Source organism: Halomonas halocynthiae DSM 14573 (assembly GCF_000425725.1).
GTDB classification, from domain to species: domain Bacteria; phylum Pseudomonadota; class Gammaproteobacteria; order Pseudomonadales; family Halomonadaceae; genus Halomonas; species Halomonas halocynthiae.
In genome coordinates, this window is sequence record NZ_KE384439.1 from 95,309 (window position 1) to 323,388 (window position 228,080).

Sequence of the window (228,080 nt, forward strand, 5' to 3'; positions counted from 1 at the left end):
GGCTCAGACTTAGGCTCTGGCGTGGGCGCAGTCTCAGCTGCTTTGGCCTGCTCGTTTTGTAAACGCTGCTGCTCTTCAACTGCCTTGGGGTTTAGGGCAGTTTGGCGGCTGCGCTGACGCGGATTGTTTCGTGTGCGCTTCGGCTTGCCATTGCTGGCTTCCGTGGAGCTGCTTGGCACATGTTGAGCTGTGTTTTGGGTCTCTGGTTTTGTGCGACTGGCGTCCGTATCGCGTGAGCTCTTGGCATCATTTTGCTTGCGCCGGTTGTTTTGCTCCTGATTGGCTTTTTGTGAGGGCTGCTGTTTGGTTTGGCGCGAGCTATCCTGGCGAGTCGCGTCGTCTGGGCGGCGCGAGCGTCCTCCGCGGTTACCACGGTTGCGGCTATCTTTTTTATCACCGCGCTGATCGTTACGGCTGCCGTCGTTACTTTGGTTACGGTTGCGATTGTCTTGGTCGCTGTCCTGGCGCGTTTCCTGACGGTTGTCTTGTCGGCTGTTGCGGCGGCCATTGTCAGAACGGTTGCTATTGCGGTTATCCGTGGTGTTGCGAGCATCACGTGAGTCGTTACGGCGCTCATTGTTACGCGATGCTGGCACCGAGGGTTTCGCCGTGGGCTTGGACGCTGGCTTTTGCTGTGCTGCGCTCTCATCGCTACTGAGCAGGCGGGAAAGGCCCTTAACCAGCCGGTGAATCATGCCGCCAGACTGTGCTGTTTGGGGGGCGTTTACTCGTTGGCTCGTGACAGGAGTGTCGTTAGATGCTGGTGTCGTGGCAGCAGTCTCGGGTCCTTTGACGGCCTTAACGGCAGCTTCGTCACGTTTGACCGGCTTGCCCCAGGCTGCTTTTGATTCCTGGCCAACTTCGGTTTCGACAGATAATTCAAAGCTGTCGGTGTCGAGCCCACCTTCCTGCTCAGTATGGTCGTCACGTAAACGTTGTACGTCGTAGTGTGGCGTATCCATTTCGGGGTTAGGCAATAGCACAACAGAGACGCCTTGGCGTTGCTCAATCTCTGCCAGGGTGCTGCGCTTTTCGTTGAGCAGGTAAGTTGCCACCGGCACAGGAAGTATGGCGCGGATTTGTGCGCTACGGTCTTTCATCGCCTCTTCTTCAATCAGGCGAAGGATGGAGAGTGCGAGCGAGCGTACGTCGCGAATAGTGCCCTGGCCATTGCAGCGGGGACACACTGCACCACTGGTTTCACCTAACGAGGGGCGCAGGCGTTGGCGAGACATTTCCATTAGGCCAAAGCGTGAGATGCGGCCGACCTGAACGCGTGCGCGATCGATTTTCAGCGCATCACGCATGCGGTTCTCGACCTCGCGCTGGTTACGCGCTGGACTCATGTCGATGAAGTCGATGACTACCAAACCGCCGATGTCACGTAGACGAAGCTGCCGGGCAACTTCGTCTGCGGCTTCTAGGTTCGTTTGTAGGGCGGTTTCTTCGATATCGCTACCACGGGTGGCACGAGCTGAGTTGATATCGATGGAAACTAAGGCTTCGGTATGATCGATGACAATGGCGCCACCAGAGGGTAGCTTGACTTCGCGTTCGTAGGCCGTTTCGATTTGAGATTCGATCTGAAAACGTGAAAACAGCGGAACTTCGTCGTCATAGCGACGAATCTTCTGCTGAAACGATGGCATCATCTCACGGATAAACGTCTGGGCTTCATCGTGAACGCTTTCGCTGTCAATTAATACTTCGCCAATGTCGTCACGCAGATAGTCGCGCATGGCACGAATAATGACGTTGGATTCGCGCCAGATCAGGAAGGGTGCCGGTTTTTTTCCAGCCGCACTGGTAATGGAATTCCAGATACGGACTAGGTAGTCAAGGTCGCGCTGCAGGTCGTCTGAGCTTCGGCCGATACCGGCCGTGCGCACAATCATGCCCATGTTGCCCGGCATGTTGAGCTGGTTCATGGCTTCTTTGAGCTGGCTGCGCTCTTCACCTTCGATGCGCCGTGAAATGCCTCCGGCACGAGGGTTGTTAGGCATCAGCACCAGGAAACGACCAGCCAGACTGATAAAGGTAGTTAATGCGGCTCCTTTGTTGCCGCGTTCTTCCTTGTCAACCTGGACGATGACTTCTTGGCCTTCCTTGAGCACTTCCCGAATGTTGGGGCGCCCAGAAACTTCCTTGGTGAAATACTCCTTGGAAATCTCCTTGAGAGGAAGAAAGCCGTGGCGCTCGGCGCCGAAATCGACAAAAGCCGCTTCCAGAGACGGTTCAACGCGGGTGATTTTACCGCGATAGATGTTGGCTTTTTTCTGTTCCCGCGCACCGGATTCGATGTCTAGGTCGTACAGTCGTTGTCCATCGACAAGGGCGACGCGCAGCTCTTCGGGCTGTGTCGCATTGATGAGCATCCGTTTCATGTTGTCTCACACTGAAAAGACGCGCCAGTGGCGTCGGCACAGCCATTACGTGTTCAAACGAAAGCAGTGCAGAGTTCGTTTAGGGTGCGCCCAAAATGGCGCGGCCTGTCGGCGAACCTCTGGTTATCTGCTTTTCATACGATCACCTAGGCTTGTGCCGCACGGTGAAGGCGAAACGTTGGGTGCTATGTGCTTGTAGCTCAGTGTATATCGTGGTTTCGATACAGCACCCCGCTATGCTTTGGCTCTACAAAAAAGCGTAAACAAAGCGAGATCATGTTGAGTACGTGGCGGAGGCAGAACATGTCTCGGAGGGAGCTTCGCCCGTCCGGTTCTGCGGTCACCGCCAACACTTGGCAGTCATCGATTCGCCTACGCCGGCCATCGGCACGATGTTATACGTATCCCGTCAGGCACTGCGTTGCTTTGTCGCAGTGGGGCGGGCGTTGGCGTTACTGCTTGTACAGTCTTTTTCGCTCGTAGTTATGAGCGAGTCTTGCAAAAACGGCGGCGATGCATGAGTTCGATATCATCGCGGCCTGATACTGACGCTCCGGCCTGCGTGTCTGTTGGGCAGGCGCCTGTCGAATACAGTTTTATCCTGCGGAGCGTGCGAGGAATATAGCAGTAAAGCCAGAGTGCAGCAATTTGGTGAGTCAAATGCGTTTGTTGGCAGGCGAAGATTGGCTCTCGCTGAGATAGAATGGATTCTTTATGCAGGTTTACAGTGGAGTGTCGGCATGGCCGAAGGCCGCGAGGTGCAGTGGGTAGAAGTAACAGAAGGCCAGGTAGGGCAGCGGGTTGATAACTTCCTGATGAGTCGCCTTAAGGGAGCGCCAAGAGCGCTAGTGTATCGCATCATCCGTAAAGGTGAGGTGCGGGTGAATAAAAAGCGGGTAAAGGCCGACACGCGCCTAGCGCTTGGCGATATGGTGCGGGTTCCGCCGCTACGACTAGCACCCAAAGAGGCGGTCAAGGAAGTCAGCGATAGCCTGCATAACTTGTTGGCGGGTAGCGTATTGCTTGAGGGCCCTGATTGGATGGTGCTCAACAAGCCCTCGGGGTTGGCGGTGCATGGCGGTAGTGGGGTCAAGATTGGTTTGATCGAAGCGTTGCGCCAGGTGCGGGTGGATCTTGATTTCCTTGAGCTGGTTCATCGCCTGGACCGCGAGACTTCGGGATGTTTGTTATTGGCCAAGTCGCGCCCTGCGCTGCTCAGCCTCAATGCGTCGCTGAAAGCGCACGAGATGAATAAGCAGTATCTGGCGCTAGTGGCTGGGCGCTGGCCTGCGCGCCGCGATTTTGTTAGTGCGCGGCTGGACCGTTATGACGCGGGTAATGGTGAGCGCCGGGTGCGGGTGGATGCTGCCGGCAAGGTATCGCGAACACGTTTCGCGGTGCGTGAAACATTTAATGGTGCCTCATTGGTGGAGGCCGAGCCGGTGACAGGGCGTACTCACCAGATTCGTGTGCATGCTGCTCATGCGGGACATGCGTTGTTGGGTGACGACAAGTATGGCTGTAAAGAAGGGCGGCGGTTTGCTGCCAAGGTTGGGCTTCAGCGTCTTTTTCTGCATGCGTCGGCGCTGACGTTTCCAGAGCCTAGTAGTGGCCGTCCGGTGCAGATTCGTGCGCCCCTGGGTGAGCCGCTGGAAGCCGTGCTGGCTAACGCTCGAAAGCAGTAAGTCAGGCGGTAAAAGTGAAACCTGGCCATGCGGCTGCTAGCGAATGAGGCATGGCGAATAGTTCGGTAAGGGGTCGGCGGTATGCGTTATCGGTTATTGATTTTTGATTGGGATGGAACCCTGATGGACTCATTGGGGCGTATTGTGAGCTGCATGCAGCAGGCTGGGCGCGATGTTGGCTTAGGCACGCTGGCTGAGGATAGCGTACGTGACATCATTGGGCTGGGGCTGCCCGAAGCTATCGCGAAACTGTGCCCAGGAATAGATGCTCAGCAGGCTGACGCGCTGCGTGAGCGCTATGCCTACCATTTTGTGCATGGCGACATGCCGTCAGCGTTGTTTTATCCAGGTGTTGGGTCGTTAATGCAGGAATTAGCGTCGAGCCAAGATGTGAGTCTGGCGGTGGCTACTGGTAAGTCGCGCCGGGGCTTGGATCGTATGTTTGATGAAACCGGTAGTCGTGGCTGGTTCTGTGCGAGTCGCACGGCTGATGAAACGCGTTCTAAGCCGCACCCCTTGATGCTGGAAGAGTTGCTGGATGAGCTTGCGGTGCCGGTTGCTGATGCGGTGATGATCGGTGATACCGAGTACGACATGGAAATGGCTAGGGCGTTGGGTATGGATCGTGTGGCGGTGAGTTATGGCGTGCATGACATGGCACGCCTATCGGCTAGTGAGCCTCGTCTTATTGCCGATGATTTTCCTGAGCTCGTTGATTGGCTGAAAGGCTGAGCCATTCGTCGGTCATGCAAATAAAAAGTGACATTACTGTAAATTAGGAAGCCGGTTATGGACGCGACAGAGCCACACCCACATAACACAACTGAAGGCGAGGCCAGTGCACAGGCTGAACTGCTTCGTGAGCAGCAGCGTTTGGCTCAGCAAGAGATGCTAGACCGCTGGTTGCGCGATGTGTTGGTTGAGCAGCGTCGCTCGCGGCGTTGGAAAATCTTTTTTCGCTTGCTGTTGGTGGCGTTGGTCCTGCTACCGCTAATATTGACTACGTTCGGTATTTTTAAGGCGACCCGCAGTGGAGTGGCTGGTTTGGCAGGCCCTCATTTGGCGGTAGTGCAGCTCAGGGGGGTTATTGACAGTGAGTCTGAAGCCAGTGCTCACCGCTTGATTGAAGGCTTGCGCGCAGCCTGGCACTCTGAGTTAACAGAAGCAGTGATTGTGAATATCAACAGCCCTGGTGGTAGTCCGGTTCAGTCTCAGCGTGTTTATGATGAGATCATGCGACTGCGTGAAAAAGGCGATAAGCCGATTATTGCAGTCATTGAGGATATCGGAGCGAGTGGTGCTTACTATATTGCATCGGCAGCCGATGAAATCGTTGCTGCGCCCTCGAGTTTGGTTGGCTCGATTGGTGTGATTAGTGCGGGTTTCGGTCTTGAAGATGCCATGCATAGAATAGGTGTGGAACGTCGAGTGTTTAGTGCTGGAGACAACAAGAACTTCCTCGATCCTTTCAGCGATATTTCTCCGCAGCAGCGGGCCTTCTGGGAGGGTGTGTTGGCGCAGACTCATGAGCAATTTATTGCTGACGTGGAAGCTGGCCGTGGCGACCGGCTGAGTGATGATCCTGCGCTGTTCAGTGGCTTGGTGTGGGCAGGAAGCCAAGCGTTAGAGTTAGGTCTTGTTGACCGTATCGACACCTTAGATGGTGTGGTGTTGTCGTTCGGCGAAGATGCCAGTGTGAACGATTATACGCCAGCACTGGATCCGTTTGAGCGGTTTATCAGGCAGTTTGCCGTCAGTGTGGCGGAAACCCTGGGGGTGCCTCAGGCGCAGCGGGATTCGCCTCTGCGCTATGAATTGCCCTGAAACGCTCACGTTTGAGGAATTGTCTTTTTCGTTGAGCTGTTGGGAGTACGCTGAACAGAGTTGTTCAGTGTGCTCTCTTGATGGGTGTTAGCCCAGCGGATCGAGCCCCGCTTCGCGTAACCACTGGCACAGGCGGATTAACGGCAGCCCAATCAAGGTGTTTGGATCGTCTCCCTGCAGGCGCTCGAATAATGTGATGCCAAGGCCCTCCATGCGAAAGCTGCCAGCACAGTCTAATGGTTGCTCTCGGTCAATATAGTTGGTTATTTCTTTATGGGTTAGTTGTCGAAACACGACGTCATAGCGCTCATGGCATAGGCGACGAGAATTGTTGTGTGTATCAATTAGCGCAAGGCCGGTAAAAAAGCTGACGTGTTGCCCTGAAAAGCGAGCCAGTTGAGCCTGTGCGGCAGTCGTGTCTACAGGTTTTCCAAGAATTTCTTGATTAAAAACGGCCACCTGGTCGGAGCCAATAATCACGTGCGCTGGCCAGTCCTGAGTGACGGCTTCAGCTTTGCTGAGTGCCAGTCGCTCTACCAGTGCCGTGGGTGATTCGTTGGCGTATGGCTGCTCGTCAATATCAGGGGTTGTCCAGTGGTAGGGGAGTTGTAGCTGGTTGAGTAACTGGCGTCGCCACGGCGATCCAGAAGCCAGTATTAATTGGCACATGATAGGCGCTCTGTTGATTTTGGGGCAGTGTATCGCAACATGGCACGTCGCAGAAAATGACAGATGTGTGCACTGGCTTTGACAGGAACAGGGTGAGTGCCTATCATTGCGCGCTTATGTTGACCTCACAACTTCCAGCCAGGGTTGAGCCGTATCGGCTCGCTGCTCGTGGCGAACGTATTGAGGGCTTAGTCGCCCTTGCTGAACTCAAGCGTCTGACTGAAGAAGTTGGCGCTCAGGACGGCGATGCGCAGGTGTGTCTGACTTTTGGTCATGATGCCCAGGGCAGGCGTATTATCGAAGGAAGTCTCGCTGTGACGCTGCAGCTGCCGTGTCGGCGTTGCTTGCAGCCGGTGGAGCAGAGTGTCAATAGTGAGTTTCTGTTGGGCATGGTGTCGAGTGACAGCTTGGCCGCAGAACTTCCCAGCACGCATGAGCCGGTGCTAGTGGAAGACGAACAGCTGAGCCTGCTGGCGTTGGTGGAGGATGAGCTCATTCTCAGCCTGCCCCAGGTGGTATATCACGCTGAAGCTGACTGCCCGGTCTCGCACGACCAGCTCAGCAGTGGGGCAGAAACCGATGTTCCGGATTCGCCCCGCGAAAGTCCTTTTGATGTGCTCAGGCACCTCAAAGAAAAACCTTGATTCATTTTGATTGCACTCTGGAGTGACACCTCATGGCCGTTCAGAAAAGCCACAAAACCCGTTCTAAGCGCGGTATGCGTCGTAGCCACGATTCGCTGACTGCTCCGACCCTGTCTCAGGATAAGGAAACCGGCACAACTCACTTGCGTCATCACGTCGCTGCAGACGGCTTTTACCGCGGCCGCAAGGTCGTTGACGTCTGAGTAGTGGCGTTTTGCTGGCAGTGATTGTCGGCAGCTGATATGCGGATTGCCATTGATGCCATGGGCGGAGATTTCGGCCCTTGTGCTACTGTCGGAGGCGCCGCCAGAGCGCTCAGCGCCGACGCACAGTTACATGTTGTGCTGTTTGGTCAGCGATCGCGGCTGGAAAGCGAAATAGCTCGGTTGCCGCGGTCTCTGGCCGCGGCAACGTCACGCTTGCAGGTCGAAAATGTTGACGCGGTGTTGCCAGATGGTCAGCAGCCGGCCAAAGCGTTGCGCCATGGGGGTGATACCAGTATGGCGCGGATGTTGGCTTGCGTGGCTAACGGTGATGCGTGCGCAGGGGTTAGTGCAGGTAATACCGGTGCTTTGATGGCGCTGGCTCGGCGTGTGCTGGGCACTGTGCCTGGTGTTACTCGGCCTGCTATCAGTACCGCGATCCCAACCTGCAACGAAGGCCGTTGTTATCTGCTTGACCTTGGTGCCAACGTGGATGTTGGGCCTGACAGGTTGGTAGAGTTTGCGCGAATGGGTGATGCCATGGCGCGACATGTTGATGGCTTGCGTAGTCCGAGGGTGGCTTTGTTGAATGTCGGCGTGGAAGGCACTAAAGGCTCGCCGACAGTGCAGGAGGCTGACCGACAGTTGCGAGAGCTGACCACTATCAATTATGTCGGCTATGTCGAAGGTGACAGCATTTTTTCCGGTACCGCCGATGTGGTGGTGTGTGATGGCTTTACCGGTAATGCGGTGCTCAAGGCAAGTGAAGGGCTGGCAAAAATGCTGGTGGCGCGTGTTCAGGCAACGTTTGATGCGCACTGGTCGAGCCGACTGGTTGGGCTGCTGGCGCGCCCGGCGCTGATGCGCCTTCGCGATGAGCTGGATCCAGTGCGTTATAATGGGGCCAGTTTGTTGGGGCTTAAAGGCATCGTGGTAAAGAGTCATGGTAGTGCTGACGCAGCAGGGTTCCATTATGCTGTGGCACGCGCTGCACAGGAGGTGCGCCGAGATCTTCCTCGGCGGCTGGCGGTAACTTGACGCCAGCGCCGCGGCTTGAGCCGCGTTCAGGTCATGCACGTGACATGGTGTGTGCCAATACGAGTAACTGAAGGTAAATGATATGACACAATCCCTCGCCCTCATTTTTCCCGGGCAGGGCTCCCAGCAACTTGGCATGTTGCGGGAGTTGGCCGAGCGTTACAGTGTGGTGCGCACAACCTTTACCGAGGCGGGTGATGCACTGGGGTATGATCTTTGGCAGGTGGTTCAGGAGGGGCCGGCAGCGTCGCTCAATGCAACGGCCTGTACCCAGCCTGCACTGCTCACTGCCAGCGTAGCAATATGGCGTGTGTGGCAGGAGCTCGAAGGCCCTCGGCCTAGCGTCATGGCAGGTCATAGTTTAGGTGAATACAGTGCCATGGTATGTGCTGGGGTAATGAGCTTTGCTGATGGCGTACGTTTGGTGCGTTTGCGCGGTGAGGCCATGCAGCAAGCGGTTCCTGTGGGGGAGGGAGCCATGGCAGCGATTCTTGGGCTTGATGATGCTGCTGTCGAGCAGGCTTGTGCGCAAGCGGCTCAGGGCGACGTGGTGTCGGCTGTAAATTATAATGCCCCTGGGCAGGTGGTGATTGCCGGCAGCAAGGCTGCTGTTGAACGCGCCATTTCAGCCTGTCAGGAAGCCGGTGCTAAGCGTGCCATGCCTCTGCCGGTATCAGTGCCTTCGCATTGTGAACTGATGCGCCCAGCCGCTGAGCGCTTGGCTCAGGCGATCAGCGAAATTGAGCTGAAGGTGCCGCGCTACCAGGTCATTCAGAATGTTGATGGACAGGCTCACAGCGATACGAGTACGTTGAGCAGTCGATTGATTGAGCAATTGTATCGCCCAGTGCGCTGGACAAGCTGTGTCGAAGCGATGACCCGTTTAGGAGCCGAAGTATTCATCGAGTGCGGCCCTGGTAAAGTGCTTACTGGCCTGAATAAGCGTATCGCCAAAGGCAGTCGAGGGCTTGCTATCAATGATCCGGACAGCCTTTCGTCGGCTCTGACGCTGGCTCGCAGCGTGGCCGATTCTTCCTCAGCCCAAGGCTGAGCGAACTCTCTTAGCAGGCAAATGGAGTCAGACCATGACAACTGAGCGTAGAGTTGCCCTGATCACTGGGGCCAGCCGTGGGATAGGCCAGGCCATCGCCCATGAGCTGGGACGTCAAGGACGAATCGTCATTGGCACAGCCACCACCGACGCGGGTGCGGAGCGTATTAGTGATGATCTGAAGGCTCAGGGCATCGAAGGTGCGGGTCGCTGTCTTGATGTGACTGATCAAGAGAGCATTGATGCGCTGTTAACTTCAGTGACAGAAGAGTTTGGTGCGCCTACGATTTTGGTTAACAACGCGGGTGTGACGCGCGACAATCTCTTAATGCGCATGAAAGAAGATGAGTGGGATACCGTGCTGGACGCTAACCTCAAGTCTGTTTATCGCGTCAGCAAGGCGTGCTTGAGGGGCATGACACGCGCACGTTATGGGCGTATCGTGTCGATCAGTTCAGTGGTTGCTACCATGGGAAACATGGGGCAGGCAAACTATGCTGCGGCTAAAGCCGGCATGGAAGGTTTTTCCCGTGCATTAGCACGAGAAGTGGCATCGCGGGCCATTACCGTGAATGCGGTGGCACCTGGTTTTATTGCTACTGACATGACTGAAGCATTGCCTGAAGCGCAGCGTGAAATGCTGCTCAAGCAGATTCCGTTGACGCGTCTGGGTCAGCCGCAGGAAATTGCCGCAGCGGTAGGTTTTCTGACAAGCGATGAAGCAGGCTATATTACTGGCGAGACATTGCATGTGAATGGCGGTATGAACATGCGTTGATGCCGTGCTTTGTGACAGTTGCGTCACATTGGCACGGTCTATAAACTTACCCGCAGCCTATGGCTTGTGGATCTGTAACGGCTGGTCATCTGAACGGCTAACGTGAACGAGTGGAGTACGTCTAATGAGCACCATCGAAGAGCGCGTCAAGAAAGTTGTGGCTGAGCGCCTGAACGTCAAGGAAGATGATATTCAGAATACGTCTTCTTTTACCGAGGATCTGGGTGCAGATTCTCTGGACACCGTCGAGCTGGTGATGGCCCTCGAAGAGGAGTTTGACACCGAAATTCCCGACGAGGAGGCAGAGAAAATCACCACCGTTCAGGAAGCCATCGACTACGTCAATTCTCACCAGTAACGGCGTATGTCACCGCTTTCCCAAGCGTGTGCGGGATAAACGCTTCCCGTTAAGAGCCGTCCTGCAGTGCAGGGCGGCTCTTGTATTTTTAGGGAACCAATAATCACCTTAGAACAATCCCACACTGGTGGATGGCTTGGGTATAATGCTGAAAAGGCCCTTCTGGGGTCATTCATCACTGCTAGTCTGGAGGAATGCTGATGGCTCGTAGAAGGGTCGTAGTGACGGGCCTGGGCCTGGTTACGCCGCTGGGGAACACTGTCGAAGACTCGTGGAAGCAATTGGTCGCTGGGAAAAGCGGGATTGCTCCTATCGAAAGCTTTGATGTCAGTGGTTTCAATACGCGTTTTGGTGGTTCGGTTAAGAACTTTGATATCGGAACTTACCTCAACCCCAAAGATGCCCGGAAGATGGACCTGTTCATCCAGTATGGTGTGGCAGCAGGTGCCCAGGCAATTAGTGATGCGGGAATTGAGTGTGATGAAAGCAATGCTCACCGTATTGGGGTAGCCATCGGTTCTGGTATCGGTGGGTTGCCGATGATCGAGCATAATCATAATGCCCTTATCAAAGGGGGAGCTCGTCGTATTTCACCATTCTTTGTGCCGGGCTCGATTATTAATATGATTTCCGGAAACCTAGCGATTCAGCACGGGTTCCGGGGGCCTAATATTGCGATTACCACGGCGTGTACGACGGGAACGCATAATATCGGTTATAGCGCGCGGACCATTGCTTATGGCGATGCTGATGTGATGGTGTGCGGTGGGGCTGAAATGGCCACCACTCCACTGGGTTTGGGCGGTTTCTCTGCAGCGCGTGCGTTGTCTAGTCGTAACGATGATCCCGAGGCTGCCAGTCGCCCCTGGGACCGTGATCGTGATGGCTTTGTGCTGTCAGACGGCGCTGGGATCATGGTGTTGGAAGAATATGAGCACGCTAAAGCGCGTGGCGCACATATTTATGCCGAACTGACCGGCTTTGGAATGAGCGATGATGCCTTCCATATGACAGCGCCGCCGGAAGATGGACAAGGGGCGGCAGCCTCAATGAGCAATGCCATCAATGATGCGGGAATCGCTCCGGCCGGCATCGATTACATCAATGCGCATGGCACATCTACCGCCGCTGGCGATCTGGCGGAAAGTCGAGCCGTCGAGAAGGTCATGGGCGATGCAGCCAAGCAGGTGGCGGTTAGTTCTACTAAGTCGATGATTGGTCACTTGTTAGGTGCTGCCGGTGCAGTAGAAGCCGTATTCTGCGTATTGGCTATTCGTGATCAAGTCGCGCCACCGACCATCAACCTGGATAACCCCCAGGAAGGCTGCAACCTGGACTATGTGCCTCATAGCGCTCGCCAGATGAAAATTGATGTTGCCCTGTCAAACTCCTTTGGCTTTGGCGGTACCAACGGAACGTTAATTTTCTCCAAAGTTTGAGCAAACGTTGATGCAAGCAGGGCAGGTGCAGGCGGAACAGCGGGTTCCTTTCGATGATCGCGGCCTTGCGTATGGCGACGGTCTGTTTGAGACCGTGCTGGTGCGTGATGGCAAGGCGCAGCTGTGGGATGAACACTTGTCTCGCCTTGAGCGCGGCGCTGAGGCTTTGTGTTTAGCAATGCCGCCGAGAGCCACACTTGATGCCCTGCCTGAGCGATGTGGTGCTGGCTTGAGTGTGCTCAAGCTGATCGTGACTCGCGGTAGCGGTGGCCGAGGTTACCGGCTGCCGGCCATCGCCTCGCCTCGGCTGCGCTGGCAAGCGCAGCCTTTTACTCCATCTTCTCAGCGTTGGCAGGGCGTGCGAGTGCGTCACTGTGAGTTGCGTTTGGGGCTTCAACCACGTTTGGCTGGCGTTAAGCACCTCAACCGTTTGGAAAATGTGCTGGCACGCAGCGAGTGGCAGGATGATGAAATAGCAGAAGGCCTGTTATGTGACAGTGAGGGGCGTTTGACCGAGGCCACGGCAATGAACCTGATATGGTACCGCCGCGGGCGTTGGGAAACTCCTGCGCTTTTGCACTGTGGTGTGGCTGGTACGCTTCGTGCCGCACTTTTGCAGGAAACCGGGCTAGACGGCTCTCAGCTAACGCCGCTGGTTGAGGTTGAGGCCAAGCCGGGTATTTTGGCTGAAGTGGACGCCCTATGCCTGATCAACTCGGTGCAAGGCGTATGGCCGGTGCTCCAGCTTGATTCGGCCTATGGTTCTGTTCAGCATTGCTGGAAACTAAATGACCACCATCTGGCATTGCAACGTTTGGCTCATCCGTTTCTGGGGTACCCAGTAGCGGATACCAATGGATATTTTGTTAATGAGAGTGAGAGATGATGCGAGTGGTCAAGTGGTTGGTGGTATTACTGGTTTTTGCAAGTCTAGTGCTGTGGGGCGGTTATCGCTATTGGGAAACCCGGCTTGATGTGCCGTTGGTTGTCAGCTCTGAGCGCTTGTTTGAAGTGCCTGAGGGAGCAGGTTATCACCGCGTGATTGATAAGCTGGAAAATGAAGGTCTGATAAATGATGGTTGGGCCTATCGTTTGCTTACGCGAATCAAGCCTGAAGCGATTCCTTCGCTACGCCCCGGTGAGTACCGGCTGGAGCCGGGTATGACCGGCCCTGAGCTGTTTGAAGCGCTAGACACGCACGATGTGGTGACATACACGCTGACTATTCCGGAAGGCTGGACATTCGCCAAAATGCGAGACGCCCTGGAAAACGCTGATAAGTTAGATCATCAGCTTAGCGGGGTGAGCGATGAGGACGTCATGGCCTTGCTGGGTCGTGATGGTGAGCACCCAGAAGGGCGTTTTTTCCCTGATACTTATCGCTACCATAAAGGGGTTAGTGATACCGAGATTCTCCGCCTGGCCCTGAATAATATGGACGCGCGTTTGGATGCTGTGTGGGCAGAGCGTGACGAAGATATTACCTTGAAAACGCCCTATGAGGCGCTAATTATGGCATCGCTTATTGAGCGTGAAACCGGTGCGCCAGAGGAGCGGCGTGAGATTGCCGGAGTCTTCAAACGGCGAATGCAGCAAGGAATGCGTCTGCAGACAGATCCCACCGTGATTTATGGTATGGGAGATGCGTATACAGGAAATATCACGCGCGCGGACCTGCGTAAGCCAACGCCCTATAACACTTACGTGATTGACGGTCTGCCGCCGACGCCGATTGCGCTGCCAGGTTTGGCTGCGCTTGAAGCTGCAGTGAATCCTGCTGACGGCGATACCTTGTACTTTGTGTCACGGGGCGATGGTACGCACAAATTTTCTAAGACACTGCGTGAGCATAATAACGCTGTTAATCGATATATTCGCAATCGTTAATATTTTTGGTTGCCAATCAGGAAACTACCATGTCAGGACGCGGACGTTTTATTACCCTGGAAGGCGGTGAGGGGGTCGGTAAGACCACCAACCTTGATTGGGTGGCAAAATGGTTAACCACACGTGGTGTAGAGGTGGTAAGGACCCGTGAGCCTGGGGGAACACCGCGTGCCGAGGCGATACGTGAGCTGCTGCTTGATCCGTGCCAGAGCGAACCGCTGAATGCAGATGCCGAGCTGCTGCTGGTGTTTGCTGCGCGTGCTCAGCATCTTGCTCAAGTCATAAGGCCGGCGTTGGAGCGTGGTGCCTGGGTGCTCTGCGACCGTTTTACCGATGCCACCTTTGCTTACCAAGGGGGCGGACGTGGTTTGGATCATCATCGAATTGCCTTGCTGGAAGGTCTGGTTCAACAAGGTTTGCAACCCGATTTGACCTTGCTGCTTGATATGCCTACGCACGTCGCCCAGCAGCGGGTTGACTCTCGTGGCCAGCAGCGTGATCGTTTTGAGCAGGAGCAAAACGCATTTTTTCAGGCCGTGCGTGATGCCTATTTGGTGCGAGCGGCTCAAGCACCGGAGCGTATCGCAGTGATTGATGCCAGTCAGCCATTGGCAGACGTGCAGCAGGCTCTGGGCGAGCAGTTGTCACATCAGCTAACGGAGTGGCTGTGAGCGAGTTGAGCGCAGTCGTGCCGCGGCCGTTGCCTTGGCTGATACCTCGCTGGCAGGAATTGTGTCGTCTTGCGAATGCGGACAGATTACCCCATGCGCTGTTGTTTTCCGGCGCGCACGGCATTGGCAAACAGTCATTGGCCGACGCGTTGATTGCTCGAACGCTGTGTGTCGATCCGGGGGAGTATGCCTGTGGCCAATGTCACGCCTGTCAGATGCTTCTCTCGGGGTATCACCCAGACTTGTTGCGTATTTCACCCGAAGACGGCAAGCGCCAGATTCGAATTGACGCAATTCGACAAGTCAATGACGTCGTTTCTCAGACTGCCCAGCAGGGGGGGTACCGCGTTATCGTGTTAAGCCCTGCAGAAGCGATGAACGTGGCAGCATCCAATGCGTTGCTGAAAAACCTGGAAGAACCCGGCGGAAACATCCTGTTTATCCTGCTTTCAGACGTTCCCTCGCGGTTGCTGCCGACCATTCTTTCGCGTTGCCAGCATTGGCCGCTGGCGCTACCAAGCCAGGCAGATTGTCTGCCTTGGCTCAGCAGCCAGCTGGATAATGAGGAACACGCATCGTTTTGGCTGCAAGCTGCTGGCGGCTTGCCATTGCGTGCTCTGGAGCTGGCTGAGCCAGACGCTAGAGCACTTCGCCAGCAACTGCATGACACCTTTGATGCGCTGGTGCGAGGGGCTGAGCCATTAGATACCGCGGCCAGATTAGACCGCCAGTCGATTGATGCCATCCTGTGGTACGGTATTGCCTGGCTTGAAGACCTGATTCGTTTTGGCTTGTCCGGTAACGAGCAGCATGTTTACAACGCAGACCTGTTGCCACTGTATCGTCAAGCCGTCAAGAATGGCCGAGTTCGTGACTGGTTTCGCTTGCTGGATTATGCACGTGAGCAGCGTCGCTTGTTGGCCTCCGGGGGTAACCCCAACCCACAATTAGTACTTGAAGCCTGGCTGATTCGCTGGTCAACGTTGCTACGTTCCTGACGTTTGCTCTGATCTCCAGCGTGTCGTGCTACGCCCACTTTTACTGTTCGTCTTTTTACCGTTGTTCTGCTCAGTTCCGCCGAGCAGAATTATCATTCGCCTTTTTGACGTTGCCTTGCCATGTTTGTTGACTCGCACTGCCATCTTGATCGTCTTGATCCGCGCACCCATAGCGGTGATGTTGCTGTCGCCCTTGACGCAGCTCGCGCCCGCGATGTACGCCAGTTTCTGGCCATTGCTGTTACCCTGGAAGACGTACCTAGTATTGCGGCGCTTGCTCGCGAACACAGTGACGTGGTGATTTCCTCAGGCATGCACCCACTGCATACACCTGAGCAAGAGCCAGATGTTGAAACCATCATGGCGTATGCTGAGACTTATGGTGCGGTGGCTATTGGGGAAACGGGGCTAGACTTTCACTACGACCAAGTCGCCCCAGCACAGCAGACAGAGCGCTTTCGTCGACATCTGATTGCCGCCACAGAGCTGGAGCTACCCGTTATCGTGCATACTCGGGAAGCCAAGGAAGACACGCTGGCGCTGATTCGTGAACATGTAAACCCAAAGATTGGCGGTGTGCTGCACTGTTTTACTGAAGATATCGACATGGCGCGACAAGCTGTTGCTCTCGGGTTTTACATTTCTCTCTCTGGCATCGTGACGTTTCGTAATGCTAACGCGTTGCGCGAAGTGGCCCGTTGCGTTCCTCTCGACCGATTACTGATTGAAACCGATAGCCCCTACCTAGCACCCGTACCGCATCGCGGTAAGCCTAATGAGCCGGCCTGGGTGGTGGAAGTGGCTGAGTGTATTGCGGCTGAGCGGGGTATTAGCGTTGCAGAGGTAGCGATGCAGACAACGGCTAATTTCTATCACTTGTTTCGCGCTGCCGCACCAGAAGTTTCTGACGAAGTCCGAGGCATACTTGGCCGAGCGGGGCTGGTCTGATGTGCTGGTTAGGGGCGAAACGGACAAGAAAGAGGCAGATACAATGCCTTTCACTTTGCTGATGAAACGGGTTTATGAATCTTGACACGATGGTGGCGGGTATTGGCCCTGCAGGGAAAATACCGCCAGTAGACAGTTGGGCGCCTAGCCAAGGTGGCGACATGGATTTGCTTATCACGCTTGATGGGCAATGGATCCATGAAGGACGAGCGATCGAACGCGCAGCGCTGGTGCGTCTGTTGGCCCGAATTTTACGCCGTGAAGATGATGGGCATTATTATTTGGTAACGCCCCAGGAAAAGCAGCGTATTCGCGTAGAAGACCACCCCTTTATTATTGTTGATGCCGATAAGGGAATTGACGGGCAGTCTGGTCAAGACTGGTGGCTGACCACGCAATACGGCGATCGTATTCGGTTGGGTGATGAGCACAGGTTATGTGTGACAGAGATGCCCAATGGAGACCCTGTGCCCGAAGTTGCTGTGCGGTTTGGCATGTCGGCTAGGCTGGGGCGCAACGTTTTTTACCGCTTAGTCGAACAGGCTGAACCAATAAAAGATCCTCTGATTCAGCATCAGCATCAGCATCAGCATCAGTGGCAGTGGGTTCTTGCTAGCGGCGGTATCAATCACCCACTTGGATACCTTGACGAAGCGCCATGAAACTGACGCTTGAACAGCAGGCTGTGGTAGCGCACCGTGCAGGCCATGCCCGCGTTGCGGCGGTGGCCGGTGCGGGTAAGACCACCACTATGGTGGCGCGGGTGCTGCACCTGCTGGAACAAGGTATGTCGCCGCGCCGTATTTTGGTGCTGATGTTCAACCGTTCGGCTCGGGAAGACTTTCAGGCGCGTTTAGCCAGCATGGCACCGCCGGGGCAACCGCTTCCCGATGTGCGCACTTTTCATTCCTTAGGGCATCGGTTAACGGCGAGTCTGACGCGATGGGGTGTGTTGGCTCCCCGGCAGTTGCTAAATGCTGACTGGCAGGTGCAGCGCCTGTTGCGTCAGGCGACCCAGCTGGCATTGCAAGACAGTCAGGATGCCTCAGAACACGCCTTTGATGATGAGCGCTTAGAAGCGCTGGCGCAGTTTTGCGGGCTGGTAAAAGCTGAAATGGCTGATCCCATTGAACTCTATGAACGGCTCGACTTTGGTGAGAATACACAGCATTTCGTTGCGGCTTTTGACAAAGCCGAGCAGCTGCTGGCCGACCAAGGGCTGATGACCTGGTCTGACCTGCTTTATCGTCCACTACGGGCGCTGGAGGCAGATGCTGAGTTGCGTGGCCGAGTTCAGGGGTTTCTTGATCACGTCATTATCGACGAATATCAGGACATTAACCTAGCCCAGCAACGCTTATTAGCTGTTTTAGCCGATGATAAGGCAGCAGTGATGGCGGTAGGTGATGCTAACCAGTGTATCTATGAGTGGCGTGGTGCGCGCCCTGACGCCATGCTCGATACGTTTAGTCGCGTCTTTGGTGAGGCGGTGGACTATCCGCTGTCTACTACGTTTCGTCATGGTCATGCGTTGGCGTTAGCCGCCAACCACGCCATTGATGCCAACCGATGTCGACCCGATCAGTTGTGTCTGGCCGCGCCAAACAATCCTGATACTCAGCTTGTGTTGGACAGAGGCAATCGCGGTATGCTGCGCAGCCTGGCGCAATGGCAGCATCAAGGGCGCCGTCTTGAAGAAGCGTGCTTGCTGGTACGTAGCTGGGCGCTATCGGTACCGCTGCAGTTGGCGCTCTTGCGCGAAGGTATTCCGTTTCGACTGGTACGTGAAGACCGCTTTGTGTTTCGGCTGCCGTTAGTTCAGGCACTGGCGGGTTATTTGATGCTGGCACGGGACAGCAGCCTGCTGCGTGATGCGGGTCACGTGTTATCGCTACTCTCTCAGCCCACGCCTTTTGTGGCTCGCGACCGGCTAGCGGCGTTGGCAGCACGGCTGGCTGACACCCAGCGCTGGCCAAGTCGCCAAGACCCTCTGCTGGGAGGTATCAAGCCGTTTCAGCAACGAACACTGAAGAAGCGCTGGATGCTGCTGTGTGAACTGCCTAGTAAGTCGGCGGTTTCACCTGCAGAGTTGCTTGCCTTGGTGATTGAGCGTGTCGATGCTGAAAAAGTGCTCAAACGGGCAGCCGCGCGACGAGACAAAGGTGAAGAAGATGTGCGCCTGCTGGATGTGTTGATAGAGCAAGCCGGTGAGGTAGCGAGCCTGGATGATTTTATCGAATTGCTCAGCCGCCCCGTGGAAAGCAAGGAGCATGGTGTACTGATTACCACTGTACACGGTGCCAAAGGACTGGAATGGCCACTGGTGGTATTGGCCGGTGTTAACGAAGAAGACTTTCCTTATTACACGCGTGATAATCCACCGGACCCTGCTCGGCTGGAAGAAGAGCGTCGGTTGTTTTACGTCGCGATTACCCGTGCAAAGGAGCAGTTGACGCTGCTTGATGATGGGGGAGCGCATCGCTCCAGTCGTTTTTTACTGGAAATGGCTTGGCAGGATAGTCAGGCTGTGGCAAAACGCTTGACTGGTGTCGTATCGAGTCAGCCGTTGAGTGTGACGAATCCTGGGTTGGTTAATCGTTACCTTACGCGGCTTGGCATCGAAGGCTTTGCTGTTGGTGGTGCCTCAGTGCCATCACAACCGCTGGCTGACACGTATTATCAGGTTGGGCAGCGGCTGACACACGCTATCTTTGGGCAGGGTGACATTACTATTGTTGAAGGTGACCCAGCTAACCCGGTGATCGAAGTGGTGTTTCGTGGCGGCGGCACCCGGCGGCTGGTGGCTAATCTGGCGCCAATTACTGTGTTATGACAGATGTTACGACATAGGCTGAATAAAAAACTGAACAGCAGGAAATACCGATGCCCCAGCAACTATTGATTGACAGTGTCACGCTAAAGCAAGCATTGGAAAGTGCCCACCCGCCGTTGGTGCTGGATTGTCGAGCTCGGCTGGGGGATGCTGATGCAGGCACAATGTTATGGCGAGAAGGGGGCCTCCCGACAAGCCGACCTATTAATCTTGATCGGGATTTGGCCTCGGCACCGAGTGGCGGGGGGCGTCACCCGCTGCCAGAGCCGCAGAGCTTTATTGCGACACTGCAATCTCTGGGCGTGACACCGGAGCGCGCCGTGGTGGTGTACGACGATATGGGCGGGCAGATGGCGGCAGCTCGTGCCTGGTGGATGTTGACTTGCTGGGCTGGGCACCCAGAGGTGTACCTGCTGGATGGTGGCATTGATGCCTGGCAGCAAGCGGGTGGTGTGCTGGTGGCGGGCGATGAAGCTAGTGGTTTAGACAGCGAAATGTCGCGCTCTGCCTGGCAGCCACGTTTTGATAGCAGCCAGATTGTTGATGCTCGTCAAGTTGGCGCGAGCAACGCGTTGAAAGTTGATGCGCGTAGTTATGAGCGCTTTCGTGGTGACGCAGAGCCTATTGATCCAGTGGCGGGGCATATACCTGGCGCGATATGTCGGCCGGGTGGTGAGAATCTCGACAGCGGGCGCTTCAAATCGGCCGAGCGCTTATCACAAGAGCTGCCTGATGCGGATGACATCATTGCTTACTGTGGCTCTGGCGTTAGTGCCTGTCAGACTATCGCTGCTTATGCAGTCGCAGGTAAACCCTTGCCACGGCTATACGTTGGCTCTTGGAGTGACTGGGTGAGTGATCCCCAGAGACCCGTAGTGACGGGCGATAGCGAATGAAAAATCCCCACCGAGGTGGGGGTTTTTGCTGACTGACGTTAACCCTAAGGTGGTGAAAACGACCGAGACAAAACAGCACTAATTGGTTCGTTTTACATATTCGGGTACGTTGGTCCGCCGCCACCTTCAGGAGCAACCCAGGTAATATTCTGCGCCGGGTCTTTGATGTCGCAGGTTTTACAATGCACACAGTTTTGAAAATTAATCTGGAATTGTGGCTTGCCGTCATCGCCTTCGATAACTTCATATACCCCTGCAGGGCAGTAACGTTGGGCTGGTTCGGCATATTTCGGTAAGTTATCGCGGATTGGTATTGCCGGGTCCCCAAGTTTGAGGTGGCATGGCTGATCCTCTTCGTGATTCGTATTAGAAAGATACACGGAAGAGAGCTTGTCGAATGACAGCTTACCATCAGGTTTGGGGTAGTTGATTTTCTCAAACTCAGCCGCTGGTTTAAGAGCGGTGTAGTCTGGTGTGGTGTCATGAATATTGGGGAGTTTTCCGCCACCGAGTAGCTGGTCAATAAAGTTATAAGCGCCGCCGACGACGGTGCCATGCTTATGAATAGCTGGTCCGAAGCTAGCGCTTTCCTTGAGCTCGGCATAGGCCCAGCTCTGCTCCCATTTTTCGGTGAACGTGACTAATTCCTGGCCACCTTCGTCGCCCTTGCTGATTGCTTCGAATACGGCTTCGGCAGCAACCATGCCGGACTTCATGGCGGTATGCAGTCCTTTGATTTTGGCAAAGTTCAACGTGCCAGCATCGCAGCCGATCAGAAGGCCGCCAGGGAAGGTCATTTTTGGCAGACAGTTGAGGCCGCCTTTGGTGAGGGCGCGAGCCCCGTAAGCCACACGCTTTCCGTCTTCTAAGTGCTTGGCCAGCACGGGGTGGTGCTTCATGCGCTGGAATTCATCGAACGGTGACAGCCAAGGGTTTTGGTAGGACAGATCCATGATCAGCCCGACCATTACCTGATTGTTTTCACCGTGGTAGAGAAACCAGCCGCCGTGCGTCTTGCTGTCTAACGGCCAGCCAGAACCATGCAGAATCAAGCCGGGCTCGTGCTTGTCGGCGGGAATATCCCACAGCTCTTTCAGTCCGATGCCGTAGTGCTGGGGGTCTTTGCCTGCGTTTAATGAAAAGTCGTTGATCAGCCGTTTTCCCAGATGGCCACGTGCACCTTCGGCGAATAGCGTGTATTTGGCGCGTAACTCCATGCCGGGCATATAGCTATCTTTGTGGTGGCCATCCGTGGCAACGCCCATGTCTCCAATCAAGATGCCGCGAACGATGCCGTCGTCATCCTGAATAATGTGTTGGGCAGCAAATCCTGGAAAAACATCCACACCGAGCTCTTCGGCCTGCTCACCAAGCCAGCGGCAAAGGTTACCGGCACTGAGCACGTAGCGGGTTTGGTCGCCGCCGGTGTTATGCATTGTTTTTGGCACAAAAGGATTGGGTAGCTTTTGTGCTTTTTCAGCACTCTTAAGAAGGTATAGCTCATCGCGGGTCGCTGGCGTATTGAGCGGTGCGCCGCGTTCTTTCCAGTCGGGAAACAGCTCGTTCAGTGCCCGTGGTTCGAATACCGCACCAGACAGTATATGCGCGCCCACTTCCGCGCCTTTTTCTACCACGCAAACGCTCAGCTCTTGTTCTGCTTCGTTGGCTTGCTGCATCAAACGGCAGGCAGCAGCCAAGCCAGATGGGCCAGCACCGACGATGACGACGTCGAAATCCATGGCATCGCGTTCTACTTGTTCGGTCATTGGGTGTTCTCCTCCGGAAACGACGATTGCCTTAACCCAGCTGTTTGAACCTGTTTGCTTGTCGCGTATTGCGTGTTGCTCTAGCAGGGGTATGACTAACGTCGAAGATATTAAAACGGTCGTTTGCTTCTAGATAGGTCCCATGATAGGCATAATAGCCTTAAAGGGTCACCCCTTACGATGGGTTAATGCATGATCAGCACGGCCTGGGGCGTTAAGGCGGGCTTGTAGGGATTGTTGCCACTGTACTGCTTGTGGCACATTGATAACGATATTGCACTGTGGGTAAGGTCAGGTAATAACATAATCCCTGGCACAAATGTTTCGGACGACTTTGGCAGATATCAGGGATTGCTTCTGTTCAGGGGGTTTCTGGTCGTCATTATCCAAGCACTCAAGACTGAGCCAAGCGAGGGCACCATGAAAGTACTCGTCGCGGTCAAACGCGTCATTGATTACAACGTCAAAATCCGTGTTAAGCCGGATCATTCCGACGTCGACCTCACTAACGTCAAAATGGCGATGAACCCCTTCTGCGAAATTGCCGTAGAAGAAGCCGTGCGGCTGAAGGAAAAGGGCATTGCCAGTGAGGTGGTTGTTGCGACTGTTGGCCCTAAAGCCGCCCAGGAGCAGCTGCGCACAGCGTTGGCACTGGGCGCTGACCGCGCCATTCACGTGCAGACCGATGAGCGGGTCGAGTCGCTGGGCGCTGCCAAGGCGCTGGCCAAGATTGTCGAGGAAGAGCAGCCTGAGCTGGTGGTTCTTGGCAAACAGGCCATTGATACCGACAACAATCAGACGGGCCAGATGCTGGCCGCGTTGACCGGACGCCCTCAAGGTACCTTTGCTTCTGTGGTCGAAGCCCAGGATGGCAAGCTTCTGGTGACCCGTGAAATTGACGGCGGCCTGCAGACCCTTGAGCTGACGCTTCCGGCAATTGTTACTGCCGACCTGCGTCTGAATGAGCCGCGTTACGCCAAGTTGCCAGATATCATGAAGGCCAAGAAGAAGCCGCTGGACGTTAAAACGCCCGAGGAGCTGGGTGTCGACGTCGCCAGCACGCTAACGCTGGTTAAGGTCGAACCGCCGGCTGAGCGCCAGGGTGGCGTCAAGGTGAGCTCTGTGGACGAGCTCGTGGACAAACTCAAGAACGAAGCCAAGGTGATTTCATGAGTATTCTGGTTCTGGCCGAACATCAGGATGGCGAGCTGGCCGGCGCCACTGCCCATGTTGTAGCCGCAGCCCAAGCGATTGGTGGTGATATTGACGTGCTGGTGGCTGGCGAAAACGTCGCTGCTGTCGCCGACGCTGCCGCCAAACTTGATGGCGTAAGCAAAGTTCGCGTCGCGGACAGCGCTGTTTTTGCCCATCAACTGGCAGAGCCGCTGGGAGACCTTCTGGTGTCATTGGCTGATGATTACAGCCACGTGCTGGCAGTTGCTTCTACCAATGGCAAAAACGTGCTGCCGCGTGTTGCGGCCCTGAAAGACGTGGCGCAGATCTCTGAGATCATTGCCGTTGAGTCGCCGGATACCTTCAAGCGCCCGATCTATGCGGGTAACGCCATTGCTACGGTTCAGAGCAGCGATGCACTGAAGGTCATCACCGTACGCACCACCGGCTTTGATGCCGTTGGTGAAAGTGGCAGTGCCGCCGTTGAGCCGGTGGAGCAAAGCATCGACAACAGCCTGTCGGCTTTCATCAAAGAAACTCTGGCCGAGAGTGATCGTCCCGAGCTGGGTGCCGCCAAGGTGGTGATCTCTGGTGGGCGCGGCATGGGCAGCGCGGAGAACTTTGCACTACTTGACGGTATTGCCGACAAGTTGGGCGCGGCTATTGGTGCCTCACGTGCCGCAGTAGATGCTGGCTTTGTGCCTAACGATATGCAGGTTGGTCAAACTGGCAAAATCGTTGCACCTGAGCTGTATATTGCGGTAGGTATTTCGGGCGCGATTCAGCACCTGGCGGGCATGAAAGACTCCAAGGTGATTGTCGCGATCAACAAGGATGAGGAAGCACCGATCTTTCAGGTAGCGGATTACGGCCTGGTGGCTGACCTCTTCGAGGCCGTGCCGGAGCTGGAAGGTAAGCTGTAAATAAAGGGCGGTTATTGTTGCTAACGCCTTAGCGTGCCGAGAAAAAGGCCGACCTCTCAATGAGGTCGGCCTTTTTGTGTGGTGGTCACTCAAAAAGCATCAAAAAGCCCTGGTTTAAGCACCGCGCCAACGTTTCAGCAAGCTCAGCCCTGTGCGTTGTGGCCTGTTGGTGGGCGACAACATCTGTGACGCTTGTTGCAGCGGCACAATAATGGCCTGCAGGTGGTGTTCGCAAAGCTGGCGGTGAAGCGCGCCAGGGCATTGAGCGAGCAGCAGTCCTGTGTGATGGATGGCACTATCTAGTGCTTCGCTGATATGGCGAAGGTCCGCAGCATCGCTACGTGCCCGGCGGATTTCACGCAGCAGCATGGTAATTAGCTGAGTATCGAGCCAGCACGGAGCGCTGTTATGAGCAGGTGTTTGTGAGGGGTTGTGCTGTGCAGAGGTATCCAGGGAGCGTTGTATCGCCTGAAAGGAAACGTGCAGAAACGTGCAGGTGTATTGCAGTTGCCGGTGGCTGTGTGTAGGCATAATGTCACCGATCAAATGAGATTTGTTATTATTATTGTTTGGCGGCGTTAACCTGTCAATGCTGTGTGATATCTCGGCAGAAGATGAACGACTAGTATTGATAATGCTTATTGTTTAGAGTAGCGTGCTCATCGTTTCGTACACCGCTGGGAGAACAATGTGCAGGATAAATTCGTATGGTCACGTTGCTGGCGACCGGCACCCTTAGGAGGCCTGCTGACGGGTTTGCTGGCAAGTGTCGTTATGAGCCAAGCCTTGGCTGCCAGCGTTGAGGCAACGGTGACGGGTGACGCGCTGGATGCGCAGCGCACTCAAGCGGCGCTTCAGCGGCGCATTGATACTGCCGATGATGAAGTGCGTGCCAATATCGAGGCGTTACGTAAAGCTCAGCATGAGTTGCGTCGGCTGAGTGCGTACAACGCGGAGCTAGCACCGCAGGTTGAGCGTGAAACGCAGCGCTTAGACCAGCGCCTTGCGGCACTCGATGGCTTAGCGCTTACGCGTGACGCCTTACCGGGCACATTACGCAATCTGGTTGAGCGGTTTCGCCTGTGGGTTGAGTCCGATATACCGTTTCTGCATAAAGAGCGTTTAGCACGAGCAGACAGCCTGGAAGTCCTGTTGGGCGATGCCAGTTTGAGCGCTGCGGAGAAACTTGAGCGGGTGCTGTCAGCTTGGCGTAGCGAACTGGCCTATGGGCAGGAGCTGGATAGCTGGCGCGGAGAGTTGAGCGAGACGCAGGATCAGCCCGCCCGTGATGTCGAGTTTCTGCGAGTGGGTCGTGTGGGGTGGTATTACTTAACACCCGACGGCAACTCAGGCGGTGTGTGGAAAAGTGAGCCGGGCCATTGGGAGGCCCTCGACAGCCAAGGCGTTGCCGAATTACGTAAAGGGGTGAGCATGGTTCGTGAGCAGCGTGCACCGGGGCTGTTGGCACTGCCTTTGTCTCAGTCGCAACCGCGGCTGCTGAGTAAGGAGCATGACTCATGAGTGCTCAACGCAACATGATTGGCGGATTGGCCATGCTGCTATGTGGCTTGCCAATGCTGGCTGCTCAAGCGCAAACCACAGCTCAATCTTCAGCTCAAGCCCAAGCGGTTGATGGGGTGCAAAGCCTGCGCGAAACACGCCAGGCTGCAGAGGCGCGGGACCTGGCACGTTTGGCTGAGCTTTCTGAGGACGCGCACGCATTAGAGGGGGCGCTGGCTGAAGCCCAGCAGTCATTAGCTGTTGCTCGCGAGCGGCGTCAGCAGCTGGAAGCGCAGCAACAGCTCCAGCAGGAAAGAAAGCGAGAAATTGAAACGGTGCGTGCTGAGCAGGGCGGTGACCTCGATGCTGTCTCCTCAACCGTTATCGGTGTCAGTAGTGAGTTGCGGGATGAGTTGTCAGACAGCTGGTTGACGTTGGGGAGCCGTGCACAGTTGCCTCCTCGCCTCAGTGATAGCGATATTTTTGATATCCAGCAGTTGGAGCGGTTAGCTGACAGTCTGATGGCAATGACCCAGGAAACCGCACAAGTGGTTGTGCTTAATGTCCCTGTCGCTGGGGCTGATGGGGTGCGCAAAGAACAACCTGTGCTACGGGTGGGAGCACTATTGGCCGCTAGCCAAGGCCAACTGCTGGAGCGTTCAGGCAGTGATGGACACGTGGTGATAGCAGAGCATACGCCGTCCTCAGTGGCTCAACAGCTGGCTGCATTGCAGCGAGGTGAGAGTGATGTTTTACCGATTGATCCAGCAGATGGGCGAGTACTGCAAGCCATGGCTCAACAGCCGACGCTGTGGCAACGCTTCCAACAGGGCGGCGTCGTGGGTTATGTAGTGGTGGCGCTTGGCGCTTTAGGTCTATTGGTGGCACTGCTGCAATACCTGTATCTGTTGCGTATTACCGTGACCCAGCGCCGTCAGTTGGCTGACCTTGGCCAGTTACGCGATGACAACCCGCTAGGGCGAGTACTTAAACGCTTCAATGCCAATGGTCACGATCATATTCCCGAGGCGCTGGAGGCGCGGCTCGATGAGGCCATGCTAGCTGAACAGCCGCGAATTGAGCGTGGCCAGGCGTTGACCAAAATGCTAGCTGCCATTGCCCCCTTGCTTGGGTTGCTGGGCACTGTTACCGGAATGATCGTGACCTTCCAGTCAATTACGGTATTTGGTACGGGAGACCCTCAACTAATGGCTGGTGGCATCAGCCAAGCGTTGGTTACCACGGTGCTCGGCCTGATTACCGCTGTGCCGCTGCTGTTTGCTCATACCGCCCTGTCTAGTCGTAGTCGTTCGCTGATCAGTAGCATGGAAGGCCGCGCTAGCGCAGTGTTAGCTGATCGGCTTGAGAGCGAACGTCACATCTCTGGCGCGTCTGTAAAGGTGGCAGATTCTCATGCTGACCGTTTGGTTTGAGCCGCTAGCTGGGTTAATTGAAGCGGGCGGCCCCGTCCTGGTCGCTATCGCAGGTGTCGCTATGTTGCTGTTCAGCATAGGGCTTGAGCGCTGGTGGTTTTTCCGCTTCCACTACCGTCCAGCACGTCGTGCCTTAATCGCGCGTTGGGTGGCTCGTGATGAGCGCGTCAGTTGGAGCGCACTGACGTTACGAGAGGTATGGGCGAATGATCTGGTTGCCGGCCTGCGTGGCCCCTTACCGTGGCTCAGGCTGTTGGTGGTGATCTGCCCGCTGCTGGGTCTGCTGGGTACAGTGACGGGAATGATCAGCGTTTTCGACAGCCTGTCAGTCAGCGAAGTGAATCAGGCGCGAGCTATGGCAGATGGTGTGGCGCGGGCCACGCTGCCAACGTTGAGCGGTATGGCAGTATCAGTGGTGGGGCTGCTGTTTATTTCCCGCCTGGAGCATATCATTCGGCGTGAGGGGCAGCGGCTGCATGATCGCCTTGCCCGCGCCGCGGAGGAACACCATGCGTAGACGCCGATTGGCATCAGCGGCCGAGGAATCCAGCGAAGTTAACTTAACGCCAATGCTGGATGTCGTTTTCATCATGCTGATTTTTTTTATTGTCACGACCAGCTTTATCAAGGAAAGCGGGGTGGAAATTGAGCGTCCTGAATCTAGCGCGGCCACGCCGCGTGCTGATGTTCAGGTGTTGGTAGCCATTACACCGGAAGGGGCAGTATGGGTCGACGGTGAGCCGGTTGATATGCATCGTGTCGGTGCGATGGTTGCAGCAATGGTTAGTGATGATGGCTCTGCAGTCATTCAAGCCGACCGTAATGCGACGACAGGGATATTGATTGAAGTGATGGATCGTCTGCGCGAAGCCGGCGTAGCGCAGGTTGCTGTGGCTGCACAGCGGAGTCGTGGCTGATGCGTTACTCGTTTGGTTTGATGGGTGGCTCTGGGCTGGCATTGCTGTTGTTTGTGCTGCTGGCTTGGTTAGTGGTGCCCCCTGAGGCCCCCGAGCCGCTGGATGAGATGACGCTGAGCTTAGCCGAAGTGTCTGATGTGCCGACGCAGGTTCAGCCTGCTGATACGTCAGCGCCTTCGACGGCTTTACCGCCGCCGCCTCCCCAGGTTGTCCCGCCAGCACCCGCGCCTGTTGCGGATAGCACCATTACTTTGCCAGAACCAGAACTGCCTGAAATGGAAGATCCCGTTGTTGAGCTGGATGCGCCCTTGCCTGAGTTGGTAGAAACGCCGCCTGAGCCAAAACCAAAACCAAAACCAAAACCGAAACCAGCGCCTGCGCCGACACCGGCCCCTCAGCCAGCGCCGACACCAACACCTCAGCCAGCGCCAGTATCAACACCGACACCTAAGCCGGCTCCAACACCTGCGCCAGCAGCATCACAGGCACCGGTCGACGTGGGAAGTTCGGCTCGACCAACGCGGCGTGTACCACCGCAATATCCTTCCCGGGCTCAACGCCGAGGGCAGGAAGGCTATGTGGTCTTACAGTTTTTGATTCGTCCCGATGGGAGTGTCGATAGCAGTAGTATCAGAGTGCTTGAATCGCGCCCACGCCAAGTGTTCGAGCGGGCAGCGCGTGACGCTATTGCCAATTGGCATTTTGAGCCTGCGCAAGGTTTGCGTCGTGCACGGCAAAAACTGGAGTTTCAACTGCGATGATGATTTACCGGCGAAACATGAGGGTTTGGTGTCTGGTCGCTGGCATGCTGCTGCCGCTAGGGTCAGCATTTGCTGCACCGACGCTGTCAGCAGATATCATTCGTGACCTCAAAGCGACCCAGGGTCAGCTTGAGCAAAGTCAGTCTGGGCAGAGTGATTATCACGGTGTGGCAGAACATGCGCATAGTCAGGCGCGGCGGCTGGCCGGTGGAAACACCTCTGATCGCTGGGCTCGCGCGCTATATTTGCAGCTGTCTGCTAATGCGTTGGTGCGGGCTGGTGATGCGTCCGGTGCGGCAGAGCGATTGGCTGAAGCGCGGGGTATTCGTGGTGTTCGTCGTATGGACTCAGCGCAGGTTGACCATTGGCAACGGCAAGAAATCCAATTACGGCACCGGCTCGGCGATAGTCAGCAAGCGCGCGAGTTGTTGAGTGACTGGCTTTCTCGCCATACAGACAGCACTGCTGAGCGCTGGCTGATGGCAAGACTGCTGGCGGATAACGCTCAGTGGGAAGCCGCCGCGCAGCAAGTTGAATTGGCGCTGAAAAAAGGGCCGGAGCCGAGTGAGGCACAAGGCGCCTTTGCTGCCTCAGTATTGCAACGTGCAGGAGACCAAGATGGTGCGCTTGAGCTTATTTCGACTCGGCTGAGCACAGCGGGAGGTAATGCCGCTGAATGGCGGCGAGCTGCTGGTTTGGCCCAACAGCTGGGCGATACCGAGCGAGCCGCAGCAATCTGGGAAGCAGGCTGGCAGCTTGGTATGTTGGCGGGCAGCAGTGATCTGGAGCAGCGAATTCGTTTGCATTTGGCGGCTGGAACACCTGCCAGGGCTGCTGAGCTGTTGGAACAGGCTCAGGCGAGTGGAGAATTACCAAGCAATCTTGCACGGCAGCGTTTATTGGCTGAGTCGTGGTTGGCTGCGCGCGACCGAGACCAAGCGTTGGCGGCATGGCAAGCATTGGCTGAAGAAAGCCAGCAGGCTGATGACTGGCTGCGGCTGGGTCAGCTGGCGCATGGCTGGGGGCGCTGGGATCAGGCGCGCCACGCATTAGAGCGTGCACGCACGCTGGGGGCCAATGGCGCGGATGATTGGCTGGCGAACCTGCCCCCAGGAAACCTTATGGTGAGTGGCGAGTCGTAACGTGATAGCGCCGTGCTGTCTTAAGCCGAGCTGAGTTCTGCCCATACTGGGGCATGGTCAGAGGGTTTTTTCATGCCGCGCAGTGCGTAATCAACTCCTGCGTCGCTGACTCGCTCGTAAAGGGGTTTGCTGACCAGAATATGGTCGATACGCAGGCCGCGTTTGGGCTCACGGTCGAAACCTTTTGAGCGGTAGTCGAACCAGCTATATAGGTCATCACGCGTCGGATAAAGCAAGCGATAGCTATCGCTGAGCCCCCAGGCCTTAATGCCTTCGAGCCACTCGCGCTCTACGGGTTGAAAGCTGGTTTTTCCATCGCGCAGCCAGCGTTTGCGGTTTACCTCGCCAATGCCGATATCAATATCTTCGGGCGAAATGTTGAAGTCACCCATGATCGCGAGCCGCTCGTCGGGGCGATGGTGACGTTCCAGTAGCGAGGCTAACTGAGCGTAAAAGCGGCGCTTGTAGGGAAATTTCCACTCGTGAGCGAGGTTTTCACCTTGAGGAAAATAACCGTTCCATACTGTTAATAACTCGCCATCGCTATCGCGTAGGCGTACGCCAATCCAGCGGCGCTGAGCATCTTCTTCGTCATCAGGGAAACCACGCATGACCTCTACTGGCCCGTCTGGGCATTGCTCGTTGCAGCACATGATGGCTACGCCGTAATGGCCTTTCTGGCCATGGAAATACACGCGATAGCCTAGTGACTCCACGGCGTCAATCGGAAACTCGCTGTCCTGCACCTTGGTTTCTTGAAGGCCGATTACTAGCGGGCGGTGCGTCGCGACCAACGCTTCCAGCTGGTGCTGGCGAGCACGAATACCGTTGATGTTAAATGACACCAGGCGCATGGTTAGTGGTCCTTTTTATCCTGAGTCTCGAAGGGCGGCTCAGAGATACCTTCTTTATGAATGGCGATCTCCTGCCCTTGCTCTTGTCGTGCCATTTTTCGGGCAGCCTGGAGCTTACGTTGCTGGCGCTTTTTGGCGGTGAAGCGCGGCGATGAAGCTGTTTGGTCAGGATTTTCGTGGCGCCACTTTTTGTAGTCTTTGCGACGCCCGGTGCGAATGGTCACTTTATCGGCCAGTGAACGGGTTTTTTTCTTGCGTGTCATGACGCGCTCCTCGTTGTATGGCGGGCATTCTAACAGCCTCGTGGGTCGAGGAGACAGCACCGCTTGCGATGGACGCGCTCTCATCGCTTGAGACTGGTACAATACGACTTTGCACCAAGCGTCAGCCCTTTGGTTATGGCGCTATCATTACGACGAATATTCATGCATATGGACGAGACAGCACAGCCTATGAGCGAGTCGGATCAGACCACAGCCCCGGCCCCGGCCCAGGAACACAAACCCAAGCGCCGTCGTCGCAAGCCGCGCCGCCGCCCGTCGAGCTGGGATTTGCGCCAGTTCAAGGTGCCCGCGGTAGCAGGCAAGTGGCGTTTTCACGATTTCGATCTGCCGCTGCCGCTGATGCGAGCTATTCACGCGCAGGGCTTCGACTATGCGACGCCGATTCAAGCCGAAGCGTTGAGCCATACGTTGCTGGGTGGCGATGTGGTCGGTAAAGCTCAGACCGGTACGGGCAAAACGGCGGCGTTTCTGATTTCTATTCTGGCGTATTTTCTTGAGGAACCCGCGCCGGATGGACAGAAGCCAGGGGCACCGCGAGCCTTGATCATTGCACCAACACGCGAGTTGGCATTGCAGATTGAGAAAGACGCCAAAGCGCTGGCGCGTTTCACTTCGTTGAACGTGGCCAGTGTTGTAGGTGGAATGGATTACCAGAAACAACGTGATGGGTTGGCGAAAAATATTGATATTCTGGTGGCTACACCAGGTCGCCTGCTGGATTTTCACGAAAAACGTGATGTTGACCTGCGTCAGGTTGAAGTGCTGGTGCTTGATGAGGGCGACCGTATGCTCTCGATGGGCTTTATTCCTGATGTTAAACGCATTATTCGTCACACGCCTAAAAAGGAAGAGCGTCAGACGTTTCTTTTTTCAGCAACGTTCACTGAAGATATCCTCAATCTGGCCAGCCAGTGGACCCAAGATCCGGCCCACGTGGAAATTCCTGTTACGGTTGATAACGCGGCTAATATTGACCAACGTGTCTATATGGTCAGCGATGCTGATAAGCAGCGTTTGCTGGTCAACTTGCTACAGCAAGAGAGTTTTGAGCGGGTAATGGTATTTGGTAACCGCCGTGACTTGGTGCGTAAACTTGATGACGTGCTGCGTAAAGCCGGCATTAATGTTGCCATGTTGTCGGGGGATGTGCCTCAGAACCAGCGCGTTCGCACACTAGAGCAGTTTCGTGAAGGTGAGGTGCAGGTGCTGGTCGCGACAGATGTCGCGGGACGTGGCATCCATATCGAAGATGTCAGCCATGTCATCAACTACACCTTGCCTGAAGACCCGGAGGATTACGTTCACCGCATCGGTCGTACTGGCCGTGCTGGTGCTAAGGGTGTGTCGATCAGCTTCGTTGGCGAAGAGGATGCCTTCTCGCTACCTGAGATTGAGCGCTACGTTAATGGCAAGCTGCCTTGCGAGCATCCGCCGGAAGGGCTTTTGTAGGTAGTTTCAGTCAGCGCTGGCGCGTCCAGCTTATGGCGTAATGTCAGGACGGGCAGGCGAAGATGTTAGATGCGGACCTGAAGGACGAGATCCAAGGCGCTTATCGTCAGATGTTGGACGCCCTGCGCCTGACGCCGCGCTATGGGCAACGCTTGATGATTGCTGAAATTGCTCGCACCTTGGCAGGCATTCAGGCCGACGACGACGGCAAACGCCTAAGCAATGAGCACGTTTGTGTGTTGGAAGCCGGTACCGGAACGGGAAAAACGCTGGCTTATCTGCTGGCGGCGTTGCCAGTGGCGAAGGCGCGGGGTAAGCGCTTGGTGCTGTCTACCGCGACGGTTGCTCTGCAAGAACAGGTATTGCATCAAGACCTGCCTGCGCTCAAAGCGCACAGTGGCTTGTCGTTTAATTATGCACTGGCCAAGGGGCGTGGGCGCTATGTTTGTGTGGCTAAGCTTGATCAGGCCATGGAAGGTGGTGAGGATAATCCTACGTTGTCGATGTTTGAGACGGCTGCGCCTGTGGTCAGCGGTGATGGGTTTCAGCTGTTGGCAGAGTCGTTAGGTGAGGCATATGGCAGCGGGCAGTGGCTTGGAGATCGTGATAGCTGGCCTGAAGCGATAGAAGACCCAGACTGGCGACGCTTGACCGTCGATCACCGCCAATGCACCAATCGGCGCTGCGGCCACTTTGCAGCTTGCGCTTTTTTTCGTGCGCGGCGCGATATGGAGTCTGCCGACATCATTGTGGCTAATCACGATCTGGTATTGGCAGACTTAGCGCTGGGTGGTGGAAAAGTGCTGCCTGAGCCAGCTGATTGCATCTATATCTTCGACGAAGGCCATCATCTGCCTGATAAGGCGATCAATCACTTTACCTATCGCTTTGCGGTAGGGGGTGGTTTGCGCTGGTTGCGTACGCTTAAAAAATCACTCAGCGAGCTGAATCAGCAACTGGGCCAACAGGCAACGCTGGCGCGCCTATTGGCGGGGCTCCCCCAGGCTATTGATGCACTGGAACCGCGCCTGGGTGACGTGTTTGCGCTGGGGCATCAGCTTGCTGGCCATTCCGAGGGCCTTGGCGACAACGAAGAGCGTTTTCAGCACCGCTTCGAAATGGGTTGTGCACCAGATGCGCTGCGTGAAATGGCCAGTGGGCTGGTGAGTGTGTTTGCTGAGTTATCGCGCAGTTTGGAGTCTATGGCGGACATTTTGCGCGAAAGCCTGGACCCGGATAAGTCGACGGGATTGCCGCGTGAGCAGGCGGAGCCTTGGCTGCCATTAATTGCGCTGCTGCAAGGGCGGGCGCAGGAAGCCCATGGCCTGTGGTTGGCGTTTGCTGAGCAGGACGCCACTGGCGAGCCACCCAGGGCGCGCTGGTTGACTCTGAAGCGCTTTCAGGGAGAGCCAGAGTTGGTTTTTTCTGCCAGCCCGGTGTCTGCTGCCCACACCTTGGCGAAGTCACTGTGGGGGTGCTGTTTCGGTGCCGTGCTGACATCCGCAACCTTAACTGCGCTGGGGCGGTTTGAGCGGTTGCAGGAGCGCGCGGGTCTAGCAAACCGGTATCGCTACCAGGTGTTACCTAGCCCGTTTGATTATTCTCAGGCTGTGCTTAGTGTGCCTCGGGAAGCGACAGACCCTGCTGATCGTGATAGCCACGAGCGGGCGATTGTTGATTTTGTTGAGGCGCTGGATGATAGCGAAGCAGTACTCATCCTGTTTTCTTCTCGGGCCCAGCTGCGCGGTGTAGAGCGTGAGCTGTCACAATCGGTGCGTGAACGTGTGCTGGCCCAGGACCGTTTCCCCAAGCGTGAGTTAGTTGAACGGCATCGCGCTCAGGTTGATGAAGGCAAGGGCAGTATTCTGTTTGGGTTGGCGAGTTTTGCTGAGGGTATCGACCTGCCTGGTAAATACCTGACCCACGTAGTTATCACCCGCCTGCCATTTGCCGTGCCAGATGACCCGGTAGGAGCAACGCTGGCTGAGTGGATTGAAAGCCAGGGCGGCAACTCCTTTATGCGTATCAGTGTGCCAGATGCATCGATCAAGCTGGTGCAGGCTTGTGGTCGGCTGATCCGTAAGGAGACTGACCGTGGACGCATTACGTTGCTTGATCGACGCGTGCTCACGCGTCGCTATGGCACCGCGCTGCTTGACGCGTTGCCGCCTTTTACTCGCGAAATTGAAGGTGTGATACACAACGTCGGCAGGCCGTGAGAGGCGGGTATATCAGCTGAATTGTGTTAAACAAGAATTGCGTTAAAAAAAGCCCGCCATCTTAAGTGATAGGCGGGCGATATGTGTCAGCGGAAATTTACCGTTTAGGTGACAGGTCAGTCCGCGCTGATTCGTTTCGCAAGCGCTGAGGCAAGCTTGTCGTTCATGGTCTTGAGCGAGCTAACGGTGGTATCCCAGTCGATACAGGCATCGGTAATTGAGACACCGTAGGTCAGGTCTTTAGGGTTTTCAGTCATTTTCTGGTTACCCCAGCCGATATTGGACTCAACCATCAGCCCGGTAATGGAGCGGTTGCCATCCAAAATCTGGTTGGTAACGTTTTCCAGCACCAGTGGCTGTAAGCCAGCATCTTTGTTGGAGTTAGCGTGCGAGCAATCAATCATGATATTAGGCTTGATGCCAGCGGCGTTAAGCTCTTGTTCGGCGAGTGCTACGCTGACGCTATCATAGTTGGGCTTGCCGTTACCGCCGCGCAGTACCACGTGGCCATAGGAATTGCCCCGAGTGCGGATGATGGCAACCTGGCCGTTTTTGTCGATGCCCAGGAAGTTATGCGGATGGGAAACTGACTGTAACGCATTAACAGCGACATCAAGGCTGCCGTCGGTGCCATTTTTGAAACCGACCGGGCATGACAGGCCAGACGCCATTTCGCGGTGAGTCTGAGACTCGGTAGTGCGTGCTCCGATGGCTGACCAGCTAATGCAGTCTTGCATGTATTGTGGCGAGATTGGGTCCAGGGCTTCAGTGGCCAGTGGTAGTCCGAGCTCGGCCAGGTCGACCAGCAGGCGGCGAGCGAGATGCAGGCCTTCTTCGATCTCAAATGAGCCGTTAAGGTGTGGGTCGTTGATGAGTCCTTTCCAGCCAACGGTAGTGCGTGGCTTTTCGAAATAAACGCGCATTACGATGTACAGGCTGTCTTTTACTTCATCGGCCAGCTTGCGAAGTCGGCGAGCGTAGTCCAGTGCGGCGTCAATGTCATGGATGGAGCAAGGGCCAACCACCATCAGTAAGCGGGGGTCGCTGCCATCGAGAATCCGCTCGATGGTTTCGCGCCCTTCAACCACGGTGCGCTGGGCTGTCTCAGTTAGTGGAACGGCTTTCTTGAGTTCAGACGGAGTGATCAAAACGTCCTCAGCAAGAACGTTCAGGTTGTAGATCTTTTGCTCGGACATTTTTCTACCTGTTACATGGTGGCGCGGATGTCTCTCAATAATATTCTACTATTACCCTGATGTTCATGAATTTCAATGCTCAATGGAACTTTATAACGGCTTTCGGGTCATTAAGGCCGCGAGCTTAACTGGCTCAAGTGCTTGATAGACTCTGTGAAAACAGCAACACTTGATCCTTTCGCCGATGCGCTTTATCGGGAGCGGCGTAAGCCTCCACAGGTTGCCATGTAACCATCAGGCTTCAGGTTAACATCTATGCAAGCAATACCAGTTAGTGAGTGTTTTGTGCTCAAGGGACCGCTTAGTGCCCCCACCAAGGGGGATGTTTAATGGGAAATCGGGAAACCGATCAGCAGCTTGTCGAGCGTGCGCGAAATGGTGATACGCGCGCGTTTGACCTGCTTGTGAAAAAGTATCAGCACAAAATCATTGGATTGATAGGGCGCTATGTGCATGACCACTCGGAAGTTCAGGATGTTGCGCAAGAAGCCTTTATCAAGGCGTATCGCGCGCTAGGTAGCTTTCGTGCGGAGAGTGCGTTCTATACTTGGATGTATCGCATCGCTATCAATACCGCGAAAAATTACTTGGTGTCTCGCAGTCGTCGGCCACCAGGAACTGATCTTGACATGTCCGATGCCGAGGTCTTGGACCACAGTGGCCGTCTTGCGGATATTGAGACGCCTGAGGCGGCGATAGCGCGAGACCAGCTTGAGTCGGCAGTCTTTGAAGCCATCGAGGCATTGCCGGATGATTTGCGCACAGCGATTACGCTGCGCGAGATGGATGGGTTGTCCTATGAGGATATCGCCAACATCATGGAGTGCCCGGTCGGTACGGTTCGTTCAAGAATTTTTCGTGCTCGAGAAGCGGTGGATCAGCATATCCAACCGCTTATCACGACTGCGCGGAATCAATAGGGTGTCGTCGATTACCGTCAGATTGACATCTTTTTTCACGGTTCGCTGAACTGTCTGGACAAACTGGCGTCTCATAGGCAGCAAGCAGTTAAGCAATAAGCAGTAGCAGTAAAAGGCAGCATCAGGATCAATGTTCCTGAAATTGGTCGGTCAATGTGCTGACAATTGATGCAGAGCGTAAGCGCTCTGGCTGTGAGGGTAAGGGGGAGAAATGAATCTTAACGCAAGGCAGTCACTATCCGCGCTGATGGACGATGAAGGCGACGATCTTGAGTTGCGTCGTGTTCTGGCAACACTGAAAACAGCGCCGGAAGAAGCCGATAGCTGGCGGCGTTACCATCTGGCGCGTAGCATTATGCGTCGTGATGCGCACATTGATACCAGTGTCGACCTGTCTGCCGATATCATGGCTAAGCTGGAGGCCGAGCCGGTTCCTGCTAGCGGGCATGAGGCGTCTCAGTCAGCATCGCTACAGAGCGATGCGTCAGCGAAGCGGATAAAACGCGGTGGCGTGCCACTGGCACGAGGCGCCGGTATTGCTGCTGCTGTTTCGCTAATGGTGATCAGTGGTGTGCAGTTTTACAACGGTAACTCGGTACTTGATGGCTCAGGTGCAGATCTTGCGGCTGCAAATAATGCACCTGCGATTAGAGCTCCTGTGGCGGCACCATCGCTGGTTGATTTGCCGATGTTCCAGACTGCTCCCGGTATGCGTAGCAACAGCGGGGTAATGACGGTGGGTGCCGGTGGTTCAACGCCCATGATGCTGAGTCCTTCACAAGAGCAGCAATCACGCGCCATCGATCAGCAGCAGGCCTTGTTGTTGCAGTCTTATCTGAACCGTCATTCTGAAGGCGCTGCGCCAGGTGCGGGTGATAGTTGGATGCCTCTATTTCGCGTGTCTGAAGGTCAGGTGTCTGGAAGTGGGATGTCGAGCCAACGCTAATGTATATTTTGGCTAAATGTCCGCGTATAGCATGGCTGAGTACGTTGCCTTTGGTGCTGGCGTTTGCGGCGACACCGATGATGGTTCTGGCTCAGCAAGCGAGTGAAGAGAGTGTTCAGCTTGATACGCTGTCGCTTGACTGCTCAGCGCTAGAAACGCTGGACACCCCTGTGTCCGGTGTTGAGTGGATGAGACGTAGCTTGCTGGCGCAGCATTGTGTCAATTTTCAAGCTAGGGCAGTACGCGCGGGATCAGGCGGCGTGAGAACCTTGGCGTTAACCCATGAGGTAGACGACGGAACAGAGCGTGATGAGTTAGTCATGCTTGATGATAGTCCGTTAACTCATGAGCGTCGCGGCGTTACGGCTATGCTGCTTAAAAATGAACACGGCCTTTTTGCAGCTACCCCCGATGCGATCGTGGATCATCTCGATGATTACTACCGGTTCAGACTGTTTGATAACCAGCGCATCGCTGGGCGTCCAGCCGTTCGGGTTGATGTTGAGCCGCGCGATAACTTTCGCCATGCTCGCCGTCAATGGATCGATGTTGAAACCGCGTTGCCGCTGAAGCAAGAATTGTTGGGCGAGCGTGGTGTGCTGGAAACATTTCAACTGGTAGAGCTTGATGTAGGCCAGCGTTATGCCGGAACCATTGCGGTTGAATCAACGGTTAGCAAGCTTGAGGGGCCGTGGCAGCCTGATTGGCTCCCGCCGGGGTTTATCCGTCAGTCGGTTAAGCAAGATGCATCGCGTCAAGGCCGTGTTCATCACCTTTATAGTGACGGCCTGGCAACGCTGAGCCTGTTTGTTGAGCCTTTGCAGGGGCAGCCAAGCCTCAAGCCGGGTATTCATCGATTGGGCGCATCACAGGCGGCGGTAGTGCAGCCTCGAATTGGTGAGCAGTTCTATCAGATTATGGCGATGGGGGAACTGCCGCCCTATGTGCTGCGACGTGTTGTTAGCAGCATGGAAGCTTCCTTGTCTCGTTCATCACCCGCCTCTCAGCCTGCCTCGTAAGTCGCTAACCCCCATGGCGTAGCAGATCACTCAATGAATAATCGTCCGATAAGTGATGGCCTGGTTGAAGAGCTGGGGCGTGTCGTTGGTTGTTATGACGGAGGCGTTTGGGTTGAAGTTCAGCGCCAGGCTGCCTGTGGTAGCTGTAGTGCTCGCCATGGTTGTGGCAGCGCTCAGCTCTCGCGTCTCTCTCGTAAACCTCCTTTGCGGTTTTCCATGAATACGTCGTTGAATCTTCAGCGGGGCGATCAAGTGCGTCTTGGGCTGAAAGCAACGGATATCGCTCGCGCCAGCCTGCTGGCCTATGGTGTGCCGCTTTTACTGGCGTTGGTGGGCGCTGTAATAGGGCAGTTGGGGAGTGGTAGTGATATTTGGGCGGGTCTTGGATTTATGGTGGGGCTGGGTGCTGGAGGGGTATGGTTGCGTACTCATCACCTCACGCCGACGTCGCGCTACCTACCTCAGCTGCTGGAGGTTGTGCGATGTGCTGAAAATACCACACAGGTTGCTGAACCTTTCGATGTGACCAAGGTATAAAACGTACTGTCTCAACTTGATGCAACTCATAGGAGAGTTTCATGAAATTCAATATGCGGTTGTCTTCTTTATGGATGCTGCTGCTGATCGCAGCGCTTGCCAGCCAGCCTGCGCTGGCTCGTGATTTACCTGACTTTACTGGGTTAGTCAAAGAGGCTGCGCCAGGGGTGGTCAATATCTCTACCTCTCAGACAGTTGAGCGGCGCGGGTCATCGTTCCCCGGTCGTAATTTTGGCGGCCCGGAAATGCCCGATATTTTCCGTGAATTCTTTGGTGACCGCTTCCCGTTTCCCGAAGGTGGTGGGCGCGGTTATAGCGAAGAGCGTGAGTCACTGGGGTCGGGTTTCATTATTGATGAAGCTGGCTACATCATGACCAATGCTCATGTGGTAAATGATGCTGATGAGATCCTGGTGCGCTTTAGTGACCGTCGTGAGCTTGAGGCGGAAGTTGTTGGCGTAGATATCAAAACAGATATTGCTGTGCTTAAGGTCGATGCAAATGATTTGCCAGCACTGACTCTGGGCAACTCTGATGACCTGGAAGTGGGTGAGTGGGTGGCAGCTATTGGCTCACCGTTTGGCTTTGACCACTCGGTAACTGCCGGTATTGTCAGTGCCATGAACCGCACCTTGCCGCAGGATGCCTACGTGCCCTTTATTCAGACAGACGTAGCTATTAACCCAGGCAACTCTGGTGGACCACTGTTCAACCTTGATGGTGAAGTCGTGGGTATCAACTCACAGATCTTCACCCGCAGTGGCGGCTTCATGGGATTGTCGTTCTCCATTCCTATCAATGTGGCAATGGATGTGGCCGATCAGCTGCGTGATGATGGCTCAGTGAGTCGTGGCTGGTTGGGCGTAATGATTCAGCCGGTTTCTCGTGACCTGGCCGAATCGTTCGGGATGGAAGAGCCAGAAGGTGCGTTGGTCTCTGATATGGACCCAGAAGGCCCCGCCGCACGTGATGGGCTGAAAGCAGGAGATATCATCCTTGAAGCCAACGGCAAGCGGATTGATAGTTCTGAAACCTTACCGCGTCTGATTGGTGCCATTGATCCTGATGAGGACGTCGAGCTGCTGGTGTTGCGTGATGGTGAGAATGAGCATCTGACGATTACCTTAGGCAACTGGCCGGGTATCGACGCGAGTGCTGGTAATCATGGCAGCGCTGACGACAGCACACCTGCACGCCTGGGTATTCAGGTGCAGGCGTTGGATGAGCGGGTGCTCAAACAGTTGAAGATCGATAGTGGCGTGCGTGTTACTGATGTAGCTCGTGATGGCGCTGCCGCTCGAGCAGGTATTCGCCGCGGCGATGTGCTGGTGAACATTGCCATGCAACCGATTGAAGACCCCGAACAGCTGGTTGAGCTGATCAACGAGTTGCCAGAGGGTCAGTCAGTGCCTGTTCGGTTGTATCGTGAAGGCCGCTCTTACTATGTTCCGCTGCGGTTGGATGACAACTGAGAGTCGTTTTTGGTAACTGAGTCAATAGTCACCCGGCGGACGTGTCCGCCGGGTTTTTTTATGTTGATAAAGGTCTCTTGTTCTTTTTTCTCTTGAAGGATGGGGCTAGGCAGATAACGGCCAGTGTGTTGATAGATCAAGATCTGGCGACATTGCGGCTTTGCCGCGCTACAATGCGCGCAGCTCTCACGCGCAACTTTCACGCAGCCGGCGCCTGTGCAAGGTGTTTTGCTCAACTTGACCATGGCTGCGTACATGGAACGGGTTTCAATGCATGTCAGATAAAGACGATCGCAAGACAATCAATGGAATACGTAATTTTTCCATCATCGCTCATATCGATCACGGCAAGTCTACGCTGGCTGATCGTTTGATTCAGACCTGTGGAGGGCTCACTGAACGCGAGCTCAAAGAGCAGGTGCTGGACTCCATGGATTTGGAGCGTGAGCGCGGCATCACTATTAAAGCGCAATCGGTCACGCTGGATTACACCGCGGCTGATGGTCAGGTTTATCAGTTGAACTTCATTGATACGCCGGGCCACGTAGACTTCTCCTATGAGGTGTCGCGCTCGTTGTATGCCTGTGAAGGTGCGTTGTTGGTGGTAGATGCCGGGCAAGGGGTTGAAGCGCAGTCGGTGGCTAACTGCTACACCGCATTAGAGCAGGGTCTTGAGGTGCTGCCGGTACTCAACAAGATGGACTTACCTCAGGCTGATCCTGACAAGGTGGCCCATGAGGTTGAGGAAATTATCGGTATTGATGCGACCGACGCCTGTCAGGTATCGGCCAAGACTGGCCTAGGCATCGATGCACTGCTGGAGCGCTTGGTGCGTGATATTCCCCCGCCAAAAGGTGATGTTGACGCGCCGCTTCAAGCACTGATTATCGACTCATGGTTTGATAATTATCTGGGCGTCGTGTCGCTGGTGCGTATTTTCGACGGCACCCTGAACAAGGGCGAGAAAATCCGCATTCTGTCGACCGGCAAAGACTGGCAGGCTAATACCGTGGGTGTGTTTACGCCGCTGCGTCAGGAAACTGGCAGGCTTCGGGCGGGTGAAGTTGGCTACATTGTCGCTGGCATCAAAGACATTCATGGCGCGCCGGTGGGTGACACTATCACCCATACGAAAACATCAGAGATCAAGCGGCTGCCAGGTTTTCAAAAAGTTAAGCCGCAAGTGTATGCGGGGATGTTTCCGATCAGCGCGGATGACTATGAAGACTTTCGCGACGCACTGGAAAAGCTGGCGCTCAATGACGCCTCGTTGGAGTATGAGCCGGAAAACTCTGATGCGCTGGGCTTTGGCTTTCGTGTTGGTTTTCTTGGCACGTTGCACATGGAAATCATCCAGGAGCGCCTTGAGCGCGAGTATGACCTGGACTTGCTTTCTACTGCGCCAACGGTGGTGTACGAGCTGCTGATGAAGAACGGCGAGACGCTTTATGTCTCGAATCCTTCAAAACTGCCTGATATGGCCAACGTGGAAGAAATGCGCGAGCCTGTCGCTCGGGCCAGTATTCTGGTGCCTCAGGAATTTGTCGGTAACGTTATCGCGGAGTGTGAACAGCGTCGTGGCACTCAGCTGGACATGCTGTTTCTGGGTAGCCAGATTCAGTTGACGTATGAGCTGCCGATGTCTGAAGTCGTAATGGACTTTTTTGACCGGCTCAAGTCCATTTCGCGGGGCTACGCGTCGTTGGATTACAGCTTTGAGCGTTTTGAAACCGCCAAGCTGGTGCGCCTAGACGTGCTGATCAACGGTGATCGTGTTGATGCACTGGCGATCATTATTCACCGCGACCATGCCCATAGCCGTGGTCGGATTCTCGTTGAGAAAATGCAGGAGCTGATACCCCGCCAGATGTTTGATGTGGCTATTCAGGCCGCTATTGGTGGGCAGGTGGTGGCTCGCTCTACCGTTAAAGCGCTGCGTAAGAACGTGACAGCAAAGTGTTATGGCGGTGATGTTAGCCGTAAGAAAAAGCTGCTTGAAAAGCAAAAAGCGGGCAAAAAACGCATGAAGCAGGTCGGGCGGGTGGAAATTCCCCAAGATGCCTTCCTTGCTGTGCTCAAGTCCAACGATTAAGAACGACTAAGGAAGACGCATGAGTCTGGATTTTGCACTGCTGCTGGTGATTGCCGTTGCAGTAACAGGCGTGATCACTCTGTTGGATATGCTGTGGTGGCGGCCAGCGCGTAAGGCGCGACGGGTTGAAGAAACAGGGAGCTCAGAGGGGGCGCGTGAGCCGTGGCCGGTTGATTATGCGCGCTCGTTTTTTCCGGTGCTGCTGATTGTTTTGGTCGTCAGGAGCTTCATTGTGGAGCCATTCCAGATTCCGTCGGGGTCCATGCGACCCACGCTGAAGGTGGGTGATTTCGTTTTAGTTAACAAGTTTGCCTATGGCCTGCGTTTACCCGTGGTTAATACACGGGTGCTGGAAGTCAACGACCCTGAGCGCGGTGATGTGATGGTGTTTCGTTTTCCGGGAGACCCATCAGTCAATTACATTAAGCGGGTTGTAGGCCTGCCGGGTGACCTCATTCGTTACGAAGATAAGCAGCTTTATGTAAACGGTGAGCCCGTTTCGAAACGCGCGCTAGGAGAGGCTGGGGAAGATGCGCCAGGCGAACTGAAGTTTGAGGAGCTGCTGGGCGAGTCTACTCACCTGATTTACAACGATCCTAAGGCGCCAGGCCCGCAAGTGCGTGAAATTGAAGTGCCTGAAGGCAAGTACTTCACCATGGGTGATAACCGCGACCACTCCAGTGACAGCCGCTTCTGGGGTTTTGTGCCGGAAGAAAACATTGTCGGTAAAGCGTTCGCAGTATGGATGCACTGGGACGGCGGGCTACCCAGTTTCAGTAGTGTTCGGGGGATTCAATGAGCTTAGCAGTAGGCCCGTATCACACATTTTTGCAACAACGTAACACCGGCCAAGAGGTGGCTGTCCTGTGAGTAACCCGTTAACCCTCTTTTGCCGTCGCATTGGTCATGAGTTTTCGTCGCCAGAGCTGCTGGAGCTTGCCGTAACCCACCGCAGCTATGGTGGTATGAATAACGAGCGGCTTGAGTTTCTTGGCGACTCAATTGTCAATTTTGTGATTGCTGAGGCACTGTTTCAGCAATTCCCCCAGGCCAGGGAAGGCGAGTTGTCGCGTTTGCGGGCACGCTTGGTCAAGGGCCAGACATTGGCTGAGTTAGCCCGAGAAATGCAGGCGGGTGAATGCTTGCGTTTGGGCTCTGGTGAGATGAAGAGCGGCGGGCATCGTCGTGACTCGATTCTGGCCGATACCGTGGAGGCGGTTATTGGGGCGATTTACCTAGATGCCGGTATGGAAACAGCCCGAGCCAGGGTGTTGGACTGGTTTGCTGGGCGCCTTGAAGCTACCAGCCTGAAAGATACTCAGAAAGACCCTAAAACGCGCTTGCAAGAGTTTCTTCAGTCCCGTCAGGAGGCGCTGCCACACTATGAGGTGGTGTCTGTTGAAGGGGAAGCGCATGACCAGACCTTTACGGTCGTGTGTCAGGTTGCGCTGCTAGATAAATCGCCGAAAGGCGTGGGCACAAGTCGGCGTCATGCCGAGCAGCAAGCCGCCGAATACGCGTTGGCCAGTCTTGAATCTTCCGGGGTACGCATATGACTCAGACCTGTGGATTTGTGGCCATTGTAGGCCGCCCGAATGTTGGCAAGTCGACCCTGATGAACAGGATCCTCGGCCAGAAAATTTCGATTACCTCGCGTCGTCCACAAACGACTCGCCATCAGGTAATGGGCATTAAAACGCAGGATGATGCTCAGTTTATCTACGTAGATACGCCAGGGATTCATAAGCTGGGAAGTGACCGCAACAAGGCCATAAACCGCTTTATGAACCAAGCAGCAACCCAGGCATTGCGCGATGTAGATTGCGTGATATTTATTGTTGACCGCACCCGCTGGACAGAAGAAGACCAGATTGTGCTGGATCGTTTGAGTAGTGTTGATGCGCCGGTGGTGTTGGCTGTTAACAAGGTCGACCGAGTTGAAGATAAAACCACGTTACTGCCCTGGCTTGCTGAGCTAGCGACGCGGCGTGACTTTGCCGCCATCGTGCCGATTGCTGCGCAACATGGCACCAACCTTGACCAGCTTGAGGCAGAAGTGGGCAAGCACTTGCCAGAAGGCATGCACCATTTTCCAGATGACCAGGTGACTGACCGTAGCCAGCGGTTTCTGGCCTCTGAGCTGGTACGCGAAAAAGTCATGCGTCAGCTCGGTGATGAGTTGCCCTACCAGATGACCGTTGAAATTGAAGAGTTTCGTGATGCGGGGCGCGTGATACACATTGGCGCACTGATTTTGGTGGAGCGACAAGGGCAGAAAAAAATCCTGATCGGTGAGAAGGGCGAGCGCATCAAAATGATTGGCCGCGAAGCGCGGCTGGATATGGAAAAAGCCTTCGAAGCCAAAGTTATGCTCAGTTTATGGGTCAAGGTTAAGCGAGGCTGGTCTGATGATGACCGCGCACTAAAAAGCCTGGGTTATATCACCAACTGATACAACGGCCTTGTTGGATATCGGCTAATGCAACCAGCACCCGCGTATTTGCTGCATAAACGCCCCTATCGTGAAACCAGCGCACTGGTTGAGCTACTAGTGCTGGGGCATGGGCGGGTGCGTGCGGTTGCTCGGGGTGTACAGCGCCCAGGCAGCCGCAGCCGTAGCACGTTACAGCCGTTCAGCCCATTACACCTGACCTGGTCGGGTAACGGGGAGCTCAAACGCCTGATCCTGATTGAAAGCCGTGGCAGCGCTGCCATGCTTGCTGGAGAAGGTCTGTTGTGCGGTTTTTATGCCAATGAATTACTGACCCGCCTGCTGCCGGTGGAGCTGGTGGCTGATGACGTCTTTGCTTTTTACGCGGCAGCACTAGAGGCCTTTGCTCGGCCTGATGCCAGAGCCGCTGCATTACGTGATATTGAACTCGCGTTGCTTGATATTCTGGGCGCGCGCCCCCGCTTTACCACCCCGCAAGGGGGTGAGCTTGATCCCCATGGTCGCTATCGGTTGGAGCCAGACAGTTGTGCCTTTGTTCCTGACGCACGGGGAATTGACGGACGCACTCTGCGGCTATTGGCCAGCCACGACTGGCAGTCGCCCGGCCTGAGTGGGCCTGCAAAAGCGGTGACTCGAGCGGCATTAGCCCCCTTGCTGGGAAATCGGCCACTGCGCTCTCGAGAGCTGATGCAGCAACTCGTGCTACGCCGTCGTCAACAAGCATCTTAAATAACACCAACTTAGCGTTACCAGTGATATGCTCGTGTCATATCACCCACCGTTTCATGACTTTCCGTGGAGGTTTGCATGCGTCCCCCCCGTATTTTGCTTGGTGTCAATATTGATCATGTCGCGACGCTGCGTGAGGCCAGAGGCACGCGCTATCCCGACCCCATTCAGGCTGCTTTGTTAGCTGAGCAAGCGGGTGCTGATGGCATTACCGTTCATCCCCGAGAAGATGCACGGCATATTCAGGTGCGTGATGTGCGCTTGTTGTCTCAAGTGCTTAATACACCCATGAACCTTGAAATGGCGATTACCGAACAGATGCTGGCGCTGGCTGAAGAACTGCAGCCCGCGCATGTTTGCTTGGTGCCGGAAAAGCGCGAAGAGTTAACCACGGAAGGTGGGCTGGATGTGGTGGCAGGGTTTGAGACGGTGGCGGCAGCCTGCAAACGACTCAATGCGGCGGGCTGTGAGGTGTCGTTATTTATCGACCCTGACAGCGCACAAATTGAAGCGGCAGCGCGTGCCGGCGCGCCAGTTATCGAATTGCATACGGGCACCTATGCGGAAGCTTGCGGCGCTCAAGCCAAAGAGGAATACGCACGGCTGACCGCCGCCGCTGAGATGGCCGATGAATTGGGATTGGTGGTGAACGCGGGGCATGGCCTTCACTATCACAATGTTGAAGCAATCGCGGCGATTCCTGGCTTGCATGAACTCAATATTGGTCATGCGATTATTGCCCGTGCCTTGTTTGTCGGCTTAGCTGAGGCTGTGGCTGAGATGAAGCGGCTCGTGATTGCCGGTCAGGACGCTGGTTTGTTGGCAGTGCTTGAGACACACGACCATGACCATGACCACGACGATGACTCCAGCAACGCGTAAGCTGATGTTTACGCAGCCAATGTATCGCGGAGCGACGCTGTGATTGTAGGGATCGGCACTGATGTTGCGCGAATTGCTCGCTTTGAGCGCGCCGTGGCGCGCCACGGTGAGCGTTTTATTGCGCGTATTCTTGGTACGGCAGAGCGTCGAGACTTTGCTGAGCGCGGCCAACCGCCCGCGTTTCTTGCCAAACGCTTTGCTGCCAAAGAGGCGTTTGTTAAAGCGCTGGGGACTGGGCTGAGGCACGGCATCAGCTGGCAAGAGATCCAGGTCAGCAACGATGCGCTGGGGCGGCCAGTGCTGGTGTTGTCTGGCAAGGCTCAGGAATCGGCAACGGCGGCAGGAGTTAACGTCACACATCTGTCATTATCAGATGAAACGGATGTGGCAATTGCTTTTGTGGTGCTAGAAAACTGAGCGATATACTGGCATCACAATGCGCGCAGCAGATTTTTTATAAGGCCATAACATGCAATTTCCTACCCTAGAGCAAACCATCGGCAATACGCCACTGGTCCGCCTGAAACGCATTACGGCTGGCCATAACAACGTGTTGCTGGCCAAGCTGGAAGGCAACAACCCCGCAGGCTCGGTTAAGGATCGTCCTGCGTTGGGTATGCTTGAGCAAGCCGAAAAGCACGGTGTTATTCAAGCGGGAGACACCCTAGTTGAGGCAACGTCGGGAAACACTGGCATTGCGCTTGCGATGGCTGCAGCTATTAAGGGGTATCGGCTGATACTGATCATGCCAGAAAGCGCGTCCCATGAGCGCAAGCAAGCCATGGCCGCTTATGGTGCTGAGCTTATAGAAGTCAGCCGTGAAGGAGGGATGGAAGAGGCCCGAGACTTAGCGGATGCAATGCTTGCGCGGGGGGAAGCTAAGGCGCTGGACCAGTTTGCTAACCCAGATAACCCGCTGAGTCACTATGGCTCCACCGGCCCTGAACTGTGGCAGCAAACAGCAGGAACCCTGACCCATTTTGTGAGTGCCATGGGAACCACAGGAACCATCATGGGTGTGTCGCGCTATCTGAAAGAGCAAAACTCAGCGGTGCAGATTATCGGCTTGCAGCCTGACGAGGGCGCAAATATTGCCGGTATCCGTCGCTGGCCTGACGCGTATCGGCCATCAATTTTCGAGCCATCCCGAGTTGATCAGCTGCTGGACATTAGCCAGCGTGAGGCTGAACACACCATGCGGCGCCTGGCGCGAGAAGAAGGCATCCTCGCCGGCGTGTCTTCCGGCGGTGCGTTAGCAGGGGCGTTACGCGTGGCAGATACGGTCGAAAACGCCGTTATTGCGTTTATCGTCTGTGATCGTGGTGATCGCTACCTATCGACGGGTCTGTTTGCTACACAGGCCTGAACCTGACCAAGACAGGTAAGGAGTTGTTGCATCATGGTGAAAGTGCGTGAGGATCAGCCGCTGACAGACGAGGGCAGGGTTGACGTCGAGCGCTGGATCGAGCACCTCCAATGTGACGTGCCGCTGGATGATGTCGACCAGATGCGCATGGCATGTGAGCTGGCTGAATCGTTGGAGCGGGAGGCCGACCGGCCACATCGGTTGTGGCTTGAGCGCGATTCCAGCTTTCGCATGGGCCTGGAAATGGCCGATATCCTGTCGGAGCTGCGTCTTGATCAACCCGCGTTAGTGGCGGCGGTGCTATACCGTGCTGCCCGAGAAGGTATGTTGGCGCTAGATAAAATCGAGCCGTTGTTTGGGGCTGAGGTTGCGGGTCTGATTAATGGTGTGCTGCAAATGGCAGCCATCGATCGCGTCCAGATCGTCTCAGAGGGGGCTAGGCAGCACAATCAGCAAGAAAACCTACGCAAAATGCTGGTGACGATGATTGATGATGTGCGAGTTGCACTGATCAAAATCGCAGAGCGGACCAGTGCCTTGCGCCAAGTGCAGAACGCCCCACGCGAAAAGCGTATGCGAGTCGCCCGAGAGGTGTTTGAAGTTTATGCACCGTTAGCGCACCGGCTGGGTATCGGGCACCTTAAATGGGAGCTTGAAGACCTGTCGTTTCGCTACCTGCATGAAGATGAGTACAAGGGCATTGCCAAGCTGCTGGCCGAGAGGCGTCTGGATCGTGATCACTACATCAACCAGGTTGTCGAGACGCTCAAAGGCTTAATGGATGCTCAGGGTATTGCGCGTTATCAGGTCGATGGCCGAGCGAAGCACATTTATTCGATTTGGCGAAAAATGCAGCGCAAGCATATCGACTTTTCTCAGATGCATGATATTCGCGCCGTACGCATTCTGGTGCCTGAAGTCAGCGACTGCTATGCCATGCTGGGGATCGTGCACTCACGCTGGCATCATGTGCCCAACGAATTTGATGACTATATCGCCAACCCTAAGCAGAACGGTTACCAGTCGTTACATACTGCTGTTTTTGGCCCTGAGAACAAGGTGTTGGAAATTCAGATTCGCACCTTTGCCATGCACGACGAAGCCGAACTTGGCGTGTGTGCTCACTGGCGTTATAAAGGCCACGATACCGATAGCAAAAACTCCAGCTACGAAGACAAGATAGCCTGGTTACGCCAAGTGCTTGAGTGGCAGGAAGAGGTGGGTTACAGCGGTGAGCTGCGTGAAGGGCTGAAAAACGATATTGCTCCAGATCGCATTTACACCTTCACACCCGACGGCCATATCATTGACTTGCCGAAAGAAGCCTCGCCCATTGATTTCGCGTACCGGGTGCATACCGAAGTCGGTCACCGCTGTCGTGGTGCCAAGGTCAATGGGCGGATTGTGCCATTAACGTATCGTCTGAAAACTGGCCAACAGGTTGAAATTTTGACGGCCAGCAAAGGTGGGCCGAGTCGTGACTGGCTGAATCCCAGTCTGGGCTATGTGCGTACGTCGCGTGCTCGCTCAAAGATTCAGGCGTGGCTTAAGCATCAAAACCGCGACCTTAATCTTGACGAAGGTCGCGCGCTATTCGAGCGTGAAATGAAGCGCCTAGACGTGCCGGGTCTCGACACCCAACAGCTGGCCAGCAAGGTGAATTACACCTCGCCAGACGACATGTATGCCGCTATTGGCGCGGGCGATTTGCGTATTGGTCAGGTATTGCACCAGGCACAGCAGTTGTTCGGTGAAAGTGATGAATATGAACCGCTGGACAAACTACTGGCCAAGCCGCGTCGCCCCTCAGAGGGCAGCGCAGGCGACATTACCGTGCTTGGGGTGGGTAACTTGAAAACCAGCATGGCGAACTGTTGTCGGCCGGTGCCTGGCGAGCCGATTATTGGTTTTATTACCCAGGGTCGCGGCGTTACCGTGCATCGCAGCGACTGCCCCAACATTCTGCAGCTGAGTGTCGACGAACCGCAGCGTGTTATTGAAGTGGCCTGGGGGGATAGAGCCCGCACGCAGTATCCGGTAGATATCGAAATTGAAGCCTGGGATCGTGCTGGGCTGCTTAGTGATGTAACCACCGTATTGAGTAGCGAAAAGGTCAATGTTCTGTCGGTGAATACTCAGATGGGCATGGACGACGGGATTGCGCGTTTGTATATCACCCTGGAAGTGGAGGGGCTTGAAATGCTCGGCCGTCTGCTGACCCGAGTTCAGCAGCTACCTAATGTGTTTGAAGTGCGCCGCTTGCGACAAAAACCCGCCAATGTTGCTAACAGGAAGCGCAAATGAGTGCTCATCAGAATGACAACCTAGTCGCCAGCCGCTATGACCTTGACGACCTGCTGACTCTGATGACAGTGCTGCGTGATCCACAGCATGGCTGCCCGTGGGATGTTCGCCAACACTGGGACAGCATTGTTCCGCACACACTGGAAGAAGCCTATGAGGTAGCCGACGCCATCGAGCGGCGTGCCTATGACGAGCTGCCCGGAGAACTGGGCGACTTGTTGTTCCAGGTGGTTTTTTACAGCCGTATAGCCGAAGAAGAGCAGCGTTTCGACTTTAAGGATGTTGTGCATACGCTTACCGCCAAAATGCTGCGGCGCCACCCGCATGTTTTTCCTGAGGGCAGCTTAGCTTCGCGTCGCCAGGGTGTAAGCGCTGAGCAGCTGGAAAGTCGCCAGGTGAACGTTCGCTGGGAAGCCCTCAAAGACGAGGAACGCCAGCGCCGAGAAACGGCTGCTAGCGTCTCAGCACTGGATGATGTTCCGCACGCGCTGCCCGCATTATCACGCGCTGCCAAGCTCTCCAAGCGCGCCGCTCGGGTAGGGTTTGACTGGCCAGATACCACCGGTGTTGTCGCCAAGCTGCATGAAGAGTTGGGTGAGATTGAAGAGGCGCTGAATGCCGGAGACATCGAACACGCCGCTGATGAAGTTGGCGACTTACTGTTCGCCACAGTGAATCTGGCCAGAAAGCTTGGTGCTGATCCAGAAGCGTGTTTACGGGGTACCAATCGGCGTTTTGAACAGCGCTTTCGCTATGTTGAACAAGAGTTGGCTCGTGATGGTCAGTCGCCCAGCGAAGCGAGCCTTGAGCGTATGGATCAGTTATGGTGTAAAGCCAAGCAGGTGAAGGAAAGCCAAACAGGTGGTAACAACGAAGGGGGCTGACGGATGAGTACCGATCTACACGAATCATTGCGTGACAACGTCCGTATTTTGGGTGACAGCCTGGGGCATACCATTGCTGATGACCTGGGTGATGAATTTGTTGAGCGCATAGAAACCATTCGAGCGTTGGCCAAGCAAGGGCAGCAGGGCGAACGTGAAGGGCGGCAGGCACTGATCGAGTATCTGCGTGAACTGCCGGACAATGAACTTCTTCCCGTTACCCGCGCATTCAATCAGTTCCTTAATCTGGCTAATATCGCTGAACAGCACTATCGTGCGCGTTTTCGCCATGTGGAAGATTATAAGCCAGGCACCCAGCCCATCCTTGGCGACCTGCTTAAACGTGCGATTGATAAAGGCAACTCACCGCGGCGCTTGGTGCAAGCGTTGGCAGAAATGCGTGTCGAGCTGGTGCTGACTGCGCACCCTACCGAAGTTATTCGGCGCACTCTTATCCAGAAATACGACGCCATTGATGACTGCCTGGCTGATATTGAATCATCAGCGGACTACCCCGAGCGTGGAGCCCGTGCACGAGGTCGGTTATCAGAGCTGATCGGTCAAGCGTGGCATACCGATGAGATTCGCCACGAGCGGCCTACACCTGTTGATGAGGCTAAGTGGGGATTTGCGGTAATTGAAAACTCGCTATGGAAAGCCGTGCCTGACTTTCACCGTGACTTGGATAACCTGCTGCTGAATGTTGCCGGTGAGCGCCTCCCTCTAGATGCTGCACCCATTCGCTTCGCCTCCTGGATGGGGGGAGATCGAGACGGTAACCCCAACGTTACTGCCAAAGTCACTAGCGAAGTGCTGTTGCTGGGCCGCTGGATGGCCGCAGATTTATACCAGCGCGACCTGGAACAGCTCAAGAACGAGTTGTCGATGTGGAAGGCCAACAGTGCTCTGCGCGCTGAAGTGGGTGATGTTGCTGAGCCTTATCGTGAGCTGCTCAAGCGGCTGTTGGCTCGGGTGGAGTCGACCCGCGACTGGGCGAAGGCGCGTCTTGATGGCAAGCCCTATGACGGCGGTCCCATTATTGAAAACCGCGAGCAACTGTACGCGCCATTGCTGGCTTGTTATCGCTCGCTGTGTGATGTCGGGTTAGACATCATCGCCAATGGTGTGCTGCTTGATACGTTGCGCAGAGTGGCGGTGTTTGGGGTCACGTTGGCCAAGCTTGACCTGCGGCAGGAAGCGGCGCGCCATGAGCAGGTAATGGAAGAATTAACCGAGGCGCTGGATCTTGGCCATTACCGCGAGTGGACGGAGCCGCAGCGCCAAGAATTCCTGCTGGCCGAGCTGGCATCTCGCCGGCCGTTGATTCCTCGTCGTTGGGAATGTTCTGCTGAAACCCGAGAAGTGATCGACACCTTCCGAGTGGCAGCCAATGAGCCGGCTGAGTCGCTGGGAACCTATGTGATATCCATGGCTGCCCAGCCATCTGATGTGCTGTGTGTCGCCTTGTTAATGAAAGAAGTTGGTGGTGGTGCCAAGTTACCCATCGCGCCTTTGTTTGAAACGCTGGATGACCTGAATCATGCCCCCGGTGTTATCGACCAGCTGTTGAGCCTGCCAGGGTATCGCGCGCGAGTGGGCGATAGTCAGGAAGTGATGATTGGTTATTCTGATTCAGCGAAAGACGCCGGACAGCTGGCGGCGGCCTGGGCGCAATACCGAGCCCAGGAAGGGCTGGTTGAGGTGTGTCGTCGCCATGACGTTAAACTCACCCTGTTTCATGGGCGTGGCGGCACCGTTGGGCGTGGTGGTGGTCCTGCACACGCCGCAATTCTGTCGCAGCCCCCCGGTTCGGTGAACGGTAGCCTAAGGGTGACAGAGCAGGGCGAAATGATCCGCTTCAAGTTCGGTCAGCCGGATATCGCCTTACGCTCCATGGAAATTTACGCCTGTGCGGTGCTGGAAGGCACGTTATTACCGCCGCCAGAGCCGAAACCGGCATGGCGTGATGAGATGGAGCGCTTGTCAGAAGTGGCGCACCAGGCTTACGTTGGCGTAGTACGTGAAGACCCAGATTTTGTGCCTTACTTCCGTGCAGTAACGCCAGAGGCCGCTCTGGGCCGCTTGCCTTTGGGATCACGGCCTGCCAAGCGCAGACAGGATGGTGGTGTCGAGACACTGCGTGCGATTCCCTGGATCTTTGCCTGGACCCAAACACGCTTAATGCTGCCAGCTTGGTTAGGCAGCGGAGAAGCCTTTGCTAAGCGTTTGATGGAAGAAGGCGGGCTGGACGCGCTGCGAGAAATGCGAGACCAGTGGCCATTTTTCGGCACCTACCTCGACATGCTGGAAATGTTATTGGCCAAAGCTGACGTAGATATTGCAACGTACTATGAGCATCGGCTGGTGGATGAGCCAGCACTGGAGCAACTGGGTGAAAGCTTGCGGAAGCGGTTTGCCAACCTCAATGAGGCGTTGCTGAATATTCTTGACCAGCAAGCCTTGTTGGAGAGTACACCACTGATTCGCCAAGCCATCGAAGTGCGTAACCCGTACATTGACCCGCTGCATGGTTTGCAAGCCGAGTTATTGCAACGCAATCGCGACGCCGACGGTGCCATTAGTGCTGATTTGTCGCGCGCGTTAATGGTGACAATGGCAGGCATTGCCGCTGGGCTGCGCAATACGGGCTAATGCTGGGTATTACGCCGATATAAACCCGCCAAACGGCATCGGGCCACCCTGAAAGTCTCAGTGGTGGCCCGATGTGGTTTTGCTAGCTGGTTTAACTGGCTAGAGGGTATTCAGAAAGGAATATGTACTGAGGCCGTCACGATATTTAAGTGAGATAGACTGGGTTCGTCGAAGCGTTCGTAATTAAGCCGGCTAACGACCCCATTAACAGCCAAATGGGCACCAAAGCCATTAACTTGCGCCATGCCACCATCCACATTGGCACCAGGGCGGCCAGTAATGACCTCTCCTTGCCAGCCCGCAATGCCCGATTTGGCATACACGCCAAAGTCGCCCATGCGTATACCAGCTAATAGACTACCGCCTAAGCTTGTTGTATCCACCAATTGGCTGCTGCCCTGTCTGGCGACAAAAGGCACTTCTTCGCTTTCGCGATAATCAATTTCAGCACCGAAATCGAGCAGTGGAAAACCGACAGGTGAGAAGCCCGCCGTCAGCTTGAAGCCGGATGTCACGCCATCCATTGATGACACGCTATCCCCTTGCAGCTCAAGGCCATTATCAAGGTGAGTTAAATAAGCGCCTTGATAAAAGTAGCTGGATGCTTCAGTCGTATCGGGTTGGTACTGAGAAGCCAGCGCCTGCTGAGAGCCAAGTGATAGCACGGGCAGGGCTGTTAGCAGTAACAGGCGAGAGAACGTCGCCTGCTGAAATGCTTGCTGAGAGAGAGTCCTTATCGACACAGCCCAGTGCCGCTGGGTTCTTGACCTGTTCATGAACCTGCCCCCGGAAACGCTTGCCGCCGAGTTTGGCGTATCGTGAGTAATCAGTTATCAATAATAGCAGGCAGTTCAGCACTCGGCCAGTTGTGGCCAATGTAGGCAATCAGCCGCAGTTAGCGCGAGGCTAACCACGCCAATAGCGAATTAAGCTGTGGTGCAGGCACCCCATGAGACGTTGCTGCATCGCATAGCGGGCCGAGTATCGCCGCATGTTCGGTGGGTCGGTCAGCCAGAATATCCTGCAACATAGATGCACGGTTATTGGCCGTATTTTCAATGACTCCCCAAATGAGTGTTTGCCAGCCTGACGCCGGTGGTGCGATGTTTTCAGCGGCAAGAATCGCCTGAATCTCGTCGATCAACTCCGCCACCATCGGGCGAAACGGACGGTCGCGCAACTGCCCATTACGAATCTGGTAACGCGCCACTAAAGGGTTAATTGCCGCATTAATGGCTAACTTGTGCCACAACCTAACTCGGATATTAGCGACAGGCTCAGCGCTTAATCCCGCCGCTACAAGGCGCTGTGCCAGCTGAGCCGCTAGTTCGTTATGTGGGTTATTGAGGCTTCCTATTAGAGTGTGCCCGCGACCGGCGTGAACCACACCATCATCCCCTGTGAGATAAGCCCCCTGAGTCGTGGTTGCGCACAGCACTGGCCCAGGCCATGTCTGTGTAATACGCGGCTGTGCCAAAAAACCGTTCTGCCACAGCACCAGCGGGGTTGTGGGCGCAACCACACCGGCAATGCTGGCAAGCGCCGCCTCGGCGGCCATGGCTTTGGTGGTGATATGTATAAATCCCGGCGCAGGCAGTGGGTGAGAGGCTAGTGCCGCCGTTGTAACGCTCGCCAGCCGCTGAGTTCGCTCTTCATCTTCAGGGGTGGTCAGGTGTTGTTGTTGAGGCAGCGCACGCCGGCCAACTAACGTGGTGTCAGTGACGGGTGAAAGCGAATGTGCCAACAGGCGACCAATGGCCCCAGGGCCAAGTATCCAATGGGAAGTCATCGTTGATTTTTAGCCATTAGCAGCAGTGTTGCCGCCAAGCTTACCGTGTTCAGCACAAAGAAATGAAGGCGAGGTGAGCAGCAGCGTCACCGCCGCCGAAAGATCTCCATATTAACGCAGGTTTGTCACACGCCGATGCAGTTGAGCGAGCGGGTTTGGCTCACGCCATCGAGTTGTAGGTGATAGAAGAAACCAGCAAGAATTATGAGCGAGTAGGTGCTAAACGTAGCAAAAGAGCGCAGTGCACGGCTATTGGCTAATGCTGTGAATTAGTATTATCTGATAGCATTACGGCTAAGAAAATTTTGCTTAAGCGGCTGAGTCGCGCTACAGAGAAGAGGGGAGAAGCAGGTGTGGAAACGGGTGCAATGGTGCATGCAATATTGGTTTTCGCCCTAAGCTGCCCTGTTGGAAAAGCAGCGAGTGCGCTCTCCGTATTATGTCGCACGCGCTACGATTGTTGCTATCTAATACCTGTTAAAAGGAAAAGTATGAGTCATAAATGGGAGTTTTCAGTATCCGCTGGATCTTATTACCTCTCATTGACACAGAGCTTTAGAGGTAATGATATAAGCTTTGCATATGATAATGATCATTTAGGTATGCAGTTATATGGACTCTCATCGCATATCGATTCTCTATCAGAATCAAGCCATGTGGCTAAAAGACTTTATAGCTTGCAAGTATTGCTTAGAGTATCTTCGCCAAGTCCCTTTTAATAAGTCAAAGCATCCGGACACAGCAAGCTGTGCCGTTGTTCTTGGCGGACTTCAGAGCTTCGGTCGAATCTGGCGAAGTGCATGATGTGCGTTAAGCTGAACACGTTACGTTTCTAAGTTAGGTGGGCATGACGTGTTACTACCTTCTGAGGCCGATTAGTCGGTTCTTTTTTTAAAGCTGTTTAGCTTGCTAAGGGGGAAGTGTGGTTGAATCATTACGCGAGTTGCTAACTGAATTAGAGAAATTTGGCCAGGAAAATGATGCTGCCATTGCTGATCGTCCGCGTCGCATGTTGAATATCACTCGTGATACGGGGGAGTTTCTTTCAGTACTGACCCAAGCCACGGACGCAAAAAGAGTGCTGGAGATTGGCACCTCTAATGGCTATTCCACGTTGTGGTTTGCCCAGGCAGCTCAGAAGATTGGTGGGCACGTCACGACAGTAGAACTTGCCGAATATAAGTTCGATCTGGCAGCCATGAGTTTTGAGCGCTCGGGTCTTTCTGACTATATTACATCGCTGCAATGCGAGGCTGGAAAGTTGCTGGAAAGCGTGGAGGATTCTTCATTCGATCTGCTCTTTCTCGATTCTAACCGTTCTGAGTATGTGCCGTGGTGGCCGAATATTAAGCGGGTCTTGAAAGGTGGTGGGCTTCTGGTGGTGGATAACGCCACTTCCCATGCTGATGAAATAGCGGCTTTTATAGAACTTGTGTCGGCAGACCTAGATTTCGCCACGTGCACTGTGCCAGTTGGCAATGGTCAATTTATGGCAACGCGGGCAGCATGATATTTGAACCATTCAGCATGGATAATTGAGTGAATAAATAAACGTTTATGCCATATGTCGTTAATTTCTAGGAAAGATTATTGTGAATCCAGCTGTTCAGGCTAAGTTTGAAACCTATCCGGTGAGTGCTCGGCGGCAACTTGAGCGTGTGCGGCAGCTTATTCTGACAATAGCGGCTGAAGATGCGTTGGGCGATGTCGAAGAAGTGCTCAAATGGGGAGAGGCGAGTTACCTTGTCAAAAGCGGCACGACCATTCGCATCGATTGGAAAGCGAAAGACCCAGAGGTGATTAAGGTGTTTTTTCACTGCCAAACGCGTTTGATTGAAACGTGCAAAGAGATATATCGCAGTGAATTTGAGTATGAAGGCAAGAGAGCTATTGTGATCCCTTTGGGCATGAATATTGAGCAATCCCCATTAGGCCATTGCATCGAGTTGGCTCTGAAGTATCACAGGCTTAAGCATTTGCCCCTTCTCGGTGCGTAGCTGTTGGGTAGGGGGCCTTAAATATATAACGAATGAGTGAGCGATTGGCTCGCACAAAATTAGGTGCGTTAAGCTGGTAATGTAGGTGTTGCTCGGTACGCGTGTTCTGAAGAAGCCTTATGACAGCCCCCATGACAGCCCTTGCAAAGAATACGGTCTGGCTTTGAGACGATGAACGCTCGAATGGCTGGCAGCACGTCTGTTGTACGATCAAGCGTTTGCGTTTGTTAATACGTATGTGACGCTCAAATGCTATTATTTTGCCGCTAGCACTTTTCCGCTAACTCTAAGGATGGACTCAAATGCTGACACTCATCATTGTTTTGGTAGTTGTCGCCGTTATCGTGTTTTACGTTATCGGAATCTACAACCGTCTTGTTTCGTTGAAAAATCGCTTTGAGAACGCCTTTGCTCAGATTGAAGTACAGCTTAAGCGGCGGCATGACCTCATTCCCAACCTGGTAGAGACCGCCAAAGGCTATTTGAGCCATGAGCGGGAAACGCTGCAGTCGGTCATTGAGGCTCGTAACACCGCAATGGCCGGACTGAAAGCGGCGGCGGCGAACCCTGGTAGCGCTAAGGCGATTGCTGATCTTGGGGGGGCTGAAGGTGCGCTAACTCAAGCGATGGGACGACTCAATGTCGTTATGGAAGCTTACCCGGACCTCAAAGCGTCGCAAAATATGATGCAGCTGTCAGAAGAGCTCACCAGCACGGAAAACAAGGTGGCTTTTGCGCGTCAGTCATTCAATGATGCGGTGATGCACTACAACACGTATCGGCAGAGCTTCCCGCCAGTGGCGGTGGCTGGCATGTTTGGGCATGGTCAGGATGCCTCATTGCTAGAATTTGAAGACAGCGCCCAGATCCAAACAGCACCCAACGTGTCATTCTAAGGATTGCGCAGGAGTCAGGGGTAAATGGATTTTTTCACTGCTCAGGAGCACGCTCGGCGCAAAACCTGGCACCTGGTTGTTTTGCTGGTATTAGCCGTGCTGGTGTTGGTTGCCGTGACAACATTGGCAGTTGCCATCGCCTTGCAGTTGATGAGTAGCACAGAGCAAACCGGTTTTTCGGTGCAGGAAGTGCGGTCTGCGCTCTCATTCCAGCTGGTTGCTGCTGTGGCTGTTGGGGTGCTGGCTGTTGTGGTGTTGGGCGGCCTATTTAAACAGCGTCAGCTAAGTGGTGGTGGGCGAGTCGTCGCAGAAGCGCTGGGTGGGCGCGAGATTAATTTAACGACCCTCGACCCCGATGAACGCCGCATTCTTAATGTCGTTGAAGAAATGGCCATTGCATCGGGCACGCCGGTGCCTTCCGTTTATATTGTAGAGGACGAGGGCATTAATGCTTTTGCGGCAGGGCATCAAACCAGCGATGCGGTGATTGGTATTACCCGAGGCACCATTCGCAACCTGACACGGGAAGAGTTGCAGGGGGTCGTCGCGCATGAGTTTAGTCATATTCTGTATGGCGATATGCGGCTAAATATACGCTTGGTCAGTGTGCTCCACGGTATTCTGCTGATTGGGCTATTGGGCGGTACGTTGCTACGTAGTATGCCCTATCGGCGTGCCGGGGGCAGTAAGCGTGACAACTCAGCGGCGGTAATTTTTGGGTTGGGAGCGGCACTAATGGTGATCGGCTATGCGGGCACCTTTTTTGGTAATCTGATTAAGTCAGCGGTCAGCCGTCAGCGCGAGTATCTGGCGGATGCCTCCGCAGTACAGTTCACCCGTAACCCTTATGGCATTGGTAATGCGCTGGTCAAGATTGGTGCGCATAGCCAGGGTTCCTACTTGAAAGCGCCACAGGCAGCTGAATTCAGCCACCTGTTTTTCGGCCAGGGCATCAAGCTGCGGTTTGCTCGTATGATGGCGACTCACCCGCCATTAAAAGAACGTGTTCAGCGGGTCATGCCAGACTGGGATGGTCGCTTTGAGTCTCGCTTTCCTCCGCAGGAAACAGACCATGAGGCCCCTAGTTCCGTCGATAGTGGCAATGGTAGTGGTAGTGGTAATGGTAGTGGCGATGATAATGACAATGATAGTGGCGATGGCAATGAAGATCGTTCTGTTGCGACGCTAAGCAAAACAACGTTAGCTGCTGTATTAACTGCGACTTCTGCCCAAACGGCCATTAACACTATCGGCCAGCCGAGCCAACGCCATCTGGCGCAAGCCAGAGCAACGCTAAATGCCCTGCCAGAACGAATCAAAGCTGCGGCCCATGAGCCCTATACCGCTCGTGCGTTAATTTATGCACTACTGCTAAGCGATGAACCGTCAGTTCGTGAGCAGCAGTTAGACGCGTTACAACAAATTGCCTTGCCAGAGACGTATCGAGCCCTGGTGGACCTTGGCCCAGAGGTGTTGACGCTGGATGTCGGGTTACGTCTACCGCTGGTAGAGGTGGCACTACCCGCAGTCAAGGCGCTTTCCGCTGAGCAGGCCCAGCACTTCCGCCTCTGCATGGAGCGCTTGATCAGCGCGGATGGCCACACCAGCTTGTTTGAGTGGGCGCTGTATCAGCTGCTGTTGAACCATCTGGGCGAAAAGGGCCGCAGGCTCTCTCATCTTAAACTCAGTGAGTTACAGCAAGAATGCCAACGTCTGCTCAGTGTGTTGGCAGCAGCTGGCCAGGATAGTCCTGAAGAGATTAGCGCAGCGCTTAACGCAGCGGAAGGTGAGCTGCCGTTTTCTCTGTCTGCCCTGGACGACGTCAGTGATATGCGTGCATTAAGCTTTGCCGTGGAGCGTTTACGGCGCGTAAAGCCGTTGCAAAAGCCCGTTCTTTTGCAAGCCATGGCGCGCTGCATTGAGCATAGCGGGCATATTCGCCCAGCCGAAGCTGAGTTGTTTCGGGTAATTGCAGATATCCTCGGTTGCCCAATGCCACCTTTGTTATCAGATGAGCGATAGGGTTGAAGGAGCATGCTTTCAATAGTCGAACGGTCTGCCGTAGGCTCATCCTTTGGGATTGGCCCACTTGGATGCTGGCTCCTCAATGCTGAGTTCTAGGTAAGGCATGGGAGCACACCTTAGCGAAATACTCAGGTGTTGCACTTGGTTTCTGCGGCCAAGGGGTAGTTGAGTTTCCTTCCATGGCGCAAGCGCAAGGTCGATATGGCTCGGCGGTTTATAAAGAGATTCGCCCCTTGCGCATCCATCATACTGACGGTGATGTCGTTTTAGTTTGGTAAGTAGAAACAACCAGCCATTAAAAAATATACATTTTTTATTACCTCAACAGGCCCTAGCCAGTCAGACGTTCTCCACGTAGGATTTCCCCCGCCGGACCGGAACCCGGTAACCCGTCATTCGGGTCATTGATTGACGATAAATTCTCCGACGATGAGTACCCTTCATGTCTCACCCTACCTCTACGCCTGCCCACGACTGCCCGGCAGTGGTGGTCTATTCCGGCGGTATGGATTCTTTCACTCTGTTGCACCGCGCCCTGCGTGAGCATTCCAGCGTGCATGCTTTGTCCTTTGATTACGGCCAGCGCCATTCCCGCGAGCTGGAAATGGCCCAGCAGGTCTGTAAAACGCTGGGTATCGCGCACCAAGTGGTGGATATTCGCGCTATTCATGGCCTTATTGACGGCTCTTCGCTGACCGATGCCAGTCAACCTCTGCCAACAGGGCGATACGCGGCCGATAATATGCAGTCAACCGTGGTGCCTAACCGCAACATGATTCTGCTGTCGATGAGCATCGCCAAGGCGATCAATATTGGTGCCCGTGATGTTTATTATGGCGCCCACGCGGGGGATCACCTGATCTACCCGGATTGCCGGCCTGAGTTTGTTGCCGCCATGCAGCACGCCGCTGGGCTGGCGGATTGCAACCCGGTGAAGGTGCATGCGCCTTACCTGCATGCCAGCAAGGCCGATATTCTTGCCGATGGCCTGCAGATGGGACTGGACTACACGAATACCTGGACCTGCTACCTGGGCGAAGCCTTTGCCTGCGGTGAGTGCGGCAGCTGTATTGACCGCCTTGATGCCTTTGCTGCCAATGGCATTGATGATCCTGTCGCTTACGCGTCTATACCCTCTGACCGGCCAACTGCCCGCGGGGAATAGCTATGTATCATGTAAAGGAAGCCTTCTACACCTTGCAGGGTGAGGGGGCACAGAGCGGTCGTGCCAGCGTTTTCTGCCGTTTCAGCGGGTGTAATTTATGGTCCGGCCGAGAGAAGGATCGCCGCTCGGCGGTGTGCCGTTTCTGTGATACGGATTTTGTTGGCACGGATGGCGTTAACGGCGGGCGGTTTTCGAATGCCGCTGCGCTGGCGGAGCATATTGCCTCCCTTTGGCCCGCCATCCCTCACGGCAAACCTCCCAGGCCTTATGTGGTGATGACCGGTGGTGAGCCACTGCTACAGGTGGATACGTCACTGATTGAAGCACTGCACGCGCGAGGCTTTGAGATAGCGGTGGAAACCAATGGTACCTTGGCGGTGCCGGAGGGCATTGATTGGGTGTGCGTCAGCCCCAAAAGTCAGGCCCCGCTGGTGGTGACAAAGGGCGATGAGATCAAGCTGGTTTACCCGCAGCAAGATGCCTTGCCTGAGCAGTTCCGTGACCTCGACTTCACGCATTTCTACCTTCAGCCGATGGATCAGCGCGCTTTGAGCCAGTCCACCGGCGACCCGGTCAGCCAGACAGTGGCTTACTGCATGAGCCATCCGCAGTGGCGTCTGTCCATGCAACTACACAAATTCGCAGGTTTCGAGTAATGGCACTTTTTGTTAATCATTTGACCCATCTGGACGTTTCGATCTGGAGCTCTGTGCACGGGCTGACCGGGATGAGTTGGCGGGTCAACGCGACCCTGGAAGGCGAGATTGGCGCAGACGGCATGCTGCTGGATTTCGGCGAGGTGAAACCCTGGATCAAGCGCGTACTGGATGACGGACCAGACCATACCTTGCTGGTGCCGGAACAGGCGGAAGGTGTCAGCGTTTCCAGCCACAGCGGAACCTGCCTGTTTGAAGCAAGCACCCCGTATCCGTTTCAGATGGAAGCCCCGTCTCAGGCGCTGACGGCGCTGCCAACACCAGAGGTGAGCGAAGCGGATATTGTGGCTCACTGTGAAGCGCTGCTGAATGCCCGTTTACCCACTAACGTTACCGGTGTGCGTCTGACACTGGAGGCTGAGCACATTGAGGGCGCGGAGTTTGGTTACAGCCACGGCCTGAAGCGCCACATGGGGAATTGCCAGCGAATTGCCCACGGCCATCGTTCTCGCCTGGAGATTCATCAACATGGCGAGCGTGTGCCCGCGCTGGAGCAGGAATGGAGTAACTGGCTGCAGCATCGTTACCTGATTGAAGCGGAAGATATTGTCGAAGCCAGCCCGGACGATAGGGTGACATGCCGATACCGCGCCGCCCAGGGAGAATTTACCCTGAGCCTGCCAAAAGCCGCCACCGCGATTCTGGATACCCCGACCACGATTGAAAATATCGCCCGCTGGATTGCCGGGCAGGTGGCTCAGCAAACCGGCGAGCCGACTCGGGTGGTGGTGTTTGAAGGCATCAGTAAAGGTGCAACAGCTGACGCATAGTGCCATTGTTGGTAGCTTTTGAGTTTATGCGCTGTACTAGTTATCCAAGACCAGTATGAAAATCAAGCTCGATAGCTGTGGTGCTGTGGTTTAGCCCCTGGCTTCTATAGTCCAGCGTTCCTTGGTTTGAGGGTGCGGCGCGCTTCACGCGTCCATCTTCTCTCTAAACCTTGAAGCAGCCGCATTATGCGGTTTGTGCTGTGCTATTTTTTTCTGGCTGTTTTTCTTTTTCGCATCGGCTTTTTGCCCATTCCACGTAGAGCCGAGAAATCACCGCCTTCTACTTCAGCAATTAGTGCTTTCAGGCCATCAGTGAGGGGCTGCATAAACTGCCCGTATCGCATGCGTTTCTCGCTGATGGCATCAAGCTGAGACTCCCAATGTGCGGTCATATCGGGGGCCACCATTCGTTCGGGTAGGGCTTTTACGAGTTGTTTTCCGATATCGGTAGCGTGAATTTCTTTGCCTTTTTTGGTCAGAAACTGGCGCTTGAATAACAGCTCGATGATGCCTGCTCGGGTGGCTTCTGTGCCGAGTCCGTCGGTGTCTTTAAGGACTTTTTTTATTTCAGGGTCTGAGACAAATCGAGCGATGCCGGTCATGGCGGCCAACAAGGTGGCGTCGGTGAAGTGTTTTGGTGGACTGGTGTGTTTCTCTTCTACCTTGCCGTCGAGACAGGTCACGGCGTCACCGGTTTTTACTGAGGGCAGCGGGGTGGGTGAAGGCGCTGACGCTTGCGCTGTTTTTTTCTGGGGTGGTAGCAAGGCCTTCCAACCTTGAGCAAGCGTTGATGTTTGCTTGGCCACGAACAGCCCGCCTGCTACTTCGCTGTCAATTTGGTGTTCTGTATACTCAAAGGCGGGGTAAAACTGCATCAAATACTGGCGGGCCACTAGTTCGTAAATATGGGCTTCATCTCGAGAAAGCTGCTCTGATGACATGGCGCGCGAGGTGGGAATAATGGCGTGGTGAGCACCAACTTTGGCGTCATTCCATGCCTTACTGATTAGGTTGAGGTCGGCGCGTTGTGCGCTTTCCGCGAGCCCTGGAGCGGTTTTGGCAATAGCTTGTACAACGGTTTGACGCTCGGTGTAGTGGCCTTTAGGCAGGTGCCGGCAGTCTGAACGGGGGTAGGTGATCAGTTTATGGCGTTCATATAGCTGTTGGCAGATATCCAGCGTTTTTTGGGCGTTCAGGTTGAAGCGTTTTGAGGCGTCAATCTGCAGTGAGGAAAGACTGTACGGCAGTGGTGGTGGCTGCTTTTTCTTATCACGCTTTACTGCGATGACCTTGCCTGCGTTGCCCACCACTTTTTGCACCACCACCTCGGCCAGTTGTCGTGATAGCACGTGGCCTTGTGCGTCCATGTAAGGCTCGCAAGCGGCGCTGGGTTGCCATTTGGCAAAAAATCGCTCACCCGCTTGGGTTTGCAGTGTAATCAGAACCTCGTAAAAGGGTTTAGAGGTGAAGTTGGCTATTTCCTGATCACGGTATACGACCAGGCCCAGCACGGGGGTTTGTACTCGGCCAATCGATAACACGCCGTTGTAACCGGCGCGTTGGCCAAGCAGGGTGCAGAGGCGCGTCATGTTAATGCCATACAGCCAATCGGCTCTTGCTCTTGCCAGGGCGGAGGTCGCTAGCGGTATGAAGTCAGTATTCTTGCGAAGGTCATTCAACGCCTTCTTGATGGCGGCGGGGTTCATGTCGTTGACGAGGCAACGCAGGGTGGCATCGCGTTTTGCTTTGTTGACTCCTGAATAATTGATGACTTCATCGACCAGGATCTGGCCGACGCGGTCAGGATCGCCCATGTTGACTAGCTGATCGGCGTCTTTGATCAGTCGCTTAACGGTAGTAAATTGCGAACGGGTTTGGTACTTAACGCGATGTTTCCATTCGACGGGAACGATGGGCAGATGCTCTTTTTTCCATTTTTTGTACTCAGGGTCATAAGCATCTGGCTCCGCCTGCTCCAGTAAATGGCCAATGCACCAAGTAATAACGTCGCCGTTACCCACCCTGATAAACCCATCGCCTTTCTGGTGAGGCTTGGGAAGTACATCGGCAACGGCTCGGCCAACGCTGGGTTTCTCGGCAATGATGAGGCGCATGTCACGAGTCCGGTTGGGTGATGGTTCAGGCCGTATGGCTTGTTGGTGAAAAAAACGTCTGCGGCTAGACGGTGCCCAGGACTAATAAACGCAAAATAATCATTAGTACCGAGGCCAGTAGCAGGCGCTTCCACGGCATATTGTTAAGCGGGGGGCGTGAAACACGTTGCCATGAAATCTGCGTGAGGGCGCTAATAACTAACCCAAGCAGTGCGCCGCCAATAATGTCGCTAAGCCAGTGCACGCCGAGTAGCACGCGCGACAGTGCCATGACGAGTCCGGCCAGTATTGCCGCCCAGTAAGCCCAGTAGCGCCGTGCTGTGGGCAGTTGATTGGCGATGAATCCTGCCATCAGGCCAAGCAACAAAATGGTGGTTGAGGCGTGGGCGCTGGGGTAGGAAAAAGACTCGCTGAGATGCTCTGGCGCCCAAGGGCGACTACGGCCAATGCTGATTTTTCCTACGGTGTTGATCAGCGCAATCGCTATCAGAGCAATGCTCCAATGGGCAAACAGGTCGATGCGTTTACGCCATAGCATCCAGATGGCCCAAGGCAGTGCGATTGCGAGGATGCCGTATAGATCGCCAATCCGGTCTAATGTATTGGCAAGTACCAGTTGGCCGGGTTGAGCAAACTCGATAACTAGCTGGTGAAGCTGAGTATCTAACGCAAAAGGCCCGTTGGCGTGAATGACCGCGATGGACAGGCCGGCAAGAGCGGTTAGTGAGGTAAGCAGTAGTAGCCAGCTAGCCAGAGGAAGCTCGCTATTAGGCGGGCGGGTAAGTTTAAGCCATAGTGCGCGAGTTAATCGGCTGTGCCGCGCTAAGTTGGCAAACAGCCCATAAACTCTGCCTCCGCGCTGTAGCTGTAGGCGTAGCCAAGAAAACATAATGGCTAACACCACAAGGAGTATGCCTAGGCCGATCACCCAGCTACGTAGTGGGTGCGACATGATGGCCATATTCTGCCAGGCATGGCCGAGCAAGTAGCCGGGCAGAATATACGCGGGCGCCCATAGCAGGGCAGATGCCATGTTAGCTGCTAGAAACAAGCGTGGTGACATGTGCATCATGCCGCCAACCAAGGGGATGACAGGACGCACTGGGCCAACAAAACGGCCAATCAGAATTGAGAGTGCGCCGTAGCGGTTAAAAAATGTTTGCCCCTGTTCCAGCCATTGGGGGTAGCGGCTAAGTGGCCAGAGGGTGCTGACTTTTTCGCGTTGGGAGTAGCCCAGCCAGAAGCTTAGACTGTCACCTGCTACAGCACCGATAAAAGCGACTGTCAGCAAGGGAAATATGGCGATTTCCTGATGCCCTGCTAATGAGGCGGCAGCAGTGAGTAGCACAACGCCGGGCAATAGCAGGCCGACCAAGGCGAGTGACTCAAGCAGTGAGATGACAGCAATAATCAGTAATAGCATGGTGGGCGAAGGTGCCCACGCGTACAGGGTGTCAACAAAATTCACGGTGTTTCAGGCTCCATTAGCAAGTGGCACAGACTAGCCGATACGCTGGGTGTTTGTGAACTGGTCGAGGTTTTGTATTTACGGCGTATGGTGACTTACTATTGAAGACATCAGGATTTTTTTTCAGGAGTTACCCCAACGCATGACCGCTCACGCTTCTTATTCCACGCCTTCTGCCGCTCCCTCGCTTGATAATGTTCACGCTTATATGCTGGGGCTTGGCGAGCAAGCCAAGCGTGCAGCGGCCCCGTTGCGTAGTGCTAACACCGCCTTGAAAAACGCCGCTCTGTTGGCTATGGCAGAGGCGCTGGAAGGCGCTCGTGCGGAGTTGCTGGCTGCCAATGCGCGCGACCTTGCCCGTGGTCGTGATAATGGCTTAGATGCCGCACTGCTCGACCGCCTCGCGCTGGATGATAGCCGTATTGATGCCATGATAGCAGGGCTTGGCCAAGTGGCGGCGTTGCCAGACCCTGTTGGCGCTATTGATGATATGCGCAATATGCCAAGTGGTTTGCAGATTGGCCGGATGCGTGTGCCATTAGGGGTGATTGGAATTATTTACGAGTCGCGCCCTAATGTAACGATTGAGGCGGCGAGTTTGTGTTTGAAGTCAGGTAATGCCTGTATTTTGCGTGGCGGCTCGGAAGCGCGCGAATCGAATGCGGCGTTGGCTGCTTGCATTGCCCAGGGGCTTGAGCGTACTGGGTTGCCAGCGGCAGCAGTGCAGGTGGTGGCAACCACAGACCGTGCAGCCGTTGGTACCTTGATCAGCATGGCGGACTATGTGGATGTGATTATTCCGCGGGGTGGAAAATCGCTGATCGAGCGCATCAGCCGCGACGCCAAGGTGCCCGTTATCAAGCATTTGGATGGCGTGTGTCATGTTTACCTAGATGCCAGTGCGGACACTGACAAAGCCCTGGCGATTGCCATTAATGCCAAAACCCAACGGTATGGCACATGTAATACCATGGAAACGCTATTGGTAGACGCGCCCTTGGCGGCTTCGATGCTGCCGCAGTTGGCAGCTGCCTATGCTGAGCATGGGGTAGAGCTGCGCGGCTGTGAGCGCACCTGTGACGTGCTGGGTGATATCAACGCAGCCACTGAGGATGACTGGCAGGCGGAATATCTCGCCCCAGTGTTGGCTATTCGCGTAGTGGATGGCATTGAGGCCGCCATGCAACACATTGAGCGTTATAGCTCTGGCCACACGGAAGCGATTGTGACGGAAAACTATACCTTAGCGCGGCGCTTTCTGGCCGAGGTAGATTCCAGCTCAGTTATGGTTAACGCTTCAACACGCTTTGCTGATGGGTTTGAGTATGGCCTGGGGGCTGAAATCGGTATTTCCACTGACCGTTTGCATGTGCGCGGCCCAGTAGGGCTGGAGGGTTTGACCACGCGCAAGTATGTGGTTTTTGGCGATGGCCAGATTCGGCAGTGATGCCTGTGCCCTTGGGAACACATGAGTCGCCGCGTATTGCGATGTTTGGTGGCACTTTCGACCCAGTCCATCTAGGACATTTACGTAGCGCTGTTGAACTGCGTGATGCACTGGCGCTGGATTACGTTCACATGCTGCCTGCGGCTCGCCCGCCACTGCGTGAGGCACCGGGCGTTAGTGCAGAGCATCGGCTGGAGCTGCTGCAGTTGGGCATCGGCGACACGCCAGGGCTGGTGGCCGATGGCCGTGAGCTCAAGCGTTCTGGCCCATCGTTTAGTGCTGACACCCTGGCTGAACTGCGTGCGGAATATGGCGATCAGGCACGGCTGGTGATGGCCTTGGGCCATGATGCGTTTCTCCGGCTGGCTGACTGGCATGAGCCTGAGCGCTTGTTCGAGCTGGCTCATGTCGTGGTGATGGAGCGGCCAGATCATGATGCGCCCTTATCAAACGCGTTGAGCGAACTGATTGCAGGCCGCGAGGTCAATACGCCAGCGCAGTTAATGGCGAGCACAGCAGGTGGCCTTCTGCATCTCAGCCTACCTACCCGCATGGCCGTTTCGGCTACCTATGTTCGTCAGCGGTTAGCTAGGGGCTGTAGTGTGCGTTACTTGTTAACCGCTGATGTAGAACGGCATTTGCTGGCGCTTGGCTTGTATGGAACGGGCGTTGGCGAGCAGTTGGGCTGAAAGATCGTGGGCGGGAGCGTAAAGATCGCTGCTTGCAGCCTCAAGAGTCGTTACAATAGCGGCTCTGCTATCCAACATCAGAGAGTTGAATCAAAAAGCATGCATAGCGACGCACTCAAGACCCTGGTTATTGACGCCCTAGAAGACGTTAAAGCCAAAGATATTGCGCTGTTAGACGTTTCACACCTGACCAGCGTTACCGAATGGATGATTGTAGCCAGCGGTACCTCAAGCCGGCACCTGTCAGCACTTTCACAACAAGTGGTGCTCAAGGCCAAGAACGCTGGAGTGCCACCGCTGGGACTGGAGGGTGAGGGCGGTTCCGAATGGGTACTGGTGGATCTGGGTGATGTGGTTCTTCATCTGATGATGCCTGAAACCCGCGAACTCTATGACTTAGAGCGCCTGTGGGCTGATCTGCCTGCCGATGATCTGTCGGTCGCTGAAGAACCGCTTCGCCAGCATTAATGTCTTTGCACAAGGATGTTGCGATGGGCGTGGCAAGACCACTTCTTGCAAATGCCGTGGCTGTAGTGAAGGGGGGTAGATGAAAGTCAGAATTCTGGCTGTCGGTACCCGCATGCCTGACTGGGTAACGCGTGGTGTTGATGAATACCGTAAGCGTCTGCCACGCGACTTTGCTCTGGAAATTGAAGAGATAGCCCCTGGCGCCCGGGGGAAAAATGCTGATCTTGGGCGAGCGGTTGCCGTGGAAGGCGAGCGGGTACGTGCGCGGCTTAAAGGCAATGAACATTTGGTGGCGCTGGAAGTTAAGGGTAAGCCTTGGAGCACTGAAGCACTGGCCCGAGAAGCCGATGGCTGGCGTATGCAGGGGCAGGATGTGGTGCTGCTGGTAGGTGGTCCCGATGGGCTTGAGCCTGGACTTTCCGCTCAGGCCCACCAACGCTGGTCGCTGTCGCCGTTGACGCTTCCGCACCCGCTGGTGCGGATTGTACTGGCCGAGCAGTTGTATCGTGCCTGGACACTGATGGTTGGCCATCCCTACCACCGATGAGTGATTGAGGTCTTTTTGCTGCATGCGTCTGCACCGCAACCCCGTTAAGGATCCCCAAAGAGAGCTATACATTTACCGTGTGCGGATGCTGTTGGCCGTGGTGCTGGTGGTGCTGTTGACGGGGCTTTTGGGTGCGCGTCTTTATTACCTGCAAGTTGTTCAGCATGAGGTGTATAGCACGCGCTCGGACAAGAACCGGGTCAGGGTTGAGCCGCTGCCGCCTAGTCGTGGGTTGATTTATGACCGCAATGGTGAGCTGCTGGCAGAAAATTTGCCAACGTATAATCTGATGTTGGTGCGCGAGCGTGTTGATAACCTTGATGAAACTCTGGGACTGCTGGTTGATTTGCTGGCTCTGCCGGAAGATGAGGTTGAGTCGCTGCGTGCTCGCTCACGACAACGCCAGCGTTCTTATCAGCCGGCGCTATTGATCAACGACTTGAGCGAATCACAGATAGCTCTGCTTGCCGTTAATCGCTACCGCCTGCCAGGGGTTGAAGTTGAGGCGCAGTTTTTGCGCCATTACCCTGACAGCGAGATTATGTCTCATGTGCTGGGGTATGTGGGGCGGATTAATACGCAAGAGTTGGAACGTATCGATAGTGGTAACTATGCCGGTACGCACTATATTGGCAAAACGGGTGTTGAGCTGTCCTATGAGGATGAGTTGCATGGTAAAGCAGGGATACGCAAAGTAGAGGCCAATGCACGTGGCAGAGTGTTGCGCGAGCTGGAACGTGAAGATTCGGTCTCAGGAAAAGACCTGAAACTCTCGATTGATAAACCGCTGCAGCAGCTGGCGTTTGATTTGCTGGATGGGCGACGTGGCGCCATTGTCGCGATTGACCCCCGTAACGGCCAAATTCTGGCGTTGGCTTCGGTTCCTGGGTTTGATACCAATCAATTTGTAACGGGTATCAATGTGAAGGACTACCGAGCGTTGCAGCAAGATGTTGACCTGCCATTATTTAATCGAGCCATTCGTGGCAGTTACCCTGCAGGCTCGACCATCAAGCCATTCATGCTGATTGCAGGGCTGGCGTCTGGGGTTATCACGCCAGAGACGACCATTTATGACCCCGGTTATTACCAACTACCCAATGATGATCGTCGCTATCGTAACTGGTTACGCTGGGGGCATGGCCGCGTTGATATGGAACGTTCGCTGGCCGTTTCTAATAATACCTATTACTACTCGCTGGCACACGATGTAGGCATTGATCGTATTAGTGAGCACTTGTCGAAGTTTGGCTTTGGCCAGCGAAATGCCGCCGATGTGGCGGGTGAGGGGAGTGCCTTGCTGCCGTCGAGAGAGTGGAAACGCCAGCGCTTCAACCAGTCTTGGTACCCGGGGGAAACCTTGTCTGTTGGTATTGGTCAGGGGTATCTGCAAGTGACCCCGTTACAGCTGGCAACAGCCACAGCAGTGCTGGCTAACCGAGGTCATTGGGTGAAGCCACGTCTTGCGCTGGAAATTGGGGGCGATCCGTTGCCGGAGGTTCTGCCAGAAACCTTAGATGACATCACTTTGCCCAATGATGAGTGGTGGGACAGGGTGTTTTCAGGCATGAAAAAAGTGCTCAGCGGTCGTGAAGGTACAGCGCGACGCTCTGGCGTAGGGCTGGAATATGCCATGGCAGGTAAGTCGGGCACGGCCCAAGTCTTTTCGCTGGGTCAGAATGAGCGTTACAACGCATCTCAGATACGTGAGCGGTTGCGTGACCACGCGTTATTTATGGCGTTTGCTCCGGTTGATGAGCCCAAAATTGCGGTTTCTGTGATTGTTGAAAATGCGGGTGGCGGGAGCAGCCATGCCGCAGGACTTGCGCGTGCCATGAGTGATTTCTGGCTGCTTGAGCGAAATGCAGGGGGGCAGCCTGCGGGCAGCCAGGCAGAGAAAGACCCAGACGCAGAGGCTGCGGCGCTGTCAGAAGGTGCGTTATGACAAAAAATGTGTTGGGAATATCGCCAGGTAGCCTGTCACGCAAACGCAGTTACTGGGAGCGGATTCATCTTGACCCCTGGTTGCTGCTACTGCTTGTGGTGCTGATTATTAGTGGGTTAGGTGTGTTGTACAGCGCCAGCGGGCAGAATCTGGACTTGGTCATTCGCCAGGGAATGCGTTTTATTCTGGCGCTAGTGGTTATGGTAGTGCTGGCGCAGTTATCACCCACTACGTTGCAACGTTGGGCACTTGCGGCTTATGCGCTGGGTGTTTCTATGTTGATTGCAGTAGAAATCATGGGTGATATGGGCATGGGGGCTCAGCGCTGGCTGGTGATTCCTGGAGTGATGCGTTTTCAGCCGTCTGAGTTAATGAAACTCGCCATGCCGATGATGGTGGCTGCGTGGCTAAGTCGTCGCCCGTTACCGCCGCGGTTGTGGGATTTAGTCGTATGTGCTGTATTGATTGGCGTACCTGTGCTGCTGATTGCACGACAGCCTGACTTGGGCACCTCGTTACTGGTGGCGTTGTCGGCTGTTTTTGTGGTGTTGTTGGCAGGGCTGTCGTGGCGGATTATTGGCCTGCTTTCGGCGCTAGCTGCTGCTGCGTTACCGCTGTTGTGGATGAATATGCATGACTACCAGAAGCGTCGTGTACTCACTTTTCTGGACCCAGAAACAGACCCGCTGGGTGCCGGTTGGAATATTATTCAATCAACCACGGCCATTGGCAGTGGCGGTGTATGGGGCAAAGGCTGGCTTGAAGGGACTCAGTCTCAGTTAGAGTTTCTGCCTGAGCGCCATACGGATTTTATTGTTGCGGTGCTGGGTGAGGAGTTTGGGCTGGTGGGCATGCTGGCCTTTTTGATTTTGTATTTGTTGATTGTGTGTCGCGGGTTGTGGCTTGCCAGTGCTGCACAGGAAACATTTGGTCGGCTCCTGGCCGGTAGCATCATGCTCACTTTCTTTATCTATGTGTTTGTTAATGTTGGCATGGTTAGCGGCCTTTTGCCGGTTGTTGGTGTTCCTCTGCCGTTGGTAAGTTACGGGGGGACCTCCAGCGTGACCTTGTTGGCGGGTTTCGGTATTCTCATGTCAGTTCACGCACAGCGCCGTTTGTTACCGCGTTAGCGGCACACCAAAGAAAAAGTGACGCATAACGCTGGAAGAACGTTCGTCGCGTTATGTAATGAATACTCGCACCATTGTGAGGTAATGCACACGGTGGTTGCCGTAATGCCAGCTTCTTGGAGAAGAACAGGATGTCAGCAATGAAGGGATTGCAACTCAGGCGCTCAAAAGCGCTGCTGATCGCTAGTGTGATGGGATGTCTTATCGCATCAGGGCAAACTATGGCAGCAGATTTCGACCCTCACAGCGGTGAAGTCAAGGCGCTGGTTGATGAGGTGTCGGCAAGTGGCGTGTCGCGTGAGTGGCTTAATGACGCGATGGACCGTGCGGAATTCAGCAAGGAAGTGCTGGATGCGATGACTAGCGCTGCTGAATACAATCTGGTTTGGCACAGCTATCGCGATATTTTTCTTGGTGAAGAACGAATACGCGAAGGCGTTGAGTTTATTGCAGCACACCAGGACGCGTTTGAGCGAGCTGAACAGGCCTATGGTGTGCCGCCTGAAGTGATTGCTGCGATTTTGGGCGTAGAAACACGCTTTGGGCAAATAAAAGGCAACCATCGAGTATTAGACTCCTTGTCTACACTGGCGTTTCATCATCCGCGCCGCGGTAAGTTTTTCCGTGGAGAATTAGCGACCTTTCTGGAAATCTCCTGGAACCAGCAGGTAGAACCTGACGAGTTGGTGGGTTCCTATGCCGGTGCCATGGGCTATCCACAGTTCATACCTACCAGTTACATGGCGTATGCGGTGGACTTTAACGACGATGGTAAGCGCAACCTGTGGACTGACCCGGTAGACGCTATTGGCAGTATTGGCAATTATTTTGCTGAGCATCGTTGGCAGGCTGGTGTACCTATTTACTTTGACGCTCAGGGGCCTGCTAATCCGCCCTCAGGAATTAACTTCAATCAAGCTAAAGCCCCTTATATCAGTGTCAGTCAGCTGGCTCAGAAAGGCATTACCACTGAGGCTGATGTTGCAGGTGATGTTAAGGTCGTGCCATTGGCGCTTGAGCTTGAGGATGGTTCTACCCAGTATCGGATGGGTCTGTTCAATTTTTATGTTATCACCCGCTACAATCATAGCTATTTGTATGCCATGGCGGTGACGGAGCTTGCTGAGGCGATTGCCGCAGCCCAGCTTGAGTTTGAGGCTGAGTCGGGCTTTATCAACGATGTGCAACGTGAGGCGAGCCCATGAAACGCTGGTATCAGGTAGGGGTCAGCCTGCTGTTATTGGCAGGCTGCTCAAGTACTCAGGAGGTTGCTCAGCAGGCACCTGATACTGCTGTGCCCGAGGTGACGCCAGAGCCTAGTGGTGAGCGCTATCATATGAACTCGGACGCTTACCCCCAGGAACCCCCGGATGTTAGCCAGGTGCCGGACGCCGTGCCGCGTGTTGAGTCGCACTCTAGGGGAGGGAATAAGTCAACCTATGAGGTGTGGGGGAAAACGTATCGGGTGATGGATAATGCCAGTGGTTATCGTCGTGATGGCACGGCGTCGTGGTATGGAAAGAAGTTCCATGGTTACGCGACGTCCAATGGCGAAATTTATGACATGTATAAGATGAGCGCTGCGCATCGTTCTTTGCCATTACCGACTTATGCACGGGTCACCAATAGGGATAACGGCAAGTCAGTGATACTGCGTGTTAATGACCGTGGGCCTTTTCATAGCGAGCGGGAAATTGATCTTTCCTACGCGGCTGCGGCGCGTTTGGGCATCCTTGATGCTGGTACTGGGCGGGTGAAAGTTGAGGCTATCGATCCGCGTAACTGGCAGGCGCAGGGTGGTGCTGCACCTGCTGTTTCTTCGTCCTCGGCTCAACGCTCTGTTACGCCAAGCAGCGCAGTTTATGTGCAGGTGGCCGCTCTAGACTCGGCAAACAGTGCTTCTGCGCTTGAAGGTCGCCTGGATGAGCTACTTGATTACCCAGTGCGTGTTGAAGATGAAACAGGGCTCTACCGAGTTCAGGTGGGGCCTGTCAGCCGGTCTGAAGATGTCAGGACTATTCGTCGTAAACTTCAGAATTCCGGATTTGAAGAAACATTTGTTGTTGATAATGTTGAGTAACTTCGTGTTATTCCAGCTCACTTTTCTGCTTTGCCAAGAGATTCACTTGCCATGAAAGCTTCATCTTATCTTCGTTCCTTTCGACGCCTGACGACCTTTGTTGTTGGTGCTGTGCTGGCGGGCAATGTGCTGGCCCAAAGTGCCGTGCCCACCCCGGATAAGCCGCCAGCGCCGCCTGTCATGATTCCCAGTTCACCGAATTTGGCTGCCAGTTCTTGGCTCTTAGTGGATGCTGGTAGTGGTCGTGTGTTGGCTGAGCATAACGCTGATGAGCGTTTACCCCCGGCAAGCTTAACCAAGCTGATGACGGCTTATTTGGTAGAACGTGAGCTGAATAGCGGAAATATCAGTGAAGACGACCTGGTGCCTATCAGTGAGAAAGCTTGGCGCATGGGTGGGTCAAGGATGTTCATTGAGGTTGGTACTCAGGTACCAGTCAGTGAGTTGTTGCAAGGTATTGTTATTGTTTCGGGTAATGACGCCAGCGTTGCCATGGCTGAATATCTGGCTGGTGGCGAAGCGCCGTTTGCCGACATTATGAACCAGCATGCCGATCGTCTGGGTATGACCAATACGCATTTTATGAATGCGACGGGGATGCCAGATTCGAATCATTATTCGTCGGCGCGTGATTTGGCCAACTTGTCTCGTCACATCATTGAAGACTACCCCGAGCATTACCAGATATACGCCCAGAAGGAGTTTACGTTTGGTGGTATTGAGCAGTCCAATCGCAACCGCTTGCTGTGGCGTGACTCATCTGTTGATGGGCTGAAAACAGGCTGGACTGATGAAGCGGGCTTCTGCTTAGTGGCGTCATCGGAACGTGAAGATATGCGGTTGGTTTCGGTCGTAATGGGTACGTCATCAGACGCAGCCAGAACACAGGAAACGCAGAAGCTGCTTAGTTACGGCTTTCGCTATTTTGAGACGGTAAAGCTTGAAGAAGCTGGCGCTCCGCTGGGAACAACTCGGGTATGGGGTGGCGACACCAATACTCTCTCCGTGGGTATTAACGGTCCTGTTATGGTGACGTTGCCGCGCAATCGTAGCGACGAAGTCACCACGACAATTGATATTCAGCAGGACCTGCATGCGCCGATTCAGAAAGGCCAGGTGGTGGGTTTAATGACCGTTACGCTGGGCGATGAAGTGGTTGATGAGCGAGAACTGTTGGCGCTGGAGCCTATTGAAGAAGGTGGTTTTTTCAAACGTCTGATCGACTCTATCATGCGCTTCTTCAGCAACTTGTTTGGCGGCTGGTTTGATTAATTGCAGTGTGATTGTGCGCTGAGAGAAGATGATCTTTCATGGTAAGTGAGGTGTCAGAGATGAGTGGCCAGATACGCGACCTTCGAAATCCTAGCCCAGGTAGTTCAATGGGGCCGCCCAAGCTTGAATTTCCCTGCGATTATGCCCTCAAGGTGGTAGGTGACGCAGCGGACGACTTTGGGGAGGCGGTGGCCCGAGTGATTGAGCAGTTTGATCCGACGTTCGATGTCTCAACCATGAAGTTAGTCGCAAGCCGCAATGGGCGCTACCTGTCTGCGCGTCTTAGCATCTATGCGACAGGGGAAGAGCAGATTAAGTCGTTGTTTGATGCTCTCAAGGCGACGGGTCGTGTTCACATGGTGGTGTAAAGGTGTTGCCAATTAGGTTGCAGCGGTTGGGGCGACAACCCTATGAGCCCGTGTGGCAGGCTATGCGTGAATTAACGGATGTGCGAGACGGCGATACGGAAGATCAGTTATGGCTGGTGGAGCACGACCCCGTTTTTACGCAAGGGCAGGCTGGTAAACCTGAGCACTTGCTGGTGCCGGGTGATATTCCGGTAGTACAGACGGACCGTGGCGGGCAGATCACCTACCATGGGCCAGGGCAAGTCATTGTCTACCCCTTGATTGACATGCGCCGTGCCAAGCTGGGTGTTCGCCAGCTAGTGAGTGATATCGAAAATGCTGTGATCGATTTACTGGCGGAGTATGGGGTTGCGTCTTGTGCTCGTGCTGATGCGCCGGGGGTTTATGTGGGGCAGTATAAAATAGCCTCGCTTGGCCTGAGAATTCGTCGTGGTGCCAGCTTTCATGGGGTGGCGCTAAATGTCGATAATGACTTAGCACCATTTCATCGGATCAACCCCTGTGGGTATGAAGGGCTTGAGATGACGCGTATGGCTGATTTGGTTAAACAGCTGCCGCCGGCCATCACGGTAGGTGAGCATTTGGCGACATGCCTCGCTAAAACGCTGGGGCGTGAGCTGATCTAGCTGTTATCTGTTGGTGTTGGACATAAGTGTTATGAACGCCATAAAAAAACACGCCCAGAGCATTGATCTGTGCGTGTTTTTTTTATACGTCAGCTGACGTTGCGTACTGGAATAATATTGGGGTCGGGTTCTTGGTCAGGTACTTGGGCGTGGTCAGACAGTTCCAGCCCCAAGTTGTTTTTCTCAAACACCTGGTCGGCGCGATAACTTGAACGTACCAGCGGGCCGGAAGGCACTTCCATAAAGCCTTTGTTTAGCCCCACTTGGCGGTAATGTTCAAACTCATCCGGTGTGACCCAGCGTTCTACCGGTAAGTGGTTGCGGGTAGGGCGCAGGTATTGCCCAAGAGTCACGATATCGACGCCTATGGCACGCAAATCGTCAAATGTCTGATAGATTTCTTCATCACTTTCGCCAAGGCCCAGCATCAGGCTGGTTTTGGTAATGATGTTAGGATTGTGGCGTTTAGCGTAAGCCAATACCTCTAGCGTTTTACGGTAGCCCGCGCGGGGGTCACGTACACGCTCGGTCAGCCGTTCGACGGTTTCCACGTTTTGGGCGAAAACCTCCAGACCTGAGTCGACCACTTCTTGAATGGCGCTATGCACGCCATCGAAGTCTGGTGTGAGTGCTTCGACGACAACCTCTGGTGTGAGCGACTTTATCGCCCGTATACACGCGGCATAGTGTCCAGCCCCACCGTCATCTAGGTCGTCCCTATCGACTGAGGTCAACACGATGTAGCGTAACCCCATCAACTTGACAGACTTGGCCGTGTTATCAGGCTCTTCAGCATCCAACCAGCCTTTGGGGTTGCCAGTATCGACGGCACAGAAGCGACAGGCCCGGGTACAGATCGACCCCATCAGCATGATGGTAGCGGTGCCATTACTCCAGCACTCGCCCATGTTGGGGCAGTGCGATTCAGCACACACGGTGCTGAGCCGATGTTCACTGACATTACGCTTTACGGCTTCGAATCGCTGCCCGGCAGGTATCTGGGCACGCAGCCAAGAGGGCTTGCGCCCAAGATCGGTTTCAGAGGTGTCGCTGACACGTTGCTTCATGCCATCTTTGATGGCTGTGGTGCCTTGGGCATTGCGGTATTTGCTACCGCTGATTACCCGGTGTGAGCTTTGCTCGCTCATGCTGATATACCCCTCCACGGCGGCGTATCACCTAACATGGCAGTCTGATAGTTTTGCTGGATCGTTTTGCTGTCAGCCTAGCCAGAAGTGAAAGTAATTCAATCCGCCCAGCCTACCATAAGCCGATATTGTCTTTACAGCCATGTCTTTACAGCTTGAGTGGTATGAGTGGTATGGAGGTGCGGCGGACCTGTCCATAAAACAAATGTAACGAGTTGACAAAGTCTCTCGCGAGGGAAAGGTTTTTGCGCTATATTGCATCGCAGCATGGCTGTGTCGGCTACCGCCATGGTCACGGCTGTTGACTTCAATAACGCCGGCTGGAGATGTCTTGTATGCCCCTTGAAATGATGACGCTGCCACCTGCTGCACTCTCAATGCTCGACCCTTTCGGTTTTGGGCGGTCCGCCTATGACTATTGGCGCGATACGCTGCAGCGCAGTGTGTTGTATATGGATGTCATGCGTGAGCGTGGTAACCAATATATCGAGCATATTGCCCAGACCAAACCGAATGTGCTGGGTTTTGAATCTGAGGAGTTGCTTGACGGCCGCACTTTTACGCGCCCCGTTAATTATGAGTTGCTGCGGATCCTTCCTCCCGAGGGCATGGAAATTGACCCGCAGATGCGTCCTTTTGTGGTCGTTGATCCGCGTGCTGGCCATGGGCCGGGTATTGGTGGTTTCAAACCTGATAGTGAGCTTGGCGTTGCCCTTCAGGCGGGGCACCCCTGTTATTTTATCGGTTTTTTGCCATACCCTGAGCCAGGGCAGACTGTTGAGGATGTCGTTGAGGCGGAAATCGCGTTTGTTCGCCACGTGAATGCACTACATCCGAGCATTGATGAAAAAGCGATGGTGGTCGGCAATTGTCAGGCTGGCTGGCAGATCATGATGGCTGCCGCTCTGGAGCCTGATGAGTTTGGGCCCATCCTCATTGCCGGCGCGCCGTTGTCCTATTGGGCAGGTGAGCGGGGCGGGGCGCCGATGCGGTATACCGGTGGTATGACCGGTGGTAGCTGGGTTACGTCGTTGATGAGTGACTTGGGTGCCGGCCAGTTTGATGGCGCTGCATTGGTAGAAAACTTTGAGCGCCTGAATCCGGCTAACACCTTGTGGAATAAGCAATACCAGTTGTTTTCCCAAGTTGATACTGAAGCAGAGCGCTATCTGGATTTCGAACGTTGGTGGGGTGGCCACGTGGTACTGGGTGGCCAGGAAATCCAATACATCGTTGATAACCTGTTTGTCGGCAATCGCTTGTCTACTGCTCAGCTGGTGACGTCAGATGGCCGACGTATTGACTTACGCAACCTGCGTTCGCCGGTTGTGGTGTTCTGTTCGCGTGGGGATGACATTACACCGCCTCCGCAGGCGCTGGGGTGGATTCGCGATTTGTATGACGACCACCATGATGTCGTTGCTAATGACCAAACCATCGTTTATTGCATGCACGATACCACGGGTCACTTGGGTATCTTTGTGTCGGGCAGTGTGTCACGCAAGGAACATGCAGAGTTTACTGCCAACATGGACTTTATCGATGTGTTGCCGCCAGGGCTCTATGAAACGACGGTGTCGCATGCTGATGAACGTACGGTTAGCGAGGCAACCGAACGTAATTACTTGCTGGAGTTTCAGACGCGCAATTTTGATGAACTGAATCAGGAAATTCATCATCGCCCTGAAGATGATCAACGCTTTGCGACGCTGGCGCGGATTTCAGAAATCAACCTGGGACTGTACCGGCAGTTTATCAGGCCGATGATTCAGGCGGTGGCAACGCCAGAGACAGCTCACTGGATGCGCCGTATGCACCCTAATCGCATGGGATATCGACTGTGGTCTGACAGCAACCCCCTGATGGCTCAAGTGCCGGTGATTGCGGATATGGTTCGTCAGAATCGCCATCCTGTGGGCGACGATAATATATTTCGTGCACTTGAAGGCGTGATGTCTAGTCAGATTACCCATGCGTTGGATGCGTTTCGTGAGCTGCGTGACCGCAGCACGGAGCGAATGTTTCTTGATATCTATGGTCAGCCGCTTTTGCAAGCGTTGGTTGGGCTGGGGGGGGATGCTCATGTGCATCGTCGTAGCCCGGGTACGGAGCCAGAGCATCGCCGCTTCTTGGAGCGCCGCAGCCTTGAGGTGTCTCAGCATTTGGCGGATGGTGGCGGCGAAGCCGCAGTTATGCGCTCGATTATCTATATTTTGGGTGCTTCGACGTCTACGGATGGGCGAAGCTTCAACCGCCTCAGAACACTGCATGAAAGCCTGGGTACGACTGCAGGACTGGCTGAGTTCAAGCAGTTGGTGCGTGAACAGGCTGCCGCACTTAGCCATGACCTGAGAGCGGCGTTGGCGGCGATTCCTCGCATGCTGGAAGGGTTGTCTAGTGAGGATGTGGGCCGTCATCTCGAAACGATTGAGCATGTGCTGGCCGTTAATGGCGAACTGAGTCATCATGCGGGAGGGCGGTTTGAGCGCATCAAAAAGCTGTTTGCGCAGGCTCAGCCAGTAGAACCGTTGCTGATTGACGCAGAACCCGTTAAGCAAGAGCAGGTGTCGCCGACGACGACTCAAGCGAAAATGAGAAAGACAAAAGTGGCAGGCACCGGTGCTAGGCCTAATGCGCCCAGATCGCGGAAAAAACGCTCCTGAGAAAGCATAGATATCTGATCGTGAGAGTTATGCCCTGGGTCGTGTCACTTTGCTTTGAACCCTCGCAGCATTGGCTGCGGGGGTTTTCATTTTACATAAAGCCAACGTGTTGACTGGCGCGATGACGGTGGCTGGGTTAGGGTAAGCGCGATTCCATTGGCTGGGCTGTCATTGTCGGGAGTCTGGCTACCGAGGAGTCGGCGCCGTCCGCGCCGGCCCAGCATTGCGCCTTCCTCGGCCTTCGTAATTAAACAAGTGTGGAGCACTATGGGTAAGTCACTGGTCATCGTTGAGTCGCCGGCCAAGGCTAAGACGATCAACAAATATCTCGGCAAAGATTTCATTGTGAAATCGAGTGTGGGGCACATTCGTGACTTGCCGACCAGCGGCTCTGGTAAGCAGGCCTCGGACCCCAAAGAGCGTGCGCGCCAAGCGGCACTCACGCGTAAAATGTCGCCTGAGGACAAAGCTGAGCATCGTAAGCGTAAAGCGCATACTCAGCTGATACGGCGCATGGGAATTGACCCAGATAATGACTGGGCAGCGCATTACGAGGTGTTGCCAGGTAAAGAGAAGGTTGTGTCTGAGCTGAAAAAGCTGGCTGAAAAAGCAGACACTATCTACCTGGCGACGGATTTGGATCGCGAAGGGGAGGCCATTGCCTGGCATCTTCGCGAGACCATTGGGGGAGACGGCGAACGTTATCGTCGAGTGGTATTCAACGAAATCACCAAGAACGCTATTCAGGAAGCCTTTAAAGACCCAGGGCAGCTTAATATGCCGCGGGTTGAGGCGCAGCAGGCCAGACGTTTTCTCGATCGTGTGGTTGGCTTCATGTTATCTCCTTTACTGTGGGCAAAGGTCGCCCGTGGGCTATCTGCTGGCCGAGTGCAATCGGTGGCAATGAAGCTGATTGTTGAACGTGAGCGTGAAATTCGAGCCTTTGTGCCAGAAGAGTTCTGGGATGTGCATGCTGATTTAGCGGCGGAAGGCGAGGCGCCAATTCGCTTTGAACTGCTGCGCTATAATGGCAAGGCGTTTCGGCCGACATCTGAAGCCGAGACCTTGGAAAATATTGCCGGGCTGCGAAAGGCGGCACTGGCTATTAGTGCCCGGGAAGACAAGCCGACTCGCTCCAAGCCGAATGCGCCTTTCATTACCTCGACGTTGCAGCAGGCGGCCAGTGGGCGTTTGGGCTTCTCAGTCAAGAAAACAATGATGATGGCCCAGCGGCTATATGAAGCAGGTTACATCACCTATATGCGTACTGACTCCACCAATCTGTCGCGTGAGGCGGTAGACAGCGTGCGAGATTATATCGGCCAAGAGTTTGGTAAATCCTATTTACCTGATGCGCCTAATCGCTATAGCAGCAAAGATGGTGCTCAGGAAGCTCACGAGGCGATCCGTCCGTCTGAGGTGACCCGCCGTGCCACGGATCTGGCGGGAATGGAGCGAGACGCTGAGCGCCTTTATGAACTGATCTGGCGTCAGTTCGTGGCTTGCCAGATGCCTCCCGCCGAATATTTGTCCACCTCATTGCTTGTTGAGGTTGATGGCTATGAGCTTAAGGCACGGGGCCGTGTGCTTAAGTTTGATGGTTATACTCGGGTCATGAAGCCCATGAGCCGCAAAGAGGAAGACCAGGCGTTGCCGGATCTGGAAAAAGGCACGCCGCTGACCCTTGAGGCCCTGGACCCTCAGCAGCACTTCACTAAGCCAGCGCCGCGCTACACCGAGGCGAGCTTAGTTAAGGAGCTTGAAAAGAAAGGTATTGGCCGTCCTTCGACGTATGCCGCGATTATTTCAACCATTCAGGACCGGGGTTATGTGCGCTTGGAGAATCGGCGCTTTTATGCAGAAAAGCTTGGCGATATCGTCAGTGAGCGGCTTTCTGAGTCGTTCCCTGACCTGATGGATTACTCCTTTACCGCGCGTATGGAAGACAATCTTGACGAGGTGGCCGAAGGCCAGCGACGTTGGCGCGAGCTATTGGATGCGTTCTACGCAGAATTCCGCCACGAGCTGAGCGTGGCAGAAAGTGATCAGGGAATGCGGCCTAATCAGCCCGTTCCCACTGACATTGATTGCCCCACTTGTGGGCGAAAAATGCAAATTCGCACAGCGTCTACGGGGGTTTTTCTGGGCTGTAGTGGCTATAATCTGCCGCCCAAAGAGCGTTGTAAGACCACCATGGACCTACTGCCGGGCGATGAGGCGGTGGCAGCAGATGCCGGTGAAGCGGCAGAAACGGATGCCCTGCGTGCGAAGCAGCGTTGTGCTATTTGTGGCACCGCCATGGACAGTTACCTGATTGACGAGACTCGCAAACTGCATGTTTGTGGTAATAGCCCCGATTGTGAAGGTTATGAAGTTGAGCAAGGGCGCTTTCGTATCAAGGGGTATGAAGGCCCAGTGATCGAATGTGATAAATGCGGTAGTGACATGCAGCTCAAGTCGGGACGTTTTGGCAAGTACTTTGGTTGCACCAGTGAAAGTTGCAAGAATACGCGTAAACTGCTTAAAAGTGGTGAGGTAGCACCGCCTAAAATGGACCCAATCGATATGCCAGAACTGGCCTGTCAAAAGGTTGATGACCATTATGTTTTACGAGACGGTGCCAGTGGGTTATTTATGGCGGCCAGCAAATTCCCTCGAAACCGTGAAACGCGTCCGCCGCTGGTGCGTGAGCTTCAAGCACACAGTAAAGCGTTGCCTGAAAAGTATCATTACTTGCTCGATGCGCCGAGCGAGGACCCAGATGGGCGCCCAACCCAGATTCGTTTTTCACGTAAGACCAAAGAGCAGTTCGTGATGACTGAACAGGATGGTAAGGCGTCAGGATGGAAAGCTACCTTTGATGGCAGCCGCTGGCAGGTTGAAGATAAGCGCAAGTAATGGTTATAAAAGGCGTGGTTTTGTCAGATTGCATGGTGAATGACAACCATTGCTGCTTGTATGGCCTGTCGCTAAACGTTGTTAGCTTGGCGTTATAAGTAGGGGTAATATAATGCATGGCCAGATCAAGGAGGATAAACAATAAAATGTCATTGACGCGCCGTGATTTTTGCCGACTGACCGGGCTGGGCTCCATTTTTTTGGCGAGTTCGGCTGACGCTGGTGTGATGAAAAGCCTGTTATTTGAGCCGCCAGTCGAAGTTGATCTTGATATGGGAAAGTTACTGACACAGGCCAGTAGTCCGCGCACTGCAAATGAAATATGGGTGCTGATTGACAAGCAGGAGATGAGGCTGAGGGTTTTCCGAGGCAATGCGTTGCTGGAGTCTTTTTCACCGATTGCGGTGGGGCGAGGAGGCTCTGCGGCGCAGCGCTTTGAAGGAGGACGTACGACTCCGCTGGGTGAGTTTCACATTACTCGTTTCAACCCTGACAGTAAGTTTGATTTTTTTATTGGCCTGGATTACCCAACACCTTTTCATGCGCGTCAGGCGCTTGAAACTGGCGTATATAGTCAGCAGGATTATGATGATTATTTTACGTACTATCGGGTGAATGGAACGCCTCCACAGCAAACAGTGCTTGGCGGGTATATTGGTATACATGGTGTTGGTGAGGCAGATGCTGAAATTCACCGGCGAATGGATTGGACAGACGGCTGTGTGGCGATAGAAGATTACCAAATAGCGCGTCTGTCGTCGTTAGTCGACATTGGCACGAGGGTTGTGATCCGTTAGGATTCGCTCAGACAGTCAATACTCGTTTTTGGTGCAGTCATTGTTGTGTTTTTTTTCAACAGTCTCTGGCACCTGACACACAGTCGTTTTAGGCTGTATGAATCCTGCATGTGCAGGAAGCCTGTTTTACAGGCAACATCAACGTGTAGTACCAAGGAAATCCTAAGGGGAATCTTATGACTATCAAGAACACTCTGAAACTGACTGCTGCTGCTGCTGCCATGACTGTTATGGCTGGTTGTGCATCTACAAGCGCTCTGGAAGACGTTCGCGTAACTGCTGAAGCTGCACAGGTTGACGCTGCAGAAGCTCTGGGCATGGCTTCACAGGCAATGAACACTGCTAACCAAGCGCAGCGTGATGCACAAGCTGCTCTGCAGATGTCACAGCAGAACCGTGAAGAAATGAACCGCATGTTCCAGCGTAACATGCGTAAGTAAAACACCTGACGCTGCTTTTGCAGCACGGTGTAACAGTGCGTTGAATTAATGTGCTGTAACAAGAGCCCTGCCTTTGGCGGGGCTCTTGTCGTTTCTGGCTTGGTGTTTGGTCTGGTGAACTCGCGTTAGTCGATGAGTTCGACCGCCACCGCAGTCGCCTCACCGCCACCGATGCATAGGCTGGCGATGCCGCGCTTCTTACCTTTGCTTCTCAAGGCATGAATAAGTGTGGCAATGATTCGTGAGCCGGTAGAGCCAATGGGATGGCCTTGAGCACAAGCGCCGCCATAAACGTTGACTTTGTCATGTGACAACCCCAAATCATCGATTGCTATTAGCGTAACGACGGCAAAGGCTTCATTGATTTCGAACAGATCAACGTCGCTAACGCTCCAGTTGAGCTTTTTCAGTAGTGTTTTGATGGCACCGACAGGGGCGATAGTGAATTCGCTGGGGTGCTGAGAGTGGGTTGCGTGACCCAGCATACGAGCCAGTGGTGTTATACCGTGGCGCTCGGCGATAGCCTGGCTCGATAAAATCAGTGCTGAAGCACCATCGGAAATAGAGCTGGCGTTGGCAGCAGTAATGGTGCCGTCTTTGGCAAACGCGGGGCGTAACTCGCGAATTTTATCGATGCGGGCCTGAAAAGGTTGCTCGTCACGCTCAATCAAGGTGTCGCCTTTACGGCTGCTCACGGTGACCGGAGCCATTTCGGCATTGAGGTGGCCAGCGTTGGCCGCTTCCATGGCGCGTTCTAGTGACGCGATAGCAAAGTCATCCATGCGCTCACGGGTGTATCCGCGCTCGCTGGCTACGTTCTGGGCGAACACACCCATCAGTTTGCCGGTTTCGGCATCCTCCAGCCCATCCAGGAACATGTGATCCTTGAGCTCGCCATGTCCTAAGCGATAGCCACTGCGTGCACGGGGTAAAATATGCGGTGCGCTGGACATCGATTCCATACCGCCAGCCAGCATGATGTCTGCACTGCCAGCGCGAATCAGGTCGTGAGCCAACATGGTGGCCTTCATGCCTGAGCCACATAGTTTGTTGATGGTTGTCGCACCAATTGCATCGGGAATTGCCGCTTGGCGCATCGCTTGTCGGGCTGGGCCTTGCTTTACGCCTGCAGGCAGTACGCAGCCCATGATGCCCTCGTTAATGCTAGATGCCTCGACACCCGCGCGCTCAATAGCAGCACGGATGGCAACGGCAGCAAGCTCGGGTGCGCTCATGCTGGAAAGGTTGCCTAGCATACCGCCCATCGGGGTGCGCGCGGCAGAAAGAAAAACAATGTCGTCAAACTGGCTCATCATATATCTCCCAGTATCGGGGTGGGTGGTCGTGGGTTGAATGGCTCATTTGCGCCTGCACTGCGTTGACCTGTTGTTATTGCTATGCTTTGCTCACAGTTAACCAAGCAAGCGCTAGGGCGGCTATCGATGAATGTAGTGAATGACTCTCCACGTCGCAAGGAGTTGACGCGCCAAGCTGCTCAGTTATTCGTTCAGGAAGGCTACGATCGCACGACAGTGCGCATGCTGGCTAAGGAAATGGGTATCAAGTCAGGAAGCCTGTTCCACCACTTTAGTGACAAGCAGGAAATCTTGGCCGCTGTTATTGAAGAGGGCACCAAGAGTGCTTTAACCATTGCGCATCGGGCACTTGAGCTGTCTGACAGCAGCCCTGAGGCAAGGTTGCACGCTATGGCTCGGGCGCACCTTGAAACGCTGTTTACTGATCGTAATGCGCATGTTGTCGCATTGTACGAATGGCGTCGTTTAGATCAGCCAGCCAAGGAGTATCTGGTTCACCTGCGTGATGCTTATGAGGCGTTATGGCAAGGCGTTATTGATGACGCGTTATCCGCTGGTTTGATTAAAGGCGACCGTTTTCTGGTGTCATGTTTTGTGATGGGAGCGTTGAACTGGACGGTACGTTGGTATAACCCAGCGGGTGAGCGAACCCCTGAGGAACTGGCTGATGAGCTGGTCATTCTGATTATCCAGCGTGGCGGCTAAGCTGCGTTGTTAACTACCCAGGAGAGAGTTATGCAAGTGCATGATAAAACTTTTTTGATTACAGGCGCTGCGTCGGGACTGGGCGCGGCGACGGCGGAGCGCTTGGTGCAAGGTGGTGGGCGTGTGGTGCTGTGTGATTTGAGTGACGCTGTTGAAGCGCATGCCGCAACGTTGGGTGATGTTGCAGTCGCTGTGCGTGGCGACGTTACTTCTGGCGATGATATTCAAGCCGCAGTTGAGGCCGCCGTCGCGCTGGGAGGTCAGCTTGATGGTGTCGTGCATTGTGCCGGTGTGGTGAGTGTGGCCAAGTTGCTGGATCGCCAGGGTACGCCTGCTGATCTGGAGGCCTATGCGCGCACCGTGCAGATCAATCTGGTGGGCACGTTCAATGTGATGCGCCTAGCGGCGGCGGCGATGGCGACAAACCCGCCGAGTGATGACGGTGAGCGTGGTGTCATCATCAATACTGCCTCGGTAGCTGCCTTTGATGGTCAGGTTGGGCAGTGCGCTTACAGCGCTTCAAAAGCCGGTGTTGTTGGCATGAGCTTACCAGCAGCAAGGGAGTTGTCGCGCCATGGTATACGGGTTTTGGCGATAGCCCCCGGGGTTTTTGAAACACCGATGATGAGTGATATACCTGAAGACGCCGTGGCGTCACTGTCTGCTGCTGTGCCTTTCCCCAAACGCTTAGGCAAGCCGGATGAGTTTGCTCAATTGGCTGAGCAAATGATTCGTAACACCATGCTTAATGGTGAGGTGGTCCGCCTTGATGGGGGAATTCGTATGCAGTGACTTGGCGAAGTCGAGGGTTTGGTCTCGCAGACAGATGGGCCGATTTTTAATCAAGCGCTTGACTCGCTGCTAAGTCGTTGCCACTATCAAACGAACGTTTGAATTGGCGCTTTTATCCTCTAGCGCCCGTAGCCGAGGAAAACAACATGCCAGACTATCAAGCTCCCCTTCGCGACCTTCGCTTTGTCATGGACGAGCTGTTCGATTACCCCGCGCATTATGCCAACTTGCCTGGTGGCGATGACGCATCTCCTGATGTGGTCAATGCGGTACTTGAAGAGGGTGCGCGTTTTGCACGCGATGTATTACTGCCGCTCAATCGCCAGGGTGACGAGCAAGGGTGTCAGCTAAAAGATGGTGATGTCACGGCACCTGAGGGCTTCAAAGAAGCGTATCGGTTGTATGTGGAGAATGGTTGGCCGAGCCTTGCCGCAGATACTGAGCACGGCGGTCAGGGGTTGCCGCATTCGCTGGCCATGGTGTTGTCAGAAATGATTTGCTCCAGCAATCTGGCATGGGGGATGTATCCTGGGCTTTCACAGGGGGCTGCCGATGCGTTGCGTCATCACGGCACGGATGAGCAGAAGGCCACTTACCTGACCAAATTGGTCGAAGGCGTATGGACAGGCACCATGTGCCTGACCGAGCCGCACTGCGGCACAGATTTAGGCTTGATCAAAACCCGCGCCGTGCCCGACGCTGACGGTGGTTATGACATCAGTGGTACGAAGATCTTTATTTCTGCTGGTGAGCATGATCTGGCTGAAAATATTGTTCATTTGGTGCTTGCTAAGCTGCCTGACGCGCCTGCTGGTTCCAAGGGTATTTCTCTGTTTGTCGTGCCCAAGTACCTGCCTGATAGTGAAGGCAACCCAGGGCAGCGCAACGGCGTTAGCTGCGGCTCACTGGAACATAAGATGGGCATTCATGGTAATGCCACCTGTGTGATGAACTTCGATACGGCGAAAGGGTATCTGGTGGGTGCGCCCAATAAAGGGCTGGCCTGCATGTTTACCATGATGAATGCTGCGCGGATTGGCGTGGGCATTCAGGGGCTGGGCCTGGCTGAGGCGGGTTTTCAGAATTCTTTGGCCTATGCCCGCGACCGTTTACAGATGCGTGCATTGTCGGGTGCTAAAGCGGCTGATAAACCAGCCGACCCGATTATTGTTCACCCCGATGTACGCCGCATGCTACTGACCCAGAAAGCCTTTGCCGAAGGTGGGCGAATGCTGGTGCTTTATGTGGGGCAGTTGGTTGATGTGGTTGAGAAAAGTACTGATGCTGCTGCGCGCGAGCATGCCGAGTCGTTATTGGGGCTGCTGACGCCCATCGTCAAAGCGTTTTTGACCGAGGCAGGGTTTGAAGCGACGAACGAAGGTGTGCAGGTATTCGGTGGTCACGGGTTCATCCGCGAATGGGGTATGGAACAGCTGGTACGTGACTCGCGCATTACACTGCTTTATGAAGGAACGACTGGCATTCAGGCGCTTGATTTACTGGGTCGCAAAGTACTGATGGACCAGGGTGAGACTCTGAAGATGTTCACCAAAGAAATCCATAAGTTCTGCCAGGCGGAAGACGGCTCGCCAAGTATGGCGGAGTTTGTTCGCCCCTTGGCCAAGCTGAATAAGGAGTGGGGTGAGCTAACTATGGCGGTTGGTATGAAAGCCATGAGTGACCGTGAAGAGGTGGGTGCTGCCAGCGTCGACTACCTGAAATACTCAGGGTATGTCACCCTGGCTTACCTGTTTGCTCGTGCCGCAAGTCAGGCCAAGGCCGCGCTTGATGCGGGTAGTAGTGAAACGGCGTTCTATCAAGCCAAAATCAATACGGCGCGCTTTTATTTCGAGCGTCTGCTGCCGCGAACTCGGACACACCAGCAAAATATTCAGGCAGGTGGAGAGTCGCTGATGGCGATTAGTGCCGATGATTTCGGCCTAGGCTTTGAAATTTAAGTTGCCAGTAAACCGATAGTGCGATGTTGAAACAGCGCGGAGGGTGATCCTGCCGCGCTGTTTTTTGCTGAGTACACCCGGTTAATGTGAGTGGTTTTGTATGGCCGGTTTTGTATGACGGGTTCAGTAGGGCTGGCTCAGTACAGACGATAGCGTTTGTAGTCGGGGTGGCCGGTTTGCTCTTCGTAGGTTTTGCGATAGCGCTTGTATTCCCACTGGTATTGGGCGGGGTCTAATGCAATTGCTGCTTCAACGCAGGCATTGACGCCAGTAGCCGAGAGAATGTCGTCATTGCTGTAGACCCGTTCGTCGGCGGCCAGAAAATGAATGACGAAGCCTTTTCCTGGGTGGCGTACGGCAACGCCAGTGACGACTCGGGCTTCGGTTCGGGACACCAGCTTAGGCAGTAGCGTGGCAGTATACGCATCGCGGGAGAAAAAGGGCGCGAACACACCACTGCCCCAGGCGGGCTCTTGATCTGGCAGGATGCCGATAGCTTCGCTGCGCTTGAGTGCCTTGAGCAGCGCTGCGACACCGCGAGGATTCGTTGGTACCAAGGACGCACCCTGGCGCTCTCGGCCATGGCGAGTCACTGCGTCCAGCGCTTTGATTTTTGGTGGCTCGTACATGGCAGTGAAGGGGAAATGGCTGGAAAGCCAAAAGTTGAGCACTTCCCAGTTACCAAAGTGGGGCGCTAAAACAATCACCCCGCGGCCCTGTTGACGAGCCTCATCGAGTAACTCGCGCCCGTTAACGGCAAGAATTGATGCATTGATACGCTCATCTGGCCCCATCCAGGCAAAGCCAAGCTCCAGCATGCTGGCGCTCGAGTGAATTAGGCTATGGCGGGCAAGCCGCTGGCGCTGCTTGCTGTCCAGCTCGGGGTAGGTTTGGCCAAGGTTAGCCAAGGTAACTTCGCGCTCACGGCGGCTGAACTGCATGACAGCTGGCCCTACCAAGCGGGCCAGCCGCCACAGAGAGCGAAGTTGCCACTTGGACAACCATCGCCAAAGGGTGGTGGTTGCTTTGGCGCGAAAAATATCACTGCGTGTAGATGGGTCGGCCATGTGTATACAAACCAAATATCAATGAAGGTCTGGGGGTGATTCTGCTATGGAGTCTTTCTGTGGAGAAAGTCCCGTTTAGCCACATCGCACCTATCATATCCTGTCGGGCGCTTTCTCCCTAGTGACATAGCGTATCAGGCTGCTTGGTTCCTGCTGAGACCTAGGGCTAATGGTCAGCATCTAGGTTATATAGTTAACCTACTATCTAATTTACAGGTGTGTGTATTTTTCACGCTTGCGTTTTTGAAACCGCTTTGAGGAATTCCTTATGACCCCTTATGCAGCTCCGCTTCGTGATTTTCGCTTTGTGCTTGATGAGTTGCTTGAACACAGCTCGCTCAAGCTGCCAGCTTTTGAAGAGAGTGGCTCGGAGTTGCTAGAGGCGGTACTGGAGGAAGCGGGGCGTCTGACGGCTGAAGTGTGGGCTCCCCTCAATAGCCGTGGCGACCAGCAAGGCTGTACGCGCCGCCAGGATGGCAGTATTAGTGTGCCAGATGGCTTCGCTGATGCTTATCAGGCCTATGCTGATGGCGGATGGAATGGCATCGGAGTGCCTGAAGCGCTGGGTGGGCAAGGGCTGCCTGAGGTTGTTGCCAGTGCCGTACAAGAAATGCTCCACGCTTCCAATATGGCGTTGGGGTTGTGCCCAATGTTAACGGCAGGTGCTATTGAAGCGTTGGCGCATCATGGTAGCGATACACTTAAATCGCGCTATTTGGCGCCGCTGGTTGAAGGGCGCTGGACCGGCACCATGAACTTAACTGAATCGTCTGCTGGTTCAGATTTGTCAAAAGTTCGTACGCGTGCTGTTCCCTGCGATCCCGCTGAGGGGGATTTTTACCGCATCAGCGGCCAAAAAATCTTCATCACCTGGGGAGATCATGAGTGTGCTGAAAATATCCTGCACTTGGTGTTAGCACGCAGGCCAGATGCGCCCGAAGGTAATAAGGGTATTTCGTTGTTTATCGTGCCCAAGTTCTTGGTTAATGACGATGGCTCGTTGGGCAAGCGTAACGATGTGGTATGTGCCTCGATTGAACACAAGATGGGAATTCATGGTTCACCGACCTGTACCTTGAGCTTTGGTGAGAACGAAGGCGCTATCGGTTATCTGGTCGGGGAACAAGGGCGCGGCCTAAATCACATGTTCACCATGATGAATGAGGCCCGCCATAAGGTGGGTATTCAGGGCGTCGGCGTAGCCGAGCGCGCCTGCCAGCAGGCATTGGCGTATGCCATGGACCGTACGCAGGGGCGTAACAGCAAAGCGCGTGGTGGCCAGGAGTGTGCTATTGCTGAGCACCTGGATGTGAGACGCATGCTGTTGTCAATGCGTGCGCGTACTGATGCGTTGCGCGCCTTGGCACTGACGTGTGCGGCGCAGATGGATATTGCCCGCCATGCTGAGAGTGCAGACACGCGAAAGGTGGCTCAGGCCCGCGTTGATGTGCTGATTCCCGTGGTCAAGGGGTTCTCCACCGACCAGGCGGTGGATATTGCTTCATTGGGTGTTCAGGTGCATGGCGGGATGGGGTATATCGAAGAAACGGGTGCGGCGCAGTTGTTACGCGACGCGCGCATCGCGCCGATCTATGAAGGAACGAACGGCATTCAAGCGCTGGATCTTGCTGGTCGAAAGCTGTCTCAAGACGGCGGTGCGGCGCTGTCGTCGTTGCTTGACGAGGTTGAGTCTACCGCTGCGGCGCTAAGTCATCATGCTTCACTCGCCTCTCTTGGCAAGAGCTTGAGTGGCGGGGCGACAGATCTCCGCGCCGCCATGGACAGCGTATTGACTCAGAGTCGTGATCCCGAGACGGGTAGCGATGCCGTGCAGGCGTTGGCCTCGCCATTTTTGTCATTGACAGGACATGTGCTATGCGCCTGGCAAATGGGCCAGGCCGCACTTAAAGCGCAGGCTGAGCTGGAGGCTGGCAGCGAAGATGATTTCTATCGCACTAAGCTAGCCAGCGCTGAGTTTGCGCTGCATCACTGGCTACCGCTGGGCCGCGCCCAGCGTACGGTAATCGATGCGGGTGCGCAGTGCTTGCTGACGCTTAACCCTGCCGCGCTGTGATCCGGCACAATTAACTGGAGCCCTTTGGCATGAATACATCAATTTTTGAGCAAGGCTTGCCTGCTACCAAGGCCAACCATGTGGCGTTGTCACCGTTGACCTTCATCGAGCGCACTGCGTCGGTTTATCCTGACTATCCGGCGTTGATACACGGTAATCGTCGGCAAAACTGGCACACGACCTGGACACGCTGCCGTCAATTAGCATCAGCACTTTCTCAGCGTGGCATTGGTAAAGGCGACACCGTGGTGGCCATGCTTCCCAATGTGCCCGCTATGTTCGAGGCGCATTTCGGCGTGCCCTTGCTGGGTGCGGTGCTCAACACACTGAATATCCGCTTGGATGCCGAGGCTATCGCTTACATGCTGGAGCACGGTGAGGCCAAAGCGATTCTGGTTGATCCAGAGTTTAGTGAGGTCGTTGAGGAGGCTGTCGCATTATTGTCAACCAAGCCGTTGATTATTGATGTAGACGACGAGGAGTATGCTGAGGGGCCGCGTCATATCGGTGCATTGGAATATGAAGCGCTGCTGGCCGAGGGAGACCCTGATTATGCTTATACTCTGCCTGATGATGAATGGCAGGCCATTTCGCTGAACTACACCTCGGGAACAACCGGAAAACCGAAAGGCGTGGTTTACCATCACCGTGGCGCTTACCTGAATGCGGTCAGTAATATTCTTGAGTGGGCAATGCCGCATCATCCGGTTTATCTATGGACACTGCCGATGTTTCATTGCAACGGCTGGTGCTTCCCTTGGACTCTTGCCGCCGCCGCGGGTGTTAGCGTCTGCTTACGCCGAGTTGATGCTGGCAAGATCATGCAGCTGATTGCTGATGAGCAGGTAACCCATTTCAGCGGTGCGCCGATTATTCTTAATGGCCTGCTCAATCTGCCCGCTGAGAAAAAGCGCGAATTTACGCATCCGGTAAAAGTGACTACCGCTGGTGCTGCGCCACCGGCTTCAATCATTGCCGGTGTTGAGCGCATGGGCATTGATGTCACCCATGTGTATGGCCTGACGGAAGTTTATGGCCCAGTGACGGTATGTGCTTGGCGGAGTGCCTGGGATGAGTTGCCGCTAGAGGAGCGTGCCAAGATTAAGTCGCGTCAGGGCGTGCGCGGCCATGCGCTAGAGGCGCTGTGTATCGCTGACCCTACCACCCTTGAGCCGGTGCCCAAGAATGGCACAACGATTGGTGAAATCATGATGCGCGGTAATAACGTCATGAAGGGCTATCTCAAGGATGAAGCCGCTACTCAGCAAGCGTTGGATGGTGGCTGGTACCACACGGGTGATTTGGCGGTATGGCACCCCGATGGCTATATCGAGATTAAAGATCGCTCCAAAGACATCATCATTTCTGGTGGCGAAAATATTTCTACCATTGAGGTAGAAGATACCATTTACTCACATCCAGCCGTGGAAGAAGCCGCTGTGGTGGCGCGCCCTGATGAAAAGTGGGGAGAAACGCCATGCGCGTTCGTCAAGCTCAAGGCAGACGCGGGTGAGGTCACCGAGCAGGACATTATCAACTATTGCCGTGAACATCTTGCGCATTTCAAAGCCCCGCGTATGGTGATTTTTACGGATCTGCCCAAAACCTCCACAGGTAAAATTCAGAAGTTTGTTCTGCGCGAAGAGGCGCGTAGTCGTTAGGCTGAGCGTCAATTGAGATGTATTTTTACCAAGGAGCATCAATGAACAAGCAGCAAATCGGCGTGGTCGGTGCCGGCACTATGGGCCAAGGGATAGCCCAGGTCTTAATAACTAATGGCTTCGACGTGCAGTTGTTTGATGTGGCTGAGTCTGCGCTTGAACGTGCTCGTGGGGCTATCGGCAACGGGTTGGAAAAGCTGGTGAGCAAGCAGCGCCTGAGTGGAGCAGAGCAACAGGCGGCGCTGCAGCGGCTATCGACCCTGACAGCCCTGGATGGCCTTGCAGGGTGCCGCGTTATTATCGAGGCTGCCCCAGAAAATCCTGAGCTCAAAGAGCAACTTTTTCGTGACTTGAGTGCCTTGGCACCAAACGCGATTCTGGCTTCTAACACCTCATCACTTTCCTTGACCCGCTTGGCGGCAGTATGTGATTCGCCAGAGCGAGTGGTCGGCATGCATTTTTTCAACCCAGTGCCGGTGCTTAAGCTGGTGGAGATCATTCGTGCCGAACAGACATCTGACGCGACGGTGGCACATATTGAGTCGTTGACGCAGTCGCTGGGAAAAACGGCAGTGGCTGTTGCTGATATGCCTGGCTTCGCCGTTAATCGTTTGTTGGTGCCGATGATCAATGAAGCGGCATTTTTGTTACAAGAGGGTGCGGCAACGGCAGAAGATATCGACACGGCCATGAAACTAGGCGCAGCACACCCTATGGGGCCCTTGGCACTTGGCGATTTGATTGGCCTGGACGTGTGCCTGGCGATCATGGAGGTGTTATTTGAAGGCTTTGGCGACCCCAAATACCGCCCCTGTCCGTTGCTGCGGCGCATGGTGAGTGCGGGTTATCTTGGCCGTAAGAGTGGTCGTGGTTTTCATTGTTACGACTAGCTAATCGTTGCCGACCAACCAAGCGTTCGTTAGGGTGGGGTAGATTTCATGAATATGATCGTCATCTCTTCACAATAATAGAGGGTCTGAAATGAGCGAGCAGTTGATTGAGCGACAGGATAATGGCGGCATTGTGACACTGACTATCAGCCGTCCCAAGGCGCTTAATGCACTTAACAGCGCAGTAATTACTGAGCTGGAGCAGGTGTTAGTTTCTCTTGAAACGCGTGATGATCTTCGCGCAGTGCTGATTACCGGAGCGGGTGAAAAGTCATTTGTGGCTGGCGCTGATATCGCTGAGATGAAAGACAAAACGCCTGAGCAAGCTCGCGAATTTGCTGGTCAGGCATTGCGTACCATTAAGCGTCTTGAAAAGCTGCCGGTACCGGTGGTGGCACTGGTCAATGGTTTTTGTTTGGGCGGCGGCTGCGAGTTGGCGCTAGCCTGCGACTGGGCGGTAGCGACTGATAACGCTGTATTTGGCCAGCCTGAAGTACTGCTTGGTGTGATTCCAGGATTCGGTGGCACACAGCGATTGCCTCGTCGTGTAGGGCCGGCCATGGCAATTGATCTGGTAACTACGGGGCGTAAAATTGATGCGCAGGAAGCCTTGCGTATCGGCTTGGTTAACCGGGTTATGCCGCAGGCTGAGCTTGGTGCTTATGTTGACGAGTTGACGAAACAGCTACGTAGCAATGGTCCTCAGGCAGTACGTGGCTCAAAACAAGCCGTGCACGATGGTCTTGATCAAGATCTAGATAGCGCGCTTGCACTGGAAACCAGTTTATTCGCGTTGTGTTTTGCCGGTGACGAGCAAAGCGAGGGCATGAGTGCCTTTGTTGAAAAACGTAAAGCCAACTTCTAGAAAAACTGGCATTCGGTCAACCCTCAGAGGCAGTGATTAAGCTGCCTCTGGGCGTATGGCATCAGCGTCATATCGTGTTAAACACGTGTGGTACCGTCAGATTAGGCTGTGTGAGCGCCACGGAGCAAGTAACTCAGTGGGTTCAGTACCAGCCACGCATAAATGGCAATAGCGACTGCCGCTAGGCAGAGCGCGGCCCAGTCGGTCACCGTGCTAACGAAAGCCAGCCGAGAGTTAGTCAGCAGTGGCAGCCACCAGAACGCTGAAGCGCCAGCCAAAACAGCCATCAGCGCCGCTGCCAGGCAATGATGGCCGGAGGTGGCGTAGTGCTTCACCCGGGCGGTCAGCTGCACGAGTATCAGTACGGCCAGCAAGCTGAAAATGAGCGGTAAAAAGGGCGGGATGGCTTGAGTGAGGACGGCCACAATGCCGGAAATTGAGAAATTCATCGTAGGTTTCCTTGTGTGTTTTCGCGCTCAGACGCGGCCTTCGAGCATGGCGTAGTAGGCGGGGTGCAGCAGGTAGTCTTTGAGCACCCAAGTTTCGCTGGGAGAGTTATCTATGGCAAGGCACCGTTTTTTATTCAGCATGCCCAGTATGGCTACTGGCCTGCGAGATGCGTGGCGCGAGGGCTATGGTTTTTCAGATTTACGCCGGGATGTGATGGCGGGTCTGACGATTGGCACAGTAGCTGTACCGCTTTCCATGGCGCTGGCCATTGCAACAGGTGTGCCGCCACAGCACGGGCTTTATACGGCAATTGTTGCAGGTGCCATTATTGCTCTGTCAGGTGGGGCGCGCTTTAACGTCTCTGGCCCTACGGCAGCCTTTGTAGTCATTCTTTTCCCGATTGTTCAGCAACATGGTCTTGGTGGCTTGTTAATTGCCTCAATGATGGCTGGCCTCATTCTGGTGGTGCTTGGGCTGTCGCGAATGGGGAAGCTGATCGAGTTTGTGCCGTACCCAGTGGTGCTTGGCTTTACTGCGGGTATTGCTGTGGTGATAGCTACGCTACAGGTGCCTGATTTTCTTGGGCTGCAAACGGGCAAGATGGGTGAACATTTCATCGATAATGTCGGGCAGATTCTCGCTGCGCTATCTACCATCGCGCCCCTTGAAGTTGTTATTGGTATTTTCACCCTGGTCGTTATGCTGCTGTGGCCGCGTTTGAAACTACCTGTGCCAGCGCCGCTGGTCGGTCTAATTGCTGGTGCTATTGCTGCCTATGCGATTAACCGGTGGTTGATTGGTGGTGCCGAGGCGGCTGTTGAAACGATTGCTTCGCGTTTTACTTGGCAAGCTTATGGTGAAAGTGGCAGTGGCATTCCTCCTATTGCGCCCTCCTTCATGGCCCCTTGGGCACTGCCTGGGCCGGATGGCGAGCCGTTGACGTTAAGTTTCGAACTGATTCGAGAGTTGATTGGTCCTGCGTTTGCGATTGCGATGCTGGGGGCGATTGAATCGCTATTGTGCGCAGTTATTGCGGATGGGCTGACCAAAACGAAACATGACCCTAATGCTGAGCTGATTGGGCAGGGGCTGGGTAATATAGTGGCGCCGTTATTTGGTGGAATTACTGCCACGGCGGCTATTGCACGCACGGCGACGAGTATTCGCAGTGGGGCGCGTTCGCCTATTGCGGCAGTTGTACATTCTGGGGTGGTGTTGCTGACAGTTGTCGCGTTGGCTGGGCTATTAGGGCTAGTACCCATGGCGTCGTTGGCAGCGTTGTTATTCATTATTGCTTGGAACATGAGTGAAGCGCCGCGTTTCGTATTGACACTTCGGACTGCACCGCTAAGTGATGTGGCAATATTGGTGACATGCTTTGGCCTGACGGTGGTCTTTGACATGGTGTTAGCGGTGGCTGTTGGTATCGGCCTGGCGGCGGCGCTGTTCATTCGCCGCATGGCACTGCTGACACACACAGACCGTATCGAGCCTCAGGTGGATGTCAATGAGCCGGGCCGTAGCAATGCCTTTGCTGATGATGTGGCGGTTTATGACATTAATGGGCCGCTGTTTTTTGGTGTCGCCGAAAAAGCCTTAGCGTCACTGCGCATGATTGACCCCAGGGTGCGTACCACCGTTCTTGATATGAGTGATGTGCCTAGTATTGATGGCACTGCAATTGTGGCGTTACAGGCACTGATTGAGGACATGCAGCGGGCCGATGTAGCGCTGATATTGGTTGGCTTGCCATCACGAATTATTGTTAAGTTGCGCCGTGCGGGTGTTCGAAAAGCGTCAGGAGCCCTCACATATTGCAGCGATCTGGCCCACGCCAGCGCCGTGGCTGAGCGTTGGCAGCAACATAGAAAAGGGCAGAAAGGATAAGGAGGGCGGTATGTAGCGCCCCGCCCTTATTGCCTGCTTGAGCTTAGGCGGCGCCATCGCCGGGAGGTAGCTGGCGCTCTATGGCAGCCAGTAATCCGCGCAGTAATGAGAGTTCTTTACGCGTTGGCTGAGCGCGGGAAAAGATGGCCTGAAGATGCTCTTCGGTACGTGTATGGGGCTGGATAACAAAGCCACTGGCATGCATGACTCGGCCTAGGTGTTGGTGGAAGTGATCAAGCTGCTCTCTGGTAGGCATGGGGAGAGGAGAGGGTGGTGCCGTCTGGGCGTTCTGCCTACGCCGAGACGCCTGGTGTAGCTCATAGGCCAGCACCTGAACAGCTTGAGACAGGTTCAGAATACCGTAGTCTGGGTTAGCGGGAATGCTAATCTGATGACTGCAGCAGTTAATTTCTTCTTTGCTCAGGCCTGAGCGTTCGCGGCCAAAGACAAGAGCAACGGGGCCGTTGGTGGTTTGAGCGACAATGTCTTTTGCCATCTCAGCGGGCTCATCATAGTGCGGCAGTGGCAGGCTTCTGAGTCTGGCGCTGGCACCTACGACTTGAACGCAATCAGATACCGCTTTTTTCAAACTGTCGGTAATACGTGCCGTATTAATGATGTCTTGTGCACCTGCCGCTAGGCGGGTGGCTTCTGGGTCAGGAAAGCAGCGCGGGTTGACGAGCACCAGCTCGCTCAAACCCATGGTCTTCATGGCACGGGCAGCAGAGCCAATGTTGCCAGGGTGATAGGTTTGTACGAGAACAATGCGAATATTGGAAAGCATGGACTGAGTCGGCTTCAGCGTTAAGAGGGGCGCTATTCTATGGGGTGAGGGTAGGCGCTTGCAAAATGAAAAGCCCCTGCCGAAAAAATCGACAGGGGCTGACTTGCTGCTGCTCAGGCGTAGAGCCTGGTAGCGGGGTGTGCGGTGCCGCTTACATCATGCCGCCCATGCCACCCATACCGCCCATTCCACCCATACCGCCCATGTCGCCACCGGCGGCATCTTTCTCACTCGGATCGTCGGCGATCATGCACTCAGTAGTGATCATCAGGCCAGCGATGGAGCCAGCAGACTGCAGTGCGCTGCGAGTCACCTTGGCGGGGTCGAGAACACCCATGTCAAACAGGTCGCCATACTCACCGGTTTGGGCGTTGTAGCCGTAGTTGCCTTCGCCGGCTTTAACATTGTTAAGGATGACGGAGGCTTCTTGACCCGCATTGGTCACAATCTGGCGCAGTGGTGCTTCCATGGCACGCATGGCGATGGTGATGCCATGGGTCTGGTCTTGGTTGTTGCCCTGAAGGTCAGCAATCTTGCTCAGCACACGCACCAGAGCGGTACCGCCACCAGGCACGACACCTTCTTCAACCGCTGCGCGGGTTGAGTGTAGTGCATCTTCAACGCGTGCTTTCTTCTCTTTCATTTCTACTTCAGTTGCGGCACCAACACGGATAACGGCAACACCGCCGGCCAGCTTGGCAACACGCTCTTGCAGCTTCTCGCGATCGTAATCAGAGGATGTATCTTCGATCTGAGCACGGATCTGGTTAACGCGAGCTTCGATGTCGCCATCGTTACCGGCACCATCGATGATGGTGGTGTTTTCTTTGGACATGGTGACGCGCTTGGCGGTGCCCAGGTGGTCCAGAGTGGCTTGCTCGAGGTTCAGGCCCACTTCTTCGGAGATTACGGTGCCGCCAGTGAGGATGGCAATATCCTGAAGCATGGCCTTACGACGGTCGCCAAAGCCCGGTGCCTTGGCAGCAGACACTTTAACGATACCGCGCATGGTGTTGACAACCAGAGTTGCCAGCGCTTCGCCTTCGATGTCTTCAGCAATGATGACCAGAGGCTTGCCGGCTTTTGCTACGCCTTCCAGAATTGGCAGAAGCTCACGGATGTTGGAGACTTTCTTATCGACCAACAGCAGGTAAGGTTCTTCCACCTCAACCGTCATGGCGTCTTGGTTAGTCACGAAGTAGGGTGACAGGTAGCCACGGTCGAACTGCATACCTTCAACAACGTCCAGCTCGTCTTCAAAGCCACGGCCTTCATCAACAGTGATGACGCCTTCTTTGCCGACTTTTTCCATGGCTTCAGCGATGATCTCGCCGATGCGGCTATCGCCGTTAGCAGAGATGGTGCCAACCTGAGCGATAGAGACAGAGTCGGTGCAGGGAACGGCCAGCGCTTGAACTTCTTTGACAGCAGCAATCACGGCCTGGTCGATGCCGCGCTTGAGGTCCATCGGGTTCATGCCAGCGGTAACTGCCTTGAGGCCTTCATTGACGATGGCCTGGGCCAGAACGGTTGCCGTTGTGGTGCCGTCACCGGCGACGTCAGAGGTCTTGGAAGCAACTTCCTTGACCATCTGAGCACCCATATTTTCAAACGGGTCTTTGAGTTCAATTTCTTTGGCGACAGACACACCGTCTTTGGTTACGGTCGGAGCACCAAACGATTTTTCCAATACCACATTACGGCCTTTCGGGCCCAATGTGGCTTTTACGGCATTCGCCAGAGTGTCAACACCGCGAGCCATGCGGTTGCGAGCATCATTTGAGAACTTGACTTGTTTCGCTGTCATTTTCTGTTGCTTCCTATGAGTTCGTGAACGTCAGATATTTGGGCAATATTGAGAAAGAAACCCGCTTAGCCTTCGACGATGGCTAAGATGTCGGACTCGCTCATGATCAGCACTTCTTCGCCGTCAATTTTCTCTTTTTCGACACCGTAACCATCTTTGAAAATCACGGTATTACCGACCTTGACGTCAAGCGGGCGAACTTCACCGCTTTCAAGAATCCGGCCGTTACCAACGGCGAGGACTTCGCCCCGTGTCGGCTTTTCCTGGGCGCTGCCCGGGAGCACGATGCCACCTGCAGTAGTCTGTTCTTCTTCGACGCGACGGATGATGACGCGATCGTGCAAGGGACGGATGTTCATTGCTCACGTTCTCCTGATTGATTGTGTCTGCCGGGTTAGTTGACCGCGGCATTATCGAACATTATCCCGCAGATAAATCCTGCTCTGCGGGTGAAGACGACAAGCGCCTTCCGTGGGATTGACTCCATTGCCGGAGTCGAAACTGATTGCTGGTTGTTGACATGGGGCTTATCAGATAGCTTTCAAGGCATTGACAGATTATTTTTACGGCAATTTTCTTGCCGCTGTTAGCTGCGCCGCTCGCCACGGGCAATAAACTCACCTTCCAAAGGGGCTCCTTGGTGGTTCTGCTTATTGGCTGTATGCCAACCGCTGTCATCGCTTGGATGCCAACCCTCGGTTTGCTGAGGCCCACTATGGGTATAGGTGGCAGTGACACTTCTCAGGCTCATCCCCAGGCGGGAAAGCGCTTTACCCAGCAGGCGGCGGCCATCGGGAATCAGGCACATGAACCCTAATGCGTCTGAAAGAAACCCCGGTGCCATCAATAGCGCGCCTCCAAACACTAGTGCTGCTCCACTGAGCAGTTCTTCAGCGGGCATTTCTCCTCGTTCAAGCCGCTGCCGAGCGCGCGCGAAAGTCATAATACCTTCGCGCCGGATTAGGTGCAGGCCCAGCATGCCAGTGCTGATCACCAAGATCAGTGTCAGCAGTAACCCGATATGGCTGCCGATTGAAAACAATAAGATAAAGTCCAGCAAGGTAAAAATGCTGATGAAAATTACTAAGGGCATGGTGTCTCCACTGTATGCGTTATTTGGTTGATGGGGGTGTTGGAGGATAAATTCAAGCGTTAGAGAGGTGTTTTTAAATTATTGTTAAATAGTGATTTTTTAAATTCTTCTTGCTGGCTTTGCCGTGGCGCGATGGCTTTTTAGCGGTTTTTGTTTGACGCATCTTGTGCGGTGCAGCATGAGGCGTAGTATGCAAATTGGCTAACAACGTTTTTGCTGCGAGCCTCATGGTGGGGCCTTCGAGTGACCAAGTGTCTTAAATGCTGATCTGGGAGCGACTATGGAACTGAACAATAGCGTTATTGTGATTACTGGAGCGGGGCGTGGCCTGGGGCTGGAAATGGCTGAGCACATGGGGCGCGAGGGTGCGCGTATCGCGCTGTTGGACTGTGATGTCGCCGCTCTGGATAGTGCTGTGGCGATGCTGAATGAAAAAGGCATCAGTGCAAAAAACTTTGCAGTAGATGTGTCAGATGAGCTCTCAGTGACGCAGGCCTTTAATGCGGTTGAAACCACGATGGGACCGCTGGATGGTTTGGTTAACAATGCCGGCATTGTGCGTGATGGCCTATTGGTGAAAGCGAAAGACGGTGAGGTCGTCGACCGCATGTCACTGTCAAGCTGGCAGCAGGTTATTGATATTAATCTTACGGGAGTTTTTTTATGTGGCCGAGAGGCTGCAACACGTATGATTACAGCGGGTCGTCAAGGCGTTATTGTTAATATTTCAAGCATTTCTCGTGCTGGCAATCAGGGGCAAAGCAATTACTCCGCAGCTAAAGCGGGTGTGGCTGCGCTAACGGTGACCTGGGCCGGTGAATTGGCTCGTTATGGTATTCGTGTAGGCGCTGTTGCGCCGGGGTTTGTTGAAACAGAGATGACGGCCTCTATTCGTGAGGACATGTTGAATCGGATTACCGCAGGTATTCCACTGCGTCGTTTGGGGCAGCCGAGCGATATTGCGCAAAGTGTCTCTTATATCTTTACCAACGACTATTTTACTGGTCGGGTGGTTGAGTGTGATGGTGGGCTAAGGCTTTGATTGCTTTGTGTAGTAGCCTGTAAGCGATGTACAAGCATGCGCCGGTCCTAAGCTAGCTGGTGGCCAAAGGACAGGCGCATCTGTTATCAAGCGTGTTGGTTGCATTGCGTTAAAGAGCGCTTAAAAGCTGATGTGGTCCTCAACCTTTGAAGCAATCGCCTCGCCAATTCCCTTAACCCGAGTCAGATCCTCTGCCGACTCAAAAGGTCCATTGCTTTCACGGTCCCTGATGATCTCGGCTGCTTTAGCACTTCCAATGCCCGGCAGCTCAGCTAGTTGCTCAGTATTCGCAGTATTAACATTAGTTTTCTCTGGGTCGGCGGCGAGTGTCGGCGTTGCCATGCCCAGTATCAGTAGCAAAAGGGCAAGGCGGCTGTAGCGCGCAATATGTTGTTTTATCATCCTTGACTCCTATCCTTGGTCAAATCCTGCCTGCATCCTTGATTGCTGATGCTTTCTGTGGGTCTTGCACTTGTTAAAGTAGACGTAAAATCGTTGACGGGGAGGTTTTTTAGTCAACGGTGTGGGGACTGGGTTAATGACGGGGCGTCGGCTGATATACTTGCTGACGTTGCTGTTACTTGCTTGGAGTGTCCTGTGTCTACCTTACTACCTATGTCATCCCCTCTGATTATTGCTCTTGATTACCCCTCCATGGATGCTGCTCTGTGCATGGCTGATCGGTTGGACCCGCAGCGCTGCCGTTTAAAGGTGGGTAAAGAGCTGTTTACTCGTAGCGGGCCTGCGGTGATTGATGCGCTACACGGGCGCGGGTTTGAGCTGTTTCTGGATCTTAAATTTCATGATATTCCCAATACGGTCGCTGGCGCTGTACAAGCTGCGGCTGAGCAAGGCGTATGGATGGTTAATGTGCACGCTGGCGGCGGTCGCCGCATGATGGAAGCGGCTAGAGAGCGGCTAGATGCACAGCGTTTTTCGACTCAGTTGATCGCGGTGACAGTGCTTACCAGTATGGAAGATCAGGACCTTCACGATATTGGTATAGAGGTGCCGGTGGCAACGCAAGTAGAGCGGCTGGCGCTGCTGGCGCATGAGAGCGGCATGGATGGAGTCGTGTGTTCGGCACACGAGTCGAGTCGATTGGCGGCATTGTGTGGTGACGCGTTTCTTAAGGTGACACCAGGTATTCGCCCGTTGTCAGCACAGCAGGGTGACCAGCGCCGTGTCATGACTCCGGCTCAGGCTAGACAAGCGGGCAGTACGCATTTGGTGGTAGGGCGTCCAATAACCGCAGCGGTTGACCCAATGGCGGCACTGGCGGAGATTGAGGACGAGTTGACGCTCAGCGCACGTTGATCGTTAGGTTGCCTGGCTGACTATTCCCCATCAATGCCGGTAATGGGTTTGGTTGTGCCCCAGGTTCTACAGCTGGGGCATTGCCAGTGGAGGTGCTCTCCACTGTAGCCGCAGCGTTGACAGCGGTGTCGTGGAAGGGCGCTGAGTAGCTCTTGAGTGTGCTGCTGAAGCAATTTGATACGCGCATCTTGACTGTAGAGGCTCTCACCTACGTTTTGGCTGTTAGCGGGCTCTGGGCTGTTTTGTGGCTCAGTCGCTGCAGGGCGTTGCTGCGATTGCTGATACAGTCCCATCAAATAATCGACTGCGCCTAAACTCGGCTCGCGGCTTAGTTGGCGAGTGACGACGTCAATGGCGGCGTGTGTGTTGCCGTCGCGATGATGAAGTGTGTCAGCGAGTTTAATAATGATGCTGGTATAGGGAGCATATTCAAGTAGCTGTTCAAGGCAGTCGATCAGGCTGTCATCGTCATCCAGCATGCGATGGGCTTGGCAAAGCGGGTCAAGCATGGTTGGAATAAAGGTTTTGTCCTGCTCGGGAATACGCATAATCAGGCGTATCGCTTCACGGTAATGCCTATGATGGTAAGCAATGTCTGCCAGCAAAAGATTCGCGCGTACGCAGGCAGGGTGCATTGCTAACGCCTGCTTGAGGTGGCGCTTGGCTAACGCTGGACTGGCATTATGATGTGAGAGAACAGCCAGTTCACACAGCCAGTGGGCGGCAGCTCGACGAAGGTCGTCGCTGTGCTGAATCAGATGAGGCTGAGCAATATCTAATGCGCCCTGCCAGTCAGCTTCGCGCTCCAGCAGGTCTGCCAGCAGCAGGCGTGCTGAGTGACGATGCTGGGCATCACTCGCGTCATTGATTAACGGCTGCAGTAGGCGTTCAGCGCGGTCATGTAAGCCGAGGTTGAGGAAATCTCGGGACAATTCCAGCTGAATTCTTTCGTCCTGGCTGGCGCTCAAGGTGGGGCGAGCCAGTAGGTTCTGGTGAATTCTGACTGCCCGATCCGCCTCGCCTCTGGCGCGAAAGAGATTGCCTAGAGCAATATGTGTTTCGATAGTGTCGCTGTTGACTTCAAGAGCGCCGATAAAGGTCTCGATCGCCCGGTCCTGCTCGTCATTAAGTAAAAAATTTAGGCCCACAAAATAATCGCGGGCCAGCGCAGGCGCGGGGCGAGGTCGTGACGATGATTCGCGGCGGCCCAGCACCCAGCCAATTGCGACCGCTGCCACTAACAGGGCCAGTAGCAGAGTGTCGCTCATTTAGGGGAGTTCCTTCATCTCCTGGATGCGGAGCTTGTCGAGTTCTTTGCGCTGTTGTTGGTTATGACGCTGGGCGCGGGTTAGCAGGGCGCGCAGGCGGAAGTAAACACCTGACATGGCTAACATGCCCAGTATTACGCCGGCCGCAAGGGAAGCCAGTAACCAGAAGGACAAGGTTGCCGAGGGCAGCTCAATCCAGATCAGGTTGAGGGGTAGTGTTTGCTGATTGTTGACGGCAAACAGAATACCAACCAACAAAACGATCAGCAGGATGATGGCCAGAATTAGGCCTTTAAGCCAGCGCATGCGCGTGTTCCCATATGAAGTGAAAATGGTGTTTTGCTTTGTGACTCAATAGCCTAAAGCACGGCTGGCATCGACCTGCTCACGCAGTTCTTTACCAGGCTTGAAGTGTGGCACATGTTTGCCTTCCAGCACGACAGATTCGCCCGTTTTCGGGTTGCGGCCTGTTCTAGGCGCCCGATAGTGTAACGAGAAACTGCCAAAGCCACGTATTTCCACGCGCCCACCTGAAGAGAGTGCGTGGCTAATATCATCCAGAATCATGCGGACGGCTGCTTCAACATCCTTGACGGACAGCTCGGGCTGTTTCATGGCTATTTGTTCTATCAACTCAGATCTGGTCATTGGTTCCCTCCATACGCCAAGCCAAATAGGGGCGTTAGCTTGCCTTTCTTCGTTGAACTGCTCTGTAGTGTGAAAGCATACTGCTCAATTCCCGAGAAAACAACGCAGTACAACCAATGCAGTAGGCTTGCGTTGTCGCTGCCGCGTGGCTGGCGACTCAGGTATACTCAGATAACACTTTCCAGCGACGACGAGGCCACCTTGAGTAACGTGATTTCACCGCAAACAGCACAGCGTAAACGACTCTATTGGCATTGCCGCCGTGGCATGTGGGAGTTGGATTTACTGCTGGTGCCCTTTCTTGAGCAACGTTACGCTCAGCTTGATGAAAAAGATCAAGCGCTGTTCCGTGCTTTGATTGATGAAGAAGACCAAGATCTGTTTGTTTGGCTGATGCGTCGCGAATGGCCGACCAATCCCGAGTGGCAGCGTATCGTAAAGATGATAGTGGAGCATGCAGAATCCATCGATACAGATAACTTTAGTCGCCTCTAAGCAGGCGTTTGGTGTGCATGTATTAGTGGGGCTTGCCGTAGCGTTGCTAGCACACATTATTGCCAGTGTTTGGCTGGCTTTGCCGATGACAGTGGTCTTGGCGCGCTTGGTCTGGCGCTCGCGCCGAGGACTATTGGGGCAGCTGCACTGGGTGTCGCAGCAGCAGCCTGCACAGTGGTGCTGGCGAGAAGAACCCAGTGACAGCTGGCGTACAGTGGTTCTGACGTGTGACTACCTGGGCCCATGGCTGATTGGCCTGAAACTGGATGGTCGTCGGCTATGGGTATGGCCTGATAGTTGCGACGCAGTGTCGCATCGTTTGTTAAGGCGAGCGTTGGTGCGCCTTCCGTGATATCTCTGGTGCGCTATAGTTGCCTGAGGGGTGATTCAATACTCTTTCAGCACGGGCTTCAATGCATTGCTAGTTGGGCTGCCTGTTGTGTTGAGCCGAATGCGTGAAGGCTTCGCGAACTCTGCGTGTCGCTCAGGGGTGTCTGGACTGTAATGCAGTCCGCGAGACTCTTGTCTGGCGGAGGCGCAGGCAACGCTGAGCTGAGCTAGACGTATTGCTTGTGTCAATCTGACAAGCTTGAGCGACACGGTTGAGCTGAGCGTGCCGGTATCGGTGTTTCGGTGTATTTCTGCCATTAGGGTGTCAAGCGCATGTTCTGCTTCGCGTAGCCCTGTATTGCTGCGTACTATCGCAACTTGGCGGCTCATAATGTCTTTTACTTGTTGGTGCTGCGAAGCAATCTGCTGAGGTGGCAATTTGCTGGTGGCAACGGGGCGTTCATTGATAGCGGCTGATGAGGCCTGGGTTGGGTGTTTCACTAAGCGGGCGGCGCAGCTTGTGGCAAACACTAGGCACTCAAGCAGTGAGTTGCTGGCCATGCGATTAGCACCATGCAGTCCTGTACAGGCGACTTCACCGATGGCTGAAAGCCCGGTGACATTGGTTGCACCAGCCAAATCAGTGTAAATGCCTCCGCAGCTATAGTGGGCGGCTGGGACAACGGGAATGGGTGAATGCGTAATATCCAGGTCGCGGGTGAGGCAGTGTGCGTAAATAGTAGGAAAGTGCTGCTGAATGGCCTTGCTGCCTAGATGGCGAACATCCAGCAACACATAGTCGCTTTTGGTGCGCTGCATTTCGGCATCAATGGCTCTAGCCACAATGTCGCGTGGCGCTAGTTCGGCGCGTGAGTCCACGGCTGGCATGAAGCGCTTGCCATCCGTGCCGATGAGCTTTCCGCCTTCGCCTCGTACGGCCTCGCTGATCAGAAAAGGGGGGCCGTCGGGGTCATAAAAGCATGTGGGATGAAACTGTTGAAACTCTAAGTTCATCAGCTCGGCGCCCAGTTCGGCGGCCATGATCATGCCGTCACCAGTCGCCGGGTGCGGGCTGGTTGTGTGCTTGTAAAGACCGCTGGCCCCTCCAGTCGCCAATATGGTATCAGTGGCCAGCAGTTGGTGGGTCTGGCCGAGACCATCAAGGCAGAGTGCGCCTCGGCACTGCCCGTTGGCGTCATTGAGCAGCTCGATGACCGTCAGGTCATGGCGCAGAGTGATGCCAGGATGCGCCAGAGTGTGCTGCATCAGGGTATCGGTTACGGCACGGCCGGTCGCGTCGTCAGCATGGATGATACGGCGCCGGCCATGGCCACCTTCCTGGGTCAGGTGATAGGGGTAGCTGGCTGAGGAGTTTGTGTCGCGCGTGAAAGGCACCCCCAGTGACAGCAGCCATTCAATTGCCTGTGGTCCGTGTTCCACCGTGAAGCGCACAGCAGGCTGATAACATAAGCCATCGCCGGCAGTTAGGGTGTCGCTCACATGGTCTTCAACGCAATCGGCGGGTGAGAGAGTTGCTGCAATGCCCCCTTGAGCCCAGCTGCTGGCGCCTCTGGTGCTGCTCTCTGGCTGTAGCACAGTTACCGCTCGGTGGTCAGCAACTTGCAATGCCAGGCTTAGACCAGCGACACCGCCGCCGATAATCAGTACCTCATGCTGGGGGTGAGTCATCGGGCTTCCTGGGCGTTTGGGGGTGAGTTGTTGAGTCTGCTGGAGGCGTGAGCCCATGATGTTTGGCGCGTCGCCTCAGGCGCTGGCTAGGTAAGTGCTCTAGGCCGCCAAGTTGGTCGCGCAGCTCGCGTGACAGGCGTGCTAACTCTCGGTTGAGCCATAAATAACCGGCTGGGCTGAATAGTTGGCGGCCACTCTCCGCGCAAGCTGTCATGGCAAGCTCAGCATGATGGTCTAGCGTGAAAGGCGAAATGAGTACGTCGATTGATTGGCCGGCACGTATCTGAAATGCCAAGGTGCCAATTTCTTTGGCTAGCATATGCTGCTGGTGACGTAGCCCTTGCATTGCACTGATCTGGTCATGGCCTGCACGGCTGTTCCAATGAGTTTCCAGCAGCAGCTCGATGGTTGACAGCATGCGGCGCTGAAGAGAAATGATGTCGTCTGTCTCGCGCCGAGTTAGGCGACGCTCACGGTGTACACCTTCGATGAGTGCGCGTTGTTTGATGAGCCGTTCGGTGCAGTCTTTGAACAGTTCTTGGGTTTCGCCACCTGGTGCGGCGGTTGATGAGGCGTGAGCCTGATATAGCTTGGCCATTTGGTCTAGATTGTCGGCCAGGCCAAAGCGCATCAGATCAGTCGACTTCTGTGGCATGACTAAGACGGTCGCAAGGATGCCAATGCTGGTGCCGAGCAGAACATTGGCACTGCGCCACAAAGCAACAGATAGGTCTTGGTTGCCATCACCAATGACTAGCAGTAGAGAGATAGCAAACATCAGGGCGCCGTAGCCGTAGCGTTTGTTATAACTAAACCACAAGGCGAGCAGCGTACCGATGAGTGCGCTAAGTGGTAGTAACGCCGGTATATCGAGAGGCAGGATAATCATGGTTAGCCCGAATAGGGCGCCTGCTATGCTGCCAAAAAGCCGTTGTCGTCCTTTGTCTAGCACTCCGCCAATATGCGGAAGATTTCCCATGACCATCACGGTGCTAACCAGTGCCCAGCTACTGCTGGGAAGGTGTAGCCATGAGGTGAGAGCGTAGGTGCAACAGAGCGCTAGAGCAACCCGCAAGACGTAGAATATCTGCGGATAGCGTTGGCTGATATAAGGATCGCGTAGACGCGAAAGCATCATCAATCGTTGTTTCCGAAGTGCCAGAAGCTGACAATAGTAATGCTGTTGGTGCCCGGAGCCGGACTTGAACCGGCACGGTGTTGCCACCGAGGGATTTTAAATCCCTTGCGTCTACCTATTTCGCCATCCGGGCGGGATGCTGTTCAACGGGAGCCTGAAAAGAAAAGATTGGAGGCTGGAGTCGGAATCGAACCGGCGTACACGGAGTTGCAGTCCGCTGCATGACCACTCTGCCATCCAGCCTCATGGATTCAATCCATGCTGAGTCAGGAGTGCCATTTACGTAAAAAATAAATGGAGCGGGAAACGAGATTCGAACTCGCGACCCCAACCTTGGCAAGGTTGTGCTCTACCACTGAGCTATTCCCGCCTGACTCGAAAGCGCATTCTACCGATAAGCTGGTGTCTGTCAACCATTTTTGGCAACATCTTGATTGTTCAGGCTTTCACAGAGAGGTCGCGTTGTTAGAGTTTGCCACGCTCGACATTACATCGCGCGTGACAAGTGTGGCCAGGCTGCGCGCAGATACTGAATCATTGACCATAAGGTCAGCAGAGCCGCCACGTACAGTGTGGCGACTCCCAGCTGGGCGTAAAATGAGCCGGGCGTGAAGGCCAGCAAGATCAGCAGCGCTATCATCTGTAGGGTGGTTTTTAGTTTACCGATCCATGATACGGCCACTGAGCCGCGGTTACCCATCTCGGCCATCCATTCGCGAAGTGCGGAAATAACGATTTCACGGCCGATGATAACCAGTGCAGGTAGAGTCAGCCACATAGCATCGTAGCGCTCAATCAGTAATGCCAGTGCGACCACTACCATCAGCTTGTCAGCGACTGGGTCGAGGAAAGCGCCAAAAGGCGTGGACTGATCCCAGCGGCGGGCGAGGTAACCGTCTAGCCAGTCGGTAATTGAAGCCGCCGCAAAAAGCCCAGCAACTACCGGCATGCTCCAGCTGAACGGTAAGTAGAATAGCACGACCAGCAGCGGGATAAACGCGATACGGGCCAAGGTCAGCAGGTTGGGAATATTCATCGGGACTGCGATCCTTGCATCAAAGGGTGGGCCGAGGATGGACTATTCTATCTGCCTTGAGCAATCTCATCCATGTAAGCCGCGATGAATTGTTTCGGCAAGCTTAGCGCTAATGCCAGGAACGCGTGCGAGTTCCTCACGGCTGGCCTGTTGTACGCCTTGTAATCCGCCAAAAAAACGCAGTAGTTCGCGTCGACGCCGTGGGCCGACACCAGGAATTTCCTGCAATGTTGACGTGCGCCTGGTTTTATCGCGTTTTGCGCGGTGCCCGCTGATAGCAAAGCGGTGTGATTCGTCGCGTATGTGCTGAAGTAGGTGAAGCGCAGGAGAGTTGGCGTCAAGATCCAGAGTGCGATCGGTGGTTTCAATAAATAACGTTTCCAAGCCTGCTTTGCGCGTGGTGCCTTTCGCCACGCCTAGCAGCAGTATATCGCTGAGGCCCAGTTCTGCCATGACCTCGCGCGCCATGTTCAGTTGCCCTTTACCGCCATCAACAATCAATAGATCGGGTTTTTCTCCCTCCCCGCTAGCTAAATGACGATAGCGGCGGCTTAACGCTTGGCGCATGGCGGCATAGTCGTCGCCAGGTTCAATGCCTTGAATATTGAAGCGTCGGTAGTCAGAGGTGCGAGGCCCTTGCGGGTCAAAAACAACACATGAGGCAACGGTGGCTTCGCCGTGACTATGGCTGATATCGAAACACTCAAGTCGAGCAGGGGCCGCAGGTAGTTCCAGCGCAGTGCGCAGTGCTTCGAAGCGCTGTTGCAGTTGATCCTGATTGGCTAGCTGGCCAGCCAGCTGCTGCTCAGCATTGGTGCGAGCCAGTTCGCGCCATTTGGCTCGGTGCCCGCGAACCTGGTGGATCAGACGGGTGCGACGACCAGCACGCTCGCTCAATGCGCCCGCCAATAGCTGGGCTTCAGGCAGTGGGTGGCTGGTAATGATGTCGCTGGGTATTTCGTGTGTTTGGCCAAGATAAAACTGGCTGATAAAATTGCCTAGTAGGGTATCAATATCCAGGTCCAGGTCGTTGCCGGGCGAGTAGTGGCGAGAGCCAAGTAGCCGCCCTTGACGAATGGTTAGCATGGAAATGCACAGAGCACCGGGACGCTGGGCCAGCGCAAAAACATCGGCATCGCCGTTGTCGGTATCAACCACTTGGCGTTCCTGAAGTTTGCGTAAATGCTGAATCTGGTCGCGTAGCCTTGCGGCTTCTTCAAATTCGAGTTGCTGGCTGGCAGTCTCCATGTCGCGGGTTAGCTCGTCGGTTACGGCCTCACTGCGGCCCTCAAGGCATTGCACGGCATGCTCCACGTCGCGGCGATAATCAGCTTCGCTGATGTAATCAACGCATGGTGCACTACAGCGGCCAATTTGATATTGCAGGCAGGGCCGTGTGCGGTGAGCAAAGACGCTATTCTCACAGTTACGAATACGAAAAATTTTTTGCATCAACGACAGGCTTTCGCGTACCGCGTGGGCGCCTGGGTAAGGGCCAAGGTAGCGGCCATCATCATGGCGTCGCCGTACTCGTTTGTACTCCAGAGCGGGGAACGGGTGGCGGTCGGTGACGAATATGAACGGGTAAGTCTTGTCGTCGCGCAACAGAATGTTATAGGGCGGCCGCAATGTTTTGATCAGCGTCTGCTCTAGCAGTAGCGCCTCGGTTTCCGTATTGGTTATTGTCACCTGGATATCAGCAATGCGTGCGACTAACGCCTGTGTTTTAGCATTCAGGTTGCCACGAAAATAGCTGGCAAGACGCGCTTTGAGGCGGCGAGCTTTGCCAATATATAGGGTGTTGGCTTGGTCATCGAACATCCGGTAGACGCCGGGTGACTCGCTGACGCTGGCCAGGAAATGACGATAATCGAAGCTCATCGGGTCGCTTACCCTACGCTGATCAATAAACGCGCTATTCTAACAGAGCCAGAGGGCTGAGCGCAGACCACGGCCGACCATCTGCCGTGCGTGCCGCCATATAATCGTCGCTGAGAGGCAGTTGGGGGTGACTGGGAATAGGCGCAATTCTGCGCTTGACCCGTACTAGGCAGGTAAGTATGATTCATCTCGTTGTTGAGGCGTAAGCGCTTCAAAACGCGTGGGGCCTTAGCTCAGCTGGGAGAGCGCAACACTGGCAGTGTTGAGGTCAGCGGTTCGATCCCGCTAGGCTCCACCAATTGAATTCAAATAAAACGCCCGATGTCTACTTAAGATATCGGGCGTTTTTATGTTTGCAGATATTGTATTGATACGCCAGAAAGCGACAGAGCCAAGCGACGTTGGCTCTTGTCAGCTTGGCTCTTGGTCGCCTGGGTCAGTAACCTTGTTCTGAGTCACCTAAACTGGCTCGACGATCTACTCGCCTTATTCGTCGATTCGTCCAAGTATCAGAAACTCGATGAGTGCCTTTTGGGCATGTAAGCGATTGCCGGCTTCCTGCCAGACGTCGGCACGTGGGTCGTCGAGCAGCGTTTCACTGATTTCTTCGCCGCGGTGGGCGGGCAGGCAGTGCAGGAACAGTACATCACTTGCAGCCTGGTCGAGCATGGCCTCAGTCACCTGGAAGCCGGCAAAATCAGCGATTCGCTTGGCTTGCTCCTCTTCCTGCCCCATAGACGCCCAGACATCGGTGGTGATCAGATTGGCCCCAGCGGCCGCCTGCATTGGGTCGCGATAGAGCGTTACCCGGTCGCCAGCTACTGCCATGATGTCTTCACGTGGTTCGTAACCTTCCGGGCAGCAAACTCTAAGATTAAAGTCGAACTGGAGGGCGGCGTTAATCCAGGAATGGCACATGTTGTTGCCGTCGCCGATCCATACCGCCGTGCGATCGCGCACGTTGCCACGTAGCTCGGTCCAGGTCATCACATCGGCGAGCAGTTGGCAGGGATGGTAGTCATCGGTTAGCGCATTGATGACTGGCACGCGGCTGGCGGCGGCGAAGTCTTCCAGTCCCTGGTGAGAGAAGGTGCGGATCATTACTGCATCCACCATCTCGGAAAGCACTCGGGCAGTGTCCGCGATTGGTTCGCCACGCCCCAGCTGTGTGTCTTTAGATGACAAAAAGAGCGCATGGCCGCCGAACTGGGTCATCCCTGTTTCAAAGGACACCCGCGTGCGCGTGGAAGATTTTTCAAAAATCATCGCCAACGTGCGGTTGGTGAAGGGCGTATAGGTTGGCCCTTGAGTCAACAGCTTGTTTTTGATGGTGATGGCGCGCTGAATCAGATAGCGTGCTTCTTCCTGGCTCAGGTCGAGTAGGGTAAGGAAGTGCCGGGCGGCCATACGTGGCTCCTCGGAAAAAAACGACTATCCTAGCCAGCTGACAGGGGATGCGCAACGCAGACAGTATCAGTAGAATGACATCAGCTAAAGACTGACTGGCCTGCTGGGTTATTATTTTGTCCTAGTTCAGGCCGCTTTTATTCAGTATCAATGCTGCCACCCTGGCACTCTGACAGAGGATAAACCTGATGAGCACTACTGCAGAAAACATTCAGAAACAGATCAGTGACAACACTATCCTGATCTACATGAAGGGCACACCTCAACTGCCTCAGTGCGGGTTTTCCGCGCAAACTGTTCAGGCGCTGATGGCGTGCGGTGAGCGTTTTGCTTTCGTTAATATCTTAGATAACCCCGATATTCGTAGCGAGTTGCCAAAAATTGCTAATTGGCCGACTTTCCCTCAGTTGTGGGTGGAAGGTGAGTTGGTTGGTGGTTGCGATATTGTGGTGGAAATGCATCAGAGCGGTGAGCTGGAGCCGTTGATTAAACAGGCGTCTGCTCGTGCTCAGGCCGCTGAGCCTGGGGAATCTCCCGAGGCCTGATGCCAGGTTTGCTATAAAACTATTTGTTATAAAACACTATGCCCCACAACCAGGCCGGTTGTGGGGCATAGTTGTGGAGCATAGTGTTTGGCTCTTGGGCTGACTTATTTTAGCTTGGCTTTTACACTCAGTTTTCGTTTTCGTGGTTATCTTCTTCCAGCTGTTGCTCACGCAACGCGAGCTGCCAGCCACCAAGGTCTTTGTAGCGGTTGACTATGGCGCAGAACAGCTCGGCAGTGCGTTCGGTATCGTAGCGGGCCGAGTGTGCCGCGTTGTTATCGAACTCAATCCCCGCCGCACGGCAGGCACGAGCCAGTACGGTTTGGCCGTAGACCAGTCCCGCAAGTGACGCGGTATCAAAGCTTGAAAAGGGGTGGAATGGATTGCGCTTGATACCACAGCGTTCCACGGCGGCATTGAGAAACCCATGGTCGAAGGCGGCATTGTGGCCGACGAGAATCGCCCGCGTGCAGCCCGTTGACTTGAGCGCCTTGCGAATGGGCTTGAAAATATCACCCAGCGCTTTGGCTTCGCAGACTGCCATTTGTTGACGTAGCGGGGCATCGAGTTTAATACCGGTAAAATCGAGCGCAGACTGTTCTATGTTAGCGCCCTCGAAAGGGTCAACGTGAAAGGCATGGGTCTCGTCGGGCATCAAGTTGCCTTCGGGGTCCATGGTCAGGGTCACAGCGGCGATCTCTAGAATGGCGTCTTGTCGGGCATTGAAACCGCCGGTTTCTAGGTCCACCACTACCGGCAGAAAACTGCGAAACCGCTTTGCCATGAGTTCGCGGGTGGCCACTTCGCTCATGCACCTCTCCTTGTTGGGCGTCAGTTGGGCATCAGGTTGATATGATTCAACCGCGAAATTCTAACAGCAAAGGGGGCAAGCGTCCCGCTGTGGTATTCCTGATCGTTGCGTCGCGCTATAATCAGTTGGCATAGATTACCGTGTATTACTTTTACCAAGACGGTTTTCACTGACGTAGTTTTTATTGACGTAGTTTTTATCAACGTAGTTTTTATCAACGTAGTTTGTATCAACGTGGTTTTTATCAACGTAGTGTGTCTCAACATAGCTTTCATCAACAGGAGTGTCTTTGCATGTCCGAGGTCAAGAAGGTCGTACTCGCTTATTCCGGCGGCCTGGATACATCTGTCATTGCTAAATGGCTGCAGGAAACCTACAACTGTGAGGTGGTGACGTTCACCGCTGATATCGGCCAAGGCGAGGAAGTTGAGCCGGCGCGAGCTAAGGCTGAGGCGCTGGGTATCAAGGAAATTTACATTGAAGACCTGCGCGAAGAATTTGTGCGCGATTACGTCTACCCGATGTTCCGTGCCAACACGATTTATGAGGGTGAGTACCTGCTGGGGACGTCTATTGCGCGTCCGTTGATCGCCAAGCGTTTGATCGAAATTGCCAACCAGACGGGTGCCGATGCCATTTCTCATGGTGCTACCGGGAAGGGGAATGATCAGGTGCGCTTTGAGTTGGGTGCTTACGCACTCAAGCCTGGCGTTAAAGTTATTGCGCCGTGGCGTGAGTGGGACCTGAACTCTCGTGAAAAGTTGATGGCTTACTGCGAGCAGCATGATATTCCGGTCGACTTTGCTGGCCAGAAGAAAAAATCGCCGTACTCCATGGACGCCAATTTGCTGCATATCTCTTATGAGGGCGGCATTCTTGAAGACCCCTGGGCCGAGGCCGAAGAAGATATGTGGCGCTGGAGTGTGTCGCCGGAGGCTGCGCCGGAAACGCCCACTTACATCGAGCTGACCTATGAGCGTGGCGATATTGTCGCGATCGATGGAGAGCCGATGAAGCCTCATGAAGTCCTTGAAACGCTCAATACGCTGGGTGGCGACAACGGTATCGGCCGTTTGGATATTGTTGAAAACCGCTATGTGGGCATGAAGTCTCGCGGCTGCTACGAAACTCCTGGTGGCACCATCATGCTGCGTGCCCATCGCGCCATCGAGTCGTTGACGCTGGACCGTGAAGAAGCACACCTGAAAGATGAGCTGATGCCCAAGTACGCTAAGGTCATTTATAACGGCTATTGGTGGAGTCCTGAGCGCCGTATGCTGCAGGCGGCGATCGATGAGACACAGAAAAACGTGTCTGGCGTGGTGCGCATGAAACTCTACAAAGGCAGCGCGACAGTGGTGGGCCGCAAGTCAGAACAATCGTTGTTTGACGAGTCCATTGCTACGTTTGAAGACGACGCTGGCGCTTACGACCAGAAAGATGCCGAAGGCTTTATCAAGCTCAATGCGTTGCGTTTGCGTATCGCTGCTGGCAAGGGGCGTTTGCAGGACTGATGCCTCGAATGAAACGATGAAAGCAATAGGGCCGCGTGCAAGGCAATGTACGCGGCCCTGTTTGTTGAGGAAACAGGAGGAGGCAAGGATGTTCGGCAAATTTTTTGCGGGGCTCTTCGGTGGAAGTGGTAGGAGTAGTGCTGAAAAACCCGCCAAAGAAGGCGAAGCGGTGGAGTACAGTGGCTACCTGATTATTCCTCAATGTGAAGACTTGGGCGGACAGTTTCGTGTTAGTGGTTGGATTCGCAAGCCCGCTACTGAGGGATGCCCCGCTCAAGCGCATCGTTTCGAGCGTTCTGATGTGGTGCCTGGCCGTGACGCTTGTGAAGAGTTAATGGTAAGTAAGGCCCAGCGGATGATCGACGATAGTGGCGATGGGCTTTTCGGTGAGTCTCAGGATTCATAACGTGGGTTTCAGGGCAGTGCTTTCCGACGGCGCTGCTGGCAGTTCCATAACGAGACAAGCCCCTGGTAGTGTGGGCGCGTCTTCTACTTTTAAACGACCACCTAACTGAGCGACAATGCCTCGGCTGATAGGGAGCCCCAAGCCGCTGCCACGAGGTCGCGGGCGCACAGTACCATCCTCCTGATACTGAATTTGGTGGAATTTTTCGAATACCCGCTCGCGTTCGTCTTCGCTGATGCCCACACCGTTGTCTTCTACGCCCAGCCGGTAGCCGCGCTGGTCCTGTTCAAGAAATAGGCGAATGTGTGGTTGGGCGTCGTTAGAGAATTTGACGGCGTTGCCAAGCAAGTTGATGATCACTTGTTCTAAACGGTCTGGGTCACCTATTACGGCAGCGTTAGGCAAGTGAATATCGACGTCCAGTTGCAGATTGGGTGTTTTATGCAGTGCTGACAGGGCGTCGACGCTATGGTGAACCAGGCCGACGAGGTCGACATGTTGTGGGTTAAGCGTTAGCCGGCCACTTTCCAGGCGTGCCAAGTCAAGAACCTCTTCAATCAGCCGTGATAGGCGTTCACTTTCGCGCACTGTAACGTCGAGGAAGTGGCTGCGCTTTTCGTCGGGAAGATTCGGGCTGTCGCGTAGAATTTCGGCGAAGGCCCGGATTGAGGTGAGTGGTGTGCGTAGCTCATGGCTGACCATGGCGACGAACTCATCTTTCAGGCGATCGAGCTCAAGCAATCGTTCATTCGCTGAACGCAGTTCGGCGCTAATCTCTTCTAGTTCGTGAGACTTCTGCTCAAGGCGGCGGTTCATGGCGAGTATTCGCTGGGTGCTATCGAGCATGCCCAGTAAGGTATCTAAGTCAGGGGCTTCGCCATGCACAACTGAGTCCACCAATACCCGGGCTGAGGCGTTGCCCAGGGCGCCTGCCAGCGCCTGTTCAGTCCGTTCAATCAGCTCAGGTGCAGCGGTGTCGCTATCATTGTGTACGGTATGGTCGGTAAATACACGGCGAGCTGCTTCACCACCAAGGTAGCGCTCAAGCAGAGTGCGTAGTGCGCCAGTAGGTGTTTTGCCACGTGGCAACAGGTTGGGGCCGAGTTGTGGTGCCATGGCACCGGTAAATAGTGCCGCTTGAGTACGCTCAAGTGGTGAAGCCTGGGTGAACATTGATATGCCAAACAGTAACGCTAAGTTACTTCCTAGGCTCCACAGCAGAGAGTGGCTGTAGATGTCCATGCCTTCAAGCCAAAATAGCGCTTGGGGTCTCAGCCATTCGATGGCGTATGGACCGAACTCGACAAAACTGTCGTCTAACCAGCCTGATCGGGCGAAGCCGGGAATTAGCAGTGTCCAGGCCCATACCAAAATGCCGGCCAGCATGCCGCACCCGACACCCCAGCGGTTAGCGCCAGGCCAGTACAGGCCAATCAGCAGGGCTGGAGCAAATTGAGCTACGGCGGCAAATGACACCAGGCCGATGGTCACCAGGCTGTAGGCATTGCCAATCAAGGCATGGTAGGCATAGCCCAACATTAAAATGCCGATGATGGACAAGCGACGAATGGCTAGCAGCCAGCGAGCCAAAACGCCGCTGCCAGCGTCGCGCAGCCAACGTGAGCGCAGTAGAATTGGCATAGCGAGTTGGTTGCTGACCATGGTGGAGAGGGCAATGGTTTCGACAATCATCATGCCGGTGGCCGCCGATAGGCCACCGATGAAGACAAAAACCGATAACGCTTGCGCCCCAGCCCCTAGCGGCAGGGTGAGCACAAAGCTGTCGGGGTTACTGCCACTGTTTAACAGTAGGCCAGCCATGGCAATGGGAACCACCATGATGTTGATGGCTAGCAGGTAGAGAGGGAACATCCACGCCGCACGGTTGATATGGCGTTCGTCCACGTTTTCTACGACCAGTACTTGAAACTGACGCGGTAATGTTAAGAAAGCCAAAAAAGCGAGCACCAGCATACCAATCCAGCCCGATGCCCCGCCAGGTACGGCATCTAATCCTAAGCGCTCAGCCAGCGAAGGCGTGGCTGCCACTTGGGAAAATAGATCGTTGGGGCCATCAAACAGTACAAACAGGGTAAATAACCCTACGGCGAGAAATGCCGCCAATTTGATCAACGATTCGAATGCGACTGCAGCCACCATACCTTCGTGGCGTTGGCTGGCATCTAAGTGGCGTGCACCAAACAGAATGATGAAAACAGCAAGTACGAGCGCAACCCAGAAGGACTGATCGCTCCAGAATCGGCCAGCCTCCATCAATATAGGGTAATCAGAGCGCCCCGTGAGAATGGCATGGCTCTCGGTGATAGCGCGTAGTTGAAGAGCGATATAAGGGGTAATGCCTATTAATGCAATGATAGCCACCAGAGCGCCAAGGCTGCTGCTTTTGCCGTAGCGGGCGCTGATGAAGTCGGCAATAGAGGTAATACGTTGGGCTTGGGCGATACGTACCATTTTACGTACGATAATCGGTGATAGCAGCATGGCCAGTGTTGGGCCAAGATAGATCAGCAGAAAACCAGGGCCTGCCTCGGCAGCCCGCCCAACGCTGCCGTAGAACGTCCAAGCGGTACAGTAAACGGCAATGGACAGTGCATGAACCGTCGGTGAAGAAATAACGGAGCGACGCTGGGCTGCGCGTTTATCAGCCCAGGCGGCAATAATAAACAGTAGCCCCAGGTAGCCAAAAGCAACGATGAGCACATTCCATTCGCTACCCATGCAAGTGCCCCCTGTCTCAGTCTTCGGCGTGGCCTTCAAGCAACCAGGCTGCTAGCCCGATAACGAGTCCCCACACCACAAACAGATACACTGGCAACCATAGGCCGCCGTGGATGCGGTCGGCCATCAGCAGCAAGGGTGGTGTAAACAGTAGCGTGGCCAACGCTGTTAGCCCCAGCAAGCGCTCGCGGCGACGTGGATTCATCATAGCGCATTGGGATCCTGGTGGTCGAAGGAGCTGGCCTGCAATGCCAGTAGTTTGGCCAGCGTATCAATACCGCGAGCTTCCAGGCGCGGCAGTAATGCTAGCCAGAGCTCAGCGGTAACTCTAGCGTCGCCGAGTGCGGTGTGGCGACTACCGGGAGCAAAGTACAAGCTGTAGCGCTTGGCCAAGCTGTCCAGGTCATGGCCATCTAACTCAGGGTCCAGTGCGCGTGAGATCAGCAGGGTATCCAGTACTGGCATTGCAAAGCGCAGACGGCTTTCTGGCGGATGAATTGCCAACATATCGAAGGACGCATTGTGAGCCAGAATGACGGCGTTACCAATATAGTCATGAAAGCGCGGTAGCACCTCGCTGGCTGTGGGTGAGTTAGCGACATCCTCGTCGCTGAGACCATGAATCGACGTACTCAGCGCTGGTATCGGTCGCTCGGGGTTGACCAGCTGTTCAAAAACTTCACTGGCAAGCAATCGGGCATTAACCACGCGGCAGGCGCCGATGCTGATGACTCGATCGCCACGTTGTAATTCAAGCCCAGTGGTTTCAGTGTCAAACGCCACAACCTCAAGAGCCCTCGGCGGGCAAGCCGCTAGTTCGTCGTCGGGAGGCGGTAGGTCGGCAATGCCGAAATCATGGAATTCGGGACGAGCCAGGTTACGCTTGGGAGGGGCGACCAAGCCTTCTGAGGCTGGCAGAGGAAGGCGCAGTCGAGCATGCTGACTGTCGGGGTCGGCCACGCTCCAAGCAGTACTGTCATGCTGGCGTAGAATGTCGTTGGCGCTGGGGGCCATGGGGAGATTATTCAGGGGTTGCTCAAGGCAGGCATCCAGTGTGCGTTGGGGGAGTGGTGTACCTCGCCAGCAGAGTTCTAGATAAGCGCGTTGTTCGCCTTGGCGTAACTCACCGTCTAGGTGTTGCTGGCCACTGTGCGCGGTGAGCATATCAAGCAGCGCACTCAGTACCTCCAGCAGCGCTGGTGCATCGCCCTTAAACCAACCCGGTAGCCCGACAGGAGTCACTTTGGTTTTCTGGTGACGCTCGTCCAGTGCTTCCCACAAGTCGTTAGACCACAGTGGTATTAAGCGCTCACCCTGAACATTCAGCTCATCTAAGCAATTGCCTAAGCTGGCCAGGTGTTCGGTCAACGCTAGGCTTTCTTCGCTGATGGCGTTATCCATTCGTTTGCGCAGAGCCGCAGGGCTCTCAGGAGGCAGTTGGCCAAGAGCGTCCGTTACGCTGGTTAAGTTGGCAGCGTTACGACGTAGGGCGGGAACAAGCCTCGCCAGCGTCGCTTTGACACCCATCTCACTGCTCCAGCTAGCGGTGGCATCCGCGAGTGTTAGCAGAGTTTCCCCCTCTCCGCCGGGAACTCGACGTAGGCTGGCGCGTAGCCAACGCTCCCCATCGGGCACCAGTGTGTCACGCGGGCTGCCATCGCTAGGCAAGTGTTTCATGGCGTCGATCAGGCTATGGGCTGGTAGCAGGGCGTCAAGACGCTTGCCTAGCCCGAACCCAAGATGTTCGGCAAACATTTGTTCGGCAGCTGGGTTGAACAACAACAGGCGGTTGTGGCGATCACATAACAACAAGGAGATATCAAGCAGTTGGAGTAAGCTTTCCAATTGGCGGCGGATACCTGCGGCATGGCGGGCACCATCTTCTCGAGCATGCTGGATACGATGACGGTCTTCCCGCCAAGCCTGACGGATACGCACGAAGTCAGGGCCTAGTCCGCGTAGCCAGCCTTCGGGAGGGGGTGGGTCGTCAGCCTCTGGGCTAGCAACCATTAATGCCAATTGTGCTTGCAGAGAGCGTAGTGGAGAAAATAGTTGATATTCCAGTAGCAAGCCGACCAGTAAGATGGTGCCGCCGCCTGATAAACAGCCCAGCCACAGGGCGGCAAGCGCAAAGCCCTGGGGCTGGAACTCACTGCCCAGCCATAGGGCAAATATTGCGCCACCTACCAGGCTGACTCCGCTCAGTAGCAGCCATAGCCCGACCAGTTTTTGACGCTTGGGAAGTCCTTTGTTGCTCATGGCGACTCCTGTTGAGGGGTGCCGCTTTGTTGAGAGGCCAGCAGAGAATGAACTTTCGCGACGAGGTCGCGGGTAGAGAATGGTTTGGTGATGTAATCATCTGCCCCAAGTGCCAGCCCCTTTTCACGCTCTACCTCGCGGCCATGGGCCGTCAGCATAACGATTAAGGTGGACCGGTGAGCGGGATCAGCCCGTAAGCGTTCTAGCACATCAAAACCGCTGATACCGGGTAGGCTGATATCAAGCAGGATAACCTCAGGCGCTTTTTTAGCAACGCTGGCTAGGGCGTGCTCCCCATCGTCAGCCGTGTCAACCTCGAAACCGGCTTGCTGCATGAGGAACTCAAGCGACAGGAGAATATTGGGTTCATCATCCACTACGAGTACCCGAGTCATGGCATTCCCCTTGTGATATAGCCGATTATCGTTATTAGGCCAGCATGGCCTTTTATAGCCCAGTCTAGAGAGCCTGCTGGCAACGGAAAACGCGACCTTGGGCCAAGTCATTGTTGAGTTGCAAAAATCAAGCGAATGGCTCGCCATCGCTTGTATCGTTCTTCGGGTGTTAGACCAAGGTGTTATGGGCTTGTTGCTGTCGGGGGATGGTGAGTGCGACTCATGCGTCGCATACTCTAAGGATTGATAAGAAATTAACGATAAGGAGGTGCCAGATGAGTGCTGTATTGATGCTGGTTATGGGACTGTCTGGGATGGCGCTTGGCTACTTTATTTATTCGAAGTTTATCGCTGAGAAAATTTTTCGCCTGTCAGATGACTTTCAAACGCCTGCCCATGAGTTTGAGGATGGGGTCGATTTTGTACCGACCAATCGCTATGTACTATGGGGGCACCACTTTACCTCGGTAGCCGGTGCCGCACCGATTGTAGGGCCGGCTATTGCGGTTATTTGGGGGTGGGTGCCAGCCTTTCTTTGGGTGGTGCTGGGGACTATTTTCTTTGCTGGTATACATGACTCTGGTGCTATTTGGGCCAGTGTACGTAACCGTGGTCGCTCGGTCGGTGCGCTAACAGGTGATGTGGTTGGTAAACGTGCGCGTAGCATTTTCATGATCGTGATCTTTCTGCTGCTATTAATGGTCAATGCAGTATTTGCTGTCGTTATTGCCGGGCTGATGATGAAGTTCCCTAGCGCTGTGGTACCGGTATGGGGAGCAATAGCAGTAGCCTTGGTTATTGGTCAGCTGATCCGCCGTCGTATCATCGGCTTAGGACTCGTGTCGGTCATTGGCGTGGTCGCACTCTATGGATTAATTTTTATTGGCCCCTCTGTGCCGATTCAGATGCCTGATCAGGTGGCTGGATTATCTGGTAATGCGGTATGGATTTTATTGTTGTTTGGTTATGCGGCTATTGCCTCGTTACTACCCGTGTGGATGTTGTTGCAGCCACGAGACTATATCAACGGTTTGCAGTTATTTATTGGCTTGTTGATTCTTTACGGCGCAGTCGTTTTCCTTAACCCTTCTATCGTTGCTCCGGGATTCAATAGCAATGTGCCTGAAGGCACGCCATCACTATTCCCGCTGTTATTTGTGACCATTGCCTGTGGGGCCATTTCTGGATTTCATGGTTTGGTATCGTCGGGCACCACGTCTAAGCAGCTAAATAAAGAAACTGATGCACGTTTTGTTGGTTACTTTGGTTCGGTGGGTGAGGGCATGTTAGCACTAGGTGCTATTGTTGCTGCTACGGCAGGCTTTGCTTCGCTGGCGGACTGGCAGGCCATGTATTCATCGTTTGGGCAGGGAGGGGTTAACGCCTTTGTCGAGGGTGGTGCTTATATCATCCATAATGGGCTTGGGCTTAATGAAACCACGGCTGCCACGCTGTTGACGGTAATGGCAGCCTTGTTTGCGGGTACCACAATGGACACAGGCTTGCGCCTGCAGCGCTATATCTTCCAAGAATGGGGCGAAATTTATCAGCAGAGCTGGATGAAATCGCCAGCCATGGCGACGGTGCTAGCGGTAGCGACCTGTTTGGTGCTGGCCTTTGGTGCTGGCGCTGATGGTTCTGGTGGTTTACTGATCTGGCCGTTATTCGGCACGACGAACCAACTGTTAGCGGGCCTCACTCTGCTAGTGGTCTCGGTGATGCTGATTCGTCGCAGACGGCCGGTGTGGTTTACTCTGGTGCCATTGGTTTTTCTGCTGATTGTTACCGTGCTGGCACTGCTCGCACAGTTGAGAAGTTTTTATGAGGCCGGAGACTACTTTCTGCTTGGGCTAGATATCGTGGTGTTGATTGCATCGGTCTTAGTCGCACTAGAATGCACTGTTGCCATGAAGCGTCTACGTGAAGAAATGCGCAGCGGAAAAGGATTTGAGGAGGACAGTCTGTGACTGATGACGGCAGATTCGGGCGTCTGAGACACTGGCTTAGCCAAGCCAGTTACTTCGCCGAAGAAGCTTATTCAGCGCCTTACCGAGGGGCTATTGCCAGGGCTCGAAGAGACGAGGACGATCTGTTTATGTTGCTGGTGTTTTCTGAGTTGATGGGTGTGCCTAACCCAGTGAGCTATTACACCCTGGAGCTGCAGCCATTGTTGATGGAGCGCTTCCATGACTGGCACTGTCGAATGGGCATGGAGCATTCACCATTGGATGATTTTCGTTGCTGTTGATACTCCACTCTACGAGGCCGGCAATCGCCGGCCTTACTTTTTATAAGGAGAGACTGAATGGACTCATTGCTGAGTCGCCGTCTGTTATGGGTGGGTGGCAAAGGTGGTGTCGGTAAAACCTCCGTCTCTGCTGCTTTGGCTGTGCTTGCCGCACGATGCGGTAAGCGGGTGTTGGTCGCGTCCACCGATCCAGCGCATAGTCTGGGCGATGTATTTGACCGCCAGTTGGGCGATCAGCCAACGTGCCTTTTACCGGGTCTTGATGCCATGGAAATTGATCCGGATATCGAGGTTGAGGCGCACCTGGCTCGTGTAACGTCGCAGATGCGGCGTTTTGCGGTGCCGCGAATGATGGACGAGTTGGAGCGCCAGATGCGCTTGTCACGTCAATCGCCGGGGACACAAGAGGCTGCTCTGCTGGAGCGCATTTCGCGCATGATTACCGATGAGGGGTCGCCTTATGATCTGATCATCTTCGATACCGCGCCTACTGGGCACACCCTGCGGCTGCTCAGTTTACCTGAGGCTATGAGTGCTTGGACGGAAGGATTGCTGTCGCACAGTCGTAAGTCAGAAGAGCTGGGCAAGGTACTTCGGCACCTAACGCCGCGTAAGGGACAGGATATTGACTCGCCATTTACCGATACAACACGCTCAGAAATGGACGAACTTGATGAGCGAAGTCGGAATGTTGCTGAAACGCTGCTAGTACGTAGGCGCTTGTTTTATCAGGCTCGTCGACGCATCTCAGATCCTGAACACAGCGCCTTCCTGTTCGTGCTGACGCCGGAGCGCCTACCGATTCTTGAAACCGGACGAGCGGTAAAGTCACTGGAAGAGGCCGGAATTCCGGTGGCCGGCACCTTAGTCAACCGCGTGCTGCCAGCGGAGGCAGGTGGCGACTTCTTCGCCGCGCGGCGAAGCCAGGAAGCGGAATATCTGGAACGTATCGACCACGAGTTGGCCGCTTGGCCAAGGCCGCGTCTGCCCTGGCTAAGTTCGGATATCCAGGGGCTAGAGATGCTTGAGCAATTGGCCAGTGCGTTGGAAAGTGCACTAAACAACACCGATTGATCAGATGTCAGTCTTGTCCTTGTATTCGCAGAGGTCTTCGATCAGGCAGCTACCGCAACGTGGTTTGCGTGCTACACAGGTGTAGCGGCCCAATAAGATCAGCCAGTGGTGGGCGTCTTTAAGGAATTCTTTCGGTATGTGGCGCAGTAGTTTGTGCTCGACCTCCAGCACATTTTTTCCGGGGGCAATGCGAGTGCGATTGGAGACGCGAAAGATGTGAGTATCCACCGCCATGGTAGGGTGGCCAAAGGCGGTATTGAGCACGACATTGGCAGTTTTTCGCCCAACGCCAGGTAAGGCTTCCAATGCGGCCCGAGTCTCTGGAACCTCGCCGCCGTGCTTATCGATCAGCAGGTGGCAGGTTTTCATCAGGTTTTCGGCCTTGGTGTTGTATAGCCCGATGGTTTTGATGTGTTCTTTGAGGCCGTCGATGCCTAGCTCAATGATGGCTGCGGGCGTGTTGGCTACTGGAAACAGCCGAGCAGTGGCTTTGTTAACACCGACGTCTGTTGCTTGGGCTGAAAGGAGTACGGCGGCTAGCAGCTCAAACGAGGTAGACCAATTCAGCTCGGTGGTTGGTTCAGGGTTGTCGTCACGCAGGCGGGAAAATATTTCATAGCGTTTAGCGGCGTTCATGCTCGTCCTTTCCGGTCATTCTTTGCATGTTGTTTTACAGCGTATCAGCGAATAGTGCCCGTCACGCGCACACGTCTTGCCTCACTGTTGCTGGCTGCTGTTGGCGATGCAGTTGTTGAGGGGGCAGGCCATTGCTCGCTGCGCTGGTCGATAACGTTTTTTAGTGCGATGAGTAGCCCAGTGGCAAAGAAGGCTCCGGGTGGCAACATCAGGAACAGAAATGTCAGGTTGGGGAATACCTCTATTCCCCAGTTGGCTGCCATAGGGCCTAGCAAGAGATCCATGTTCATGAATAGTGTGCCCTGGCCAAATAGCTCGCGCATCGCCCCGAGCACCAGCAGTACACCGGCGAACCCCAGCCCTGTCATCAGACCATCCAGTGCTGAGGCCAGTGGGGGGTGGCGCGAAGCGAAACTTTCAGCACGACCGAGAATCGCGCAGTTGGTTACGATCAGGGGAATAAAAATGCCCAAAATGCCATATAGCTCATAAGCAAAGGCGGCCATTAACAGCTCAGCGCAGGTCACGAAGGCGGCGATGATCATCACAAAAGCCGGCAGTCGTACGGTGGCGGAAATGTGCTGACGAATTAGTGAAACGGTCAGGTTAGAGCCGACCAGTACCAGTAAGGTAGCTAGCCCCAGGCCTAGTGCATTGACAACGGTTGCTGATACTGCCAATAGCGGGCATAGGCCAAGCATCTGCACCAGTACGGTATTTTGTCGCCACAGACCATCACGAATAATATCGCTGGCGGCGGGGGCTTGGCTCATGCGTTTCTCCGATGGCTGTTTAACGATTATGGCTGCTGAGTCGGATGGTTCTGATACCACAGCAAAGAGGCGTGTACGGCGTTGACGATAGCGCGTGAGGTAATGGTAGCACCAGTGAGGGCGTCGATACCGCCGTCACCTAGCTGCACTGATTCAGCAGAGTGGTCGCGAAACTGTTTGATCCAGTGACTCTTTTTTACGTCGATGGCGTCACCCAGCCCTGGTGTTTCTCGGTGCTGGGTAACTCGCACCCCGCTGAGTGTTGCGTCGTAGGTGATGCCTACCAGCATCTCGATACGCCCGCTATACCCTTGGTTAGTCGCGACTGGCACTACCAGCCCAATGACTTTGTCGTCACTGACTGCTTGCCAGGCGGTGAAGGGTTTGAGTTGTCCTAGGCTGGGTGCTGCAGGCAACGTGACGGTGTGTTTGAGTAAGTTGCCGTCGTGGTTAAGCGGTGCTACGTCGGCGACCGCCTGGTAGGCGCTGGCTTGCTGGTTGGCGGCAATACGCTCAGCAGTTAAGGCGCGAGTCACTGCTACGCTTGAGATGGTGATTAGCGCGAACAGTGCCAAACCAATACCGGCTCGAAGGGCGATTCTAACCAGAGTCGGTTGACTGCTCGGTGGTGGGCCTGAAGGCGGCGGCGTTACAGGTGACGTCATGATGGTTTTCTGTCTTGCCGAGCGCTATGCCCGTAGGCTCGGGGTACGCTGTAATGGTCGATTAGCGGTGCCGCTAGGTTCATTAGCAGCACGGCAAACGCTAGTCCTTCGGGGTAAGCGCCAGCGCTGCGGATAATCAGGATGAGTAAACCAATGCCAATGCCATAATACAGTTTGCCACGTTGACTGGTGGCGGCGCTGACAGGGTCGGTGGCAATGAAGAACGCGCCAAAAATACTGGCGCCGGTGAGCAGGTGAAGCACAGGACCAAGCTGATGGCTGGGGTCAGTAGCAAACATCACGCTTGCCCCGATAAATAGCGTGGCCAATAGGCTTAACGGAATACGCCAACCAATAATGCCCTTGATAAGCAGGAAGGCTCCGCCGATGAACCAAGCCAGTGAGACTTGCTGTACTGCACGCAACATACCGTCAGGTAACGGCTGTGTTGCCCAGAATTCTGAGGCCATTAATCCTTTAGGTTTGTGGTTGAAGGCGTCTAACGGGGTGGCGCCGCTCAATGCATCGAGTGTGGCCAGTGAGGTTTGTCCGGCCACATTAGCCAGTGTTTGACCAAGGCTGATGGCGTCTGAGCCAAAGAGTCCGCTGGCAGGAGGCCACAAGCTCATACGTGCGGGGAACGATACCAGTAGCAGCGCATAGCCGACCATCGCAGGATTAAATACGTTATGTCCTAACCCGCCGTAGAGGTGCTTGGCCACGATAATGGCCGCTACCATACCAATGGTGATCAGCCACCAGGCACTGCCCGGCGGCAGTGCTGCGCCGAGCAAGACGCCGCTCAAAAGAGCGCTGTTGTCAGCGAGTGCGGGGCGTAGGGGGCGTTTTCGCAGGCTGAGTACTAATGCCTCAAGGGCGACGCCCAGAGCACCTGCGATGATGATGTTGGAGAGCACGCCCCAGCCGAAGTGCCAGCTCAGCATAGCAATGCCGGGCAGCGTCGCAATCAATACCCAGGCCATGATGCTCGGCGTATTGGTGGGTCGCTGAGTTAATGTGGCTGGCGTGTCATTGACGCTGTCTACATGTAACAGGCTCATTGGCTGTTGGTCTCTCTGCCAGCGGTGCTATCGCTGGCTTGGTCAGTACTGGAATCACGAGCGGCCATCAGTTGAGCATCGGCGGTGAGAAGGTTTTCCTTAGCAATAACTAGACGGGTCTCTAAGTCGGCCAGGATGGACGCGTCCTCACCACTTTCGATCGCTCGCGTGAGCGTTCGCTCAGCTTTGCGTTGTGCAGCACGAGCAGCGCTCTGGGCGATACGCAGGCTGCGCAGGTCTGGCGCAGGGGGGGCTTGTTGCGCAGAGTGCTCAGGGGCCGTTGTGCTGCTGGCAATCAGCCTGTGGTCAGTTGTCGGTGGGGTGCCTGGCTGAACTGCGGGGGGAAGGCCGGCAGCGCGTGACGCGTTAGTGGTTCTCTGGCTGGCCGCTTGGCGGCGTGCAGCACGGCGGGCGTGTTTTTCGGCGTCATCACGAGCCAGGCGAGCTTGACGCAACTCGAAGCGGTGACGGGCATGATCCGCTTTGGCAGCTTCGAGGCGCCGCTGACGGATGATACCTTTACTGGCACGGTAGTAGTCGACTAACGGAATGTGGCTAGGGCAGATGTAATCGCAAGCGCCGCATTCAATGCAGTCGAATAGCTGCCAGCGCTCGGCTTTGTCATGTTCCTGGCCTTTGGTAAACCAGTAAAGCTGTTGCGGCAGTAAACCTGAGGGACAAACTTCTTCGCAGGCCGCACAACGAATGCACGGCATTTCTGGTGCGGGGTCGGGCAGTTCCTGTTGGGTGGCGGCGATGATGCAATTTGTGGCTTTGGTTAGCGGTGCGTTCATGTCAGTGAGCGCCTGGCCCATTAATGGGCCACCCCTGATGAGCCGATGCAGACGCTGGATATCAATCTTGGCAAAGTCGAGAAGCGCAGTAAGCGGTGTGCCAATGCGGGCAATCACATTGCTAGGGTGCGTCAGTGCCTCGCCAGTCAGAGTGACGGTGCGTGATACCAAGGGTATGCCATCGCGTACCGCATGTAAGGCGGCACGTAGGGTGCCGGGATTGTGGCAAAGCACACCAAGATCTGCTGGTAGACCTCCGCTGGGCACTTCACGCCCCAGTAGGCGTTGGATTAGCTGGCGTTCGCCACCGCTGGGGTAGCGGGTAGGAATGACACGAATATCAATACGCCCGCCTTGGGCTGTGCTGTCATCAAGGCTGGCGTGTAGTGCGGCAAGTGCCTCGGGCTTGTCATCCTCGATACCAATCAGAATCGAATCGGCTCCGACAAGGTGTGCCATTAATTGCGCCCCTTCCAGCACGTCGCTAGCAAAGGCCCGTAAGGTGGCGTCGTCGCAGCTGATATAGGGCTCACACTCTGCGGCGTTGACGATCAGCGTATTGATCGTATGGCGTTGACGGCTATGCGCCTTAATATGGCTAGGAAAGGCCGCGCCACCCAAGCCCACCACGCCGGACTGCGCGAGTCGTTTTAGCAGGGTCTCGGTATTTGTGTCTCGCCAGTTTAGTGAGGGTAAGTGGAGCCATTCATCCAAGCCGTCGGACTTGATCACGATGGCTTGTGATTGCGGCGAACCCGGCACGGCAGCATCGGTAGCAATGATTTGTCCTGAGAGGCTGGCGTGTAGATCCGCAGATAGCAAGCCGCTAGCCGTGGCGATGCATTCGCCGGAGCGCACTCGCTGGCCGACGCTAACGCAAGGCATGGCTGGTGTGCCTGTGTGTTGATCGAGAGGCATCACGACATGTGTTGGCAAGGGCGCGCTGCGCAGCGGCACATTAGCGCTTTGAGCTTTGCGGCTGGGCGGGGTGATGCCACCCGGTATAGGAAAGTAGTCAGCCATGTGATGGGGCCTGAGGTGAGGCTTTTATGCCGCCGTTGTCACGATCACTGGCGATCAACGACATGGCCGGCTGGGATTGAGAGCCGAGTCTGGCTGGTGATGATATTGGCGCTGTAGGACGAGGATGGGGCAGCATGTCGATGCAGTCTACGGGGCAGGGTTCAACACACAAATCGCAGCCGGTGCACTCGTCGATGATGACAGTATGCATATGCTTGGCAGCGCCAAGAATGGCGTCTACTGGGCAGGCCTGGATGCACTTAGTACAGCCAATGCACTCGTCTTCACGAATATAGGCGACAAGTGGTGTTGACGGCGCCTCGCCGTCCAGTGGCTTGGGGTCTCGGCCAAGAAGCTCGGCCAGTGCAGCGATGGTGGTATCGCCACCAGGCGGACACTTGTTGATTTCATCGCCATTCTCGATTGCTTCGGCGTAAGGGCGACAGCCGGGGTACCCGCACTGACCACACTGGGTTTGAGGTAGTAACGCATCGACTTTCTCGACCAGCGGGTTGCCGGGGACTCGCAGATATTCGCCAGCTAATCCGAGAAGCACACCAAGCAGGCCGAATAAAGCGACTAACGCTGCAATGGCCAAAATAGCCAGCACGAGAGGTGAGTCAAGTAGTGAGTTTGCTGCAGTATTGATAGCACGGTTCACAGCGAAACCAACCCAGTAAAGCCCATAAAGGCCAGCGACATCAGACTGGCGGTGATCATGGCAATGGCGGCACCACGAAATGGTAGCGGTACATCAGCACCCGCCAAGCGTTCACGTAGCGCGGCAAACAGCACCAGTACCAGAGAAAATCCCAGCGCTGCCCCCAGGCCATAGAACGCCGACTCCATCAGGCTGCTGCTGCGCCTGAGTGTGAGTAACGCGACGCCAAGCACAGCACAGTTGGTGGTGATCAGCGGCAAGAAAATACCCAACACTTGATGCAGTAACGGGCTGGTTTTTCGCACGAGCATTTCAGTGAACTGTACGACCACCGCAATGACCACGATAAAGGCAATGGTACGCAGATAGGCAAGGCCCAGCGGTTCAAGTAACAAGTGATAGACCAGATGGCTGGCGACTGCCGACAGCGTCAGTACGAAAGTGGTCGCCAGTGACATGCCTAAGGCGGGTTCCAGTCGACTGGACACACCCATAAAGGGGCACAGCCCGAGAAACTGTACCAGCACAAAGTTATTGACCAGCGCCGTGCCGACCAAGATCAGCAAAATCTCGCTCATCGGGTCAGTCCTGGCGGGCGTTCGTGCGCCCGCATGGAAGAGTTAATATGAGGTGACGTAATGTGATCAGCTGACGCGCTGACCTGGTTCGGCACCCGAGTCGGGAGACAGCAGATAAATGCCGTCATTCTCGACAGACCCGCCGCCAGCAGCCAGAACCATGCCTTCGGAGACACCAAAGCGCATTTTGCGCGGGGCAAGGTTGGCGACCATTACTGTGAGGCGGCCCTCTAGCGCTTCTGGCGCATACGCAGAGCGAATGCCGGCGAAGACGTTGCGGGTTTCGCCGCCTAGATCCAGCGTTAGCTGGAGGAGTTTATCAGCGCCTTCTACGTACTCAGCTTTGACAATACGCACCACGCGCAGATCAAGCTTGGCAAAGTCGTCAACGTTAATCTGCTCGGCAATCGGGTTGTCAGCTAGCGGCCCACGAGGGGTCTCTTTGAGTTTTTGCTCTTCCACGAGATCCTCCTTGGATGCGTCGATCATGGCGACGATCCGGTCATTTTCGACACGCGTCATCAAGGGTTTGAACTTGGCAATGCTGTGGTTCAGTAGCGGCTGTTGGCGGCTGTCCCAGTCGAGGCTGTCGAGCTTCATGAATGCACGAGCGCCTTCGGCCATTGCTGGTACCACGGGAGCCAAGTAGACCATCAGCTGGCGGAACAGGTTGATGCCCACAGAACAGATATCAAGCACCTGTTGCTGCTTACCCTCTTGCTTGGCCAGCACCCAGGGTTCAGCGTCAGCGATGTAGGTGTTGGCCTCGTCGGCCAGTGTCATGATGCAGCGCATTGCGCGGCTGAACTCGCGGGCCTCGTAGTGATCGGCAATTTCGTCGCCAGCGGCAACGAATCGCGCCAACATTTCTGGCTCGGCACACGCGGCGGAGAGTTTGCTGTCGCCAAGTTTTTTGACAAAGCCAGCGCAACGGCTAGCGATGTTGACCACCTTCCCGACCAAGTCGGCATTGACTCGTTGAGCAAAGTCGTCGAGGTTAAGATCCAGGTCATCGATACCCGCGGTTAGTTTGGCGGCAAAGTAGTAGCGCAGGTATTCGGGATTGAGCTGCTCGGCGTAAGTCGATGCCTTGATGAAGGTGCCGCGAGACTTAGACATCTTGGCACCGTTAACAGTAACAAAGCCGTGGCAGTTAATTGCCGTGGGAGTGCGGAGGTTGGCACCGCGTAGCATGGCTGGCCAGAATAGGGCATGGAAGTAGACGATATCTTTGCCGATAAAGTGGTATACCTCAGCATCGGAGCCTTCCTGCCAGTACTCGTCGAAGTTGAGACCTTCACGCTCACACAAGTTCTTGAAGCTGGCTAGGTAGCCGATGGGCGCGTCGAGCCACACATAGAAAAACTTGCCTGGCGCATCAGGAATCTCGAAGCCGAAATAAGGCGCATCGCGGGAAATATCCCACTCGTTGAAGCCAGACTCGAACCATTCCATCAGTTTGTTGCGGATGGAGGGCTGAACGTGACCATCGTTGATCCAACCCTGCAGAAAATCAGCGAAGTCGGGCAACTTGAAGAAGTAGTGAGTTGAGCTTCTGACTTCTGGTGTGGCACCGGAAATGGCAGAGACGGGGTTGATCAGCTCGGCTGGCGTGTAAATCGTGCCGCAGGCTTCACAATTGTCGCCGTATTGTCCGTCAGCATGGCACTTTGGGCAGGTGCCTTTGATGAAGCGGTCAGCCAGAAAAATGCCTTTGAGTGGGTCGTACATCTGTTCGATGTCACGGGTGGCAATATGGCCCTTTTCGCGTAGCCGAGTGTAGATCAACTCGCTGAAATAACGGTTTTCTTCGGCATGGGTAGAGTGATAGTTATCGAAACTTACCCCAAACGTGGCGAAATCGTTTTGGTGTTCACGGGAAACGCGGTCGATCAGTGCTTCAGGGCTGATGCCTTCTTGTTCGGCACGCAACATGATGGCGGTACCATGCGCGTCGTCGGCGCATACGTAGTGACACTGTTGCCCGCGACTCTTCTGGAAGCGTACCCAAATATCGGTCTGAACATATTCCAGCATGTGGCCCAGGTGAATAGAGCCATTAGCCGAGGGAAGGGCGCTGGTAACCAGAATTTTACGTGGATCACGGACGGTGTTGGACATGATGACTCAGAGGTTCCCGAGAAAGGTAAGTGGGTATAAAACAATGGCCATAATTGTATCTGGGATCAACGTTTGCTGCATCTGAACGCCGACACAAGACACACAGGAGGGCTGAGGGTCGGTGACGTTCAGTATGTAAAAATACCAATACCCGGGTAGCCCTGGTCAGCCAAATGAGCGGCTTGCAGGCGGCTCATTACGCCGTTTTCACAATACAACAGGTAGTCGCGGCCATCGGGCAGCTTAGCAAGGCGTTCGGCCAGATCGAAAAATGGGATGGTCAGCACGTCAGCGTTGGCAACCACTAACGGAGAGGTTTCAGACTCGCTTGCTGGGCGAATATCGATGATACAGGGCGCTTGGCACTCAGCCAGTGTGTCGAAGGTCACCGTGGGCGGTTGGTATAACGCGGGGCGCCTGGTCGCGTGTGTGTGCGTGTCAGTGACTAGCTTGTCGACGCGCGTGGTGACTGCGTTTTCCAGTGCTGCCGCCAGAATGCCAGACGTGAGCTGGGCTTCGGCGGCCTCGACATCGCCAGGTTTAGCGTTAACCTGGGGGCGTTTTGAAGTTGCACCACAGTACTCGGGCATGTGTTCGGCAAAACTTGCGGTGCCAAGTGTGCGTGCTGTGTCGATGATGGCTTGTTTATCGTCGGCAATTAGCGGGCGCAAGATGGGTAAATGGCTGGCGCGGTCGATAACGCTGAGGTTGGCCAGCGTTTGGCTTGACACTTGAGCCAGTGCGTCACCGGTAATTAGCGCAGGAATTTTCGCCTGTTGAGCTAACTGGCTGGCGGCTTGAACCATCAGCCGTTTGAGCACCACACTCATCAGCCCGTCAGGAACCTGGCGCTGAATGTCGGCGACCACGGCTTCGAAAGGCACTGAGACAAAATACACATGATGCGAGGCCCCATAGCGGCGCCACAGGTAGGATATGACGTCGTGTACACCAGCCTCATGTGCGGGCCCGCCGAGATTAAAAAACAAAAAATGTGTCTTAATGCCGCGTCGCATCATGCGCCATGCGGCTACGGGTGAATCATAACCGCCAGAAACCAGCGCCAGTGCTTGGCCTTGAACGCCAAGTGGATAGCCGCCAACGGCTGGGTGGCGCTCACGAATCAGCTGTAAGCGATCATCGTTGATGGTGATGGGTACATCAACCTGCGGGTTGCGCAGGTTGACGCTGGACCCAGGGCTAGCAGTCAGCAATGCAGCACCTAAGTAGCGTTCGAGCTCGGGCGAGCTAAAATCATGATCGTGGCCACTGCGTTTAACGCTGACGCGAAACTGTTTGCCGCAGAGGCTGTCGGCCCAATACGCCACGACGAGATCACGGGTGGCCTCAAATGACTGGTATGTTTGTATATCAACGCGCTGGACTTCATGTACACCAGGAATGCGGGTCAGCATGTCGGTCAAGGTCGTGCTTGGTGTTACGCGGTGTAATCGCAGGTGATCCCAAGCGTCCTTGACCCGCGCGCTAGCATCGTGGCGACGTACGATAGTGCGTATATTGCTGGCTAGATGGCGGCTCATGTTACGACGCACAGGGCGTGACTTGATCATGATTTCCGGCGAGAATTTGAGCAGATAAGACATACAGGGGTACGACCAACAAAGTAATAGGGCGTAATATTAACATTTTCGATTACTGCCAGCTGCATGGTATTCGTCCCTTTTGATGCATTGGAACGTCGTCTGTGCTGGTTTGTCTGGTGGGTATTAGCCAATAAGGGAGAAATATTATGTGTACTCGGGTCATCTGGCCAGACGCCAATGGAGCGGTTCTGGTAGGGCGCAATATGGACTTCCACAAAGACTTGGCGACTAATCTGTGGACCCAGCCGCGTGGTATTCGCCGCGACGATGGTGTTAGTGGTGAGCTGACCTGGACGTCAAAGTACGGCAGTGTTATTACCACGGCGTTTGATCTGATGTCGGTGGATGGTCTTAATGAAGCAGGGCTGGCTGGCCATATACTGTGGTTGGCTGAGTCTACCTACGCCGCAGCAGAGACTTCACGTACTCAATTGAGCCAAGCCGTGTGGCTGCAATATTTTCTGGATAACTTTTCTACCGTGGCGGAGGCGGTGGCCTGGGTAGCTGAAACGAATGTGCAAGTCGTGCAGATGGCTGACCCAACGGGCGGCAAGCCGCCGACGATACATCTGGCGCTCGATGACGCTACTGGCGACTCAGCAATTATTGAGTATATTGATGGCCAGCCTCGTGTTTATCACAGTCGTGATTATCGCGTGATGACCAATTCACCAACATTTGACCAGCAAATCGAGCTGGTCAAAACGTTTGAGGGGCTGGGTGGTGATAAACCGCTGCCGGGCTCCACCTTGGCCAGTGACCGTTTTGCACGTGCCTCTTATTACTTAAGTCGACTGAGTCAGCCGACGACTCAGCTGGACGGTATTGCTGCCATGTTCAGCGTTATTCGTAATGCTGCTCAACCGTTTCGCCAGCCTGACCCGGGCAAGCCTGATGCGTCGCAAACCATTTGGCAGAGCGTGAGCGATCTGACAAATCGACGCGTTGTTTTTGAGTCCACCACGCGTCCCAATATTGTGTGGATGGACCTGGAGAAGATGGACTTCAGCGAAGGCAGTCCGCAACTCAAACTGGACCTCGTTGAGGAGCTGCGGCTGGAAGATGGGCTGGCGGGTAATGTAACCCAAAAGTTTGAAGATAAGGGGCCGATGACTTTTCTGTCGATGGCCATGCTTCAGCAGCTTGAGGCGGGTGTCGTAACACCATGAGCCATAAGTAAATGCTGTAGATAAATGCCAGAGATAACGACTAAAACACAGAGACCCGCCATCTTGGCGGGTCTCTGTGTTTCGTCACAAGGTTGGATTAGTAAAGTGCTTGTTCTTCATTAACCACTTCTTTGAGCAGCTCAAGAAATAGCCGGTCAGCCTCGGAGTGATCAGCAGGGTCCTCAGGAATGTGGATGCTGGTAATATCGGAAATTTCGCTGGCGACCCGTGTCATTACATCTTTCTGGTTATCTTCTGCTAAGTGTTTTCTGGCTACGTCAAGCGCCTGTTCAAGTACTTGCGGGTCTTGTAGGAGTTTGCGAATAAATTCACTCAGCTCATTGATCACACGAGTTTTCTGAATCTGTGATGAGGACATGTTGAGCTCCTGGTTGTTTTCTGAGCAGCGCTTCGCTACATGAAATGAGTCACTGATGGGCATGTTATAGAGGATTAGCTGGGACGATAGCATGTTTGGTGACAGGGTCATGCATCATTGACCGTTCCCTGCCACAGTTGCAACTGGCCCATCCACTCCAGTTCGGAGGCGGCGTTGCGCAGCGTTAGCGTCATGGTGTCAAGGTTTGAGGGAGGCTGGCTTTCTGGTACAAACAGGGTGATATCGATGCGCTCGTCAATATAGTGCAGGTTGATATCAATACGTTGCTGCCAAATCGCATAGGTCTGCCACACGTTGTCTAGTTGACGTTCGACGTCATTGCGTAAAGGCAGGTCAGCACCGACGTCGATGTCTGGTGCTCCAGTATCGTCCTGGGGGTCAATATGAAAGGTGACATCGGTGACTTTGGGGTAGGTTTTGTACAGGCGGCGACACACGGCATTGCCGATGCCATGAGCCTCCGACACAGTAACCCGTGGTGCTACGACAATATGCAAATCGAGTAATACGTCGCTGCCTACGTTGCGAGTGCGCAGGTCATGGACACCGTGAACACCTGGGACCGCGCTGGCAATATCGAGTAATGCCTGCTGCTCCTCGGGGGGCAGGGCAGTATCGACAAGCTCGCGGCTGGACTCCCACATTAGCCTTACGCCAACATGACCAATCATCAGGCCGACTATCAAGGCGGCAACGGTGTCTGCCCAGCCTGCGCCCAGCTGGGCGCCAATCAGCCCAATCAATACCGCCACGGTTGATAGGGCGTCAGAACGTGAATGCCAAGCGTTGGCCTCAAGCAGCGAGGAGTTAACTTCTCTGGCGACGCGTAAGGTGAAGCGAAAGATCCACTCTTTGGATAGTACCCCGATAACAGCAAGGCCAATTGCCCAATAACCCGGGGTGTTGACGGCTTGATCAGCAAGCAGATTTTCCAGACTGGACCACGCAATAGCACCGGCAACGAAAATCAGCATGCTACCCAGCAGCAGGGTGGCTAGCGTTTCGATGCGGCCATGCCCGTAAGGGTGGTCGTTGTCAGGCTCCTGGCGGCCATAGTGTGTTGCGGCCAGCACGAAAATATCGGTCACTAAGTCAGAGAAAGAGTGGATGGCATCGGCGATCAGGGCGGCAGAACCGACCAGCGAGCCAGTAATCAGCTTGGCTATGCCAATGACTAGGTCAATGCCTGCGCCAAGCAAGGTGGCGCGATGGGCTTTACGTGTGTTCTGTAAACGTTGCTGTGCTGTTGTTTGTGTGCCCATTGAGGTGCTGCTCTCTCATCAACGGTAAGTTATAGGTTGGCTTGCTCTGACGCACCAGGGGTGAGCGCAGGGCGGCTATTGGCATGAGATTTGACAGGGTTGGCGTACTGGGCGAGCCAAAGAGGTTGAAGTGACGTTGGAACGGCATCAAGCCGCGCTTTGAAACGCATTCGATCAGCGTGAGTAATCGCGCTTGTATCCACCAGCTCCGGGGCATCACCGAGGGCCTCAAGGGCCAAGTAGTGACTGGGAAACAGCTCATAGCCTTGTAGTACTTGGCGATCGATTTCGGCCGCGACCTCTTCAGCGCTATTATGGTTGGCATCTAGAGGGGTGCCAAAACGCAGCATTACACGCCCTTTGTGGCCGGTGATGCCAGCGACGATGGACTGGATGTCTTCAAAATCCTGCTTTTCATAGTTTCCGCTACGCTGAACGGCATCAAGTTCACGTGCTTTCTGTATATCGCAGGGGTCGTATTCGTAGCTGATTGATACCGGAACTAGGCGTAACTCGGCTACGGCGTCGCCAATGCTTGCTGTGCGATCGTTGCGGCGGCGGTCCATGGTGATCATTTTGATGATGGCGGGGTCGGTGCAGTCAATGCCATCTTTGGCGCGGCCTTCGCGCTGAGCCATCCAGATGGAATGGTTGTCTGCGGTGATTGAGTGGCGAATATAGGCAGAAAGCGACTGATAAGCAGCCAGCATAGCGCGTTTGCCTCGCGAGCTGCGCGGCACAATAAAGCTTTTGTTAAGCCGCATAAGATCAGTGACGTAAGGTTTCTTGAGTAGGTTGTCACCGATGGCTATGCGTACCGTGTCGCGCCCAGACAAGTAAAGCGCGTAGTTGACAAAAGCGGGGTCCAGTGAGATGTCGCGGTGGTTGCCAATAAACAGGTAAGCGGTATCGGCCTTGAGCTCGCCTAAGGCATCAAGTCCTTCTACCGAAAAGCTGTCGGTTGTGGTGCGTATCATACGCTGCATGTAGCTGGCGATGCGGCTTTGAAACTCACTGATGGTGTGAACGTTACGTATTTCTCTGCGCACAACGAGACTGGCCAGAGCCCGTGCCACACGCGGCATCAGCCGAGCCAAGCGTGGCAGCCGGTATTGGGTCAGTGCGTCAAGCAGCTCAGGGTCGTGGGCCAGGCGTGCTAATACCTCGGCAACTTCGTTGTCATGGTATGGCCGAATTGCTGCAAACGGATCCTGCTCGTGGTCCGTCGTCTCGGTGTGGCTGAGGTTGTTGTTTCTATCGCTGTTCATGGTGTGCTTGTTGCGCCATTATCGATCATGCGGAATGGGAGGTGGGCTGCGTGGTCGCTTGAGGCGTTGTCTGCGAGCTGGCCTCGCCGCCGAGCCAGGTCACCAGTCTTTCGATACTTTCCCCGAGTGCTTGGGTCATTAGCAGAAAATCGGTTTCCAAGCGTACTAAGGCATCATCGCCGTCGTCTGACTGAGAGGCTTCGTCGATCAGGGTGTCATCAAAACGCAACGATTTGACCGCCAAGTCATCGTGCAGCACAAAGCTGAGCCGTCCTTCGAGTCCCAGTGCCAGTTTGCTGGCCTGGCGCCCGCTTTCCAATAGTTGCTGGATTTCATCGCTATCCAGTTCTATTTGACGAGCACGCAGCACACCCTCATCACCTTTGGCTTTAAGCTCGACCTGGTCGCCAAGCACCATGTCTTGTGGGCGCGAGCCAATGTCACCAAGCCAGGTTGTCATGGCGCGTATGGGGAGTGTTTGAGTGGCCAGTGGCGTGACCTTTAAGCTACCCAGTGTTTCGCGAAGCAGGTCGAGAACTTCCTCAGCACGCTTGCGGCTGCCGGTGTTAATCGCGATCAGCGACCGGGTTGTATCCCACCACAAATCAACTTTTTGGCTGCGTACAAAAGCGCGAGGCAGTAACTCGTCGTAGATTTGTTCTTTAAGGGCAAGTTTTTCCTGACGGCGTAATTTGCGACCTTCGCTAGTCTCGATGGTGCTGGTGCGCTCCTCGAGCTCTTCGCGCACTACCGCTGCTGGAAGTAAGCGCTCCTGACGCAGTGCTGTCATCAAACGCTGGCCCTGAAGCTCATGCAGTAACTGATGCCCCGCACGACCTGCGGGAGGGCACCAGCCGAGTCGTCTTGGCTCACTTCCACCCAGTGGGCGAAATGCCTGTGCGTTGAGGGCCTCTTCAAAGGCCGCCGTATCCAGCTGTGGCGCGCCGTGTAGGCGGTAAAGATGCAAGTGCTTGAACCACATGAAGCATTTCCCAGCAAACAAAATAGGGAGGCATTATGGCTAATGGTGGGCAGGGGTGCCAGCAGTGAGACCATATTGGTTACCGAGATATGGGTATATTAAAACTCCCGTTTGAATATCTGCTCGCGTGCTGGCTAGAATCGCTGAGTGCCAAGATTTTATTCACGCGTTAATGCAAGCTTTGATAACTGTGTAGAGAAAATATTATGAAAACGTCTGTGACGACTGTTACGCCGATTCGTGTTCGTGGCTACCACCTGGATGGGTATGGCCACGTTAATAATGCGCGTTATCTGGAATTTCTGGAGGAGGGACGTTGGGGGTATTTCGATGAACGCCCTGAGCTATTTGAGGTGGTTAAACGCGCTGGCGTGGCTTTTGTTGCGGTTAACCTTAATATTGATTATCGCCGTGCAGCAGTAGAGGGTGACGACCTACAGATTGAGACCCGCTTGGCTGAGCTGGGAACGCGTAGCGCTCGAATGCATCAGGGTATTCGTCGCGCCAACGACGGCAAGCTAGTTTCCAGCGCCGATGTGACTTTTGTGCTGCTGGATGTGGCCGCCAATAAAGCGGTTCCTGTCGACGGGGCACTGCGAGAGGCGTTGATGCCTTTGGTGATGGAATAGTCCGCTGTGAATAGCCCGCTGCCTTTGCATCGCTTGGGGTGGTATGATGTGACGCTGTTATTGCGCCAAATGTCACGCTTGCGTGACGCGCCAACCTGTTGCAGTGCAAAGGATTCGACGACCCATGGGTGACATCGCTAAACAGATTCTGCCAGTCAATATCGAGGACGAACTGAAGCAGTCGTACCTTGATTACGCGATGAGCGTGATTATTGGCCGAGCGCTACCGGATGTGCGCGACGGCCTGAAACCAGTGCACCGGCGGGTGCTGTTTGCTATGCATGAGCTGGGCAACGACTGGAACAAGGCTTATAAAAAATCGGCCCGTGTGGTCGGTGATGTTATCGGTAAATACCACCCCCACGGTGATAGTGCGGTTTACGATACGATCGTACGCATGGCCCAGCATTTTTCTATGCGGCATGTGCTGGTGGATGGCCAAGGTAACTTTGGCTCGATTGACGGCGATAATGCCGCCGCCATGCGTTACACCGAAGTGCGCATGGCGCGCTTGGCGCATGAGTTGCTGGCTGATCTTGAAAAAGACACGGTCGACTGGGTCGATAACTATGACGGCACTGAGCGTATTCCAGACGTGCTGCCGACTCGAGTGCCTAATCTACTGATCAATGGCTCTTCGGGCATTGCGGTAGGTATGGCGACCAATATCCCGCCGCACAATATGACAGAGGTTATCAATGGGTGTTTAGCGTTGATCGATGATTACACGCTGAGCATTGATGACCTTATGGAGTACATTCCGGGGCCTGACTTCCCTACCGCCGGTATCATTAATGGGCGAGCGGGCATTCTAGAAGCCTACCGCACTGGGCGCGGGCGAATTTACGTGCGTGCGCTGCATACTATTGAACATGACGATAAAACAGGTCGTGATCATATTATTATCACCGAGTTGCCTTATCAGGTGAATAAGGCGCGGTTGATTGAAAAAATTGCTGAACTGGTCAAAGACAAGAAAATTGAGGGCATCGCCGAGCTGCGTGATGAGTCTGACAAAGATGGCCTGAGGGTTGTCATTGAGACGAAGCGTGGCGAGTCCGGTGATGTGCTGGTTAACAATTTGTTTGCTCAGACTCAGCTGCAAAATGTATTCGGCATCAATATGGTGGCGCTTGAGCACGGCCAGCCCCGAATAATGAACCTCAAAGAAGTGCTTGAGGCGTTTGTTCGTCACCGCCGTGAAGTTGTTACTCGGCGTACGTTATTTGAGCTAAAAAAAGCGCGAGAGCGCGGCCATTTGCTTGAAGGCCTGACCGTCGCGATTTCCAATATTGATGAAGTCATTGAGCTGATTAAAGCCTCTCCGTCAGCGAGTGAGGCCCGCGAGCGGCTGTTAGCGCGCACATGGAAGCCAGGCAAAGTCACCGGCATGTTAGAGCGTGCTGGCGCGACATCATGTAAGCCTGAAGAGCTGGAAGAGGGCTACGGCCTGAGTGATGACAGTGGAGAGTATCGGTTATCGCCAGCCCAGGCGCAGGCCATTCTTGAGTTGCGTTTGCATCGCTTGACTGGGCTTGAAACAGAAAAGCTGCTTGATGAGTACACCAGCATTCTTGAGCGAATTGCCGAGCTGATGGAAATTCTTGCGTCGTCTGAGCGTCTGCTGGAAGTGATTCGTGAAGAGCTGATTGCCGTACGTGACCAGTTCGGTGATGAGCGTCGTACTGAAATTCAGGCCAGCCACCTTGATCTGTCGATGGAAGACCTGATTGCCGAAGAAGACATGGTCGTGACCGTGTCGCGTACGGGGTACGCCAAGACGCAGCCGCTGTCTGACTATCAGGCGCAGCGTCGCGGTGGCCGTGGTAAGTCAGCGACAGCAATGAAAGATGAAGATGTGATTGAACATCTACTGGTGGCATCGACTCACGATACGGTGTTGTTGTTTTCCAATCACGGTAAGGTCTACTGGCTCAAGGTGTATGAAATGCCGGTGGCTAGTCGTGGTTCGCGAGGTAAGCCGCTGGTCAACATGCTGCCGTTGAGCGAAGGTGAGTCGATTAACGCGATTTTACCCGTGCGTGACTACGCGCCGGATAGCTATATTTTCTTCGCCACTGCGCGGGGTACTGTCAAGCGCACAAGCCTAGAGCAGTTTTCACGGCCACGAAGTGTCGGTTTGATTGCGATTGACCTGGAAGAGGGCGACCGGTTAGTGGGCGCCAAGATTACCAGCGGCTCTGACCATGCCATGTTGCTGTCTTCTAATGGCAAGGCAATTCGATTTGAAGAGGGTAACGTTCGCTCCATGGGACGAACGGCGCGTGGTGTGCGCGGCATGCGTCTGCTGGACGGTGCTGAGGTGATCAGCCTGATTATCCCGCAAAGCCAGAAGATCGATGTTGAAGACAGTGCCGAGGTTGAAGTCAGCGCTGAGCAAAGCGTAAGCACTGATGTCTCAGAGCCAAATAATCATCAGATCTATATTCTTACTGCGTCAGAAAATGGCTACGGTAAGCGCACACGGTTGGAGGAGTTTCCGCTGCGTGGGCGAGGTGGGCAAGGGGTTATCGCCATGCAGACCAGTGAACGTAACGGTGGGCTGGTCGCTGCCATGCAGGTGTGCAGTAATGATGAAATGATGCTGATCACTAATCGTGGCACCTTGGTGCGTACCCGCGTTGAGGAGGTGTCTATCAGTTCGCGCAATACCCAAGGGGTGACGCTGATTCGCATGAGTGGCGATGAGTCGTTGGTGAAAACGGTGCGTATTGATGAACTGCCCGATGATGGTGGCGACGCTTGCATCAGTGACACTGAAGACAGTGATGGTAATGGCGGTGAAATACATCCCGAAGAGCGTGCTGACGGCGAGCAGGCCGGTGGCACTGATCAGGAATCCTGAACAGGCGCTGAATAGTAATGACACGACATTTTAATTTCTGTGCTGGTCCTGCTGCGATGCCTATTGCGGTGCTGGATCGCGCGTGCAATGAAATGAAGGATTATCGAGAGTGTGGGCTTTCGGTCATGGAGATGAGTCATCGCTCCAGTGAGTTTATGGCGATTGCTGAGCAGGCAGAGAAAGACCTGCGTGAGTTGCTGGAAATTCCCGAAAATTATCGCGTGTTGTTTACCCAGGGTGGTGCCTCGCTGCAGTTTTCTGCCGTGCCGTATAACTTGCTCGGACAAGGAGGGACGGCTAATTTCCTGGACACAGGTATCTGGAGCAGAAAGGCGATTGACGAGGCGCAGCGCCTGTTTGGTGCAGCCCATGTGGCGGCCAGTAGTCAAGCTGGCGGATACCAGTCGTTACCACGACAGGAAGATATTGTACTTAGCGAAGATGCGGCGTATTTGCACTACACCTCTAATGAGACCATCGGTGGCCTTGAGTTTGACTATATCCCCCATGCGGTTCGCCCGGATGGTAGCGAAGTGCCGCTGGTATGTGATATGTCATCCAATATTTTGTCTGGGCCACTGGATGTCTCACGCTTCGGTGTCATCTATGCGGGGGCGCAGAAAAATATCGGCCCTGCAGGGCTGGTGGTAGTGATTGTCCGCGATGATCTGCTGAATCAAGCGTGTGCTGGCATGCCGTCTCTGCTGGGCTATCAGGCGCTCGCTAAAGGCGGGTCGATGGTCAACACACCGGCCACTTACAGTTGGTATTTGGCAGGCCTGGTTTTTCAATGGCTCAAAAATGAGGTGGGCGGGCTTGACGCCATGGAGGCGATCAACGCACGCAAAGCGGAAAAGCTGTACAGCGCCATTGATAAAAGTCGCCTGTATGCCAACCCCGTCGCACTGGCTAATCGCTCGCGCATGAATGTTCCTTTTGTGCTGACAGACGAACGCCTCGATAGCCTGTTTCTGCAAGAGGCAGAGGCCGCTGGGTTATTGAACCTCAAGGGGCACCGCAGTGTGGGTGGTATGCGGGCCAGTATTTACAACGCGGTGTCTGAGCAAGCGGTGGATGCCTTGATCAGCTTCATGGCTGACTTCGAACAACGTAGGGGATAACCCATGGCAGAGACCCCACAAACACTGAATGCGCTGCGTGACAGCATTGATCAACTGGATAGTGATATTCTGCGTTTGATCAGTGAGCGTGCCGACTGCGCGCGCCAAGTGGCAGAGATTAAGACCGGAACACAACAAAGCGCTGATGATGCTGTGTTCTACCGACCTGAGCGTGAAGCCCAAGTGCTACGCCGTATCATGGCGCTTAACAACGGGCCGCTGTCTGACGAGGAAATGGCGCGCCTGTTCCGCGAAATCATGTCAGCGTGTCTAGCGCTTGAGCAGCCGGTTAAGGTGGCCTACCTTGGGCCGGAAGGCACGTTTACTCAGCAGGCGGCGCTCAAGCACTTTGGGGAAAGTGCCATCAGCTTGCCGATGGCAGCGATTGATGAGGTGTTCCGCGAGGTTGAAGCTGGCGCTGTTAACTACGGTGTGGTGCCGGTAGAAAACTCTACTGAGGGTGTGATTAACCACACGCTGGACTCTTTCATGGAGTCTGGTTTGAACATCTGTGGTGAAGTGGTGCTGCGGATACACCACCATTTACTGGTGTCTGAAACCACGCGGCGCGATAAAGTCTCGCGAATCTACTCGCACCCGCAGTCTTTTGCCCAGTGCCGAAAATGGCTGGATGCACATTATCCGCATGCTGAGCGCGTGCCGGTATCGTCCAATGCCGAGGCAGCACGCCTGGTTAAGACAGAATGGCATAGTGCAGCCATTGCTGGCGATATGTCAGCGAAGTTGTACGGCCTGACGCATATTGCCGAAAAGATTGAAGATCAACCGGACAATTCCACACGATTTTTGATTATTGGTGATCAGGGGGTTCCTCAGTCTGGCGACGATAAAACCTCTATTGTGGTCGCCATGCGCAACCAGCCGGGTGCGTTGCATGAGTTGCTGGAACCTTTTCATCGCCATCAGATTGATATGACGCGTCTAGAAACCCGTCCGTCGCGCAGTGGTGTGTGGAACTATGTGTTCTTCATTGACTTTAAGGGGCATCACGGTGAGCCGAGGGTGGCCGCTGTGCTTGAAGAAGTTAGCCAGCGTGCGGCTGAGATGAAGGTGTTAGGTTCCTACCCGGTGGGTGTGCTTTAAGCATGTCTGAACTCGTCGACGAGAAGCGTGTTCTGATTGTTGGGCTGGGGCTGATCGGCGGCTCGCTCGCGGCAGCTCTTCGAGCTGACAAGACGAGCGGCGATGCTGAGGCTGAAACAGCAACGCTGCCAGGTCGCGTTAATATTGTTGCCTGTGATGCTGATCCTGATGAAGTCGCTCAGGGAATTGCCATGGGGTTAATTGATGGCGGTGATGTGCGGCTCAGTCACGCCTTGCTAGACGGTGTCAGCATGATCGTGCTGGCCGTGCCGGTTATGGCGATGCGTGGCGTGCTGCATGCCTTGGCCCCGTTGCTTGAGAGTGCGTCGCCAGAGCTGGTGATAACTGACGTTGGCAGCACCAAAAGCACTATGGTTAATGATGCTGTCGCGGTGTTTGGGGCGGTGCCAAACAACATGGTGCTGGGGCATCCGATTGCTGGCTCTGAAAAAAGTGGAGTAGCAGCCGCAACAGCGAATTTGTTTGAGCGGCATAAGGTCATTCTGACGCCTAACGAGCACACTGACCCCCAGGCTATCGCTCGAGTGATGGCGTTATGGCAGGCAGCAGGTGCTGACGTGCTGGAAATGGACGTCAGCCATCACGACCAGGTATTGGCAAGAACCAGCCATTTACCGCATTTTCTGGCGTTTTCCTTGGTGGATACTCTGGCGCGCCAAGACGACCGGTTGGATATTTTTCGTTATGCGGCTGGTGGGTTTCGTGACTTCACGCGTATCGCCGGAAGTGATCCGGTGATGTGGCGTGATGTTTTCATGGCTAACCAGGAGGCATTGCTTGATGCGCTGTCAGACTTTGAAGCAGGGATAGCTCGGCTGCGCCAGGCAGTAGAGCAGCGCGATGGTGATGCCATGCTGGTTACGTTGGGACGCGCCCGTCATGCACGGCACTATTTTGATTCGCTATTGAACCAATCCAGTTATCAGGCGGAGTATACAATGCAACAGCAGGGCAGGCTGCGCTACCGGGTTAGTCCCGGTGGTAACGTGCAGGGGCGTATTCGTGTACCTGGCGACAAGTCGATTTCTCATCGCTCGATCATGTTTGGTGCGCTGGCGGAAGGCATAACTCAGATCAGCGGCTTTTTGGAAGGCGAAGATAGTTTGGCCACGCTTCAAGCGTTTCGTGAAATGGGCGTGGCCATAGAAGGACCGGATAAGGGGCGAGTCAGCGTACATGGGGTGGGCTTGAATGGCCTTAAGATGCCGCCTGGCCCGATTTACGTTGGTAACTCGGGCACTGCAATGCGCCTGTTTGCGGGGTTGCTGGCTGGTCAGCGCTTTGACAGTGAGCTTACGGGGGATGCCTCGTTAACTGCGCGGCCGATGGAGCGGGTCGCGGATCCGTTGCGTCAGATGGGAGCGGTGATCGACACTGCCGAAGGTGGGCGGCCACCATTGACGATTCATGGCGGAGCGTCGCTTAAGGGCATCCACTACGATATGCCTATGGCTAGTGCTCAGGTCAAGTCTTGCCTGCTGTTTGCTGGCCTGTATGCCGAGGGCGAAACACGGGTTCGCGAGCCCGCGCCAACACGAGACCATACTGAGCGAATGCTCAATGGTTTTGGTTATCGGGTGGAGCGTGATGGCGATACCTGCTGGCTTGAAGGCGGCGGAAAGCTGACGGCGGCCCCCATCGATGTTCCGTCGGATATTTCCTCGGCGACTTTCTTTTTGGTTGCGGCGGCAATTACTCCCGGGTCAGACCTGACGTTGGAGCATGTGGGTATTAATCCGACGCGTATCGGCGTAATTACTATTCTTCAGGCCATGGGTGCGGACTTGCGTTTGCTCAATGAGCGTAATGTTGGCGGTGAGCCGGTGGCCGACTTGCATATTCGTTATGCGCCGTTAAAAGGCATTGATATTCCTGTAGACCAAGTGCCGTTGGCCATCGATGAATTTCCGGCGCTTTTTGTGGCCGCAGCTAATGCCGAAGGCATCACGCGATTGCGTGGTGCCGAAGAGTTGCGTGTCAAAGAGTCAGACCGGCTGCAGGCCATGGCCAATGGCTTTGACGTGCTGGGTATTCAGTACCGTTTATTGGACGACGGCATTGATATCGTTGGTTATGACAAAGGGCATGCCCTTGCTGAGTGCCAGTACGGAGGTGGGAGGGTTGATAGCCTTGGTGACCATCGTATTGCTATGTCTTTTGCTGTTGCTGCTTTGCGTGCGTCGGATGACATTTTGATTGATGATTGCGCTAATGTGGCGACCTCTTTTCCGGGCTTTATTGAACTGGCTCGCCATGTCGGCATGCATCTCGAGCAGGAGGCTGAATGAATCAATCAGCACCAGTACTGACGGTAGATGGTCCTGGCGGCGCAGGGAAAGGTACGATTAGTCGCTTGGTTGCCGACCAGCTGGGCTGGTATTTGCTGGATAGTGGCGCGTTGTATCGATTGACTGCGTTGGCAGCATCACGTCACGCTGTCGCGCTGGACGATGAGGCAGGGCTGGCTCATGTGGCAGCACATCTCGATGTTACATTTCAGACTGGCGGGGATACGCCGCAAGTACTGCTTGAGGGCGAGGCCGTCAGCGGGGCGATTCGTACCGAGCAGATGGGGGACGCTGCATCGCGGGTTGCTGCGCTGCCGGCAGTGCGCAAGGCGCTGTTGCAGCGCCAGCGAGACTTTCGTCAGGCCCCCGGTTTAGTGGCTGATGGTCGAGATATGGGCACGGTGGTTTTTCAGGATGCTCCTCTTAAGATATTCCTTACTGCGTCAGCGGAGGAACGGGCGAGGCGGCGCTATTCGCAGTTGCGGGAGGCGGGAGTGGATGCTAGTCTATCGAGTCTTTTAAAAGATATTCAGGCGCGCGATGCACGTGATATGCAGCGCGAAGTAGCGCCTCTCGTGCCAGCAGAAGATGCTGTCGAGTTGGATACTACTCACCTGACAATACCGGAAGTGGTGGATCGGTTGACCGAACTGTTGGCTAATCGCGGTCTTGTGACTGTCACCTGAACTCCCTTGCGGCTCCTTCGGTACGGTGTGATGACGTGGTTAGACGCTTTGTCTGCAAGTCTGGCCAGGTTGAACCAGCGCTAACACCCCCGAGGGTATTTGAAATGGCCCGCACTCGCTGGTGGTGCGGAGAAAAGCGGTTTTACCGCACTCAACGTTGATCACGTAGGAACATCATGAGCGAAAGCTTTGCTGATTTATTTGAACAGTCTCTTCAGGACATCAACATGGAGCCCGGCGCTATCGTCGTGGCAACTATCGTCGATATCGACGGTGACTGGGTTACTGTTAATGCGGGTCTGAAGTCGGAAGGTCAGATTCCGTCTTCACAGTTCCGTGACGACAGCGGTGAGCTGTCTATTGCTGTGGGTGACGAAGTTCACGTCGCGCTGGAAGCTGTAGAAGACGGCTTTGGTGAGACTCGCCTGTCCCGCGAAAAGGCCAAGCGCGCCGAAGCGTGGAAGGTGCTGGAAGCGGCCTTCGAAAAAGAAGAAATCGTCAAGGGCGTGATCAACGGCAAGGTCAAAGGCGGCTTTACTGTCGATGTGGATTCTATCCGCGCCTTCCTGCCGGGCTCTCTGGTTGATGTGCGTCCGGTGCGTGATACTGCGCACCTTGAAAATAAAGAGCTTGATTTTAAAGTCATTAAGCTCGATCCCAAGCGTAACAACGTGGTGGTATCACGTCGTGCCGTTCTGGAAGCTGAAAACAGTGCTGAGCGTGAAGCGCTGCTGGCGACTCTGCAGGAAGGACAGCAGATTCTGGGTATCGTTAAGAACCTGACTGACTACGGTGCTTTTGTTGATCTGGGCGGCGTTGATGGCCTGCTGCATATCACCGATATGGCGTGGAAGCGCATCAAGCATCCGAGTGAAATTGTTGCCGTTGGCGACGAGATCAACGTTAAGGTGCTGAAGTTTGACCGCGAGCGCAACCGTGTATCGCTGGGTCTGAAGCAGCTGGGTGAAGATCCGTGGGTCAACATTAAGGGCCGTTACCCAGAAGGCACCAAGGTTCATGCGCGCGTCACTAACCTCACTGACTACGGCTGCTTTGCTGAGTTGGAAGAGGGTGTTGAGGGCTTGGTTCACGTTTCCGAAATGGACTGGACCAACAAGAACATTCACCCGTCTAAAGTTGTTCAGGTTGGCGACGACGTTGATGTGATGGTCTTGGATATTGATGAAGAGCGTCGCCGTATCTCGTTGGGCATTAAGCAGTGCACAGCGAATCCGTGGGAGACGTTCAACGCCCAGTTCAACAAAGGTGATCGTGTCTCTGGCACCATCAAGTCGATCACTGACTTTGGTATCTTCATCGGTCTTGATGGTGGTATCGACGGTTTGGTCCACCTGTCAGACATCTCTTGGATCGACACTGGCGAAGAAGCTGTGCGTCAATTTAAGAAAGGTGATGAAGCCGAAGCGGTCATTCTGTCGATCGACCCTGAGCGTGAGCGTATCTCGTTGGGTGTTAAGCAGCTTGATACTGACCCCGTTGCTGAGTACCTCGCAGTTAACGACAAGGGTGCTATCGTGACTGGCCGTGTGGTTGAGGTTGATGCTAAGGAAGCTCAGGTTGAGCTGTCTACGGATGTTATTGCCGTACTCAAGGCATCTGAAATCAGTGCTGACCGCGTAGAAGATGCCCGCAACGTGCTCAATGAAGGTGATAGCGTTGAAGCGCGCATCATTGGTGTTGATCGCAAGAACCGTCAGATTAGTCTGTCGGTTAAGGCTAAGGATCAGGACGACACGCGTCGCAATCTCAGCAAACTGCGTGACCAGGATGTTGAAAGTGACGGGCCGACCACCATTGGTGACCTGATCAAGCAGCAAATGGGTCAGGACTAAGCGTGATAGTTAGCGCATGATACTTCGGTATCGGTAGCTACTGTATTAGTCAAAGCGCCGCCTTAGGGTGGCGCTTTTTTTTCGATAAAATAACCGCTGGGAAACGTCTTGTTGGGTAAGGGGTCATTGGTTAAAAAGTGAGAGGGCAAAGAGTCAGTTACGATATAATCATATAGAAGCTGTGATCTTTGTGTCATTGTGAGTCGATAGTGTGTAGTCGTTCAGTAATATTTTCCTTTGAGCAGTAAAACCTTAATTTATTGCGATCCGTTAGGTTAGCTTTTACTGTTTGCTTCAGTGTTTAGGCTAATCAATTGCACTAGTTGTGAGTGTGTTTGTATTGTTTTTTTTAAATGGTATTGCGAAAAGTTCTTTTTGGCGTAACAATATGCGCCTAGAAATACGTCAATAACTTTTCAGGAAAGCCAAATGTCATCATTGCTTAGTAATTACATGCGTAAAGAGCAGCTTCTCAAAGAGCTGCAATCTGATCTGGCAAAGCTGGAAAACGATGGTCGTCTGAAGGTAGAGCTTGAGTTCAAATCAAAGCTTGAAGAGTTAATGGCAGAGTTTGACAAGACGGCCAGTGATGTCATTAGCCTGCTTGATCCAAAGCCGATCGAAGAAGCAGAGCGTTCCGGAGGGGTTGCTTCGACAGGAACTTCTCGTCGTCGTCGTCGCCTCAAAGTGTATAAAAACCCTAATAGCGGTGAGGTGATTGAAACACGTGGTGGAAACCACAAGGTTTTGAAAGCCTGGAAGGATGAGCATGGACGCGAGACAGTTGAGTCTTGGGTGGTGCGTGTTGACGACTGATGCCAGCTGCGTCGGTTTGTCGCAGTAAGCCGGGTGTGGTGTGGCTATCACCGCTCTGTGGTTAATAGGGATGCACAGTTTTCTTTAGTGTAAGAGTGCCATAGCTGCTCTTGAGGCAGTCGGTAATGAGGCGGGTCAGGTTCTTCTGATAGTCGTCGTTGTCATAGGCAACAGGCGCTGTCAGCAGGCCCCTGGCCCACCTGACTTTCCCGCTGAAGTGTTTAGCGTTTGCGGTAGCTTTCAATGTTTATGCTATTCGAAAGGCATTATCGCTGTTGCAGTGTATGTGGTATCTTGCTGGCGGTGATATAACGCTTGTTCGGTGCTGTGTTGGCGTTTTCGTTCCATTGGCGGTGTTTATACTGCGCCTGTCTCTTCTATGGTGATGAAAGCCGCTGAGATTAGCATAGAACGACGTAAAGTTAGTACAATTTGATTTTTAATATTATTAATGATACGCAGCATTGCGCATTAACATAGCTGCTGCACGTATTCCCGCGGAATGTATTGCGTGGGAGCTTAGCTGGAGTCGTTTTTAAGCGCATGAAACATCACTATACGAAGAAACCTATGGATGAGCGTGAAAAGCTTCGCAAATTCCGCGAACTTGATGATGCGTTTGCTGATGCTTTGCTTGCTTTGGAAAAAGAAACGTCTCAATCTGCCAATGAAAAGCAGGCCTCAGATGACGCGCTGAGAGAGTCTGATTTTGAGCAACGGCTAGCCGATTTAATGCAAGACTATCAGCAGCCCGCAGCAGACGTCAGTGAGCTGCTAACGACGATGATTGCGCTTGATAAGTTGACCTAAAGCCTAAAGCGCAACGCTTTGCTAAACAGCTGTGACGTGAGTCCGAAAACAAGGCGGGCTGACTTATTTGGCAAAGCGAGCGAAATGAAGTCTTGCCTCCTCAACGGTAACGATAGGCTCTTATGCTAGGGAGAAAAGGTTGCTCTTCTAGCCGCTGGTCGCTGCGTATGGCGCGTTGTCGCTTGTTTGGCGGTTGTTTTTCTGGCTGATTGTGTTCGGGTAGCTGCCCGTCAACGCTGGGTACAAAAAGCGGTAAGGCAATATTCTTTGCCTGACGCACTTTTCCGTTAGATAGCGGCGTATCAAAAAATAGGTTGGCGCGCATTACAGGAGCCTGTGTCTGCATTTGGGCGAGTGGCTCGCTGCGTTGTATGCTGGCCAAGGCTTTTAGTTGTTGGCGGATGTGTGCGGCCTCGGTATCCAGAGCCATTAACATGCGCTCGGCATCGTTAACACTCAGTCGCTTGATGGACCGTCCACTGACATACCAGGCCAGTTGTACTCTGCGCGTCTTGGCGGGGGCGGTAGGAATTGCTCGCCAGCACTGCTTGATATGTAGCCTGGCCATTCCGCTACCGCTGAGATGATCGTGCAAGCTGGGATGCCGAAAGGGGATCACTGTTTTGATTTCAGCGATTAGCTTAGGAGCGTCTTGACGAATTGACGCGATCAGTTGAGCAAAGTGGGCTTTTGCCTGATTGACTGTTGCAACAGCTTCCATAACGGCGGGTCTAGCCGCGACAAGTCCTATGTAGCTATTGGTCGCTCGGCCGTCTTGGCCATCCTGATACCAGTAATCAAACAGCGCATTGCGTAACCAGTCGTTGGTTGCCGGCTGTTGGTTTAAAGACCACAGCTGCCCTGGGTTATGTTTCCAGCAGTCATAGAGTTGTTCACTGGTTTCAACTAACTGTTCATAGGCCCCCTCCAGTTCTGCTAATAGATGGTAGGCTGGGCGCTGGCTGGCATTTTTTACACTCATGATCTGGCGTTATCCAGCCCGGCACTAGCGAGCAGGATATCTAGATCGGCCTCGTCCATTGCGGGTTCGCCGGCAATCCGGTGTGATTCATCTGCCCAAGCGCCCAGGTCTATTATTCGGCAGCGTTGACTGCAAAATGGGCGATAAGGGCTCTGCTCGCTCCAGGTCACACGTGTTTGACAGTGTGGGCAGCCAACTTCAAGAGCGGGCTGGGTGTTGTTGAGTTGTTCGCCAAGTTGTTTACGAGGTTGTTGTTTCGCCATCGGTTAATGGGTCTCTTCTAGGGGGCGGCTGGCAAGAATGCCTTATCGATGTTTGTTGGGCAAACAGTCAAGTTGGCGATATTTCAGGTTGAGCATATCGATCTGGGCATCCAGTGATTCTTGGTCGCGGCTATTGTCGAGTACCTCATCGGCTTTTTCCAAGCGTTGCTCGCGAGACATTTGAGCGGCCAGGATTGCGCGGGCTCCTGCTTCATTGACGCCGTCACGTTGCACGGTGCGAGCGACCTGCATTGCTTCGGGAACATCAATGACCAAAATACGGTCAACCAAGTCCACTTGTCCAGACTCCAGCAATAGTGGTGAAACCAGTAGGGCATACGGTGCCTGGCTGCACCGGAAGGCGTTGAGCTGTTTAGTAAGGCGTTGTCGTATTTGTGGGTGCGTTACCGACTCTAGCCACTGGCGCTCGTGTACATCAGCAAAAACGACGTTGCGCAGTGCGCTCCTTTTCAGCATGCCTTGTGCATCAAGCATATTGCTGCCGTAGCGTTTGACGATAGCGGCGAGGGCAGGGCTGCCTGGTGCAACAACCTCGCGTGCCACGTCGTCGGCATCAACCCAAGGAATGTTATAACGCTCGAAGCTGCGGGCGACGGTAGATTTCCCAGAAGCAATACCGCCGGTGACGCCAATGATTGGGGTGTTTTGCGTCATGTCAGGGTGAGATCCTTGCAAAGAGTGTGAGCAGGGGCGTGCTGGTGAGTAAGGCTAACCAGCCGGCCAGTGCCAGCCAAGGGCCAAAGGGTAGAGGTTTACCTCGCAGCTCAGGGCTTAGGTGTTGAATCAATACGCCAGCAACGGCACCGATACCGGCAGAAATCAAAAGTAGTGTTGGCAGGTATTGCCACCCGAGCCATGCACCTAATGCGGCCAGTAGTTTGAAATCACCGTACCCCATACCTTCTTTGCCAGTCGCTAGTTTAAACAGCCAGTAAAGACTCCATAGTAGCAGGTAGCCCAGCATGGCACCGATGACTGCATCATCAAGCGCTGATGGGTGAAAGGTTACTTGATAAAGCAGGCCTGCCCATAGCAGGGGGAGTGTTAGTGTATCGGGTAGCAGCTGGGTGCGTGCATCAATTACCGCTAGGGCCAGCAAAGTAAAGCAAGCGCCAGCAATAAAAAGGCTCTGTAGGGTAGCGCCATAGACGGCTAGCGTAGCTAAAGCGATTAGCGCACTTGCTAGCTCAACGAGAGGGTAGTGTAAGCTGATTTGTTGGCCGCAGTGAGCGCAGCGGCCGCGGCGTTTTAGCCAGCCCAGTAGTGGCAGATTGTCATGCCAGGCAATGGGAGTGTGGCAGTCAGGACAGCGGGATGGCGGTCGTAGTAGGTTAAGGGGAGCTTTGGTGTGCTGCTCGAGCATGGCTGAGCCCAAGGTTTCATGTGCTTGCTTTTGCCATTCGTGAGCCATCATTTTTGGGAGCCGGTAGATCACGACATTGAGAAAACTACCGATACATAGACCCAGTACAGCGGTTAATCCCCATAACAGAACGTTTGGTGAGTTTAAGGGCACGTTAAGTTCCTTTTTACGCTGTTGTCGCAATGTCATTCTACGACCTGTATAGCAGTTTGCCGAGCCGACTGTCGCCTTCGGGATGATTGGTCTAGAATCTTCAGCCTTGATCTCTTCAGGAAGTAAAAATGACCCACACACTCGGACCGGTAATGCTGGACCTAGAAGGCCCCCAGCTACGCAACGAGGAACGCGATCTTTTGCGTCATGAATCTGTAGGCGGTGTCATCCTGTTTGGCCGTAACGTGGAAGAGGCCAGCCAGGTGCGCGAGCTGTGCCGTGATATTCGCCGTGTACGTCCAGAGCTGTTGCTGGCTATGGACCAAGAAGGTGGTCGCGTACAGCGGCTGCGCCAGGGGGTGACTCGCCTCCCTTCCATGGCGCGGCTTGCTAAGGCTGCCATGTCAGTGCCTAAGGATGCTCAGCGTCTTTGCCGTGATGCGGGCTGGCTGCTAGGAATGGAGATGGCGGCTTGCGGGTTGGATATCACCTTTGCGCCGGTACTGGATGTTGATACCGGGCTTTCATCGGTCATCGGTGACCGTAGCTTCAGCTCGGACCCAGAATGGGTGACGGCGCTGGCAGGCGCTCTGGTTGAAGGGCTTGGTAGCGCAGGTATGGCGGCTGTTGGCAAACACTACCCCGGTCACGGTGGTGTGGTGGCAGATTCTCACCTTGAGTTGCCGGTAGATGATCGTCCTATGTCTGAGATCATGGAGATTGACCTCCGGCCTTTCAGGCAACTGGCCTCTCAGCTTGGTGGTGTGATGCCAGCGCATGTGGTGTATCCGCAGTTTGATCACCGTCCTGCAGGGTTCTCTCCGCTATGGTTGGGCCTGCTGCGAGAGACCCTGGATTTTAAAGGAACGATTTTTTCGGACGATTTGAGCATGCTGGGTGCCTGTAGTGCCGGCTCACCCAGCGAGCGTGCAGAGCAGGCGCTAACCGCCGGCTGTGACATGCTGTTGGTATGCAATGACCGTGCTGCGGCGCTTGAGATTGTCGATTTTTGTATTGGCAAAGGAACTCGGCGCCCAGAAAAGCTGCGTTATGGCCGAGCCAGGCCGGACTTGGATGCGTTGGAGGCACTGGGGCGCTGGCGCCGCGTGCATGCCCACCTGGAGTCGTTGTGTGATAGTTGATTGATTGCGCCTCAGGGGTGGCAATTAAAATCGGGCTAGTATTTTTCGTTTTGAACCCTTCTGTTAAATCTGGCGAGACCCTTTGATGTCAAAACACGAAGCTGCCAATGAGTTGGATACCATGCGTGCGGTAATGGATACTGCTGACTGCCTGATTTCTTGTCAGGAGGTTGAGTGGGCGCTTGATCGTATGGCGGATGAAATGACCCGTGATCTGGGAGATAAGCTGCCGGTATTTTACTGTGTAATGAACGGGGGGTTGATTACCACGGGTCATTTGCTGACTCGCTTGGGTTTTCCATTAGAAGTGGATTATCTGCATGCTACCCGCTATCGCGGCACAACGCGTGGTGGTGAGCTTTTCTGGCGGGTATCGCCGGAGATTCCTATGGCGGATCGTCACGTGGTCATTGTTGATGACATTCTTGATGAAGGGGCTACGCTGGCGGCAATTCTTGAGTACTGCCATCAGGCGGGTGCGGCGAGTGTTTCCACAGCGGTATTGGTTGATAAGCGCCACGACCGTAAAGCCGTGCCTCACTTGAAGGCTGACTACTGTAGTCTAGAAGTTGCTGATCGCTACGTGTTTGGCTTCGGCATGGACTATAAAGGGTACTGGCGTAATGCGCCGGGTATCTTTGCGCCCCAGGGTATGTAGTACTTCGGCCGGTTGAAGCGTAACGTCTGTGTTGAGTGTTGAGTGTTGAGTGTTGGGTGTTGGGTGTTGGGTGTGTAAGGACATCACTGATGAAAACAAAAAAAACATTACGCACCCGGGTTGGTGAATGGTTGAGCCGCTACTTGAGCAGGCCACTGCCAGGCGCAGCAACTCTGATGCCCACGGATTTAGCTAGCCTGGAAGCGTGTTTGCGGCCAGGTGATGTGTTGTTGGTTGAGGGGAATACGCGGGTTAGTACTGCAATCAAGTACTTGACGCAATCTACCTGGTCGCATGCGGCGTTGTATGTTGGGGATGCTTACGAGGAAGCTGGGGGTGGGAGCCATGCGTTAATTGAAGCAGATATCCAAGAGGGAGTGCGGTGCATTCCCGTTTCCACCTATGGCGACTCCCATTGTCGGATCTGCCGACCAGTGGGCCTGACAGACGAAGAGCTGGCAGGCGTTATTGATTTTGCTGGCCAGCGGCTAGGGTTTCAGTATGACCTTCGTCATGTGGCTGATTTGGCTCGCTACTTGTTGCCAACTCCGCCTGTGCCATCACGTTGGCGGCGCTACTTTTTGGCTTTGGGGAGTGGTGATCCGACTCGCGCAATATGCTCGACGCTGTTGGCGCAGGCGTTTCAATCGATTGATTATCCTATTTTGCCGCGTATTGCGCCGGCCCAGTCGCTAGAGCCTGGGTGTCATGGCCAGGATATTCAGGTGCTTTATCCTCGCCACTATAGCCACTTCGTGCCGCGTGATTTTGACGTGTCGCCATATTTTCAGGTGATTAAGCCGACATTGGACAGCAATTTTGATCATCGTCGTTTAATTTGGGGAGAGGTGTCTTCATCAGGCGCGGCAAGTATCGACTCTGCGTGATGTGAGTCAGGTAGGTTAGCTGAGGTATTGCTAAACAGTGTGGGATCGTCACTTATCACTGCCGTGGTGCCCCACTTCCAAAAAGGAATGAAGCGAGCGGGATCATTAGCCGTAAAACAGATCAGCGGATAACCTGCGCTGCTTACTGCGCGGGCCCGTTGTTGAGTGAGCTTTTTCCAGTTGGCATGCAGGCTCCAAGCCTGAATTGATTGGCAGCGTGCCTGCCAGTCGCTAGGGACGCGATCAAACAGGCAGCCTAGTGCTAGCTGATCTGTGCTGGCTAGTGCGCGCGCATGGGCCAGCGCCTTGGCGCTAAAAGATGAGACCACGTATTTTTCGCTAGGTAGCGCTTTCATCAAGACGGGAATGGCGGCTTCTGCTAATGCCGCTGGGTCATGCCCGCGATTGACTTTCAACTCTAGGTTGACACCCATTTTCAGTGTTTTCAGCAGCGCCAGCATGTCAGCCAGTGTGGCCATGCGCTCGCCGGTAAAGTCTGGGCTGAACCAGCTACCGACGTCGAGGGCTTTGGCGTCAGCCAGGTTCATGTCGCGCAGGCGTCCCCGGCCATTGCTACACCGGTTGACGTCTCGGTCGTGCCAGATCACAGCGGTGTTATCACCCAGTAGCTGGACGTCCAGTTCGACCCACTGGCAGCCAGCGGTATGCGCAGCACGAACTGCCGACAGGGTGTTCTCTGGCGCATGGGCTGAAAGGCCGCGATGAGCAATAAGGCGTGGCAGCTTGATATGAGGGTGAGACACGGTATTTCCGAGCGTTAGACAATAATTAAGCCGTGAAGGCAGCGGGATGGTGGCCCGCTGCCAGTTGGTCATTCGCTCAACCGTCGATAGATAAGCGGTCAATGAATGTAGCAGCGGCTTCGTGGTTGACGTTTTGATACATTGTTGCAGGGGCTTCTGGCTGAGAAGGAACATCGCCAAGAGCGACTGGCATTCCGCTAGGGACTTCAACAACTTTGCGCAGCTTGGCGTAATCAACAGGGTAGTCGAGGTCTTTTGTGGCGGCATCGACAGCAGCTAGAGCTTCGGTGACCCGCTGCATTGTTTTTTCTGTTTCTTCGTCTAGGTAGGGGTAGGCTTGCACATAGAGGTGCTCGTCATTCCAACCCAGTTTGAAGCTTTCGTTGACCAAGCGGACAGACGTGCCAAGGGGAAGGCGGGGGAAGAGATTTTCAATATCTTCTGGCAGCATGCGAATACAGCCATGGGTGACTCGCATACCAACACCGTCAGGCTTGTTGGTGCCGTGGATTAAATAGCCTGGGATGCCCAAGCGCATTTTGTGATTACCCATCGGGTTGTCTGGCCCTGCAGGCACGACGGCAGGCAACGGGTTGCCTGCTTCAGCATGTTCTTTGCGAATCGACTGCGGCGGGATCCACGTGGGATTTTCGACCTTCTCGGTAATGGTGGTTTTCCCTAATGGGGTTTTCCAGTCCATGCGTCCGACGGCGATCGGGTAGGTCTCTACTTCGTCTTTACCGGGCGGGTAGTAATAAAGACGCATTTCAGCGACGTTGACAACAACACCTTCACGCGGTGCGTCAGGTAAAATGAACTGTCCTGGAATCATGACTTCGGTACCTTTTCCAGGGTACCACACGCTGACGTCAGGATTGGCGCGCACCATGGCTTCATAGCCAATGCCATGCTGGTGGCCGATGTCAATCAAGGTGTCGTCTTCCTTGGCCGTTACGGCGTAAAGTTCTCCGACGACGTCTACATTCTCAGGTAGCGGAAAGGCTTTGCGTGCTGACGTTTCACCGATGGCGGGCATGGAAAGTGCAAGCCCAGTAGCTATTACTAACGTTAAGGCCGATCGGTGGGTCAGTAGGGACAGAGCTTTTAGCATGTTGATTTCCGTAGTGGCTTCCATTCGATTGATTGTGGCGTCGTGGGTAAAAGCGCCGATAGCTTAAGTATCACAGTGTACGATTGTTGGGTAGTGTATTGTATTTTTCATGGTTTGAGTCAGGCTGCCTGAACTTTCTTATTCAGTGTCGATAAAAGTGTTTCGATAAACGTAAACCGCGAGTCTGCGTCGGGTAAGTCGGCGTGTAGGCATAAGGTGTCGGCTCCTTCAAGCCGGTAGCAGTCTGGCGACGACTGAATCAAGGTTACCAGTGTGAGAGGGTCAACCTGAGTGTCCGGGGTAAACGTCACACGTCCTTTATTAGCCCCAATATCTAGACGCGTGATACCAAGAGCTTCGGCACGCAGGCGTAACTTCGTTTGGCGAAGCAGCGTTTTAACTGGTTCGGGTAACAGCCCAAATCGGTCAATCATTTCTACCTGTAGCTCTTTGAGCTGAGCATCATTTTCAGCGTTAGCAATGCGTTTGTACATCACTAGCCGTTGCTGTACATCAGGCAGGTAGTCGGCAGGAATCAGCGCGGGTAGGCCGAGGCTGATTTCTACGCCCTCGGTGAGTGGTGTTTCGATATTGGGCGTTTTTCCTTCACGAATGGCTTTGACGGCTCGGTCTAGCATCTCCATGTACAAGCCATAGCCAATGGCTTCCATTTGCCCGCTTTGCTCATCGCCAAGCAGTTCGCCAGCGCCGCGAATCTCCATGTCATGGCTGGCTAATGTGAAGCCAGCACCAAGATCTTCGGCTAGGCTAATGGCCTCTAGCCGTTTGATAGCATCGCGGGTCATCGCTTCGGGCGGCGGGGTGAGTAGGTAAGCATAGGCCTGGTGGTGGCTGCGGCCAACTCGGCCACGTAGCTGGTGAAGTTGTGCCAAACCGAACTTGTCCGCGCGCTCGATAATAATCGTGTTGGCGCTGGGCACGTCGATACCGGTTTCGATAATGGTTGAGCAGACCAAGACGTTGAAGCGCTTATGATAGAAGTCTGACATTACCCTTTCTAGACTGCGTTCGGGCAGCTGGCCGTGAGCCACTGCAACACGGGCTTCTGGCACCAGTTCGCGTATTTTCTCAGCGGCAGTCTCAATAGTGCGGACTTCGTTATGAAGAAGATAAACTTGGCCGCCGCGCAGAATTTCGCGTAACACGGCTTCTTTTATTAAAGCATCGTCGTGGCGTTTGACGAAGGTTTTTACCGACAGTCGGCGAGCCGGTGGAGTGGCGATGATTGACAAGTCCCGGATACCGTTCATCGCCATATTCAGCGTGCGCGGAATGGGCGTTGCGGTTAGGGTCAGGATATCCACTTCGGCACGTAGGTTTTTCAGCTTTTCCTTTTGGGTAACGCCAAAACGATGCTCTTCATCAATGATCAGCAACCCCATGTTGGGAAAGCTCATGGATTTAGAAAGCAGTTTATGTGTGCCAATGATGATGTCTACTTTGCCTTCGGCAATACGCTGAATGGTGCTTTGTTGCCCTTGTTTGCTTTGGCTGTTGGTGAAGCGGGAGACCAGTTCTATGTTGACTGCAGTATCGGCGAAACGGTCACGAAAGTTTTCATAATGCTGACGCGCCAGCAGGGTGGTTGGCACCAGGACGACGACTTGGCGGTTGCTCTGAGTTGCTAGAAACGCCGCGCGCATGGCCACTTCGGTTTTGCCAAAGCCGACATCGCCGCAAACCACACGGTCCATGGGTTGGGTGGCGGTCATGTCTGCAATGACTGCTGCAATAGTGACTTGCTGGTCGGGGGTTTCCTCGAACGGAAAGCTGGCGGCAAAGCGCACGTAGTCTTGGTCAGGTGGTGTGCTGGCAAAGCCTTGGCGTGCTTCGCGGCGTGCGTAAACGTCGAGAAGTTCAGCCGCGGTATCACGAATTTTTTCTGCAGCTTTGCGGCGGGCTTTTTCCCACTGCTCAGAACCAAGCCGGTGCAATGGTGCGAGTTCATCGTCTGCTCCGGCATAGCGGCTGATCAGGTGCAGGTTGTCTACAGGCACATACAGCTTGGCACCCTCGGCATATTCTAGTGCGACAAACTCAGCAACTTGATCGTTGGTTTGTAAGGTCTCTAACCCTTTGTAACGGCCCACGCCGTGAGCTTGATGGACGACCGGTGCGCCGGATTGCAATTCCGACAAGTGTCGAATTACGAGTTGATCGTTGTCGGTGGCTTTTTTTCGATGTCGGCTTTGGCGCACAATATCGCCAAACAGCTCGGTTTCGCTGATCACTGCTAGTTTCGGCTCGTCCAGCCAGAAGCCCGAGCTTAGCCCACCTTCGGTAATTGCCAGAGGCATGTTTTGCTCGGCGAAGGCTGTGAAACTGTCGACATCAGTAATTTTACGGCCAAGTGGTGTAAGAACGTCCTCCATGGCCTCGCGACGACCGCGAGACTCCGCCACCATCAGAACTCGCGTCTCAGTGTTTTCCTCAAGAAATGACTTGAGCGAAGCCAGTGGCTGGTGCGACCGAGCATCTACGGCAAGTTGGGGTAGAGGGTGGGCCATGGTGCCTAAGGCATGGCGATGCGTCTCATCGTTAGTGAGTTCGACTCTGGGGTGGTGTTTGATAGCAGCGAATGTTTCGGCCACCGGTACGAACGCGCGGTGGGGTGGTAGCAGTGGTCGCGTGGGATCGACACCCAAGTTATCAAAGCGGCTTGTTATCGCCTCCCAGTGGTGCTCGGCGGCTTCGAAGACATTTGGTAGCAGTGCCACGCGAGTGCTGTCGGCTAAGTGTTCAAACAGTGTGGCGGTATGTTGGAAAAATAGCGGTAAATATTGCTCAACACCTGGTGAAGGAATGCCTTTCAATGCATCCACGTAAAGCGGGCACTGACGTGGATCTATGTCAAATAGGGTCTCAAAACCTTCACGAAAGCGAGCGATGGCCTCGGGTGACAGGGGATATTCGTGGGCCGGTAACAGCTCGACATGGTCTATCTTGACGTCGCTGCGCTGGGTGTCTGGATCGAAATAGCGCAAGGTGTCGATTTCGTCATCCATTAGGTCGACCCGCAACGGGGCATCACTTCCCATCGGATACAAGTCGATGATGGCGCCGCGTAATGCATATTCGCCGGGTTCAAAGACCGTTTCTACGGCACGATAACCGGCCAGAGAAAGCCGTTTTCGAAAGCCTTCACGATCAAGCTGCATGCCGGTAGACAGCGTCATGACGCGCCCAGCAATGTAGTCTACTGGTGGTAAACGTTGCATCACGGTATTAATGGATACCAACACAATGCCGTGTTCACCATCCTGCAGGCGGCGAAGAGTGCGTAGCCGTGCCGAAACAATCTCCTGGTGTGGTGAAAAGCTGTCGTAGGGCAGTGTTTCCCAGTCGGGAAAGGGTAAGACGGGGAGCGTTGAGAAAAACTCAAGCTCGCTCTCAAGGCGCTGGGCTTGTGCAGTGTCTGGAGTGATTACCAGTAAGGGGGCGTCGTCGGCCAAGCGTGCCAGCGCCAGAGCGGTTGCACTGCCAGCGGGTGTTTGCCAGTAGAGAGTGTCGCGGAGCCCGTTAGGGCGAGTGGGAGCAAGAGGCTGTAAGAGGGTCATGATGTCGGCGCTGTAAAAAAGGCTGTTGGGTCATCGCTGGCGTCAAAAACAAACGGCGCGGCTCACGCAGGCTGACCCGCCGTTGGATGAGTGAAATGTGCGTATATCATACCAGCCCAAGGCGTTCTTGTAGTGAAATGGGTGATTGTGTAGTTCCCCTACAGAGGGTGCGACTAACACGACATTGCCCTGAGGTGCTGTGATCAGGATAATGCCGGAACTTCCGTCCCAGTGAATGAGGCCTCTCGTGAGTCAGCAATCCCTCGATACCGTCTTCCAAGAATGGCACGATAACCAAGCCATCGCCGAGCAGATGATCCCCCTTATTGGCCGTTTGTATCGCCATAACAATGTTGTGACGACGATGTTTGGTCGTTCGCTGTTCAACCGCAGTGTGATCCGTATCATCAAGGATCATCGTTTTGTTCGTAAAGTCGAGGGGACTGAACTTAACGTTAAAGACACTTTCCCGCTGGTTCAAGCCATGATGGAGCTGAATCTGGGGCCAGCTCATGTCGATGTGGGCAAGCTGGGCGTAATGTGGAAAAAACAGGGTGGTGGTGATCCTGTTGCGTTTATGCGTGAGCAGCTTGCCCAAATTGTCGATGCGCATGATGCTCAGGTTGTTGGCAAGACTCAGGATGTTGTGCTGTATGGGTTTGGGCGCATCGGCCGAATTCTGGCTCGTGTATTGGTTGAGAAGGCTGGCGGCGGCAATTTGTTGCGGCTTAAGGCGATTGTTGTGCGTGGTCGTGGTGATATTGCCAAGGACCTGGAAAAGCGTGCCAGTCTGCTGCGTCGTGACAGCGTACACGGCCCATTTGATGGCACGATCAGTGTTGACGCTGAAGCGCGTACGCTGACGGCTAATGGTAACGTCATCAAGGTGATTTACGCGGACTCACCGGCTGAGGTGGACTACACCGAGTATGGTATTAACAATGCGGTAGTGGTCGACAACACCGGTATCTGGCGTGATGAGGCTGGGTTAGGGCAGCATCTGGCGTGTAACGGCGTTGCTAAGGCGGTGCTCACAGCGCCAGGCAAGGGCGATATCAAGAATATCGTTTATGGCGTTAATCATGATGATATCAGTGAAGATGATCGCCTGATCTCCGCGGCATCCTGCACGACCAACGCGATTGTGCCAGTGCTCAAAGTGCTCAACGATGAGTATGGTATCGAGTCTGGTCATGTGGAAACCGTGCACTCCTATACCAATGACCAAAACCTGATTGATAACTACCATAAGGGAGATCGTCGCGGGCGTAGCGCGCCTCTTAATATGGTGTTGACTGAGACAGGCGCTGCCAAGGCGGTGGCAAAAGCCTTGCCAGAGCTTTCTGGCAAGCTGACGGGTAACGCAATTCGTGTGCCTACCCCGAACGTTTCTATGGCGATTCTTAACCTCACGCTGGGCAAGGACGTTGATGCGGCTGCGCTTAATGACTACCTGCGCGGCATGTCGCTGGACTCGCCCTTCCAGAAACAAATCGATTATGTTGACTCGCCTGAAGTGGTTTCTACCGATTTCGTGGGCAACCGTCATGCAGGTATCGTTGATGCCAAGGCAACTATCGGTAATGGTCGTCATGCTGTGCTTTATGTATGGTATGACAACGAGTTCGGTTATAGCTGCCAGGTAATTCGCCTGCTGCAACACATGTCTCATGTGGATTTTGTCAAACTGCCTCAGACGATCGCTTAGTTTACGTGTTCACGCTAATGTGAATGCGCTCTAAGACAAAACGCCGACCCCTTGGGGTCGGCGTTTTGCGTTGAAGTGAGTCGTTTTGGGCTGCCGGTCAGTCAGGTCTATTCGTTTAAGGTGGTGTGTGATAGCGGAGGGTTGGGAATTCTGGCGCGTTGTGCGACCTAAGGTCAGGTGGCCATTCATGTCAGCTATCTTTATAATACGGTGGATTTTTGGGGCGGTCCGGACGTATCCGGGGCCGACGAATAATAATCTGACAACGAAAAGAATTCGGATCCATCCGTACCCCTTTCTTTCGTATATCCGATCCAACAACGGGCGAGACTATGATCGAAGTCAAGAAAGGCCTGGATCTCCCCTTCACGGGGGCGCCGGAGCAGCGCATTGAAGATGCGCGTCCGGTGCGACACGTGGCTATCCTAGGTACCGACTATATCGGCATGAAGCCGACCATGGAGGTCCGGGAGGGGGACAAGGTCAAGCTGGGCCAGCTACTCTTTACTGACAAGAAAATTGACGGTGTGCAGTTTACTGCACCGGCCGCTGGTGAAGTGGTTTCAGTAAATCGCGGTGAGAAACGTAGATTGCTGTCGGTAGTGATCAAGGTTGACGAGGCTGAGGAGTCTGTGAGTTTTACGGCTCATGGGCGCGAGGCGCTGGCTGGGCTTGAGCGTCAAGCTGTTGTCGATCAACTGGTTGAATCTGGTTTGTGGACGGCATTGCGTACACGTCCTTATTCACGCACGCCTGCACCTGACAGCACTCCTGAAAACATCTTTGTAACGGCGGTTGATACGCACCCGCTATGCCCAGATCCTGCCGTTATTATTGATGAGCAGAAAGAGGCGTTTGAAGATGGCTTGAAAGTGCTGACTCACTTGACCGAAGGCCAAGTGTTTTTATGCACCGCGCCAGGGGCTCAGATCAGCGGTGGCGACATCAAAGGGGTGACACAGGAAACCTTTGGTGGTGTTCACCCTGCAGGGTTAGTGGGAACACATATCCACTATCTCTCGCCGGTCGGTTTGAAGAAGCGTGTTTGGCATGTGGGCTATCAAGATGTAATTGCCATTGGCAAACTCTTTGCAACAGGTAAGCTCGATGTCAGCCGTGTGGTAGCTATTGGTGGCCCGCGTGCTGAAAAGCCTCGCCTGGTGCGTACTCGCTTAGGCGCTAGCACCGATGAGCTGTTGGCAGGCGAAGTCGTAGAACCTAAAGGGACTCGTGTTATCTCTGGCTCGGTATTCTCCGGCTTTTCTGCCGAAGGAGCCATTTGTTACCTGGGGCGTTTCCATAATCAGTTCAGCTTGCTTGAAGAAGGTAACAAGCGCACGTTTATGGGGTGGATCTCTCCGGGGCTCAATCGTCATTCGGTCATGGGGATCTATCTCTCTAAGCTCAAAGGCTTGAGCAACTATGCGCCAACCACTTCCACGAATGGCTCGGAACGTGCCATGGTGCCGGTAGGGGCTTATGAGAAGGTGATGCCGCTGGATATTCTGCCCACTCAGCTGCTGCGTTCGCTGATTGTTGGTGATATCGAGCAAGCCATGCAACTTGGCTGCCTTGAGCTGGATGAGGAAGATCTTGCCCTGTGCACTTACGTGTGCCCGGGCAAGTACGAGTATGGTCCCATCCTGCGTGACAATCTCTCCATGATCGAGAAAGAGGCCTGATGATGGGTATCCGAAAGACACTCGATAATCTCGAACCCCACTTCCATAAAGGTGGCAAGTACGAGAAGTTTTATGCGCTCTATGAGGCGGTGGATACCATTTTCTACAGCCCACCCAGCGTGACTAAAACGACGGCACATGTGCGTGATGGCGTTGATTTGAAACGTATCATGATTACTGTCTGGGCTTGTACCTTCCCCGCCATGTTCTTTGGTATGTGGAATGCTGGGTGGCAAGCTAACCTGGCAATTGCTGACGGTTTTGGGGCACTTGGTGGCTGGCGCGAAGCCGTTGTCATGACCCTGGCTGGGAGCCATGACCCGGGTAGCATGTGGGCCAACTTTGTTCTAGGTGCCACCTATTTTGTGCCCATCTATCTAGTGGCCTTTGTGGTAGGTGGTTTCTGGGAGGTGCTTTTCGCTGTTAAGCGTGGCCATGAAATCAACGAAGGCTTCTTCGTCACTTCCGTGCTCTATGCGCTGATTCTTCCGGCGACCATTCCGCTTTGGCAAGTGGCACTGGGTATCACGTTCGGGGTGATCATTGGAAAAGAAATTTTTGGTGGTACTGGCAAGAACTTCCTTAATCCAGCGCTTACCGGTCGTGCTTTCCTCTATTTCGCCTATCCTGCGCAGATTTCTGGTGATGCGGTATGGGTGGCTGCTGACGGTTTTACAGGGGCAACGATACTTTCTGAAGGCTTTCAGAGCGGCATGAGCGGCATCACTGCAATGTGGAGCTGGTGGGATGCGTTTCTTGGCTTTGTTCCAGGGTCTATTGGGGAAACATCGACTCTCGCCATTTTGGTAGGGGCTGTCATCTTGCTCTGGACAGGCATTGCCTCGTGGCGAATCATGCTGGGCGTACTGCTCGGTATGGTTGCGACAAGCTTGCTGTTCAACGTGGTCGGTTCTGATACCAACCCCATGTTTGCCATGCCTTGGTACTGGCATTTGGTTGTGGGCGGCTTTGCTTTCGGTATGGTGTTCATGGCGACTGATCCGGTGTCGGCCTCCATGACTAACCAAGGGCGCTTGTTGTTCGGCGCGCTGATTGGTGTGATGACGGTGCTTATTCGTGTCGTCAACCCAGCGTTCCCAGAAGGCATAATGTTAGCAATTCTGTTTGCTAACCTGTTTGCCCCGCTGATCGATCACTTCTTTGTTGAAGCCAATATCAAGCGTCGGATGCAGCGCACTGGCGTAACGGCTGAGGAGACTACCTGATGGCAAAGAGTAACGATTCCATCAAGAAGATTCTTACGGTGGCGTTCGCACTTTGTATTGTGTGCTCGATCATCGTCTCTACCGCAGCTGTTGCGTTACGCTCCAAGCAACAACAGAACATGGAGCTTGATCGCAAGTCGAATATTTTGGCGGTGGCTGGTCTTTATGAAGAAGGTGTCAATGTCGAGGAAGTGTTCAGGTCGATCACGCCTCGTGTGGTGAACCTGCAAACCGGCGAGTACAGCGATCAGTTTGACCCGCAGACCTATAACAGCTTTGAGGCTGCCAAAGATCCGGCACAGTCAATCACGCTGTCTGGTGAAAAGGAGAATGCGGGGCTGTCGCGTCAGGAAAAGTTCAGCACCGTTTATCTGGTTGGTGACCCTGAAAGCCCCGATCAGATCATTCTACCGATCCGTGGTCAGGGGTTATGGGGGTTGATGCGCGGTTATCTGTCAGTGCAGGGTGACGGTAACACCATCGAAGGCATTACGTTCTACTCTCATAGTGAAACGCCAGGTTTGGGTGGCGAGGTAGATAACCCGAACTGGAAGTCCCAGTGGGACGGCAAAGAAGTTTATGCCGAGCCCGGTAGCCTTGAAGCTGCTATCAGTTTGGTTAAAGGTGGGGCTAGCAGTGAGACAGAGGTCGACGCTTTGTCTGGTGCGACGCTGACCAGTAACGGCGTGACCAACCTGGTGCGCTTCTGGTTAGGTCCGCAGGGCTTTGGTGAATACCTTGCCCGCTTCCGCAGTGGCGTCGAGAGTAATGAGGTGCAGAGCGCCTCTACCGACAGTAACCAGACTGAAGGAGCCTGATGATGTCAGAACCGACAACCAAGGGTGTCCTGACGACGCCTATTTTCAAAAATAACCCCATCGCCTTGCAGATACTGGGTATCTGTTCTGCGCTGGCGGTAACCAGCAGCATGGGCGTGTCGTTGGTGATGACGATGGCAGTAATCTTCGTCACGTCTTTTTCTAACCTGTTCATCTCCTTGATTCGAAATCATATTCCTTCAGCGATTCGTATCATTGTACAGATGACTATCATTGCTTCGTTGGTCATTGTGGTCGACCAGATTCTCAAAGCGTATGCCTATGAGATGTCTAAGCAGCTCTCGGTCTTCGTTGGTTTGATTATTACCAACTGCATCGTGATGGGGCGTGCTGAAGGCTTTGCTATGACCAACTCGCCAGGTTTGTCTTTCCTTGATGGCGTTGGTAATGGTTTGGGTTATGGCTTCATTCTGATGACGGTCGCTTTTGTTCGTGAGCTGCTTGGCTCCGGTACTGTGTTTGGCTTCACTGTGCTTGAGACAGTTCAAAACGGTGGCTGGTACGTGCCTAATGGCTTGCTGCTGTTGCCACCTTCTGCATTTTTCATCATTGGCTTGATTATCTGGGCGCTGCGTTCGTTTGATCCGGAGCAGGATGAAGCGAACGAGTTCGTGATGAAAGAAAACACCCAGCCGAAGGAGGCGGTGTAACATGGAACATTATTTGAGCCTGTTCGTCGCGGCGGTCTTTGTTGAAAACATGGCCCTAGCGTTCTTCCTCGGCATGTGTACTTTTATGGCGGTGTCTAAGAAGGTTTCATCGGCCATTGGCTTGGGTATTGCGGTTATCGTCGTGCTGACTATCACGGTGCCGGTCAATAACCTGGTCTATACCTATTTGCTGAAAGAAGGGGCGCTAACCTGGACGGGAATCAGTGGTGCTGAAGATATTGATTTGTCGTTCCTTGGGCTGCTGAGCTATATCGGCGTTATTGCCGCTCTTGTTCAGATCATGGAGATGTTTCTTGATAAGTATGTGCCGGCGCTTTACAACGCCCTGGGCGTGTTCTTACCGTTGATCACGGTGAATTGCGCCATTCTTGGTGGTGTATTGTTCATGGTTGAGCGTAACTATGATTTCGGTGAGTCCGTGGTCTATGGCTTCGGTGCTGGTGTTGGTTGGGCACTGGCCATTACTGCGTTGGCCGGTATCCGCGAGAAGCTCAAGTACAGCGACGTGCCAAGCTCCCTGCAGGGGCTGGGCATCACCTTTATCACTGTGGGGCTGATGTCGTTGGGCTTTATGTCCTTCTCGGGAATTCAGCTCTGAAGTGGCTCCTGTCCTGTCGGCGGTGTCAGGCACCGTCGATGACCAGGTAACGAAAGCAATAGGAAACCGACATGGTTGAAACAACAGTCATCTTGCTCGGTGTGATCATGTTCACCGTGATTATCGTCGGGCTGACACTGGTGATCTTGGCAGCGCGCAGCCGGCTTGTAAGCACGGGGGCGGTGGCCATCGAGATTAACGACGACCCGAACAACACGGTCACTACCCAGGCGGGCGGCAAGCTGCTCGGCACGTTGGCCGCGAATGGTATTTTCCTGCCCTCTGCCTGTGGCGGTGGTGGTAGCTGTGCAGAGTGCCGGTGTCGTGTGGAAGACGGTGGTGGGTCGATTCTTCCCACGGAAGAATCTCACTTTACGTTGCGCGAACGTAAAGACGGCTGGCGGCTGTCTTGTCAGGTGCCCGTGAAACAGGACATGAAAATTCTGGTTCCGGAGTCGGTCTTTGGTGTGAAAAAGTGGGAGTGTGAGGTTACTGCTAACCCCAACGTTGCCACCTTTATCAAGGAGCTCAACCTGCGCTTGCCTGAAGGCGAGGAAGTTGCCTTCCGTGCTGGTGGTTATGTGCAGCTTTTGGCGCCGCCTTATGATGTCAAGTTCTCGGATTTTGATATCGAAGAAAAATTTCGTGGCGACTGGGAAAAATTTGGCCTGTTTAATATCTCGCATAAAACCAATGAAGAGGTGATGCGTGCTTATTCTATGGCTAACTATCCGGAAGAGAAGGGAATTCTCAAGTTTAATATCCGGATTGCGACGCCGCCGCCGAACAGCAGTCATCCCCCAGGTCTAATGTCTACCTTTGTCTTTAACCTGAAGCCAGGTGACAAGATTACGGTGATGGGGCCATTTGGCGAATTCTTTGCCAAAGACACTGACGCAGAAATGGTGTTCATTGGTGGTGGTGCGGGTATGGCACCTATGCGTAGCCATATTTTCGATCAGCTTAAGCGTCTAGACAGCAAGCGTAAGATCTCGTTCTGGTACGGTGCACGCTCTTGGCAAGAAACCTTCTATAACGATGAGTACGATAAGCTGGCCGAAGAGCACGATAACTTCGAATGGCATCTTGCGATGTCGGACCCGCAGCCTGAGGATAACTGGGAAGGCCCGACCGGCTTTATCCACAATGTCCTTTATGAAAACTATCTCAAGGACCATCCGGCACCTGAAGACTGTGAGTACTACATGTGTGGGCCTCCGATGATGAACGCCTCAGTGATCAAGATGCTAATAGATTTAGGCGTAGAGCCTGAAAATATCATGCTTGATGACTTCGGTGGTTGATCAGGCCAGATAGTGTTTGGGCTGAATCATACAAGGGCTGGCAATTTGCCAGCCCTTGTCGTTATTAGGGATTAATTATATCTTGGCCGTAAACTGGCAGATTGTCATGTAATGGAGTGACCTGCTGGTGATACGCCTATATGACATGTCAAAAACGAGGAAGACAGATGTCCAAACCAAACGTACTTATGCGGACGTTGCTGGCCAGTGTTGTCGCAGGCGCTGTTGCACTTCCGACGATAGGTTATTCATGCACCTCTTTGCTTTATACCGATGCTAATGGTGCACCTTATGCAGGCAGAACCATGGAATTACCCATGCAGCTGCCTTACGAGGCTACGTTTTTCCCTAAAGGTGCTGAGTTCGAGTCCAAAGCTGATGGCCAGCCCGAACTTGCGTTTGAAGGGAAATACAGCTTTATATCGCTAACGGTTCCAGACCCTGTGAGTAAAGATCTCAAAGTGGTTGAGGGAATGAATGATGAAGGGCTGAGTTTTAGTGTACTGGCTTTTGCCAGCACGAAAGGGCCTAAGGATATGGTGTCAAAAACCACAGAAGTGTTGGCGGCCATTGATTTGGGGGCTTGGGCTCTGTCGCAATTCAAGACGGTCGCTGAGGTTAAAGAGGCGCTTGAGGCGCAGCCCGTATTAGTCACGGCGCTCCTGCCATTGGGCATCCTCAAGACACCGTTCCACTATACGTTGCACGATGCTAATGGTGATTCGATTGTTATCGAGTTTTCAAATGGCCAGCAAAACGTTATTGATAATCCGATTGGGGTAATGACCAATGGGCCTGAATTCTCCTGGCACATGACCAATCTGAACAACTACACTTTTCTGGATAACCGCGATCGGTCCACCATAGAGTTCAACGGCGAACGCTTTGAACAGCCCGACTCAGGCATTGCAACAGTTGCTCTGCCCGCATCCAATACCTCAGTAGGTCGTTTTGTTCGCGCTGTCTACTATTCCCAGTTTGCCGAAAAAGCCAAAACGCCCGATAAGGCGGTGAACACTTTGGCCCATGTGATGAATAACTTTGACCGTCCACGCGGCATTACTATGGACAACCGCTATACGGGTGAAATTGAGAATATTACGGCACCTGGTGTTGAAGGGCATAAAATGTATACGTCTGAATATACCTCCTGGACCGCTTTATCTGACCTTCGCCAGCTGCAGTTCAATGTCAGAAGTTATGATGCCATGAACTACATCAATTTTGATTTGGCAGCGTTAAAGAATGAAACAGAAAAGAAGAGCATTGCCTTGAGTCAGGTTCCTGCGACTATCGCTGAAGGTAATGATGCGCTGAAAACGGTAAATTAACGTTTTTCCAGCTCGCTAAAACAGTGCTGCCCTAATTCTCGTTGATATAACCTTTGTGCTTGAAGGTGTCTCAGCTTGGCTTAGGGCAGTTTTTTGCTGTGTCGTCAGGTGCTCGGGCTGTTATCATAGGTAGTGATAAGGCATGACTAAATAGAGGAGGTACCATGAGCCTGTTTTTCATTGTATTGGCTGTTATGTTGTTGATCATGGCTATCATGGCAGTCGGTGTCATACTCGGACAGCGACCTATTGCTGGGACTTGCGGCGGGCTTAATCGGCTTGGTATGAAGGAAGGTTGTGAGGTCTGCGGTGGTAATGATCAGGTATGTGAGGAAGAAAGTCGTAAAAGCGTGAGTGCGCGTCGTCGTAGTGATGAAAGCCGTGGACTGGATCTGGGGTACGACGCGACTCGCCGCTGAGCTCTTTGGTCGGAGCTCTTTGGTCGGAGCTCTTCGCCTGAGCTTTCAATGCACGCTGAACGCTGTTTTTAAACTGGCTGTGCAGGTTAGCAATTAACTGGGCATAGTGGGGGGTGGGCTGAGTTTGCGGTCAGCATTGTCTTCCTCTTGAAGTGCGCAGATCAGGGCATCTTTAAGCAGCGGTAAATGGGATGTCGATAGTTCGCGTGAGGCAGAAAGCAGTGTGAGTCGCCCTTGGCGAGCATAGCGCATGAGTGGTATTAAGCTCTCAGAGTCATCGCGAAGTTCGCCGCGATAGCGCGACTCAAAGACCGCTTTACTAATAATATTATTATGGTATTGCCGTCTCAGTACACTTGATGGCGAGGCGCCACGGTACCACTCTGTCAATGCAAGTAGTTCACGGTGTTTGCCACGAGGCCATAGGCGATCCACCAAAATACGGGCGCCATCATCATCACAGATTTCTTGGTAGATCCGCTTTAGTTGAATGTCATAATTCATCGTACTCTTCCTGCGTAACGTGGGTGCTTTTTGGCGCCTCTACGACTTCAACTACCGGTACGGTAGGAGGAAGGCAGTGTTGCGAGGAGACCGTGTCCACCGGCCAGCGTTAGTGCTAAATCGTGAAGCCCCTCCCATAGTGGCAGCAATGGTGCGGCCCCCTTGATGGAAAGGTCCAGCCGCTGTGAAAATAACAGCAATTTATACAGGCGGTTGCGTGGCAGGCGCTTGAGTGCTTGCTGGTAGGCTGGGCGACGACGCTCGAAGATTGGCGGTTTTTGGGCCTTAAATGCATGCTCCAGGCTTTGGCCTTGCTCTAGGTGCTGATGCAGTGATAACAGTTGGCGCATTTCCCGTGATAACGCCCACAATACGATAGGTGCTTCTACGCCTTCGCTGCGTAGGCCACTGATGATACGTGAGGCTCGTGCCGGCTCGCCTTTCAGGCAAGCATCAGTCAGCGTAAATACGTCAAAACGTGCATTGTCTTCAACGTCTCCAGCTATTTGCTCCGAAGTGACTCGGGCTCCTGCTGGAAGTAATAAGGCCAGTTTTTGCAGTTCTTGATCTGCGGCCAGTAAATTACCTTCCGTACGCTCGCCCAGTAATTGGGCGGCCGCATTGTCTATATGCAAGCCGTGAAGCTTGGCTCGCCCAGCAAGCCAGCGAGGGAGAAAGTTGGCTTCAACGGGCCATATCGGAACAAAAACACCTACGCTATCCAGTGCTTTGAACCAAGCACTTTTTTGCTCTTTAAAATCAAGTTTGCCGCTGTTAATTAATAGCAGGTTGTCATTAGCAGGATCATTGGCAGCAAACTGCTGAGCGTAGGCGCGTAATACTTTGCCGCCTTCTTGTCCTGGCTTACTGTTTCCAAGACGGAGTTCTATCAGTTTGCGAGAGGCAAACAGTGACAAGCTTGAGGCGGCCTCTGTGAGCCGCCCCCAAGCGAAGTTGGCTTCTACATCGAGGACTTGGCGCTCTTCAATACCAGATTGTCGAGCGGCCAATCGCACTGCATCACAGGCATCGCGGTGCTGAAGAGGCTCGTCGCCAGCCACAATGACTACTGCAGGCAGGCCACGAGCCAAAACACCATCCAGCTTATCAGGATAAACCTTCATGAGACGATCACGGCTCGATAAGGGTGTTTAGGCGCTGGATAATATGTCGTGCTGCCTTGTCGCGTAACTGATTGCGTATTTCTTCGCGGTAGTCTCCGGCGGCTAGTAAGTTATCGTCATCGAGCAGGTAGGTTTCCCGAACGGTGATCGTTTCGCTGGGCAGGCGATAGGCGCCATCGGAACGGCGCTGGACTGCCATCGTGACGGTTAGCGTCATTTCATGCTGCTGATTTCCCGCTTGGCGCAGGCTAAAGCGGCGGTCTTCCACGCGTTCCTGACCTAAGGTCAGAATCCAGGGCGCTGTCTCATTAACTTCGGTGCCAGCATTGTCTAGGCGTACAATCAAACGATCGCGCAATGGACTGAAAGGCCCTTCCACGCTGATTTCGTCGAGCCTGACCGAGGGTGTGCCATAGCCGCGAAGCTTGAAGCCGCAGCCTGCCAATAGCGTGGCACTGCCAAGAGTGAGAGCATATTTGAACAAGGTACGGCGTTGCATGGTGGCCTCCGGGCTCAATTGGCAACGATATTAACAAGCTTGCCGGGTACAACAATGACCTTGCGCACCGTCTTCCCTTCGACATGGCGCAGCACATTTTCAGACGCCATTGCCGTCGCTTCAATGGCGTCACGATCAGCGTCAGCATTAACTTCGATGCGCGCGCGTAGCTTGCCATTAACCTGAATGACTAGCTCAACGACATCGCGCGTTAAGGCGCTTTCATCCAGCACAGGCCAGGTGGCGTCAATGACGGGGGTGTCGTGGCCTAGAGCTTGCCAAAGCGCGTGGCAGGCGTGTGGGATAATCGGCGCTAGAAGCAGCACGCAGGTTTCAATGGCTTCGCGCGCTACGGCACTGCCAGTGGGACTGGTGTCATCAAACCGGCTGTACGCATTGGTTAGCTCCATAACAGCGGCAATGGCGGTATTGAAGGTTGTGCGACGGCCTATGTCATCGCTGGCCTTTTTGATGGTTTCGTGGGTCTTGCGGCGCAATTCGCGCTGCGCAGCATTAAGATCTTGTGTGTTGATGCTGCGGATGTCAGCGTGACCGGATTGGGCCGTGAGGTGATCGTTAACCAGTTTCCACAGACGCTTAACAAAGCGGTGAGCACCTTCTACGCCAGAATCTGACCATTCAAGGGATTGTTCAGGTGGTGCAGCAAACATCATGAACAAGCGAACGGTATCCGCGCCGAAGCGGTCGATCATTGACTGAGGGTCAACGCCGTTATTCTTAGACTTGGACATCTTTTCGATGCCGCCCATATCGACAGGCTTGCCATCGCTGATCAGCATGGCACTGAGTGGACGCCCTTTATCGTCGCGTGTGACCTCCACGTCGGCTGGGTTAAACCATTCTTTGCTTCCGTTCGCCAGCAAACGTGAGTAAGTTTCGGCAATTACCATGCCCTGAGTCAGTAGGCGCTGGAAGGGCTCGTCGGAGTCAACAAGGCCGAAGTCACGCATCAGCTTATGGAAAAAGCGGGCATAGAGCAGGTGCAGAATGGCATGCTCTATGCCACCGATATAGAGGTCCACCGGGAGCCAATAGTTAGCTCTCTCATCGAGCATGGCCTCGTGGTTATCAGCACAGCAGAAGCGCGCGTAGTACCAAGACGATTCCATGAAGGTATCGAAGGTGTCGGTTTCGCGTAGCCAGCCATCCCCCAGTTCTGAAAACTCAGGCATTTTTTTCAGCGGCGAGCCAGAGGCGTCCACGGTGACTTCTAGTGGCAGCGAGACAGGCAGTTCATCATCGCTGAGCGGTACGGTTTGACCCTCGGGGCCGTACTTGACGGGTATGGGTGCGCCCCAGTAGCGCTGGCGAGCAACGCCCCAGTCACGCAGGCGATAGTTGGTTTTGATCTCGCCATGTCCCTGGTCAACCAGTTTGTCAGTGATGGCATTAAAGGCCGCCTGGAACTCAAGGCCGTTGAACTCACCAGAGTTGATCAAGATGCCGTGTTCATCATAGGCACCTTGTGTAACATCCGGTACTTGCCCTTGTGCGTCGGCAATCACGGCCTCAATGGGGAGGTCGTACTTGGTGGCGAATTCCCAGTCGCGTTGATCATGAGCTGGGACAGCCATGACAGCGCCGGTGCCGTACTCCATCAACACAAAATTGGCGACAAACACGGGTATGCGTCGGCCACTCAACGGGTGTACTGCGTAACGTCCCGTCGGCATGCCTCTTTTTTCCATGCGTGCCAACTCGGCTTCTGAGGTACCGCCGTTAAGGCAATCTTTATTGAAGGCAGCCAGATCAGGATTGCTTTCAGCCGCCGCTTTGGCCAGTGGGTGGGCTGCTGCCACGGCCAAGTAGGTCACACCCATCAGGGTGTCGGGACGCGTGGTATAAACCCGCAGAGGCTCATGGTCGTCAATATCAAAGGCCAACTCAACGCCGCGTGACTTGCCAATCCAGTTGCGCTGCATGGTCTTGACCTGCTCAGGCCATTCGACTTTGTCCAAGTCGGCCAGCAGCTCGTCAGCATAGTCTGTGATTTTCAAAAACCACAGCGGAATTTCTTTGCGAACGACCGGGGCACCAGAGCGCCAACCACAACCGTCGATGACTTGTTCATTGGCTAGCACGGTCTGATCGATAGGGTCCCAGTTGACCGTAGACATTTTCTTGTAGACCAGGCCTTTTTCGACCAGTCGGGTAAAGAACCATTGCTCCCAGCGGTAGTAATCGCTGTCGCAGGTAGCAAATTCGCGATTCCAGTCGTAGGCAAACCCCAGTGCCTTGAGCTGGTTGCGCATGTAGTCGATGTTCTGGTGAGTCCACTGGGCGGGTGGTACCTGATTTTGAATGGCCGCGTTTTCTGCAGGCATACCAAAAGCATCCCAGCCCATAGGCTGCAGGACATTCTTACCTTGCATCCGTTGGTAGCGGCTGATCACATCACCGATGGTGTAGTTACGCACATGCCCCATGTGTAGTTTGCCGCTGGGGTAGGGAAACATCGACAGGCAGTAGAACTTTTCGCGGTTAGCGTCTTCTACAGCTTTGAAGCATTGGTTCTTTTCCCAGTAATTTTGGGCGTCGCGTTCGATTGTGCCGGGTTGATATTGTGCGTCCATTGCTGCCTTCGGGTACCTTGCCAGTTGATCTCGGCGACAAGTGCGCCGGAATGTCTGCGGTCATCGGAGTGAACAGGTTGGGCGAGCGTTTTACGCTTGCCGTTGATTCACCAATGACATGTCGTTTTAAATACAGGAAATATTTGATCCTAAGCATACCCCAGCACGGCACTTGTCGGCTATGGGGCATGAACGGTCAACTGCGTCGGCAATCATTAAAGGAGAGTCTAACCATGAGTGAAGAGCAGCGTCATACCGAGAATGATCAGAAGCTCAGCGATGCTTACGAAAGAGTGCTTGAGCGTATTAAGGACGGTGCGGGAGAGCTCAGTATTGAGCGGCTTCAGCATGAGCTTGATGAAGCTGTTGAGTTTGAAAGAGATGTGCAAGAGTTCACCCGCGATGAATTATCACTCCTGCGCGTTTGGGTGGAGCGGGATCTGCGTGAAATGCGTGGTTACCTGGCTGCTGGTGGTGAAAGTGTGGCGAACTGGTTGGGCATTGATTTCTCGCAGGTATCGCGCCGGGTTGCTGATGCGCTATTGTCGATTGCGGATCGCAGTCAAATAGAGCGTGAGCAGCTTGAAGACGACCTGGAAGCATCGCGTGCTGACTATGTGGCGGGCGAAATGGCGATACCTGGGCGCATGAGCTGCACGCACTGTGAGGCGCAGGTGGCCCTGGATACGCTAACTCGTATCGAACCTTGTCATCAGTGTGGCCATCGTTATTTTGTGCGTGCGTCTCTGGGGCGGTAACCGTTTATCCTTGAATCCATAGCGACATGATCACTAGCAGGCTCATTACTGACGCATAGGTTAAGTTCTGGCGCATTATTAGGCTGCCACTGATGCCATAACGCCCCTGTAGAGAGAGGTTGGTGCCAGAGAGTGGGCCAACACTGGTGCCGACTCCCCACGCTGCCAAACAGGCCAGAGCAAACAGGGTTTGTTGGTTTTCGTTGGCCAGCTCTGTCACGGAAGCCAGCACAGAAATGCCAATGATGGGGTGCAGGCCGACGAGTGAGCTTGTGATAATGGCAATAAAGCTGATGCTGGCCTGAATAGGGCCAAAGTCAGAAAACAGCTGCCAGCTGCCGTTGGTGGCACCGTCAGCGAAGGCGGTGAGTCCTTGGGTTAATAATCCTGCACAGAGAAATAGCGATATTTCACCGCGCATAGCGGGCAGGCGCTCCAATGTGTGGCGCTTGAATCGAGTGGCTGTCCAGCGCCTGCCTTTGGTCAGGTTGAGCAGCAGCGCGATGCCAGGTAGCAGAAAAGTAATAATGGCGAGAATTGGCAGTGCAGGAGTCAGTTGATAATGAAATACCATGACCAGCCCGGCCATGCTGATCGGCATGAAAAGGCTGGCGGGAGACATGGAAAAACCGAGCGTGCTGCTCAGGTCAAAGCGCCGTGCTATGCCGACGAGTGACAAAAGCGCTGAGCATGTTGCTAGCACCAGACCGTGAATTGCTACTTGGGGATAGCTGAGCTGTGGAGCGAGCCCCATCACGACGGCCATCGCTGCAAAAAATGGTGACCAGAAGGCCGCAGCACAGAAGCCACGGTTAAGTGCCAGCACCTGAGGGGTGGTCAGGGGAGCGTGTCGTGAAAGGCGATCACCAATCATGAAAAGCGCTGATAAATTCAGCACCGATCCCAGTAAATGAACGCCAAGCCAAGTGCCAGTCAGTCCGTATTTTCCCGTCGCCGGCTGCTTGGTTGTCTGATGATGGCGACGTATGCCGCTCACTAGGCCGATAAAGCTGACGCCGACCAGCATGGTGACGACGTTGCCGTTACTGTTGGGTAAATCTAGCCAGTTGATGTTGGTATCGAACATCAGCCAGGTAAGCACTAGCAAACTGGCGCCTATGCCGGCGAGTGAGCCGGCCTGAATGCGAGCGCGGCGCGGTAAATCGGGGAGGAGAAGCAGCACGCCAAGCCACATGGCATAGCCAACGGGGTTGAAGGTCAGGCTATCGAGTGCGTTATTGACGAGTGTTTGTTGTGCAATCTGGGCAATACGGATGAGTAACCCTGCGAGTAGGCATAGCCCAGCTAATGCGCGTCGTGGTGTTACCAGAGGCGTATTGGTAATGGGGCGAGCCGGTTTGCCAATAGAGGCAGGGGCGTTGCGGGATGCTGCCTGTGGTGATTCGGGGGTTGCCATGGGGCGAGCTGCCAGACAGAGGTCGAGAGAATAACGCAGGCTAATCGTTTTATGGGGTGGTTGGCCAGCGTAATGCGTTTTCTTCGCGAGCGTCATCGAGGAGCTTGAGCATAGCCTTAGCGGCGTTGGACAGCGTGCGACTGCGGTGTACCAAATACCCCAGCGGGCGCTGAATGGGGGCGTGGTCAACGTTGAGTCGGTGCAGGCTACTATCGAGCAGTCGTTCAGGTAATAGGCTCCAGCCCAGGCCTGTTGAGGTTAGCATTTTCAATGTTTCTAAATAGTTGGTAGAGGTGGCAGGAGGTAACGGCAGGCCGGCGGCAGCAAAGCGCGACTCGATCAGTGTGCGGGTGAAGGTCAGCGAACCGGGTAACACCGCGTCATGCTCACACAGCTGAGCGAGCGACAAGGTCTGGGTGCTAGCCAAAGGGTGATCCGGTGCGCAAACAAAGCACAGTTGGTCGATCCAAACCGGCACAACATTTAGCTGTGGATCAGGGCGCGGCGAGAGGGTAACGGCAGCGATTTCCAGCTGGCCATCCAAGACCCCTTGATAGGCCTGCTCTGAATCGAGAAAGTGCAGGTCGAGGCGAACCTCTGGGTGCGCGCGAACATAATGGCGTAGCAGTCCCGGCAGGCGGTGCAGGCCGATGTGGTGGCTGGTGGCCAGCGTTAGGCTGCCGGCAACGCTACCTTCTAGGTTGGCAATGGCACGCCGGCTATCATCCATGGTGACCAGAATCTGTCTGGCGCGGGGCAGCAACAGTCGCCCAGCTTCGGTGAGAGTGACGCGGCGGCCGATGCGGTCGAACAACCGACTATCAAGCAAGCCTTCCAGTGTGGCAATGCGCTTGCTAACTGCTGGCTGGGTCAAATGAAGTTGTTCGGCTGCCCGGGAAAAACTGTTGCTGTCAGCGACTGCCAGAAATGCCTGTAAGCTTTGGGTGTCCATGGTGTCTGTGCTCTTATTTGTATTCCAATAGAGAATCTATTCCATAAATAACATGAATTGATTTTATGCTGCGGTCGCGTAAAACTGAACACATAACGTAATATCTCAACGATTAAAACAAGGGCACTTTGCCCACCGTGACGCAAGATGGGCCAGGCCCCGGAGGATGACATGTCAGGTCAAACGCTCTATGACAAGCTGTGGTCGCAGCATTTAGTAAAAGATCGCGGTGATGGTACCGCGCTGATTTATATCGATCGCCATCTGTTGCATGAGGTGACCTCACCTCAGGCTTTTGCAGGCTTGCGTCTGGCTAAGCGCCAGCCATGGCGGTTAGACGCGAATCTGGCCACGCCAGACCATAATGTACCAACAACTGTGAAAGAGCGTGCTGAAGGTAATGCGGGCATCAAAGACCCGATTTCGCTGATCCAGGTTCAGACGCTGGATGATAACTGCGACGAGTTTGGTATCGAAGAGTTTCGTATTAACGACCTGCGTCAAGGCATCGTCCATGTGGTCGGCCCAGAGCAGGGGGCAACGTTGCCTGGGATGACGGTGGTGTGTGGTGATTCACATACCGCGACACATGGCGCTTTTGCCTCTATTGCTCACGGAATCGGCACGTCTGAAGTTGAGCATGTGCTGGCCACTCAATGCTTGCTGGCCCAGAAAATGGGCAACATGCAAGTTCGTGTTGAAGGCAAGTTGGGTCGCGGCGTCACTGCTAAAGATGTTGTGCTGGCAATTATTGGCAGGATCGGTACTGCTGGCGGCACGGGATATGCCATTGAGTTTGCGGGTAGCGCAATCCGTGATTTGTCCATGGAAGGCCGCATGACCGTGTGTAACATGGCGATCGAAGCTGGCGCACGGGTTGGGTTGATTGCCGTGGACGACACGACAATTAATTACCTCAAGGGTCGCCCCTTTGCACCGGCAGGCGAGCTTTGGGAGGCCGCCGTGGCCGATTGGCGCGAGCTAGTATCTGATGACGATGCGACGTTCGATAAGGTGGTGACGCTGGATGCCGCAGAGATTGAGCCGCAGGTTAGCTGGGGAACCAGCCCTGAAATGGTCACTGGGGTTTCCGGCGCCGTGCCAGACCCCGATGCGCAAACTGATGACACCCTGCAACGCGGTTATAGCCGTGCGTTAGAGTACATGGGGCTCAAGCCGAACCAGAAGATTACTGATATTCGGCTAGATAAAGTGTTTATCGGTTCTTGCACGAACTCGCGCATCGAAGATCTACGCGAGGCGGCTGAGGTGGCACGTGGTAAAAAAGTCGCGACTTCTGTTGCGCTGGCCATGGTAGTGCCTGGTTCTGGTTTGGTAAAACGCCAAGCCGAAGCGGAAGGGCTTGATCAGATTTTTACACAAGCCGGTTTTGAATGGCGTGAGCCGGGTTGTTCAATGTGTCTGGCGATGAACGCCGATAAACTGGGGGCCGGAGAGCACTGCGCATCAACATCGAATCGTAATTTTGAAGGTCGTCAAGGCTATGGTGGCCGCACGCATCTGGTGAGCCCAGCCATGGCGGCCGCGGCGGCAATTGCGGGTCATTTTGTCGACGTGCGTACGCTTGATACAACCACTGCCCACCAGGAGGCTTGAGCCATGAAAAAATTTGAACGCCTTGATGGGTTGGTGGCACCGCTGGATCGTGCGAATGTCGATACCGATTTAATTATTCCTAAGCAGTTTCTGAAATCGATCAAGCGCACGGGATTTGGTGTTAATCTCTTTGATGAGCTGCGTTATCTTGATGAAGGTCAGCCGGATCAAGATGTTTCGAACCGTCCGCTCAACACGGACTTTATACTCAATCAGCCTCGTTATCAGGGGGCTAGTGTGCTGCTAGCGCGGCGCAACTTCGGTTGTGGTAGCTCGCGTGAGCATGCACCGTGGGCGCTTGAAGATTTCGGCTTTCGCGCGGTAATTGCGCCGAGCTTTGCTGATATTTTTTACAACAATGCGTTCAAGAACGGCATTTTGCTGATCAAACTCAGCGAGGAGCAGGTTGATCGGCTGTTTGCTGAGGTCGAGGCCAGCCCAGGGTATTGCCTGAGCATTGATCTTGAGGCGCAGCAGGTCGTTACACCCTCCGGTGAGGCGTTAAGCTTTGACGTCGATGAGTTTCGCAAACACTGTTTGCTGGAAGGCTTGGATGACATCGGCATTACCCTGCAAAGCGAAGACGCTATTCGTGAGTTTGAAGCTCGTCACCGTGCGGCACGCCCGTGGCTGTTTCGGGATGTGACAGAAGCTTGAGCATGGCGCAACTTTCGATGACCAATTAAGGATGGTAGATATAATGACTCGCAAGATTCTCATGCTTCCTGGTGATGGTATCGGCCCAGAAATTATCGCGCAGGCTGCGCGCGTGCTGGCGGCTTGTCAGACGCATGGTCTGGATGTTGAGATTGATGAAGGCTTGGTCGGTGGCAGTGCGTATGATGTACATGGCGAGCCGCTGCCGGCTGAGACGCTGACTAAAGCCAAAGCCGCGGACGCAATACTGCTTGGCGCAGTGGGTGGCCCTAAGTGGGACAACATTGAAGACATTAGTAAGCGTCCCGAGCGCGGTTTGTTGGGGCTGAGAAAAGAGCTGGGGTTATTCGGCAACTTGCGTCCAGCATTGCTCTATCCGCAGCTAGCTGAAGCCTCGACACTGAAGCCCGACGTGGTGTCTGGGTTGGACATCATGATCGTGCGTGAGTTAACCGGCGGTATTTATTTTGGTCAGCCGCGTGGCATTGAAGAGCGGGATGGTCAGCGTGTTGGCTTCAATACCTATGTGTACAGCGAGTCTGAAATTGAGCGTATCGGTCGAGTTGCGTTCGAAATGGCCCGTAAACGTGAGTGCCGTTTGTGTAGCGTGGATAAAGCGAACGTGCTGGAAGTCACCATGCTGTGGCGCGAGGTGATGGAGCGTTTGGCTGAAGAGTATCAAGACGTTGAGTTAAGCCACATGTATGTTGATAACGCGGCTATGCAGCTGGTGCGTGCTCCCAAGCAATTTGACGTAATCGTAACCGGAAACATGTTTGGCGACATCCTTTCAGATGCTGCCGCCATGTTAACGGGGTCGATTGGCATGTTGCCCTCGGCATCGCTTAATGAAAATAAGCAGGGTATGTATGAGCCTTGCCATGGCAGCGCGCCAGATATTGCTGGGCAAGGGCTGGCTAACCCTCTGGCGACAATTCTTTCAGTGGCGATGCTGCTGCGCTACTCGCTGGACGAGCCAGTGCTGGCTGAGAAAATAGAAACAGCGGTTGGCTTGGTGCTTGACCAGGGGTTGCGTACTGCCGACATTGCATCGGAAGAGACCGATAGTGTGTCGACCGAGGCCATGGGCGATGCTGTATTAGCCGCTTTTGAATCGTTGTATCAGGCCTGATAGTCAGCTGAAGAATAAAGTAAGATAGCTCCCAACGCAGGGAGTGGGATAACCGCGAGATAAGCCATCTTGGCGGCATGATTCGGCTGGCTTTGCCTGCGGGCGAAGCCGCACCCAAGACAGAACATACAATATCCCAGGGAGACATCCTATGTTGAACGTTGGTTTCGTCGGTTGGCGCGGCATGGTGGGATCTGTGCTGATGCAGCGCATGCGCGAGGAAGGTGATTTTACCGGCATTGAGCCAGTCTTTTTTACTACCTCCCAGGTTGGCCAGCCCGGACCGAATATTGGTGTTGATGTTCCGCCGCTTAAGGATGCGATGGATATTGAACAGCTCAAGGCACTTGACGTTGTTGTGACCTGTCAGGGTGGCGACTATACCAAACAGGTCTATGGCAAGCTGCGCAGCGCTGGTTGGCAAGGCTACTGGATTGATGCAGCCAGTGCTCTACGTATGGAAGACGAAAGCACCGTGGTGCTGGACCCCGTCAACCGTCGTGTGATTGACGCTCAGCTGGCTAAGGGTGCCAAAACATTTGTGGGTGGCAACTGCACGGTTAGCTTGATGCTGATGGGGCTGGGCGGGCTGTTTGAAGCCGGCATGATTGAGTGGATGACATCAATGACCTATCAGGCTGCCTCTGGCTCTGGTGCGCGTCATATGCGTGAGCTGTTGCAGCAGATGGGCTCACTGCATGATAGCGTGGGTGCCGAGCTTGCTGACCCAGCCAGTGCCATTCTGGATATTGATCGCAAGGTCACTGAGGATATGCGCGCGGGTACCTTCCCCGTTGATAATTTCGGTGCACCGCTGGCGGGTAGCTTGATTCCATGGATCGATAGCCGCCTGGAAAATGGCCAAAGCCGTGAAGAGTGGAAAGGCTATGCGGAGACCAACAAGATTCTCGGCTTGCAGGAGCGCCCGATCCCTATCGACGGTCTGTGTGTACGCATTGGTGCTATGCGAAGCCACAGCCAGGCATTTACCATCAAGCTTAAGCAGGATGTTCCGTTAGACGAAATCGAAGAGCGTATCGCTACGCACAATGACTGGGTGAAGCTGGTGCCAAATGAGCAAGAGGCGACCATGAAAGAGCTGACGCCTGCCGCGGCGACGGGTACGCTAACTATCCCAGTCGGTCGTGTGCGTAAGCTGAAGATGGGCGCTGAATACCTGTCGGCTTTCAGCGTGGGCGACCAACTGCTGTGGGGTGCGGCTGAACCCTTGCGCCGGATGCTACGGATTATCAGGCAGAGCTAGCGCTACTGGTGTTACCGGTTTTTTGTTAAGCATGCCCAATGAAGCCTGCCAGACCGTTGATTAGGTCTGTCAGGCCATTTTCATGATGAGTAGTCAATGACACTGTTTCGACGACTGGATGAGAAGCAGACTCTGAGCGGCAGACTTGCGCTGGGGGTTGAATACGAGGGTAGCCAATACTGTGGTTGGCAACGGCTAAGAGATACGCCATCGGTACAGGCGTCGCTGGAAGCGGCGCTGTCACGTATTGCTGGAAAACCGGTCAGCGTGCATTGTAGTGGGCGGACCGATTCTGGGGTGCATGCCACGCGCCAGGTGATTCATTTTGATCCGCCGGTTTTACGCTCAGAGAAAGCGTGGGTATTTGGTACCAATGCCAACTTGCCCAAGGATATTGCGATTCGCTGGGTCAAGCCGGTTAGCGATGAGTTTCATGCTCGTTTCATGGCGCTGGCGCGTCGTTATCGCTACCTCATTCTCAATCAGCCGAGTCGCCCAGTAATGGAGCGAGCGCAGGTTACCTGGTGTCGTGATTATCTCAATGCCGACGCCATGCATCGAGCCGCTCAGGCACTGGTGGGTGAGCACGACTTCACCAGCTTTCGTGCGGCGGGGTGCCAATCAAATTCGCCTTGGCGCCATCTGCATTTTATTGACGTTAAGCGGCATGGGCCGTTGCTGGCGATTGATGTGCAAGGCAATGCCTTTTTGCATCATATGATCCGTAATATTGCCGGCGCGCTGATTCGCGTGGGGCGAGGTGACCAGGGCGATGATTATCTCGCGCGCCTGCTGGCGTTGAAGGATCGCACTCAAGGCGATGTGACGGCGCCACCTGAGGGGCTGCACTTCGTCGACTCGATTTATGACCCCGTCTGGGACTTGCCGCGTGAGCCACTTGGCCCAGTATTATTGGCCCACTTAGGTGAGTGGAGCGGGGATCGTCCGCTGCCAAGCTGTCGTATGTCATCAAAGCGGCGCGGTGTTCCACACGCAAAGTCGCTTGATGCTACGCAACAAGCAGAGAGCCAGAAGGATGCATCATGATCGCTCATGGTGACTCGCTTGGTAGAACCCGTATCAAATTTTGCGGCCTGACTCGCATCGAAGACATTAATAGTGCGGTGGCAGCCGGTGCTGATGCACTGGGCTTTGTGCTTTGGGGTGGTAGTAAGCGCCATATCACACTGCATCAGCTCGAACAGCTGTCAGCGGCGGTTCCAGCGTTTGTTACACGGGTCGGCTTGTTTGTTGATGCCGCGCCCGAGTGTGTTGAGGCCGCTAGCGAGTATTTAGATCTGCTACAGTTTCATGGCAATGAAACTCCGGCAATGTGCCAGCAGTTCAGCCGGCCTTGGATCAAGGCGCTGCGTATGCGTGATGGGCTTGACCTTGAGGCCGCAGCACAACAATACGCCCAGGCCCAGGGCTTGCTGCTTGATGCCTATCGTCCGGGTATTCCTGGTGGTACAGGTGAGATTTTCGACTGGTCGAGAATCCCCGCAAGACTGGAAAAACCTGTTATCCTCGCCGGAGGTTTAACCCCGAGAAATGTGGCTGATGCTATTAAAGCGGTAGGGCCGTTGGCAGTCGATGTATCTGGTGGTATCGAGGTTTTGCCTGGTATCAAGGATGCCCGCGCCATGGCTGCTTTTGTGAAAGAAGCGCGCCGAGTCAATGGATAACTGGCTAACGCGTTTAGTGAAAAAATCTGCTAAAACAGAACTCCCCCTAATGACGACCCAATAGAGGTGTCTCTCGTGAGTAAGTTCAGTGACCTGACCCGACTGCCGGATGCCCGTGGCCATTTTGGCCCTTATGGTGGCCGGTTTGTTTCGGAGACCCTGAGCTTCGCCCTGGAAGAACTGGACAAGACCTATCAGAGTCTGCGTAATGATCCCGACTTTCAGGCCGAATTCGACCATGATCTGGCCCATTATGTGGGCCGGCCTTCGCCGCTTTATCATGCCAAGCGATGGTCGCAGCAACTCGGTGGTGCCCAGATCTGGCTGAAGCGAGAAGACTTGAACCATACTGGTGCGCACAAGGTTAACAACACCATTGGCCAGGCATTGCTGGCAAAAATGAGTGGCAAGCCACGGGTTATCGCTGAAACCGGCGCTGGCCAGCATGGTGTCGCAACGGCAACTGTTGCTGCCCGGTTGGGGCTTGAGTGCTGTGTTTATATGGGCGCTGACGATGTAGAGCGCCAGAAACTCAATGTGTATCGCATGCGTTTGCTTGGTGCCACAGTCATTCCCGTGACGTCGGGAACGCGTACGCTCAAGGATGCCATGAGTGAAGCGCTAAGAGACTGGGTAACCAACGTCGACAACACCTTCTACATCATTGGTACGGTGGCGGGGCCGCATCCATACCCGATGCTGGTGCGTGATTTCAGTGCAGTGATCGGCCGCGAAGCCCGTGAGCAGTCGCAGAAACAATTCGGCCGTCTGCCTGATGCGCTGGTTGCCTGCGTGGGGGGTGGCTCTAATGCCATGGGACTGTTTTATCCTTTCGTCGAGGATGATGACGTGACTATGTATGGCGTTGAGGCGGGCGGTGATGGTGTTGAAACCGGCCGTCATGCGGCCCCCCTGACCTCAGGCGCTCCGCGCGGCGTGTTACATGGCAACCGCACCTATCTGATGTCTGATGAAGGGGGGCAGGTTATGAGCACCCATTCAATTTCAGCGGGTCTTGATTACCCCGGCGTCGGTCCTGAGCATGCACTGTGGAAGGATGTTGGACGCGTCCAATATGTGGCGGTTAACGATGAGGACGTGCTGGCAGCGTTTCGTGAGCTGACATTGGTTGAGGGCATCATGCCTGCACTGGAGTCTGCTCACGCTCTGGCTTACGCGAAGCACCTTGCGCCCACCATGAACGCCGATCAACACATTGTGGTGAACCTCTCTGGGCGAGGTGATAAAGACATCATGACGGTGGCCAATCTCGATGGTATTGAATTCTAAGGGGCACACATGAACCGTATTGATCGACGTTTTGCCAAGCTGAAGGCAGAAGGGCGCCGAGCACTGATCCCCTTCATTACGGCTGGAGACCCAGGGCCACAGCACACCGTTGCTTTTATGCATGCCATGGTGGCAGCTGGCGCTGATGTGATCGAGCTGGGTGTGCCGTTTTCTGACCCTATGGCTGATGGGCCAGTGATCCAGAAGGCCTGCGAGCGCGCGCTTGAGAAAGGTGTGCGCCTGACCGACCTGTTCGAGATGGTGCGTGAGTTTCGTCGCACCGATGCTGAGACCCCGGTGGCCTTAATGGGCTATCTCAATCCGATTGAACGGCTAGGGCTTGAGGCTTTTGCTGAACAGGCGGCCGCTGCTGGTGTTGATGGTGTGCTGGTGGTTGATATGCCTCCAGAAGAATCCGATATTCTGGCACCGTTGCTCACATCAAATAATCTGGCAGCAATCTTCCTTGTTGCGCCTACCACTTCGCGGGAGCGAGCAGCTACAATATGTGCTCACGGTAGTGGCTATATTTATTACGTTTCGCTCAAAGGTGTTACGGGGAGCGCGCTGCCGGATGCTGATGATGTGGCGGAGCATTTGGCACCGCTGCGTGAAATGACCGACTTGCCTCTGTGCGTCGGGTTTGGCATTCGTGACGGCGCTTCAGCTGCTGAGGTGGGGCGGGTTTCTGATGGCGTGATTGTTGGCAGTGCCTTAGTGTCACGCATTGCCGATAACCTTGAACGCCCTGATATTATTGCTGGCCAGCTTGCTGAGCTGGTGGGTGAAATGCGCCAGGCGCTGGACGCCTGAGCGGGTAAAAAATGACATCTCGCAAAGTGGCTGGCAGAGCGGTTTGCCTGACGCTCCTGCGTGATACGTTCAACTAGATGGATACGACGCTAACATGAGCTGGCTAGACAAAATCGTGCCCTCAATGGGCCGCATTCAGCGCAAGGATCGGCGCGCAAGCGTTCCTGATGGCTTGTGGCGCAAATGCCCCAAGTGTGAGGGGGTGCTTTACCTGCCGGAGCTTGAGAAGCATCAGGATGTTTGCCCTAAGTGCGATCACCACTTACGCCTGACGGCGCGTAGACGCCTTGACTGGTTTCTTGACGAAGAAGGCCGTGAAGAACTGGCCGCCGAGCTTGAGCCAACAGATCGTTTGCGCTTTCGCGACTCCAAGAAATACCGGGACCGCCTCAATGCGGCACAGAAGGCCACTGGTGAAAAAGACGCACTGATTGCTATGCGCGGCCAGTTAGATGGTTTGCCGGTTGTTGCTGTCGCCTTTGAGTTCACCTTTATGGGGGGCTCTATGGGAGCGGTAGTGGGCGAAAAATTTGTGCGTGCCGCCACGCTTGCTCTGGATGAAGGTGTTCCGCTGATTTGCTTTGCTGCCTCGGGTGGCGCCCGTATGCAGGAAGCGCTGTTTTCGTTGATGCAAATGGCCAAGACGTCAGCCGCGCTTGAGCGGTTGCGCCAGGCTGGAGTGCCCTACGTATCGGTCATGACAGATCCAGTCTTTGGTGGCGTATCAGCATCGTTGGCGATGTTGGGTGATATTAACGTCGCGGAACCTAACGCGCTGATTGGCTTTGCTGGACCTCGGGTTATTGAACAGACAGTACGTGAGAAGCTCCCTGAAGGGTTTCAGCGCAGCGAGTTTCTGCTCAATCACGGTACACTGGATATGATTGTTCATCGCCATGATATCCGCCATCGGCTGGGCGGCGTGTTGCGTAAGCTGACGGCACAGCCACCGCTTAAGGTCGATGAGGCTGACCAGGATGAGAATCGCGAAGCGCTGCAGGCTGCCGTGTTAGGCGCCGCTGTCAGCCAAGCGGACGCGGCGTCAGACTCTGTCGCGAAAGCTGCTGATGTGACAGCGCCGGAAGAGTCTGCGGTAGACTCTGAGCGGAGTGCGCAGACATCCAGTAGCCGCGAAACAAACGCAAATGAGGCGTTTGAAAAAGACGCCACTGATGACGAGGATGTCACTAAGCCTGACTCGGATGTTAGTCGCTGAGTTTAGTGCTGGTGCCGCATAACATGCAGATAACGCTGGAAGACTGGTTGCGTCGACTGGAGTCGGCGCACCCTGTGGAGATCGACCTTGGCCTTGAGCGAGTCGCGGAGGTCGCTCATCGCATGGGGCTACTGGACAGCCCCATCGCACCTCGTGTCATTACGGTCGCCGGTACGAATGGCAAAGGGTCAACCGTCGCCATGTTAGAGGCCGTGGCTCAGGCGCATGGTTTGACTACTGCCAGCTACACCTCGCCTCATCTGCTGCGCTATAACGAGCGCCTCCGCTTGTGTGGTGAAGAGGCCAGTGATGCTTTGTTGATTGAAGGCTTTGAAGCCGTTGGTTCAGCACAGCAGCCAGATCCCGAGCAACAATATGACGCTGTCAGTCTGAGCTATTTTGAAGTCAGTACGCTGGGAGCGCTGCACGCTATTCGTCGCCAATGCCCCGATGTCGCGATTCTTGAGGTGGGGCTGGGTGGCCGCTTGGATGCGGTTAACGTTATTGACTCTGATGTTGCTATCGTCACAACGATCGCCCGTGATCATAGTGCTTATTTAGGTGATGACCTGCTGGCTATTGGTCGTGAGAAGGCAGGCATCATGCGCAAAGGGCGGCCTGCCGTGCTGGGTAGTGAGTCACTGCCATCAAGCGTTACCGCTGTTGGTCGGGCTCAGGGCGCGTTGGTGTCGCAGCTGGGCGTGGACTTTACCTATCACGTGATGGCAGAGCCGACATCACCGCTTGCCCAGCTTCCGCAGTGGTCTTGGCGTGGGTTTGACGCGCAGGGCCAATGCCACCAGATAGAGGGTTTACCTGATCCTGGGCTTCCTTTAGATAATGCAGCCACCAGCCTTCAAGCGTTACATCTGGCCGGTGTCGGATTAGATGTTGTGGCCTGCCATCAGGCATTGGCGAAGGTTGAATTACCTGGGCGTATGCAATGGCTGGGCCAGTGGTGCCTGGATGTTGCGCACAACCCCCATGCGGCGAAGTATGTCGCTCGGCGTTTAGAGCAGTCTCTTGTTGAGTCCGGCACTTCGCTGCTGGGCGGCTCGGAACCCCGTGGGCGTGTGTTCGGTGTGCTGGGTATGCTGGATGATAAAGATGCTGATGGTGTGATCGACGCGTTGGCCCCGGTGATTGATGCGTGGTTGCCAGTTAGTCTTGGCGGTTCGCGAGGCCGACAGGCTGATGAGCTGGCTGGCTTACTTGAGGCCCATAATCAGCAAGTCATACAGCGGGCAGAGTCTCCGTTGAGTGGTGCTGAGTGGCTGGCACAACAGCTGACACCAGCCGATAGGGTGCTTGTGTGTGGCTCTTTTCTGACTGTCGCCGATGTGCTTGACGCTCTTCAGTCTGGCAGGCTGAGTCGCTCTAGGTAGAGACCGTTACTGATATTTTTCACACAGGAGGTGCGAAATGAAATACGGAATGCGTGAACGGGTTAGTGGAATCATTATCGTCATTGCGCTGTTGGTTATTTTCGTGCCTTTTTTAATCAGCGATCCAGAATCTCGAGAGTCGCAGCCGCAGCCGTCACTCAACATTGAGCGCCCGGTTGATGTGCCTCGCCAGGATGTGGCCGATCCAGTGCCTCCTGCTCGTTTGGAAATATCAGCTGACGATGCAGGCTCAGCCTCGGCTGAGGCGTCAGGTGATACCTCCAGTGAAGCGGTTAAGCCGCAGGATCCGATTGCCCGTGTCGCGCAGCAGGCAGAGTCGCGTGCTGCGTCAGGCAATAGCGCTGCTGTAGCACAAGGCGATTGGGCTGTTCAGGTAGGCAGTTTTGGTAAGCCAGATAATGCCAGTGGTCTGGCGCGTCGCCTGAAACAGAAAGGGTACCCCGTCTATTCGCGCAACCCAGGTGATGGCATGACGCGTGTCTATGTCGGCCCATATGCGACAACCGAAGCTGCCGAAGGTGCCATGGCTCAGCTTAAAGCTGAGCTGAATCAGCAAGGATTGCTGGTAAGGACCGATAAATAATATGGCTCTGACTTGGCTCGACTGGTTGTGCATTGCCTTGCTGACGCTGACAGCTCTTAGCGGATTGATGCGCGGACTGATACGTGAAGTGTTGGGGTTAGTGGGTTGGCTGGCCGCTATTTTGGCAGCCCGTCTGCTGTCACCAGAGGTCGCTGAGCATCTTGCTGGCGTTATAGATAGCCCAGATGCTCGTCTGTTAGTTGCGTTTGTGCTGGTGGTTGCCGCTGTCATCATCATTTTTTCGATTGTTATTCGTATGCTGCGAGGGCTATTGGGCTGGGCTGGACTCGGTGTGATAGACCACTTGGGTGGCGCTGCTTTTGGCATGTTGAAAGGTGGCGCGATACTGGTGGTTATGACGTTGCTGATCAGCCTGACGCCCCTGGATGAGTTACAAGCCTGGGAAGATTCAGCATTGCGCCCCCAGCTTGAGCAGTTGTCTGAATGGACGATTACCCAGGCATCAGAGTGGAAAGACAAGCTGCCCGATGTGACGTCATCTATTGATGAACTAAAACAGCGGGTGCCATTGCCAAACGATGAAGCGGCAGGTACGCCAGAGAGAACTCTATGAACCGAAGAGCGGTTGAGCGTCATCCTTCGTCCCATGTAAGCGAGGTGAGATAACTATGTGCGGTATCGTGGGCCTGATGGCCAAGCAAGCGGTGAATCAGTCGATCTATGACGCTCTGACCGTGTTACAGCACCGTGGGCAGGATGCCGCTGGAATGATGACCTGGCATGAAGGGCATTTTCTGCTGCGTAAGAGCAACGGCTTGGTACGTGATGTGTTTCACACGCGGCACATGGCACGGCTCAAGGGAAATCTGGGAATTGGCCACGTGCGCTATCCCACCGCGGGCTCATCCAGTGAGGCGGAGTCGCAGCCTTTTTATGTCAACTCACCTTATGGCATCTGCTTGGCGCATAATGGAAATCTGACAAACTCAGACCGCCTTAAGCAAGAGCTGTACTCCTCGGATATGCGCCATATCAACACCAGCTCTGACTCAGAGGTGTTGCTTAATGTGTTTGCCCACGAGTTGGGCAAGCAGGGCCTGTGCCTAGAACCTGGTGATATTTTTGATGCGGTACGCCGTGTTTATCGGCGCTGTAAAGGCGGTTATGTCGCCGTGGCCATCATTAATGGCGTTGGCATGGTGGCTTTCCGAGACCCTAACGGCATTCGCCCGGTGGTATTCGGTACTCGTGACCAGGGTGAGGGTCAAGAGGTCATGATTGCCTCTGAGTCTGTGGCATTAGATGTTGGTGGTTTTGAACTGCATCGTGACCTAGCGCCGGGTGAAGCGCTGTTTGTGGATATGGACGGCAATTTGCACACGCAGGTTTGTGCCGACGAGCCTAGGTTGGTTTCATGTATTTTCGAACATGTGTACCTGGCGCGCCCCGACTCGATTCTTGACGGTGCTTATGTGTACGGCACGCGCATGCAGATGGGACAAAAGCTGGCTGATCGAATTAAGAATGAATGGCCCGACCATGATATTGACGTGGTGATTCCGATTCCTGATACCTCGCGGACGTCGGCGCTAGAAATGGCCCAACATCTGGATGTGACGTATCGCGAAGGTTTTATCAAAAACCGCTACATTGGCCGTACGTTTATCATGCCTGGGCAAACCCAGCGTAAAAAATCGGTACGTCAAAAGCTTAATGCTATCGGCGCTGAGTTTAAGGGGAAAAATGTTCTGCTGGTGGATGACTCGGTAGTGCGTGGCACGACTTGCCGCCAAATTATCGAGATGGCTCGTGATGCAGGTGCCAACAAGGTTTACTTTGCCTCGGCGGCACCGCCTGTGCGCTATCCCAATGTCTATGGAATTGACATGCCGGTGGCCAGTGAATTGATTGCTCATGGTCGCACCGAGGCTGAAGTGGGTGATCTAATCGGTGCTGATCGTATGGTATATCAAGACCTTGAAGACCTTAAAGACGCCTGTCGTGAGGTCAATCCTGCGTTGAGCGAGTTTGATTGTTCAGTATTTGACGGCCATTACATTACTGGGGACATTGATGAGGCTTACCTGGCCAGTCTCGAACAGCAGCGTAATGATGCTGCCAAGCTGATGAATGTGGGCGATCACGCGTTGGTAGGCATGCACAATCAGGATGATGAGCTGAGCGATTAGGAGGCCTTATGCGAAGTGATAAAGCTGACCCACAAGAATTTGGGCTATCCACGCTAGCGGTGCGCGCGGGGCAGCAGCGCACTAATGAGCAGGAGCATAGTGAGCCGATCTTCACCACTTCAAGCTTCGTTTACGCTAGCGCTGAAGAGGCGGCGCGTAAGTTCAGCGGTGATGAGCCGGGGAATGTTTATTCGCGCTTTACTAACCCAACAGTGCATACCTTCGAGCGCCGTCTGGCGGCGCTTGAGGGCGGTGAGCGCTGTGTTGCCACTAGCTCTGGTATGGCGGCGATTCTATCGGTGGCATTAGCCGTGCTGGAAGCCGGTGATGAAATTGTCGCCTCACGCTCGCTGTTTGGCTCGACCATTAGCCTGTTTGACAAATATTTGGGTAAGTTTGGCATTCGCACCCAGTATGTTGAGCTTTCCAGCCTTGCTGCCTGGGAAGCCGCAATAACACCGAAAACGCGGCTGCTGTTTGCCGAAACACCTTCGAACCCAGGCTCGGAAGTTGTCGATGTCAGCGGCCTTGCCGAGATAGCGCATCGTCATAATGCGCTATTGGCGATTGATAACTGCTTTCTCACTCCTGCGCTTCAACGGCCACTGTCGTTGGGTGCTGATCTCGTGGTGCATTCCGCGACCAAGTATCTGGATGGTCAGGGACGTGGTATCGGGGGTGCGGTAGTGGGTAGTGACGCGTTGCTGGAAGACGTATTTGGTGTGGTGCGCACCTGCGGGCCCTGCTTAAGCCCCTTCAACGCTTGGATGTTTACCAAGGGACTGGAAACATTGGCGTTGCGGATGCGTGCTCATAGTGACAACGCACTTCGGCTGGCAACGTGGCTAGAGGCACATCCAGCGGTTAAGCGTGTGCATTACAGCGGCTTGCCCTGTCACCCTCAGCATGAATTGGCGGCTCGCCAGCAGGCTGCATTTGGTGCTGTTGTGGGTGTTGAGGTGAAAGGGGGACGACAAGGCGCTTGGTCAGTGATTAATGCGACCCGAATGCTATCGATTACCGGTAACCTTGGGGACACGAAAACCACCATCACTCATCCGGCGACGACAACCCACGGACGCCTCTCGGATGAGCAAAAAGCCATTGCTGGGATTACCGAAGGCTTGATCCGCCTTGCCGTTGGGCTGGAGGATTTCTGTGATATTCAGGCGGATCTGGCAGTAGGTCTTGATGCGCTTTAGATGTTTCCTTTCATGCTGACTCAGCAGGAAATATTTTGAGTCGTTCCTACAGTACGCTTGCGTTGGCCAAAACGTTATGGCAGCAGACATGGCCAATGGCTATTGGTGCGTTGTCGCTGCTGGGTTTTCAGTTGGTCGACAGCGCCTTTATTGCACGGCTGGGCACTGCTGAGCTGGCAGCCCAGACGTTTACTTTTCCTGTGTCGTTTTTGGTGATTGGTATCCAGGTTGGCATGGGAATTGCCATTGCTGCTTTGGTGTCGCGGGCTCTGGGAAGTGGTGAGGAAGCGCGTTCGCGGCGGCTTGGTAGTGTGGTGCTGATCGCAGGTAGCCTTGTTATCGCCCTATTGGCTCTGGGGCTGTGGTTGGCTCAAGCGTATATATTTCCCGTGTTGGGTGCAGGGCCTGATAGCTTAGCTTTGATTCGTGCTTACTGGGCGCCGCAGTCATTGGCTGCTTGGGCAGGGGCACTGCTTTATTTTGGCTATAGCCTGTTTCGTGCACATGGAAATACCCGCTTGCCTGGTACCTTGATGGTCATGACTAGTGTGCTGAACCTGGTTCTGGACCCGTTGCTGATTTTTGGCTTGGGCGAATGGCCAGGGCTGGGGCTGCCGGGCGCTGCTTGGGCCACTGTGTTGGCATTCGGCATTGGCATTATTGTGTTGGGTCTTCAGTTAAGGCAAACCGACTGGTTGAGTGCCGCGGGGCTTTGGCATGAAGTGAGACGTTCAGGTGCGGACTTTGTCGGTATTGCTGGGCCTGCAATGATCAGTCAGCTGATGCCGCCATTAGCCGCCATGCTGGCAGTGTCCGTTGTCGCCAGTTTGGGGGAAAGCCAGGTTGCCGCTTGGGGGTTGGCTAACCGCCTTGAGAGTTTGGTGCTGATGATGGTGCTGGCCATGACCATGTCGTTGCCGCCTTGGCTGGGCCGCTGTTATGGGGCTGGCGACTGGCTACAGGTTCGCCGGTTATTGCGGTTAGCGTTAAGTGTGGTGGTGGTTTGGCAGGCGTTGTTGGGTATCATTTTGGCGTTGGTGGCTCCTTGGTTTGCTGGTGTTTTGTCAGGAAATCCTGACGTGAGAGTAGAACTTGCGGTGTTGATGCGCTGGCTGCTGCCAAGTTATGCCGCTCTTGGTGTATGTATGCTAGTGGTGTCTGCGGGCAATGCGCTAGGTTGGCCGCTACGTGCCATGCTGATGTCATCGGCGCGGCTGTTTGTTTTCTATCTGCCGTGTTTGTGGGTGGGCGCTTACGTTGGCGGGCTTAACGGGCTTGCGGCGGGTGCTGCGCTGGGTAATGTGCTGGCGGGGTTGGGAGCCTGGTGGCTACTGCGCCGTGTGTTGGCTAGCTCTCGCCGACAGCCAGAACTGGTTGCTGATGATTCAGTGGTTACTTAATACAACTTAGTGCCTGCATGATGAAAAAAGCCTTGCCGAATTACCTGGCAAGGCTTTTTTAGCGCGTCTCTCTGCGTATTAAGCGCCTTCCTGCTAAGCGTTTGTCGTCAGTTTTTCTGGCGCTGTTCCTGCCACGCAAAGAAGACAAACAGAACGGCCATACACAGATAACCAACGCTGAAGTCCTGAGCGGCGTTAAGGCCTAAGCTAGGTGCGTGCATCAGGCCGACAAAAGAAAAAGCGGCGGCGATAACGGCGAATATTGCGGCTTTGCGGAACGCACGGTCAATGACGGAGACGCTGATAGCCCCCAGAAAAATCGCCATGAACATGGCGCCTTGGCCCATGGCGACAATGCCGCCGGAAATATCAGCTACTACGTCACCGGCACCACGGTTGAAGCGTGTCATTAGGTAGTTGGCGAAGTAAGGCAGCATAGCTAGCGCGACGGCGGGATAGTAGCGCTGCTCGTTAGTCTGGAAAGCCGTGGCAATCATCGAGATACCAACGAATACCAGAATAGGGGCGACCACGGCGACTGGAATGATCGCTGCTAGCATGGCGATCAGTCCGAACATGGTCGCCAGTCCATATACCGCACCATTGAGAATGCTGTAGCCGCGCCCTGCACCCATCCATTTGGCGCCGACAGTGGCAATATATACCGTGGTGGGAAAAGCCCCGCCAAACAGCGCACCCAGCATGGTACCCACGCCGTCTACCGCCTGACACTCACGCACATCATAGGCGTCGCCAGCAGCAGCCATGGCCTCGACGTTATTCATTGTTTCGATCGCGTTATACAGCGTGATCGGTAGCACAACGGTCAGAATGGCCAGCATGCTGGTAAATAGCAGGCCCAGCCCATCAAACCAAGCCAGGTTAGGTAATAGTGGATAAAAGCCTAGGTGGTTGAAGGCATCGCTGAAGCGAGCGCTATCGGCATCGCCAATCAGGTAAGCCAGAGCCGTACCTATGATGATGGCAAACAGTGACGTTGGTAGTCGGAAGGGCATGCTAACCCGCGCTAATAGGCCAACCAGAATGATGGCGAGTACTAGCAGCCCAATGATCGGCATTTCTAAGCTTTTGAACAGCATTTCGCCAGCAATGAAGGTCAATGCGACACCAGCAACCGCCCCTAACATGGCAGCGCGAGGCAGGTGCTGTTGCGCCCAACGGCCAACGAGACTGATTAATACTTCGATAGCACCACTGATAAAGCAGGCCGCGACAGCAATCTGCCAAGCCAGTTGAGCATCATCAGTCAGTTGCTTGGCTGGCAGGAGCACGCCGAACAGAAACACGAACATGACCGGCGTGGAAATGCCGTAAGACAACGCGGTGACATCGCTACGCTGCTCGCGTCGCGCTAAGCGCGAGGCACTCCAGGCGTAGTAGAAATTGCCTGCCATCACGGCGACAGCAGCACCTGGTAGCACCTGGCCATAGACAATGCTGGCTGGAAACCCCATGCCGAGCATGGTTAGGGCGATGATGACGAAGTTGGCAATGTTGTTTTGAAATAGCGCAAAGAAGGCGTCAATGTCTTCTTTACGAAACCAGGGATAGTGAGGGGCGGGAGTGGCCATGCAGAAGCGTCTCTTGGGCAATCTGTCGAATGTTGTTGAAATAAAATAATGCCAATAAAACAATAGCGCCCGAAGGGTACTTTCCTCGGGCGCTACGAATGTTTCAGCAAAAAATCAGCACACGGCGGCTACGGCTTTAGCCAAGTAGGGCAGGTTCTCAGTAGAGAAGCCAGCGACATTAGCACGTCCTGAGCGCACCATGTAGATCCCGAACTCATCGCGCAGGCGGTCTACTTGTTCGGGGCTCAATCCGGTATAGGAGAACATGCCCTGTTGCTCGGCAATATGAGCAAAGCGGGTGTCCAGGCCATACGGCTTCAGTGCTTCCACAAAACCACGGCGTAAGGTGTTGATACGGTCGCGCATCTCGGTTAACTCTTCGCGCCACACAGCCTCCAGCTCTGGTGTGTGCAGTATCTGTGACACAATAGCGCTGCCGTGAGCGGGAGGGTTAGAATAGTTTTCACGTGCCACGATGGCTATCTGTGAACGCACGTTTTCCATCTCTTCTGTGTTTTTGGCGACCGTGATCAAACAGCCGGTGCGCTCACAGTAAATGCCGAAATTCTTGGAGCAAGAACTGGTGATCATTACTTCATCAAGGTTCTCTGCCAGTAAGCGCACCGCGTAGGCATCTTCGTCCAGTCCCTGGCCAAAGCCTTGGTAGGCAAAGTCGATCAGCGGTAGCAGGGCGCGTTCGCGCAGTACCTCAAGTACCTGTTGCCACTGCTCATGAGATAAGTCGAACCCCGTAGGGTTATGGCAGCAGGCGTGTAATACGACCACATCGCCTTCGGGAATATGGTTCAGTGCGCTCAGCATGCCGTCGAAGTCGAGGCGGTTATTTGCATCGACGTAAGGATACGTGTGCAGTGTAATGCCAGCAGCCGTAAAGATACCGTGATGATTCGGCCAGGTAGGATCACTGACCCAGATGCCTTTGCCTGGTAGCTGAGAGGCAATAAAGTCTGCTGCTAGGCGTAGCGCACCGGTCCCGCCGGGAGACTGAGTCGCACTGGCACGTTTCGCATCAAGCACGGCTGATGTTTCGCCAAGCACCATTGACAGTACCGCTTCGCCGTATTGAGGCGCGCCATGAGAGCCGATATAGGTTTTGGTGGTTTCGTTTTTGAGAAGATAATCTTCAGCCTGCTTTACCGCACGCATGACCGGCGTATCGCCGTGTGCATCGCGGTAAACGCCAACGCCAAGATCAACTTTGTTGGGATTGGTATCTTTTTTGAAGGCCTCAATGAGCCCGAGGATGGCATCCCCAGGAACCCGCTCAATCTGTTCGAACATGTCAGGTGGCTACCTCGTTGTTACTGGCGCAAAAGTGGTTTTGTGCAAGCCCCTTGATGATGGGAGTCACGGCTTTCATGATGCCACCGTGGTGCTCAATCCGCTACTCTACAAATGGGGGTAACTGAGCCGGCTAACTATTTTTTGTGTAATTGCTGGGTGTTATCAGTTCGAAGTCGGTACGATTAAAATGGTTATCGATAAACACGTTTGGCAAACATAAGGTTGAGGAGAAAGTATCATGCAACAGACCGGCCGTACTTGGGTTGTCAGCGCCAGTATCCTTGGCTTGTGCTTGCTGCTGGGATTAGCCGCGCTGGGTTACCAGCTAGGCAGCTCAGCGATTGAATACAAGCAGATGGACCGAGTCGTTACCGTAAAGGGGTTATCGGAGCGAGAGTATCCGGCTGATGTCGTGATCTGGCCTATCCAGTTTACTGAGGCAAGTAACAATCTTGAGGCGCTGTATGCCAGCCTGGAGCGGAGTACAGGGATGATACGTGACTTTCTGGAATCGCGTGGTATAGCCAGTGAGGATATTGGCAGTAGTGCACCGGCAATTAATGACCGCTCTGCTCAGACCTATTCCAGTGGCGATGAAGGGCAGTTCCGCTACACAGCGTCTCAAACAGTCACCGTATATTCTGATGAAGTAGATAACGTACGTGAGCTGATGCAGTCGCTATCAGCACTGGGTAAGCAGGGTATTGTTTTCACCGGCGGTGGTTATGATGCTCAGGTGGAATACCTGTTCACACGCCTCAATGATGTCAAGCCTGACATGATTGAAGAAGCGACGCGCAAGGCGCGTGAAGTGGCCGAAAAATTTGCTGAGGACTCAGATAGTCGACTGGGTAAAATCCGCAACGCGTCTCAGGGGCAGTTCAGTATCTCTCCACGTGACACCAATAACCCGCAAATCAAGCAGGTGAGGGTGGTGTCTACGGTGGAATATTATCTTGCCGACTAATTCGTTTATCGATTGAGACGTTGTGCGGGCTGTGTCAGGCTCTGCACATTTTTATATCACCTGAAAACCGTTTAAGGAGTCGCACCATGCGCGTCGTTCACGTCAATGACTATCACCAGAGAGAGGCGTGTCTGGCGCGTTTATGTGCTGAAGCGTTTGGTACACAGGCAGGGCTGACACCGTTACTGCGTTTTGCGGGAGTCACCGGCGTGCTATTCGATCAGCAGGCTGCCCGTGTGCTGGCACTGGTTGATAAGAACGCGCGGCCCGTAGCGCTGGCGCTGTTGGTGCTGGATCAGGCGGGAGAGGGTATGACGCCAGTGCTGACAGCTGACCTGGACGACACCACTATCCAACAGCCCAGCTTGATGCTTATTCGTGAGCTGTCAGGACATGCACCGCTGCGTGTTGAAGTAACTGCCAATAACGCGGCAGACAGCCATGGCAAAGGTGGTTTAGAAAAGGACTATCACCGTGTCGGCATTACGCGCTGGTTTACTGGTGCTCAAGGGCAGCGGCTTGGACTTAGCCGTCAGCATCCTGCCGCTAGTGGTAATCAAATACAGCCGCCGCTGAGCGTTGATGATGAAGCTATTGCGCTGGGCTTCAAGCAAGATCGTGCGTTATTTGATACGTACAAGCAGCGTTTTATTGACGCCCTTGCGGCGTTTCCCGAGACGCTTTAAGGCCCCGGTTTCTTGACCTGGCCTGTCTGTAACGGTTGACTACCTGATATCTAACTCGTTCATTTGAGGTGGTTTATTATGCCAAAACGTATTCAAGTTACTCGTACCGGTGGTCCAGACGTTCTTGGGCTGGTGGATGCTGCGCCAGTGGCACCAGCACGCGGTGAAGTGCGCGTTAAAAATCAGGCGATCGGCCTGAATTTTATTGATATCTATATGCGCAGTGGCTTGTATCAATTGCCCTCCTTGCCTTCAGGGCTTGGCAGTGAAGGGGCCGGTTTCGTAGATGCGGTGGGTGATGGCGTGACTCATCTGGCAGTGGGTGACCGGGTTGCTTATGCCCAAGGCCCCCAAGGGGCTTATGCGCACTATCATACGTTGCCCGCTGACAACGTGGTGGTGTTGCCCGATACCGTGAGCTTTGACACCGCCGCTGCCTGCATGCTTAAGGGGCTAACCACGCAATACCTACTGCGCCAGACCTACCCGCTTCAGGGCGGAGAGACCATTCTGTGGCATGCCGCTGCTGGTGGTGTTGGCTCGATAGCGTGTCAATGGGCGAAAGCGCTGGGTGTGCGGTTGATTGGTACCGTCAGCTCGCCGGAAAAGGCCGAGCTAGCGCTTGGCAACGGCGCCTCAGACATTATCGATTACAGCCAGGAAAACGTAGTTGAGCGAGTGCGCGAGCTGACCAATGGAGAAATGTGTGATGTGGTCTATGACTCGGTGGGTAAGGATACTTGGGAAACCTCTCTGGATTGCTTAAAACCGCGTAGTTTGATGGTGAGTTTTGGCAATGCCTCTGGCGCGGTGGAAGGCGTAAATTTGGGTATTCTTAACCAGAAAGGCTCGCTGTTTGTCACGCGGCCCAGTCTCAATGGTTATGCCGATACACGTGAACGCCTGGAAAGTATGGCGAACGAGTTGTTCGCCATGCTCAGCAGCGGCAAAGTAAGCATTGATATTGCTCAACGCTATCCGCTAGCAGAGGCAGGCGAGGCCCAGCGCGCCTTAGCCGAGCGGCGCACCACGGGTTCAACTATTCTCTTGCCCTGATCAGGAAATATGCCATGGTCTCACCAGCAAGCACGTCAGCTCGGCCTCGTCGCAAAGGCCGTTTGTTGTTAGTGATAGTGGTGCTGGTACTGGTTGCCTGGGCTGGCATGGGCTATTGGCAGCGCCACAAGCCGCTGCCCGATGGCGTTGGCGTGGCCTGGCCTGTGCGTCATGTCAGTGATGCTCAACTGCTGATTGATGGCACCTGGTACGACGCACAAGGGCAGCAGCATCGCCAGCAAGCGATCTTTGATGAGCAACTGGCGATGATACGCCAAGCCCGCAAGCTTATCGTGCTGGATATGTTCTTGTTCAATGACTTTGCCGGTAGCGTCGATAAACAGGGGATGCGTTCTCTGTCCAGCGAATTGAGTGATGCGTTGATCGAACAGAAGCGTCAACACCCTGACATGGTGGTTCGGGTGATAACTGACCCGATTAACACATTGTATGGGGCGCTGAGGCCAGACCACCTAGAGCGCCTGCGTCAGGCTGATATTGAGTTGATTATTACTGAGCTTGATGTGTTGCGTGCTTCTAACCCTTTGTGGTCAGGTCTTTGGCACCTTGGGTTGAGCCAGCTAGGAAATAGTCAGGAAGGTGGCTGGCTGCCTAACCCGCTGGGCCCGGGGCGAATTACGTTGCGTAGCTATCTGGCCATGGCTAATTTTCGTGCCAATCATCGGAAAACACTGGTTGTCGATCAAGGAGAGAGCTGGGCAGGACTTGTGAGTAGTGCTAACGCGCATGATGCCAGCAGTCGCCATAGCAATGTGGCGCTTCGCTTCCAAGGTCCGGCTGCGCTGGATTTATTGGCTTCTGAGCGGGCGGTTGCTGACTGGTCGCAGCGTGACGAAGTGGCACTGTCCGGCGGGTGGCCAGCTTCATCAGCGGCCATTAATCGCTATCAGGTTGACAGTGAAACTCGCCAAGAAGCGGCCCAGCCCAGCCTACGCATTTTGACTGAAGCCGCGATTCGTGATGCGCTGTTGAGCCGTATTGAGCGTGCTGATGCAGGAGATCAGCTAGATATCGCTGTTTTTTACCTGGCGCATCGTGACCTGATCGAGGCGCTAAAAAGCGCCAGCGGTAGAGGGGTCGTCGTTCGCGTGCTACTAGACCCGAATCTACATGCTTTTGGCATGCAAAAAAATGGCTTACCCAATCACCCTGTGGCAAATGAGCTAGCTGGCTCGGGTGTCGATGTGCGCTGGTGTTTGACTCAAGGGGAGCAGTGCCATAGCAAGCTGATGCTATATCGGCAGGGTACCAAGGCGGGCGATGTAACGCAGGGAGCCAGTAGCGCTCAGGCGGTAATGATTTTAGGGTCTGCCAATTTTACTCGGCGCAACCTCGATAATTTGAACCTAGAGACCAGTGTGGAGCTGGTAGGAAATCAGCTGACACCAGCGATTGACCAGGCCAGTGAGTTGTTCGAGCGACGCTGGTTCTCCAGTGATGAGCGGCGTACCAGTTTACCTCTTTCCGCTATCGAACAGGATAGTGCGTGGGCACGCTGGCGCTACCGGCTGATGGAAGCCACAGGGCTTTCTACCTTTTAATGACGTAGTAGTAAGTCACGAACTTTCACGTTGTGCTGGCGGTCATATTGGTAACCCCTTATTTGGATAGGTTTTATGATCGATTCGATCCAACAGTTTTTTCGACAGGCGTTTGATGACCAGAAAACAGCCAGTTCACGTCGGGCTGGTGTGTCATTGGAGCTTGCTGCGGCAGCGCTGCTTTGCGAGGTGATGCGCGCTGATTATCACCAGGATGATGCTGAAACTGACTTATTGCGCGATACTCTCAGCAAGCGTTTTAAGCTGTCTGAGTCCGCGGTTGCTGACTTGATGCAGCTAGCACAGAGCAAGGTTGAAAGTAGTGTTGATCACTACCAGTTTGTTTCGTTGCTCAATGACCATTACAGCCGAGACGAGCGTTATACTTTGGTGGTTGCAATGTGGCGTTTAGCGTATGCCGATGGTGAGCTGGCCCCATTGGAAGAGCACCGGATTCGCCGCATTTCGGCGCTTTTGCATCTCAGTCATAGTGACTTTATTCGCGCCAAGTTGCAGGTTGTTAATGCGCGTTGCGCTGGCGTGCCTGGCGTTGGTTAGTTTTGCTGTTGCTATTATTGCGTGTGTCCTGATACCAGGGAACGCCCAGTCTAACGTTGCGCTCAAGCTCCGCTATTGCTTGAGCACCTAGGAGTAGAATCGCTGTTCCTACTTTTAGTGAAAAAAGTAGCACAATCATGGTAGCCAGTGAGCTGTATACCGTGTTGACGTACGATAGGTGGGCAAAATAGAAAACCAGCAAAAGCCTGACGCCTTCCCAGAGCAGCGTTGCCATAAAGCCCCCAACTAACGCACGTCGCAAGGCGATTTTTTCTACGGGCATGATCTTATAAATGGCGCTGAATAACAGAAATACACCAATAAAACTGGCCAAATTAAGCATGAATCCTGACAGGCTGGCCAGTAACAGGTCTTGTCCGTGAAACGCAGCCCATACTTGATTGATATGAGTGAATAGGCTGACGGTCAGTGCGAGTATCATGAGGCCAATACCTAGTACGGCTATGAATGCGTAAGGTAGCAGAGCGGATTTCCACGCAGAGCGTTTTAACTCATTGTCTGAAGATCGAAAGATGATTGCTAATGCGCCCTCAAGATTGTGAAAAGCAAATGAACTGAATACCACCAAAACGGGAATGCCTAGCGTGCCAATAGCGTGCCTAGAGTCAATTAATGCGTGCACTGCCTGTAACACAACTTCTGCATGGGCAGATGTCAGATGATTCAACTGAAAGGTAATGACTTTGAATAGCTGTTGTTCATCAACAATGCCAGCCAGTAGTACCATCGTCAGGGCAAGCAATGGAATGGTGGAAAGCAGAATGTTGTAGCCAACTCCGCCGGCTAACAAAATGCCGCGGTTGTTCATGAAAGCACCAAGAACACGCCACATAAACCGTAGTGTTAGAGGAGCTAAGTGAAGAAAGCGAGATATTGGAGAGGGCAAAACGAGACGCCTTGTCACGGAATGTAAATGAACAATGTTGCATTGAGGGACGCATGATAGGCTATAACGGCTCTCAAGCGTTAATGCAAACGACATAGGTAAATAGGAGAACAACCGATGGCCGATAACTCAATGAGAGAACTTTTTAAAGACAATCGCGTTAAAGGGCTGGGTGGCGTTACCGTCGCTGCGGTTGTTTGGGCGGTGATTGCGCAGTCTAGTGTCAGTTCAGATAACGAAGCCCGTAAAGCGCTTCAGTCACGGCTGGAGTCTGTTCAGTCTGAACGTCAGGCAATGAGTAGCCGCTTAGCAGAGCTTGAAAGTGCGCAGGTCAATATTGAGTCGCTTGAGGGCGATATTCAGGAACTGGAAAAAAAGCGTAATGACGCTCAATCTAGGTTAGAGGAAATGAGTGCCAGAACGAGTGACGTTGAAAACGACGTCAAGCAGGCCCAACAGAGACTGGATGCGGTAAGCAGTGAAGCAGATGCTGCTGACGCACGATTGGCTGATGCCAAGTTAGCGCTTGAAACAGCACAGCAGCAGGCAGAGGCTGCCAAGCAGGCTGAAACTGAGGCCGCAGAGAATCAGCAAGCTGCTGAACAGGCACGTCAAGTCGCAGAGGACGCTCGCCAGCAGGCAGAGCAAGCCCGTGACGACCTAGAGCAGCAGCGAAAGCAGCTGGAGCAGGATGTTGCGAGTGCCAAGACGGCACTGGAAGATGCTCAGACTGAGCAGAAAGCGGCACAAGAAGCATTGGCCGAGCTTGAGCGTCAGCGCGAGCAATCTCGGGAAGTGCTTAGCAATCTGGAAAACAGCATTGCCAGTGGGCGCGAGACGCTGAGCAACCTGAATGCTTCTATTGATAGCCGCGAAGGTGTCTTGGGGAGTTTACAGCAGCAGCTTGATAATTGGCGCCAGGAGTTGGATCAGCTTGATCAAAAGGTAGGCCAAAGCCGTCATGCTGCTGCAGAAGCGTCAGCAGAGACTTCGGGGCAGCCTGCAGCCGAGGCTGGCACTGATGCTAACGCCGAAGCTCACGCCGAAGGCGTTGACGTTGGTGGTGAGGCGGATGAGGTAGACACCGTTGCTGCAGAGCCAGAAGCCTCGTCAGAGGGTGCCAATGAAGCGGTGGTAGAGTTTGAAAACACGGATACGTCTGCTAACTCTGAGGCCAGACAACGCCCTGAAACAGAGGCTTCAGACGCAGGGGGTTCTGATAAAGAGGAATCTGATGCAGAGGGTTCTGAGGCAGAAGGCGCTAACGCAACGCGCTCTGAAGAAGCCTCTGATGAAGATAGCAGTCGCTCTGACGTTGAGGCACAGGGAAGCGCAAAAAACGAACAAAGCGTCTAATTGATATCGGTTGATGCTATGCCGCTGTAACTGTCGCCGTCACTGTATAAGCGCTTCTCCTTGATTCTTCATGAAGGGGCGCATTGCATCATTAAATTCGCGTTTATTGTGGTTCGTCGACGGTGTCTAGGCTATCGCTCTGAGTTGCTTCGGACGGGTATACTGTCTTGTTTGACATTATGTTGTGCCGAGTCGTCATTTCCTAATCATCAAGGAGTTTTGTTGTGGTCAAAGGGGTCAAGCACATTGTCGCTGTGGCATCCGGAAAAGGCGGTGTCGGAAAATCGACGGTTTCGGTCAATCTGGCGCTTGCCATGGCGGCCGAAGGTTATCGAGTGGGTATTCTGGATGCTGACATTCACGGGCCTAGTCAGGCGCGCATGTTAGGCGTCGAAGAGGGTGTTCGGCCCAAGCAGGGTTCAGTAGAAAACAGCATGTTGCCAATGGAGGCGCATGGCTTACAAGCAATGTCTATTGCGTTTATGGTCGATACACGTGAGCCCATGGTATGGCGTGGTCCGATGGTGGCGGGCGCTTTTCAGCAACTGCTGACCCAGACCGAATGGCAAGACCTTGATGTGTTGTTTATTGACATGCCGCCAGGCACTGGCGACATTCAGCTGACGCTGGCTCAGAAAGTGCCCGTCAGTGGGGCAGTTATTGTAACCACCCCGCAGGATATTGCGTTGCTGGATGCGCGCAAGGGCATTGAGATGTTCCGTAAGGTGAATGTGCCAGTATTTGGTGTGGTAGAGAACATGAGTTTGCATGTCTGTTCCCGTTGTGGACATAGTGAGCCAATTTTTGGTGAAGGCGGCGGTGAGCTCATTGCAGGTGAGTACGATACCCAGGTGTTGGGCCGTCTACCGCTGACGTTGTCGATCCGTGAGCAAGCAGATGGGGGTAAGCCCAGTGTGATTGCTGAACCGGAAGGCGATGTCGCGAAAACGTTTCGCGACATCGCGCGTAACGTGGCGGCCCAATTGGCTAAGAGTCGCAGCGAGGGACCGAGCATCTCGTTCAGTGAGTGATTAACCGAGTCTTGAGACTATTGAAGAGGGGCCTAGGTGGTGAGCCTGTGCCCACTCACATATTCCGCATTATTCAGGAAGAACCATGAGCATTAAATCCGACCACTGGATTCGCCGTATGGCTCAGCAGCATCAGATGATTGAGCCTTTTGAGCATGATCAGGTCCGCTATCAGGATGATCGGCGGGTGATTTCTTACGGAACATCAAGCTACGGTTATGATGTGCGCTGTGCTAATGAATTTAAAGTCTTTACTAATATCCACTCGGCAGTGGTTGACCCCAAGGCGTTTGATGAAAAAAGCTTTGTCGACGTAAAGGGCGACGTGTGTGTTATACCGCCAAACTCTTTCGTTTTGGCACGCACTGTCGAGTACTTTCGTATTCCGCGCAGTGTGTTAACAATTTGTTTGGGCAAGTCAACCTATGCACGCTGCGGCATCATTGTTAACGTCACCCCGCTGGAGCCTGAGTGGGAAGGGCATGTGACGCTGGAGTTCTCCAACACGACGAATCTTCCAGCCAAAATCTATGCCAATGAAGGCGTGGCACAAATGCTGTTTCTTGAGTCAGATGAAGTGTGTGACGTGTCCTATAAAGACCGTAACGGTAAGTATATGGGGCAACGTGGCGTGACGCTGCCACAAGCCTGAGGTTGTTAACCGTTAGGAGAGAAGGTAGCAGGCCTTGCGGCCTGCATCGTTGAATACGCCGATACCTCTTGATCAATGCCTCAACGTGACGAATGACCCACTAATGAGGCTAAGCTTTTGTGTTAGTTGTCTTCATCCAGCTCTTCGGCAGCATCTTCATGAGATAGCTGCATGCCGCTGATGGGTAAGGTAACGCCATCAATGGTGACCTGGTCGCCGAGAAGTTTTACTCGGCCTTCCAAGAGCCACCGCACCGCGATAGGAAAAATCAAGTGCTCGCGCTCAAGCACGCGGGATTTGAGGCTGTCTTCCGTGTCATCAGCGCTGACGTTGACCACGGCTTGAATAATGCAGGGGCCGCCATCCAGCTCTTCGGTAACAAAGTGTACGCTACAGCCGTGTTCTGCCACGCCGTCGGCCAGAGCGCGGGCGTGGGTATGAAGCCCCTGGTAGGCTGGCAGTAGTGATGGGTGAATGTTGATCAACCTGCCCAAGAAGCGCTGTACAAACCGGGGCGTGAGAACCCGCATGAAGCCAGCTAGCACGATAAGATCCGGTTCGTGACGTTCAATGACCTTAATTAGGGCACCATCAAACGCATCACGACTGTCGTATTCACGATGCGGTAATACCACGGCATCAATGCCGGCATCCCGTGCCCGCTGCAGTCCCATGGCTTCTGGCTGGTTGGAGATGACGGCAACGATCTCTCCACCCAGTTCATCGTGGCCCTGAGCATCGATCAACGCCTGAAGGTTTGTGCCTCCGCCAGAGATCAACACGACTACCCGGCGCGGCTCAGTTTCTGCCGCACCCAAATCGTTTTGGGCAGGTGTGCCATACATATCGCTGCTCATGATGCCAAGTTTTCCAGCTGGACCTGGTTAGAGGTATCTTCGCTATCGCTGGGTGTATCACTCTTAATGATTTCACCGATGCGATAGACCGTCTCGCCCAGCGCCTGCAAGTGGGCGCGCGCCTCATCAGCGCCGTCGGCTGGGACGACTACTACCATGCCAATACCGCAGTTGAGCACACGGTGCATTTCGTGTTCATCCACGTTGCCTTGTTGCTGCAGCCAGTCGAAAATGGCAGGACGCTGCCAGCTGGTGGCATCAATACGCGCTACAGTACCCTCGGGCAGTACGCGCGGCAGGTTTTCAAGCAGGCCGCCGCCGGTGATGTGTGAGATGGCGTGAACGGGAACATCGCTCTCGCGAATTAACGACAGCAGTGGCTTCACGTAGATGCGAGTTGGCGCGAGAAGGGCGTCGCTTAGCGAGCCGCCATCAAACGCCATATCCAGAGAGGCGTTGCTGACCTCAAGGATCTTGCGGATCAGCGAGTAGCCGTTGGAGTGCGGGCCGGATGATGCAATGCCTAGTAGCACATCACCTGCGGCTACGTTGCTGCCATCCAGGATGTCGCTTTTTTCGACGACGCCGACGCAGAATCCTGCCAGGTCGTAGTCACTGCCAGCATACATTCCAGGCATTTCGGCTGTTTCGCCGCCGACCAGTGCACAGCCAGCTTGTCGGCAGCCGTTACCGATACCTGTGACGACGTCTGCGGCCATATCCACATCCAGCTTACCCGTGGCATAGTAGTCAAGGAAAAGTAGCGGTTCGGCACCGGCGACCACCAGGTCATTGACGCACATGGCGACGAGGTCGATGCCAATAGTGTCGTGTCGGCCCAGGTCCATCGCAAGGCGTAGTTTGGTGCCGACACCGTCGGTACCAGTGACCAGCACGGGTTCGCGGTAGCCGCTTGGTAGCTCGCACAGCGCACCAAAGCCGCCAAGGCCACCCAGTACTTCGGGGCGGGTCGTGTTCTTGGCGACTCCCTTGATGCGCTCAACCAGCGCATTTCCGGCATCGATATCGACGCCTGAGTCCTTATAGCTGAGCGAGGAATGGCTGCGGTCGGTCATGGTGTGTCCTGTCTGAGCGTTGCAAACAATGTGGCGTCCAAGCGTGTCGCGGTGTATCACGCTGGGCAAGTTCGGGTGAGAATTGTAGCATTACAGCCAGCGGCTCGCATTGCGTGCCCTCTATCACACAGGGAGTGAGATGATGCAGAGACGAGGCTGGGTAGCGATTGTACTAGGTGTGATCCTACTGTGGTTCATTATCAGCATTGAACCGGTACTTATGCCGTTCTTTGTTAGCATGGTATTGGCGTATCTGGGTGACCCGTTGGCCGACCGTCTTGAAGCACGAGGACTGTCTCGGCGCCTGGCGGTTACGTTTGTCTTTATGGCGCTGGCATTATTATTGGTGTTGGCGTTGTTATTGGTTATTCCGACGCTTGGTCGCCAATTAAGCCAGCTGATTGAGTTGGTTCCCGCTGCTTTGACTTGGGTGCAGAGTACGCTGTTGCCGCAGGTTCAAGAATTGGCTGGGGTTGACCTTACCACTGACTTCCACAAGTTGCGTCAAGCCGTGATGGGGAACCTCAAAGAAACGGGGTCGCTGGCGGCAACTCTGGTGACGAAGGTGTCCAAGTCTGGCTTGGTGTTGGTAGCTTGGCTTGGCAGTATTGCGTTGATACCAGTGGTGACGTTCTATCTGCTACTGGACTGGGACCAACTGGTTGCCAAGCTGTTGGGGCTTTTTCCCAACTCATGGCGTCCAGTTGCCAAGCAGCTGGGGCGCGAGTGTGATGAGGTGCTTTCGGCGTTTTTGCGAGGACAGCTGATTGTGATGCTGTGCCTTGGCGTGATTTACGCGATAGGTTTAACACTCTTTGGCATTAAATTTGGCCTGTTGATCGGTCTGTTATCGGGGCTTGCCAGTATCGTGCCGTACTTGGGCGTTATTGTGGGCATTTCAGTGGCTGGCTTAGTGGCCTTCTTCCAGTTTGATAGCTTGTTGATGCTGTTGGCCGTGGCCGGTGTGTTTGGTTTTGGGCAGATAGCAGAAAGTGTGGTGCTTCAACCTAAGTTGCTGGGTGATAAAATAGGGCTGCACCCGGTGGCGGTGATTTTTGCAGTGTTAGCAGGGGGGCAGTTGTTCGGATTCACAGGGGTTTTGTTGGCATTGCCAGTGGCTGCGATGATTATGGTTGTCGTGCGTTATTTGCTGGTCTATTACAAGCAGAGCGAGCTTTACCAACAGCCCCCTGAGAAGCGTGGAAATCGAGCGATGGCTGACGTAAGCGATACGATGAGTGCTGAGGGTGATGGTATCGATACATTGGCAACACCCAATGAGGAAAAACCATGAGGCGATCGGCACCACCAGCCCAGCTTGCGCTAGGTGTCGGAGTGCGCGAAGAGGCGACTTTCAGCAACATGTATGCAGGGCCTAATGTTGGGTTGGTCGAAAAGCTCTCTTGCCAGCTGGATGATGAGGGAGAGCCTTTTATTTACCTGTGGGGGGGCGAAGGTAGTGGCCGTAGCCATTTGCTGCAGGCTGCTTGTCATGAGGCGTCAGACCGGGATTGTCGAGCGCTTTATCTGCCGCTCAATGACCTGGGGCATTTCCCCCCATTGATGCTTGAGGACATAGAACGCCTGGACCTGGTCGCTATTGATGACTTGGAGTCTGTCGTAGGGCGTAAGCGCTGGGAGGAGGCGTTATTTCATGCGTTCAATCGTTTGCGCGATAATGGTAAGCGTTTGCTGGTGTCTGCCGCGGTGCCGCCGCGTCAGCTCCAGGTCCAGTTGCCGGATCTGGCGTCAAGGCTATGCTGGGGAATGACGTTTCATGTGCGTGGGCTTGATGACGAGCAGCGCTTAGCGGCACTGCAGCTGCGAGCTAAGGCGAGAGGGATGCTACTGAGCGAAGAAGTGGCGCGCTATATCTTGCATCGAGAGCCGCGCCGACTTGATGCGTTGTTTGCCTGCCTTGAAACGCTGGATAGCGCCTCGCTATCGGCCCAGCGTCGGCTGACAATTCCTTTCGTCAAACAAACGCTGGGCTGGTGAGCTCTTTTGACAAGGCGTGGCATGCTTAAGGGTCAATCTTAAGGGCCAATCTTAAGGGGCAATCTTAAGGGCTAACTTAAGGCTAATCTTAAGGGCTAAGCTGGAGCTCTTTGCTTTCTCCCTTGGCCAAACGAACTTCCGCAATGGCGATGCGGCGTTTGCTGGTATTTGGGTCAATCAGGCTGCCTGATACATAGAAGTCGCCACTGGGTAGATTGCGCAATACAAAGTAACCTTCCTCATTGCTTCGCGTGGTATGCGTATATTCTCGGGCCCTTGGGTCTGCCTTGGTGACCGCTCGGCCTGCCAGTGCTCGCTCAGCCGCTTCGGCAGAGTAGGTGGTGACCGGAGCAACTGAGATGGTTTCGTCGGCACCAATGACAGTGCCTCCTTGGGTTGGCAGTACCAGGCGTCCACTGATGGTGGCAGTGCCTGTTTTTTTCAATGCGGCATATTCATCAGCAGGAAATGCTATTTTCCTTTCTACCCGTTTAGCTGGCGGCTTGGGTTTGGCTGGCGTTTCAGGCTGACTAGGTGCGGGCTTATTTGGCTCGCCACGGTCGATGACTTCGGGCGCACGAATGACGGTCCCGCTGGGATAATAGGTTTGACATCCGCTTAAGCCGACGAGAGAGGCGAGAAGCATGCCGGCAATAATACGCTTTTTCATCACGCTGTCCCTTGTTCAATGGGAATAATTAGACCGCTGGTTTAGGTGATAAGAGCCTGAACAAAAAACGGAGCGACCGCAATAGCGGACGCTCCGTTTTGGTTTGTTCACGAAAGCAGCGTAATGCCGCTTTCTATTCCAGCAGGTATCAGTCCATGACTTATAGGCCTACTGGTGAACACTTGGCTTAGGCTTGGCGAGTTGCCTTAGCCGCAGCAGCAGTTGCCTGCTTAGTGTTCTCTTCTGTTAGCTTCTGGCTTTTGGTGACGAAGTCCTGCTGCAATGCCACGACTTTTTCTGCGTCGCCTTTCATGCGCTCGGTCAGGTCTTTGGCTACTTTCTGCTGGCTTTCCATGTAAGTGCGCAGACCTTCAGCATCACGAACATTAAGCAGAGCGCGTACTTGGTTCATATTCGCTTCAGCATAAGACTTGCTGGCCTCAAGCTGGGTATTGACCAGCTTTTCCGTGAAGTCGAGGTTCAAGCTGGCGAAGGCGCGAGCTGGGCCAAAGAACAAGTTCTCGAACTGAGTGGTGTCAAAGTTTTTCATGATATTTTCCATGTGAATTTCCTTTTAGAGTCAGTGAATTCAAGCGTTACGATGGATGTCGCTGCTTTTTAGATCTCTGTTGCATTGCACAATAACAAGCTTTTTGATGCGCTGCAACATAGCAGCTGGTTTTTTCTTGAATGAAGGAATGTGGTCAGCTAGCCATAAACGTAGCTGTTGTTATTTTGCATTTGGATCTTGCTCCAGGGTCTTGCATCTGCCGAGTCGTAGTCGTGTATGAGGTTCAAAACACGGGGGGATGGCGTGTATGGTTGTAAGGTGTTGAGAGCGTAGTGGCAAAAGGGGTAGCCAGATGAGCGATAAGCGAATTGAACACGACAGTATGGGCAAGCTGGATGTGCCCGTTGATGCGTTGTATGGCGCGCAAACGCAGCGCGCAGTCAATAATTTTCCAATATCTGGCCACCGTATGCCGCCGGCGTTTATTCATGCCGTGGCACGAATCAAGTTGGCGGCTGCCACGGTTAATTACGACCTTGAGTTGCTTGACGGCGAGCGTGCTGATGCCATTGGCCGTGCCGCTAGCGCTATTATTAATGGCGAGCATGATGATCAGTTTCCGGTAGATGTGTATCAGACGGGATCGGGCACTTCGAGTAACATGAATGTTAATGAAGTGATTGCACACCTTGCTAGCCGTGAGGGGGTGACGGTCGGCCCCAATGATCACGTCAATATGGGGCAGTCGAGTAACGATGTTATTCCTACGGCGCTGCATTTGTCCGCAGCGATTGAGCTGACAGGGACTTTGCGGCCAGCGCTTACGCATCTGCGTAAACGAATCAATGCGCGGGGCATGGCGCTTGATGAGGTGGTCAAAACGGGGCGTACACATTTGATGGACGCCATGCCACTGCGAATGAGCCAAGAGTTAGGCGGCTGGTCAAGCCAGTTGGGGCAGGCCGTTGAGCGCTTTGATAGTGTACTGCTAAGGCTGTGTCGCCTGGCTCAGGGCGGTACCGCAGTGGGAACCGGTATTAACGCTCATCCAGAGTTTGCTGAGCGCATGGCCGCCGCGCTGAGTCAGCAGACGGGGCTTGCGCTTGAACCTAACGATAGTTTCTTTGCCAGCTTAGGTGGGCAGGATGCTGCGGTAGAGCTTTCAGGGCAATTGCGCGGGTTGGCTTGTGTCATCATGAAAATTGCCAACGATTTGCGTTGGATGAATTCAGGGCCATTAGCGGGGCTTGGCGAGATTGAATTAGAAGCCCTGCAGCCGGGTAGCTCAATTATGCCAGGCAAAGTCAATCCGGTGATTCCTGAGGCGGCCGCGCAGGTGGCTGCCCAGGTTATCGGTTTGGATGCCGCAGTCACTGTGGCGGGACAGAGCGGCAACTTTCAACTCAATGTGATGCTGCCGCTGGTGGCCAATAATTTGCTCACCTCAATAACGTTAATGAGCAATATTTCCTACCTGCTGGCTGATCGTTGTATTGCGACGTTCAAGGTGCGAGAAGAGCACCTGCGAGAGCCACTGTCGCGCAACCCCATTCTGGTCACTGCGTTGAACTCGGTGATTGGGTATGAGGCTGCTGCAGCCATTGCCAAGCAGGCTTACAAAAGTGGCCGTCCAGTGATCGATGTGGCAGAAGAGCAAACTCGGCTTTCTCGTGCAGAGCTGGAGCGTCTATTAGACCCCGTGGCACTGACGTATGGTGGAGTGCCGGGTTGAAGCCTGGTCAGACCTGTTGTGTTCGGGCTTGTCCTTCCATGATGGTGTCTTTTGCTTGCTGGTGTTCCTCACGGCAAGCAGAGGGCGGCTCATGCTCATCGCTACGGGAAGGGCGGTAGCACAGGGTGGCAAGTATCGGAAAGTGATCAGAGCCGAAGCCGGGTAGTCGGTGTAGGCGGCTGAGAGTGAAATGCTCGCTGACAAACACATGGTCCAGCGGCCAGCGCAGCAGAGGGTAGCTCGCATGAAAGGTGCTGAACAGGCCTCGGCCACGACGTGGGTCTAACATGCCGCTGACTCGGCAAAATAGCCGAGTCGTACGTGACCAAGCAACGTCGTTAAGGTCGCCAGCCACTAGCGTTGGAACTGGGTGCTCATGAATGCGTTTGCCAATTAGCAGTAATTCCGCATCGCGCCATAGCGACTCCTCGCTTTCGCCAGGTGCTGGTGGCCTAGGGTGTAGTGCGTGAAAGCGAACAGTATCGCCGCTGGATAATGTTACGCCGGTGACAATGGAGGGAATATCGTCCTGAATCAGGCGCTCAATGGTGGGTGAAACTAAAGGCAGTCGCGAATACAGGTGCATGCCGTAGAGGTTGTCCTGGGGAATTCGCACGGCGTTTGGCATGTCCTGTGCCAGGGCTTCATCGAGTTGTGTTTGCCACCAGTCGTCCGATTCTAGCGTGAGCACAATGTCTGGCTTATGGTGCTGAATCAGTTTGATTAGCCCTGCTGCGTTACGGTTAGGCGTAAGCACGTTGGCAACCAGAAGGGTCAGGCAGCGGTCATTATGGCCAGGTTCGGCAGTTTTGACTTGTGTCGGCCATATCGGAGTCCAGGGCAGAATATGACGAGCCTGTAACAACAGGGTTGTTAGACCCGCGCTAAGAACCACCCAGAATCCTGGTGAGTTAAGCAGTGGTGCGCAAGCGAGCGGCAGCATCGCTAGCACGGCAATTTGTAAGCGCGGAAATTCACAGGCGCGTATCCACCATAGTGTCGATGGCAGATAGGCTAAGAGCGTCGCTGCGAGTGTCAGCAGGGAAACAGTGACAATGATGAAGGTAAACATGCTCTGTTTCCTTTGTGGCAAGAGTTCAGAATAATAACGATAACACGCAACGCAATGAGCAAAGAACGCCTTGCCGAGTATTACTGCTCGTATTGCTGGGCGTTTTATGACAACGCGGATAATTGAGTGCTACATCAGAATGACATAGGCTCAGTGTCGGTAAGCTATCATTTTTTCCTGCTGTCAGGATTTTCTCATGCCTTCGTATCTGCTCTCTATCGACCAGGGCACCACCAGCTCTCGGGCGATTTTGTTCGATAAAAAAGGACACGTTGTGCATATTGCTCAGCGTGAGTTCACACAGTATTTTCCTGAAGATGGCTGGGTTGAGCATGATCCTGAGGCAATCTGGGAGAGTGTATTAGGCACGTGTCGTGATGTGCTGAGTCATCCAGACATTAGCCTAGAGCAAATTGCCGGTATCGGTATGACTAACCAGCGGGAAACTACGTTGTTGTGGGATCGTGCTACTGGTGAAATGCTGTATCCAGCGATTGTCTGGCAGGATCGGCGTACCTCGGATGCTTGCCAGCGGCTGCGCGACCAAGGTTATGAGCCGCTGGTCAGTCAGCGCACAGGATTACTGATTGATCCCTACTTTTCTGCCACTAAGCTCGCCTGGTTGTTAGATAACGTGGCAGGTGCCCGCGAGCGGGCTGAGCGTGGGGAGCTGGCCTTTGGTACCGTGGATACTTTCCTGATATGGCGACTCACTCAAGGGCGAGTGCATGCCACCGATGCTACCAATGCCTCGCGCACCATGTTGTTTGATATTCACCGCCAATGCTGGGATAGCGAACTGTTAGCGCTGTTTGATATTCCTGATAGCGTGCTGCCAGACGTTAAGGACTCCAGTGATGATTTTGGTTCAGCCGATGCTTGTTGGTTAGGAGGTGAATTACCCATTGCTGGCGTGGCGGGTGATCAGCAAGCCGCATTATTTGGTCAGGCTTGTTTCGAGCCAGGGATGGGGAAAAGTACCTACGGTACCGGCTGCTTCATGATCGTAAATACGGGAAAACAGGCCGAGGCGTCACGTAACCGCCTACTGACAACAGTGGGTTATCGTTTAGATGGGGTACCAACGTATGCCATGGAGGGCAGTATTTTTGTGGCAGGTGCGACCATGCAATGGCTGCGCGATGGTCTTAAGTTGTTTGCCAATGCCGCTGAGACCGAACAGTTGGCCAGCCAGACTCAGGCGGGAAACCATGTTTACTTAGTGCCTGCTTTTACGGGGCTGGGTGCGCCGTACTGGGACCCAAAAGCGAGAGGGGCGATTCTTGGCTTAACTCGTGATACAGGTATTGCTGAGATTGTGGCGGCGGGATTGCAAGCCGTGTGTTATCAGACGCGTGACCTTCAGGCGTGTATGAGTGATGACATGAGTGCTGCGCCCAGCGCGTTAAGAGTTGACGGCGGCATGGTGGTGAATAACTGGCTAATGCAATTTCTTGCTGACATGCTCGGCGTGGAGGTTGATCGCCCCGTAACTCAGGAAATTACCGCGCTGGGCGCCGCTTATCTGGCAGGCTTACAGCTCGGTTGGTATAGCGATCTAAATGATATTGCTGAGTTATGGCACGCCGAACGGCGTTTTTATCCCAGCATGGAGCCCGCTCAGCGAGATCGACTATATGCCGGCTGGCTGAATGCTGTTAATCGGGTGCGATCTGAGCCAGCATCTGAGTGCCAAGTCATTGAACACTGACGGCTTGTCGATAGCCCCGTAGCAATAATTGCGCTTGCAATCTGTCGGTCGGCAAGTACAATACGCTTCCGTTGTCGCGCTGAAATTCAGCTGTGTGGCAAGAAACAAGACATAATTTAGGACCATAGCTCAGTTGGTTAGAGCGCCACGTTGACATCGTGGAGGTCGGCGGTTCAAATCCGCCTGGTCCTACCAAGTATCTGCTGATATTTTGTTAGAAACAATTTCAGCTTAGTGAGTCAGAGTTAATTTAGGACCATAGCTCAGTTGGTTAGAGCGCCACGTTGACATCGTGGAGGTCGGCGGTTCAAATCCGCCTGGTCCTACCAAATTTCAAAAAGCCCCTGAGTTTTTGCTCAGGGGCTTTTTTGTTGTTCTCTGCTTAGCTCGTAGTGGTTAAGTTAATAACCAGCTTGCTGTGGGCAATAAACACCTCTATTAGCCGTTCGATACCTTTTTGGTCAACGTCACTGAAGCGAGCGGGTATGGGGCTGTCTAGATCCAGTACGCCCCAGAGCTCAGCATTGACGATAATCGGTACTACCAGTTCGGCGCGAGAATCAGCGTCGCAGGCAATATGATCGGCTACAGCGAATACGTCATCAACGCGCTGGGTGGTGCGTTCTCTGGCCGCTTTACCGCAGACTCCTTTGGAAAAGGGGATGGGGTGGCAGGCTGGCTTGCCCTGAAAACTTCCTAAACACAGTACCTCGGGGCGACATTGTAAATAGAAGCCCGCCCAATTCAGGTCAGGAATCTCTTGCATAATAAAGGCGCAGGTCTGGGCGCTATTGGTTAGCCAGTCGCTGTCATCGAGCAGGGAGGCCAATTGGCGGGCCAGAAGCGGGTAATCGGGGTGTTGCACGAAATGCTCCATGGCTGCGATTGCTATAAAAGAATAAAAGGAAAGGCGTCAGCCAAAACGGGCCGACATTCGTCGGCCCGTCGCAAGGCGGCTGTTGCGCTGGTTTGTTACACGGCTGAAATTCGCGCTACGGTGCCGGTAGCTGCGCAACGATTACTCCCAACCAGGTACTGCGGCACCATCGAACAGTTCTTTGGCCTTGGCAGCCACTTCCTCGCTCTGGTAAGCATCGACTAGCTGAGTAATGGGCTCGGCAGTCTCATCGCCACTGCGTACAGCGATGATGTTGACGTAGGGCGACTCAGGTCCTTCGCGCACCAGAGCGTCGTCTAGGTTTAGCCCGGCGGGTTGGGCGAACGTGTTGTTAATGAATGCTAGGTCAACATCGGGCAGTACGCGGGGCAGCTGAGCTGCTTCGATTTCACGGAAGGCAAACTTGCGGGGGTTTTCAGTAATATTCAGTGGTGTCGCTTCGAGGTTTTCAGGGTCATCCAGAGTAATCAAGCCCTGATTGTGAAGCAGAATCAGAGAACGGCCTTCGTTTGTCGGGTCGTTGGGAAGAGCAATGACAGCGCCTTTTGGCAGGGCATCAAGGCTGTCGTATTTTTCGGAGTATGCCCCAATTGGATAGACGAATGTTAGCCCAGCGATGGCAAGGTCGTAGCCGCGGTCATTGATCATTGTCTGTAGGTAGGGCTTATGCTGGTAAGCATTGGCATCCAAGCTGCCATCTGCCAGCGCGGCGTTGGGCGTCACGTAATCGGTAAATTCGATGATTTCGACATCCAGGCCGTGGCGCTCTTTCGCGAGTTCGGCAGCCACCTGCATGACATCAGTTTCTGGGCCAGCGATTGTGCCAATTTTAATGCTGTGTTGCTCGGCGTGAGCCTGGCCGATGGCCAGTGCCAGTGCGGTAGCGGCAAAGCCGCGAATCAGAATGTTGCGCATGTCATTGTCTCCCTGACGAGTAAAAGTGCGTGTGACTCATAGTAATGGAATATGTACTGTTTTTGTAATTCTTTTTGGTTATTAGTTTTGGTGGTCTGAAAACGCGATGTCAGGTGATGGCGCGCCTTTTGCCGCCAACCGGCTGTCAGCCTTGTTGCTCATCAATCGGTGCGTTATGGTTTGTGAGTGTTAGACACGGGGTGTCCCGCTAGTCGTGGGGCTGAGACAACACCCGTTGAACCTGATCCAGTTCATACCGGCGAAGGAATGTCTACGCAGTGCTCGTCAAGGGCGCTTTGCGTGTGCCTTTGCCTTCACTTTGCCATCCGCAGTGAATGGCATAATAAGGACCACATATGAGCACTGATTTTTCCTCTTCTTCTTCCGCATCTCCTGTTGCGTCGGCGCCGTCCTCGTTGCCAGTGGCGCTGCCGCTTGATCAGCAAATCGTGTTGGTAACCGGCGCAGGGCGTGGTTTAGGTGCTAGCCTTGCGCGTGCCTTTCTCACTGCAGGGGCACGAGTCGTCGTTAATTACCGCAACAGTGCCAGTGGCGCTCAAGCGATAGTGGCTCAAGCCCCTGAGCGGGCGTTGGCGGTGCAGGCTGATGTATGTGATGCTGGCGCGGTCAACGCCATGGTTGAGACAGCTCGGCAGCATTTCGGTGCGCCAGTGACTACGCTGATCAACAATGCACTGCCAGACTTTTCGTTTAATGGTGAGGCGCGTCCTGATGTGGGAGCCCTGCGCTGGGAGCAGTTGGAGCAGCAGTTTAGAGGTGTTAACCAGGGCGCTTTGAATCTGGTTCAGGCGGCGCTTCCGGGGATGCGTCAGCAGAGCTTTGGGCGCATCATTAATGTAGGCACCAACTTGTTTCAAAATCCCGTCGTGCCTTATCACGACTACACCGCCGGTAAGGCGGCGCTGTTATCGCTGACGCGCACGTTTGCTCATGATTTAGGGCCGGATAACATCACCGTGAATATGATTTCTGGCGGTCTGCTGCGTACCACTGATGCATCTGCGGCTACGCCTGACGCAGTTTTTGCGCTGATTGCTGCCAACACACCGTTGCGCCGAGTCATTACGCCTGACGAATTTGCTGATGCAGCGCTGATGTTTGCTTCGCCTTGGGCCCGCGCAGTCACAGGGCAAAATTTGGTGGTTGATGGCGGATTGGTAAAAGACTGATGGCGACCAGTATGCATTTGAACCTGTTTATCATGGGGTGTGGTCATCATAAAGCGGCGTGGCGCCATCCAAGCTCTGCTGTCGAGCGTCTTGGCGATATCAGCTACTATGAAGCATTGGCGCGCACGGCTGAACGTGGCAAGTTCGATGCGGTATTTTTTGCTGACGGGCAAGCGGCTGGCAATGTTGCGGATGGGCCGTTGTGGTTTTTGGAGCCACTGACCACGCTTGCTGCGATGGCTCGCGCAACCGAGCATATCGGCCTGATCTCCACTATTTCCAGCACCTTTTACACGCCGTTTCATGCGGCGCGAATGCTGGCATCATTGGACCATATTTCACGCGGGCGAGTGGGCTGGAACCTGGTGACGTCAATGTTCGATAGTGAGGCGCGTAATCATAATTATCCTGCAATGCCGTCACATGCTGAGCGCTACTCTCGGGCCGCCGAGTTCGCTGATACGATGCTGGCGCTGTGGGATAGCTGGGAGGAAGATGCTCTGCGCTGTGATCGTGCAGGCCTGTTTGCTGACCCGGATAAGGTCCAGGCCATTACGCATCAAGGTGAGCACTTTCTGGTTGATGGGCCGCTTAATATTCCGCGCCCACCTCAGGGACGGCCAGTGCTATTTCAAGCAGGCGCTTCTGAGCAGGGGCGTGACCTTGCCGCTCGGTATGCCGAAGCGATTTATGCCGTGGCTTATGACCTTGACTCGGCCCAAGCCTATTATCGTGATATCCAGGCGCGGGTAGCAAGTTGTGGCCGCTCGCCGGTGGCCATTATGCCCGGCTTGGTGACGTATGTGGCGTCTAGCGAGGCAGAGGCCCGAGTGCGTCAGCGTGAGCTGGATGTGCTGCTGCCTACCCAGGATTCGCTTCGTCAGCTAAGCCAGTTTATCGGTCAGGACTGCAGTGACTGGGCGTTGGATGCACCACTACCAGCGCTGCCGCCGCTGGAGGAATTTACCGGGCCTAAAGGGCGCTATGCCACGATTCTGCGCATTATTGACTGTGAGAAGCCAACGCTGCGTGAGTTGCTCGGGCGACTGGCGGCGGGTGGCGGGCATTGCACCATGATTGGTACGCCGGAAAAAATTGCTGATGAAATGCAGCGCTGGGTAGAGCAGGGCGGCGCTGACGGCTTTAATTTGATGCCGCCGGCGCTGCCTTCAAGTATTGATGACTTTGTCGATCAAGTGGTGCCGGTATTACAGCAGCGGGGGCTGTTTCGTCGAGAATACACGGGATGCACCTTACGCGAGCACCTCGGCCTAGAGAGGCCGAGTGCATCGTAAAGCCTGCGTTATGACTAACGGCTAAAGCGTTGTACCAGAGTCGCCAGGCGCGAAAAATCAAAATGCTCCTGAGCCGGTAATACACGCATTAGTACAACAGAGGTGAGCACTGGCACCAAGGCGGCGAGCAAGAAGCTCTCCAACAAGGTGTCAGTACTTGCGCCGGGAGCGGGAAACATCAATAGCCCTGCCACCAGCCCGCACGTCGTGCTGATCACGGCATTACGACCCTCATAACGACGGTTAAATAACCCAAAAAATACCGGAAATGCGGCTGCTGAACACAGCAGGTCAGCCAGTAAGAACAGATAGAGCACGCTGAACCCTTGAGCGGCAACCCAGGTGATTGGCAGGGCGGCGAGCACAATCAGCCAGCGAGCAAAGCGCATCAAGGTGATTTCACTGGCGTTAGGTAGCAGGCGGTGCATATCTACCGCAATGATGCTGGAGGTGGCGTTGATAGTGGAGTCGGCACTGCTCATCACCAGTGCTAGCCCTAGTGGAACCAGCGCCAGTGCAAACCACAGCGGTACGTTGTCCAGTAGCACGCTGAATAAGGCGACAGAGCCATCGCCTTCTAACCCCAGGCCGACAAATGCTAATCCGAACAGCCCCATCATGAAGATGATCGGCAGGTTAAGTAGGCCGCTGATCCAGAAACTGCGGCGCAAAACGCTGACGTTTTTTGCTGCATAGATACGTTGCCAGGTGCCTTGGTAGAACAGCCCGGTTAGCACCACGGCAATAAAGAAGGTTATGCCAGCGCGTATGCCGCCCGTATCACTGAAATCCAGTAACTCCGGGGCGCGTTGGGCCAGGCCGTCAACGGTTGGCGCAATACCGCCAGCGGCTTGCCAGCCAAAGAATAGCAACAAGGCCAGTAAGGGAAGTATTACCACCATTTGTACCTTGTCGGTAAAAATGGAAGCGCGTAGCCCGCCATAGAAGGTATATAGCACCGTGGCCAGCATCACGACACTGGCCGTCAACCACAGAGGAATAGGAGCTAGCAGTGTTACCATGCGAGCCACAGCGGTGAGGCCCGCCGCCAGTGAAATGAACAGATAAAGCAGCATGATCGAGAGTGTAAAGGCGTACATGGTGCGCCCGTAACGGTGGATCACAAACTCCGTGAGCCCATGTCCTTCGGGCATGAGTTCACGAATACGCTGGCCGAGCGGAATCATGATCAGCCGCGGTACGCAAGACCCCAGGGCGTAACCCAGTAACGCGCCGATGCCGCCCCATGTCGCCGCTTGTGCAGGGCCAAATAAGACCCAAGTGCCAAGTGTGGTGGCCAGTAAGGTAATCACTGTAGCGTGAGTGTTTTGTGAATTTCGCGCAGCAATGTAGTTATCTAGATCTACCGGGTGACGGCGGGCATACAGCAAGCCAGGAATGGCAAAAGCAGCAGCGCAGAATATTAGCCAAGTGGCCGTCCAGACGGGGTCAAGTGACATGGTGGTGCATCCTCTATCCATGGTGACCGGGGCGGTCCAGGCGGGCCTCGTCGCGCAATAATAATGCGCGATGAGCAGGAAGAGGCAAGCGAGCTTGCGTGTAAAATCCTTCCCTTCGCCGGCATGACCCGGATCAGGTTCAAAGGGTTACCAGCCGTATTGCTGGATTCTCAGCCCAAAAGGGCACCCCTAGGAGAAGCACGAGCGTAGATAGAGAAAACCGATAAGTCAACTTGATGAAAGCGTCGGTAGGCCGTTAAGCACCAAGGACTATTTGTGATCGCTTTTGCGTACCAGGTAATCGCCTAGGCTTTGGAACAGTTGCACCATGACAACCAAGATGACCACGGTAATTAGCATAATGGTCGGGTTGAAGCGGTTGTAGCCGTAGCGAATGCCCAAGTCGCCAAGGCCGCCGCCGCCTACTGCGCCGGCCATGGCTGAGTAGCTGATCAACGTAACGGCGGTGACGGTCAATGCGGTAAAAATTCCACCGCGAGCTTCGGGCAGCAGCACGCGAGTAATGATCTGCCAGGGCGTGGCACCCATGGACTGCGCCGCTTCAACCAGTCCAGGAGATACTTCATTGAGTGCTCCCTCAACCAGCCTGGCGATGAAGGGAATAGCCGCAATAGTCAGCGGTACTGACGCAGCATTGGTGCCGATTGATGAGCCCACCAGCATGCGGGTAAAAGGGATGATCGCCACCATCAGAATGATGAAAGGAACCGAACGACCAATGTTGGTGATGATCCCCAGCACGCCGTTGAGTGCTGGGTTGGCCAGCACCTGCCTAGGGCGCGTGACATACAACAAAACGCCCAGAGGGATACCTAGCAGTGCAGAAATAACGCCAGAAATGCCCACCATGTAAAGGGTGTCGAGGGTGGCCTTGAGAATCAGGTCAAACATCGCGCTGGACATGGCCAAGCACCTCCACGGTCAAGTCGTGCTGTTGTAAATAATCGAGGGCCTTTTGGGTATCAGCCTCTGAGCCCATTAGTTCAGCAATCATCAGGCCAAGAGTGCGCTCCTGAATTGACTCAACCTTGGCTTGCAGAATGCTGACATCAACACTGCAGTCTCGGGCAAGGCGCGAGACCAGTGGCGTTGATACCGCGTCGCCGGAAAAAGCCAAACGCACCACGGGGTGCGTGTTAGCTCTTGGGTGCTCTTCCAGCCGTTCTATGAGTGCCCGCGGTGGTTCAAGCTCCAGAAAGTCATTGAGAAACTCACGGCCCAGCTGGGTGCGAGGCGCGGTAAAGAAGTCACCTACCTCGGCGTCTTCGACCAGCACACCATCGGAGATCAAACTGACACGATGGCAGATGGTTTTTACCACTTCCATCTCATGGGTGATCAGCAGGATAGTCAGTCCCAATTTACGGTTGATGTCTTGCAGTAGTTCCAGAATTGAACCGGTGGTTTGCGGGTCCAGTGCTGAGGTAGCCTCGTCACACAGCAGCACCTTAGGTTGGCTGGCTAGCGCACGCGCGATGGCCACGCGTTGCTTTTGCCCTCCAGACAGTTGTGCCGGGTACTGGTTGGCCTTTCCTGCCAAACCCACCAGCTCGAGCAGCGGCGTAATACGTTGCTGAATTTCGCTACGTCGCATGCCCATTAGCTCTAGTGGCAATGCCAC

The 228,080-nt window shown here is 54.3% G+C and carries 208 protein-coding genes, 6 tRNA genes, 1 pseudogene and 2 riboswitches (1 of these 217 cut by a window edge); of the genes and pseudogenes, 140 read left to right on the plus strand and 75 right to left on the minus strand.

The annotated features are described in order from the left end of the window. On the minus strand, nt 1-2,384 hold a 2,384-nt coding region (rne, locus tag H616_RS14300), incomplete at its 3' end, for a ribonuclease E (protein ID WP_084155742.1). A 740-nt stretch (nt 2,385-3,124) separates the two neighbouring features. Between rne and H616_RS0105995 the strand changes: the two genes are divergently transcribed. The 3 genes from H616_RS0105995 to H616_RS14305 all read left to right on the plus strand — a co-directional run bounded on the left by H616_RS0105995 (nt 3,125) and on the right by H616_RS14305 (nt 5,893). After that, nucleotides 3,125-4,069: an RluA family pseudouridine synthase gene (locus H616_RS0105995; RefSeq protein ID WP_027966554.1), complete on the plus strand. Its 945-nt coding sequence runs from the start codon at nt 3,125-3,127 to the stop codon at nt 4,067-4,069. A gap of 81 nt (nt 4,070-4,150) precedes the next feature. Then, nucleotides 4,151-4,801: an HAD-IA family hydrolase gene (locus tag H616_RS0106000; RefSeq protein WP_027966555.1), complete on the plus strand. Its 651-nt coding sequence runs from the start codon at nt 4,151-4,153 to the stop codon at nt 4,799-4,801. Between the two features lie 57 nt (nt 4,802-4,858). Then, a complete protein-coding gene (locus H616_RS14305; RefSeq protein ID WP_051234038.1) occupies nt 4,859-5,893 on the plus strand; it encodes a S49 family peptidase in 1,035 nt (344 codons plus the stop codon). Nucleotides 5,894-5,980: 87 nt separating this feature from the next. Here H616_RS14305 and H616_RS0106010 read toward each other — a convergent pair whose 3' ends face one another. Then, nucleotides 5,981-6,562 carry a Maf family protein gene (locus H616_RS0106010; protein ID WP_027966556.1) on the minus strand — a complete coding sequence of 194 codons (582 nt, stop codon included), beginning with the start codon at nt 6,560-6,562 and terminating at the stop codon, nt 5,981-5,983. Nucleotides 6,563-6,678: 116 nt separating this feature from the next. Between H616_RS0106010 and H616_RS0106015 the strand changes: the two genes are divergently transcribed. From H616_RS0106015 to H616_RS0106085, 15 genes are all read left to right on the plus strand, one after another. Further along, nucleotides 6,679-7,206 carry a YceD family protein gene (locus H616_RS0106015; RefSeq protein ID WP_027966557.1) on the plus strand — a complete coding sequence of 176 codons (528 nt, stop codon included), beginning with the start codon at nt 6,679-6,681 and terminating at the stop codon, nt 7,204-7,206. A gap of 32 nt (nt 7,207-7,238) precedes the next feature. Beyond that, nucleotides 7,239-7,409, plus strand: coding sequence for a 50S ribosomal protein L32 (rpmF, locus tag H616_RS0106020; protein WP_027966558.1), 171 nt, complete (start codon nt 7,239-7,241; stop codon nt 7,407-7,409). A gap of 39 nt (nt 7,410-7,448) precedes the next feature. Continuing rightward, the gene (plsX, locus tag H616_RS0106025) at nt 7,449-8,447 is read left to right on the plus strand and encodes a phosphate acyltransferase PlsX (RefSeq protein ID WP_027966559.1); all 999 of its coding nucleotides are present in this window, start codon (nt 7,449-7,451) and stop codon (nt 8,445-8,447) included. 82 nt (nt 8,448-8,529) lie between these two features. Beyond that, on the plus strand, nt 8,530-9,498 hold the full coding sequence (fabD, locus tag H616_RS0106030; RefSeq protein WP_027966560.1) for an ACP S-malonyltransferase: 969 nt from the start codon (nt 8,530-8,532) through the stop codon (nt 9,496-9,498). Between the two features lie 34 nt (nt 9,499-9,532). Then, on the plus strand, nt 9,533-10,276 hold the full coding sequence (gene fabG / locus H616_RS0106035) for a 3-oxoacyl-ACP reductase FabG (RefSeq protein ID WP_027966561.1): 744 nt from the start codon (nt 9,533-9,535) through the stop codon (nt 10,274-10,276). 124 nt (nt 10,277-10,400) lie between these two features. After that, nucleotides 10,401-10,634 (plus strand): acyl carrier protein, encoded by a 234-nt coding sequence (acpP, locus tag H616_RS0106040; protein ID WP_027966562.1) that lies wholly within the window; start codon nt 10,401-10,403, stop codon nt 10,632-10,634. A gap of 200 nt (nt 10,635-10,834) precedes the next feature. Further along, entirely contained in the window at nt 10,835-12,073 is a 1,239-nt protein-coding gene (gene fabF, locus H616_RS0106045; RefSeq protein ID WP_027966563.1) for a beta-ketoacyl-ACP synthase II, read from the plus strand. 10 nt (nt 12,074-12,083) lie between these two features. Beyond that, entirely contained in the window at nt 12,084-12,959 is an 876-nt protein-coding gene (pabC, locus tag H616_RS14310) for an aminodeoxychorismate lyase (protein ID WP_051234040.1), read from the plus strand. Beyond that, complete coding sequence (mltG, locus tag H616_RS0106055; protein ID WP_027966564.1) at nt 12,956-13,960, plus strand: endolytic transglycosylase MltG; 1,005 nt, start codon at nt 12,956-12,958, stop codon at nt 13,958-13,960. Before pabC ends, mltG begins: the two co-directional genes overlap by 4 nt. 29 nt (nt 13,961-13,989) lie before the next feature. Further along, nucleotides 13,990-14,631, plus strand: a complete 642-nt coding sequence (tmk, locus tag H616_RS0106060) for a dTMP kinase (protein WP_027966565.1) — start codon at nt 13,990-13,992, stop codon at nt 14,629-14,631. Next, nucleotides 14,622-15,629, plus strand: coding sequence for a DNA polymerase III subunit delta' (locus H616_RS0106065; protein ID WP_169516156.1), 1,008 nt, complete (start codon nt 14,622-14,624; stop codon nt 15,627-15,629). Before tmk ends, H616_RS0106065 begins: the two co-directional genes overlap by 10 nt. Before the next feature lie 120 nt (nt 15,630-15,749). Beyond that, complete coding sequence (locus H616_RS0106070) at nt 15,750-16,577, plus strand: TatD family hydrolase (protein WP_027966567.1); 828 nt, start codon at nt 15,750-15,752, stop codon at nt 16,575-16,577. A 74-nt stretch (nt 16,578-16,651) separates the two neighbouring features. Then, nucleotides 16,652-17,239, plus strand: a complete 588-nt coding sequence (locus tag H616_RS0106075) for a DUF1285 domain-containing protein (RefSeq protein WP_027966568.1) — start codon at nt 16,652-16,654, stop codon at nt 17,237-17,239. Beyond that, the gene (locus tag H616_RS0106080) at nt 17,236-19,410 is read left to right on the plus strand and encodes an ATP-dependent helicase (protein WP_027966569.1); all 2,175 of its coding nucleotides are present in this window, start codon (nt 17,236-17,238) and stop codon (nt 19,408-19,410) included. The genes H616_RS0106075 and H616_RS0106080 overlap by 4 nt, the downstream gene beginning before the upstream one ends. A 50-nt stretch (nt 19,411-19,460) precedes the next feature. Beyond that, on the plus strand, nt 19,461-20,306 hold the full coding sequence (locus H616_RS0106085) for a sulfurtransferase (protein ID WP_027966570.1): 846 nt from the start codon (nt 19,461-19,463) through the stop codon (nt 20,304-20,306). 92 nt (nt 20,307-20,398) lie between these two features. Here H616_RS0106085 and H616_RS0106090 read toward each other — a convergent pair whose 3' ends face one another. Further along, entirely contained in the window at nt 20,399-22,072 is a 1,674-nt protein-coding gene (locus tag H616_RS0106090; RefSeq protein WP_027966571.1) for an electron transfer flavoprotein-ubiquinone oxidoreductase, read from the minus strand. A gap of 420 nt (nt 22,073-22,492) precedes the next feature. Here H616_RS0106090 and H616_RS0106095 point away from each other — a divergent pair, with 420 nt between their 5' ends. Beyond that, nucleotides 22,493-23,245, plus strand: coding sequence for an electron transfer flavoprotein subunit beta/FixA family protein (locus H616_RS0106095; RefSeq protein WP_027966572.1), 753 nt, complete (start codon nt 22,493-22,495; stop codon nt 23,243-23,245). After that, nucleotides 23,242-24,168 carry an electron transfer flavoprotein subunit alpha/FixB family protein gene (locus H616_RS0106100; RefSeq protein ID WP_027966573.1) on the plus strand — a complete coding sequence of 309 codons (927 nt, stop codon included), beginning with the start codon at nt 23,242-23,244 and terminating at the stop codon, nt 24,166-24,168. Before H616_RS0106095 ends, H616_RS0106100 begins: the two co-directional genes overlap by 4 nt. Before the next feature lie 114 nt (nt 24,169-24,282). Here H616_RS0106100 and H616_RS14315 read toward each other — a convergent pair whose 3' ends face one another. Next, nucleotides 24,283-24,699 carry a hypothetical protein gene (locus tag H616_RS14315; RefSeq protein WP_051234041.1) on the minus strand — a complete coding sequence of 139 codons (417 nt, stop codon included), beginning with the start codon at nt 24,697-24,699 and terminating at the stop codon, nt 24,283-24,285. Between the two features lie 159 nt (nt 24,700-24,858). Here H616_RS14315 and H616_RS14320 point away from each other — a divergent pair, with 159 nt between their 5' ends. Genes H616_RS14320 through H616_RS14330 form a run of 6 tightly spaced genes read left to right on the plus strand, consistent with a single transcriptional unit; the run spans nt 24,859 to nt 29,921 of the window. Continuing rightward, nucleotides 24,859-25,689 (plus strand): DUF3450 domain-containing protein, encoded by an 831-nt coding sequence (locus tag H616_RS14320; RefSeq protein WP_240470539.1) that lies wholly within the window; start codon nt 24,859-24,861, stop codon nt 25,687-25,689. Continuing rightward, the gene (locus H616_RS14325) at nt 25,686-27,101 is read left to right on the plus strand and encodes a MotA/TolQ/ExbB proton channel family protein (protein WP_035572704.1); all 1,416 of its coding nucleotides are present in this window, start codon (nt 25,686-25,688) and stop codon (nt 27,099-27,101) included. Before H616_RS14320 ends, H616_RS14325 begins: the two co-directional genes overlap by 4 nt. Next, entirely contained in the window at nt 27,082-27,618 is a 537-nt protein-coding gene (locus H616_RS0106120; RefSeq protein ID WP_027966574.1) for a MotA/TolQ/ExbB proton channel family protein, read from the plus strand. The genes H616_RS14325 and H616_RS0106120 overlap by 20 nt, the downstream gene beginning before the upstream one ends. Further along, on the plus strand, nt 27,611-28,018 hold the full coding sequence (locus tag H616_RS0106125) for an ExbD/TolR family protein (RefSeq protein ID WP_027966575.1): 408 nt from the start codon (nt 27,611-27,613) through the stop codon (nt 28,016-28,018). Before H616_RS0106120 ends, H616_RS0106125 begins: the two co-directional genes overlap by 8 nt. Then, a complete protein-coding gene (locus H616_RS0106130; RefSeq protein WP_338035744.1) occupies nt 28,018-28,779 on the plus strand; it encodes an energy transducer TonB in 762 nt (253 codons plus the stop codon). Before H616_RS0106125 ends, H616_RS0106130 begins: the two co-directional genes overlap by 1 nt. Nucleotides 28,780-28,796: 17 nt before the next feature. Beyond that, nucleotides 28,797-29,921 carry a hypothetical protein gene (locus H616_RS14330; protein WP_035572816.1) on the plus strand — a complete coding sequence of 375 codons (1,125 nt, stop codon included), beginning with the start codon at nt 28,797-28,799 and terminating at the stop codon, nt 29,919-29,921. Nucleotides 29,922-29,941: 20 nt separating this feature from the next. Here H616_RS14330 and xthA read toward each other — a convergent pair whose 3' ends face one another. Together xthA and H616_RS0106145 are read right to left on the minus strand one after the other, a co-directional pair. Next, the gene (xthA, locus tag H616_RS0106140) at nt 29,942-30,775 is read right to left on the minus strand and encodes an exodeoxyribonuclease III (RefSeq protein WP_027966577.1); all 834 of its coding nucleotides are present in this window, start codon (nt 30,773-30,775) and stop codon (nt 29,942-29,944) included. 2 nt (nt 30,776-30,777) lie between these two features. Then, on the minus strand, nt 30,778-31,038 hold the full coding sequence (locus H616_RS0106145; protein WP_027966578.1) for a hypothetical protein: 261 nt from the start codon (nt 31,036-31,038) through the stop codon (nt 30,778-30,780). A gap of 189 nt (nt 31,039-31,227) precedes the next feature. Between H616_RS0106145 and rhlB the strand changes: the two genes are divergently transcribed. Together rhlB and dinG are read left to right on the plus strand one after the other, a co-directional pair. Further along, nucleotides 31,228-32,508 (plus strand): ATP-dependent RNA helicase RhlB, encoded by a 1,281-nt coding sequence (gene rhlB, locus H616_RS0106150; protein WP_027966579.1) that lies wholly within the window; start codon nt 31,228-31,230, stop codon nt 32,506-32,508. Between the two features lie 62 nt (nt 32,509-32,570). Further along, nucleotides 32,571-34,727 (plus strand): ATP-dependent DNA helicase DinG, encoded by a 2,157-nt coding sequence (gene dinG, locus H616_RS0106155; RefSeq protein WP_027966580.1) that lies wholly within the window; start codon nt 32,571-32,573, stop codon nt 34,725-34,727. A gap of 116 nt (nt 34,728-34,843) precedes the next feature. Here the strand turns inward: dinG and H616_RS0106160 are convergent, their stop codons facing one another. Next, entirely contained in the window at nt 34,844-35,923 is a 1,080-nt protein-coding gene (locus H616_RS0106160) for a 3-deoxy-7-phosphoheptulonate synthase (RefSeq protein ID WP_027966581.1), read from the minus strand. 329 nt (nt 35,924-36,252) lie between these two features. Here H616_RS0106160 and rpoE point away from each other — a divergent pair, with 329 nt between their 5' ends. The 16 genes from rpoE to ppc all read left to right on the plus strand — a co-directional run bounded on the left by rpoE (nt 36,253) and on the right by ppc (nt 54,178). Next, nucleotides 36,253-36,843, plus strand: a complete 591-nt coding sequence (gene rpoE, locus H616_RS0106165) for an RNA polymerase sigma factor RpoE (RefSeq protein WP_027966582.1) — start codon at nt 36,253-36,255, stop codon at nt 36,841-36,843. A gap of 211 nt (nt 36,844-37,054) precedes the next feature. Next, a complete protein-coding gene (locus tag H616_RS14335) occupies nt 37,055-37,789 on the plus strand; it encodes a sigma-E factor negative regulatory protein (RefSeq protein ID WP_051234043.1) in 735 nt (244 codons plus the stop codon). A 77-nt stretch (nt 37,790-37,866) separates the two neighbouring features. Then, complete coding sequence (locus H616_RS14340) at nt 37,867-38,808, plus strand: MucB/RseB C-terminal domain-containing protein (protein WP_169516157.1); 942 nt, start codon at nt 37,867-37,869, stop codon at nt 38,806-38,808. Nucleotides 38,809-38,841: 33 nt separating this feature from the next. Next, nucleotides 38,842-39,345: a SoxR reducing system RseC family protein gene (locus H616_RS14345; RefSeq protein ID WP_051234045.1), complete on the plus strand. Its 504-nt coding sequence runs from the start codon at nt 38,842-38,844 to the stop codon at nt 39,343-39,345. A gap of 41 nt (nt 39,346-39,386) precedes the next feature. Beyond that, a complete protein-coding gene (locus H616_RS0106185) occupies nt 39,387-40,817 on the plus strand; it encodes a DegQ family serine endoprotease (RefSeq protein ID WP_027966583.1) in 1,431 nt (476 codons plus the stop codon). A gap of 274 nt (nt 40,818-41,091) precedes the next feature. Continuing rightward, a complete protein-coding gene (gene lepA / locus H616_RS0106190; RefSeq protein ID WP_027966584.1) occupies nt 41,092-42,909 on the plus strand; it encodes a translation elongation factor 4 in 1,818 nt (605 codons plus the stop codon). Between the two features lie 25 nt (nt 42,910-42,934). After that, nucleotides 42,935-43,708: a signal peptidase I gene (gene lepB, locus H616_RS0106195; protein ID WP_027966585.1), complete on the plus strand. Its 774-nt coding sequence runs from the start codon at nt 42,935-42,937 to the stop codon at nt 43,706-43,708. Between the two features lie 67 nt (nt 43,709-43,775). Further along, nucleotides 43,776-44,465, plus strand: coding sequence for a ribonuclease III (gene rnc, locus H616_RS0106200; protein ID WP_027966586.1), 690 nt, complete (start codon nt 43,776-43,778; stop codon nt 44,463-44,465). Beyond that, complete coding sequence (gene era, locus H616_RS0106205) at nt 44,462-45,361, plus strand: GTPase Era (RefSeq protein WP_027966587.1); 900 nt, start codon at nt 44,462-44,464, stop codon at nt 45,359-45,361. Before rnc ends, era begins: the two co-directional genes overlap by 4 nt. A 27-nt stretch (nt 45,362-45,388) precedes the next feature. Beyond that, complete coding sequence (gene recO, locus H616_RS0106210; protein WP_027966588.1) at nt 45,389-46,090, plus strand: DNA repair protein RecO; 702 nt, start codon at nt 45,389-45,391, stop codon at nt 46,088-46,090. 78 nt (nt 46,091-46,168) lie between these two features. Further along, nucleotides 46,169-46,972 carry a pyridoxine 5'-phosphate synthase gene (gene pdxJ, locus H616_RS0106215; RefSeq protein ID WP_027966589.1) on the plus strand — a complete coding sequence of 268 codons (804 nt, stop codon included), beginning with the start codon at nt 46,169-46,171 and terminating at the stop codon, nt 46,970-46,972. Between the two features lie 39 nt (nt 46,973-47,011). Next, nucleotides 47,012-47,389, plus strand: a complete 378-nt coding sequence (acpS, locus tag H616_RS0106220; protein ID WP_027966590.1) for a holo-ACP synthase — start codon at nt 47,012-47,014, stop codon at nt 47,387-47,389. 52 nt (nt 47,390-47,441) lie between these two features. Continuing rightward, complete coding sequence (cysM, locus tag H616_RS0106225; RefSeq protein WP_027966591.1) at nt 47,442-48,338, plus strand: cysteine synthase CysM; 897 nt, start codon at nt 47,442-47,444, stop codon at nt 48,336-48,338. 33 nt (nt 48,339-48,371) lie between these two features. Beyond that, entirely contained in the window at nt 48,372-50,642 is a 2,271-nt protein-coding gene (relA, locus tag H616_RS14350; RefSeq protein ID WP_051234046.1) for a GTP diphosphokinase, read from the plus strand. Further along, entirely contained in the window at nt 50,639-51,526 is an 888-nt protein-coding gene (gene mazG, locus H616_RS0106235) for a nucleoside triphosphate pyrophosphohydrolase (RefSeq protein ID WP_051234048.1), read from the plus strand. Before relA ends, mazG begins: the two co-directional genes overlap by 4 nt. 3 nt (nt 51,527-51,529) lie before the next feature. After that, nucleotides 51,530-54,178, plus strand: a complete 2,649-nt coding sequence (gene ppc / locus H616_RS0106240) for a phosphoenolpyruvate carboxylase (RefSeq protein ID WP_027966593.1) — start codon at nt 51,530-51,532, stop codon at nt 54,176-54,178. 110 nt (nt 54,179-54,288) lie between these two features. Here ppc and H616_RS14355 read toward each other — a convergent pair whose 3' ends face one another. Further along, nucleotides 54,289-54,954 carry a hypothetical protein gene (locus tag H616_RS14355; RefSeq protein WP_051234051.1) on the minus strand — a complete coding sequence of 222 codons (666 nt, stop codon included), beginning with the start codon at nt 54,952-54,954 and terminating at the stop codon, nt 54,289-54,291. Nucleotides 54,955-55,073: 119 nt separating this feature from the next. Next, nucleotides 55,074-55,967, minus strand: coding sequence for a ketopantoate reductase family protein (locus H616_RS0106250; protein WP_027966594.1), 894 nt, complete (start codon nt 55,965-55,967; stop codon nt 55,074-55,076). 922 nt (nt 55,968-56,889) lie between these two features. Between H616_RS0106250 and H616_RS0106255 the strand changes: the two genes are divergently transcribed. The 8 genes and pseudogenes from H616_RS0106255 to H616_RS0106285 all read left to right on the plus strand — a co-directional run bounded on the left by H616_RS0106255 (nt 56,890) and on the right by H616_RS0106285 (nt 63,536). Continuing rightward, nucleotides 56,890-57,477 (plus strand): O-methyltransferase, encoded by a 588-nt coding sequence (locus H616_RS0106255; RefSeq protein ID WP_027966595.1) that lies wholly within the window; start codon nt 56,890-56,892, stop codon nt 57,475-57,477. An 82-nt stretch (nt 57,478-57,559) separates the two neighbouring features. After that, nucleotides 57,560-57,964, plus strand: a complete 405-nt coding sequence (locus H616_RS0106260) for a DUF1801 domain-containing protein (RefSeq protein WP_027966596.1) — start codon at nt 57,560-57,562, stop codon at nt 57,962-57,964. A 302-nt stretch (nt 57,965-58,266) separates the two neighbouring features. Continuing rightward, the gene (locus tag H616_RS0106265) at nt 58,267-58,860 is read left to right on the plus strand and encodes a LemA family protein (protein ID WP_027966597.1); all 594 of its coding nucleotides are present in this window, start codon (nt 58,267-58,269) and stop codon (nt 58,858-58,860) included. Nucleotides 58,861-58,884: 24 nt separating this feature from the next. Continuing rightward, nucleotides 58,885-60,882, plus strand: a complete 1,998-nt coding sequence (locus tag H616_RS0106270) for a M48 family metallopeptidase (RefSeq protein ID WP_027966598.1) — start codon at nt 58,885-58,887, stop codon at nt 60,880-60,882. 176 nt (nt 60,883-61,058) lie between these two features. Next, nucleotides 61,059-61,163: pseudogene (locus H616_RS15795) on the plus strand (DUF1330 domain-containing protein); the annotation flags it as partial. Nucleotides 61,164-61,327: 164 nt separating this feature from the next. Continuing rightward, complete coding sequence (queC, locus tag H616_RS0106275; protein ID WP_027966599.1) at nt 61,328-62,050, plus strand: 7-cyano-7-deazaguanine synthase QueC; 723 nt, start codon at nt 61,328-61,330, stop codon at nt 62,048-62,050. 2 nt (nt 62,051-62,052) lie between these two features. Next, entirely contained in the window at nt 62,053-62,706 is a 654-nt protein-coding gene (queE, locus tag H616_RS0106280; RefSeq protein ID WP_027966600.1) for a 7-carboxy-7-deazaguanine synthase, read from the plus strand. After that, complete coding sequence (locus H616_RS0106285) at nt 62,706-63,536, plus strand: 6-carboxytetrahydropterin synthase (RefSeq protein ID WP_027966601.1); 831 nt, start codon at nt 62,706-62,708, stop codon at nt 63,534-63,536. Before queE ends, H616_RS0106285 begins: the two co-directional genes overlap by 1 nt. A 203-nt stretch (nt 63,537-63,739) precedes the next feature. Here the strand turns inward: H616_RS0106285 and H616_RS0106290 are convergent, their stop codons facing one another. Next, complete coding sequence (locus tag H616_RS0106290; RefSeq protein WP_027966602.1) at nt 63,740-65,650, minus strand: DNA topoisomerase III; 1,911 nt, start codon at nt 65,648-65,650, stop codon at nt 63,740-63,742. A 64-nt stretch (nt 65,651-65,714) separates the two neighbouring features. After that, nucleotides 65,715-67,118, minus strand: a complete 1,404-nt coding sequence (locus tag H616_RS0106295) for a bifunctional DedA family/phosphatase PAP2 family protein (RefSeq protein WP_027966603.1) — start codon at nt 67,116-67,118, stop codon at nt 65,715-65,717. Between the two features lie 142 nt (nt 67,119-67,260). On the opposite strand from H616_RS0106295, the gene H616_RS0106300 reads away from it, so the two are divergent. From H616_RS0106300 to lipB, 11 genes are all read left to right on the plus strand, one after another. After that, nucleotides 67,261-68,565, plus strand: coding sequence for a glutamate-5-semialdehyde dehydrogenase (locus H616_RS0106300; RefSeq protein WP_027966604.1), 1,305 nt, complete (start codon nt 67,261-67,263; stop codon nt 68,563-68,565). Beyond that, entirely contained in the window at nt 68,565-69,254 is a 690-nt protein-coding gene (gene nadD / locus H616_RS0106305; RefSeq protein ID WP_027966605.1) for a nicotinate-nucleotide adenylyltransferase, read from the plus strand. The genes H616_RS0106300 and nadD overlap by 1 nt, the downstream gene beginning before the upstream one ends. Before the next feature lie 99 nt (nt 69,255-69,353). Continuing rightward, nucleotides 69,354-69,722 carry a ribosome silencing factor gene (gene rsfS, locus H616_RS0106310; RefSeq protein ID WP_027966606.1) on the plus strand — a complete coding sequence of 123 codons (369 nt, stop codon included), beginning with the start codon at nt 69,354-69,356 and terminating at the stop codon, nt 69,720-69,722. A gap of 79 nt (nt 69,723-69,801) precedes the next feature. Then, complete coding sequence (gene rlmH, locus H616_RS0106315) at nt 69,802-70,269, plus strand: 23S rRNA (pseudouridine(1915)-N(3))-methyltransferase RlmH (RefSeq protein ID WP_027966607.1); 468 nt, start codon at nt 69,802-69,804, stop codon at nt 70,267-70,269. Between the two features lie 22 nt (nt 70,270-70,291). Then, nucleotides 70,292-72,214 carry a penicillin-binding protein 2 gene (gene mrdA, locus H616_RS0106320; protein WP_027966608.1) on the plus strand — a complete coding sequence of 641 codons (1,923 nt, stop codon included), beginning with the start codon at nt 70,292-70,294 and terminating at the stop codon, nt 72,212-72,214. Continuing rightward, nucleotides 72,211-73,344: a rod shape-determining protein RodA gene (rodA, locus tag H616_RS0106325; RefSeq protein ID WP_027966609.1), complete on the plus strand. Its 1,134-nt coding sequence runs from the start codon at nt 72,211-72,213 to the stop codon at nt 73,342-73,344. The genes mrdA and rodA overlap by 4 nt, the downstream gene beginning before the upstream one ends. 131 nt (nt 73,345-73,475) lie before the next feature. Continuing rightward, the gene (mltB, locus tag H616_RS14360; RefSeq protein ID WP_420835257.1) at nt 73,476-74,549 is read left to right on the plus strand and encodes a lytic murein transglycosylase B; all 1,074 of its coding nucleotides are present in this window, start codon (nt 73,476-73,478) and stop codon (nt 74,547-74,549) included. Next, nucleotides 74,546-75,424, plus strand: a complete 879-nt coding sequence (locus H616_RS0106335) for a septal ring lytic transglycosylase RlpA family protein (protein WP_027966610.1) — start codon at nt 74,546-74,548, stop codon at nt 75,422-75,424. Before mltB ends, H616_RS0106335 begins: the two co-directional genes overlap by 4 nt. A gap of 51 nt (nt 75,425-75,475) precedes the next feature. Further along, on the plus strand, nt 75,476-76,696 hold the full coding sequence (locus tag H616_RS0106340; protein ID WP_035572706.1) for a D-alanyl-D-alanine carboxypeptidase family protein: 1,221 nt from the start codon (nt 75,476-75,478) through the stop codon (nt 76,694-76,696). Between the two features lie 59 nt (nt 76,697-76,755). Then, nucleotides 76,756-77,064 carry an HP0495 family protein gene (locus H616_RS0106345; RefSeq protein WP_027966612.1) on the plus strand — a complete coding sequence of 103 codons (309 nt, stop codon included), beginning with the start codon at nt 76,756-76,758 and terminating at the stop codon, nt 77,062-77,064. A gap of 2 nt (nt 77,065-77,066) precedes the next feature. Beyond that, nucleotides 77,067-77,690 carry a lipoyl(octanoyl) transferase LipB gene (gene lipB / locus H616_RS0106350; RefSeq protein ID WP_027966613.1) on the plus strand — a complete coding sequence of 208 codons (624 nt, stop codon included), beginning with the start codon at nt 77,067-77,069 and terminating at the stop codon, nt 77,688-77,690. Nucleotides 77,691-77,779: 89 nt separating this feature from the next. Here lipB and lipA read toward each other — a convergent pair whose 3' ends face one another. After that, nucleotides 77,780-78,838 (minus strand): lipoyl synthase, encoded by a 1,059-nt coding sequence (gene lipA, locus H616_RS0106355; protein ID WP_027966614.1) that lies wholly within the window; start codon nt 78,836-78,838, stop codon nt 77,780-77,782. A 335-nt stretch (nt 78,839-79,173) separates the two neighbouring features. Between lipA and H616_RS14365 the strand changes: the two genes are divergently transcribed. The 4 genes from H616_RS14365 (at nt 79,174) to H616_RS0106375 (ending at nt 85,636) form a co-directional block, all read left to right on the plus strand. After that, nucleotides 79,174-81,501, plus strand: coding sequence for a DUF3141 domain-containing protein (locus tag H616_RS14365; RefSeq protein WP_084155745.1), 2,328 nt, complete (start codon nt 79,174-79,176; stop codon nt 81,499-81,501). A gap of 267 nt (nt 81,502-81,768) precedes the next feature. Continuing rightward, entirely contained in the window at nt 81,769-84,399 is a 2,631-nt protein-coding gene (gene topA / locus H616_RS0106365; protein ID WP_027966615.1) for a type I DNA topoisomerase, read from the plus strand. Nucleotides 84,400-84,545: 146 nt separating this feature from the next. Next, nucleotides 84,546-85,196, plus strand: coding sequence for a L,D-transpeptidase family protein (locus H616_RS0106370; protein WP_027966616.1), 651 nt, complete (start codon nt 84,546-84,548; stop codon nt 85,194-85,196). A gap of 176 nt (nt 85,197-85,372) precedes the next feature. Then, on the plus strand, nt 85,373-85,636 hold the full coding sequence (locus tag H616_RS0106375; RefSeq protein ID WP_027966617.1) for an Lpp/OprI family alanine-zipper lipoprotein: 264 nt from the start codon (nt 85,373-85,375) through the stop codon (nt 85,634-85,636). A 125-nt stretch (nt 85,637-85,761) separates the two neighbouring features. Here H616_RS0106375 and H616_RS0106380 read toward each other — a convergent pair whose 3' ends face one another. Next, entirely contained in the window at nt 85,762-86,949 is a 1,188-nt protein-coding gene (locus H616_RS0106380) for an acetyl-CoA C-acyltransferase (protein ID WP_027966618.1), read from the minus strand. Nucleotides 86,950-87,078: 129 nt separating this feature from the next. On the opposite strand from H616_RS0106380, the gene H616_RS0106385 reads away from it, so the two are divergent. The 3 genes from H616_RS0106385 to H616_RS0106395 all read left to right on the plus strand — a co-directional run bounded on the left by H616_RS0106385 (nt 87,079) and on the right by H616_RS0106395 (nt 90,407). Further along, entirely contained in the window at nt 87,079-87,657 is a 579-nt protein-coding gene (locus tag H616_RS0106385) for a TetR/AcrR family transcriptional regulator (RefSeq protein WP_027966619.1), read from the plus strand. Between the two features lie 30 nt (nt 87,658-87,687). Next, nucleotides 87,688-88,449: an SDR family NAD(P)-dependent oxidoreductase gene (locus H616_RS0106390; protein ID WP_027966620.1), complete on the plus strand. Its 762-nt coding sequence runs from the start codon at nt 87,688-87,690 to the stop codon at nt 88,447-88,449. Between the two features lie 146 nt (nt 88,450-88,595). Continuing rightward, the gene (locus H616_RS0106395) at nt 88,596-90,407 is read left to right on the plus strand and encodes an acyl-CoA dehydrogenase C-terminal domain-containing protein (protein WP_027966621.1); all 1,812 of its coding nucleotides are present in this window, start codon (nt 88,596-88,598) and stop codon (nt 90,405-90,407) included. Between the two features lie 137 nt (nt 90,408-90,544). Here the strand turns inward: H616_RS0106395 and H616_RS0106400 are convergent, their stop codons facing one another. After that, nucleotides 90,545-91,474: a lysophospholipid acyltransferase family protein gene (locus H616_RS0106400; protein ID WP_027966622.1), complete on the minus strand. Its 930-nt coding sequence runs from the start codon at nt 91,472-91,474 to the stop codon at nt 90,545-90,547. A gap of 268 nt (nt 91,475-91,742) precedes the next feature. On the opposite strand from H616_RS0106400, the gene H616_RS0106405 reads away from it, so the two are divergent. The 4 genes from H616_RS0106405 to H616_RS0106420 all read left to right on the plus strand — a co-directional run bounded on the left by H616_RS0106405 (nt 91,743) and on the right by H616_RS0106420 (nt 96,964). Continuing rightward, nucleotides 91,743-93,548 (plus strand): acyl-CoA dehydrogenase, encoded by a 1,806-nt coding sequence (locus H616_RS0106405; RefSeq protein ID WP_027966623.1) that lies wholly within the window; start codon nt 91,743-91,745, stop codon nt 93,546-93,548. A 29-nt stretch (nt 93,549-93,577) separates the two neighbouring features. Then, the gene (locus H616_RS0106410; RefSeq protein ID WP_027966624.1) at nt 93,578-95,209 is read left to right on the plus strand and encodes an acyl-CoA synthetase; all 1,632 of its coding nucleotides are present in this window, start codon (nt 93,578-93,580) and stop codon (nt 95,207-95,209) included. A 41-nt stretch (nt 95,210-95,250) separates the two neighbouring features. Further along, the gene (locus H616_RS0106415; RefSeq protein WP_027966625.1) at nt 95,251-96,099 is read left to right on the plus strand and encodes a 3-hydroxybutyryl-CoA dehydrogenase; all 849 of its coding nucleotides are present in this window, start codon (nt 95,251-95,253) and stop codon (nt 96,097-96,099) included. A gap of 91 nt (nt 96,100-96,190) precedes the next feature. Beyond that, the gene (locus H616_RS0106420) at nt 96,191-96,964 is read left to right on the plus strand and encodes an enoyl-CoA hydratase-related protein (RefSeq protein WP_027966626.1); all 774 of its coding nucleotides are present in this window, start codon (nt 96,191-96,193) and stop codon (nt 96,962-96,964) included. 101 nt (nt 96,965-97,065) lie between these two features. On the opposite strand, the gene H616_RS0106425 is transcribed toward H616_RS0106420, so the two are convergent. Beyond that, nucleotides 97,066-97,413 (minus strand): hypothetical protein, encoded by a 348-nt coding sequence (locus H616_RS0106425; RefSeq protein WP_027966627.1) that lies wholly within the window; start codon nt 97,411-97,413, stop codon nt 97,066-97,068. A 112-nt stretch (nt 97,414-97,525) separates the two neighbouring features. On the opposite strand from H616_RS0106425, the gene dauA reads away from it, so the two are divergent. Beyond that, nucleotides 97,526-99,301, plus strand: coding sequence for a C4-dicarboxylic acid transporter DauA (gene dauA / locus H616_RS0106430; RefSeq protein ID WP_027966628.1), 1,776 nt, complete (start codon nt 97,526-97,528; stop codon nt 99,299-99,301). Between the two features lie 43 nt (nt 99,302-99,344). Here dauA and H616_RS0106435 read toward each other — a convergent pair whose 3' ends face one another. From H616_RS0106435 to H616_RS0106450, 4 genes are all read right to left on the minus strand, one after another. Then, complete coding sequence (locus H616_RS0106435; protein WP_027966629.1) at nt 99,345-100,085, minus strand: RNA methyltransferase; 741 nt, start codon at nt 100,083-100,085, stop codon at nt 99,345-99,347. 151 nt (nt 100,086-100,236) lie between these two features. Continuing rightward, nucleotides 100,237-101,892, minus strand: a complete 1,656-nt coding sequence (gene groL, locus H616_RS0106440) for a chaperonin GroEL (RefSeq protein ID WP_027966630.1) — start codon at nt 101,890-101,892, stop codon at nt 100,237-100,239. A 65-nt stretch (nt 101,893-101,957) separates the two neighbouring features. Beyond that, nucleotides 101,958-102,251, minus strand: a complete 294-nt coding sequence (locus H616_RS0106445; RefSeq protein ID WP_027966631.1) for a co-chaperone GroES — start codon at nt 102,249-102,251, stop codon at nt 101,958-101,960. A gap of 227 nt (nt 102,252-102,478) precedes the next feature. After that, a complete protein-coding gene (locus H616_RS0106450; RefSeq protein ID WP_027966632.1) occupies nt 102,479-102,985 on the minus strand; it encodes an FxsA family protein in 507 nt (168 codons plus the stop codon). A 280-nt stretch (nt 102,986-103,265) separates the two neighbouring features. Here H616_RS0106450 and H616_RS0106455 point away from each other — a divergent pair, with 280 nt between their 5' ends. Continuing rightward, nucleotides 103,266-104,027 carry an SDR family oxidoreductase gene (locus H616_RS0106455; protein ID WP_027966633.1) on the plus strand — a complete coding sequence of 254 codons (762 nt, stop codon included), beginning with the start codon at nt 103,266-103,268 and terminating at the stop codon, nt 104,025-104,027. A 120-nt stretch (nt 104,028-104,147) separates the two neighbouring features. Here the strand turns inward: H616_RS0106455 and H616_RS0106460 are convergent, their stop codons facing one another. Then, complete coding sequence (locus tag H616_RS0106460) at nt 104,148-104,429, minus strand: ComEA family DNA-binding protein (RefSeq protein WP_051234052.1); 282 nt, start codon at nt 104,427-104,429, stop codon at nt 104,148-104,150. 213 nt (nt 104,430-104,642) lie between these two features. Between H616_RS0106460 and pyrF the strand changes: the two genes are divergently transcribed. Beyond that, entirely contained in the window at nt 104,643-105,344 is a 702-nt protein-coding gene (gene pyrF, locus H616_RS0106465) for an orotidine-5'-phosphate decarboxylase (RefSeq protein WP_027966635.1), read from the plus strand. A gap of 20 nt (nt 105,345-105,364) precedes the next feature. On the opposite strand, the gene H616_RS0106470 is transcribed toward pyrF, so the two are convergent. From H616_RS0106470 to H616_RS0106480, 3 genes are read right to left on the minus strand one after another with little or no spacing between them, the layout of a single operon-like run. Continuing rightward, nucleotides 105,365-106,612, minus strand: a complete 1,248-nt coding sequence (locus H616_RS0106470) for a lipopolysaccharide assembly protein LapB (protein WP_027966636.1) — start codon at nt 106,610-106,612, stop codon at nt 105,365-105,367. After that, nucleotides 106,613-106,918, minus strand: coding sequence for a lipopolysaccharide assembly protein LapA domain-containing protein (locus H616_RS0106475; RefSeq protein WP_027966637.1), 306 nt, complete (start codon nt 106,916-106,918; stop codon nt 106,613-106,615). Between the two features lie 45 nt (nt 106,919-106,963). Continuing rightward, nucleotides 106,964-107,260 (minus strand): integration host factor subunit beta, encoded by a 297-nt coding sequence (locus H616_RS0106480; protein ID WP_027966638.1) that lies wholly within the window; start codon nt 107,258-107,260, stop codon nt 106,964-106,966. 201 nt (nt 107,261-107,461) lie between these two features. Here H616_RS0106480 and H616_RS0106485 point away from each other — a divergent pair, with 201 nt between their 5' ends. Next, nucleotides 107,462-107,755 (plus strand): FAD assembly factor SdhE, encoded by a 294-nt coding sequence (locus tag H616_RS0106485; RefSeq protein WP_027966639.1) that lies wholly within the window; start codon nt 107,462-107,464, stop codon nt 107,753-107,755. Then, nucleotides 107,715-108,107 carry a hypothetical protein gene (locus H616_RS14370; protein WP_156906431.1) on the plus strand — a complete coding sequence of 131 codons (393 nt, stop codon included), beginning with the start codon at nt 107,715-107,717 and terminating at the stop codon, nt 108,105-108,107. Before H616_RS0106485 ends, H616_RS14370 begins: the two co-directional genes overlap by 41 nt. Before the next feature lie 35 nt (nt 108,108-108,142). Here H616_RS14370 and nadB read toward each other — a convergent pair whose 3' ends face one another. The 7 genes from nadB to uvrC all read right to left on the minus strand — a co-directional run bounded on the left by nadB (nt 108,143) and on the right by uvrC (nt 113,829). Beyond that, nucleotides 108,143-109,774, minus strand: coding sequence for an L-aspartate oxidase (nadB, locus tag H616_RS0106495; RefSeq protein ID WP_027966640.1), 1,632 nt, complete (start codon nt 109,772-109,774; stop codon nt 108,143-108,145). After that, on the minus strand, nt 109,755-110,912 hold the full coding sequence (locus H616_RS14375; protein WP_084155747.1) for an FUSC family protein: 1,158 nt from the start codon (nt 110,910-110,912) through the stop codon (nt 109,755-109,757). The genes nadB and H616_RS14375 overlap by 20 nt, the downstream gene beginning before the upstream one ends. Before the next feature lie 46 nt (nt 110,913-110,958). After that, nucleotides 110,959-111,045: transfer RNA gene (locus tag H616_RS0106505), tRNA-Leu, on the minus strand. 36 nt (nt 111,046-111,081) lie between these two features. Continuing rightward, nucleotides 111,082-111,155: transfer RNA gene (locus H616_RS0106510), tRNA-Cys, on the minus strand. A 52-nt stretch (nt 111,156-111,207) separates the two neighbouring features. Next, a tRNA-Gly gene (locus H616_RS0106515) sits at nt 111,208-111,282 on the minus strand. Between the two features lie 117 nt (nt 111,283-111,399). Next, nucleotides 111,400-111,948, minus strand: coding sequence for a CDP-diacylglycerol--glycerol-3-phosphate 3-phosphatidyltransferase (gene pgsA, locus H616_RS0106520; RefSeq protein WP_027966641.1), 549 nt, complete (start codon nt 111,946-111,948; stop codon nt 111,400-111,402). 66 nt (nt 111,949-112,014) lie between these two features. Next, nucleotides 112,015-113,829 carry an excinuclease ABC subunit UvrC gene (uvrC, locus tag H616_RS0106525; RefSeq protein ID WP_027966642.1) on the minus strand — a complete coding sequence of 605 codons (1,815 nt, stop codon included), beginning with the start codon at nt 113,827-113,829 and terminating at the stop codon, nt 112,015-112,017. A 222-nt stretch (nt 113,830-114,051) separates the two neighbouring features. Here uvrC and H616_RS0106530 point away from each other — a divergent pair. Beyond that, nucleotides 114,052-114,127, plus strand: a tRNA-Ala gene (locus H616_RS0106530). A 188-nt stretch (nt 114,128-114,315) separates the two neighbouring features. Here the strand turns inward: H616_RS0106530 and argF are convergent. Beyond that, nucleotides 114,316-115,236, minus strand: a complete 921-nt coding sequence (gene argF, locus H616_RS0106535; RefSeq protein ID WP_027966643.1) for an ornithine carbamoyltransferase — start codon at nt 115,234-115,236, stop codon at nt 114,316-114,318. 188 nt (nt 115,237-115,424) lie between these two features. On the opposite strand from argF, the gene grxD reads away from it, so the two are divergent. Beyond that, entirely contained in the window at nt 115,425-115,781 is a 357-nt protein-coding gene (gene grxD, locus H616_RS0106540) for a Grx4 family monothiol glutaredoxin (RefSeq protein ID WP_027966644.1), read from the plus strand. Nucleotides 115,782-115,908: 127 nt separating this feature from the next. On the opposite strand, the gene rnt is transcribed toward grxD, so the two are convergent. Next, a complete protein-coding gene (gene rnt / locus H616_RS0106545) occupies nt 115,909-116,592 on the minus strand; it encodes a ribonuclease T (RefSeq protein ID WP_027966645.1) in 684 nt (227 codons plus the stop codon). 293 nt (nt 116,593-116,885) lie between these two features. Between rnt and H616_RS0106550 the strand changes: the two genes are divergently transcribed. Both H616_RS0106550 and H616_RS0106555 read left to right on the plus strand, forming a co-directional pair. Continuing rightward, the gene (locus H616_RS0106550; protein WP_027966646.1) at nt 116,886-118,106 is read left to right on the plus strand and encodes an argininosuccinate synthase; all 1,221 of its coding nucleotides are present in this window, start codon (nt 116,886-116,888) and stop codon (nt 118,104-118,106) included. Nucleotides 118,107-118,194: 88 nt separating this feature from the next. Next, the gene (locus H616_RS0106555; RefSeq protein WP_027966647.1) at nt 118,195-118,512 is read left to right on the plus strand and encodes an HlyU family transcriptional regulator; all 318 of its coding nucleotides are present in this window, start codon (nt 118,195-118,197) and stop codon (nt 118,510-118,512) included. Here H616_RS0106555 and H616_RS0106560 read toward each other — a convergent pair. Genes H616_RS0106560 through H616_RS0106575 form a run of 4 tightly spaced genes read right to left on the minus strand, consistent with a single transcriptional unit; the run spans nt 118,507 to nt 123,905 of the window. Continuing rightward, nucleotides 118,507-121,251: a sensor histidine kinase gene (locus H616_RS0106560; RefSeq protein WP_027966648.1), complete on the minus strand. Its 2,745-nt coding sequence runs from the start codon at nt 121,249-121,251 to the stop codon at nt 118,507-118,509. The genes H616_RS0106555 and H616_RS0106560 overlap by 6 nt on opposite strands. Before the next feature lie 16 nt (nt 121,252-121,267). Beyond that, nucleotides 121,268-121,459, minus strand: coding sequence for a hypothetical protein (locus H616_RS0106565; protein WP_027966649.1), 192 nt, complete (start codon nt 121,457-121,459; stop codon nt 121,268-121,270). Beyond that, a complete protein-coding gene (locus H616_RS0106570) occupies nt 121,456-123,510 on the minus strand; it encodes a 3'-5' exonuclease (protein ID WP_027966650.1) in 2,055 nt (684 codons plus the stop codon). Before H616_RS0106570 ends, H616_RS0106565 begins: the two co-directional genes overlap by 4 nt. Continuing rightward, the gene (locus H616_RS0106575) at nt 123,507-123,905 is read right to left on the minus strand and encodes a response regulator transcription factor (protein WP_027966651.1); all 399 of its coding nucleotides are present in this window, start codon (nt 123,903-123,905) and stop codon (nt 123,507-123,509) included. The genes H616_RS0106570 and H616_RS0106575 overlap by 4 nt, the downstream gene beginning before the upstream one ends. Before the next feature lie 275 nt (nt 123,906-124,180). On the opposite strand from H616_RS0106575, the gene H616_RS14380 reads away from it, so the two are divergent. The 3 genes from H616_RS14380 to H616_RS0106590 are packed head-to-tail and all read left to right on the plus strand — an operon-like array spanning nt 124,181 to nt 127,227. Beyond that, a complete protein-coding gene (locus H616_RS14380) occupies nt 124,181-125,872 on the plus strand; it encodes a carbon starvation CstA family protein (RefSeq protein WP_035572710.1) in 1,692 nt (563 codons plus the stop codon). A gap of 23 nt (nt 125,873-125,895) precedes the next feature. Next, complete coding sequence (locus H616_RS0106585) at nt 125,896-126,153, plus strand: cory-CC-star protein (RefSeq protein ID WP_156906440.1); 258 nt, start codon at nt 125,896-125,898, stop codon at nt 126,151-126,153. A gap of 57 nt (nt 126,154-126,210) precedes the next feature. Next, a complete protein-coding gene (locus H616_RS0106590) occupies nt 126,211-127,227 on the plus strand; it encodes an ArsA family ATPase (protein ID WP_027966653.1) in 1,017 nt (338 codons plus the stop codon). On the opposite strand, the gene nth is transcribed toward H616_RS0106590, so the two are convergent. The 9 genes from nth to thiI all read right to left on the minus strand — a co-directional run bounded on the left by nth (nt 127,228) and on the right by thiI (nt 137,143). After that, a complete protein-coding gene (gene nth, locus H616_RS0106595; protein ID WP_027966654.1) occupies nt 127,228-127,863 on the minus strand; it encodes an endonuclease III in 636 nt (211 codons plus the stop codon). Between the two features lie 44 nt (nt 127,864-127,907). Continuing rightward, on the minus strand, nt 127,908-128,636 hold the full coding sequence (locus H616_RS0106600; RefSeq protein WP_027966655.1) for an electron transport complex subunit E: 729 nt from the start codon (nt 128,634-128,636) through the stop codon (nt 127,908-127,910). Nucleotides 128,637-128,662: 26 nt separating this feature from the next. Continuing rightward, complete coding sequence (locus tag H616_RS0106605; protein ID WP_084155749.1) at nt 128,663-129,301, minus strand: RnfABCDGE type electron transport complex subunit G; 639 nt, start codon at nt 129,299-129,301, stop codon at nt 128,663-128,665. Continuing rightward, nucleotides 129,298-130,362, minus strand: a complete 1,065-nt coding sequence (locus tag H616_RS0106610) for an RnfABCDGE type electron transport complex subunit D (protein ID WP_027966657.1) — start codon at nt 130,360-130,362, stop codon at nt 129,298-129,300. Before H616_RS0106610 ends, H616_RS0106605 begins: the two co-directional genes overlap by 4 nt. Next, the gene (rsxC, locus tag H616_RS0106615) at nt 130,359-132,179 is read right to left on the minus strand and encodes an electron transport complex subunit RsxC (RefSeq protein WP_027966658.1); all 1,821 of its coding nucleotides are present in this window, start codon (nt 132,177-132,179) and stop codon (nt 130,359-130,361) included. The genes H616_RS0106610 and rsxC overlap by 4 nt, the downstream gene beginning before the upstream one ends. After that, nucleotides 132,172-132,840, minus strand: coding sequence for an electron transport complex subunit RsxB (rsxB, locus tag H616_RS0106620; protein WP_276195350.1), 669 nt, complete (start codon nt 132,838-132,840; stop codon nt 132,172-132,174). The genes rsxC and rsxB overlap by 8 nt, the downstream gene beginning before the upstream one ends. Beyond that, nucleotides 132,837-133,418: an electron transport complex subunit RsxA gene (gene rsxA, locus H616_RS0106625; RefSeq protein ID WP_027966660.1), complete on the minus strand. Its 582-nt coding sequence runs from the start codon at nt 133,416-133,418 to the stop codon at nt 132,837-132,839. The genes rsxB and rsxA overlap by 4 nt, the downstream gene beginning before the upstream one ends. A gap of 66 nt (nt 133,419-133,484) precedes the next feature. Next, on the minus strand, nt 133,485-135,539 hold the full coding sequence (gene metG, locus H616_RS0106630; protein WP_027966661.1) for a methionine--tRNA ligase: 2,055 nt from the start codon (nt 135,537-135,539) through the stop codon (nt 133,485-133,487). A 128-nt stretch (nt 135,540-135,667) separates the two neighbouring features. Next, complete coding sequence (thiI, locus tag H616_RS0106635; RefSeq protein WP_027966662.1) at nt 135,668-137,143, minus strand: tRNA uracil 4-sulfurtransferase ThiI; 1,476 nt, start codon at nt 137,141-137,143, stop codon at nt 135,668-135,670. Nucleotides 137,144-137,289: 146 nt separating this feature from the next. Here thiI and H616_RS0106640 point away from each other — a divergent pair, with 146 nt between their 5' ends. Next, nucleotides 137,290-138,312 (plus strand): linear amide C-N hydrolase, encoded by a 1,023-nt coding sequence (locus tag H616_RS0106640; RefSeq protein WP_027966663.1) that lies wholly within the window; start codon nt 137,290-137,292, stop codon nt 138,310-138,312. Between the two features lie 97 nt (nt 138,313-138,409). On the opposite strand, the gene H616_RS0106645 is transcribed toward H616_RS0106640, so the two are convergent. From H616_RS0106645 to H616_RS0106660, 4 genes are all read right to left on the minus strand, one after another. Then, a complete protein-coding gene (locus H616_RS0106645) occupies nt 138,410-138,691 on the minus strand; it encodes a hypothetical protein (protein WP_027966664.1) in 282 nt (93 codons plus the stop codon). Nucleotides 138,692-138,798: 107 nt separating this feature from the next. Further along, complete coding sequence (locus tag H616_RS0106650; protein ID WP_027966665.1) at nt 138,799-139,974, minus strand: cation diffusion facilitator family transporter; 1,176 nt, start codon at nt 139,972-139,974, stop codon at nt 138,799-138,801. Between the two features lie 29 nt (nt 139,975-140,003). Continuing rightward, nucleotides 140,004-141,242 carry a 1-acyl-sn-glycerol-3-phosphate acyltransferase gene (locus H616_RS0106655; RefSeq protein WP_027966666.1) on the minus strand — a complete coding sequence of 413 codons (1,239 nt, stop codon included), beginning with the start codon at nt 141,240-141,242 and terminating at the stop codon, nt 140,004-140,006. A 25-nt stretch (nt 141,243-141,267) separates the two neighbouring features. Then, nucleotides 141,268-142,224, minus strand: a complete 957-nt coding sequence (locus H616_RS0106660; RefSeq protein ID WP_027966667.1) for a recombination-associated protein RdgC — start codon at nt 142,222-142,224, stop codon at nt 141,268-141,270. A 206-nt stretch (nt 142,225-142,430) separates the two neighbouring features. Here H616_RS0106660 and H616_RS0106665 point away from each other — a divergent pair, with 206 nt between their 5' ends. The 9 genes from H616_RS0106665 to H616_RS0106705 all read left to right on the plus strand — a co-directional run bounded on the left by H616_RS0106665 (nt 142,431) and on the right by H616_RS0106705 (nt 154,418). Further along, nucleotides 142,431-142,853, plus strand: a complete 423-nt coding sequence (locus H616_RS0106665) for an acyl-CoA thioesterase (RefSeq protein WP_027966668.1) — start codon at nt 142,431-142,433, stop codon at nt 142,851-142,853. 124 nt (nt 142,854-142,977) lie between these two features. Continuing rightward, the gene (gyrA, locus tag H616_RS14385) at nt 142,978-145,719 is read left to right on the plus strand and encodes a DNA gyrase subunit A (RefSeq protein WP_035572711.1); all 2,742 of its coding nucleotides are present in this window, start codon (nt 142,978-142,980) and stop codon (nt 145,717-145,719) included. Between the two features lie 17 nt (nt 145,720-145,736). Then, complete coding sequence (serC, locus tag H616_RS0106675; RefSeq protein WP_027966669.1) at nt 145,737-146,840, plus strand: 3-phosphoserine/phosphohydroxythreonine transaminase; 1,104 nt, start codon at nt 145,737-145,739, stop codon at nt 146,838-146,840. Nucleotides 146,841-146,843: 3 nt separating this feature from the next. Further along, nucleotides 146,844-147,944 (plus strand): prephenate dehydratase, encoded by a 1,101-nt coding sequence (gene pheA / locus H616_RS0106680; protein ID WP_027966670.1) that lies wholly within the window; start codon nt 146,844-146,846, stop codon nt 147,942-147,944. Between the two features lie 2 nt (nt 147,945-147,946). Beyond that, the gene (locus tag H616_RS0106685) at nt 147,947-150,253 is read left to right on the plus strand and encodes a bifunctional prephenate dehydrogenase/3-phosphoshikimate 1-carboxyvinyltransferase (RefSeq protein WP_027966671.1); all 2,307 of its coding nucleotides are present in this window, start codon (nt 147,947-147,949) and stop codon (nt 150,251-150,253) included. Beyond that, on the plus strand, nt 150,250-150,939 hold the full coding sequence (cmk, locus tag H616_RS0106690) for a (d)CMP kinase (protein WP_027966672.1): 690 nt from the start codon (nt 150,250-150,252) through the stop codon (nt 150,937-150,939). Before H616_RS0106685 ends, cmk begins: the two co-directional genes overlap by 4 nt. A 176-nt stretch (nt 150,940-151,115) precedes the next feature. Further along, on the plus strand, nt 151,116-152,792 hold the full coding sequence (gene rpsA, locus H616_RS0106695; RefSeq protein WP_027966673.1) for a 30S ribosomal protein S1: 1,677 nt from the start codon (nt 151,116-151,118) through the stop codon (nt 152,790-152,792). Nucleotides 152,793-153,221: 429 nt separating this feature from the next. Next, nucleotides 153,222-153,608 (plus strand): histone-like nucleoid-structuring protein, MvaT/MvaU family, encoded by a 387-nt coding sequence (locus H616_RS0106700; protein ID WP_027966674.1) that lies wholly within the window; start codon nt 153,222-153,224, stop codon nt 153,606-153,608. Between the two features lie 570 nt (nt 153,609-154,178). Beyond that, nucleotides 154,179-154,418, plus strand: coding sequence for a hypothetical protein (locus H616_RS0106705; RefSeq protein ID WP_051234054.1), 240 nt, complete (start codon nt 154,179-154,181; stop codon nt 154,416-154,418). Nucleotides 154,419-154,518: 100 nt separating this feature from the next. Here H616_RS0106705 and H616_RS0106710 read toward each other — a convergent pair whose 3' ends face one another. Genes H616_RS0106710 through H616_RS0106720 form a run of 4 tightly spaced genes read right to left on the minus strand, consistent with a single transcriptional unit; the run spans nt 154,519 to nt 157,236 of the window. Further along, nucleotides 154,519-155,400 (minus strand): hypothetical protein, encoded by an 882-nt coding sequence (locus H616_RS0106710; protein ID WP_027966676.1) that lies wholly within the window; start codon nt 155,398-155,400, stop codon nt 154,519-154,521. Then, a complete protein-coding gene (yacG, locus tag H616_RS15390) occupies nt 155,397-155,663 on the minus strand; it encodes a DNA gyrase inhibitor YacG (RefSeq protein ID WP_084155751.1) in 267 nt (88 codons plus the stop codon). Before yacG ends, H616_RS0106710 begins: the two co-directional genes overlap by 4 nt. Before the next feature lie 42 nt (nt 155,664-155,705). After that, nucleotides 155,706-156,338: a dephospho-CoA kinase gene (gene coaE, locus H616_RS0106715; protein ID WP_027966677.1), complete on the minus strand. Its 633-nt coding sequence runs from the start codon at nt 156,336-156,338 to the stop codon at nt 155,706-155,708. Between the two features lies 1 nt (nt 156,339). Beyond that, on the minus strand, nt 156,340-157,236 hold the full coding sequence (locus H616_RS0106720) for a prepilin peptidase (protein ID WP_084155753.1): 897 nt from the start codon (nt 157,234-157,236) through the stop codon (nt 156,340-156,342). A gap of 92 nt (nt 157,237-157,328) precedes the next feature. Between H616_RS0106720 and nagZ the strand changes: the two genes are divergently transcribed. From nagZ to H616_RS0106735, 3 genes are all read left to right on the plus strand, one after another. After that, nucleotides 157,329-158,342: a beta-N-acetylhexosaminidase gene (gene nagZ, locus H616_RS0106725; RefSeq protein ID WP_027966679.1), complete on the plus strand. Its 1,014-nt coding sequence runs from the start codon at nt 157,329-157,331 to the stop codon at nt 158,340-158,342. Between the two features lie 85 nt (nt 158,343-158,427). Next, on the plus strand, nt 158,428-159,000 hold the full coding sequence (locus H616_RS0106730) for a hypoxanthine-guanine phosphoribosyltransferase (RefSeq protein ID WP_027966680.1): 573 nt from the start codon (nt 158,428-158,430) through the stop codon (nt 158,998-159,000). 89 nt (nt 159,001-159,089) lie between these two features. Then, nucleotides 159,090-159,887, plus strand: coding sequence for a YiiX/YebB-like N1pC/P60 family cysteine hydrolase (locus H616_RS0106735; protein ID WP_035572713.1), 798 nt, complete (start codon nt 159,090-159,092; stop codon nt 159,885-159,887). Here H616_RS0106735 and H616_RS14390 read toward each other — a convergent pair. The 3 genes from H616_RS14390 to mfd form a co-directional block, all read right to left on the minus strand. Next, on the minus strand, nt 159,824-160,651 hold the full coding sequence (locus H616_RS14390) for a glycerophosphoryl diester phosphodiesterase (protein WP_084155803.1): 828 nt from the start codon (nt 160,649-160,651) through the stop codon (nt 159,824-159,826). The genes H616_RS0106735 and H616_RS14390 overlap by 64 nt on opposite strands. A 76-nt stretch (nt 160,652-160,727) precedes the next feature. After that, entirely contained in the window at nt 160,728-161,762 is a 1,035-nt protein-coding gene (locus H616_RS14395) for a L,D-transpeptidase family protein (protein ID WP_084155755.1), read from the minus strand. A 119-nt stretch (nt 161,763-161,881) separates the two neighbouring features. Continuing rightward, nucleotides 161,882-165,340 (minus strand): transcription-repair coupling factor, encoded by a 3,459-nt coding sequence (gene mfd / locus H616_RS0106750; protein WP_027966682.1) that lies wholly within the window; start codon nt 165,338-165,340, stop codon nt 161,882-161,884. 247 nt (nt 165,341-165,587) lie between these two features. Here mfd and H616_RS0106755 point away from each other — a divergent pair, with 247 nt between their 5' ends. The 9 genes from H616_RS0106755 (at nt 165,588) to nqrM (ending at nt 175,118) form a co-directional block, all read left to right on the plus strand. Then, complete coding sequence (locus tag H616_RS0106755; protein WP_027966683.1) at nt 165,588-167,048, plus strand: glyceraldehyde-3-phosphate dehydrogenase; 1,461 nt, start codon at nt 165,588-165,590, stop codon at nt 167,046-167,048. 332 nt (nt 167,049-167,380) lie between these two features. Then, the gene (locus H616_RS0106760; RefSeq protein ID WP_027966684.1) at nt 167,381-168,730 is read left to right on the plus strand and encodes a Na(+)-translocating NADH-quinone reductase subunit A; all 1,350 of its coding nucleotides are present in this window, start codon (nt 167,381-167,383) and stop codon (nt 168,728-168,730) included. Then, entirely contained in the window at nt 168,730-169,956 is a 1,227-nt protein-coding gene (locus H616_RS0106765) for an NADH:ubiquinone reductase (Na(+)-transporting) subunit B (RefSeq protein ID WP_035572716.1), read from the plus strand. The genes H616_RS0106760 and H616_RS0106765 overlap by 1 nt, the downstream gene beginning before the upstream one ends. Continuing rightward, nucleotides 169,956-170,774: a Na(+)-translocating NADH-quinone reductase subunit C gene (locus H616_RS0106770; RefSeq protein WP_027966686.1), complete on the plus strand. Its 819-nt coding sequence runs from the start codon at nt 169,956-169,958 to the stop codon at nt 170,772-170,774. The genes H616_RS0106765 and H616_RS0106770 overlap by 1 nt, the downstream gene beginning before the upstream one ends. 2 nt (nt 170,775-170,776) lie before the next feature. After that, the gene (locus H616_RS0106775; RefSeq protein ID WP_027966687.1) at nt 170,777-171,445 is read left to right on the plus strand and encodes an NADH:ubiquinone reductase (Na(+)-transporting) subunit D; all 669 of its coding nucleotides are present in this window, start codon (nt 170,777-170,779) and stop codon (nt 171,443-171,445) included. A 1-nt stretch (nt 171,446) separates the two neighbouring features. After that, nucleotides 171,447-172,064, plus strand: a complete 618-nt coding sequence (gene nqrE / locus H616_RS0106780; RefSeq protein WP_027966688.1) for an NADH:ubiquinone reductase (Na(+)-transporting) subunit E — start codon at nt 171,447-171,449, stop codon at nt 172,062-172,064. A gap of 71 nt (nt 172,065-172,135) precedes the next feature. Continuing rightward, nucleotides 172,136-173,368, plus strand: coding sequence for an NADH:ubiquinone reductase (Na(+)-transporting) subunit F (gene nqrF, locus H616_RS0106785; RefSeq protein WP_027966689.1), 1,233 nt, complete (start codon nt 172,136-172,138; stop codon nt 173,366-173,368). A gap of 167 nt (nt 173,369-173,535) precedes the next feature. Then, nucleotides 173,536-174,699, plus strand: a complete 1,164-nt coding sequence (locus H616_RS14400) for a linear amide C-N hydrolase (protein WP_240470540.1) — start codon at nt 173,536-173,538, stop codon at nt 174,697-174,699. A 164-nt stretch (nt 174,700-174,863) separates the two neighbouring features. Further along, nucleotides 174,864-175,118 carry a (Na+)-NQR maturation NqrM gene (gene nqrM, locus H616_RS0106795; protein WP_027966690.1) on the plus strand — a complete coding sequence of 85 codons (255 nt, stop codon included), beginning with the start codon at nt 174,864-174,866 and terminating at the stop codon, nt 175,116-175,118. Nucleotides 175,119-175,211: 93 nt separating this feature from the next. Here nqrM and H616_RS0106800 read toward each other — a convergent pair whose 3' ends face one another. From H616_RS0106800 to leuS, 4 genes are read right to left on the minus strand one after another with little or no spacing between them, the layout of a single operon-like run. Then, on the minus strand, nt 175,212-175,622 hold the full coding sequence (locus tag H616_RS0106800; protein WP_027966691.1) for a DUF488 domain-containing protein: 411 nt from the start codon (nt 175,620-175,622) through the stop codon (nt 175,212-175,214). A 47-nt stretch (nt 175,623-175,669) separates the two neighbouring features. Further along, on the minus strand, nt 175,670-176,746 hold the full coding sequence (holA, locus tag H616_RS0106805) for a DNA polymerase III subunit delta (protein WP_027966692.1): 1,077 nt from the start codon (nt 176,744-176,746) through the stop codon (nt 175,670-175,672). A gap of 7 nt (nt 176,747-176,753) precedes the next feature. Next, complete coding sequence (locus H616_RS0106810) at nt 176,754-177,245, minus strand: LPS-assembly lipoprotein LptE (protein WP_027966693.1); 492 nt, start codon at nt 177,243-177,245, stop codon at nt 176,754-176,756. Between the two features lie 14 nt (nt 177,246-177,259). Further along, nucleotides 177,260-179,839: a leucine--tRNA ligase gene (gene leuS, locus H616_RS0106815; protein ID WP_027966694.1), complete on the minus strand. Its 2,580-nt coding sequence runs from the start codon at nt 179,837-179,839 to the stop codon at nt 177,260-177,262. A 233-nt stretch (nt 179,840-180,072) separates the two neighbouring features. Between leuS and H616_RS0106820 the strand changes: the two genes are divergently transcribed. Next, a complete protein-coding gene (locus H616_RS0106820; RefSeq protein ID WP_027966695.1) occupies nt 180,073-180,597 on the plus strand; it encodes a zinc ribbon-containing protein in 525 nt (174 codons plus the stop codon). Nucleotides 180,598-180,601: 4 nt separating this feature from the next. On the opposite strand, the gene H616_RS0106825 is transcribed toward H616_RS0106820, so the two are convergent. Both H616_RS0106825 and H616_RS0106830 read right to left on the minus strand, forming a co-directional pair. Continuing rightward, nucleotides 180,602-182,014, minus strand: a complete 1,413-nt coding sequence (locus H616_RS0106825) for a hypothetical protein (protein WP_240470541.1) — start codon at nt 182,012-182,014, stop codon at nt 180,602-180,604. A 49-nt stretch (nt 182,015-182,063) separates the two neighbouring features. Beyond that, nucleotides 182,064-182,966: a LysR family transcriptional regulator gene (locus H616_RS0106830; protein ID WP_027966697.1), complete on the minus strand. Its 903-nt coding sequence runs from the start codon at nt 182,964-182,966 to the stop codon at nt 182,064-182,066. A 171-nt stretch (nt 182,967-183,137) separates the two neighbouring features. Between H616_RS0106830 and leuC the strand changes: the two genes are divergently transcribed. From leuC to H616_RS0106905, 15 genes are all read left to right on the plus strand, one after another. Beyond that, nucleotides 183,138-184,583, plus strand: coding sequence for a 3-isopropylmalate dehydratase large subunit (leuC, locus tag H616_RS0106835; RefSeq protein ID WP_027966698.1), 1,446 nt, complete (start codon nt 183,138-183,140; stop codon nt 184,581-184,583). 3 nt (nt 184,584-184,586) lie between these two features. Further along, nucleotides 184,587-185,240: a 3-isopropylmalate dehydratase small subunit gene (gene leuD / locus H616_RS0106840; RefSeq protein ID WP_027966699.1), complete on the plus strand. Its 654-nt coding sequence runs from the start codon at nt 184,587-184,589 to the stop codon at nt 185,238-185,240. Nucleotides 185,241-185,283: 43 nt separating this feature from the next. Then, a complete protein-coding gene (leuB, locus tag H616_RS0106845) occupies nt 185,284-186,372 on the plus strand; it encodes a 3-isopropylmalate dehydrogenase (protein ID WP_027966700.1) in 1,089 nt (362 codons plus the stop codon). Nucleotides 186,373-186,523: 151 nt separating this feature from the next. Continuing rightward, nucleotides 186,524-187,636, plus strand: a complete 1,113-nt coding sequence (gene asd, locus H616_RS0106850) for an aspartate-semialdehyde dehydrogenase (RefSeq protein WP_027966701.1) — start codon at nt 186,524-186,526, stop codon at nt 187,634-187,636. A gap of 96 nt (nt 187,637-187,732) precedes the next feature. Beyond that, on the plus strand, nt 187,733-188,683 hold the full coding sequence (gene truA, locus H616_RS0106855; RefSeq protein WP_027966702.1) for a tRNA pseudouridine(38-40) synthase TruA: 951 nt from the start codon (nt 187,733-187,735) through the stop codon (nt 188,681-188,683). Next, nucleotides 188,680-189,321, plus strand: a complete 642-nt coding sequence (locus H616_RS0106860; protein WP_027966703.1) for a phosphoribosylanthranilate isomerase — start codon at nt 188,680-188,682, stop codon at nt 189,319-189,321. Before truA ends, H616_RS0106860 begins: the two co-directional genes overlap by 4 nt. Before the next feature lie 75 nt (nt 189,322-189,396). After that, on the plus strand, nt 189,397-190,611 hold the full coding sequence (trpB, locus tag H616_RS0106865; RefSeq protein ID WP_027966704.1) for a tryptophan synthase subunit beta: 1,215 nt from the start codon (nt 189,397-189,399) through the stop codon (nt 190,609-190,611). A 9-nt stretch (nt 190,612-190,620) separates the two neighbouring features. Further along, complete coding sequence (gene trpA, locus H616_RS0106870) at nt 190,621-191,424, plus strand: tryptophan synthase subunit alpha (RefSeq protein WP_027966705.1); 804 nt, start codon at nt 190,621-190,623, stop codon at nt 191,422-191,424. Between the two features lie 94 nt (nt 191,425-191,518). Continuing rightward, entirely contained in the window at nt 191,519-192,640 is a 1,122-nt protein-coding gene (gene accD, locus H616_RS14405) for an acetyl-CoA carboxylase, carboxyltransferase subunit beta (RefSeq protein ID WP_084155757.1), read from the plus strand. Nucleotides 192,641-192,663: 23 nt separating this feature from the next. Beyond that, entirely contained in the window at nt 192,664-194,025 is a 1,362-nt protein-coding gene (gene folC, locus H616_RS14410) for a bifunctional tetrahydrofolate synthase/dihydrofolate synthase (protein ID WP_035572720.1), read from the plus strand. A gap of 37 nt (nt 194,026-194,062) precedes the next feature. Beyond that, on the plus strand, nt 194,063-194,629 hold the full coding sequence (locus tag H616_RS0106885; protein WP_027966706.1) for an SPOR domain-containing protein: 567 nt from the start codon (nt 194,063-194,065) through the stop codon (nt 194,627-194,629). 1 nt (nt 194,630) lies between these two features. Then, nucleotides 194,631-195,203 (plus strand): CvpA family protein, encoded by a 573-nt coding sequence (locus tag H616_RS0106890; protein WP_027966707.1) that lies wholly within the window; start codon nt 194,631-194,633, stop codon nt 195,201-195,203. A gap of 55 nt (nt 195,204-195,258) precedes the next feature. Next, entirely contained in the window at nt 195,259-196,779 is a 1,521-nt protein-coding gene (gene purF / locus H616_RS0106895; protein WP_027966708.1) for an amidophosphoribosyltransferase, read from the plus strand. Nucleotides 196,780-196,787: 8 nt separating this feature from the next. Further along, nucleotides 196,788-197,981, plus strand: coding sequence for an O-succinylhomoserine sulfhydrylase (locus H616_RS0106900; RefSeq protein ID WP_027966709.1), 1,194 nt, complete (start codon nt 196,788-196,790; stop codon nt 197,979-197,981). 95 nt (nt 197,982-198,076) lie between these two features. Further along, nucleotides 198,077-199,381, plus strand: a complete 1,305-nt coding sequence (locus H616_RS0106905; RefSeq protein WP_051234141.1) for an MATE family efflux transporter — start codon at nt 198,077-198,079, stop codon at nt 199,379-199,381. A gap of 107 nt (nt 199,382-199,488) precedes the next feature. On the opposite strand, the gene H616_RS0106910 is transcribed toward H616_RS0106905, so the two are convergent. Beyond that, a complete protein-coding gene (locus H616_RS0106910; protein WP_027966711.1) occupies nt 199,489-200,973 on the minus strand; it encodes a uracil permease in 1,485 nt (494 codons plus the stop codon). A 114-nt stretch (nt 200,974-201,087) separates the two neighbouring features. Then, nucleotides 201,088-202,275 (minus strand): amino acid aminotransferase, encoded by a 1,188-nt coding sequence (locus tag H616_RS0106915; RefSeq protein WP_027966712.1) that lies wholly within the window; start codon nt 202,273-202,275, stop codon nt 201,088-201,090. A 241-nt stretch (nt 202,276-202,516) separates the two neighbouring features. Between H616_RS0106915 and H616_RS0106925 the strand changes: the two genes are divergently transcribed. The 5 genes from H616_RS0106925 to H616_RS0106945 all read left to right on the plus strand — a co-directional run bounded on the left by H616_RS0106925 (nt 202,517) and on the right by H616_RS0106945 (nt 207,107). Beyond that, on the plus strand, nt 202,517-203,245 hold the full coding sequence (locus tag H616_RS0106925) for an SIMPL domain-containing protein (RefSeq protein WP_027966713.1): 729 nt from the start codon (nt 202,517-202,519) through the stop codon (nt 203,243-203,245). 86 nt (nt 203,246-203,331) lie between these two features. Continuing rightward, nucleotides 203,332-203,931, plus strand: a complete 600-nt coding sequence (locus tag H616_RS0106930; RefSeq protein WP_027966714.1) for a hypothetical protein — start codon at nt 203,332-203,334, stop codon at nt 203,929-203,931. Between the two features lie 78 nt (nt 203,932-204,009). Further along, nucleotides 204,010-204,987 carry a quinone oxidoreductase family protein gene (locus H616_RS0106935; RefSeq protein ID WP_027966715.1) on the plus strand — a complete coding sequence of 326 codons (978 nt, stop codon included), beginning with the start codon at nt 204,010-204,012 and terminating at the stop codon, nt 204,985-204,987. Nucleotides 204,988-205,001: 14 nt separating this feature from the next. Further along, nucleotides 205,002-206,549 carry a phospholipase D-like domain-containing protein gene (locus tag H616_RS0106940; protein WP_035572723.1) on the plus strand — a complete coding sequence of 516 codons (1,548 nt, stop codon included), beginning with the start codon at nt 205,002-205,004 and terminating at the stop codon, nt 206,547-206,549. Between the two features lie 75 nt (nt 206,550-206,624). Continuing rightward, on the plus strand, nt 206,625-207,107 hold the full coding sequence (locus tag H616_RS0106945; protein ID WP_027966717.1) for a tellurite resistance TerB family protein: 483 nt from the start codon (nt 206,625-206,627) through the stop codon (nt 207,105-207,107). On the opposite strand, the gene H616_RS14415 is transcribed toward H616_RS0106945, so the two are convergent. Beyond that, nucleotides 207,070-207,960 (minus strand): YihY/virulence factor BrkB family protein, encoded by an 891-nt coding sequence (locus H616_RS14415; RefSeq protein WP_084155759.1) that lies wholly within the window; start codon nt 207,958-207,960, stop codon nt 207,070-207,072. The genes H616_RS0106945 and H616_RS14415 overlap by 38 nt on opposite strands. A gap of 171 nt (nt 207,961-208,131) precedes the next feature. Here H616_RS14415 and H616_RS0106955 point away from each other — a divergent pair, with 171 nt between their 5' ends. From H616_RS0106955 to dcd, 3 genes are all read left to right on the plus strand, one after another. Beyond that, nucleotides 208,132-209,370: a hypothetical protein gene (locus H616_RS0106955; protein WP_027966718.1), complete on the plus strand. Its 1,239-nt coding sequence runs from the start codon at nt 208,132-208,134 to the stop codon at nt 209,368-209,370. A 224-nt stretch (nt 209,371-209,594) separates the two neighbouring features. After that, nucleotides 209,595-210,401 carry an iron-sulfur cluster carrier protein ApbC gene (gene apbC / locus H616_RS14420; RefSeq protein ID WP_051234058.1) on the plus strand — a complete coding sequence of 269 codons (807 nt, stop codon included), beginning with the start codon at nt 209,595-209,597 and terminating at the stop codon, nt 210,399-210,401. An 85-nt stretch (nt 210,402-210,486) separates the two neighbouring features. Further along, nucleotides 210,487-211,053 (plus strand): dCTP deaminase, encoded by a 567-nt coding sequence (dcd, locus tag H616_RS0106965; RefSeq protein ID WP_027966719.1) that lies wholly within the window; start codon nt 210,487-210,489, stop codon nt 211,051-211,053. 122 nt (nt 211,054-211,175) lie between these two features. Here the strand turns inward: dcd and purN are convergent, their stop codons facing one another. Then, complete coding sequence (purN, locus tag H616_RS0106970; protein WP_027966720.1) at nt 211,176-211,910, minus strand: phosphoribosylglycinamide formyltransferase; 735 nt, start codon at nt 211,908-211,910, stop codon at nt 211,176-211,178. Beyond that, a complete protein-coding gene (gene purM, locus H616_RS0106975) occupies nt 211,907-212,986 on the minus strand; it encodes a phosphoribosylformylglycinamidine cyclo-ligase (protein ID WP_027966721.1) in 1,080 nt (359 codons plus the stop codon). The genes purN and purM overlap by 4 nt, the downstream gene beginning before the upstream one ends. Before the next feature lie 139 nt (nt 212,987-213,125). On the opposite strand from purM, the gene H616_RS14425 reads away from it, so the two are divergent. Next, nucleotides 213,126-214,280: an AI-2E family transporter gene (locus H616_RS14425; protein WP_338035745.1), complete on the plus strand. Its 1,155-nt coding sequence runs from the start codon at nt 213,126-213,128 to the stop codon at nt 214,278-214,280. After that, complete coding sequence (hda, locus tag H616_RS0106985) at nt 214,277-214,984, plus strand: DnaA regulatory inactivator Hda (protein WP_027966722.1); 708 nt, start codon at nt 214,277-214,279, stop codon at nt 214,982-214,984. Before H616_RS14425 ends, hda begins: the two co-directional genes overlap by 4 nt. Nucleotides 214,985-215,072: 88 nt before the next feature. On the opposite strand, the gene H616_RS0106990 is transcribed toward hda, so the two are convergent. Together H616_RS0106990 and H616_RS0106995 are read right to left on the minus strand one after the other, a co-directional pair. Continuing rightward, nucleotides 215,073-215,654, minus strand: a complete 582-nt coding sequence (locus H616_RS0106990; protein ID WP_035572724.1) for a hypothetical protein — start codon at nt 215,652-215,654, stop codon at nt 215,073-215,075. 187 nt (nt 215,655-215,841) lie between these two features. Beyond that, nucleotides 215,842-216,204, minus strand: coding sequence for a phasin family protein (locus H616_RS0106995; RefSeq protein WP_084155807.1), 363 nt, complete (start codon nt 216,202-216,204; stop codon nt 215,842-215,844). Nucleotides 216,205-216,517: 313 nt separating this feature from the next. On the opposite strand from H616_RS0106995, the gene H616_RS0107000 reads away from it, so the two are divergent. After that, nucleotides 216,518-217,897 carry a class II fumarate hydratase gene (locus H616_RS0107000; protein WP_027966725.1) on the plus strand — a complete coding sequence of 460 codons (1,380 nt, stop codon included), beginning with the start codon at nt 216,518-216,520 and terminating at the stop codon, nt 217,895-217,897. A gap of 7 nt (nt 217,898-217,904) precedes the next feature. Here the strand turns inward: H616_RS0107000 and H616_RS0107005 are convergent, their stop codons facing one another. Next, on the minus strand, nt 217,905-218,969 hold the full coding sequence (locus tag H616_RS0107005; protein WP_027966726.1) for an endonuclease/exonuclease/phosphatase family protein: 1,065 nt from the start codon (nt 218,967-218,969) through the stop codon (nt 217,905-217,907). A 196-nt stretch (nt 218,970-219,165) separates the two neighbouring features. On the opposite strand from H616_RS0107005, the gene glpK reads away from it, so the two are divergent. The 3 genes from glpK to H616_RS0107020 all read left to right on the plus strand — a co-directional run bounded on the left by glpK (nt 219,166) and on the right by H616_RS0107020 (nt 221,009). Beyond that, nucleotides 219,166-220,680 carry a glycerol kinase GlpK gene (glpK, locus tag H616_RS0107010; protein ID WP_027966727.1) on the plus strand — a complete coding sequence of 505 codons (1,515 nt, stop codon included), beginning with the start codon at nt 219,166-219,168 and terminating at the stop codon, nt 220,678-220,680. A 118-nt stretch (nt 220,681-220,798) separates the two neighbouring features. After that, nucleotides 220,799-220,875 (plus strand) — tRNA-Val (locus tag H616_RS0107015). 57 nt (nt 220,876-220,932) lie between these two features. Continuing rightward, nucleotides 220,933-221,009 (plus strand) — tRNA-Val (locus tag H616_RS0107020). 53 nt (nt 221,010-221,062) lie between these two features. Here H616_RS0107020 and H616_RS0107025 read toward each other — a convergent pair. Together H616_RS0107025 and H616_RS0107030 are read right to left on the minus strand one after the other, a co-directional pair. Then, a complete protein-coding gene (locus H616_RS0107025) occupies nt 221,063-221,545 on the minus strand; it encodes a GAF domain-containing protein (RefSeq protein ID WP_420835258.1) in 483 nt (160 codons plus the stop codon). A gap of 153 nt (nt 221,546-221,698) precedes the next feature. Beyond that, complete coding sequence (locus tag H616_RS0107030) at nt 221,699-222,493, minus strand: MetQ/NlpA family ABC transporter substrate-binding protein (RefSeq protein WP_027966729.1); 795 nt, start codon at nt 222,491-222,493, stop codon at nt 221,699-221,701. A gap of 186 nt (nt 222,494-222,679) precedes the next feature. Then, nucleotides 222,680-222,778: riboswitch (TPP riboswitch) on the plus strand. A 71-nt stretch (nt 222,779-222,849) separates the two neighbouring features. On the opposite strand from H616_RS0107030, the gene H616_RS0107035 reads away from it, so the two are divergent. Both H616_RS0107035 and H616_RS0107040 read left to right on the plus strand, forming a co-directional pair. Beyond that, on the plus strand, nt 222,850-223,683 hold the full coding sequence (locus H616_RS0107035; RefSeq protein WP_084155761.1) for a 3-oxoacyl-ACP reductase: 834 nt from the start codon (nt 222,850-222,852) through the stop codon (nt 223,681-223,683). Continuing rightward, on the plus strand, nt 223,683-224,978 hold the full coding sequence (locus H616_RS0107040; protein WP_035572727.1) for an LLM class flavin-dependent oxidoreductase: 1,296 nt from the start codon (nt 223,683-223,685) through the stop codon (nt 224,976-224,978). The genes H616_RS0107035 and H616_RS0107040 overlap by 1 nt, the downstream gene beginning before the upstream one ends. A 14-nt stretch (nt 224,979-224,992) precedes the next feature. Here the strand turns inward: H616_RS0107040 and H616_RS0107045 are convergent, their stop codons facing one another. The 3 genes from H616_RS0107045 to H616_RS0107055 form a co-directional block, all read right to left on the minus strand. After that, nucleotides 224,993-226,438 (minus strand): sodium:solute symporter family protein, encoded by a 1,446-nt coding sequence (locus H616_RS0107045; RefSeq protein ID WP_027966732.1) that lies wholly within the window; start codon nt 226,436-226,438, stop codon nt 224,993-224,995. Nucleotides 226,439-226,531: 93 nt separating this feature from the next. Beyond that, nucleotides 226,532-226,639, minus strand: a riboswitch (TPP riboswitch). 69 nt (nt 226,640-226,708) lie between these two features. After that, nucleotides 226,709-227,362, minus strand: coding sequence for a methionine ABC transporter permease (locus H616_RS0107050; RefSeq protein WP_027966733.1), 654 nt, complete (start codon nt 227,360-227,362; stop codon nt 226,709-226,711). Then, nucleotides 227,343-228,080: the 3' portion of a methionine ABC transporter ATP-binding protein gene (locus H616_RS0107055; RefSeq protein WP_027966734.1), read on the minus strand. Its footprint extends 309 nt past the window's final position; 738 of the gene's 1,047 nt are visible here — the last part of the coding sequence; its start codon lies off the right edge, out of view; the stop codon is at nt 227,343-227,345. Before H616_RS0107055 ends, H616_RS0107050 begins: the two co-directional genes overlap by 20 nt.

What these genes read in the sequence shown, in the direction of transcription:
- H616_RS0105995 (WP_027966554.1), top strand. Translation starts at nt 3,125, where the DNA reads ATGGCCGAAGGCCGCGAGGTGCAGTGGGTAGAAGTAACAGAAGGCCAG.
- H616_RS0106000 (WP_027966555.1), top strand. Translation starts at nt 4,151, where the DNA reads ATGCGTTATCGGTTATTGATTTTTGATTGGGATGGAACCCTGATGGAC.
- H616_RS14305 (WP_051234038.1), top strand. Translation starts at nt 4,859, where the DNA reads ATGGACGCGACAGAGCCACACCCACATAACACAACTGAAGGCGAGGCC.
- H616_RS0106010 (WP_027966556.1), bottom strand. Translation starts at nt 6,562, where the DNA reads ATGTGCCAATTAATACTGGCTTCTGGATCGCCGTGGCGACGCCAGTTA.
- H616_RS0106015 (WP_027966557.1), top strand. Translation starts at nt 6,679, where the DNA reads ATGTTGACCTCACAACTTCCAGCCAGGGTTGAGCCGTATCGGCTCGCT.
- rpmF (WP_027966558.1), top strand. Translation starts at nt 7,239, where the DNA reads ATGGCCGTTCAGAAAAGCCACAAAACCCGTTCTAAGCGCGGTATGCGT.
- plsX (WP_027966559.1), top strand. Translation starts at nt 7,449, where the DNA reads ATGCGGATTGCCATTGATGCCATGGGCGGAGATTTCGGCCCTTGTGCT.
- fabD (WP_027966560.1), top strand. Translation starts at nt 8,530, where the DNA reads ATGACACAATCCCTCGCCCTCATTTTTCCCGGGCAGGGCTCCCAGCAA.
- fabG (WP_027966561.1), top strand. Translation starts at nt 9,533, where the DNA reads ATGACAACTGAGCGTAGAGTTGCCCTGATCACTGGGGCCAGCCGTGGG.
- acpP (WP_027966562.1), top strand. Translation starts at nt 10,401, where the DNA reads ATGAGCACCATCGAAGAGCGCGTCAAGAAAGTTGTGGCTGAGCGCCTG.
- fabF (WP_027966563.1), top strand. Translation starts at nt 10,835, where the DNA reads ATGGCTCGTAGAAGGGTCGTAGTGACGGGCCTGGGCCTGGTTACGCCG.
- pabC (WP_051234040.1), top strand. Translation starts at nt 12,084, where the DNA reads ATGCAAGCAGGGCAGGTGCAGGCGGAACAGCGGGTTCCTTTCGATGAT.
- mltG (WP_027966564.1), top strand. Translation starts at nt 12,956, where the DNA reads ATGATGCGAGTGGTCAAGTGGTTGGTGGTATTACTGGTTTTTGCAAGT.
- tmk (WP_027966565.1), top strand. Translation starts at nt 13,990, where the DNA reads ATGTCAGGACGCGGACGTTTTATTACCCTGGAAGGCGGTGAGGGGGTC.
- H616_RS0106070 (WP_027966567.1), top strand. Translation starts at nt 15,750, where the DNA reads ATGTTTGTTGACTCGCACTGCCATCTTGATCGTCTTGATCCGCGCACC.
- H616_RS0106075 (WP_027966568.1), top strand. Translation starts at nt 16,652, where the DNA reads ATGAATCTTGACACGATGGTGGCGGGTATTGGCCCTGCAGGGAAAATA.
- H616_RS0106080 (WP_027966569.1), top strand. Translation starts at nt 17,236, where the DNA reads ATGAAACTGACGCTTGAACAGCAGGCTGTGGTAGCGCACCGTGCAGGC.
- H616_RS0106085 (WP_027966570.1), top strand. Translation starts at nt 19,461, where the DNA reads ATGCCCCAGCAACTATTGATTGACAGTGTCACGCTAAAGCAAGCATTG.
- H616_RS0106090 (WP_027966571.1), bottom strand. Translation starts at nt 22,072, where the DNA reads ATGACCGAACAAGTAGAACGCGATGCCATGGATTTCGACGTCGTCATC.
- H616_RS0106095 (WP_027966572.1), top strand. Translation starts at nt 22,493, where the DNA reads ATGAAAGTACTCGTCGCGGTCAAACGCGTCATTGATTACAACGTCAAA.
- H616_RS0106100 (WP_027966573.1), top strand. Translation starts at nt 23,242, where the DNA reads ATGAGTATTCTGGTTCTGGCCGAACATCAGGATGGCGAGCTGGCCGGC.
- H616_RS14315 (WP_051234041.1), bottom strand. Translation starts at nt 24,699, where the DNA reads ATGCCTACACACAGCCACCGGCAACTGCAATACACCTGCACGTTTCTG.
- H616_RS14325 (WP_035572704.1), top strand. Translation starts at nt 25,686, where the DNA reads ATGAGTGCTCAACGCAACATGATTGGCGGATTGGCCATGCTGCTATGT.
- H616_RS0106120 (WP_027966574.1), top strand. Translation starts at nt 27,082, where the DNA reads ATGCTGACCGTTTGGTTTGAGCCGCTAGCTGGGTTAATTGAAGCGGGC.
- H616_RS0106125 (WP_027966575.1), top strand. Translation starts at nt 27,611, where the DNA reads ATGCGTAGACGCCGATTGGCATCAGCGGCCGAGGAATCCAGCGAAGTT.
- H616_RS0106130 (WP_338035744.1), top strand. Translation starts at nt 28,018, where the DNA reads ATGCGTTACTCGTTTGGTTTGATGGGTGGCTCTGGGCTGGCATTGCTG.
- H616_RS14330 (WP_035572816.1), top strand. Translation starts at nt 28,797, where the DNA reads ATGAGGGTTTGGTGTCTGGTCGCTGGCATGCTGCTGCCGCTAGGGTCA.
- xthA (WP_027966577.1), bottom strand. Translation starts at nt 30,775, where the DNA reads ATGCGCCTGGTGTCATTTAACATCAACGGTATTCGTGCTCGCCAGCAC.
- H616_RS0106145 (WP_027966578.1), bottom strand. Translation starts at nt 31,038, where the DNA reads ATGACACGCAAGAAAAAAACCCGTTCACTGGCCGATAAAGTGACCATT.
- rhlB (WP_027966579.1), top strand. Translation starts at nt 31,228, where the DNA reads ATGAGCGAGTCGGATCAGACCACAGCCCCGGCCCCGGCCCAGGAACAC.
- dinG (WP_027966580.1), top strand. Translation starts at nt 32,571, where the DNA reads ATGTTAGATGCGGACCTGAAGGACGAGATCCAAGGCGCTTATCGTCAG.
- H616_RS0106160 (WP_027966581.1), bottom strand. Translation starts at nt 35,923, where the DNA reads ATGTCCGAGCAAAAGATCTACAACCTGAACGTTCTTGCTGAGGACGTT.
- rpoE (WP_027966582.1), top strand. Translation starts at nt 36,253, where the DNA reads ATGGGAAATCGGGAAACCGATCAGCAGCTTGTCGAGCGTGCGCGAAAT.
- H616_RS14335 (WP_051234043.1), top strand. Translation starts at nt 37,055, where the DNA reads ATGAATCTTAACGCAAGGCAGTCACTATCCGCGCTGATGGACGATGAA.
- H616_RS14340 (WP_169516157.1), top strand. Translation starts at nt 37,867, where the DNA reads ATGATGGTTCTGGCTCAGCAAGCGAGTGAAGAGAGTGTTCAGCTTGAT.
- H616_RS14345 (WP_051234045.1), top strand. Translation starts at nt 38,842, where the DNA reads ATGAATAATCGTCCGATAAGTGATGGCCTGGTTGAAGAGCTGGGGCGT.
- H616_RS0106185 (WP_027966583.1), top strand. Translation starts at nt 39,387, where the DNA reads ATGAAATTCAATATGCGGTTGTCTTCTTTATGGATGCTGCTGCTGATC.
- lepA (WP_027966584.1), top strand. Translation starts at nt 41,092, where the DNA reads ATGTCAGATAAAGACGATCGCAAGACAATCAATGGAATACGTAATTTT.
- era (WP_027966587.1), top strand. Translation starts at nt 44,462, where the DNA reads ATGACTCAGACCTGTGGATTTGTGGCCATTGTAGGCCGCCCGAATGTT.
- recO (WP_027966588.1), top strand. Translation starts at nt 45,389, where the DNA reads ATGCAACCAGCACCCGCGTATTTGCTGCATAAACGCCCCTATCGTGAA.
- pdxJ (WP_027966589.1), top strand. Translation starts at nt 46,169, where the DNA reads ATGCGTCCCCCCCGTATTTTGCTTGGTGTCAATATTGATCATGTCGCG.
- cysM (WP_027966591.1), top strand. Translation starts at nt 47,442, where the DNA reads ATGCAATTTCCTACCCTAGAGCAAACCATCGGCAATACGCCACTGGTC.
- relA (WP_051234046.1), top strand. Translation starts at nt 48,372, where the DNA reads ATGGTGAAAGTGCGTGAGGATCAGCCGCTGACAGACGAGGGCAGGGTT.
- mazG (WP_051234048.1), top strand. Translation starts at nt 50,639, where the DNA reads ATGAGTGCTCATCAGAATGACAACCTAGTCGCCAGCCGCTATGACCTT.
- ppc (WP_027966593.1), top strand. Translation starts at nt 51,530, where the DNA reads ATGAGTACCGATCTACACGAATCATTGCGTGACAACGTCCGTATTTTG.
- H616_RS14355 (WP_051234051.1), bottom strand. Translation starts at nt 54,954, where the DNA reads ATGAACAGGTCAAGAACCCAGCGGCACTGGGCTGTGTCGATAAGGACT.
- H616_RS0106250 (WP_027966594.1), bottom strand. Translation starts at nt 55,967, where the DNA reads ATGACTTCCCATTGGATACTTGGCCCTGGGGCCATTGGTCGCCTGTTG.
- H616_RS0106265 (WP_027966597.1), top strand. Translation starts at nt 58,267, where the DNA reads ATGCTGACACTCATCATTGTTTTGGTAGTTGTCGCCGTTATCGTGTTT.
- H616_RS0106270 (WP_027966598.1), top strand. Translation starts at nt 58,885, where the DNA reads ATGGATTTTTTCACTGCTCAGGAGCACGCTCGGCGCAAAACCTGGCAC.
- queC (WP_027966599.1), top strand. Translation starts at nt 61,328, where the DNA reads ATGTCTCACCCTACCTCTACGCCTGCCCACGACTGCCCGGCAGTGGTG.
- queE (WP_027966600.1), top strand. Translation starts at nt 62,053, where the DNA reads ATGTATCATGTAAAGGAAGCCTTCTACACCTTGCAGGGTGAGGGGGCA.
- H616_RS0106285 (WP_027966601.1), top strand. Translation starts at nt 62,706, where the DNA reads ATGGCACTTTTTGTTAATCATTTGACCCATCTGGACGTTTCGATCTGG.
- H616_RS0106290 (WP_027966602.1), bottom strand. Translation starts at nt 65,650, where the DNA reads ATGCGCCTCATCATTGCCGAGAAACCCAGCGTTGGCCGAGCCGTTGCC.
- H616_RS0106300 (WP_027966604.1), top strand. Translation starts at nt 67,261, where the DNA reads ATGACCGCTCACGCTTCTTATTCCACGCCTTCTGCCGCTCCCTCGCTT.
- nadD (WP_027966605.1), top strand. Translation starts at nt 68,565, where the DNA reads ATGCCTGTGCCCTTGGGAACACATGAGTCGCCGCGTATTGCGATGTTT.
- rsfS (WP_027966606.1), top strand. Translation starts at nt 69,354, where the DNA reads ATGCATAGCGACGCACTCAAGACCCTGGTTATTGACGCCCTAGAAGAC.
- rlmH (WP_027966607.1), top strand. Translation starts at nt 69,802, where the DNA reads ATGAAAGTCAGAATTCTGGCTGTCGGTACCCGCATGCCTGACTGGGTA.
- mrdA (WP_027966608.1), top strand. Translation starts at nt 70,292, where the DNA reads ATGCGTCTGCACCGCAACCCCGTTAAGGATCCCCAAAGAGAGCTATAC.
- rodA (WP_027966609.1), top strand. Translation starts at nt 72,211, where the DNA reads ATGACAAAAAATGTGTTGGGAATATCGCCAGGTAGCCTGTCACGCAAA.
- mltB (WP_420835257.1), top strand. Translation starts at nt 73,476, where the DNA reads ATGTCAGCAATGAAGGGATTGCAACTCAGGCGCTCAAAAGCGCTGCTG.
- H616_RS0106335 (WP_027966610.1), top strand. Translation starts at nt 74,546, where the DNA reads ATGAAACGCTGGTATCAGGTAGGGGTCAGCCTGCTGTTATTGGCAGGC.
- H616_RS0106340 (WP_035572706.1), top strand. Translation starts at nt 75,476, where the DNA reads ATGAAAGCTTCATCTTATCTTCGTTCCTTTCGACGCCTGACGACCTTT.
- H616_RS0106345 (WP_027966612.1), top strand. Translation starts at nt 76,756, where the DNA reads ATGAGTGGCCAGATACGCGACCTTCGAAATCCTAGCCCAGGTAGTTCA.
- lipA (WP_027966614.1), bottom strand. Translation starts at nt 78,838, where the DNA reads ATGAGCGAGCAAAGCTCACACCGGGTAATCAGCGGTAGCAAATACCGC.
- H616_RS14365 (WP_084155745.1), top strand. Translation starts at nt 79,174, where the DNA reads ATGCCCCTTGAAATGATGACGCTGCCACCTGCTGCACTCTCAATGCTC.
- topA (WP_027966615.1), top strand. Translation starts at nt 81,769, where the DNA reads ATGGGTAAGTCACTGGTCATCGTTGAGTCGCCGGCCAAGGCTAAGACG.
- H616_RS0106370 (WP_027966616.1), top strand. Translation starts at nt 84,546, where the DNA reads ATGTCATTGACGCGCCGTGATTTTTGCCGACTGACCGGGCTGGGCTCC.
- H616_RS0106375 (WP_027966617.1), top strand. Translation starts at nt 85,373, where the DNA reads ATGACTATCAAGAACACTCTGAAACTGACTGCTGCTGCTGCTGCCATG.
- H616_RS0106380 (WP_027966618.1), bottom strand. Translation starts at nt 86,949, where the DNA reads ATGAGCCAGTTTGACGACATTGTTTTTCTTTCTGCCGCGCGCACCCCG.
- H616_RS0106385 (WP_027966619.1), top strand. Translation starts at nt 87,079, where the DNA reads ATGAATGTAGTGAATGACTCTCCACGTCGCAAGGAGTTGACGCGCCAA.
- H616_RS0106390 (WP_027966620.1), top strand. Translation starts at nt 87,688, where the DNA reads ATGCAAGTGCATGATAAAACTTTTTTGATTACAGGCGCTGCGTCGGGA.
- H616_RS0106395 (WP_027966621.1), top strand. Translation starts at nt 88,596, where the DNA reads ATGCCAGACTATCAAGCTCCCCTTCGCGACCTTCGCTTTGTCATGGAC.
- H616_RS0106400 (WP_027966622.1), bottom strand. Translation starts at nt 91,474, where the DNA reads ATGGCCGACCCATCTACACGCAGTGATATTTTTCGCGCCAAAGCAACC.
- H616_RS0106405 (WP_027966623.1), top strand. Translation starts at nt 91,743, where the DNA reads ATGACCCCTTATGCAGCTCCGCTTCGTGATTTTCGCTTTGTGCTTGAT.
- H616_RS0106410 (WP_027966624.1), top strand. Translation starts at nt 93,578, where the DNA reads ATGAATACATCAATTTTTGAGCAAGGCTTGCCTGCTACCAAGGCCAAC.
- H616_RS0106415 (WP_027966625.1), top strand. Translation starts at nt 95,251, where the DNA reads ATGAACAAGCAGCAAATCGGCGTGGTCGGTGCCGGCACTATGGGCCAA.
- H616_RS0106420 (WP_027966626.1), top strand. Translation starts at nt 96,191, where the DNA reads ATGAGCGAGCAGTTGATTGAGCGACAGGATAATGGCGGCATTGTGACA.
- H616_RS0106425 (WP_027966627.1), bottom strand. Translation starts at nt 97,413, where the DNA reads ATGAATTTCTCAATTTCCGGCATTGTGGCCGTCCTCACTCAAGCCATC.
- dauA (WP_027966628.1), top strand. Translation starts at nt 97,526, where the DNA reads ATGGCAAGGCACCGTTTTTTATTCAGCATGCCCAGTATGGCTACTGGC.
- H616_RS0106435 (WP_027966629.1), bottom strand. Translation starts at nt 100,085, where the DNA reads ATGCTTTCCAATATTCGCATTGTTCTCGTACAAACCTATCACCCTGGC.
- groL (WP_027966630.1), bottom strand. Translation starts at nt 101,892, where the DNA reads ATGACAGCGAAACAAGTCAAGTTCTCAAATGATGCTCGCAACCGCATG.
- H616_RS0106445 (WP_027966631.1), bottom strand. Translation starts at nt 102,251, where the DNA reads ATGAACATCCGTCCCTTGCACGATCGCGTCATCATCCGTCGCGTCGAA.
- H616_RS0106450 (WP_027966632.1), bottom strand. Translation starts at nt 102,985, where the DNA reads ATGCCCTTAGTAATTTTCATCAGCATTTTTACCTTGCTGGACTTTATC.
- H616_RS0106455 (WP_027966633.1), top strand. Translation starts at nt 103,266, where the DNA reads ATGGAACTGAACAATAGCGTTATTGTGATTACTGGAGCGGGGCGTGGC.
- H616_RS0106460 (WP_051234052.1), bottom strand. Translation starts at nt 104,429, where the DNA reads ATGATAAAACAACATATTGCGCGCTACAGCCGCCTTGCCCTTTTGCTA.
- pyrF (WP_027966635.1), top strand. Translation starts at nt 104,643, where the DNA reads ATGTCATCCCCTCTGATTATTGCTCTTGATTACCCCTCCATGGATGCT.
- H616_RS0106470 (WP_027966636.1), bottom strand. Translation starts at nt 106,612, where the DNA reads ATGAGCGACACTCTGCTACTGGCCCTGTTAGTGGCAGCGGTCGCAATT.
- H616_RS0106475 (WP_027966637.1), bottom strand. Translation starts at nt 106,918, where the DNA reads ATGCGCTGGCTTAAAGGCCTAATTCTGGCCATCATCCTGCTGATCGTT.
- H616_RS0106480 (WP_027966638.1), bottom strand. Translation starts at nt 107,260, where the DNA reads ATGACCAGATCTGAGTTGATAGAACAAATAGCCATGAAACAGCCCGAG.
- H616_RS14370 (WP_156906431.1), top strand. Translation starts at nt 107,715, where the DNA reads ATGCAGAATCCATCGATACAGATAACTTTAGTCGCCTCTAAGCAGGCG.
- nadB (WP_027966640.1), bottom strand. Translation starts at nt 109,774, where the DNA reads ATGACTCACCCCCAGCATGAGGTACTGATTATCGGCGGCGGTGTCGCT.
- H616_RS14375 (WP_084155747.1), bottom strand. Translation starts at nt 110,912, where the DNA reads ATGATGCTTTCGCGTCTACGCGATCCTTATATCAGCCAACGCTATCCG.
- pgsA (WP_027966641.1), bottom strand. Translation starts at nt 111,948, where the DNA reads ATGAATATTCCCAACCTGCTGACCTTGGCCCGTATCGCGTTTATCCCG.
- uvrC (WP_027966642.1), bottom strand. Translation starts at nt 113,829, where the DNA reads ATGAGCTTCGATTATCGTCATTTCCTGGCCAGCGTCAGCGAGTCACCC.
- argF (WP_027966643.1), bottom strand. Translation starts at nt 115,236, where the DNA reads ATGGCCGCCCGGCACTTCCTTACCCTACTCGACCTGAGCCAGGAAGAA.
- grxD (WP_027966644.1), top strand. Translation starts at nt 115,425, where the DNA reads ATGAGCACTACTGCAGAAAACATTCAGAAACAGATCAGTGACAACACT.
- rnt (WP_027966645.1), bottom strand. Translation starts at nt 116,592, where the DNA reads ATGAGCGAAGTGGCCACCCGCGAACTCATGGCAAAGCGGTTTCGCAGT.
- H616_RS0106550 (WP_027966646.1), top strand. Translation starts at nt 116,886, where the DNA reads ATGTCCGAGGTCAAGAAGGTCGTACTCGCTTATTCCGGCGGCCTGGAT.
- H616_RS0106555 (WP_027966647.1), top strand. Translation starts at nt 118,195, where the DNA reads ATGTTCGGCAAATTTTTTGCGGGGCTCTTCGGTGGAAGTGGTAGGAGT.
- H616_RS0106560 (WP_027966648.1), bottom strand. Translation starts at nt 121,251, where the DNA reads ATGGGTAGCGAATGGAATGTGCTCATCGTTGCTTTTGGCTACCTGGGG.
- H616_RS0106565 (WP_027966649.1), bottom strand. Translation starts at nt 121,459, where the DNA reads ATGATGAATCCACGTCGCCGCGAGCGCTTGCTGGGGCTAACAGCGTTG.
- H616_RS0106570 (WP_027966650.1), bottom strand. Translation starts at nt 123,510, where the DNA reads ATGAGCAACAAAGGACTTCCCAAGCGTCAAAAACTGGTCGGGCTATGG.
- H616_RS0106575 (WP_027966651.1), bottom strand. Translation starts at nt 123,905, where the DNA reads ATGACTCGGGTACTCGTAGTGGATGATGAACCCAATATTCTCCTGTCG.
- H616_RS14380 (WP_035572710.1), top strand. Translation starts at nt 124,181, where the DNA reads ATGAGTGCTGTATTGATGCTGGTTATGGGACTGTCTGGGATGGCGCTT.
- H616_RS0106590 (WP_027966653.1), top strand. Translation starts at nt 126,211, where the DNA reads ATGGACTCATTGCTGAGTCGCCGTCTGTTATGGGTGGGTGGCAAAGGT.
- nth (WP_027966654.1), bottom strand. Translation starts at nt 127,863, where the DNA reads ATGAACGCCGCTAAACGCTATGAAATATTTTCCCGCCTGCGTGACGAC.
- H616_RS0106600 (WP_027966655.1), bottom strand. Translation starts at nt 128,636, where the DNA reads ATGAGCCAAGCCCCCGCCGCCAGCGATATTATTCGTGATGGTCTGTGG.
- H616_RS0106605 (WP_084155749.1), bottom strand. Translation starts at nt 129,301, where the DNA reads ATGACGTCACCTGTAACGCCGCCGCCTTCAGGCCCACCACCGAGCAGT.
- H616_RS0106610 (WP_027966657.1), bottom strand. Translation starts at nt 130,362, where the DNA reads ATGAGCCTGTTACATGTAGACAGCGTCAATGACACGCCAGCCACATTA.
- rsxC (WP_027966658.1), bottom strand. Translation starts at nt 132,179, where the DNA reads ATGGCTGACTACTTTCCTATACCGGGTGGCATCACCCCGCCCAGCCGC.
- rsxA (WP_027966660.1), bottom strand. Translation starts at nt 133,418, where the DNA reads ATGAGCGAGATTTTGCTGATCTTGGTCGGCACGGCGCTGGTCAATAAC.
- metG (WP_027966661.1), bottom strand. Translation starts at nt 135,539, where the DNA reads ATGTCCAACACCGTCCGTGATCCACGTAAAATTCTGGTTACCAGCGCC.
- thiI (WP_027966662.1), bottom strand. Translation starts at nt 137,143, where the DNA reads ATGTCTTATCTGCTCAAATTCTCGCCGGAAATCATGATCAAGTCACGC.
- H616_RS0106640 (WP_027966663.1), top strand. Translation starts at nt 137,290, where the DNA reads ATGTGTACTCGGGTCATCTGGCCAGACGCCAATGGAGCGGTTCTGGTA.
- H616_RS0106645 (WP_027966664.1), bottom strand. Translation starts at nt 138,691, where the DNA reads ATGTCCTCATCACAGATTCAGAAAACTCGTGTGATCAATGAGCTGAGT.
- H616_RS0106650 (WP_027966665.1), bottom strand. Translation starts at nt 139,974, where the DNA reads ATGGGCACACAAACAACAGCACAGCAACGTTTACAGAACACACGTAAA.
- H616_RS0106655 (WP_027966666.1), bottom strand. Translation starts at nt 141,242, where the DNA reads ATGAACAGCGATAGAAACAACAACCTCAGCCACACCGAGACGACGGAC.
- H616_RS0106660 (WP_027966667.1), bottom strand. Translation starts at nt 142,224, where the DNA reads ATGTGGTTCAAGCACTTGCATCTTTACCGCCTACACGGCGCGCCACAG.
- H616_RS0106665 (WP_027966668.1), top strand. Translation starts at nt 142,431, where the DNA reads ATGAAAACGTCTGTGACGACTGTTACGCCGATTCGTGTTCGTGGCTAC.
- gyrA (WP_035572711.1), top strand. Translation starts at nt 142,978, where the DNA reads ATGGGTGACATCGCTAAACAGATTCTGCCAGTCAATATCGAGGACGAA.
- serC (WP_027966669.1), top strand. Translation starts at nt 145,737, where the DNA reads ATGACACGACATTTTAATTTCTGTGCTGGTCCTGCTGCGATGCCTATT.
- pheA (WP_027966670.1), top strand. Translation starts at nt 146,844, where the DNA reads ATGGCAGAGACCCCACAAACACTGAATGCGCTGCGTGACAGCATTGAT.
- H616_RS0106685 (WP_027966671.1), top strand. Translation starts at nt 147,947, where the DNA reads ATGTCTGAACTCGTCGACGAGAAGCGTGTTCTGATTGTTGGGCTGGGG.
- cmk (WP_027966672.1), top strand. Translation starts at nt 150,250, where the DNA reads ATGAATCAATCAGCACCAGTACTGACGGTAGATGGTCCTGGCGGCGCA.
- rpsA (WP_027966673.1), top strand. Translation starts at nt 151,116, where the DNA reads ATGAGCGAAAGCTTTGCTGATTTATTTGAACAGTCTCTTCAGGACATC.
- H616_RS0106700 (WP_027966674.1), top strand. Translation starts at nt 153,222, where the DNA reads ATGTCATCATTGCTTAGTAATTACATGCGTAAAGAGCAGCTTCTCAAA.
- H616_RS0106705 (WP_051234054.1), top strand. Translation starts at nt 154,179, where the DNA reads ATGGATGAGCGTGAAAAGCTTCGCAAATTCCGCGAACTTGATGATGCG.
- H616_RS0106710 (WP_027966676.1), bottom strand. Translation starts at nt 155,400, where the DNA reads ATGAGTGTAAAAAATGCCAGCCAGCGCCCAGCCTACCATCTATTAGCA.
- yacG (WP_084155751.1), bottom strand. Translation starts at nt 155,663, where the DNA reads ATGGCGAAACAACAACCTCGTAAACAACTTGGCGAACAACTCAACAAC.
- coaE (WP_027966677.1), bottom strand. Translation starts at nt 156,338, where the DNA reads ATGACGCAAAACACCCCAATCATTGGCGTCACCGGCGGTATTGCTTCT.
- H616_RS0106720 (WP_084155753.1), bottom strand. Translation starts at nt 157,236, where the DNA reads ATGACATTGCGACAACAGCGTAAAAAGGAACTTAACGTGCCCTTAAAC.
- nagZ (WP_027966679.1), top strand. Translation starts at nt 157,329, where the DNA reads ATGACCCACACACTCGGACCGGTAATGCTGGACCTAGAAGGCCCCCAG.
- H616_RS0106730 (WP_027966680.1), top strand. Translation starts at nt 158,428, where the DNA reads ATGTCAAAACACGAAGCTGCCAATGAGTTGGATACCATGCGTGCGGTA.
- H616_RS0106735 (WP_035572713.1), top strand. Translation starts at nt 159,090, where the DNA reads ATGAAAACAAAAAAAACATTACGCACCCGGGTTGGTGAATGGTTGAGC.
- H616_RS14395 (WP_084155755.1), bottom strand. Translation starts at nt 161,762, where the DNA reads ATGCTAAAAGCTCTGTCCCTACTGACCCACCGATCGGCCTTAACGTTA.
- mfd (WP_027966682.1), bottom strand. Translation starts at nt 165,340, where the DNA reads ATGACCCTCTTACAGCCTCTTGCTCCCACTCGCCCTAACGGGCTCCGC.
- H616_RS0106760 (WP_027966684.1), top strand. Translation starts at nt 167,381, where the DNA reads ATGATCGAAGTCAAGAAAGGCCTGGATCTCCCCTTCACGGGGGCGCCG.
- H616_RS0106765 (WP_035572716.1), top strand. Translation starts at nt 168,730, where the DNA reads ATGATGGGTATCCGAAAGACACTCGATAATCTCGAACCCCACTTCCAT.
- H616_RS0106770 (WP_027966686.1), top strand. Translation starts at nt 169,956, where the DNA reads ATGGCAAAGAGTAACGATTCCATCAAGAAGATTCTTACGGTGGCGTTC.
- H616_RS0106775 (WP_027966687.1), top strand. Translation starts at nt 170,777, where the DNA reads ATGTCAGAACCGACAACCAAGGGTGTCCTGACGACGCCTATTTTCAAA.
- nqrE (WP_027966688.1), top strand. Translation starts at nt 171,447, where the DNA reads ATGGAACATTATTTGAGCCTGTTCGTCGCGGCGGTCTTTGTTGAAAAC.
- nqrF (WP_027966689.1), top strand. Translation starts at nt 172,136, where the DNA reads ATGGTTGAAACAACAGTCATCTTGCTCGGTGTGATCATGTTCACCGTG.
- H616_RS14400 (WP_240470540.1), top strand. Translation starts at nt 173,536, where the DNA reads ATGTCCAAACCAAACGTACTTATGCGGACGTTGCTGGCCAGTGTTGTC.
- nqrM (WP_027966690.1), top strand. Translation starts at nt 174,864, where the DNA reads ATGAGCCTGTTTTTCATTGTATTGGCTGTTATGTTGTTGATCATGGCT.
- H616_RS0106800 (WP_027966691.1), bottom strand. Translation starts at nt 175,622, where the DNA reads ATGAATTATGACATTCAACTAAAGCGGATCTACCAAGAAATCTGTGAT.
- holA (WP_027966692.1), bottom strand. Translation starts at nt 176,746, where the DNA reads ATGAAGGTTTATCCTGATAAGCTGGATGGTGTTTTGGCTCGTGGCCTG.
- H616_RS0106810 (WP_027966693.1), bottom strand. Translation starts at nt 177,245, where the DNA reads ATGCAACGCCGTACCTTGTTCAAATATGCTCTCACTCTTGGCAGTGCC.
- leuS (WP_027966694.1), bottom strand. Translation starts at nt 179,839, where the DNA reads ATGGACGCACAATATCAACCCGGCACAATCGAACGCGACGCCCAAAAT.
- H616_RS0106820 (WP_027966695.1), top strand. Translation starts at nt 180,073, where the DNA reads ATGAGTGAAGAGCAGCGTCATACCGAGAATGATCAGAAGCTCAGCGAT.
- H616_RS0106825 (WP_240470541.1), bottom strand. Translation starts at nt 182,014, where the DNA reads ATGGCAACCCCCGAATCACCACAGGCAGCATCCCGCAACGCCCCTGCC.
- H616_RS0106830 (WP_027966697.1), bottom strand. Translation starts at nt 182,966, where the DNA reads ATGGACACCCAAAGCTTACAGGCATTTCTGGCAGTCGCTGACAGCAAC.
- leuC (WP_027966698.1), top strand. Translation starts at nt 183,138, where the DNA reads ATGTCAGGTCAAACGCTCTATGACAAGCTGTGGTCGCAGCATTTAGTA.
- leuD (WP_027966699.1), top strand. Translation starts at nt 184,587, where the DNA reads ATGAAAAAATTTGAACGCCTTGATGGGTTGGTGGCACCGCTGGATCGT.
- leuB (WP_027966700.1), top strand. Translation starts at nt 185,284, where the DNA reads ATGACTCGCAAGATTCTCATGCTTCCTGGTGATGGTATCGGCCCAGAA.
- asd (WP_027966701.1), top strand. Translation starts at nt 186,524, where the DNA reads ATGTTGAACGTTGGTTTCGTCGGTTGGCGCGGCATGGTGGGATCTGTG.
- truA (WP_027966702.1), top strand. Translation starts at nt 187,733, where the DNA reads ATGACACTGTTTCGACGACTGGATGAGAAGCAGACTCTGAGCGGCAGA.
- H616_RS0106860 (WP_027966703.1), top strand. Translation starts at nt 188,680, where the DNA reads ATGATCGCTCATGGTGACTCGCTTGGTAGAACCCGTATCAAATTTTGC.
- trpA (WP_027966705.1), top strand. Translation starts at nt 190,621, where the DNA reads ATGAACCGTATTGATCGACGTTTTGCCAAGCTGAAGGCAGAAGGGCGC.
- accD (WP_084155757.1), top strand. Translation starts at nt 191,519, where the DNA reads ATGAGCTGGCTAGACAAAATCGTGCCCTCAATGGGCCGCATTCAGCGC.
- folC (WP_035572720.1), top strand. Translation starts at nt 192,664, where the DNA reads ATGCAGATAACGCTGGAAGACTGGTTGCGTCGACTGGAGTCGGCGCAC.
- H616_RS0106885 (WP_027966706.1), top strand. Translation starts at nt 194,063, where the DNA reads ATGAAATACGGAATGCGTGAACGGGTTAGTGGAATCATTATCGTCATT.
- H616_RS0106890 (WP_027966707.1), top strand. Translation starts at nt 194,631, where the DNA reads ATGGCTCTGACTTGGCTCGACTGGTTGTGCATTGCCTTGCTGACGCTG.
- purF (WP_027966708.1), top strand. Translation starts at nt 195,259, where the DNA reads ATGTGCGGTATCGTGGGCCTGATGGCCAAGCAAGCGGTGAATCAGTCG.
- H616_RS0106900 (WP_027966709.1), top strand. Translation starts at nt 196,788, where the DNA reads ATGCGAAGTGATAAAGCTGACCCACAAGAATTTGGGCTATCCACGCTA.
- H616_RS0106905 (WP_051234141.1), top strand. Translation starts at nt 198,077, where the DNA reads ATGGCTATTGGTGCGTTGTCGCTGCTGGGTTTTCAGTTGGTCGACAGC.
- H616_RS0106910 (WP_027966711.1), bottom strand. Translation starts at nt 200,973, where the DNA reads ATGGCCACTCCCGCCCCTCACTATCCCTGGTTTCGTAAAGAAGACATT.
- H616_RS0106915 (WP_027966712.1), bottom strand. Translation starts at nt 202,275, where the DNA reads ATGTTCGAACAGATTGAGCGGGTTCCTGGGGATGCCATCCTCGGGCTC.
- H616_RS0106925 (WP_027966713.1), top strand. Translation starts at nt 202,517, where the DNA reads ATGCAACAGACCGGCCGTACTTGGGTTGTCAGCGCCAGTATCCTTGGC.
- H616_RS0106930 (WP_027966714.1), top strand. Translation starts at nt 203,332, where the DNA reads ATGCGCGTCGTTCACGTCAATGACTATCACCAGAGAGAGGCGTGTCTG.
- H616_RS0106935 (WP_027966715.1), top strand. Translation starts at nt 204,010, where the DNA reads ATGCCAAAACGTATTCAAGTTACTCGTACCGGTGGTCCAGACGTTCTT.
- H616_RS0106940 (WP_035572723.1), top strand. Translation starts at nt 205,002, where the DNA reads ATGGTCTCACCAGCAAGCACGTCAGCTCGGCCTCGTCGCAAAGGCCGT.
- H616_RS0106945 (WP_027966717.1), top strand. Translation starts at nt 206,625, where the DNA reads ATGATCGATTCGATCCAACAGTTTTTTCGACAGGCGTTTGATGACCAG.
- H616_RS14415 (WP_084155759.1), bottom strand. Translation starts at nt 207,960, where the DNA reads ATGTGGCGTGTTCTTGGTGCTTTCATGAACAACCGCGGCATTTTGTTA.
- H616_RS0106955 (WP_027966718.1), top strand. Translation starts at nt 208,132, where the DNA reads ATGGCCGATAACTCAATGAGAGAACTTTTTAAAGACAATCGCGTTAAA.
- dcd (WP_027966719.1), top strand. Translation starts at nt 210,487, where the DNA reads ATGAGCATTAAATCCGACCACTGGATTCGCCGTATGGCTCAGCAGCAT.
- purN (WP_027966720.1), bottom strand. Translation starts at nt 211,910, where the DNA reads ATGAGCAGCGATATGTATGGCACACCTGCCCAAAACGATTTGGGTGCG.
- purM (WP_027966721.1), bottom strand. Translation starts at nt 212,986, where the DNA reads ATGACCGACCGCAGCCATTCCTCGCTCAGCTATAAGGACTCAGGCGTC.
- H616_RS14425 (WP_338035745.1), top strand. Translation starts at nt 213,126, where the DNA reads ATGATGCAGAGACGAGGCTGGGTAGCGATTGTACTAGGTGTGATCCTA.
- hda (WP_027966722.1), top strand. Translation starts at nt 214,277, where the DNA reads ATGAGGCGATCGGCACCACCAGCCCAGCTTGCGCTAGGTGTCGGAGTG.
- H616_RS0106990 (WP_035572724.1), bottom strand. Translation starts at nt 215,654, where the DNA reads ATGAAAAAGCGTATTATTGCCGGCATGCTTCTCGCCTCTCTCGTCGGC.
- H616_RS0106995 (WP_084155807.1), bottom strand. Translation starts at nt 216,204, where the DNA reads ATGAAAAACTTTGACACCACTCAGTTCGAGAACTTGTTCTTTGGCCCA.
- H616_RS0107000 (WP_027966725.1), top strand. Translation starts at nt 216,518, where the DNA reads ATGAGCGATAAGCGAATTGAACACGACAGTATGGGCAAGCTGGATGTG.
- H616_RS0107005 (WP_027966726.1), bottom strand. Translation starts at nt 218,969, where the DNA reads ATGTTTACCTTCATCATTGTCACTGTTTCCCTGCTGACACTCGCAGCG.
- glpK (WP_027966727.1), top strand. Translation starts at nt 219,166, where the DNA reads ATGCCTTCGTATCTGCTCTCTATCGACCAGGGCACCACCAGCTCTCGG.
- H616_RS0107030 (WP_027966729.1), bottom strand. Translation starts at nt 222,493, where the DNA reads ATGCGCAACATTCTGATTCGCGGCTTTGCCGCTACCGCACTGGCACTG.
- H616_RS0107035 (WP_084155761.1), top strand. Translation starts at nt 222,850, where the DNA reads ATGAGCACTGATTTTTCCTCTTCTTCTTCCGCATCTCCTGTTGCGTCG.
- H616_RS0107040 (WP_035572727.1), top strand. Translation starts at nt 223,683, where the DNA reads ATGGCGACCAGTATGCATTTGAACCTGTTTATCATGGGGTGTGGTCAT.
- H616_RS0107045 (WP_027966732.1), bottom strand. Translation starts at nt 226,438, where the DNA reads ATGTCACTTGACCCCGTCTGGACGGCCACTTGGCTAATATTCTGCGCT.
- H616_RS0107050 (WP_027966733.1), bottom strand. Translation starts at nt 227,362, where the DNA reads ATGTCCAGCGCGATGTTTGACCTGATTCTCAAGGCCACCCTCGACACC.